We start from the raw sequence: 230,686 nt of genomic DNA on the forward strand, positions 1-230,686 counted from the left end.
CGGTGGGGATATCGCGGCAGTTGCTCAGTTCGGAGACGTGCTGACCGTTGCACATGAGAAAACAGGGCAGGTCGCAACATACACAATTGGCGCCGACGGCAGTTTGACCCTGGCAGCATCTGTAACAGCAACGGCGGATTCAGTGCAGGTTCTTGGGGCAGGGGCGGATCACTATGTGATCGCCGCAGATGGCGTAAGTAACGTGATCAATACGTTCAGTGTTGATCAGACGACCGGGGCCATTGCAGTGGTGGACAACAGCGATGCCCTCTCGACCTTGGGGATTGCAACGCCCACGGCGGTCGAAGTGGTTCAGGCCTACGACCGGTCATGGGTCGTGGTGGCGGGGGCGGGTAGCAACTCGCTTAGCGTAATGGAGCTTCGCAGTGACGGGCGTCTGGTTCCCACGGACCACGTACTGGACTCGCTGCATACACGTTTTGAGTCGGTGCAGGACCTTGCGGTCGTCGAAGCAGACGGGCATGTGTTTGTCGTTGCTGGCGGGGGCGACGATGGCGTATCCCTTTTCACACTGACGCCCACGGGTCAGCTGGTGCATTTGCACAGTTTCGAAGACACGGTGCATAGCGGACTGCAAAATGTCGAGACGCTGAGCGTTGCCCGAGTTGGGAACGAACTGCAAATTCTTGTAAGTTCGCAGCAGGATGCAGGGCTGACGCAGCTTAGCGTTTCAATCGCAGACCTTGGTATCGTCCGCGAAGGGTTTGGTACGATAATCGGAACGGCGCAGAACGATATGCTAAGCGGCAGTTTCCTCGACACCACCCTTTTTGGCGGCGCAGGAGATGACATTCTGATCGCTGGCGTTGGTGCAACCACCATGAACGGGGGTGCTGGCGCAGACATTTTCGTAATGAAATATGGAAGCGATCCAACAACGATCAACGGGTTTGAAGCTGGCATTGATCGGTTGGATATGTTCGACTATCCGCTGCTGCGCACACCGGGTCAATTGTCGTTCACAGCCACGGCCAAGGGTGCACGGATCGAGTTCTTCGACGACGTTATCATACTCAATTCATCATCTGGCCGCCCGTTGACCAGTGCCGAAGTGTTTGGTGCCGGGTTCGGAGGGCCGGATCACGTCCCTGTCGACTTCGGGGATTTTGGCGGATTGGACCCAGGCAGTTCGAACGGGGTGCTTGGTGACGTATCAATCAACTCTGAGACCGGAAATGCCGGGTTGTCAGATGCTGAGATCAGGTTCACCCCAGATGGCGGCGGCACGATCAGCGTTCGAGCTGACGAAGATGGCCGGTTTGATCTTGGCCTGCCCTCAGGGACATTCGAGGGCGAGTTGGATATCGTCAAAACCTACTCAACAGCCAGTTCGAAAATCACAGCGTTGGATGCCTTACAGGTTCTGCGAATCTCGGTCGGACTGGACCCGACCTGGGGGCCAGCGACGCCCGAAAATCTGATTGCAGCTGACATAACGCAGGACGGTAGGGTTACGGCCTTAGATGCATTGGTAATTCTGCAGACCGTTGTTCAACTGCCGACGGCATATGATGCGAAATGGGTGTTTCTGGACGATGATACGGACCTGTCTGGCATAACCGCGAGAAACGTGCGCTATGAAACCGGAACTGATGTCACCGTTATGGACAATATCCTGACCACGGACATGACCTCAATCCTACTCGGGAATCTGGAACCCGGCTGAAGCCGCGATCAAGACTACTCGCGGAAGGCCCGGTTGAAGTAATCAGTCATCGGTTTGACCAGATAGGACAACGGTGTTCTTTCGTCCGTCTTGATCATGGTCTCAACTGGCATGCCCGGCAGCAAGGCCTGGCCTTTCAGGCGATCTATCTGATTTTCCTCGGGCGCGACCTCGGCGCGATAATAGGTCTGCCCCGTGAGATCATCGGTAAAAGTGTCTGCCGAGACAGTAATAACCCGCCCATCAATCTCGGGCGTTTCGCGTTGGTTAAAAGCAGGAAAGCGCAGGGAAACGGGCTGACCTATGTGCAACTGATCCACATGGATTGCATCCACGCGCGCGGCAACCAGCAAAGGGGTGTCCTGCGGTACGACATACATCATTGGCTCGGCAGGCTGAATTACGGATTGCAGCGCAAAGACCTGACTGCCATAGACCGTGCCCGCGACCGGCGCGCGAATATCCAACCGCGACAGCCGCACGTCCAGGGACAAGCGACGTTCAGCCAGTTCCGAGATTTGTGTCTGAACGTCCCTCAACGCGGTGATGGCCTGCTCGCGACGGGTTGCTGTCAACTCAACAATCTCGATCTCGGTCGCCGCAATCTGGCCCGCCAAACGCGCAACTGCAGCTTCAAGGCGCCCGATTTCACCTGTGAGGCTGGCTTCTTCCCGCTGCAGGGCCGACACGCGGCTGGCTGGGGTCAAGCCGCGGTCAAACAGGCTCTGTTGGTCTTTGAGTTCGTTCTGGATCAGGTCAACTTGACGGCGTAGCGAGACAAGTTGCGCCTCAGTACCCTCAATCTCACTTTCAATTTGAATCAATTGCTTGCCAAGCTGTTCCGTTTGTTGGTTCAAGGTGTCCAATCGGGCTTCAAAAAGACGTTGTTGACCAGCGATCAGGTCAGGGTCCACGTTTTCCTGCTGCTGAATTTCTGCCAGACGAGCCGCCAATGCTTTGGGGTCGACCCCATCGCGCTCTGCCTCCAATCGGGCTTTGCGCGCCAGCAACTCGAACAATTGAGTTTCAACGATGGTTTTCTCCGACGACAAAAACGTGTCGTCCAGGCGCACCAGCAAATCACCATCGGAAACTGCATCTCCGTCTCGCACATAGATTTCACCAACAACACCGCCGTCAGGGTGTTCAACCACCTGCCGGTTGCTCTGCACCTCAATTACACCTTGCGAGATGATCGCACCGGCCAACCGGGTCTGCACAGCCCAGATGCCCAACCCTCCGACTAAGATCACTAGCGCCACAAATCCTATAATAGCTGGGACCGTAATGCGCCAAACCGGTCGCGTATCAAACGCCGCACTATCCTGCATTTTTGTTCACCTGGCTGAAGCCTCGTTTTATGGCACCGGCGTTTTGTACCATGGCGGCTAACACTTCATCCCGGCTGCCGGATTTCACGACTTGCCCGTTTTCGACAACTGCAAGGTCGTCGCATTCCGAGATCGCCTGAGGTCGATGGGTCATAATGATAGCAGATTTACCGGCGGATTTCAGGTCACGTATGGCAGCGTTCAAGGCCTCGGTCCCATCGGCATCAAGGGCTGAGTTCGGCTCGTCAAGGATCAGCAGAACCGGGTCCCCGTATAAGGCCCGGGCCAGCGCGATGCGCTGTTTCTGACCCCCCGAAAGCTGGCTGTCATTGCCCTCCAAAAACGTGTCATAGCCTTTGCTAAGGGACAGGATCAACTCGTGTGCGTTTGCTTTCTTGGCCGCAGCAACTACGGCCTCTGGATCAGGATTTTCCGACATGCGGGCGATGTTTTCAGCCACCGATCCGTTGAACAGGGTGACCTCTTGCGGCAGGTATCCGATATGCTGGCCCAGATCGATGGGGTCGTATTGATCCAGCGTGGCACCCCCCAACCGGATTTCTCCGGCCGCTGGCTTCCACAGACCTAACAAAGCCTTGGCCATTGTCGATTTACCCGATCCGCTTTTGCCGATAACACCAAGCGCCTTGCCGGGTTCAACGCGCAGCGTGACATTGCGCAAAGTCGGTTTGTCTGCACCGGGCGGGATAACCGTCAGGCCCTTGGCCGTCAGACTGGCCGCAGGGACTGGCAGCTTGGTGCGCGGCTGTTCGGGCGGGGTTGCATCCAGAAAACGGTTCAGCGAGAACCACGCCATCCGGGCGCGCTCGACCATTCCCCATTGACCGATAACCTGTTCAACCGGTGCCAGCGCCCGCCCCAGCAGGATTGACCCGGCAATCATCGCGCCGGGCGTCAGCTCATTGCGCAGCACCAGCCACGCACCAAGAGCCAGCATCGCCGATTGCAGGAACAGCCGTAGCGATTTGGTCAAAGAAGTAAAACTGCCGGTCCAGTCGCTGGCAGCAATGGTCTGGCGCAGGGCACTGATGCGCCGACGTTGCCAGCGTTGGGTAATATCGCCCTGCATGCCTTGAGACCGGACCACTTCGGCTGCTTGCCTTGCATGTTCGGAGAATGCATTGGCCTGCGCTGCAGCCTTTTGCGCCTCGGCCACCTTTCGGTGCGTCAGCCACTGGTTCAAAAGGGCGATCAGGATCAACAAAGTTCCACCTGCGACGGCTAACCAGCCAAGCAGCGGATGGAACAGGAATATGGCCGCCAAAAAGACCGGGGTCCATGGGATATCCATCACGGCAAGCAGAACGGGCGAGGAACACAGGTTTTGAATGGACTCCAGATCCCGAAGTGCCGTTGCCGGGGCCGACCGCACCTGCGGATATAATGACCGTCGCATGGTGGCATCGAACACACGTTCATCCAGTTGCGATTGGAACCGTGCCCCGAACCGAGCCACGATTCTGCCGCGGGCAAAATCCAGCATTGCCATAAGGGCGTACAGGAGTGCGACAAGCAAGAACAGCGCCGTCAGCGTCTCAACCGCACGCGAGCTAAGAACCCGGTCATAGACCTGCAACATGAATAAGGGCCCGGTCAGCATCAGAAGGTTCACGAAGATGCTGAACAGAAACGCCAGCGCCAAAGACGTAATTCCCTTACTGCCTACAGCGCGTAGCTCGTGGCGGCGCGGTATCATCATGCGGTTTTCGTTAGTCACGTTAAGTGCCTTTGGTGTCCAATTTTGAGCGCAGCAAGAATCCTTGCACTTAGCTGTATTCTAAAGTTTTGGAGATACTCATAAAATGCAAGATTTATTGGATCAGCTACAAGCCTCTGGCTGTCAACGACCAAAGCACGGCTGCGCCAGTAGTGCGCTCAAAAATATAGGCTCCTAACTTGTTTGACAGCAGTATCCCATAAGGGCCGTACCCGTCTTGACCCGGAACGACCCATTGACGGGCTAGGGTGGGTTGCTGGAAAACACCACCTTGGGCGACGCATCAGTCAGACGGTTCAGCCGGGCTGGATATTATGATTAATCCTGAACAGGTTATCCGGATCGTATTGCCCCTTGATCTGCGCCAGTTTCTTGCCGTTAGCGCCATAAGCACCGGACATATGGTCGGCCTCATCCGCCGGCATGAAATTGACATACGCGCTTCCCGTTGAATGCGGCGTCATACGGTCATAAAGTGCGCGTGCCCACGCGATACAGGCGTCGTCCTTGGCGGGGTCTTCCCACCGAGTGTGCACATTCATGATGAAATGCGCCGATCGTTCCGGATACGCCGTTGCATCGGGGGCTACACGGGCCATTGCACCGCCGACATGAGCGATGAAAACCTCGGATGCCGGATCAGGCAGGGTCGCAATCCCTTCAAGTAGCTCCGAGATCGCTTCGGCGGGCAAGGTGCTGAAATCATGACTTTTCCAATAGTTCCGCGCGCCCTCCGTCAACAGCGGGTCAAACGCCGCCTGCCAGTCGACAAACGCATGGGGTGAGATCACATCCGCGATTGGTTCGCCAAGGCTGCGCAAACCTGCAAGGGCCGCTTCGCCATCTGCTATCGGGCCTGCATAGCATGCCGCAAAAATCAGCACCTCGCGCCCGTGCCATTCTTCGGGCAGAAAGGGGAGAGGAGGGGCTTTTCGCATCACGCTCCAGACGGTCAGCTCGTCTGGCGCAGTGTCGGCTATGCGGGCGTATTCCACCAGCAGGCCGGACGCTTCCTCAATCGGGTGGACCACAAGCCCCGATAGGACCTCGGGTCCAAGCGGGTGCAATTGAAACTCAAACGAGGTCACCACGCCAAAATTACCGCCCCCACCGCGAATGGCCCAAAACAGATCAGGGTGGCTGCTGTCTGACGCAGTCACAATGGATCCGTCTGCCGTGATCACTTCGGCGGATATCAAATTGTCGATGGTCATGCCGAATTTGCGAGTCGTCCAGCCGAATCCCCCGCCAAGGGTCAGGCCCGCGATCCCCGTGGTGCCATTGATCCCAACCGGCACCACCAACCCATGCGCCTGTGTTTCGCGGTCAACATCGGCCAGTACAGCACCAGGTGCCACGCGTGCCGTTCTGGTGTGTGGATCAACATGAACCGACCGCATATGCGACAGGTCAAGCATGACCGCATCATCGGCAACAGCGTGACCTGCAATCTGGTGACCACCGGACCGAACAGACATAATCAGCCCGGTCTCACGAACGAAATTCACTGCCTTTTGGACGTCGCTGGCACCGAGGGCACGGATAACAAAACCTGGGCGTCTGTCGACGATACTGTTCCAGGTTACGCGCGCTGCATCATAGTCCGGGCTGCCGGGCAAAAAGACCGACCCTCTGAGCGATGCGTCCAGCGAGTCCAGAGCGGACTGGTTAACGGTGGCCGAGTGACCATCCAACGTTCTTAGATCAAACATGAATGAAAACCTTCCGTGAATAGGGAGGATTTCTTGTCCGACTGCCTCACTACGGTTGCATAGGCTTAGCGCTCACCTGTTTCCGGCGATACCGCGCAGTGACCGCGTCAGGCAAAGATACCTGGGTCGATCTTGTCCACGGGCGTGATGACGTCCGCAGGTATATTGAGCCGCTCAGCTGCCCGTCGCAGGCTTTCTTCATCGGGCGCTTCATAGAGGCAGTAAGTCTTGCGTTTATCGGCGCTGAGAAATGAGAAAATCCATTCAACGCCAGTGTCATCGTTTATTTCTTTGATGTGAATCTTGTCGTCGTCGCTGATATCAAGCTGTTCGGCGAAATTCCGTTCTATAATATACCTAGGCATATGCACCCCCCAGAGCATGCAGACAGGCTGTTAACTCACCGGTCCTTCTAGTTTTGACCTTAGGGAAACCATACCCAATTTCTGTGCTGTTGCCAACGCATCTGCTTCCAGAACCAGCGCTTGCTCATGATCCTGCTTGCGACCCCGCTGTCTTAAAGCCCGCGCAAAGGCCGCTTTGCTGTGTGCAATCCAGGGCGGGCAGACCATGGCTGTGTCGATCTCAATGGCTTTTGTGAACATATGTTCGGCGGTTGGCCAATCACCCAACACGGCAGACAGACTACCCAGCCGCCGTGCGGCCGAACCTGTGCATACGGTCGTCGCCCCCGCCGTTATCGTCATATCCTCGAACGGCGACAGCATATCCCGCAATGTCTGTGCATGTGGCTTATTGTCAACAGCAACGCAGATATCCGCCAGATAAGACAATGTTGTCGAATACATCGCATCAAGTGGCAGTGTGAAACCATTCTCTGCAATCTCGTTCAGAATACGTTCTGCGGGCTCCTTATAGCCAAGTTCAGCCGCAATCAGGCCGAAACCGGGTCTCCAGGCCTGATCCCCTGGGCTGTCGGACATGAGTTGCTTGATGACGGGTGCAACCTCGTGCAATCGGTTCTGTTCGCGGCGGATGGTGAACATCTGAACCCCAAAAACACCCTCGACATGTTTGCCATGCGTTTGCCTGCCAATTCGGACAGCCTCATTTGCGAATTTTTCGGCCTGCTCGAACTCGCCATCCATGATCGAAACCATTGCGCGCGCGTGGGTCTGTACCCAGTAGAGATGCCTGTGATTGTCCTTTTGAGAAATCTCGGTCAGCAAGTCCAACGAATTGTCCATCAACGCTCTGTCGGCCATTTCTGCACCAACAAACAAGCTGAGCGTTCGATCGCGGCCCTGATCGATCGAGCCCAGTTTTTCGGCCACCGCGTGCATGGCTTCAAGGTTTTCACGCCAATTGCGTGCCTCATGTGCGCGACGTGCGATAAACGGCGCACCAAATTGCGTCATCATGACAGAAAACTGGGCCTTGTTGTCACCGAGCCGCGCAGCCAGCTCCATCGATTGCTGGCCAAAACGCGCGCCTTCAGCGTGCTGACCTATGAACATGCAGGCCCGCGCCAGTTGACTTAGAAGCCGGCATTTTCGAACCTCATCCCGTTCGGGCAGGTTTTGCAACGCGTCCATACAAAGATCTATGGCTTCGCTATGCCGTTGACCTGACATCATGCAGGCATCAGCAAAGTATTCGGCGACATCTGCTGCCAATTTCACATTTCCGATTGCACGGGCGGCGTCTGATGCCTTTTTGAGAATGCTGATCCCTTCTTGCAGCCGACCAACGCTGTCCAGGCTTCGCCCGATCAGAACTTGCCCGCGGATCGATTCAACCGAATTCTCACCCCCCAGTTTTCGTGCCGCGTTCAAGGCTTCTTTTGCATTTGCCATCGCTTCGTGACTTGCAGAGCGCGCCAAGGCCATTTCGGTGGCAGATTGCCAGCGTGGAAAGGCGGCTGCCCAATCTTCGGCCTGCGTCAGGTGATGCGCAACAAGTTCCGGGCGGCGCGCAATCTCGGCCCCGCGCAGGTGTATCAAGGCGTTGGCCACTGCCGCATGCTGTGTGCGACGTGTGCTGCTGAGCATCGATTGATAAGCGGTATCGCGGATCAGGGCGTGGCGAAAAACAAAATGATCCTTGTTGTGTCCGCTTTCAAATATCAGTCCGGATTTACAAAGTTCATCCAACCCGGCTTGCATGGTGGTCGCATCGGCACCCATGGCAGCTTGCAGCAATGCAGGTTCAAACTCACGACCGATTACGGCCCCTGTCAGAGCAACTTGTTTGGCTCCGGATGAAACGGCGTCCAACCGCGCCATCAAAGCACCTTTAAGTGAGGAGGGCACAGCGATCTGCCCTCGACCGTCCGAGGCCATGACGGCGCGAGTCAGCTCTTCGACAAACAGGGGTACGCCATCTGTCTTTTCGACAATCAGATCCACCAGATGATCGTCAGGCTCTTTCCCCAAGATGTTTCGGATCAAATTGGCAACATGACCCGTATCGAACCGGCGCAAATTCAACGTCTGTACGTGGGCATCCCCGTCGCCACGTTCCAGATCCCATCCCGGGCGATGCGTAATCAGCATCAAGAGGGGCAAATCGGCACATATGGACTTAAACCGATGCAGCAACGCACTGGTTGAAGGGTCAATCCAATGGGCATCTTCGACACATAAGATAACTGGACGAACGACCGAGCGCGCTTTGACTGCGTTGATCAGGGTCTGAATTGTCATGTCCCGCTGTTCCTGTGGCGACAGGCTTAGCACTTCTTGCGCCAACTCACTGCCGGGGGCGACCAGTGCTGCAAACACTGGCAGCACATTGTCCAGCTCGATCCCCGGTCGGGTTTCCAACATGGCGCGAACATGGTCCAGAACCTGATCATCCTCGTAGTCCGGGCCAACACCGGCATCCTGCGAAATACGCTCCGCGACCGGATGAAACGGGCTGCTGGTCATGTAAGGCGAACAATTCAGCCGTATGATGTCTGCCTCAGCCTCGATTTCGGGTTCCGTCAAAAACTCTTCGGTCAGACGTGACTTGCCGATGCCGGCCTCGCCCGCAAGCAATACAACTTCACCAAACCCACCCTTTGCGCGTTGCCAGATCTGGTGCAGAATGCCCTTTTCAGAGTCCCGCCCGATCAGAGTGCTGCTGGCATCATCATGATGTACGGCGCGAAAGCGGCTTTCCGCGCTCCGCTCTGCCACGACCTTCAACAGGGTACGGGGGCTGTCGAAGCCTTTCAGCGAAACGCTTCCCAAGGATGAGAACTTGAAAATGCTGTGCAGTGCAGCTTCGGTTTCTTCTTTCGGAACAACAATCGTGTTTGGTGCTGCTTTTTCTTGTATCCGGGCCGCCAGGTTCAGAATTGGCCCTGTCATTGCGCCTTCTTCATAGGTGTTCTCACCGATCGTATCCCCTACGACAACATCGCCGCTGGCAATGCCGACCCGCGCAGAAAGAGGTTCGCCATCAGGGGTATGCAAGGCCTTTACCCGCTCTACCGCATCCAGCGCCGCCTTTACGGCGCGAATGGCGTGATCTTCGTAGGCCCGGGGCCAGCCGAAGAAAACCAATAATCCGTCGCCTAGGTATTTTGCGACGTAGCCGCCGTATCTCGTAACCGCGCCGGCCACTGCATCTTGATAACTTTGTAAGAGAACACGCATGTCTTCAGCGTCAAGTCGGTTCGTCAATTCGGTCGACCCCACCAGATCGGCGAACAGAACGGTCAGATGGCGACGTTCCGCAACCGAAGAGTGCTGCGTCTCTGGGCGTACGGACGTATTGTCAGCCTCGGTAGGCGAGGGCGAATCGACATCAAAACCCTGCAACGCGGCCAACAGGATTTTTCGGTGCCCCAGCGATACACCGATTTCGCGCAGGTCATCATTGGTCAAAAGGGGCAGCACACGCGCGTCGATGTCGTTGCGGGCAAATGCGTCCGCATATTGCTCCAACCCGTGTTCTTTCAGCCAGTCTTCTACGTTAGAACCCATAAAGGGATCATGCGAAGGAATGGGGTTTGGATCAAGGTCAGGCAAGTCCATACGCAGGGTCGGACTTCCTTAGTGATGGTTCGGACGATCCAGATCGTGCCGAACTCGGGCATAGGCCTGGGCCATGGCGGTCAGCGTATGGGGCGGGCAGCCAATCGTCTGCAGGCACGAGGCGTCGATAACGCGCAGCCGTCCGCTAAAGGCAGACTCGACAACATCGTCAACGCCGCTGTGATCGGCACCCAACGTCAGCCTGTGGTAATGAAAGCCCTGACCCGGTGCCGTTTGGCCCAGTTTAGTGCGAACTCCATGAGCAGTAAGCCAATCCTGGAACTGCCGAAGGGTTGGGTCTGGTTCTTTGTCCAGCGTTGGTGTTGCCTCGGTCTGGCTGGCCTTGGGGCAGTGTCGGAACTGTACCTGGGTCTTCGGAGTCCACAGACGGATCGGTTGCACAAAGTCGAATATCCGGCCAATCCGCCGCCCGCGGAAGTGCGGACCCAGCCCGAAATTTGTCGTTAGCAAACTGATCGGGGCCTGCGAAACCGCATAGACCGAGGCAAACAGATCGCAGCGCCCGCCGTTCTTCATCGTGACGGTCAGAGCATTGAAGTTCCCGTTGTTTGCATAGCTGTACGTCGGCCCAAGAATACGGTCGAGCCGGAAGCAGTTTATGGTGTACGGAGCGTGATCGCGAAATCCGATCTCTGACACCTCTGGGATGCTTCGGGCCAAGGCGGCGGCTGTTCCCAGGACACCCGCTGCCAGAAACACGCGTCGTGCAAGCACCTGGGTGCCTCCGCCAAGGTCGAGGCGCAGGTAATCTTGTTCAGCTTCGATCTGCTGCACGCGGCCGGACAGAACTTCGACACTCGTGATCTCTTGCAGGCGCTTTTCGATGGCTAGCGCCATGGCGTTTAGCTGACTGTCCGGCGCATCCTTGGTTCCAACCAGCAGGCGAGGGGCGCTGGCTTCAAAATCGCTATCCAGGCTTTTTTGTTGCGTACCACCTATAACCTCGAGATCCGCCTGAACTGCATCGCACGCAGCTTTGTAAGCTTTCCAGGTTTTCAGGAACAGGCTCTGGCCCCATGGGTCGTCGCTGCCGTAAACTTGCAACTGCTTGCCCCAGTAGTTAGCCAGACCACCCACCTCGGCGGCGGCATACATGGGGGGTGCATCACCGGATACCGGTAAGCGATCCGCCAAACAGGCCGGTTTTTGCCGCTCAAAAGCCACTGAAACTACTTTTGCAGGGCCGCCCTTTAGCGGGTCCGGCGTCGCGCCGGTTATGACAGCCACCGACCCCGAGAAGCTCCGTAACGCGGTCAGCGCGGCGTACCCCGCCGGCCCTGCGCCTATCAATGCAACATCAAAAACGCGCATCGCTTAACCTATTGCCCCTACAACTGAGTCGCCTGGTCACAGTTGTGATTGCGGTTCGTTCATTACTGGGGTGAAACGGGGCATATCTGATTGAAATCAGCACCGGACAAGCGCGTTTTGGTAAAACCGAAGCAATATTTCGCATTCTGGACAAGGATGTTTGGGACCGAACCCGGCGGGCTGAGCATCTTGTTTTTTGCATTACAGACAGAGACCCTCCGCCAATATGACCCCGGATACCGAGGTCCTTATGAAAGCATCGACACGAATTCCCCGCCGGATGCGAAATTAGCACTCGGGCTGAGCAGGATAAACAAACGCACACATCCCCAAAACAGATAAGACGCAGCAACTGTAGTATTTTGTTCCTATTTTGACTGAGTCCAGCACAAAATTACGCCAGCCCAGTTGCACTGATCAAGCGTAGGCTTTTTTTCCTGCATTATCTTGCCAATTGACCAAGATATGACCGTTCATCAAACGCAGTCTCGTGCAAAACAGGATTGTGGATGAATTGTTTCCGGTGGTTTTGGAAAAGACTGTGGCCGTTAGGTTCGGTGATCCGAAGGACACCGAGGCCCAGTTGGATTGCATGAATCATGGCGATGCTACCGAGCTGTGCGGAAAACGTGTCTTCAGGGCCGGTATCCTGCGCCTCGTGCATCCATCTTCGTCGACAAGGTGCGGCATAACAGCGTGCTGGTGATGGATCAAAGTTAGCGCCATCCTTCGTTGGCCGCGTGACGACGCCAGGGGTATGAAAATATCGAACGGCACTGAGTTGCGCCGGTCCTCGGGTGTTTGCACCAACGATTTGAACCGCGGGCTTGCCTGAAACAACAACCTGCGCGTCTGATCCCGGAATATCTCGGAACAATCCGGCCATCGCGTCGAAATGTCTCCACCCGGCTACATAAAAAACAGTGGTGGTAATCCCAAAGAGGGCGTCCTTGAGGCGATGAAACTCTCAACCAGCGGAAAAACCGATTCCTTGGCCACACCGGGTCTGAGTCCCGGCAACCGTCATCTATTGACTATGAGTCCTGAACCTTACACGGCTGGATATTATTCTATTCATGGTTGATAGGATTGTTTGCAAAGCCAGGTCATCCACCTTCCACTTATCGGAGTCTCTGCCTTAAGCATTTTGGTTTTCTCATTTCGTGTTTTATTCCTATCTGTGCTAATGTCTAAAATAGTGTATATTTTCAGATATTCATTTAAGGTAGTTGACCCGGTGGAAGACCAGTCTGATCGCGTATTCAGGATGCGCCCGCTAGAAAAGGCCGATTTAGAGGTTATCTCTCCTTGGTTTCAAGATATTGAGGATCTTGGCCGATTTGACAGAACATCAAGGGTTCCGCTCAACCTCGCGCAGACCGAGGACGCTTGGCGTGATGCTTTCAATCCCTCTGGCAACAGTGGCAAATGTTGGTTCGTCGTTCAGTCCGAAAGCGGTGAAATTCTGGGAATGAGCGGGCTTGAGGCCATTTCTCCGATCAACCGTGACGCTGTAATTGCGATGTTTGTCGCGAAATCAGCGCGACGGCTGGGTCTTGGGATCAGGGCCACGGCACTGCTTGGGGACTTTGCGTTTCGCCAGCTTGGTCTGAACCGATTGACCTCTTATTACAGGCAGGACAACACGATCAGTCGCGACCTCGTAGAGCGCATGGGATGCCAGGTTGAAGGGGTCTTGCGTCAGGCGTGGTATTCAGACGGAACATTTCACGATATGGTCGTGGTCGGCCTTCTAAGACAAGACTGGATGGACCGGCGCTTGACCCTGGCGAAAGAGCTTAAACCGGACACGGTAGTAACATTCGGGTCATACGGGTGCCCGCTCTGGTCTTGGCCACCACAGGTTGATAAGTTTGACTAAACAAGTTTGACATTATCAAATGCGGATATTGGGGTGTGATTTTGCTCTCAGAATGCAAAAGCACTTTTTGATACAAATTATCGTAGGGTTCAATTGCACCCCCTGAGGCGAGTTATGAATGTGAACACCACGAGTCCGAACTCTTCCATGACGCAGAAACTGGGCGCAGTCTTGTTTGCCGACGTCGTTGGATATTCGCGCCTGATGAGCGAAAATGAGTTGGATACATATAACGCGCTGAAATCATTGATTTCACAACTCGAACAAAGCTGTGCTCGTTTCCAAGGCCGGGTGGTCGAGGTGCGCGGCGATGGCATCCTGGCCCTGTTCGAAACCGCCACCAGCGCCGTTGAATTCGGGATTGAGCTGCACCGCATCGCCAGCCAGCACAACCAGACGCGCCCCGAAACCCAGCGAATCAAGTTTCGTGCAGGCGTCCATTTGGGCGAAATTCTGATCGACGATCGCGGCATTCACGGCGACAATGTAAATATCGCCGCCCGCCTACAGGAAATTGCCGAACCTGAACGGGTATATGTCAGTTCTGCCGTCTACGACCAGGTCTGCAACAGGTTGCGCTATGGCTATGAGTTCCTGGGGCCAAAACAGCTCAAGAACATTCTTGCGCCTGTATCGACCTATTGTGTCCGCAGCGAAGTCGCCGGGGCCACCATGGCGGGAACCATGCGGCCCGGTATGCCCGGCGATATTCTTGAACGCCCGGATACACCTTCGGTCGCTGTATTGCCATTTGCCAGCCACGGCGGGGACGAAACAGACAGCTGGATCGCCGAAGGTCTGACTGATGACATCATCATGAACCTGTCCAAATTCCGCAATCTGTTCGTGATTGCTCGGAACTCATCTTTTTTCTTTAAAACACAGGCTATGCCGCCGAAAGAGGCCGCGCAAAAGCTGAATGTGCGCTATGTCGCTCGTGGCAGCGTGCGCCGTTCGGCCAGTCGCATCCGAATCACCGCAGAACTGGTCGATGCCAGCACTGAGCGGACGATCTGGGGCGAACGGTTTGACCGCAAAATTGACGATATTTTTGATATTTTGGACGAGGTGACGGAATGCATAGTTGCCGCAACTGCAGTGATGATCGAGTCACATGAAAAGCAACGGATGATCCAGTCGGCTCCATCCGACCTTGAGGCATATGGCTCTGTCCTTCAGGGTCAACACCACATTTTCAAATACACAAGAAACGATAACCGAAAGGCGCAGGATTTCTACAAAAACGCGCTTGAACGAGATGAAGGTTATGCGCGCGCTGCAGCCGCTCTGTCACGCACGCTGAACATCGATTGGCGCTATTCCTGGACCGAGGACCCCTCGGACGCCCTCAACCAAGCCTTGACCTTTGCACAACGTGCGATCGAACTCGATCCGACCGATGCACGTGGTTTTGGAGAGTTGGGCTATGTGCACCTTTACCGCAAGGAACATGACGCCGCGATTCAATCGTACCAGCGGGCTTTGGCGTTGAACCCGAATGACGCGGACATGCATTCGGACTTTGCTGATGCTTTGGCGCATTCCGGAGACAACGAAACGGCGATCACGCATATCCAGCAGGCGATGCGCCTGAACCCGTATTTCCCTGACCAGTACCTGTGGCATCTGGGCGGTGCGTATTACAATTTGCGCCGGTACGAAGACGTGATTGAAACCGTCAACAAAATGAACAACCCGACCGAAGGTCAGCGGATGTTGGCTGCCAGTTACGCGCAGCTTGGTCAAACAGAGCTGGCCCGGCAGATCGCAGAGAAACACCGGGCTGTGCACCCCAATTTCTCGCTCAAACGGTGGGGTTCGGTTCTGCCCGACCGGCTCGAGGAAGACACCCAGCACTTTGTCGAAGGTTTGAAAAAGGCCGGATTCTGACAACCCACAAAAAAAGGCGCGTCAATCGCGCGCCCGTTTCTTTTGCTGCGAAGGCCGGGTTCAATCGCCACCGCGCGCCTTGGCACCGCTGACTTTTGCGCCGCTTACCTTAGCGCCACTGACTTTTGCACCGGAAACTTTTGCTCCGCTCACCTTGGCGCCCGAAACCTTGGCTCCGCTGATCGCCGGGCTATCGAAACCGAAATAGATATCCAGCAAGACTTGCTCGAACTGACCGGTCATAACGTCCATACGCATTGTCTGGTCGGCTTTGTCATACCGCCATACCCTGATGTCGTCGGCCATTTGATAATCCGCTGCTGCCACGCCGCCCAAGCCGGGCTCTTGCGGCGCTCGGGAGGCGTGATTGGGCGGTTCATTCGTTTTGGCGACTTCTTCTCCGATGCCATGCACCATAAAAATCACGGGCTCAGGCAAATCGTAGTAAGTGCCCTCAAACGCGAATCCGTAAATCTTTGCAAATCGAGGCTTATCATTACCCTGAACCGCAAACTGCTTATCCAAATGTTTGTTATCGCCCTTACCGCCTTTTGGAACGCGGTTGTAAGTCAAGTCTGATAGCTCACGTCCGTAAATCAGCACTTCAGAAAAACTGAGTAATGTCTCTGCCATAAACTCATCTCCCATCTGCGGGTTCAGCAGTTTGGTCACTGAACCCCCCCTCAATAAGACCCAGCTGTAAACCGGATCAGAAAATCCAAAAAATCATCCCGTTACTAGATGCCATGAAACCGCTTAAAAATAAAGATTTTTCCGTTTCAGTCGGGCACTTGCGTTCGGACCGAATTCGAATGGCTGTCCTCATTGGGGTCGGGCAGGCGCGGACCTGCCGTTGTCAGGCCGATATCGCGCATACGGAAGTTACCTTCGATAATGCGGCGAAAAGCGCCTCCTGTGACCTCCTGATCCACGGCAAGCAAAGCCTTTTCAACCCCGAAATAGCTGAGCATATCCGCGTCCAGCATTTCCCACGCATCTGCCAGATACGACCCAAGGAAATCGCGCGCTTCAAGCAGCGCAATGCGGAATCCTTCAGGATTTTCGGCATAACGCTTGTCAAAAATGCCCTGCATGACGCGGCTGTAATCAGGCGAGCCTTCAAGCTGATCCGACAGGTCTTCTTCCTCGGCGGTGATCAGACCGTGCACCAGTAGCCGTTCGTGATAAATGTCGACAAACACATCGAACATCGCGCCGGTCAAGGGCTCAGAGAGGTCATGCTCGCTGGACCATCCGGCGGCAAAATCCGAAAGTGGGCGATCATTGGCCGCAATGCGTATTTGGGCATTGTCTGAAAGCTCGGCAAATCGGCTAAGGCGATTGAACGTGTAGAGGTTCCCTCGCGTGTTTTCCAGCAGGGCGTCAATCACCGATCCGAAATGCAAAGACGCAAGCAGCGCCACCAGATCTGCTGCGGATTCATGAAACCCATAATATTCGCCCCCGGCATCTCCGTCTGTTGGCATCCCGATCACGCTGTAAACTATGGCGTGGCCGATCTCATGCGCGACGACATCGAAGTTCAGGCTATACGGTCGGTATTCGTTGCCGTGCTCATGTGTTCCCCCGGTTTCCAAAAACCCCCAACCGATATGAGCGTTGTCGAGGCTGGGCAGAAGCGACAGTTCAAGACGGTCGAAGTCACGGGCGAAATGCCATGGGATCGGGCGGTCAAAATATCCCTGCCAGACATCCATCGTGAAATGCGCAGAGCCAAACAGATGCGCGGCCTCAAAGGCGGGGTCTGTCGGGTCGATATGGATAAAATTACCGAACTCATCCGGCATGGCGGGGGGCTGGATATAGCCATCCCAAGGCGGCAGATACATTCCCGGGCCACCCGGTCCCGGCACGATCGCGCCATAGGGTGTCGATTTGCCAACGGGGTTGACCGTGTACATTCGCGGCCCCGATGGCCCCGGCCCGATACTGCCCTGTGGTGCCGAGATTTCGACCAATTCCAACGGGGCATCCGGTTCCAAAAAGGGCGATTGCGGGTAAAGCAAGAACCGGGTTCCGGGTTCTTCCTGTTCGATTTGTTCGGGGTTAGTCACTGAACACCCTCCCGTTGCGTGCCCGTTAAAATCCCTTGCCCTTATTCTGCGGCTCCGGCATCGACACCTTTGTTAGAATACAAAAACTCTGCTTCTATCAGTTCAAACAAGGCGTCGCGCCCAGCCAAACCGAGCGCTTGCGCGTATGCGTCCAAATCATCGGGCACTTCTTGGTCAAGACGATATTCAAAGTACCACATCAGCGCACGAAGACGATCCACCCCCGGCGACCCAATCGGACGTACTGAGCCTTGCTTGCTGGCGGCACGATCCCGCAAGTTTGAGTATTGGCCTGTCCGGCGTAACTCTGACAAGAGTTGCTTCTCGAGTTGACCCGTTCGCGACGCGACAGCGGCCTCGACCCGCGCGGTGTCGGCAAGCATCTCCTCATAGCTTTCGGGGTTCAGGTCGTTTGCCTTGATCCAGCCCATCAGATCTGATCGCCGCGACAGACCTGTATCCGCTCTGTGATCGGTCATCAACCGGACCAAATCGTCGCGCGTCGGAGTATATTGGCACCTAGCCGCATCCTCGCGCGCAAGCACAGCCAGGGCCGCGCGATCCCGGTATCGGGCGTACAGCTCGGGGTTTAGTCGCAACTCGTCAATTACCGATTGGTCAGAGTCCGGCTCACCGGCATCCACCCGTGCACGCAACTCTTTCCACATCAGTGTTGGTTCGGTGCGCGTTGGTTTTGGAAGGGGCAGGGGGGAGGTACTCAGATGGTCGGCCATTCGCGTCAACATTGCACGGGCATCCTCGGCCTTGGCGTCGATACGACCAGTAGGCAACCAATCACGGAATTCCGCCACGCCCGGCAAGTCCTTTACCATTGCGATAATCTCGGCCCAGATACGCTGGCGGTACTGTATCGTTTTGGCTGTGCGCAATATCTCTGCGGCCGTATTAGCTGGCAATAGCCCCGACACTTGCGCCTGTGCCACCGTCGCACGGATCGATACCATCGGTTCGCTAAGCGGCTGGAATCCCAGCTCGGCGGGGCTGTGCAATACCGCGACCTCGTCATCATCCTGTAGAACGCCGGTGTGGTAATCTTCGAAGATGCGCCCAACTCCGATCATCCCGAAATCGGCCAGTTCAGCGGCGCGCAGGGCACCCATGCTGGCGCTGCCAAAAACAGGTATTTCTTGCTCTATGGCCCATAGAATTTCCTTGTGCCAAACCGATGGGACGCCTTCGAAATACCCGTCTATGATCCCAATGGCGGACGGGTTTTGCTGAGCTATGCGGTACACATCACCCTGCCGGACGGGTGGCAGAATAGTCGCGTCCAGATGGCCTGCTACAGTTTCGGGCGAAAGTGTTGGGCCCACGAAAACCACAGCAGTCATGCCAGACCTTCCAGAATACGCAGCGCCCGCGGGCCGGGGACATAGTCCGGATCATCATGCGGTGCCTCAAGCCCGGGAATAACGGCCCGGACCACGGCGACGTCGTATTCCGGGCGCGATAGATCAACTGTCACAACTTGCGAAAGATTCGCTGAGGAAAGGCGCTCCAGTATCAGACCCAGGTCACTTTCAAAGGTCTCGGTCACGTGCGATGGGCAATCGCGAAAGTTTTGATCAGCTTGGGTGCTTTCAATCAGATCACGGACATAACGGCCCCGTTCCATTTTGGCCTGATCAGTGAATTCTTTGGGGTCGAGATCGTCCCGCGCGCCCGAGATATAGGTGAGCCGCGTCTGCGCTGCCTCCGTCAAGGCCCGTAGCAAGGCGATGGCCCGATCCGGGTGGCAACCATCCCCGATGCCAATATGGCCGAATTGTCCACCGCCCTCGCAAATCACGCAGCGAAAGCTGGCGATGCTGATATCCGATGTCGTGTTCCAAAGCCCAATCTCCAACCCGGCTGCGGCCATCATTTCCATGGCCTTTTGGCAACGCGGATCATCAACGCTCGCCGGATCAAGACGCGATTGTTCCGCGCGATGATGCCAGAGCGTTGTCGCATCCCGTTCGATCAGTTCACAGATGGCATGGCAGCTAGCCTCAGTCAGGTTGTTCCCCGAGGCCAATCCGTTGGTCGTGCGGGGGAAGGCCGACTGACCGCCAACCGGAGCGCTGGTATAGTCGGTATCGACCATTTCAAGCGGAACCCAGCACGCCGACCCTGCGCACAGATCGTGCCCCTGTACCCACAACATATTGGCATGCGGATCAAACTGCCGACCTGTCACACGCGGCAGTCCTGCTACGTCAACTACGGTCGTATCCTCGGAAAGCTCGGCATATCTGGCGAGGCGCTGCGGTAGCCGTACGCGTTCTGCATGCCACGACTCGATTGCCTCCATCACGCCCGAGGCTTCAGCGGCGCGCAGGGACAGGCCCTTACCCAAAGAAACCGCAACCGACCGGGAATTGGGTCGGGCGACCATCACCGTCGGTAATCCGATCCGATCCAGACCGGTCAGATTGGCAATACGTGTGATGCCCATTTCCTTCAGAAACGGTTTTACGATTTCCAATGTCTGCTCGGGATCGCGCAACCGATGCGTGTCCAGCACGTATTGCTTTTGCGATCCATCGGGCATGCTACGGGCCTTGTGAATTAATAATTGATCCCGACGTGAAAATACTATCGCCGGTTCAGTCTGTTAGCGTTCAAGATGATGGAACATACCCGTTTGGTCAACTGTTGCGGTATTCAGCTTGGCGACCTCTGGACGTTCTGCGCGTCGCAACAAGACCGTTTCTTTTTCAGATTGGGCGAAGGTCTACTGTCCGATTTCGACTTCTGCGTGCTGCTGATTAGCATGTTCCACACATATTAAAGAGATACGCCTTCAAAAAATTAACATAATCTTCCTTATGAGCAAAAATTTGAAGCAGCAATTCCAAAATCTCAGCCATGAACAATACAGCAGTGTCACTCTGGTCTGTAATTGTAACATGCAGAGAAATCGAGCGTGGGATGGGCGATCGCCTAAAGGTAAACGTCGAAATACATTCCAGAGCCAGCGAAATACCCTTGTTGATTGCTCCGGTTTGGCTGGATCAGCCAGTCAGACGTCAGTCACATCTAATGAAACTGAGTATCTCCTGCATTGTTGGACACAGTCGTCCCTTTTTCTCCATTCACCGCCGCGGGCACATCGGCCAACGAACAGATGATGGCGCGGCCTCCGGTAGCCCTTGCAAAATCTTGTGCCGCCTGAACCTTTGGACCCATGGAACCTGCCGGGAAATCAAATGCGTCAAGTGCATCAGGCGTGATGGATTTGATGCCTTTTTGATCAGGTGTCCCCCAATCCAGATAAACCGCGTCAGTATCTGTGGCGATGACAAAAAAGTCGGCTTTGAGGTTTTGGGCAAGCAGGCAAGATGCAAAATCCTTGTCTATAACGGCTTCGACACCCACCAGTTTTCGTTCACCACCTTTTTCGTACATCGTCGGAATCCCACCACCACCGGCGGCAATCACCGTCGCACCTTTTTCCAGGATCCAGCGGATCGGTTCGATTTGAAAAATGCGTTTCGGTTTTGGTGAAGGCACCACACGGCGCCAGTAGTCTCCGTCCGGCTTTACGGTCCAGCCTTTTTCGGCTGCTTCTTTCTTGGCTTCGGCTTCGGAATAAACCTGGCCAATAAACTTGGTCGGGTTGTCAAAGGCAGGATCGTCCGGGTCGACCTCGATCATTGTCAGCAAAGTGGCAATATGATGCTCGAATGGCAGGATGTTGCCCAGTTCCTGTTCGACCATGTAACCGATCATACCCATCGTTTCACCGACAAGCACGTCAAGCGGGTATTCCTTGATATCAGTATACATGATTTCCTGAAGGGCCAGCATCCCGACCTGCGGCCCGTTCCCGTGGGTGATGACGGTCTCATGCGCTTCGCATAGGGGGGCAAGGGCCTGGGCGGCAATCCTAGCGTTCTTGCGCTGATTGTCCGCTGTCATTTCCTCACCCCGCTTGAGAAGCGCGTTGCCGCCCAGTGCTACAACAACGCGTCCCATGGATCAGGCTCCAAGTGTGGCGACAAGGATCGCCTTGATGGTATGCATCCGATTTTCAGCTTGTTCAAAGGCTATGTTCATGTCGCTTTCAAAAACCTCCTCGGTCACTTCCATTTCCGAGATGCCGAATTGCTCATGGATGTCCTGACCCACCTTCGTCTCAAGGTTATGGAATGCAGGCAGGCAATGCATGAACTTGACGTTGGGGTTGCCGGACTTTTTCATCAGATCCATATTGACCTGATACGGGCTCAGCAATTTGATGCGCTCGGCCCAGACTTCTTTAGCTTCACCCATCGACACCCAGACATCAGTGTGGATGAAATCCGCGCCCTCAACCGCCGACGTGTCGTCGGTGATGGTTACGCGTGCTCCGGATTTTTCGGCTCTCTTCATCGCCAGTTCACGCACATCATCATGGGGCTGTGTTTCCTTCGGCGAAATCATGCGAACATCACACCCCATCAACGCGCCCAGCATCAGCAACGAGTTGCCCATGTTAGAGCGGCAATCACCGGAATAGGCGTAGACGATATCCTTGCGTGGTTTATCCGCGTGCTCGATCATGGTCAGCATGTCGGCCAGCATCTGCGTCGGATGCCAATCATCGGTCAAGCCATTATACACGGGTACGCCAGAGTATTCAGAAAGCTCCTCGACCATTTTCTGTCCAGCACCGCGGAACTCGATCCCGTCGAACATGCGTCCAAGCACACGGGCTGTATCCTTCATGGATTCCTTGTGGCCGATCTGCGACCCCGACGGATCAAGATATGTAATGTTCGCGCCTTGGTCATAGGCAGCTACCTCGAAAGCACACCGGGTACGGGTCGAGGTTTTCTCGAATATCAGGCAGATGTTCTTACCGTTCAACGACGGCTGTTCGGCTCGGGCGTATTTCGCGCGTTTCAGGTCGCGGGCCAAATCCAGAAGGTACAACATTTCACGTTGGCTGAAGTCCGCGATTTTCAAATAGCTGCGGCCCTTTAGATTGAATGCCATTTTATTTCTCCCTATCGAAAAAGGTGACGCACAAACTGGCGCCGAATTGAAATTCAATACGCCGGGTCGCGGTCGATCGGGCAGGTCATGCAATGCCCCCCACCCCGGCCACGGCCCAATTCTTGACCCGAGATCTCGATCACCTCGATACCCGCATCCCGCATCTTGCCGTTCGTAAACGTGTTGCGCGCATAGCCCACGACAACGCCGGGTGACAAAGCAACGACATTATTGCCATCGTCCCACTGTTCGCGTTCGGCCTGAAACTCGTTGCCGCCGGTTGAAATCACTTCGAGCGAATTCAGGCCCAGAGCCTCTTTGTAAACGTCGAACAAATGACCCTTTTCGACACGGATATCCAAGTCTCCACGCTCTCCGGGCCGGATCGAAATGCAGGTGATCTGATCCGCAACTTCCGAAAATGCAGTTACCTTGTCGTGGTCCAAGCAGGTAAATACCGTGTCCAGATGCATGGCGGCCCGGCTTTTTGGCATGGCACATGCAACAACACGCTGTGCCCCGCCTTTTTCGAACAGAGATTTGGAAACCTGAGCAACCGCCTGCCGGGTCGTGCGTTCCCCCATGCCGATGAACACGGTGCCATTACCAACGGGCTGAACATCGCCGCCTTCGACCGAGGCATGGGCAAAATCTTCGTCGCTGTCGCCCCACCAGATTTCAAAGTCGGCTTCCTTGAACATCGGGTGGAACTTGTAAACCGCGCGCATGATCAGCGTTTCCGGCTTGCGAGCTGGCCAGAACATCGGGTTCGTGGTCACGCCGTTGAATATCCAGCAGGACGGGTCACGCTGGAACTGCGCATTCGGGATCGCAGGCAGGATGAAATCGCCTAGCGAGATAAGGTCTTTGAATTGCTCGTCAATCATGCCCTGCGGTAGGTCCGCGAAGATGATGCCGCCCAGCATATGCCTGGCCAGCAGCTTGGCATCCATCTCGTTTAGCCAGGCACGCATCTCGGTAGAAAAGCCCAATCCTACCATGTTGGGGGTAACCAAACGATCCAAAAGAAAAGCGCGTGCGGCTGGATCTTTCGCGATGGCCTGAGCCAACAGATCCTGAATGTCGTAAACTTCGACCCCGCGTTCGCGCATCAACGAGCAGAACTCGGCATGGTCCTTTCGGGCCTGTTCGACCCAGATGACGTCATCGAACAACAGCTCTTCGCAGTTGCGTGGTGTCAGGCGGTCATGCGCAAGGGATGGGCGTGAAACGATCACCTTGTTGAGCTTTCCGATCTCGGAATGAACGCCGAGTTTCATGGCTACTCTCCTTTTGAAACTGAATTTTTCTGCATGTCTTCCAAACTTTTGGCATGGCTCCAGCGAACCCAGACGTGGATAGGGACGCCCGCAAGAAGAAGGACCGAGCCCAGTAAAACAGTTTCAGCACCGGACCCGATGAACGCCCAAACCGAGTAGATGAACCCAAGCCCGCCCAGTACGACGACTTTTGCCAACTCCGGGCCGCGCAGAAGTTCCCCGCCATTGAGACGGATCATGATTTCGGCAACCGCGCAAATGGCATAGGGAAGAAGGCTGGCAACTACGGCCAGCAAGATGACAAAGTTGAAAGCCGCGACCAGACCCTGCGCAAAGTTCAGGATAATCAGTATGGATGCCAGCACATTCGACAGGATCAATGCGTTGGCCGGGGTGCCGAATTTGGATTTTTGACCCAAGGCAGCAGGAAAAACACGATCCAATGCCGCGCCATATGGGACCTGCCCGCTGAGAAGTGTAAAGCCGTTAAGGGTGCCAAAGGTCGAAATCACTGCGCCACAGGCTACGAGGATGCCGCCGAGCGTTCCAAACATCACCTCGCCGACCGCAGCCAGCGGTGCTGCCGAAACGCCCAGGGTTTCCGCTGGAAGGACCCCCATCGAAACGGCCGTAACGGATATATACACACATGCGGCAATGATGACGCCGATGACGGTGGCGCGTGGAATGGTTTTTTCGGGCTCAATCACATCGCCGGACGGTACGGTCGCGGACTCGAGCCCCAGATATGCCCAGAGAGTTAACGCCGCAGCTGCCGATATCGCAGAAACTGCAGTTGTCCCGCTCTGGTTGACCGGCAAGTAGTTTTCGGGATTGATCCAAAAGATGCCCAGCGTACCAATCAGGATAAGCGGTACAAGCTTGAGCACGGTGGTTACAATCTGAACCAGGCCGGCCTCCTCGACCCCACGAATGTTGATCAAAGTCAGTGACCAGATAGCGACCAATGCCGTTGCGAGTCCGTACATCGGAACTTCGGCGATGATCGGAAACAAGAACCCTAGGTATCCCACCAAAGCCACTGCGACAGCGGCATTTCCGGTCCATAGCGCGATCCAATATCCCCACGCGATGATGAAGCCCGCAAAGTCGCCAAAGGCTTCCTGAGAGTATGCGTAGGGACCGCCCGGTTTGGAGACGACACGCGACAATCGGCCAAAGATGATTGCCAGAACCAGTGCCCCTGCCGAGGTCAGAATCCACCCGCCTATCGCAATTGGACCAAAAGGCGCGAGAGATGCCGGAAGCAGGAAAACTCCGGACCCGATCATGTTTCCCACCACCAGCGCGATGCAAGCCGTCAGCCCGAGTGCTCCGGAGGTTGAAGTCGTTTCTGGGAGGGGGCGATCGGTCATGACGCCAGCTCAGTTCGCGATGGTTTCAGACGCCTCTGTCGGGGGTCCATCAATGCCCGGGTCAGCCAACGCTCCAACCGTGAGTGCGGCGCAGATGATGACCGCAAGTATTACCAACAAGGGGAATACAAACCTTAGCCATCGATCATAGGAAACCCGCCCGATCGCTAACCCGCCCATGACCACGGCGAAGGTTGGGTTGAACAGGTTCACCCATCCGTTGGCCGATTGATAGGCAGTCACCACAAGGTCGCGTCCTACTCCGGCGAAGTCTGCAAGGGGCGCCATGATCGGCATCGACAAGGTCGCAAGCCCCGACGACGAAGGAACAAGGAACGACATCAAAACCTGAATGCCGAACATGGCGTTGATAAAGGCAAACTCGCTTAGGCCAGTGACAAAGCCTTCGGCCCCGGCAAGGATCGTGTCCGTGATCTTACCGGCGTCCATGACCACAACGACACCCCGCGCGACACCGATGATCAGGGCAACCCCAAGCAGGTCCCGAGCGCCATCCACGAATGTTTCCACAAACGTGGCCTCATCCATACGCGAGCCTTCGTCGAATTTTCCGACCCACCAGACAATGATCGACATGACAAGAAACAGGCCGGACATTTCCCCCATCCACCACCCCAGGGCGACCACACCGTAAATCATGATGGCAAACGTCAAGCCAAACAGAGCCAGCAATACGGACCGCGTCGACGTCATTTCGGGGAAGGCATCATCGCCTTCAGATCCTTTCAGAAAATGCGTTTTGTTCTCTTCGGCCTGATCCGCGACCACCGAAGCAGATGGATCAGCCTTCACCCGGGTCGCATAACGCATGACATATGCGATACCCGCGGCAAGGCACAGCACCAGGATGATGAACCGTAAAACGATCCCATCAGTAAACGGGATACCGGCGCCCTGAGAGGCCACGACAGTCGCGAACGCATTGAAGGTCGAGCCCAGCGTACCAATTCCTGCGCCCAGCAAGATCACAGCCACACCCGTAAGCGAGTCGTAGCCCGCACGTATGAAGACCGGAATGATCAAGGCATAGAAAGCCAGCGATTCTTCCGCCATGCCATAGCTGGTACCGCCAAAGGCAAATGCGGCCATTAGGATCGGGATCATCAGGATTTCGCGACCAGCGAGTTTGTGCAGCAACCATCCGATACCAGCATCAATTGCACCGGTTTTGGTCACGACCATCAGAAACCCGCCAATTATCAAAACAAAAAGTGCCACATCAATTGCGGCGCTAGACGAACTGCCAAGAATTCCTGGGTCGTACATACCCGCAATTGGAGCAAGAATAATCGATGTAATTCCTTGGGGGTTAGGCTCCACTTCGCGATAGGTGCCCGGCACGGGGGCTTCGCTGCCAAGTGCCTCGTTCATCTGACGTTCGTATTCGCCTGCAGGTATAATCCATGTCAGAATTGCAACGACGGCTATCAACACAAACAAGATTGTAAACGCCGTTGGAAACTTGAACTTGGACATGACGACCTCGAACGGGGTTTTAAATTTGTCTAGTCATATTTCTTTGCATTTTTATAAAATGTTTTATCAATGTGAAAAGTTCCCGAGGATAAAGTCAACATCTAACAAGATACTCAGAAGGTTGGTATTGCTGGCCTCGACCCTTGATCCTTGCGGGTGGTCTGCCCTACCCTGACGCCCGACGATCCTGCTATTTGTGAAAAGAAATGCCTTAATCGCTATCGGCAGGGTGTTGATGCCGGCTCGACAGTGCCGCCAAACACAATGCTGAACCTCTCTGCCCTTTCCCGGCTCAAGGGATTGGTCGGTTGCCTTTGGTCGTCGGCTATTCGGATTGGGACGGGCCCGTGGGTTTTTGCGGTAAATCGAGCTCCAAACCGCCGCAATTCACGGTTGCAGCCACCAAGGCTGGATCAGAGGGTATTCACATCATTAGCGCCCAGTTGACGTGGACTTTGGCCGTTCAGGTCTTTGCCATAATCCCGCGTCAATTTACCGGAGGAGGACACGTCCAAACGCCAATCGGCACGTGCCGTCCGCGTAGCATGTGTTCACCGGTGTTCCGCATCCCAGCATTGACAGCCCAAGACCGAGTTTCCGGATTGGCCTCAACAAGCGCATTGGAAAGTGCTATTGCCGCCTTTTGGGATTTTGCAAAGTCTTGCAGGCGGCTGGCTGTATTGACGACATCGCCGCTCACGGTCACTTGCCTGTGACGTCTGCCACCGACAACCCCGGCTTTGACGGGTCCGCTATGTCCACCTACGCGCAACCCCAGTCCAGGCCACTTGGGGCTGGCACGAACAGCGGCGTATAAGGCATCAATAAATCGCAACGCCTGTATCGCATCGTTTGGTTGGGGGTCTGGCAGCCCAAACACGACCATGGCTCCGTCGCCGGCAAAATACGCGATAATCCCGCCCAAAGAGTCTACGGCCTGTTCGACAAGTTCGTGAAAGACGCGCAAAAATTCAGCTGTTCCTTCTGGTCCGAGGCTTTCTGAATGCGCGGTAAAGCCCTCGACATCGACGAACAGGACAACAGCGGGTCGTGCCGTCGCCTCGAAACGGGGCTCGGACGTACTGGCAAGCCGTTCAACAATCAAAGGCGATTGGTACAAAGCCAGATTGGCGGCCCGTCGCCGGTGCTGCAATAGCCGGAGCCCGCCACCGCAACCGACGCCAAGAAAAAGGGAAAGAAAAACCGTGGTCGCATCCAGCCACCACCCGGCATTGAATGCGGCTTGCAAGACGATCATGATCGCCAAGGCCAGGGAACCGGTTGCCACGACCACAAACCACGGTCGGTCCATCCCTGCGGTAATGAAGCCAAGAACAGCTGCGGTAAGCGCCAAAGCGATATCCATCATCCACGAGGTAGCATCGCGGCGCAGAAAGCTTTGTTCGATAATATTTGCTGCCAGCGTCGCATGCAGCTCTGCTCCGGGAAAAGCTGAATCGAAGGGCGTCGCGTGCCTGTCCCCGAACCCGGTCGCTGATGCACCAAGAAACACCACCTTGCCGTCCAGCTCTGCCTCGTTGACAGCCGCGACTGAAAAGGTCGGTATCGTGCCTGCCTTGCCGTAATACACCAAGGGAATTGCGCCTTGTCTGTCCAGTTGAACGAAAGTGTCACCGACAGACAAAAGCCCGCCAGTGCGGAACGTTCGCAGTTGCAAGCCCGATTGATCAGCCGCTTTTGCGACGGCTGCAACTGCAAGTGAAGGGTGCCAAGAAGTGCCCTTTTCAGTCAGAAATGGTGTTGCGGCGTCAATTCTGCGCACTGAGCCATCGGACTCATGCTGTATGATCACGTGCCCCAGTGTTGTTTCGCTGCGCAAGGTCTCTGCCGGCACCAGCGCGGGTAATGGATTACGATAAGCCGAATTTACAAGTACACTGAAATCGCCACCATCGAGATCTTGCAAGGGCGTTCCCGAATTTGCTTCGGCAACAGCCAGTATCGTATCGGTTTCCGACAAAACTCTGGCAAGATCCTCGTCGCCCTCACGTGGTTCCACCAACAGGAAATCCAAGGCAATCACCTTCGCTCCGGCTTCGGATATATCTGAAATTGCCGCTGCCAGCGCTGTGCGCGTTGGTGGAAACTTGCCAAGTTGAGAAACCGCCAGGTCGTCAAACGTAACTATGGCGACAGTCGGCGGGGATTTCGTTTCCCCGCGCCAAATAAACCGAGCGTCGAGCAAGCGCCCTTCTATCCCCTGCCAGAACGCGTTCCGATCACCCGGATGCCAAAGGGCAAGGGCCAAGCTCAACAGCGTCACAAATGCGCCGACAATGCGCCTTTCGAACGAAAACTTGTCGCGCCCTACCAATCCGAGCCAAGCAAAGCATCAAACTGATCGATGCGCGCCTGCCCCCAAGCTGTGACATTTCCCATCGTACCAGACGGCGCCACATCTATCCCTTCGCCCGGGTCAAGTCGCTTGTTTTCCCCATTAGCGAAGACAAAGACGATACCTTCGCGCGCAAAAACTGCACTCGCTCGGTCCTTCACCTGCATAGCCCACTCCGTAGAGCGCACGGCCGCGACTGCCGAGGGCGTGCGTACCTGCACTCCGTTTCCGGCATCGCTGGAGAACAGAAAGCCAGCAATACCGTCGATTAAGCGTAGGCCAAATGGTCGCGATCCCCCCGATAAAAGGCCAAACACTTCTACTTCGCTATCAGGGCCCAAAACAACCTTTAGACCGCCGGAACAGCTCATTGTTATACGCGCACCGGCCTCGGTGCGTAGTATTGCGTTTCGCCCCAATCCCAGCCCGACAGATGCAGGGCGCGCATTTGCACCTCGGTCCGATACCTCTGTTATGCCGTCGACATGCTGCACGACACAAACACGTGGGTCTGGCGCGACAGTCTGCGCAACGACAGGAACCGCGCTCCCAATCGAAACTGCCACAAGAATGGTGGACAACAGGCTACGAGTTTGCATCTTGGCCCCTCAGTTACAGGCTTGTTGGAAAGATGAAGAGTGGTGGGCGCGAGGTCAACTGCCTGTGATCTTGAGATCGGCTGGCGCGGTCCTGTTTCATGTAGCCGCAATGGGGATAAACCCTGACCTAATGGCCGTTCCTTCACGGTACGGGGATCATACTTACGCCTCTTAACACGCTACTCTAACAGACTTAGCCGACAAGCCCGATTTCGCGTTGTTGAGAACTGCTTGTCGGGCAATGTCGTTGGCAATTCGGTCGGCTGCAGTGCCGCTATACAGCATCAGCGCATGCACGTCGTGTCGGATCTGGCGTGGTCACTGGCTCGGACCTGCGTGACCTTTTTGAAACCCCAACCCCCGACGACCGCGCCGCTGGGACATTCGATGCTGAGGGTCGCGTAACTCCAGAATAGCTGGCCGAAATACCCCCCATCGGAATGGTCGGTTATTATCTTTTCATACCGAATGGATTTGCTTACATCCCGACCGGACTGTTTCATGGCCAAGCCATAGCGGTAAAAGCCGATGGCTTAAAAATGCTGCGCTGAAGCCGTTTTCCAATCTGCAGCAAACACGTCTGGGACTGGACCGTTCAGCAAGACGCCTTCGTCAACAAACGCATAAAGGTCGGCATAAGACCGTTCCGTTTCATCCGCCGTGCGACGGTGGATGTCGCCCGGATGAAGGTCCGCGACCTTTTCCTTGCCCATGGCCCCAAGGAGCTCACGAAAGCTCTTTAAGGTGGCGTCATGATACCGGTGCACCCGCTTACGCTTTTGCGGCACATTCACCGCCCGGCCCCGGATGGGGTCTTGCGTTGCCACACCCGACGGGCAGCGGTTCGTATTGCAATGCAGCGCCTGAATACAGCCCACAGCAAACATCATTGCACGTGCGGCATTGCACATATCGGCGCCAAGCGCGAATTTCTCAACCATATCATAGCCGGTCGCCACTTTGCCGGAACAGATGATCCGGATCTTGTCACGCAGACCCACGCCGCGCAGGCAATTGTTGACGAAGATCAGCGCCTCGTTCAGCGGCATTCCAAGTCGGTTGGTGAACTCAACCGGTGCTGCCCCGGTCCCTCCTTCCGCACCATCAACAGTGATGAAATCGGGTAGGATTCCGGTTTCCAGCATTGCCTTGCAGATCGCCATGAACTCAGAAGACCGGCCGATGCACAGTTTGAACCCGATGGGTTTCCCGCCTGACATTTCGCGTAAGTGCTGAACGAAGTGCATCAGCCCCGTTGGACCTTCGAACGCCGAATGGGTGGGTGGCGAGATAACATCCTGGTTCACTGGCACACCGCGAATAACGGCGATTTCCTCATCAACCTTGGCCGCAGGCAGCACCCCGCCATGAGAGGGTTTCGCGCCTTGTGAAAGTTTGATCTCAATCGCTTTGACCACGTCCATTTGTGCTCTTTCAGCGAATTTGTCCTTGTCAAACCCGCCCTCTGGCGTGCGGCATCCAAAATAACCGGTGCCGATCTGCCAAATGATATCACCACCCTCGGCCAAATGATGCGGCGACAGACCACCCTCTCCCGTATTATGGGCAAAACCGCCATCCTTGGCACCGCCGTTCAACGCACGGATCGCGTTCGCGCTGAGTGCGCCGAAACTCATGGCAGATACGTTCAGGCGCGAGGCGTTGTAAGGCTTGGTGCATTGCGGCCCACCAAGTATGACACGTTCCTCACTTTCCGGCACGTCCTTGGGCGCGAGCGAGTGGTTCGCCCGGTGATAGCCCGCTGACAGGATATCGTACTGGGTGCCAAAGGCCTGCGTATCCATTTCCCCTTTGGCGCGGGAATACACAAGGCTACGGATGATCCGGTTGTAAGGGCGGCCATTTTCGTTGGTTTCCACGAAATACTGGCGGATTTCTGGGCTGACGAATTCCAGCATGTACCGGAAGTGGCCCAAAACAGGATAATTGTTCAGTACATTGTGCTTGGTGGTCAGCATGTCGTACATGCCAACTACGGCGTAGGGGATGAGAACAACCAAAAGCCAGTAGGCGGGCGACCAGTAAAACCCCAGCAGCAAGGTCAGCGGCAGACAAACGAAACTTAGAAAGTAATAGAGTCTGCGTACAACCATGTTGTGCTCTCCCAAGGTGTTGCCGGATTGGCTTGTGACAAGCGTGGATCAAATCGGCGTTTGATTGCAAGCATTTGTGTCCGGCAATATGCGATTGGGCCGGTTTGCGATATGTCCACGGATATTGACCACTGTTGATCCGCCGAGCGGCAGTATATATGCCAAAACAACGACGAATTTGGGCAGGATGATTGACCGTGACACAGACCTCACCCACCGTCCGGACCACGGCTATCATGTTTGCCGCCGTCTTTGTGGGTGGCGCAATAGGATCGCTGCTGCGCGAAGCGTTCTCGGCACAGATTCCCGGCGCTCCGATCCTGACGGCGACATTTGGTATCAATGTTGTCGCCTGCTTCATCCTCGGATGGCTGTATGCGGTACGGCATCGCGTACACGCGCATGTCGTTCATCTTGGGGCGGTTGGTTTTTGCGGCGGGCTGTCCACGTTTTCGTCCTTTGTGGCTGAATTGGAACGCTTGGCCATTTCGAACCTTTGGGGTGCTGTGTCTGCTGCAGGGTTGGAGATTGCCATCGGCCTCGGCGCCGCGATGTTGGGTGAGGGTTTGGGGCGGCGGTTGCACGACCAGCAGGTGCCGGAATGAGCCAATTTTATCTTCATGCCATGTTCGGGCTGGGTGGTGGTCTTGGCGCAGTGCTGCGTCATTGGATTGCCTTGCGGGTCCGGCATGACCTGCCTTTTGCAACCTTGATCGTGAATGTTCTGGGAAGCCTTCTACTGGGACTTTGGGTCGGATATCTGGGCGGGCCAGTCGACATGGGCGAAGAAGAAAAGCGGCTGGTTTTTGGTTTTTGTGGCGGGTTCACAACGTTCTCAAGCTTTGCATACCAGTCGCTTGAACTTAGGCGTCAGCGCACGATTATGCTGGCTGCCGGGAATATTCTGCTTAGCCTTGGTTTGTGTTGGTTTGCGTTTTGGCTAGGTCTCGTAATGATACGCTAGGGAGTAGACCAACCGTTTGCGCTTCGGTACGCGGCCATTTGCAGAGAGTTGGCGGAAGCCGCGTTTTGAAAGACAGCGAATGCCTGCTCTGACGCGTTTTGTTACATTGGGTAAGTATGCATACGTACTGCCAGATTTCCCATGATCCAGACAGTCCCGAGTATGATGATTAGAAGGACCAGCACCGAGAACAGAATCAGGTCAAGGTCTTCACGGCTGCTGCGGCGACGGTCGATATGCAGGAAATAGACCAGTTGCACGACCAGTTGCGCCAACCCTAGCATCGCGATGGCAAGGTAGACGCCTTTGGTCTCAATCCCGAATACGTAGGCGATTGTAAAAACCGTTCCAGTCAGCAGAAGAGAGCCGCCATAACCGATCACATAGCGCCGTTGCTCGCGCCGATGCATCTCGCTGCGCTTATCCATAGGTTAGACCTCCGAAGTAAACGATGGTGATGATGCCGATCCAGATCAGGTCGAGGAAATGCCAGAACAGTGCAAGCCGCACGACGCGCGACATCACAAGGTCGGTCAGACCAAAAACCCGCAGCTGAATGCCAAGAACGACAAGCCACAGGCACCCCGCAGCCACGTGCACCCCGTGCAACGGAACCAGACCATAAAACGCGGACAGAAACCCGCTGCGCTGAGGGATGCCTCCCTTTTCGGCCATGTCCATGAAATCGCGGATTTCCAGCACCAAAAAGCAAATTCCCAACACCAGAGTGACGCTGAACCAGAACACGATCCGCCACCGGGGCAGATTGTATTTCAGTGCAAGCATCGCGAGGCCCACGGTCAGGCTGCTGGTCAGCAGGATCAGGGTTTGGGCAAATATGCTGGTCATGTTGAACAGATCATGTGGGCCGGGCCCGCCAGCCTGCGCGTCGATCATGGTGATGTAGATCGCGAACATCAGTCCGAAGTAGACCAGATCGCTCATTAGAAAGACCCAAAACCCGAAGGTGACGACTTCGCTAGCCTTGTCGGCACTGGCATGACGTCGCCCGAGGTTCAGGCCCGGGTAGCTATGGGTTGGTGCACGCTTCATGTCACCGCCTTCAGATCAGGCCGGGCGAGACCGCGGTTTTCCGGGGCGGTTTCATGGTCGCGGTCTACCGGTTTGGCGCTGTTTACCAAATCCAGCCAGGCCTCATGCTGTTTGCGAACCTCTTCGGCGGGAATGACCTCTTCGGTATCCAGCCGGAAGGTCCAGAGGATGAAGGATAAAAGCATCAGCACCGTCACCAGCGCGGCCAGCCACCAAATCCACCAGACCAACGCGAACATCCAGATACCGCTGAGGACACATATAGCAAACCCAATCCCGGTGTTGCGTGGCATCGAAATGTCTTCGTACTGGTCGGGGCTCGGATAGGCTTCGCCCCGCTCTTTGGCGGCGGCGAAGTCGTCCCGGTCTGTGATCTGCGGAATAACAGCGAAATTATAGGGCGGCGGCGGTGCCGGAATTGACCATTCCAGCGTGCGCGCATCCCAGGGATCGCCAACGGGTACTTGGGTTTTCTCGCGGTCGCGGATGCTGACCCACAACTGAATGATCACTGAAAACAGGGCTGACAGGATCACGAACGCACCGATAAAGGCGACGATCATGAAAGGGTGGAAACTGGGGTCTTCCCAACTGTACGACCTGCGCGGCATACCCATGAGGCCAACAAAATAAAGTGGCAGGAAGGTCAGCATGAAACCGACCGTCCACAAAACGACCGAAATTCGGCCCCAAGCCTCGTTCAGACGAAAGCCGAAAGCCTTGGGAAACCAGTAGTTGTACCCGGCCAGTAACCCGAACAGCACGCCGGGCAGCAGAACGTTATGGAAATGGGCAACCAGGAACAGCGTGTTGTGCACCTGATAGTCAACCGTGGGGTTGGCAAGGATCACACCTGACAAACCGCCAATGACAAACAGCATCAGGAACGCCAAACCGTACAACATAGGAACCGAAAACCGGATACGACCACGGTACAGGGTCGCCATCCAGTCATAGACCTTAACGCCTGTGGGGATGGCGATCAGCATGGTGGCGATGCCAAACACTGCGTTGATCAGAGCGCTTTGGCCCATGGTAAAGAAATGGTGCAGCCAGACGGTAAATGACAGAACGGCGATGCACATGGTGGCGATGACCAAAGAGTTGTAGCCGTACAGTCGCTTGGCCGAAAACGTGGCAAAAACCTCGGAAAAAATACCATAGGCAGGCAGGACAAGCAGGTATACCTCGGGGTGGCCGAACAACCAGAACAGGTTGGCATAATTCATCATGTTACCGCCCAGGTCGTTGGTAAAGAAGTGAAAATCTAGGTACCTGTCCGCAGCCAGCATCAGCGCCGCCACACCAAGCGGTGGCATGGCAAAGACGATCAGGATCGAGCTGCTGATGATCGTCCAGCAATAGATCGGCAGCCGCATGAACGTCATTCCGGGTGCGCGTAGCTTATAAATCGTAACCGCAAAGTTGATCCCGGTCAGCGTGGTTCCGCTGCCGGAAACGACGATGGCCCAAATCCAATAGTCCGGACCCACTCCGGGGTTGAATACCGCGCCCGTGTAAGGCGGATAGGCCGTCCAGCCACCGGTCGAGAATTGCCCCACGACCAACGACACCATCAGCATCATGCCAGCCGATACCGTGAGGCCAAGACTGATCTGGTTCATCACCGGAAAGGCTACATCCCGCGCACCAATCATCAGTGGTATCAGAAAATTCGCGATCCCAAAAACGAAGGGAACAGCGACAAAGAAAATCATGATGGTGCCGTGCGTGCTGAACAACTCGGCGAAATGTTCTGCCTCAAGGAAACCCTCGCCCGGACCTGCCGCCTGTTGGGCACGCATGACAACGCCCTCCAGCACCCCGCGCGCCAGCATGACAATGGCGAAGACGATATACATGATCCCGATTTTCTTATGGTCTGCGCTGGTCAGCCAGTTGCGCCATAATGGCCCCCACAATCGGAACCAGGTCAGCAACCCTACGACTGCGATGACCCCAACAATCATAACGCCTGCGGCTGCGTTTGCCACGATCTCATTGGCATTGGGGTCTTTCATCAAACCAGCAATCGGGAAAGAGTCCCAGGTCAGGCGGCCAAAGAAACCGGTTTCGGTCATTGCGCGCCCTTCTTGCCGTACTGAGCGGTGCCCGGTTGCTGATCAGCCGGCAGCGGCTGCCCTCCGTGATAGCGGTGAAGGATGGACTGGAACAGATCACCATCTTCAAGCGTAAAGTATAACGCACGCTCTGGCATTTTTGCGGTCCCAAGCGCGGCTTGAACCTCATCCCGGTCGGTGCGCATGGCAAGGGTCCGATAGGTTTCGGCGGTAAGGGGAATACCATTGGCACGAACCCCTTCGACCCAGGCATCGAACTCATTGGGTTGCATCGCAAAGGTCTGAAACTTCTGCTTGGTAAATCCGCGCCCGCTATATTGCGTGTTTTCGCCCTGCATCGTCTTGGGTGTGTCCGCAACGAGATGCAGTTTGGTCGTCATTCCCGGCATGGCGTAGATCTGACCGGCCAAGGCGGGGATCATAAAGGACTGCATCACCGTATCCGTGGTCAACGTCATCGCGACCTGTTGTTTGATTGGGATGCCCAACTCACCGACACTGGCAATGCCAAGATCCGGGTAGATGAACAGCCATTTCCAATCCAGACCGACGACTTGAACATCCAAAGCCGGTGTATCACCAAAACCGCTTGAGTATGGGTCCAGGCGGTGCGTGGCCTTCCATAAGTAGAACGACAAGAGCGCCACGATGACGACCGGTACACCCCACATTACAAATTCCAGCTTGGCCGAGAAGTCCCACTTGGGCCTGTACTGTGCAGACCCGCCCCGACGCCGCCTGTATCGCATGGCAATCAGCGGCACCAGAACCAGTACCGGGATCACTGCAATCAGGATGAGGGCGGTCGCCCGCAGCAAATGCGTTTTCTGGGCCGCAGCAATCGGCCCTTGAGGGTCCAAGAAACTGTCACTGGCCCATGAGACCTGCCCGGAGACGACCACAAGCACAACCGCAGCCGATCCTGCCCATAGCCATGCTGAAGGTCTGAGTAAGGCCACGCCAATTCATCCTCTGAAGCCTTCGTTTCTGCCAACTATCGGCAGGGACGCCAGTTTTCTCAAGGTTTTTCCTGACGTCTCGGTTTTTCGCGCACGCTGTGGGGCAGCCCTTGAAGAAGCGAATACTTAAGAGCGTGCCAATGACGCGGTTGACACACCCTCATAGTCCAATGACATATTCCAACAATGCGTTGGATCGTTTTCGCCTTTTGCCTGACATGCCTTCTGACAGACGCGCGCGCACAGGATCGTTCTGCGGTTGAGGGTCAGTTCCAAATCTGGCTACAGGAAACGGTCTGGCCGCGGGCCAAGGCCAAGGGCGTTTCTCGGCTGACGATGCAGCGGGCCTTTGAGGGCGTGACGCTCAACTGGAAGTTGCCTGATCTTGTACCGCCGGGGTCAATTGCCAAAACGCCCCAACAGCAAAAACAGGCCGAGTTCGGAGCGCCTGGGCGATATTTCAATGCAAACTCGATTCAAGGCGCTACTGCGGTTGGTCGGCAAATGGCCCGGCGTCACGCGAACTTCCTTGCGCAGGTCGAGGCGGAAACGGGTGTACCCGGAAGGATCATTCTTGCGATTTGGGGACGCGAGAGCGGCTATGGCCAAGTAGCCATTCGGCATGACGCCTTTCAGGTGTTGGGTACAAAGGGATTCATGAGCACCCGGTCGGCTTATTTCACCGAAGAATTGATCGCAGCACTGCAGATCGCGCAGGCCGGACACGCACCGCCGGGAAGACTCAAAAGCAGCTGGGCAGGCGCGTTGGGTCAACCGCAATTCATGCCATCGAACGTTCTGACCTACGCAGTGGACGGGAACCGGGACGGGCGGCTCGATGTCTGGCGTTCGGCTGAGGATACAATTGCATCCATCGGGAATTTTCTGTCGGCGTATGGTTGGGTTGCCGGAAGGGATTGGGGGTTTGAAGTATCGGTTCCTGCTCACGTTTCCTGCGCTTTAGAAGGACCGGACCAAGGGCGGCCCATTCAGGACTGGGTCGACATGGGAGTAACCCGCGTCTCGGGTAAGCCGTTTCCAAAGCACGAATTACAAGGTGAGGGGTATCTGATGATGCCCGCTGGACGCTATGGGCCAGCCTTTATCGTCACACCGAATTTCTATGTGCTGAAAGACTACAACAAAAGCGATCTTTATGCGTTGTTTGTGGGTCATATCGGCGACCGCATTCAATTCGGCGTCCAGGACTTCAATACGGGCTGGCACAACATCGGCACCCTGTACCGATCTGACATCGCCGCTATGCAAAAGTCGCTTGAAAGCCGAGGGCATGATGTCGGCGGTGTAGATGGGTTGCCCGGGTACAAGACCCGACGCTCAATCGGGCGGTGGCAGGAGGGCAAAGGGCAACCGCCGACCTGCTTTCCAAAACAGGGTATGAAAGCCGCCCTCACACAATAGCGATTCGCCCGTTTCTCTTGTTTTTGCCGACCATCGCTGCATTTCCCTCGGGTCAAGTTTGAACATACGCCTTCACGAAAGTGTCACGATCAGGTCAAGTTTCCTTATTTAATTTCAGCACTAACGCCGGTTTCGCTCACTATCCACCTATAGTTGCTTTAATTGCAGGCAGCATCTTTATCCCGATTTGAAATAGTGTCACCTTCTGCGCCAGTGAGAGGCGACTTTCGCAAACACGTTCCTGACTGCAAACCAAATGACTGTGATGCGGTGTTCAGTGCGATCTGAAAAAGCGAAATCTGAATCCGGGTCAGTCCTGTTCAAGGTCGGACAAACATGGTGGCAGCGGCCATCCTGAATGGCGCGCGCTTTGCCACCTAAAAAATGGGAGACAAAAATGAACAAGTACATTCGGACATCTCTGGCGGGGCTAATGACCTCGACCATGATCACCGGTGCCGCCTTTGCCGCTGGCACTCACCCGGAAACCGGCGAAGCGCTGGCCGAAGACCAGACCTTTATCTATCGCCTTGGGGATGAGCACAGTTCGGTCGACCCGCAGGTTGTCGAAGATACCTACGGTGCCGAAATCACACGGGATTTGTTCGAAGGCCTGATGAATCAGGACGAAGACGGCAACCTGGTTCCGGGCGTTGCCACAGGCTATACAACCAATGACACCAAGGATGTGTACACCTTCACCCTGCGTGACAACGCCAAGTGGTCCAATGGCGACCCGGTGACCGCTGGTGATTTTGTCTATGCATGGAAACGTGCCGTCGATCCCGAACTGTCGTCACCCTATGCCTGGTTCATGGAATTGATGTCGATTGAAAACGCCGCCGAAATTATCGCTGGCGAAAAGCCGATTGACGAGCTGGGTGTCAAGGCAATCGACGATCACACACTGGAAGTCACGCTCAGCGCACCGCTGCCGTATTTCCCGCAAATGACCACGCATTCTACCACTTTCCCGGCTCCGCAGAAAGTCATTGAGGAACATGGTGACGCCTGGACCCGCCCCGAAAATATCGTGTCGAATGGAGCCTACATCCTGACCGAGCACGTGCCGCAGGAACGTTCGGTTCGTGAACGGAACGAAATGTACTGGGATAACGAGAACACAATTCTCGACAAGGTGGTCGCGCTGATCATCAATGACGAAAACGTTGCCCTGACGCGTTATCTGGCTGGTGAATTGGACCGTACCGAAGTTCCAGCAGGCCAATTCCCCCGCCTTAGCCAAGAGCATCCGGACGAAGCGATCAGCTTTCCACGCCTGTGCAACTATTATTATACCTTCAACCTGACGGAAGATGGCCCCGAGGCCTTCAAGGACCCGAACGTACGTCAGGCCCTGTCGCTGGCGGTGGATCGTGCAATCATCACTGAAAAAGTTATGGCCGGGGGTCAGCCGCAGGCCTATACATTCGCGCCCGAAGCAACAGCAGGGTTCACCGTTCCCGAGGTTGAGATGGCCTCAATGACCCAAGCTGAACGGGATGAGCTGGCCAAGGAATTGCTGGCCGGTGCCGGGTATGGCCCGGATAATCCGCTGAGCTTTGAAATGGTCTACAACACCAACGAAGACCATAAAAAGGTCGCAGTTGCTGTTAGCCAGATGTGGAAGCAGAAGCTGGGTGTGAATGTCGAACTGGCCAATATGGAATGGAAAGTGTTCCTGGAAGAGCGCGGCAACCAGAACTTCGAACTGGCCCGTGGCGCATGGTGCGGCGACTATAACGAAGCTTCGACCTTCCTGGACCTGCTGCAGTCGGATTCCGGCTATAACGACGGCAAGTTCAGCAATGCCCGTGTTGACGAGCTTTTGGCACAGGCCAAAACTGCTGACGATCCGGCGCCTCTGTACACCGAGGTTGAGCGCATCATCGCACAGGAAACTCCTGTGATCCCGATCTACCACTATGCAGGTGTTTACATGATGGACACCGATGTCGGGAATTGGCCGATCAACAATGTCGAGCAAAACTGGTACTCGAAAAACCTCTACAAGCTCGCTGATTAATCGTCTTTGAACCACGCCCTGTCCCGGAAGCATCCGGGGCAGGGCCAATAAAGATGGGGGCATGAAATGCTTGCCTATAGTCTGCGGCGACTGCTGGTTGCCATTCCGACGATCCTGCTGCTGATCGTCGCCTGTTTCTTTCTGATGCACTTTGCGCCTGGTGGGCCATTCACGTCTGAGCGACCTCTGCCGCCGGCGGTTCTGGCGAATATCGAGGCGCGGTACGGGCTGGACCAACCACTGTGGAAGCAGTTGTGGGACTACCTCTACAATATCGTCGTGCATTTCGACTTTGGCCCGTCCTTCAAGTTCAAGGACCGGGACGTCAATGACATCATCGCCCAGGGCTTTCCGATCTCGCTGACTTACGGGTCGCTGTCGTTCCTCGTCGCGACGTCCGTTGGTGTCGGTCTAGGAATTGCCGCGGCGATCAAGCACAACAGTTGGATCGACTATTTCGCAGTGGGGCTGGGCATCGCGGCTCAAGCGCTGCCGAACTTCATCATGGGCCCGATCCTGATCCTGACCTTTACCCTATGGCTGGGATGGCTGCCGGGCGGTGGATGGAACGGCGGGCAATGGCCGTACCTCATTATGCCCGTAATTGCGCTTGCGACGTCTTACATGGGATCTATCGCACGGATAACGCGATCCTCAATGCTTGAGGTGCTGAACTCGAACTTCATCCGCACCGCGCGGGCCAAGGGTCTGCCAACCAGAACCGTGATCTGGCGTCACGCGTTGAAACCAACGCTGTTGCCGGTCGTTTCATACCTTGGTCCGGTTTTTGTTTATGTGCTGACAGGTTCGGTTTTCGTCGACATCTACTTTTCCACCGGCGGGCTGGGGCAAGCCTATGTCGGGTCAGCCCTGTCGCGCGACTATGCCGTACTGCTGGGGGTCACGATCCTTTATGGCGCGTTGACTGTCGTCGTGAATCTGCTGACGGACCTGGCCTACGCCTGGTTCGATCCAAAAATTCGGTACTGAGGGGCGAACCAATGCTAGGAAAATCACAAAAAGCCGCCCATCTGGCCGAAAGTGTCACCGATTACACGGTTATTCAAGGGCGCTCGCTGTGGCAGGACGCTCGGATGCGGTTTGTTCGCAACAAGGCCGCAATGGCCAGCGTTTTTGTTCTAAGCCTGATTGTTCTGTTCACAATCATCGGACCGTACTTCGCCGTTTGGGACAATGAAGAAATCGACTGGAACGTCATTGGGGACGTGCGCGGGATGGGGATGCCATCCCTCGAAACCGGGCATTTTTTCGGTGTCGATGATCTGGGGCGTGACCTTTACAGCCGCGTCATTCAGGCAACGACCACATCGCTTTTGGTTGGCCTGATCGGGGCGGCCACGGCGCTGATCGTCGGCACCTGTTACGGCATCGCCGCCGGTTACATTGGTGGGCGTGTCGACAGTGTAATGATGCGCTTTGTCGATATTCTTCTGGCGATCCCGGCAACCTTGATCATCATCCTGCTGCTGGTCGTGGCGGGGCGGTCATTTTTCATGTTGTTTCTCGCTCTTGGCGCGGTCGGCTGGCTGACCATGTCACGGATCGTTCGAGGGCAAACTCTGACGCTGAAGAACCGCGAATTCATCGAAGCCGCACGCGCCGCCGGCGTCAGCGAATTCACGATTATGTATCGTCATATCCTACCCAATCTATTGGGGGTGGTGATCGTCTATGCCTCGCTTCTGGTGCCTGAGATGATCCTTACCGAAAGCTTCATCTCGTTTCTGGGTCTGGGTATCTCAGAGCCCTACACGTCATTGGGTAGGCTGATCGCCGAAGGTGCCGGGACGATGGCCTATGGAACCTTGTGGCAGCTTATGTTCCCCCTGACATTCTATGTCGCAATCATCATCTCGATGTTCTTCATCGGCGATGGTCTGCGTGACGCACTGGACCCGAAGGATCGCTGATATGAGCCTGTTTTCCATAAAAGACCTGAGCGTCCAGTTCGAAACTCCGGACGGCGTTGTCGAGGCTGTCAAAGGGATCAGCTTCGACATCAACCCGGGCGAATGCCTTGGCATCGTCGGCGAAAGCGGATCGGGCAAAAGCCAGACTTTCATGGCCGCGATGGGGCTGTTGCCGCCAGCGGGACGGGCCGAAGGCTCGGCCATGCTGAACGGGAAGGAGATCCTGAATCTGCCCGTTGGCAAGCTGAACAAGATCCGTGGTTCGGATGTGGGCATGATCTTTCAGGACCCGCTAACCGCTTTGACCCCGCATCTGCGGATCGGTCAGCAAATGCGCGAAGTTCTGCAAGTGCATGAAGGGCTACAAGGCTCTGCCGCGCGACAGCGATGCCTTGAATGGCTTGACCGTGTGCGTATCCCCGAGGCAAAACGGCGTCTTGATCAATACCCGCATGAGCTTTCGGGCGGGATGCGCCAGCGCGTGATGATTGCCATGTCCATGCTGTGCAATCCAAAACTGCTGATCGCGGACGAGCCAACCACTGCGCTCGATGTCACGGTTCAGGCCGACATTCTGGACTTGATGGTGCGGTTGCAGAAAGACGAAGGCACCGCGATTGCCCTGATTACACATGACATGGGCGTCGTCGCACGGATGTGTGACCGGATACAGGTCATGCGTCTGGGTCAGTTTGTCGAGGCCGGAGACGCGCGCGAAATCTTCCGCGCGCCTAAGCACGAATACACTCGAACTCTGCTTGAGGCGATGCCGCGCATTGATGCAGGCGATGCGCCCAAAGCGCTGGAGAAGACCGAAGAACCTCTGCTGAAGGTCGACGACGTCAAAGTCCATTTCCCGATTCATGTCTCGGGCGGGCTGTTCGGCCACAAGGTCCCGTTGAAGGCCGTGGATGGCGTGAGCTTTGACATCCGCAAGGGTGAAACGCTGGGCGTTGTGGGTGAATCCGGTTGCGGCAAATCCACCCTCGCCCGGGCCGTGCTGCAACTGATTGAACCCAGTGCGGGGAATGTCAGCTGGCTGGGACATCCTATCGTCGGGTTGAAACGAGCCGAACTGAACAAATACCGCAAGGACCTTCAGATCGTGTTCCAGGACCCGCTGGCTAGCCTTGACCCGAGGATGACGATTTCCGCCTCGATCGCGGAACCTCTGAAAACCTATCGCCCTGACCTGACGGATCGCGAACGCAAAGACATGGTCGCGCAGATGATGGAGCGGGTGGGCTTACAATCCAACATGATCAACCGATATCCGCATGAATTGTCCGGCGGGCAGAACCAAAGAGTCGGCATTGCCCGGGCAATGATCAACAAACCCAAATTGATTATCTGCGACGAAGCGGTTTCGGCGCTAGACGTGTCCATTCAGGCGCAAATCGTGGAATTGTTGCGAGAATTGCAACAAGAGTTCGGGCTGTCGATGATTTTTATCAGCCATGATCTTTCTGTGGTGCGGGCGGTCTCGAACCGGATCATGGTCCTTTATCTTGGTCGGATTGTCGAACTTGGGGATGGCGAAGTAATTTGCTCTGATCCGATCCACCCCTACACCAAGTCCCTGATCTCGGCCGTTCCAATACCGGACCCCGACGTCGAACGCACGCGGCGACGGTTGAAGCTGCCTGGTGAGCTGCCCTCACCCATGGATCCCAGGGCTGCATTGCGGTTTCTGCCCAGTCGTTTAGCTGCGGGTCAGTCCGATTATGTCCCCCAATTGAGCGAGGTGAGACCGGATCACTTTGTGGCCGAACACGATCCGCTGGATGCCATTTTGAACGGTGTTTGAGCGCCCTGCCCCGAAGCTAATTTGCACAGCTTCGGGGCGTCTTCGGTCCTGCTTATAGAACAGTAGTTAGTGGAACGGCCTCGGTCCGCCGGAACTTGATGCCTTCTTTTGCCGCATATCGCAGCAAAACACCGCTGGGTTTTCGTGGTCGAAACGTGATCGTTTTGACTTCTACCCCCTTGGGTGGCACCATCTTTGGGAAATTTGCACGGGTTGATTGTGGGCGTTGATTGTTAGCAGTGCAGCCCCTAAGAGGTCCGCGTGGGACACTAACCAACGACACTGTTCTACTAGCTTGAGAGGTCATATGGTACGCAAGGTCACAAAGGCGATCTTTCCAGTCGCAGGGCTTGGCACCCGGTTCCTGCCCGCTACGAAGTCCGTTCCGAAAGAGATCATGACTTTGGTCGACCGCCCACTGGTGCAGTACGCTATCGACGAGGCTCGTGCCGCCGGCATCACCGAGTTCATTTTTGTTACGTCGCGCGGCAAATCCGCACTGGAAGACTATTTCGATCACAACCTGGTTCTTGAACAGGAGCTCAAAGCCAAAGGCAAAGATGACCTGCTGGAGACATTGAGCGCCACCAATATGGAAAGCGGGGCAATTGCATATATCCGCCAGCACAAGGCACTGGGATTGGGCCATGCCGTTTGGTGTGCGCGCCGGCTGATCGGTGATGAACCCTTTGCCGTGATGCTGCCCGACGACGTGATTGCGGCTGAAAAACCATGTCTGCAACAGATGGTCGAAGCCTATGAGGAAACCGGCGGAAACATGGTCGCAGCTATGGAGGTCCCTTTGGAAAAAACCAGTGCATACGGTGTGCTGGATGTGGGTGAAAATATCGGCCCTGTCGTACGCGCGCGGGGCATGGTCGAAAAACCAAAACCGGAAGAGGCGCCCTCGAACCTTGCCGTTATCGGTCGCTATGTGCTTGGTCCGTCGGTTCTGTACAACCTGAACCAGATGAAAAAAGGCAGCGGCGGAGAGATACAGCTCACCGATGCCATCGCCGAAGACATCGGCAACGGCGTACCGGTCTTTGGATACAAATTCGATGGTCAGCGGTTCGATTGCGGCTCGAAATCCGGGTTCCTGCAAGCAACTGTTGCATTTGCTCTGGCCCGCAGTGACCTACGCGACGACCTGAGCCAATATCTGCATGATATTGTCGCCACAGGGCAAGCTGCTGAGTAACACACGCATTCTCCACCGCAAACGCTTGTTTTCGGCGAATGTGGAAAAATTACCGATAGGCTAAGGCGTTCTGCGACTTGGCCTATTTTTTGACCTGCAAAAGAATAACAAAAGGTTCCAAAGGCGTGCGTTCCGGTCAGGCGGGATTCATCCATCGCCTGGCAATGTGGCGCGCAATTCAATTGTCGCACCAAAAGCCACTGGAGGACGCCTTTGTCACAGAACTCACCCCGATTGAACCTACCGTTTCTGCAACCATCGCAGGCACAGAAACACGTGACCCATAACGAGGCATTGCGGCAGTTGGATCTTGTTACCCAACTTAGCCTGGCCTCGACAAACGCATCGACCCCGCCGGCCGTTCCTGATCAGGGTGAGGTTCACGCACTCGGTTCTGCTCCGACCGGGGATTGGACTGGCCAGACCGGGATGCTTGCCGCGTGGCTGGACAACGCCTGGCATTTTGTCGCCCCCCGCATCGGCTGGCGCGCGTGGGATGAAACCAACGGGCAACTGACGGTCTGGGATGGCAGCGCATGGACTGAGCCTCCGGTTGCGACGCAGAATCTTGATGGCGTGGGTATTGCGGCCAGCTTTGACAGCACGAACCGTCTGTCCGTGAGGTCGCCAGCGACGTTGCTCAGCCATGAAGGCGGTGGGCATCAGTTAAAAATCAACAAGGCCAGCGCAGGCGAAACAGCGTCTTTGCTGTTTCAGTCCAACTGGATCGGTCACGCCGAGATGGGTTTGTCAGGCAATACCGGCTTTTCGATCAAGGTTTCGCCTGACGGCGGCACGTGGACCGACGCGCTCAGCTTTGACCCGACCACGGGTGCCGCAAGTGGTGCCGCGGTTCAGAACAGCCCTGACGACACAACCGTTGGTCGCCTGATGCGGGCGGATTTCGGCTATGGTCCGGGTAACCTTGTCGGTCTCGTATCGGAAAGCGGCGGCGCGCCGACCGGTGCCGTGATTGAACACGGGTCGACTGCTGATGGAGACTACGTACGCTTTGCAGATGGAACACAAATATGCACTGCAAAGCTGCCTGCAACGGGATGTGCAAATGCTGATGGGGCGTTGTTTACAAGCGACGCCGCAGTCTGGGTTTTCCCGATTTCTTTCGCATCCGGCCCGGCAGTTTCGGTTAGCGGCGGAGGTGGGGCAAGCACCCGGTTTATCGGCTTTGATGCCCCGACCGAGACAGAGGTGGGCTTCAAGGTCATGGCAACCACACTTGATACAACAGCACTGGCCCCAACGGGCGTCGCAATAGGCCGCTGGTTCTGATCTCAAATTCTGCCCGGGCGCTTGTCCGGGCAGTTACTTGGCCCGCAGATCCGCATCTGCCTGATCAAGGAACCAGGCATAAGTTTCTCGAATACCGTCTTCCAACCCGATGCGCGCGCGCCAACCCATCTCGGCCAGACGGGACACGTCCATCAATTTGCGTAGGGTGCCATCTGGTTTGCTGACATCCTGCGTAATGCGCCCGGTAAAGCCGATCGTTTTAGCCACCAAAGCCGCGAGTTCCGCAATAGAGATATCCTCACCACAGCCCACATTAATGTGGCTCAGCATCGGCTGGGTGTTTGCTTCGTAAACGTCGCGCGGAAGGTCGAGCACGAACAACGATGCCTCGGCCATGTCATCCACATGCAGGAATTCACGGCGGGGTTTGCCAGTACCCCAGATCACCACCTCTGCCAGTCCGTCCCGCTGTGCCTCGTGAAAACGGCGGATCAGGGCGGGCAGGACGTGGCTGTTTTCAGGGTGGAAATTGTCGCCGGGACCATACAGGTTCGTCGGCATGACCGAGCGGTAGTCGACCCCATGCTGCCGGTTATAGCTTTCACACAGCTTGATCCCAGCAATCTTAGCCACTGCGTACGGCTCGTTTGTGGGCTCCAGAACGCCGGTCAGCAGAGCGTCTTCTCGCATCGGTTGCGTCGCAGCGCGCGGATAGATGCAAGAGCTGCCCAACTGCAGTAGGTTCTTTACCCCCGCCGCAAACGCCTGATGGATCACGTTACATTCAATCATCAGGTTGTCGTAGATGAAATCCGCCGGGTAGGTGTTGTTTGCGTGAATTCCACCAACCTTGGCGGCGGCAAGGATCACCACATCTGGACGCTCGGCCTGCATGAAGTCCCGCACGGCGGCCTGATCTGTCAGGTCCAATTCAGCATGGGTGCGGGTTATCAGTTCAAGCGCGTCACCCGCAGACTGACGATCCTGCAAACGGCGCAGAATTGCACCGCCGACCATCCCGCGGTGGCCTGCTACATAGATCTTGCGCATGGCGATCTCCTCAACCGTTTTCCAGGCTTACCGGCAATTCATACCCATGCTCTTTCAACAGCGCATGGCGTTTGGCGGTTTTCAGATCCTCGACGACCATCTCGGCGCACATTTCCTGCACCGTCAGCTCGGGCTCCCATCCCAACTTGGTTTTGGCGTTCGACGGGTCCCCCAGCAGCGTCTCAACCTCGGCAGGGCGGAAATACTGCGGATCAATGCGCATGATCACATCCCCCGGTTTGAGCGCCGGAGCATTTTCACCCTGGATCGCCTTAACGGACGCAATTTCATCGACGCCCTCGCCTGTGAATTCCAACGTGATACCAAGCTCGGCAGCCGACCATTCGATAAACTGCCGCACCGAATATTGCACTCCGGTCGCGATTACGAAGTCTTCGGGATTTTCCTGCTGCAACATGAGCCACTGCATCCGTACATAGTCTTTTGCGTGGCCCCAGTCGCGCAGACTGTCGATATTGCCCATGTAAAGACAGTCTTCCAAACCCTGTGCAATGTTTGCCAATCCTCGGGTGATTTTCCGGGTTACAAAAGTCTCACCTCGGCGCGGGCTTTCGTGATTGAACAGAATACCGTTGCAGGCATACATGCCATACGCTTCGCGATAGTTCACGGTGATCCAGTAGGAATACAGCTTGGCAACCGCGTAAGGCGAACGTGGGTGGAACGGCGTTGTTTCGCGCTGCGGAGTTTCCTGCACCAGACCGTAAAGTTCCGACGTCGAGGCCTGATAAAACCTTGTCTTTTTCTCCAGCCCAAGAAACCGGATCGCTTCCAGCAAGCGCAATGTGCCAATTGCATCGACATCTGCCGTATATTCCGGAGACTCAAAACTGACTGCAACATGCGACTGCGCACCCAGATTGTAGACCTCGTCCGGTTGTACTTCTTGAATGATGCGCGTCAGGTTTGAGGTATCGCTCAGGTCCCCGTAATGCAGATGCAGTTTCGGGTTCGGAACATGCGGGTCCTGATAGATGTGGTCGATCCGCTGCGTATTGAATGAAGACGCCCGGCGTTTGATCCCGTGAACCTCGTAACCTTTCTCAAGCAAAAATTCTGCAAGATAAGATCCGTCCTGCCCGGTAATGCCGGTAATCAACGCCTTTTTTGTCATCTTCTTTTCCCGCGGAATCCATTTTGAAGCATTGCCATCTCAAAAACAGCAAGACGTCCCAGAATGCAACCCAAGGCTATGAACACCACGAGTGTCAGCGGCTGTTTCCTGCCTGTAAACCCATCAAGAAATTTGACCTATAAGATGGCTTTCACAAGACATGAAAGGACAGGCCGGTTCGGCCTGCACGGTCGCTCAGGGCGTGTCAGGTCCCTCCGTATAACGGGACAGCGTTTTTTGCACCATCGGCCAACGCTTTGCTCTGATCGCGGCGCACCTGTTCATACAAGGCCAGTGACTGCTCTGAAAACAGTTCTTGCGGAGGGTCAACCGCCACAAAGTTCGACTGCCCGTCCCGACCACGTGCCAGCATCGCATAGTCGCGATCGGCAACCAATTGCCTCGCATTCGGGTTGAGATACCGGATTGCCAAACCAATGCGGCGGTCATCGGACCGGTTGGGCCCCGACCCATGGATGGTCAACCCGTGATGCAGCGACATTTGACCAGGTGCCAATTCAATATGGGTTTTTTCCTCTTCTGCGACCTCAACAGCAATTTCCTGCCCCCGCGATAACAGGTTTGTGTCAGAATACGTGTCGGTGTGCGGAAGGATCGGGTTCTTGTGGCTGCCCTGAACGAAATCCATGCATCCGCTTGCGACCGTGGCGGGCGACAGCGCGATCCAGGCTGTCACCTGATCCGGAGTTTCGCCCATGCCCCAATAGGTCAGATCCTGATGCATGCCCACCGTGTGTTCGGTATTGGCTTCTTTGACAAAAAACTCGGCGGACCAAACCATGATGTCAGGTCCCAAAATGTGCTCAACCACGTCCAGAACCCTTTTATCCAAGGCGATCTGTGCGGCCAACGGTATCACAAGATGAGCATTGACGCGTTTGTACGTGTTCAGCGGCAGCGGCAGATTGGCAGACAGCCAGTCACGCTCAAGCTGTTCGAATTCTGCACGAATCTCAGCCGCTTCTGCATCCGAGAAAACCGTCAAGGGAAATAGATAACCGTATTCCCAGTACTGCGCGGTTTGGTCGGCTGTCAGGGCGTGTGAAGATTGAGCAGTTTGCAGCATGGTGAACCTCATGAAATCTGGTCCACCCAGCATAAACCGAGATAATTACAAAGCAGCGTGGCACCTCTTGCCGGTAAGGCTAAGTTCAGCTTAGCCTGCCTGCATGTCGTCCCGTATCCCTTCCCTCAACTGGCTCCGCGTATTCGAGGCTGCCGCGCGGACCGAAAGCTTTGCCCGAGCCGCCACGCAGTTGAACATGTCTGCCGCAGCTGTCAGCCAGCAGGTCAAAGCGCTGGAATCCCGGCTGGGAACGCCGCTGTTTCACCGTCACGCACATGCGGTAACCCTGACCGAGGCTGGCAGGGCTTATCTGCCGTCCGTTCAACAATCCCTGCTCATGCTGGAAACCGCCACCACAGGCCTTTTCGGGGAAACCCGCGAGCAGCGGCTTTTCGTGCAATCCGTTCTGCTTTATGCGCATGGGGTTCTTGCCAATGGCCTGCCCGATTTCCGCGCAGCACATCCGCAGATCGGTTTGTCTCTGACCACTGGTAACCTGGTATCGGATTTCGCCAACCAATTCACCGATTTGCAGATCGTGTTCGGGAACCCGACCCTATTTGGTGCAGAAAGCGATCCATTGATGCACGAGCGCTTGTATCCTGTTGCTAAACCAGATGTCGCCGCGCAGATACGTCAGCCCCAAGACCTGTTCCAATTCCCTTTGATCGAGGTTTCGACGCATCGTGCAAGTTGGCCGCATCTGTTCGAAACTCTGCGTATGCCCACCGGTCAGGCGCGGTATTTTTTCGCCGACAATTCGATCATGGCCACCGAGCTATCAGCCAGCGGAGGAGGCATCGCCCTGGCCCGCGCGCCTGCATCGGATCGGATCATGCACCTGTCCGGCCTTGTTCCCTGCCTGCCCGACATTCACGTTGCAGGGCAAGAGGCGTATCACTTGGTCTACCCATCCCGCACAGCCTTGCGACCACCCGCGCGCGCCTTTCGCGACTGGTTGCTGGATCACAGCGCGGCGGTCCAAACCCGGTAACGTCCCTGCCCCGTCACCTCACGGATCAGGCCGCGTCGGGTGAAACGGTCAATGTTGCGTTGCACTGCTGCACGCGACGCCTTTGTCAATTCTTCGGCCAACGGTGCGGACACCATCGGCCACGCCGTTAGGACGTCGATCAACAAGGGCGGTGTCTTGCCGCTAAGTCCAGCGGTTGCCGCGCGGGCGCGCTGTTCCCATGCGCTGACACGATCCAGGTGCATCAATGCCGCCAAAGCTGCCTGCCCCGCCCCGCGAATCCACGCAGCAAGCTTTTCGTTAACCTCGCCCACTCCGCGCAAAGCGCCCGGGCCAGACAGCGCCAAGGGCATGAATTTTGCCCCGCCCCGCCCCATGGAGGCCGCGTGACGCGCCGCAATAATCGCCGCCTCAGTATCCTGTCCAATCCCCGGGGACAGGGCACGCCAGGCGTGAAACCCGATCGCCGCCTGCGTGACCGGGTGCAACCCTTCGGCATTTCGCATCACCTCGGCCAGATCGGCCACGGCTTCGGGGATATCGTCGATACCTTGCGCGAGGCGATCCAGAAAGGCAGTAAGCCCCGAGTCCCATCCCCCGTCCGAAGGGCCAGGACCGGATGTCAGCCGACGCACCGCCCATCCCGCCCGGAATAAAGCCTGAACGTCGTCTCCGGTTGCACCGATCCGCAAACCGGTCCACAGGGCAAGACGGTCCACGCTGATCCGGTCGCCCGTCCACCAGCCCAGATCGGATACGTCCATAAGGGCCAGTCGATGGGTCCATCCATCTGGCCCGGCCCTTAGCCGTTCATCCAAAGCGCCAAAGATCGCCGCCAGATCCGCCAGTTCGAAAGACAGTTCCGCCTGCGCTGCGCGCCAGTCTCGGGGATCGAATAGCAAACGCCGATCAGCCATCGGACCGGGAGGTTGAAAATCCTCGATCCGCTCTTCATCCTCGGGCGGCAGAAACCATAGATCGTCGTCTTCTGGCGGATCCACATCATAAATACTGCGAGGGCCGATGTTATCGACCTCTTCGTCCGGATCAGGTGTGACGGGCTTGATAGTCATGGCCCTATATTTCGGGGATTTAGGCTGGTTCACAAGGCGTTTTTGCCGACCATTAGGAAAGGGATTGTGTCAAAAATTCCCGCTGACAACATGCCGTGTGTCGTTCGGATGACCCGCACATCGCCTGTCCGGTCAGTCAATATCAGGCGAAGTCTCAGGAATGATCACGTATCTTATGGAAATCTTGTTCCCTTTTCCCGTCCCGCCGCGTTATCCGTTGTCGCGCGCACGGCAGAGGAGGTGTAGAGCATGAGCGAGACTGTCAAACTGACATTGGATGAAGTTCGGGCGCTCAGCCTGTCGATCCTGACCAAGTCCGGGTTTGGGCCCGAGCATGCCGCAGCTATCGCCGATACGTTGACCACCTGCCAGACCGACGATTGTCAGTCTCACGGTCTGTTCCGTCTGTTCATGTGTCATGACACCATGAAGTCAGGCAAGGTCGACGGTCACGCTGCCCCGGTCCTGAAGCCGTCGAACAATGCCATTGTTCGGGTTGACGCAAATGCGGGGATGTCTTTGTTGGCGTTTGAAAAGGCGCTGCCGCTCTTGATTGAAAAGACCCGCGCCAATGGTATTGCCGCCATGGCGATCAACCGTTGCTTTCACTTCTCGGCCCTTTGGCCCGAGGTGGAACGCCTGTCCTCGGTCGGCCTTGCAGCGATGGCGATGGTCCCCAGCCATTCCTGGGTTGCCCCTGCAGGTGGCACGCGCGGTAGCCTTGGCACCAACCCGCTGGCCTTTAGCTGGCCGCGCAGTGGCAAAGATCCGTTCACCTTTGATTTTGCCACCAGCGCCTTTGCCCGCGGTGAAATCGAACTCTACCGCCGTGCTGGAAAGCCCCTGCCAGAGGGTGTCGCCATTGACAAATACGGCAATCCCACCACCGACCCAAAAGCGGCAATGGATGGCGCGATGCTGACGTTTGGCAGCTATAAGGGTTCGGCCTTGTCGATTATGATCGAGTTGCTGGCCGGCCCGTTGATCGACGATCTGACCAGCCTTGAAAGCATGGAGTTTGCCCAAGGTGCAGGCGGCGCACCCTATCACGGCGAAATCATCCTTGCGTTTGACCCTGCGCAATTCAGCGGTGGCCGGGTGTCCGACAACGATGCCCGCGCCGAACGTTTGTTTGCCGACATTACCGATCAGGGGGCCCGCTTGCCCTCGCAACGGCGGTTCGCTGCGCGGGCGCGGAATACCGAACGCGGATATGTCGAAATCGCCAAAACCCTGCATGACGATCTGCGAGCATTGGCCGAAGACGTCCGGGCAGTGTAAAACCCTCTTTCCCTTGGTGATGCGGCTGGCTAAGAAGTGCCTCCAGTCATTTGCAGGAGGCCCCCTTGGACCGCATCGCCCGCACCATCGCCACCGAGATCAACGCCCGCCCGGAACAGGTCGGTGCCGCGGTGAAACTGCTGGACGATGGGGCCACCGTGCCTTTTGTCGCCCGCTACCGCAAAGAGGTGACAGGTGGCCTCGACGACACGCAACTGCGGACGCTGTCTGATCGCCTGACCTATCTACGGGAATTGGACGCGCGGCGCGAAACCATCCTTGGCTCGATTAAAGATCAGGGCAAGTTGACCGACGAGTTGGCCCGGTCCATCGCGCAGGCTGAAACCAAGGCGCAGTTGGAAGACATCTACCTGCCCTACAAACCCAAGCGGCGGACCAAGGCGATGATCGCGCGGGAAAACGGGCTGGAGCCGCTGGCCGATTCCATTCTGGCCGATCGCTCAGCCGACCCCGAAGTGTTGGCGCAGCGATATGTTACCGAGTCTGTGCCAACAACCAAAGACGCACTGAACGGTGCACGGGACATCATCACGGAACGTCTGACCGAGAACGCCGCGCTTTTAGGAGAGCTGCGCAGTTTCATGCAGCGTGAAGCTTTGCTGACATCCAAGGTGATCGACGGCAAGGAACAGGAAGGCGCGAAGTTCAGCGACTATTTTGCCCACTCAGAGCTTTGGACCAAGACCCCCTCCCATCGTGCGCTGGCGATGCTGCGTGCGTCGAAAGAAGGAATAGTCACGCTCGATATCGCGCCAGAGCCTGAGACTGGAGCCGCCCGGGCCGAGGCCATCGTTGCGGCCCATCTGCAAACGCGTGGTGACGGGCCTGGCGATGTCTGGCTGCGCAAAGTGGCTGGGTGGACCTGGCGGGTAAAGCTGTCTCTGTCCATGATGGTTGAACTTATGGCCGATCTGCGCAGCCGTGCGCAGGAAGAGGCCATTCAGGTTTTCTCGCGCAACTTAAAAGATTTGTTGTTTGCCGCGCCGGCGGGGGCACGGGCGACATTGGGTTTGGACCCCGGCATTCGAACGGGTGTCAAAGCCGCGGTTGTCGATGCCACGGGCAAGGTTGTTGCGACGGATACGCTTTATCCCTTCCAGCCCAAGAATGACCTTCGCGGTGCACAGGCGACCATTCTGAACCTGATTGCCGCACATAAGATCGAGTTGATCGCAATCGGCAACGGCACGGCCAGCCGCGAAACCGAGAAGATGGTGGCTGACACACTGAAACTGTTGCCCAAGGCCGTGACCGCACCGACCAAGGTTGTCGTGTCCGAGGCCGGTGCATCGGTGTATTCTGCCTCGGAACTGGCAGCGCGCGAGTTTCCCGATCTCGACGTGTCATTGCGCGGGGCGGTTTCGATCGCGCGCCGGTTGCAGGATCCGCTGGCCGAGCTGGTTAAGATCGAACCTAAATCCATCGGGGTCGGCCAGTATCAACATGACGTGGATCAGCACAGGCTTTCGCAATCTCTTGCCTCTGTGATCGAAGACGTGGTGAACGCGGTGGGTGTCGATCTGAATACGGCGTCTGCGCCCCTGCTCTCGCATGTCTCGGGCCTTGGGCCGGGGCTGGCCGAGGCCATCGTGATGCACCGCGATACGAACGGTGCTTTTCAATCGCGCAAAGAACTGCTCAAGGTGGCGCGCCTTGGCCCGCGCGCCTTTCAGCAATGCGCAGGTTTCTTGCGCATTCGTGATGGGCAAGAGCCGCTGGACGCATCGTCGGTTCACCCTGAGGCTTATGACGTCGCGCGTCGGGTTGTTTCTGCATGCGGCCGCGATATCCGTCAAATCATGGGCCACGAGGGTGCATTGAAAGGCTTGCGCGCTGAGCAGTTTGTTAACGACACCTTTGGCCTGCCAACTGTTCAGGACATTTTCGCAGAATTGGAAAAGCCGGGCCGTGATCCGCGCCCCGGTTTTGTCACCGCGTCTTTCACCGATGGCGTCGAGAACATTACCGATCTCAAACCCGGGATGGTGCTTGAGGGCACTGTGACAAATGTCGCGGCCTTCGGTGCGTTTGTCGATATCGGGGTGCATCAAGACGGGTTGGTACATGTAAGTCAACTCGCGGACCGGTTCGTCAAGGACCCGCACGAGGTAGTAAAAACCGGCCAAGTGGTGAAGGTAACCGTTGTCGAGGTGGATGTGGCCCGCAAACGGATTGGCCTGACAATGCGCAAGGACGGAGGGAGGTCCGCGCGCGAAGACCGGGCAAGCCGGGGCGCAAAAAAGAATGTCTCGCAGTCAAAACCCAACAGGCCACGGCACGCAAAATCTGAAAACACGGCGCAAAACAATGCAATTGCCGATGCGTTGAAGTCAGCACTGAAGAACCAATGATCTGTTGCAAAGTTTTACCAAGAACCGTCTAAGCTTACACGGGAAATCCGCGCGTTCCGTCAACTGGGGGGACGCGATCTTAGCCCTCCCCCATCCGTGCTTTTTTTACCGTCGCGGCGCAGAGCGCAGGACGCAGCAAGACGGCTGACACTGATCAAAGGTTTTGGGCCTTGTGGTTCGCATATTGCGCAATTCCATTGCCCAACGACCAGTTTTCTTTTACCCCCTCCACGATGTTGATGAAAACATCCTCGGCGCGCATACCGGGGTTTTGGCAAAGCAGTTCAACCGTCCTCGCGTACAAAGCCTTTTTCTGCTCGGGGGTCCTACTGTTCATTGCACTGATCTGGATAAAGATGACATCATCACTTCGAGCGATGTTCAGGTAACTCGCGCCGTAGCGAAAGTTTGATGGACCGTGCTCTGTGATCGTCATGAACTGATCATCTTCCGGCACGCTGAACGTGTCTCGCATCGCTTGGTAAACGCCATCGAAAATAGCTTGGCGGTAATGATCGGACTTCCCTTTGCGAAGCGAAATGTGAACTAGCGGCATATCTGTTCCTTTCTGCGTGCAGTTTGTTGTTTCGGCTTGGGAGATTTTCACGCGGCGATGATCAGAGTTCGATCGTTGTGACATCAATTGGATGGGACTTGATTTTCGCAATTGCAGGGTATGAAGCACCAATCATGTTTCAGGTCACTTTTGTCTCGCGCATCTTGTTGGGGCACTCATCGTCTCGATAATCTCTGGCCCATAGGATCAAGAGCTTATACATTAAGAAACGCGATCCATAATAATAACAAAGATAAGTGTAGGAAATGATAGAACGCCGCCTTGATCTCGATGCTGTGCAGGCATTTGTGTACATAGCCGAGCTGGATAGTTTCACGCGCGCAGCCGACGCTTTGAGCACGACGCAATCAGCAGTAAGTTTGAAGCTTAAGCGCCTGGAAGAAAGACTTGGCTGTCGATTGATCGAAAGATCCCCCCGTCACGTGCAATTGTCACCGAAGGGAGAGGCATTCCTTTTTCATGCCCGCGAGCTTTTGGCGGCCCACGACCGCGCCTGCGCAGCCTTTGCCGAGGCCAGACAACGGATCGTCATTGGAATAAGCGATCACGTTGCAGGTCCGGAACTTCCGACATTGATTGCAAGAATGAACGCACAAGACCCTCGGCTTTTGATCGAAGTACGGATCGGGTCTTCAGGCGATCTGCTACAGAGTTATGACCGCCGCGAACTTGATGCGGCGATTTTGCGCCTGCATGTCGGACGAAGCGACGGTCAGGTTATTGCCCAAGAAAAATTCGGCTGGTATGCGGCACCAACTTGGAAGCGCCGCGCGGGAGAGCCGCTGCCCCTTGCAACGCTGGCGGAACCTTGTGGCGTCAGGGTCTTGGCAGGACAGCTTTTGGATGATGCAGGCGTTCCCTGGACCGAGGTTTTTGTTGGGGGCGGCGTAGCTGCCGTTTCAGCCGCCGTGACAGCCGGGCTGGGTGTTTCAGCGTTGGCGAAAAGGATGTTGCCGTTGGGCGCAAAAGATGTCGGAAGAGAACTGGGGCTTCCGGAACTGCCGCGCTTGCCCGTCCTGCTTCACTCCAGACTCAAAGATGGCAAGCCCAAAGAAGCGATCGCGGCGCTTGCTGCAGCTTTTCGAAGCGTGGTGCGTGATTAGCGCATTGCGGCATCCTGTGTGTCGCGTTAAGGCCTTGGGGGGCTAGCCAGAGGTGGGTTCTACTGGCCTGAGAACAAAAAGATGGGCGAAGGCGGGAACCGCCTTCACCCTGTGTCAAAGCATTTGCTTATTTAGGGACCAGAACCGAGTCCACAACGTGAATGACGCCGTTGGACTGGTTAACATCTGCAATTGTGATCTTTCCGGCGTTGCCGCTTTCATCGTACACAAACAGAGTGTTTCCCCGCACCTGCGCTGACAAAGCATCACCTGAGAGGGTGTCCAGATGCACAAAGCCGTCTTGGCTTCGCTTGGCCATTTTCATCAGATCAGCGCCCGACAATTTGCCCGCAACAACATGGGCGGTCAGTACTTTAGTCAGGGTGTCTTTGTTTTCGGGCTTCAACAGCGTTTCGACCGTACCATCGGGCAACGCATCAAAAGCGGCATTGACTGGGGCAAATACGGTGAACGGACCTTCACCCATCAGAGCGTCGACAAGACCTGCTGCCTTCACGGCAGCCACAAGCGTGGTGTGATCGGCGGAATTAACCGCGTTTTCGATGATGTTCTTGTCTGCAAACATGGTTGCGCCTCCAACGTTTGGATTGCCGTAAGCATTGAGCCGCAGGGCGGTTCACCCACCGGAGCACCAACCGGCGCCGTCATCGCAGTAGGAGCGTTGCAGGATGTATAATCTAGTCTCAGCCATTCTTTGGGTTTGCATAGGTGCTTTGCCGGTTACGTCCCATGAAATGTGGATCGAGGCCCCCGCCAAGACTTCGCCTGAAGGCCAATATACAACACCCGTTGTCTTCATTGGTGAAGAACTGGAAGGGAAACGCTATGTCTTTGATCCGGTCAAGTTTGAACAGGCCATCTGGGCCGGACCAGAGACAACAAGTGATTTACGTTTAAACACGCGATCACAGGGGGACGTGCGACTTGATGCATTTGGGTATGGGCTGCACATCCTCGCATTGCAAAGCTATCCGGGGAAACACTTGTATCCGACCGAGAGTGCGTTTTTGAAGTTTGTCCGATCTGTCGGGCTTGAAGGCCGTGTGAACACAGCCCAACCAAGCGTCACAGAGGACGGGTACGTTCACGAAACTTACCAGCGCTATGCAAAGACGCTCGTACGTTTCGATGGCAAGAACCAGTCTGACAAACGCGTAGGGCTGGAAAAGGAGTGGGTGCGCGAGCAAGTCGGGTTCCGGCTCTACTCTGGGCGAAAGACTGTCGAAAACCAGCCTGCTTGGCTGTATTGCCGCCCGTCAGACGGCGGAGAGGTGAAAACAGCCCTGCTGGAAACTGACGATACTGGCCTCGTACATGCTGAGCTTCCTGCGCAGTCTCAGTGTTTGTTGAATGCGGTCATTCTCCGCCAACAAGCCGATGGCAGTTGGTTCAGCGAATGGGTTTCGACCTTCTTTGATACCAAATAACGGATTGTGCAACCTGCATCAGGACCGCTGGCGCGTTGTATGACGACGCACCCGCCACATAGGGCGGGCAGAAGATGGGAAACGGCCGCAGAAGTGATCCTACTGGGCTTTGGCCCGTCACGAAGTCCATACCGAACAAGAAACTCAGAAGCCAGTTGCGCGATATTCGAAATTCAAATTTCTGAAATTGGAAGGACCCATTTCTAAAATTCCGACGGCGACCTTACCTATGGTGTGACGCATTCGAGGTCAAACCGCTGCACAGGGGTTTGTGACCTCGCCCGCGATGCGACTGTAAAAGAACCCCATCTTGAGGGAGTAATGCACCTTTTGAATTGGTCGAAGATTGTGTCAGTTTGCGCTGCCTACGCAGAGGGTCGCGGAACCAACTTTGAATCTTGTACCGGCGCTAGATTATTTTGCATTCTATGGCTTGCAACTGACAAAGCCTTTCTGTCCGTAGCCTTGAACGCCGGTAGTGGCAACAGATACGCAGCTGGACCGATGCGTCCCTTTGGGCAGTGTTGCGCTTGATGGTATCAGAACCTCAACCTTCTACAGGCTTTTCACGATCAGGGTCGTACATCCGAGCAGCGATCTGGACATTGCTGGGCGCGCTATTCTTTGCCTTGATGAATGCGGCAGCCAAACATCTTGGCGTTTCAGGTCAGCAATCTGCATCAGAGGTCAAAGACACGATGCAGACGATACCCGTTTTCCAGATCACCTTTGCACGCTATGCCGTCGCGGCCTTGGTCATGCTGCCGTTGATGTTTTTTCGGCCAACGCGGTTCCGTATCGTGTCACCATCGCGGTATCTTGTCCGGACTATCGCGGGATTTGGGGGGATCGCACTCATGTTTGCAGCGATTCAAACAATCCCGCTCGCGTCTGCGACTGCGATTGGTTTCACCAGCCCGATCTTTGCGATGGTGTTTTCCGCTCTTTTCTTACAAGAACGTGTACCGAAACTCAGGTGGTGGGCAGCAGCTATCGGGCTTGTTGGCGCATTGATCATCGCGTCGCCGGCTTCCGGTGTCGCAATCGGTGGGGCAATCATCGCGCTTGCTGCGGCGGCATTTATGGGCGCCGAAATCGTCAGCGTGAAATGGTTGGCTCAAACGACGGACGGGCCGGTTACCATATTGTTTTTCAGCAATCTAACAGGCGTCTTAGTTTCGGCGGTGTTCATGCTTTCGGACTTTGTTTGGCCCGCGCTGGATCAAGCTATTGTTCTGGTGCTGCTTGGTTCAGTCGCGATCCTTGGCCAGGCCTGCTTTATCCGCGCGGCAAAGCTTGAGGACGCAAACTTCCTGGCCCCGTTCTTCTACGTCTCTCTGTTCTACGCGGCAGTCATCGGATACGTCGTATTCAACGAAACACTGTCGTGGCCCGTTGTCAGCGGGTGTCTGATCATACTGGCAAGCGCCGCTGTCATGCTGATGGCCGGGAAGAAAACTCTATCCAGATAAACAAGTTTGCTATCACCCCCTCAAGCCTCTGAGATTTCATGGGCCTCTGCAGCATCCGCACGAATTTCACATCACCCAGCCGAACACATACCCCGCCAGAAGTGATCCCAGAACCGCGAGCAGAAGGTAAAGCAAGAACGGTTTAGGCTTGAGAATAGGCGCAATCGCCAGTGCCCCCCAAATACTGACAACACCGCCCGAGATCAGGAAGGCCATGGCGGCACCGGGTGACATTCCGTTGTCAAGCAATCCACGCGTCAACGGTAACGCCGCGTACCCATCCACATAGGCCGGGGCACCGATGAAAACTGCAACCGGTATCGACCACCACTGATCCTCACCCACATAATCAGCAAGCGACCCCGGGGTCAGCGCCGCGTTCAAAGCATACTCAGCCGCGAACGCGGGGATCAGACAGATCAGGATGAGCCGCGTCGTCGCCCGGATTTGAACAAAAAAGGACCGTTGGCGCGTCTCTCTTCGCCAAACCCACGGATCAAAGGTTTCTTCGCCGCCACAGCGCGCAGCGCTGAGTTGTCGCGCCAGACCGTTGTCGCGCAGCGCGTTCAGCGCCCACGGCGATCCGGCAAACAGTCCTGTTATTGCGCCGCCGAACAAGCCCAACCCTACCGCCGCAAGGGATTTGCCAATTGCAAAGCTCAGGCCAAGGGTCGCAGCCGTTGTTGCAAGCATTGCTGGGTCTGTTATCGGAGAGGACAACCAAAACGCCATAATCGGGGCAAGCGGTACACCTGCGGCCAACAACCCTGCCATCAAGGGCAATACAGTCACACCGCAGACGGGTGTAATGGCACCAATAATGGATGCGGCCACCACGGTTCGAAACGTCTTTCCCTCAAACGCTTTGGATATGTGTGCATCGGCTCCGCTGGCGATGATCCATGCTGCGACAAGAATTCCCGGAATGACGATCGGGGCGACGACAACAAGGCTCCAGAAAACGAATCTTGCAACGCTCCCGATGTGGTTCGGCCAAGTAAGGCCAAGCGCCGCTAAAAGTACAATTGACAGGCCCCAAAGGACATATTTCCTTGGCGATTTCTTGAAATCAGCAGTGATGTCGGTCATTGGCTTCCCCTTCGGCATTGAAAAGTAGTAACGAGACTGCCATTTGAGAAACGCATAATTCTAATTTCGGCTATCGAGAAAATGAATGGAGCATCTGGACAGCGATTTATTGCGAACCTTTGTCGCCGTGGCGGAAGCCGGCAGTGTTACCGACGGTGCCAGCCGTATTTTTCGATCTCAATCCGCCACCAGCCTTCAGATAAAGCGTCTTGAGGCCATTCTCGGGCAACCGGTCTTTGAACGACACGGGCGTGGAGTTTCTCTGAGCGATACTGGCCGTCAATTGTTGCCGGTCGCGCGGGATGTGACAGAACGCCTTGACACGCTGCTGCAAGAAATCTCGCTCAATGCGGTAACCGGTAAACTGCACCTTGGCATACCGGACGATCACGGCAAGGCGAAGCTGACCGAAATCATAGCCGCATTCACCCGGCAGCATCCGAAAGTGGAATTAGAAGTAACTTGCGCATCAAGCACCGGATTTCCGGACGCGCTGGCGAAAAGATCGCTGGACCTTGCAATTTATGAAGTGGAAAATCCGGCACAGAATGAAGAGGTTCTATTCGAAGACCCGACGTCCTGGGTATCATCTGTGCATAGGGACTTTACCACAGAGTGCGTCCTGCCGGTGGCCTTGTTCGACCACGCCTGCTGGTGGCGTGACGTGGCGGTAAAGTCCTTGAATGAAAGGAAAAAACCATATCGGGTGGTGTATTCAAGCCCAAGCGTCCATGGCGTCATGGCCGCGGTTGAAGCGGGGATTGCGGTCAGTCTGATGGGCCGATCCGCGCTTCATCCTGGTCTTTCCACTGTAAGCAATTCGCTGGGCTTCGGTCAGGTGCCGACATCGAAACTTGTCATGGCGGCAAGCAACTCGCAGGATACCGGGCCTCGGGACGCCATGAAAGCAGCTATTCGCAACACATTCATGGCTGCCACTTAAAAAGTAGTCGCGGCGAAGACTCCGGTATCACTTTGTTTGGAGCTCCACCGAGTGATCCATTTGAAATGAATGCGATAACGCGAACAAGGTCATGGGCCAACCGACCCCGTCGCACGGCCTTACATAACCTGCCGCAGGTCGTATTCTTTTGAACAAGGTTGTCTCTCTACGTGTTTTAGTCGTCGATAATTCATCTTTGATTGGCTTTGCACCTATTGAATGCCGGGATACAGCGGTCCTCGATTTCTTGACAGGAATAGTCAAGTTGACTATCGCAACGCCTGCAAACAAAGCCAGTCCAGTATTTAGGCAAGCAGGACTTGCAGGGCCCACCGCACATTTGGCAACAACGGTGATGTGGTCGATGGCGCGAATACATTCAGCACATCTGAGGTGAAAAGAGGGGCACGGCAAGTTATGATAGTCACAACATGGGCGCGCTCAATGGTTGCAATCGCGGTTCTGTGCACGGGCGCTGCGCATGCCCAGGAAACTTCTGTCTTGCCCACGGAACAACAAGTACCACCTGAGGTGTCCCTAACAGAGCAGCCCAAAGCTGTAAATCCTGCGGAAATTTTGATTAATCTGGGTGAGGATGCGACAGGGGAAACTCTGACACAAGACAATCAACAGCAAGTTCCGAGTGAACCTGTTTTCCAAGCTGAACAAGCCGTAAAGCGGATGATGGACTTCCTTCGAAACGGTGGCCCGGCGATTTGGGCCATTTCCGCCCTTTCGGTTGTTACGCTTGCGCTTATCCTTTGGAAAACCTGGCGATTGGCGCTTGTCGGCGCATGGTCGCACGGCAAGGCGATCGATGCGGTCGAAGCCTTTGAGCGGGGGGACAAAGCACAAGCGCTAGGGTTTGTAGAAGGACGCCGCGGAATTCGGTCGCGGGTTGTGGAAACGACACTCAAGAGTTTCGAAGGCCTGCCCGAAGACAGCGTAAGAGAAGAAACCGCACGTGTTGCCAAGCGAGAACTGGCATCCGCGAGGGTCGGCTTGGGTGCACTGGAACTGATTTCGACAATTGCACCGCTATTGGGCCTTCTGGGCACAGTGCTTGGCATGATTGCTGCGTTTCAGGCGCTGCAGGCAGCAGGGTCGCAAGCTGACCCGGCATTGCTGGCCGGTGGCATCTGGGAGGCGTTGCTGACCACCGCCGCTGGCATGGCTGTGGCGATACCCGCATCTGCGTCGCTGACATGGTTTGAGGCAGTCATCGAACGTATGCGAAGAGATGTGGAAGACAATGCAACGCGCATTTTTATTGCGGCCCGCCCAGACAAAATAAGTATAGCGGCAGCGTGAGTCATGAATCTTACCGAACCCGCTCGTCCCCGGCGCAAACCCAGCCTGACCCCCATGATCGACGTGGTCTTTTTGCTGTTGGTGTTTTTCATGTTGGCATCCCGTTTTGGCGTTGAAGCGATGTTGCCGCTGCCCTTGGCCTCGTCCGGAGGGGCAAGTTACAACGGTCCGCCCCGCCTTGTGGATATTTTGCCGGATGGTGTGATGTTGAATGGGCAGCCGGTTGCTAACCTGCCTGAGGCACTTAAGCCTTTGACTACGCAGCCCACGGACCTGATCATCCTACGCGGAAAGGACGATGCGACCCTGCAGCGTGTGGTTACAGTCACCGAACAGCTGCGTGCGGCGGGGTTCACATCGCTGGTATTGGTGGAATAAGCGGGATGGATCTGAACGAACCACCAAAGAAGCGACGTGCCGAATCCATCGTGCCGATGATTAACGTGGTTTTTCTGCTGTTGATTTTCTTTTTGATGACATCACAGCTGTTGCGCCCCGAACCATTCGACGTCACCCCGCCAGAGGCTGCCACCCAGGCCGAGGTGAAAGCCCATCCGATTTTGTTTGTCACCTCTGAGGGGCGGCTGTCTTTTGACGGCGCCGAGGGCGAGGATGCAATTGCCGCCATCGCCGCGCAAAGCCGTGCATCGGATGTCATCCAGATTCGTGCTGATGCAAATCTAAAAGCCGCTGCGTTTGCGCGAATTCTACAAAACCTTGCTGCTGTCGGGCTGTCCCGCGTTGAACTCGTGGTGTCAAAGAAATGAGCCGGGGGATCGAAATTGCCGTTTTTGTCGCCCTTGCGCTGTCCATCCACGTCATGTTGTTCGGCCTGAGGCCCACAGGCGGAGTTGAGGCCGGTGGCGTCGATGGTGATGCTACTATCTCGATCGAAGGGGCTACATCCGCCATAACAGAGATGGTCGAACAGTGGGAACGCCCTGTTCCCCAAATTCCACAGCCGACCAATGCACCTTTTTTACCTGACCCTTTGGAGTCCCTCCAGCCTCCCAATCTTGAGCTTCCCGAAGCTCCGCGCGCTGATCTGAAAATTGCTGCATTGCCTACGCTTGAACCGGATGAGTTGAGTCTTGATATTCCGCAACCACCTCCACCGCCGACCGAACCCCAATTCGAAGTTGAAGAAGCCGCAACACAACAGCCTGACCCACTTTCGCCCCCACCCAAGCGTGGACTATCGGAGCTTGCTCCTGAGTCGTCTCCGAGGCCGTCCGAGCGGCCCGAACGGCGGGTAAAAAAGGAACCTGAACCGCAACCTGAAGCGGCAGAGAAAGCCGATCAACCCAGTGCGGGACGCGCAGCCCAAAAAGCCGCCGGGACAGGAGGTGGCGCCCAAGCCGGCAATTCCGGCTCGGCGCAGACAACAACTGCATCAACTGGAAAGCAGAAAGAGCTTGAGGCAATCTGGGGGGCTAAAATTCGATCACGGATTGAGCGGGCCAAGCGCTATCCACGCGGCGCGCGCGAGCCAGGCCAAGTCAGTTTGACAATATCCATAGGCAGCGATGGTCGTCTTTTGGCTGTCAACGTTGTCCGGTCGTCAGGAAACTTAGAACTTGATCAAGCCGCCGTGGCCGCAGTTCGGCGCGCTAGCAGATTCCCAGCTGCACCAAGGGGACTGGCGGGCGACTCGTTTACATTCAGTTTGAGTGTCATGCTCCAGAGGAATTAGGTCTGGCAAAAAGGTAACCTGACCGACCGAGTAATTTCCGACTCAACGATGGAAGGTGAACCGATAGCGGCCGAAGACTTTAGAAGCCAAAGCATTGGTGAACCACCGTTCCGTGACAGCCTAACCATCGCAACCTTCTGATTTAAATATAATAACGTTGCTGGGATTGCAGGACCATTCCCCTCAACTCACCATTGGTCAAACTGTTTTAGGGCCTGTGATTGACAACATTAATCGTTTAAGTTAATTCACCAAAACTTTCCCGGCGCAGGTCGCCTATGATGAAGGCAAACAGTTTAACCGATGAAGTCCACCTCAGACCCTGCCCGACGGATAAAGCTTGGCGACATCGCTCAGCGCCTCGGCATATCGACTGCTGCGGTCTCGATGGCGTTACGTGGCGGCTCGGGCGTCTCTCAGGCGACAAAACAGCGGGTCGAAGCGGTAGCGCAGGAACTGGGCTATGTCTACGACAGGGGCGCAGCGCGTCTGCGCACTGGTCAATCAAATACCGTTGGGGTCGTGATTGGGACGTTGTCCAACAGCTTCTTCGGTGAGCTCGTTTGTGGTGTCGACGAGATAATCGGCGAAGCGCGTAAAATCTCGTTTCTTCTGAACACCCGCGAAGACGCAGAGCGTCAAAAAGAATTACTTGTCAGGATGCGTGAGCAATCGGTTGATGGGCTGATCCTGTGTCCGGCCCCGGGAACACGCAGCGACCTTCTTGAAACGATGCACGACTGGGGCATACCTGTCATTCAGATGCTGCGTTCTGTTTCTGACACCAAGGGTGACTTCGTCAGCGCGGACTACCAAACCGGCATCGAGACATTGTGCGCTCACCTGATCCGACTTGGCCACAAGCGTATCGCATTCCTTGGCGGAAACCTTGATCACTCGGCCACGCGCCAGCGCATCAAAGGCTTCAAGGCCGCGCTCGACCGTGCTCAACTGCCTTCGGATCTGATCGTGAAAACGGCAAGCGACAGTAGCGGAGGGCGCGACGGCGCGGCCAAGTTGTTGAGTTCCGAGAACCCACCCACGGCCATCGCATGTTTCAACGACCGTGTCGCACTTGGCGCAATGGCTGCTGTGCGTGCAGCGGGCCTTGTACCCGGGCGCGACATTGCAGTGACAGGCTTTGACAACATTAATGCCGGTGCCGAAGCATACCCCGCCCTCACGACTGTCGAAACACATGCGCGTGATATCGGGCGTGAGGCCGGGCGGCTTCTGTTGCGTCGCATCGAAGGCCCCACAATGTCGAATGAAAGGATCATCGTGCCCACACGGCTGATCATCCGAGAGTCCTGCGGCGCGACGCTTGCCTCCAGAGACATTGAGGGAACAGGCGAGACCTGATCCAGACCGACACACCGCACTTTCGCTTAGGCAATAACGCCAATCCACAAGTAGGGAGGACCCACTGTGAAATTATCCAAGAAACTCTCAATGCTCGTTGCGAGCGCGACACTGGCCTTTGCCGCTGGCAGCGCCAGCGCGGCCGACCTCACGCTGCGATTTGGCCATCTTGGTGCCGAAGACACGGCATACCAGGCCGGTGCGCTGGAGTTTAAGCGGCTGGCCGAAGAGTATTCGGATGGCGCCATCGAGGTCCAGATCTTCCCAAACGGCGTTCTGGGTGGTGAAAGCCAGATGTTTGAACAACAAATGGCAGGTGCGCTTGATGTCTCGGTCATCAACCCAGGAAACATAACGGATTTCGCACCAACAGCGAATATCTTTACGTTTCCGTTCCTTTACAAGGACGAAGCCCATTGGCAATCCGTTCTTTCGGGTGAAGTTGGCCGCGACATTGCCGACATTTTGAAAGAGGAAAGCAGCGTTCAGGTCATCGGGTATTTCGGTGGCGGTAAGCGGCAGGTCGTGTCCAACCGTCCGCTCGAGTCGCTTGAAGACCTGGCTGATATGAAACTGCGGACCAACCCGACCGACCCGCTAATTGCGTCCTGGAGTGCTTTGGGCACCCGTCCGACCAACTTTGCCTGGAAAGAAATCTACACAGGTCTTCAACTGGGCTCGATCGACGGGCTGTTGAACGAAGCCGAGTGGATTCACCGGATGCGGTTCCACGAAGTTGCACCGCATATCGGGTTGTCCGAACATGACATCACTGTGCGCCTGGTTACATTCTCGGGTGCAACCTGGGACCGTATGACCGATGAACAGCGCGACGTCGTCCTGCGTGCAGGTGCCGAAGCGTCCGCCCTCGCCCGCGAGGTTCAGCTTCGCCAGGATGCCGAAGCCATGGAGCTTTTGAAAGCCGAAGGCGCAATCCTGTACAAAATGGATCGCGAAAAAATGCAGGAGATGGTTCGCCCCGCAGTGCTCGACGTAGCCGGACGCATGGGGCTGGCGGAACTTTATGATCGGATTCAGGCAAGCGCGGCTGACGACGCAAGCGGCAGCTAAGTCGCCCTGATCTTTCGGGCCAGCCCCAGATGTGGGTTGGCCCACTTTTCACAACATCGAAACTTCGCGGACGTCTGCACATGCAGATGACAAGGAGGGTGCGTCATGCTTCGTGGTCTCGACGCCTTTAACAAACGGCTGGAAAAAGTCTTGGAGTGGGTTCTGCTCGGCCTGCTGGGACTGTTTCTAAGCCTCATTCTCTATCAAGTCGTCAGTCGCAACCTGCCAGTCCTGCCTACGATCTATTGGACCGAAGAGTTTTCGCGCTTTTCTTTCCAATGGGCGATCATGTTGGGCACGGCGCTTGGTGTTTATCACTTCGACCACTTTGTGCTGGATGCTTTCCCAAAGAATTCGCGGATTGACAGGTTCACGCGGTATTCACGTGAAGTCGTACTTGTCATCATTGCGGTCTTTTTCATCTGGTCCGGCTGGGAATTCGCCGAAACCGGCTGGCGGCGTCGGTCTACTGCGGCACAGCTTCCGATGTTTTGGGTCTATGTCTGCTTTTTCGCATCCGGCGTTCTTATGGCTTTGTTCTCGCTTCAAAGACTACTGACGCTTGTGACCAAAGGATTGGACGCGATGGAGCATGAGCTGAACGCGTCGCCAACAGAAGAAGTGGCGTTACAGGAAAGCGATACAGTCCCCAGCATTGCCGTTGACACTCAATCAGAGGATCGCTGAGATGTTGGGTCCTGACTTCTACTTCATCTTTCCATGGCTGCTTTTTGGCCTGCTGTTTCTATACATCACGCTTGGTATTCCGATTGCCTTCAGCCTTGTGCTTGCCGCGATGTCCATGGTGTTCCTGGATGATCGCGTCACCGCCTGGGTCGTGTTTCAACGGATGTACAACGGCATGGACAGCTTTGTCCTTCTGGCCGTTCCAATTTTTCTTTTGGCCGGAAACCTGATCAACAAGGCCGAAGTTACCGACAAGCTCATCCGCTTTGCCCTGAACATTTTTGGCAGGTTCAAGGGTGCGCTTGCGAATGTGAATGTCGCTGTTTCGATCATGTTTGCGGGGGTCTCGGGCTCGTCCACCGCGGACAGTGCCGGGGTTGGCGCGATCCTTATTCCGTCGATGAAACGCGAAGGATACCCCACCCCATTTGCCGTTGCGGTAACGGCCGCTTCTTCGGTGATCGGAATTATCATACCGCCCTCAATCAACATGATCGTCTGGGGCGCGTTGACCAACACGTCGATCGGCGGGTTGTTCCTGGCTGGAATTGTGCCCGGTCTCTTGCTTGGGCTATCGCAATTTGCCGTGAATTACTGGTTTGTCGGCAAATACGACGTCCCGGTTCACGAACCAGCACCCATGCGCGAGGTTCTGTCGTCGGCGCGCGATGGCCTGCTTGCTGCGGCTATCCCGGTTATCATCATCGGAGGTATCCGGATCGGTATATTCACCCCGACCGAGGCTGCCGTCATCGCGGTTCTCTATGCGTTGTTCCTGGGCTTTGTCGTGTACCGCACCTTAAACGGGCGTAAGGTTTTGGAAGCATCCAGTGCAACGGTACGGCTGGCGTCGCTCTCGCTTTTCAGCTTGGTCGGAGCGTCGGTCTTCGGCTACCTGATTTCCTTCTATCAAATCCCCCCGATGCTGATGGGTGGCATTGAGATCGGCAACCCAACGGTTCTTTTGATCGTCATGGCGCTTGTCATGTTGCTGATTGGAACCTTCATGGACAGCTTGCCTGCCATGGCAATCTTGGCACCGCTGTTTCTACCACTTGCCCTGTCTGCCGGGATTCACCCGGTCCATTTTGGCATCGTTGGTGTCATGGCTCTGGGCTTCGGGCTGATTACGCCACCGTACGGCCTGTGCCTGATGATCGCTTCCAAGATCGGGGGTATCGCCCTGCTTAAATCAATGGGGCCGACATTGGTGTACCTGACCGGCATGCTGGTTGTTTTACTTGCGATCATCGTTTTCCCCGAGATCACGCTGGGCCTTCCCCGTTGGATTGCACCTGAAATGATTGGACTGCGCTAATGTTAATGCTCCGCTCACCATTGCAGCCGCCTCAGATCACGGATGAAATCCGCGCGCGCTTTGATACGCGTGACGAGGCCGAGGCCTTGGCAATGCCCGAAAAAATCACCGCAGTTGCAACCAAAGGTGACATCGGGTTGCCGGGCGAGGTTATGGCGCAATTCCCCTCGCTGCGCATGATTGCGGTTTATGGAGTAGGTGTGGACAAGATTGACCTTGCCCAGGCACGGGATCGGGGTATCGCAATAACCACGACACCCGGTGTGCTGACCGACGCCGTGGCCGAGCAGGCGATTGCGCTGATCCTTGCTGCAACCCGGCGCATCGCGGAAGGCGACCGCCATGTCCGGACAGGGGCCTGGGCCAAGGGGAAACTGGGTCTTGGCTACAGCATCCGTGGGCGCACCTTGGGTGTGCTGGGCTATGGCCGTATCGGTCGGCGCATCGCTGAACTGGCACGGGCCATAGGGATGGACATTTTGTACACCGATCTTCAGGCGGTTGAGGGGGAAGAGGATGCCTTTCGATCCAGCCCTGCCGCGCTGGCGCAAGATAGCGATATATTGGTGATTGCCGCAGCTGGCGGTTCCGGAACGGACGGGCTTGTCGACCAAAAGGTTCTGGCGGCACTGGGTCCAAACGGCCTTCTGGTTAATGTCGCGCGCGGCAGTGTCGTGAACGAAGAAGATCTGATCGCCGCGCTGAACACTGGTGGCATTGCTGGCGCTGCGCTTGATGTGTTCCAGAATGAACCAAACCCGCGCCCCGACCTTTTGAAAATGCCAAATGTTGTTCTAACGCCGCATCTGGCATCTGCGACCATTGACGCGCGGCTTGCAATGGGACGGCTGGTTATTGACAATCTGGCGGCGTTTTTCCACGACCGGCCGCTTGTTACGCCTCTTGAGGTGCTGTCATGAAGACAGTGATCGCCATTGGGGAACCCCTCATCGAATTCACCCAGTCTGACGCAGACGCAGATATTTATCGCCGAGGCTTGGGCGGGGATACTTTGAACACCGCCGTCTATCTCGCGCGGCTGATTGGGCCCGGTGCTGTCTCGTACATGACACGGCTCGGCAAAGACACGCAGTCCCGTTGGATTATTGAGACGCTGTCCCAAAATGGCGTCGGTTGCGGCTTGCTTCGTCAGTCAGAGACCGGCGCGCCAGGTATTAGCATGATAGAATGCGACGCGACCGGAGAGCGTTCGTTCACCTATTGGCGCAGCCAAAGCCCGGCCAGACAGATGTTCGCCCTTGATGATGGAGAGGACCTTGCACTGGACAAGGCTGAAGGGCTTTTTGTGTCTGCTGTGACGCTTGCCATAATCGAACCGGCAGGTCGCGAGCGGCTGTATAACGCCATGAAACGGGCCCGTGCACGCGGCGCGGACATTTGGTTGGATCTCAACTATAGACCGCAGCTTTGGAACTCCGCCAGTGTCGCGCGCGAGACTATTGCGCGTTTCATTAAGCTTGCCTCGACGGTTCTTCCTTCTTTCGACGATGTTGCAGCGCTTTGGGGCGCAGATACACCAGAGGCGGGTTTGGAAGTACTTTCGTCCCTCGGTGCAACAGAAATTCTTCTGAAAACCGGCGGTGGTCCTGTCTATCACCGTGACCCTGACGGCACCCTGAAAGTTCCCATGCTGCGCAATGAGAGACCCGTCGACACTACCGGCGCAGGTGACAGCTTTAACGCAGGCTATATCGCCGCAAGACTTACCGGCAAACCCGTTTCCGAAGCGATTGAGCTGGGGCATGAGTTGGCTTCGGTCGTTATTTTGCACAAGGGGGCAATCATCCCGCGTGCCGCCATGCCCGCAATGTCAGAAGAAAGTGAGGCTGTGTGATGGATCGTATCAGATGGGGCATCATTGGATGCGGAGACGTAACCGAGGTTAAAAGCGGCCCGGGATTTCAAAAGGCCTCAAATACGGCGCTCACGGTGGTTATGCGGCGCAATCGCGATCTTGCGGCGGACTACGCAAACCGTCACGGGGTTCCCGAGTGGACGGGCGATGCCGAGACGCTTGCATTCTCACCCAATGTGGATGCAATTTACATCGCAACTCCGCCAGACACGCACCTTGCGCTCACGGAACTTGCAGCACAGGCAGGTAAGCCGATCCTCGTTGAAAAGCCGCTTGCCAACCGCCTTGCCGATGCCGAGCGCATGGGAGAGTACTGCGCCGAACGCAGAGTACGCCTGTTTTGCGCATTCTACCGACGGGCGCTGCCAAGATTTCTGAAGATCAAGGACTTGCTTGATACAGGGGCCATCGGACAACCCAAGTCCTTCAAAATCATGCATGCAAAAGCCCCGCCGAGCGAAGAAGAAGTCGGGTGGCGTCATGCACCGGGCGCAGGTGACGGTGGAATATTCATGGACATGGGGAGCCATGCGATTGACCTTACCCAGTTTTTGCTGGGGCATCTTACCGAATGCAGAGGTATCGCGAAAAACATCTCAGGGCAGTTTGATGTACCCGACGAAGTGACAGCCTCATTTCAGACAGAAACGGGTGTGACAGGCACCGGTGAATGGGTATACCACAAACACGCCCACGCTGACCGCATCCATATAGAAGGCGAGGCCGGATCACTTGCGTTTTCGGTGTTCGACTCCGAACCGGTTCTGTTGACTTCAGCGGACGGTACGCGCCGGATCGAGGCGGATCTGCCGCCGCATGTGCACCAACCGATGATCCAAGCGGTCACGAACGCCATCGCAACTGGCGCTTCCAGTCCAAACGATTTCTCGGAATCTATACGCACGTCGCGTTGTCTGGATACGATCCTTTGTGGGTGCCGCTGATCCTGAAACCCAATCGGTAGGGAAGAGGAAATGACTGAAGTGAGGTTCGGGCAAGACGACCCCGAACCCCGCTGGCGGTGTTTTCGCAACCCTCAGACATATCGCCGAAGCTACGTAACGGAACGGTGGTATGCCAACGGTTCCTGTATTTTAGATAGTCTCAAAGTTAAAGCCGGGGCTGGGCCGGTGCGATCGGCCGGGGGACGTTATGTTTGGAAAAGCGATAGGGATTTTCAGTGGCGGTTTTGTGGGTATCGCCGTGGTTTTGGCGGGCTACCTGCTGCTTTTTCCGCCGGATCTTTTGCGGGTTGGAACGAACTATTCGGCAAAGATTGTTTGTTCCAACGTATTCATCGCCGGACGCGAACCGGATGAGGTGCTATCCGTTGACGTTCAGGCACCGGGGCACCCCTTGCTGAAACAGATTTCTATCGACGTTGACCGTGAGGCGCAAATCGTTGAAGCACGGTTATTCAAGATCTTTGCACCTGCCATTTCGCAATACCGCGAAGGTCTTGGGTGCACGAACGTGCATTCAGCCGGGCTAAGCAATCAAACGCTGGCCGCCTCACCTGATTTGCCAGACGGGATTTGGCCCCTGGGCAATGATGTCGAACTGTTCGAAAACCCACGGATTGCCGAAGCACTTTCAGATGAAGCCCTTTTAGGAGAAGGCTACCGCGCGATTGTCGTTGTGCGAAACGGCCGGATTGTCGGGGAACGCTATGCACAGGGCTTTGATGAGACGACACCTTTGCTTGGATGGTCGATGACAAAAACAGTGACCGCCAGTTTGATCGGGACGCTGGTTCAGTCGGGTGAAATGAGCCTGGGCGAAAGCCTGGTCGAAAGCTTTCCGGATTGGGCACAAGACGGGCGCGGCGACATCACCGTCGCAGATATGTTGGCGATGTCGAGCGGGCTGGAGTGGAACGAAGACTATGGCGATGTCTCGGACGTTACGAGGATGCTCTACTTAAAAGACGATCAGGCGGGTTTTGCGTCGGAGCGTCCGGCGGAAAGCGAAACCGGACGTGTTTTCAACTATTCGTCTGGCACATCAACAATTCTGTCGCGTGTCTGGCAGGACAAGTTGAACGATGGCGGTTTGAGCTATCCAAAAGAGGCGCTATTCGAGCCTTTGGGCATGACATCGGTTGTGTTGGAGACGGACGCCACCGATATCTTCGTTGGCTCAAGCTATATGTATGCTGCCGCACGGGATTGGGCGCGTTTCGGTCAGTTTTTATTGCAGCAGGGCGTTTGGCAGGGTCAGCAAATCTTGCCCAAAGGTTTTACGAACTGGATGTTTGAACCTGTGGCCGAGTCAGACGGAAAGTACGGCAAGGGGCATCTTTGGATCGAAGCTCCCGGTGATCTGCCACCATTTGAGGACGCTGTCTGGCTACAAGGTCATGACGGACAATCAATCGGGATTTTCCCCTCGTACGACATGGTGGTTGTCAGGCTTGGATTGACGCCGTCGAAGCTAGGCTACTCTCCGCTCCCGTTGGCGAAGGAACTGATCGCGGCGTTTGAAAGCCAATAGTCGCGGCGTTTGCCCGAGCGTTGAGTGATTTTAAACACTCGGGCTAAGTTAAACTGCTTACGACCCCAGCCTCGCAAAAGCGTAAAAGGTTTTGGATCAAGCCATCAGCGTCGGGCTGGTTATCGGACCCACCAAGCACCGAAATCCGCCAGTCCGACGTACACAGCGCCAGCATCGAAGACACGGCGAAGACCAACGCCCCGGCAACCCGTACCGGATCAGCCTCTGGGTGCTTCTCACACAGTTTTTGCACAACCAGCGTGGCGACGGGGTCGAAATGCGCCGCGGCCAATGAACGACAACGCGTGTCAGCCGAGATGATTGCCACGATACGCGCATAGGCCAGCCATTGGGGGTCTTTGCCAAAAGCGCGCGTTACGAGCGGCAGCATGAAAGCGGACAAGAGATCACCAACGCTCCACTCGCCCTGCGCTTCCAAAAGCCTGATTGCGTCAATACGTTCCTGCGCCAACACCGAAGCGCGTCGCGCAACGATGCGTTCGAACAATTCCTCTTTTGGCCCGCCGTGAAAATTCACGTTGGCCTTCTGAACCCTTGCCCGTTCGGCGATGTCCCGGATTGAGGCGCCGTCGAATCCCCGCTCGGCAAAAACCTGTTCTGCGGCGTCAAGGATTCGCTCTCGCGCAGCGATGGATCGCTGCGACGGTGCTCTTTTTCGTTCTGTTACAGCATGTTGAGCCATTTCAACAACTAGATTGCCTTATTTCGAACGTTCGTTCAAGATAAACAGTGCCGCAGGAGGAGAGACGTATGGAGCAGGGGCAGGTAGGAGCGGGCCAACCGATCACGGTGAAGGCCCGCCCACAAGAGTGTTTTGCACTGATAGGTGCCGGGCCTATGGGTCTGGCCATGGCAAAAACACTGATCGAACAGGGCGTGCCATTTCAAGGGTTTGAATTGGCGGATGATGTGGGGGGGCTGTGGAACATCGACGCGCCGCGGTCCACGATGTACGAGACCGCCCATCTCATTTCCTCGAAGCGGATGACCGAGTTTGCAGACTTCCCGATGCGGGACGAGACGGCGGAATATCCCTCACACCGAGAAATGAAGTCATACTTTCAAGACTTTGCCAACGCGTTCGACTTGTATCGGCATTTTCTCTTTGGTGCCGAAGTTCTGAACACCAAGCCGCTACAAGACGGTGGCTGGGAGATAACCTGGCGCGACAAGACAGGTGCGCAGCACACCCAAACATTTGCAGGACTTCTGATCGCAAACGGCACCTTGTCAGAGCCGAACATGCCAGCGTTCGAAGGCCAATTTTCAGGTGAGCTTATCCACGCGTCGGAATATCGGTATCCGACCCAGTTCACAGGCAAGCGTGTGCTTGTCATCGGTGCGGGAAATTCCGGGTGTGACATCGCCGTGGATGCAATCCATCACGGGGTGTCGTGCGACCTGTCTATGCGACGGGGCTATTACTTCGTGCCAAAATATGTGTTTGGTGTTCCCGCCGACACGATGGGCGGGAAAATCCGCCTGCCGATGTGGCTGAAACGAAAGATCGACGGGCTAATCCTCAAATGGTTCGTAGGCGATCCGCAGAAATACGGTTTTCCGAAACCGGACTATGCGCTCTATGAGTCGCACCCTGTGGTCAATTCGCTGATCCTGTTTCATGCCGGGCACGGAGACCTGCAAGTACGCCCGGACGTTGCGCGACTAGACGGGAACACTGTTCACTTCCAAGATGGCAGCTTGGCCGACTATGACATGATCCTAGCCGCCACAGGATACAAGCTGCACTACCCTTTCATTGACAAAGAGCTGCTGAATTGGAAGGGCGACGCACCGCATCTTTACCTCAACTGCATGCACCCTGACCGAGATGATCTGTTTGTGCTTGGCATGATCGAGGCTACGGGTCTGGGGTGGCAGGGCCGCCATGAACAGGCCGAAATGGTCGCCCGATACATAGCCGGATTACGTACTGGCAATGCGGCGGCCAATTCAATCCGTGACGCTAAGTCGAAAGGCTACAAGAGAGCGACTGGCGGCATGCACTACATCGATCTTCCCCGCATGGCGTATTACGTCGACAAGGCGACGTACAGGAAGCAAGTCACTGACCAGATCGCTGCTTTGAAGGCAGCCAAAGGATGAGCGGGATTGATGAAGTCGCGCTGAACTTCGACGCCGGAAACCTCAGAGTGTTAAATGCCATCCTTGCAATCGTCATGTTTTCGATTGCCTTGGATCTGCGCATTGACGATTTCCGGCGTGTCTTGCGCGGGCCCAAACCTTTAATCGTTGGGCTTTTGTCCCAATTTCTGGTTCTTCCTGCGCTGACGTTTGCAATGATTGTTGCGCTCAAGCCCATACCCTCGGTTGCGATGGGCCTTATTCTCGTAGCAGCATGCCCTGGTGGGAACATTTCAAACTTCATGACGCACCGCGCAAAGGGCAACGTCGCCCTGTCAGTTTCGATGACAGCTTGTGCCACGGTTGCCGCCATTATCGTCACACCGGCAAATATTGCCTTTTGGGGCAATCTTTACGGCCCCACGCGGGACATCCTTCGGCGAACAGAAATCGACCCGGTCGCAGTGGCGATTACGGTCGGGTTCATGCTGATCTTGCCGCTGATTGTAGGAATGGTCGTAAATGCACGCTACACGCCTTTTGCTGATCGCATTCGCAGACCTATGCAATGGCTTTCGATGGGCATATTCGTCGCGTTCATCGTGCTCGCGCTGGCTGCGAATTGGGGCAACTTTCTTCAGTTTGCCGGGGCCATTATCGGATTGGTCGTTCTTCACAACGCGCTCGCATTTCTTGGCGGGTACGTGACCGCAACTCTGGCCGGTCTGCCCGATCGGGATCGCCGGTCCGTCACAATGGAAACGGGGATACAAAACTCGGGCCTTGGGCTGATCCTGATCTTTGCCTTCTTCGGCGGGTTGGGCCGAATGGCCGTCGCGGCGGCGTTATGGGGCATCTGGCACGCCATTTCGGGCATTGCGCTGGCAAGTTTCTTTGCACGTCGGGAAATACAAGAATGACCAGAATACTGATCACAGGCGCAGCCGGAGCCGTGGGAACGGCGCTTCTTCAACTTTTGGGCCAGCGCACCGACCTTGAGGTGATCGCAACAGATATCCGCGAACCTTCAAATCTGCCGTCAAACACGCGCTTTGCGAAACTGGACGTGACCAGCGACGACCCACAGAGCGTGATCTTGGCAGAGCGCCCCGATACAGTCGTGCATCTGGCTTCGATCGTAACACCCGGCCCCATCTCAACGCGGGATTTGGAGTATCTAGTTGACGTAGAGGGTACGCGCAATGTCCTTGGCGCTGCGATTGCAGGCGGAGTACAGCGATTTGTCGTAACGTCGTCTGGCGCGGCATATGGCTATCACCCCGATAATCCGGTTCCTTTGTCCGAGACCGACGCCCTGCGGGGCAATAAGGAGTTTGCCTATTCATGGCACAAGCGATTGGTCGAGGAGATGTTGGCAGAGGCCAGGGAAACCGCCCCGGACTTGGAACAAGTTGTTCTACGCGTGGGCACAGTGCTTGGTGAGAAGATCGAGAACCAGATCACGGCCCTGTTCCACAAACCAAGACTGCTTGGCCTGATGGGTTCAGACAGCCCTTTTGTGTTCATCTGGGATCAAGACCTTGCACAGATACTGGTTCGCGCTGCTATTGACGGACCGGCAGGTATTTACAACGTCTCAGGTGACGGCGCGCTGACTGTATCACAGATCGCAGCTGCGATGGGCAAACGCGTTCGATGGCTGCCGCCTGGATTGGTCAAAATTGCCCTGAAGCTCGCCCGACCCTTGGGTCTGACGCGATACGGCCCAGAACAGGTGCGCTTTTTGCTGTATCGGCCAGTGCTGGACAACACCGCCCTTAAATCCCGCTTCGGCTATCACCCCAAGCTTTCAAGCTCCGAGGCATTCCAACGTTGGTGGGAGCACGCACAATGAAAAAGACAGCAGTCATAACCGGGGGTGCTGGCGGATTGGGGCAGGCGCTATCGGCCGCGCTGTGTGAGCAAGGATGGCACACTGTGCTGATCGACCTCGCCGGGCCCGAGCTCGATAAGTTGGCCAACGGGAAAAATACCAGCGTTTATGCCTGCGATCTGACCCAGCCGGATCAATGTGCTGCGACATGCGAGGACATAGTACGCAACAGACCATCTATTGATCTGGTCATTTACAATGCCGGTGTTTCACATATTTCGGCCTTCGCTGACAGTGACATGAAAACGCATCGTGACCTGTTCGAAATCAATTACTTTGCGGCAGTAGAATGCGCAAAACACTTTCTACTTCCGATCCGGTTGTCGAAAGGCACGCATTTGGCAGTGTCTTCTGTCGCTGGGTTTGCCCCTTTGCTCCATCGAACGGCCTATGCTGCCAGCAAACACGCGCTTGAGGGGTTTTTCAAATCCCTCCGGGCAGAGGAAATGGCCCACGGTGTTCATGTGACCATTGCAGCCCCTTCTTTTGTTGCGACCAATATTGGTCGGCCTCAAGCGGCTGAAAAAGGCTTTGTTCGACCGGGATCCGCGACCGACGGCGTTGACTATATGGAACCAAAGGATGCGGCACGCATTATTCTTGACGGCATTCGAAAGCAACGAGACTTCATACCTGTTGGGCGCATCGCCACGCTGTCCAGTGTAATGAACCGCATAGCGCCTAAATTTTACTTTCGGCAGATGATGCGCACAATTGGAAAGGATTGATCCGCAAGATATCCCACCCATCAAAGCTTGTCTGTCCGCGCCGAACTGAGTTTCGGCACAACGGGCATATGTATGCTGTTGTTCGATCCACAGGTCTGGATTATCGCAGCTTTTCCAAAAATTTGTCTAATTTGTTGCACAGCTTATGTGTAGTAGTACAAGCAAGTAGTGTGATTGGGTAAAGAATGAAAACACTTGAATGCAATTACCAAAGAAAAGTTGACCTGCCGGATCTGAAGGCCGCCCTTTCAGAAGGCTGTTGTGATCACTGTGGGGTAACCGCTGTGGAATTGGCGCAACAAGGAGAAATTCTTGAAATCTGCGGGCAGGAATACTGCTTTGATTATGAAACTGGCGAGGCCACTGAAACTCCGGTTGCGTTATGTCCCGCCTGCCATGCGGCCAACCACCTTGACGCGAATCAGCGACACAATCCTTGCCACATTTCTGCGCGACGCAGTCGGGAAAATCTCGAATAAGCGAATAAGTTTTTCGCGCTGAAACCCTGAGGTACAAGCAGCGTTACTCCGGTTCCGCAGCGTCATGACGTGCGACTTACATTCGGCATAGCCCGGCATTGGTGTTCAGCAGAAACTGTCTGAAAATGGGACTGCTCGCTGCGCCGATACCGCGCGCGTTTTGCCCAACTGCACCCGCCTCAACGACCGGAGGGATCAATCCGCGCTTGTCCTGATTGGCAAGATAGCGGCGCACGCGCGCGACCAGTTCCTCGCGCACCTCAGACGGGAATGCGCCGTCTATAAATATGGCCTCAAAATCGATGACGGCGCAAATTGACAAGGCAGCCTTGGCAAGCTCCTGCGCCGTTGTGCCAATCCACGGTTCGACATAGCGGGAAATGCTGCTCCAATCCTGCGGTTTTCGCCACAGAATACCCCGGTCAACGCCTGCCTCGATCAACCTGTCTTCCAGTAGGAATAAAGAGGCGACATCAATCAGTTGCTGGCTTTCGCCCAAAGGACCCGTGGTGCGCATTGCACCCAAGGCTCCAGCGTTACCTTGGTTGCCTTCGAAAACAGTGCCGTTCAATGCGACACCTCCGCCAATCATCGAACCGATGAAAAAATAAAAATAGTCACGGTACTCTGCCCCTCGCCCATAGAGATGTTCAGCGTGACATGCCGCCGTGGCATCGTTGACCACAAAAACCGGAAGGTCACTGAACTTGGCGACCTCGGTGAAGAAATTCACATTCTTCCAGGATCTGAATTTCTCTGCCGCAAGGCCCGAAAGATCGTGCCATTTCCAAAGTTCAAAAGGTGTTCCGATTCCGATGCCGCAAACACGATCGCGCAGCTTTTGCGATTCAGGGGCCAGAAGTGTGTCCAGCCCTGATTTCAGGAATCCAAAAACGGCTTCTGGCAGAGGATAGTCATAGGTTGTGGAAAGCTGCCGACGTGGCTTGCCCGTGAAATCGATCAAAAGAAGATCAGCACTGCGCCGGCCGATCTTCATTCCGACCGAAAGGATACCTTCGGGGTTCAGCTCCATAGGAACCGATGGTTTGCCAACCCTACCGCGCAGTGGCGTCCCGCGCTTGAGAATCTCATCTTTTTCGAGCTTGCGAAAAATGATTGAAACGGTCTGAGGAGAAAGTCCTGTCAACCGTGCCACATCCGCCCCGGCTGCAGGCCCATGGCGTTGTAAAACAGTCAAAATCAAGCGCTCATTGTGGTCGCGAACCCCACTTTGACTGACACCGCCAGTCAGCATTTTCAGCGCTTCTTTCTCCATTGGGTTAAACATAAACACCTCTTTTCGCTATGAAAAGATACTCGATTGAATTAATAAATAAACTTTATTTATTTATTGACAGCGGTGGTAGAATCGATTTTTGTTCAAACAAGTGTCTGCATTGTAAGATGCAGGTGGGTCCGGTCCGCAATCAGGGCTGGGCAGAAATTAAAACCGGGAGGAAATGATGAAACATCTACTGAAGATTGGCGCGTCCGCTGTTGCGCTGACCATGGCTGCTGCATCCGCGCAAGCCGCCGGCGAAACTGTCTGCCTGATCACGAAGACGGACACCAACCCATTCTTCGTAAAAATGAAGGAAGGCGCCACGGCTAAAGCCGAAGAACTTGGAATGACGCTGAAGGCCTTTGCCGGAAAAATTGACGGCGATCATGAAACACAGGTTCAAGCCATTGAAACCTGCATCCTTGATGGCGCAAAAGGAATTCTGCTGACGGCATCTGACACAAGTTCGATCGTTCCAGCTGTTCAACAGGCGAGGGATGCAGGCCTTTTGGTTATCGCTTTGGATACCCCGCTCAGCCCGATTGATGCGGCTGACGCAACCTTCGCGACAGACAATTACAAAGCCGGCCTGCTGATCGGACAATGGGCCAAGGCGAAAATGGGTGATGCTGCCGCCGACGCAAAGATTGCGACGCTTGATCTGAATGTCAGCCAGCCAACTGTGGACGTTCTGCGTAATCAAGGCTTTCTGGACGGCTTCGGCGTTGACTTGGCTGACCCCAATGTCATCGGTGATGAAACCGATGAGCGTCTCGTTGGCAGCGATGTGACCGACGGCAACGAAGAAGGCGGGCGGCGCGCCATGGAGAACCTTCTTGCCAAGGATCCAACGATCAACGTCGTGCACACGATCAATGAGCCGGCTGCGGCGGGTGCCTACGAAGCATTGAAGTCTATCGGACGGGAAAATGACGTTCTGATCGTCTCGGTCGATGGCGGTTGCCCTGGGGTGCAGAATGTACAGGCGGGTGTAATCGGTGCGACCAGCCAGCAGTACCCACTGTTGATGGCATCGCTTGGTGTTGAAGCGGTCAAGAAATGGGCCGACGAAGGCGTAAAACCCGAAAATACGCCGGGCAAAGACTTCTATGACACCGGCGTTGCACTGATCACGGATCAGCCCGTTGATGGTGTGGACTCGATTTCGGTCGAGAAAGGTCTGGAGCTCTGCTGGGGCTAAGGCCGCAACAAAAGGTGGGGCGCGGGTGCGCCTCACCAATCGTTTCACCAAAAACCAAAAACTTCCTGTAAACTAACTTCGTGACTGCAAGTTTGGCCGCGAAAGGGAGAGATATGTCTGACGCAAACCAAGGCGCCGAGGAATTTGAATCTGCCGCTCGTCCAACAGAAACTGTTGCAGAATTTGAGAACCATCGGAGCGGTATTTTAGGGAAGTTTCAGCATCTTCTCCACGTCAATCCATCGTTTGTTCCGCTCATCGTCCTTGTGGGGGCGATTGTGATTTTCGGCCTGCTCCTTGGCTCGAAGTTCTTTTCACCCTTCGCAATGACATTGATCCTTCAACAGGTTCAAATCGTTGGCATCGTAGCCGCAGCGCAAAGTCTGGTTATCCTGACAGCCGGAATTGACCTGAGTGTCGGCGCGATCATGGTTTTTTCTTCTGTCATAATGGGGCAGTTCACCTTCCGCTATGGTATCCCGGTACCGATAGCCGTTATGTGCGGTCTTGCTGTTGGTACGCTGATCGGGGCGGTCAACGGTTGGCTCGTCAGCCGCGTGAAGCTTCCCCCATTCATCGTAACGCTTGGGATGTGGCAAATCGTTCTGGCAACGAATTTCCTGTATTCCGCGAATGAAACAATTCGTAGTCAGGACATCGAGACCAACGCTCCGTTCCTGCAGTTTTTCGGCACCAAATTCAGCGTCGGCGGCGCGACCTTTACAGTGGGCGTGATTTTCATGCTCGTTTTGATCTTTGTCTTGGCCTATGCGCTCAAACATACAGCTTGGGGGCGACATGTTTACGCGGTCGGCGACGACCCCGAGGCTGCGGAACTGTCCGGTGTAAACGTGCACGGAACACTTATGTCTGTGTATATGCTGTCCGGTTTAATCTGCGCCTTCGCAGGCTGGGCCTTGATCGGGCGCATCGGATCCGTATCGCCAACATCCGGCCAGTTGGCAAATATTGAAAGTATCACTGCTGTAGTTATAGGTGGCATATCCCTGTTCGGCGGCCGTGGTTCCATTTTAGGAACACTGTTCGGAGCGCTGATCGTTGGCGTGTTTACTCTTGGGCTCAGACTGCTGGGGGCGGATGCGCAGTGGACCTACCTGCTGATCGGGCTTCTTATCATCGCAGCCGTGGCAGTGGACCAATGGATCAGAAAGGTTTCGGGCTAATGTCAGACACAACACCAATCGTCCAGGGCCGTGGCATCGTCAAGCGATACGGGCATGTCACCGCCATCGACCATTCCGATTTCGAGCTGCGCCAGGGTGAAATCCTTGCGGTCATCGGGGACAATGGCGCAGGCAAATCTTCAATCGTCAAGGCGATTTGCGGTGCAACAATCCCGGATGAGGGCGAGATTCTGATCGAAGGGAAAAAGGTCAACTTCACCTCTCCGATTGACGCCAGAAACATGGGGATCGAGATCGTTTATCAGCAGCTGGCAATGTCCCCTGCCCTTTCGATTGCGGATAATATGTTCATGGGGCGGGAAATCCGCAAAAAGGGCTTGATGGGCAAATACCTGCGTCAGCTTGATCGGCCCGCCATGGAGCAATTCGCAAGGGAAAAGCTGACCGAGCTTGGCTTGATGACAGTACAATCAATAAATCAGGCAGTTGAAACGCTGTCGGGCGGTCAGCGCCAGGGCGTTGCGGTAGCACGCGCTGCAGCCTTTGCCACGAAGTTCATCATCATGGACGAACCGACGGCTGCTTTGGGCGTCAAGGAAAGCCGAAAAGTTCTTGAGCTTATTCAAGATGTACGCGCACGCGGAATTCCGATCATTCTGATCAGCCACAACATGCCGCATGTGTTCGAAGTTGCCGACCGCATTCATGTGCATCGATTGGGGAAACGGCTGTGTACCATCGACCCGAAGGACTACACGATGTCTGATGCAGTTGCGTTCATGACCGGCGCCAAAGAGCCTCCGAAAGAGGACGCGGCGTGATCGAACAAGACGTAGAACGCGTTTGTAACTTGATAAACACGCGCACGCAGGTTGGGGGCCGGACGATTGTAGCAATTGCTGGCCCGCCTGCCTCGGGCAAGTCGACCTTGGCTAAGGCCGTTGTGGAAGCCCTAAATTTTCAACAACAGTCAGCAACCCCTTGCGCCACCTTGGTGCCGATGGACGGCTATCATCTGGACAACACTGTGCTTGAAGCGCGGGGCCTGTTGGCGAAAAAGGGCGCTCCGGAAACGTTTGATGCGTTTGGATTTTGCAACGCGGTCAAAAACCTTCATGTAGCGCGGCACGAAAGTTTTTTTCCCAAGTTCGACCGACAGAGAGATTTGGCGATTGCCAATGCAATTCCGGTTCACCCTGACACACCCGTCGTCGTTGCAGAAGGCAACTACCTTTTGATGCAAAGCGATCCATGGTCGACTTTGGCCGATATGTTTGCCGTTACGGTTTTTGTTAACCCAACGTTGGATGAGCTGAAAACCCGGCTGCAACAAAGGTGGATAAATCACGGGCTTGATCCGGCAGCTGCGCTTCAACGTGCGCTTGGGAATGACCTGCCCAACGCTGAACGTGTTTTGAAGAACAGCCGAACTGCCGATCTTACGCTCAACCAGAGTTACACAGACATTGGCGCAAGCAACACGTTGCCAGCCCACACACCCAAGCGCACGTGAGCAGGGTTAAAGCTTGTGCTTTGTCTGCCATCCCACAAGGCTGAAACACGCGAACAATATCGCCGCAACACAGACAATCGACGGACCTGCTGGCGTGTCGAATACGTAAGCGGCCCGTAACCCGGCTACGGCGGAAAACGCGCCGATTGCAGCAGCGATCAAGGCCATCGACTCGGGCGATCGTGCTAAGCTGCGGGCAGCAGCCGCCGGAATGATCAGCAGGGCCGCAATCAACAGGACGCCCACGACCTTGATCGCCACTGCGACGGTAACAGCCAGAGACAACGTCAGGATCAATTGCTCGCGCTTGGGGTCGTAGCCGCTGGCATAGGCCAGTTCTTCATTCAACGTCGCTGTCAAAAGCTGCGACCATCGCCATATGATCAGGGCCACGACCAGCGCGGCGCCACCCCAGATCACAAGCAGATCAGAACGCGAGACTGCCAGGATGTCGCCAAAAAGATATGCCATCAAATCAATACGAATACCAGACAGAAGTGAAACGGCCACAAGGCCGAAGGCAAGCGCAGAATGCGCCATAACGCCCAGCAATGTGTCCATGGCGTAGCCGCGCCCAGACAACAGCGTGACCGTCATCGCCATAAGAAGTGCAACTGCCAGCGCTCCGGTAAAGACCGACATCTGGAATGTCAGTGACAGCGCAACACCCAGAATTGCCGCATGTGCTGTTGCATCGCCAAAATAGGCCATCCGGCGCCAAACGACGAAACATCCAAGGGGCGCTGCGGCAAATGCAACGCCAATGCCAGCAAGCGTGGCGCGTGTCATAAAATCATCAAGCATTATTCAGCAGCTTCCCGCGAGTCTTTACTGTGATCATGTTCATGATCGTGTTCATGGCGATAAAGGGCCAGCGCACCACCGGTGCCCGTACCGAATAAAGCCCTGTATTCCGGGGCCGAGGCCACGACTGCCGGTGACCCCTCGCAACACACGTGGCCGTTGAGGCAAATAACCCTGTCCGATGCGCTCATGACCACATGCAGTTCATGACTGATCATCAAAATGGCACAGCCGGTTTTACGCCTGACATCTTCGATCTGATGATAAAAGGCTGCGGACCCCGGTTGATCGAGGCCCTGTGTCGCTTCGTCTAACAGCAAGATGTCGGGCCGGTTGATCAATGCGCGTGCCAACAGCACACGTTGGAATTGTCCCCCGGACAATTGTGACATCTGCCGCGTTAACAGGTCCGGCACACCAGCCGTTTTCAGCGCCTCAACGCAGTTCTTTCGCGAAACGCGATTGGTAAGGCGCATGAACCGTTCAACAGATATCGGCAGCGTCGGGTCGATATGCAGCTTTTGCGGAACATAGCCGATTTTCAGTCCCGGTTTCAGCGTCACCTGTCCAGCAGAGGGTTTGGTCGCTCCGATTATGGCCCGCAGCAGGCTGGTCTTTCCCGAACCGTTGGGGCCTACAATCGTGACGATCTCACCGGCCTCGATCACCATGTCGACATGGCGCAAGACAGTGTTTGCGCCATAAGACACGCTAAGGTTTTCAACAGTAATGAGGGTCATTTCTACGCCTTTTCGGTGCAGTCCGGGCAGATTCCCTCGGCTTCTACTACCGTTCTCTCAATCTCGAAACCCACTGCGCGCGCAGCGGCCCCCAGAATACCCTTTGCCGGAGCAGACTTGGCTTCGGCCACGGCGTCACACTTTCGGCAAATCATAAAGGCCGGGGAATGTTCAGCGCCCGGGTGTGAGCATGCAACGAATGCGTTCAATCGCTCAATCTTGTGGACGAACCCATTCTGAACAAGAAAATCAAGCGCACGATAAGCAACCGGTGGCTGCGATCCAAATCCTGCATCGCGCAACCGGTCAAGAATGGCGTAGGCGCCAAGTGCCCTATGTTCCTGAAGCAGCATTTCAAGAACCTTGCGCCGGACGGGCGTCAGGCGGAGACCATCCTGTTTGCACTGAGCTTCCGCCGCCCCCAGGGCGGTCTGGACGCAAGTGTCATGGTCATGTTTGTGGAACCCGACCGGGGCCGTTGCGTCGACCGGAATGGGGTGCGTCTCACTTGTCATGTTATTCCATATCATGTATGCCGCTCGTAACGTTATAAAATCACACAGAGGGTCTGATGTCCAGAAAGCTTCTCCCACTATCGATCACCGCTGTATTACTAGGTGGAACGGCTATGGCGGATGTGCCGAACGTAGCGGTCGACATCGCGCCTGTTCACTCGCTTGTGGCGCGGGTGATGGAAGGTGTCGGTACACCAGACTTGATCGTCCCGCCGGGTGCTTCCCCGCATGAACACAACCTTCGCCCGTCAGAAGCTGCTGCGCTGCAAGAGGCTGATTTGGTATTCTGGATCGGCGAGGACCTGACCCCGTGGCTGGAAGGTGCGGTGGAAACGCTCAGCGAAGGCGCGACTGTCACGACCCTGCTTGAAGCCGACGGTACGGTTCTTTTGGACTTCCGGGAAAACGCCCTGTTCGAAGCACACGATCACGGAGATCAAGATGATCACGGACATGACGACGACCATGGAGACGCGCATGCAGACGAGGCGGCGCATTCACATGACGACGAACACGGCCACGATGATCACGATCATGACGAGCATGCTGAAGCAAAAGGGCATGACGACCATGGGCATGATGAGGAACATGCTCATGACGATGAGCATGCCGACGATGCGCACGAAGAACACGCCGGACATGACGATCACGAAGACCATGCCGATCATGGCCACGAGGGTCATGCGCATGGCGAACATGACCCCCATGCTTGGTTGTCGCCAGCAAATGCAGAGACTTGGCTGAACGTAATTGCGGCACAGCTATCGGCCGCCGACCCGGACAACGCTGGCACCTATTTTGCCAATGCCGCTGCTGCGCGCGAAGAAATGGTCGCACTCTCTGCCGAAGTGGCACAGACACTCGAACCCGTCCGTGGCGGCAGCTTTATAGTGTTCCACGACGCGTATCAGTATTTTGAGAATGCGTTTGATTTCCCGGCCTCGGGTGCAATTTCAGTGAGTGATGCGACGAACCCAAGCCCGGCCCGCATTGCAGAGATTCAGGCGCGCATCAAGGACGAAGGCGTCAATTGCGTAATGGCCGAACCGCAGTTCGACCCCGGGATCGTTGCCACTGTGCTGGATGGTACCGAGGCAAACACAGGTGTCATAGACCCTCTTGGGTCTGATCTGGAACCCGGAGCGGCCCTGTACCACCAAATGATCCGGAACCTGGCCAAGACATTGGCTGAGTGTCTGTAGGCTAAAAACTACCCGGTCGAAACGCAGTTTTCGGCCGGGTTTTGCACAGCGAGAAATTATATTTCTGCATTTTCTATTTACTGGCTCAACTTTAAAAGAACTCAGTCAGTACCGAGGCCGGTTTCAGGACAGGTTGTCTTTCCTTGAAATGTTATGATATTACATTATCAACTAAGGAGAGAGCAGTGATTTCCCAAGCAGCAACTGGCGTCGAACCCACCAAAGACCGGCGTATCCCCGTCACAGTTCTGACAGGCTTTCTTGGTGCCGGGAAAACAACATTGCTGAATACTGTGCTGGCGGAAAGCTCTGCTGGCAAAATCGCGGTTATCGTCAATGAATTCGGTGAGGCAGGGCTGGATCACGAACTGATCGCATCCGTTGAGGACAAAGTCATTTTGATGCAGTCGGGGTGTCTTTGTTGTTCAATTCGCGGAGATTTGGCCGGGACAATTTCTGATCTGGTCGAACGCCGTGATGACGGGCTTGTCCAGTTTGATCGGATCGTCATCGAAACCACCGGGCTTGCTGACCCCGCCCCGATTTTGCAGACGCTTTTGATCGACCCGGAACTGGCGCGTACAACCCGTATGGATGGGCTGGTCACGATTGTCGATGCGGCCAACGGATCCGAGACCCTGGACGCGCAGTTTGAGGCGGTCTCGCAAGTTGCCATGGCTGACCTGATCCTTCTCAGCAAAACGGATCTGGTTTCTGACGCTGCAGCCGTGGCCTTTTCGAAACGGCTGAGCGGCCTGAACCCCACAGCGCGGATTGAACGGCCGGTCGCTGGGCGGTTCAACCCCAAGAAACTCTGGGGCTTAAGCGGCCTTCGCAAAGGTGTGGCACAGCAAGACGCAATCGCGTGGACCACGAAGGTTGCCACTCCAAACACCGACCCGCTGGCCAACCTCTCTGGATTGTCCAAGCCAAAGCCAGCACCTTTTGCGCCGACGCCTCACGATGCACGTATCAGTTCCGCGTCAATCGTCCTGGAGGACCCAATCAAGGATTCAGTTTTTGACCTTTGGCTGGACACCCTGATCGCCCTGAAAGGACCGGACATTCTGCGCGTTAAAGGCATTGTCTTTCTTGAGGGCATTGACGTGCCGTTCGTCTTTCACGGCGTGCAGCACATTTTTGACCCGCCCGTTCCACTAAAAAACTGGACCGGAGATGACCGTCGATCACGCATTGTCGTCATCGCCCGTGACCTCAGCCGACCCGATTTGCAACGCAGCCTCGACATGCTGCGCGCGCATCAACCTTCCAACGCCAAGAAAGAAGAGTTTCTGAGCGATGTCTGATAATCGTCTTCCCGTCACCGTATTGTCCGGCTTTCTTGGGGCCGGCAAAACCACTCTGCTGAACCGTGTGCTGAATAATCGTGAAGGACGACGTGTCGCAGTTATCGTCAACGATATGTCCGAAGTGAATATCGATGCCGATCTGGTACGTGCTGAAACCGAGTTGAGCCGCACCGATGAAACGCTGGTCGAAATGTCGAACGGCTGCATCTGCTGCACCTTGCGTGACGACCTACTGGATGAAGTGCGGCGGCTGGCGGCAGAAGGACGGTTCGACTATCTTCTGATCGAGTCCACTGGCATATCCGAGCCATTGCCCGTCGCGGCGACCTTCGATTTTCGCGACGAAGCAGGTGAAAGCCTTTCGGACGTTGCCCGTCTCGACACGATGGTTACGGTTGTGGATGCCGTAAACCTGCTTAACGATTTCTCAAGTCACGACTTCCTCCATGACCGTGGCGAAACCATGGGAGAAGAGGACGAACGCACGCTTGTCCACCTGCTGACGGATCAGATCGAATTTGCGGACGTGGTTGTTCTTAACAAAGTCGACGACGCAGGACCCGAGCGCACGGATGCGGCGCGCAAAATCATACGCAGCCTGAATGCGGACGCGAAGATTATTGAAACAAACCACTCAGAAGTCGCCAGCGACGACATTCTTGACACCGGTTTGTTCGATTTTGAAGAAGCTCATAAGCATCCCATGTGGGTGAAAGAGCTTTACGGCTTTGCCGATCATGTTCCGGAAACCGAGGAATACGGCGTTGCATCATATGTCTATCGGGCACGTCAGCCGTTTGAGCCAGAAAAAATCCTGGCGGTGCTTAACGGCGAATTGCCTGGCGTGATCCGTGCAAAGGGGCATTTCTGGATTGCAACACGCCCTGAATGGGTGGCCGAGTTCTCTCTGGCCGGTGCCTTGTCCAGTGTTCAACCGATTGGTACGTGGTGGGCGTCCGTCCCGGATACCCGGTGGCCGGACCACCCCTCGGTGCTGGATTACATCAAACAGCATTGGATCGAACCATGGGGCGACCGGCGGCAAGAGATTGTTTTTATCGGCGCTGGGATTGACTGGCCAACGTTGAAATCGCGGCTAGACGCCTGCTTTTTGTCAGAAGATGCAGCGCCCGGGCCAAACTCTCTTCCAACCGATCTACCCGATCCATTCCCGGTATGGCGAAAGGTGGAGGATGCCGCGTGAGCATTATCCGCACTGAAATAAAGAGCGCCGCCGCGGGTGTCGGCGTCACCGACACTCCGGACGGCTTGGCAAAGATCAAGAGGCCGGAGTGCGCCGCCACAATCTGGCGACGGCAGCTGTCTCCAGAGTTTCAGACATGGATTGACGGGCTTGATCCCATGCACCTGCCCAAGGGGCGGCTTGTTTTGCGACCCACCGCAGTCCGCGATGCAGTCGGGCATCTCTGCGATATCGCTGGTATGGACGACACGGTCCAACGCAGATGGCTGGAACACGATATCGCTGATCTGGCCACGCGCTTTGCCGACTTCATGCGGGTACCTTATCTGCGTGTTCGGCTGGATGTAATCAGTACGAACGCTTGCCGAAAATTCCACATCGACGCCATTCACGCGCGCCTTATCTGCACCTACCGGGGTACCGGCACGCAATATGGTGTTCCAACCGACGGTGAAGACCCAGAACGCGTATTCACTGTCGCGACCGGAGCTCCGATGGTCATGCGCGGCACGCTCTGGCCGCAGAACCCGCCATTGGGTCTGCGACATCGCTCGCCCCCAATCGCCGGTACGGGTGAAACGCGGCTTGTTCTGGTGCTTGATCCAATTTTTGATCTTGATGAGGCCGACTGATGGGCCGAAACCTTGGTCAGACAAAGCTACGTAAACGACGTCGCCGCGAAAACCCCATGCGCGAATTCGATCGTCTTCCACCGATCTTGCGGTCTTGGGTTTCGCAGGCGGCCTTACCCTGGAGGCCACGTTCCGTTCTGCGGGCCTACAACACTGCTTTGGCCAAGACAGGCGATCAAAGTTGTGCGTTGGAAGAGTTACGGCGGCTTGAAGCCGTTCAACTGGCGAAGGACACGCAGATAGAAACTGCTGTTTGACAGCGCCTTTCGGCTCTGGGATGTCTTGGAGGTGGTTTGATCACGCGCAGACAGGCCGCGGCGTTAGCCTTGGCGTCTCTGCGATTTGTATCCCGGTTTAGGTCCCGTCACTCCAAGGCCCATGAAAGACGCCGGGTTTATCGACACGCGCGACCCCGTGGCGGCCGAAAAAGTCCCGTTGACCTTGTATCAAATCGGCGGTTCCGCGCGCTTGGCTCATTGCGTCCAACCAGCCTAGGGCCGCCATCATGACCGGAACCGGCTGGGCCGCGGCGATAGCCGTGGTGACGATCTGGCGCAGCGCGGGAAGACACAACGCAAGCTCATCCGCAAATTCAGGGCAGAAGGCCAAAGTGTCATCCCGGTCACGACCGCGCAAGGCGGTAGCTATTTCATCCAAAAGATCTGAACGGATGATACAGCCCGCCCGCCAAATCTCGGCACAACGCGCGAGGTCCATAGCCCAGTCGAATTCGCAAGACGCAGCTTGCAACAAATCGAAACCCTGACTGTGGCAGACGATACGCGTCGCAAGGACGGCCTGATGCAGCACCGCCGGGTCCAGATCGACCTTGGCGCGTGGCTGTGCAAACAGCGCAGCACCTGTTGCCCGGCCATTGCGGTCCGCTGACCAAACCCGCGCGCCAACCGCAGCCTCGATGGTTGACACCGAAACACCCTGGGTTAGGGCTTCAATAGCCGTCCACCGGCCAGTTCCTTTCTGGCCGGCACTGTCGACGATCAGATCCACAAAGGGCTGGCCGCTATCCGGGTCATGGGTACGCAGAACCGTGGCGGATATCTCCATCAGATAGCTTTTCAGGACACCCTTGTTCCAATCGTCGAACAGGTCCGCAATCTGCGTGGTAGACCACCCCGCCCCGTGACGCATCAGCCCGTATGCCTCGGCGATGAGCTGCATGTCGGCATATTCGATCCCGTTATGCACGGTCTTGACGAAATGGCCCGCGCCGTCAGGGCCAACCCGATCAACGCACGGTTCACCCTGGAAATCTGCGGCAATCGCTTCGAGCATCGGACGAACGCCGTTCCAGACGGCCTCGGTTCCGCCGACCATCATGGCTGGACCGGTTCTTGCTCCGTGCTCGCCGCCGGAAACACCCATACCCAAATAGGCCAGTCCCTGTTTCTCGAGCATCGTTGCGCGGCGCCGCGTGTCGTGGAAATTGGCGTTCCCTGCGTCAATGATCACATCACCGGGTTGCAGATACGGCTGCGCCTCGGTGATCGAATCGTCCACCGCCTGCCCCGCCGGTACAAGCAATATGATCGCCCTTGGCGACGGCATTGACTTGACCATGTCCGCGAGACTGCGGTGGCCGGTAAAGGCATCCCCAAGACAGTCCGCACGGGCCAGAAACTTGTCCGTATCTTCAGCTACAAAAGAGGCGACATGCAGGCCATAGCCCTTTTCGGCAATGTTCAACGACAAGGCCGAACCCATCGTGCCCAGACCATAAAGGCCAAAATGCGTAGTGCTCATTTAGGGGTCTTTCGTCTTATTCCCGGGTTGCCTAGTGGATTGCGATGCCGGGGAACAGGATCAGCAAGCCGACTGCGGTGATCTGAAGCATGATGAACGGCAGCAGCGCGCGGAAAATCTCGCCCAGACTGATATCAGGTGGCGCAACACTTTTTAGGTAAAAGGCAGCTGGCCCAAAGGGTGGCGACAAAAAGCTGACCTGCATGTTCATGGCGAACAGGACACCAAACCAAATCGGGTCATAGCCCAGGCTTGTCACGATTGGAACAAAGATCGGCATGGTCAGAAGAGCCACCCCTACCCAGTCCAAGAACATGCCAAGCACAAACAGGATCAGCATCATGAACAGGATCACAACGGTCGGGTTGTCAGAAATCCCCGTGATCAGCGCCTGCACAAATCGGATGCCACCCATCAGGTTAAACACACCCACCAGGGCCGATGCTCCGATACCAATCCAGACGATCATTCCGACGGTAGCCAGCGTTTGACGCGCAGCACCCAGGATCAGGGAAAATGTGAACTCACGCCGGATCATGGTCGAAAGCGTCACACCCAACACACCCACGGCAGAGGCCTCGGTCACGCTGGCGATACCGCCATAAATCGAACCCAGAACAAAGATCACAACCAGAACCGGCAGAACCAGCCCCTTGAGCAAGCGCAGCTTTTCGGCCGTAGAAATTTCGTCCGGTTCCGGAATGGGCGCAACTTCGGGGTTGGTATAGGCACGGAACAGAATGTAGGCGGCATACATGCCGGCGAGCATCAGGCCCGGCAGGAAGGACGCGGTGAACAGGTCGCCGATTGATACGCTGGCGGTCAGACCATAAATGATCAGAACGATCGATGGCGGGATCATGGTGCCCAATGCGCCACCCGCGCAGCAAACGCCGATGGCCAGGCGTCGGTCGTAGCCCAGCCTCAGCATCTGAGGCAATGCAATCACGCCCAAAAGCACGACTTCGCCACCGATGATGCCGGACATCGCCGCAAGAACCACTGCGACCAGCAAGGTCTGTATCGCCACGCCGCCGCGCAAGCGTCCGCCGACGATACGCATTGCATCGAACAGATCGCGCGCAATGCCGGAACGGTCGAGGATCGCCGCCATCAGAACGAACATCGGCACTGAAACAAAAACAAACGAATTCACAAAGCTGAAGATTCGGCTGACGATCAACGGGATCGCGTTTGGTCCAAACCAACCCAGAGCAAAAATCAGCGCCACCAGCAGCGTCACAAAAGCAAGCGGCATGCCGGTCAGCAGCAAAAGCAGAAGCGAGCCGAACATCAACAGCGTCGCGGTTTCGATCCCAAGTGACTTGAGATCGGGAATCAGGGCAAGCAGCTCGGTCATTTCCGCCTCAGGTAATTTACGGCAAGAACAGCGAATTGAACGGACATCAGGATCAGGATGCCCATAAGAAACAGTTTCATGAGACCCGGTGTTGGCGGATCCCATGCGGAACCTGAGGTTTCAAGACGGAACTCACCCGCCGGCGTCCAGACTGCACGCTGAACAACGAGCCATGCAGCCCAGGAAAACAAGGCTGTAGCGGTCGCACAAACAAGCGAGATGCCGATGTTGAAAGCGCGCCTAAGCTGTGGCGTCAAAAGGTCATAGATAAGAACGACGCGAATGTGCTTGTTGGTCGCAGCCGCATACAGGCCACCGAACACAAAGGTAATCGCTGTCAGGAAGATCACCGTTTCATGCGCCCATTTGGTCGGAGCGTTGAAGCCGTAGCGCATGACCACTTCGAAAATCAAGGCACAGGCGGACAGGACGATAGCGATTGCGAATACATCGCCCAGACGCGTTACCAGACGACCCAAAACTCCGGCCTCGGGTATCGATTCCTGCCTGTTTTCTTTGGCTTCGGTCTGATGTGCCATTTGCTTTTTCCAACTTGAAGACCGACCCGACGGCTGTGGTCGGGTCGGCCCAATGTTACGTTAGGTCGGGGTTATTCAGCCAACAGCCCCTGTTCGACCAGATATGCTGACAGTACGTCGTATACGCGCTGCGCGTTATCCGATTTTCCTGCGATTTCTGCCCACTGCGACTTGGCGATCGCGCGGAATTTGGCGCGCTCTTCCGCGGACCAGTTGTGTACGGTGATGTCAGGATCGGCGATGGCTTCGGCCACGGCGACCGCGTCTCGCATGGCCAGCTGGCTGGTCATGTCACGCGCAAAGTCACGCACCGACATTTCAAGGATCGCCTGAAGATCCGGCGACATGCTGTCCCATGTTCCCTTGTTGATCGATACTTCGACCAGCGGCATTGAGTGGAAGCCGGGGTAGACCGGGTGGCCTGCCACATCATGCATGCCCTGCTGGTGGTTGGTCGAGAATACGGTGTAATCCGCCGCGTCGATGACGCCCTTGTCCAGCGACGTGAACACTTCGGACCCCGGCAGGTTCACAGGAGCGGCTCCCGCAGCCAGGAACACATTCTGCACCAGACCTTCGGGCGCGCGCATCTTCAAACCTTTCAGGTCATCAACGCCATCAAGCGGCACTTTCGAGATGAATGCCTCAAGGCCCGGTGTGGTTGCGCCGATGAACTGCAGACCATAGGGGTTCAAGAGATCATTCATGAGCTCTTTACCGCCGCCGTATTCGATGAAGTTCAGCATCTCGGAAGGCGAGCCATAGGCGCCAACCGGGTTTGCGATCAGGCTGAAAGCAGCATCCTTGCCCGCGAAGTACGACGTGTCAGTCACGTGCCCATCAATGATGCCCGAGGCGACAGCGTCCTGTGTTTCGGTATGCTGAACAATGGAACCCACCGGCAGCATCTCGACCGTGACGCGGCCGCCGGTCAGAACGCCAACCCGCTCGGCCCACTGCTGCTGCAGCACGAAGTTGGGGTTGCCCGATGGGTCCGAAGACTGAAAGCGCAGCGCAAAGTCTGCGGCCAGTCCGGCCGTCGCCGTGCAGGCCACAACCGCAGTGGCGGCAATGGTTTTCAGAAATGTCATGGTTAGGTCTCCTCCTGTTGAATTTCCGTCAGGCATGGCCCCCCGTCGTGGGTGGCCCGATTAAGTTTGGCTAAAACGTCATCGACGATGCGGCCTTGGCTTAGGCTGGCATCCAAGGCGATGTGATCCTCGGCCGTTGTCGGCGGTTCCAGATCGGCAAGCTGGCTGTCCAGCAACGTGAGCGGCATAAAGTGGTTGGTCCGGGCCGTCATGCGCTCGGCTATAACGTCTCGCGGGGCAGTCAGAAAGACGAATTTCGCGTTTGGCAAATCTGATCTCAGGATGTCACGATAGGATTGCTTGAGCGCTGAGCAGGCAACAACGATATCCTTGTCACTATCTGCCTCGTGCTGTTGTCTGACCTCACGAGCGATCCCTCTGAGCCATGGACCCCGCATCGCGTCGTTCAATGGCACGCCACGCCGCATGGCCTCAATGTTCTCTGGCGGATGGAACTCGTCGGCCTCGACATAAAGCCCTGACATGCGATCAGCCAATGCCCGCGCGACCGAGGTTTTGCCGACACCGCAAACCCCCATCACGACCAAAGTCAGGCCACATTCGCCGCTCATTCACGTTCCTCCTGCTAAGCATGATCATTAATGATTGCGCAATCATTTTGCAATCAGATTTTTCTGATTATATAATTTCCTTTAAAAACAGGGTCAGAAGCGATGACAAAGCCAACTTTGGTAGATGTTGGAAAAGAAGCAGGAGTTAGCGCAATCACGGTGTCGCGCGCGCTTCGCTCACCCGAGAAGGTGTCCGACTCGCTACGGGCGAAAGTCGATGCGGCGGTGCGCAAGCTGGGTTATGTACCCAATCAGTCTGCGTCAACGCTGGCATCGAGCGAGACCAACTCTATCGTCGTCATGATCCCGTCCATTTCCAATAATGTGTTCACGGATGTTCTGCGCGGAATTGAGGATGCGCTTAAACATACGCGCTTGACCCTACAGATCGGCAACACGGGTTACGACCCGATCGAAGAAGAACGCGTGCTGCGATCCTTCCTTAATCCGGCGCCAAAAGGGGTTATCCTTGCCGGTATCGAACAGACGAATGAAACCCGGCAGATGTTGGCCAATGTCGGGGTGCCGGTGGTGCAGATCATGGACCTAAGTGACGCGCCGATCGATCAAATCGTGGGGTTTTCTCATGAAGACGCGGCTTTTGCGGCTGCGAACCATTTGATCGACAAAGGCTACTGCAACATTGGGTTTTTGGGCGCGCAAATGGACCCGCGCTCGCAAAAACGCCTCGCTGGGTTCCGAAAGGCGTTGCAGAACGCCGGTATGTACGATGAGCGGGCTGTCGTGGTCACCAACCGGCCGTCCGACGTGAACATCGGCGCCATTCTCTTTGGCAAGCTGACAACCCAGTACCCGGAATGCGACGCAGTGTTTTGCAACAATGATGACCTTGCGCTTGGCGTCTTGTTCGAATGTCAGCGTCGCGGCATCAGGGTTCCGACCGAGCTTGGGATCTGTGGATTCAATGATCTTGGTGTGACGTCGCAATGCGTTCCCACGATCTCGACCGTACGAACACCGCTTTACGATATGGGCGCCAAGGCCGGGAAAATATTGGTCGACGGCGGCGCGGGCGCCAAGGACAGGCAAGTCGACCTCGGCTTTTCACTTGAAATTCGAAACAGCTCGCTCCGCTAATTTGCAAATTACCGTTGATGAGCTTGCAACCCGATAAGCCCGCTGACCTCGTTCAGTATTCCGGTGGTCGGCGCGACCCAGCCAAATCGAAACACGCAGGCAAGGTAAAGCGAGTGCACCTCAGCCCTGCCTACGGTTATCGCACTGCCAAGCCTTTATTGCGACGTCCACCCACCATCGACGGGAATAGTTGTTCCCGTCACGTTATGCGCGATCGGATCACATAGCCAAAGGGCCAGCGCGCCGATTTCAGAGGGGTCAGATGTGCGGCGCGACGGTTGTTTTTCCGCAAGAAGGTCGGCAATCCCTTTTTCGCGATCCCCACCGAACTGAGCCGCACGAGCCTCTACTTGGGGTTCTATGATCGCTGTTTCAGTCCAACCCGGAGCAATGCAGTTGACCGTCACTCCACCGCTTTGTTTGTTACCGGCACGTGCATATTCCAACGCAGCCACTTTACTTAACCCGACGATCCCGAACTTGGAGGCAACGTAAGGGGCCTTGTTTACCGAGGCGACAAGCCCGTGGACCGATGCAATGTTAATCACCCGGCCAAAGCCACGTTCACCCATCGTTGGCATGGCAAGGCGCATCGTGTGAAAAGCACCAGACAGATTGACTGCCAATACAGCGTCCCAAGTGGCGGCGTCGGCCTCTGCGAGGCCTACGGTCTTTTGGATCCCAGCGTTGTTGACAAGTATGTCTGCCCCGCCCCAATCCGCGACATCACTCATCATCTTTTCGATCGCAAAAACGTCGCGCATGTCTGCGTCGAAGAACCGGACCTCTGGGCTGCCGGCATCTTCCAAAACCTGCGCTGTGGCGTCGACGTCATCTGCGCTTGCCAAGCCATGAAATGCGATGCGCGCCCCGGCACCCGCAAGGGACTTTGCGATAGCAAGACCAATGCCTTGGACCGACCCCGTAACAAGCGCAGTTTTTCCCTTAAGCTGACTCATTAGATTGCATCCTTCTGCAACGTGGCGCGTAGTTCAGTTTTCAGTATTTTGCCGTAGTTGTTCTTGGGCAAAGAACTGGTAAAGCGATAGATTTTTGGCCGTTTGAAGCGGGCGATCCGATCCAGGCACATTGCGTCCAGATCATTTTCGTCCACTTGCTCGCCACTACGGCAAACAACAAAGGCAACAACGATTTCACCCCATTCGCTATCTGGTTGGCCCACAACGGCGACCTCTTGCACTCTGGGATGTGAAAGCAAGACTTCCTCAACTTCGCGCGGATACACATTCGACCCGCCGGTGATGATCATGTCCTTGGAGCGATCTTGCATGGTCACATAGCCGTCTTCATCCATGCGGCCCATGTCACCGGTCCATAGCCAGCCATTGCGTATAGCTTTTTGCGTAGCTTCCGGATTTTGCCAATAGCCCTTCATAACCGTACGACCACGAACCACGATTTCGCCAATTTCCCCAACAGGCACCTCGTGACCCTCTGTATCGACGATTGAGACCTGAACCTCGGCTTGCGCATACCCCACGGAATTCAGGCGTTCGCGCCAGCGTGGATGCGTTCTGTCCGACACATCCCCCCGCGGCAACACAGAAATACCCATGGGACATTCACCCTGGCCATACACCTGCACAAAACGGGACCCAAGGACTTCCGTCGCCTCAAGAATATCTGCCTCGTACATGGGACCGCCGGCATAAACGATGGTCCGCAAGCCTTCGCCGGACTGCCCGGACGCGCGCGCGGTATCGACCAATCGCTTTACCATGGTCGGAGCCGCAAACATGGACACTGAACCAATCTGCGAGGCAAGACCAAGGATTTCAGCCGCATCAAACCCACCGCTTTGCGGCACCACATGCCGCGCACCTCGCAGCACGTGCATGAAGTTGTAAATACCTGCGCCGTGGCTCATCGGTGCGGCATAAACGATCGCATCTTCAGGCCGGACTTCATCCACATCCGCGAAGTAGGTCAGCGTCATTGAGGTCAGATTGCCAGCTGTGATCATCACGCCTTTGGGGCGACCGGTCGTTCCAGACGTGTAGAACAACCAGATAAGATCGTCGGCGTCCCGCAAAGTCGGAGCGTCGGACCCCGACATATTTCGCAGGTTCTGGAAAGTAGCACTGTCGAAAGACAGGGACACGACATCATCCGGCAGACAATCGGCCAAATCCTGGGATGTTTTCTTATCGACAAAAACCATGCGCGCGCCCGAGTCCGCAATGATCCAGGCGGCTTCTTTTACGTGCAGCTTGGCGTTGATCGGCACCGCGACCGCCCCCAACCACCAAATGCCATAAAGCGCCTCAAGATACTCGGTTCGGTTTCCACAGAACAGCGCAATCCGGTCATCCTTTCGAATACCCTGCGCTTTCAACGCTGCAGCCAAAGCCGCCGCACGTTTGGCAAACTCTGCGTAGTCTGCCACGCACTCGTCGGCACGAAACAGCGCCGGTGACTGGGGCATCCGCTTCGCCGTTCGTTCTAACCAGATCGCCGGGTTCATGCGACGGCCTCCAGGATTGAGCAATAGTTCGCCACGCCCGAACCGCCCATATTGAACACAGCCGCCAGTTGCGCACCGGGAACCTGCATGGCGTCGGCAGACCCAGTGACTTGCCGAGCAGCAAGAACATGCATCGAGACACCCGACGCACCCACCGGATGCCCCTTGGCCTTTAATCCGCCCGACAAGTTGACAGGCAATCGCCCACCGCGTGCCGTCACCCCGTCTTTGACCAGCCGCCCGCCCTGCCCTTTGGGGGCAAGGCCCATGGCTTCGTAGATAAGCAACTCGGCGATGGTGAAACAGTCATGAACCTCGGCCAGATCAAGATCTTCCACGGAAATACCCGCCTCAGCAAACGCAGCAGCAAAGGTGTGTTTCGCTGCGGTCAGTTCAGTCAGATCACGTTGCGACATCGGAAGGACGTCATTCATCTGAACGGCCGCCCGAAACCCGACTGCGCGAGGAAAGTCGCCGACCAGATCGTCGGCAACCATGACCATTGCAGCAGCGCCATCACTGACCAAAGAACAGTCTGTCATTCGCAGCGGGGATGCGATCATCGGGTTTTTATCCGAAATCGTGTTGCAAGCGGCAAACCCCAGATCTTTTTGCAAATGCGCCAACGGATTGTCCAATGCAGCCTTGTGGTTCTTGGCTGCTATCCCCGCCAGAGCGGCAGACTGATCGCCGTAGGCCTGAAAGTAAGACTGAGCAAAGCGCGCAAAGATTTGCGGAAATGATACTCCGGCCTCTTCGGCCTGATAAGAGGCGCCGGCCAAGGCTTCGGTAACACCTTTTGTATCTCGATCAGTCATCTTTTCCGCGCCGACCACCAGCGCCCGGCGCACGCGCCCAGACCGGATGGCATCGCGCGCAGCATAGATCGCAGCAGAGCCGGACGCACAGGCGTTTTCAACCCGCGTCGCTGGAATGAACCGCATAGCTGGATCAAGTCCCAACACCAGTGACGACCCAAAGGCATCCGGCACCAGCCCGTTGTTGAAATGCCCCAGCCAAATTGCGTCAACGTCCCCGGGGGACAGCCCCGCGTGATCAAGCGCCTCGCGCGCGGCGTCGATGATCAGGTCTTCAAAGCTTTTGTCCTTGAGCGCACCAAAACGGGTGTGGCCCCAGCCAACGATCTTTGCATCCATGCTTGCCTCCCTTATTGCGGCAATGAATACTACGTGGATCGGGGCTACGCCAATTCCGGTAAAATACGTAAAGGATATACATGACGGGTCTGGCTGACATCGCTTTCGAGAACGCGCCGGTCGGGCTGATCTATTCCGAGGACAGGATCATTCGGCGCTGCAATCCCAGTTTTGCGGAGATGTTTGGCTATCACCCGGATGAGTTGCACAACACCTCGCTGTCGCGCCTTTACCCGTCAGTTGCTGAGTTCGACCATATCGGAAGAGTCGGGCTGCGAAAAATGGTGGGGGGAGGTCGTTACGCTGATGAACGGATCATGCGGCGCGCTTCGGGAGAATTGTTCTGGTGCCGGGTAAGGGGCCAATCGCTGACACCCGATACACCGTTCAACAAAGCAGTCTGGACGTTTTCAGATTTATCAGAGGTCCGCCCAAGTACAGGTCTGACATTACGGGAAAGGCAAGTTGCAAAGCTGATGATTGGCGGCGTCACGACCAAGGAAATCGCACATGAATTGGGAATTTCTCCTAGAACAGCCGAAGTGCACAGGGCTCGGCTGTTAAAGAAAATGGACGCGAAGAACGGCTTGGAGCTTGTTGCACGCCTTGTTGGCATCCCTTTGTGAAAAAAGCCCACTATTAACACGAGGACGTTTTTTCTGGGTAACAATAGTGACCGGGTCAGGGTGTATCGGTATCTAAGCGCTGGCCTTTGGTGGGCATTCGACTTGTGCCTAAACTTTATTAATTCAGATGCTGGCCGCGTTGGTTTCTGCTGGATACGAGATGAACGCGCGAAACGACCGTTCTACTGTTGGCAGACTGGCGTCATCTGTAGCCAGCCATCCGGTTTCTTTTTCACGCGAAAGATTTGCGCCAAAGTAAATGACTCTTTAAACTCACTTTGGGCTTAGGGGTTAAGAGGACTCAATCGAGACAGGGGAATTCTATGGGGTTGGTCATCACCTCGATTTTCGTGCCTCTTATTGATGAACGATGCTAACCTGCAAATAAAACTTAGTTCTCGTTAGTATCGTGTGCGCAAGTCGACCTCAAAACAGCACAAGCTGACTTTTTTGAGGCTGAGCCGCTTTACGATTTTCCTCATCAATCGCGGGATATTGGTGACTTGTCACAAACACCTGCTTCACACGTCCGCTAGCAGGGTGAAACCGAATGCGCCGTGCTTTGTTTCCGCCAACCGATGACGAAACACACTCAATCCCTTCTTCGGTTAAGTACCTTTGAACGAAGTTTGTATTTTCCGCTCCGACATCGGGTAGATTGGGAAGCATGTTGCCACCGCCAAAGATCTTGGCACGAAGATTGCTGCGTGTCCCACCGAGTTTCAGGATGCCATTGACCAAAAGCTCCATAGCGTTGATACCGTAGCGGCTGCTTTGATCCTCGACCGAACCTGCGGCAAGAAGAAAGTGGTTCATTCCACCAACTCCTTCCCTCACGTCATACAAGCACGCTGAAATGCACGATCCCAATATCGTAGAAAAGACTACGTCGGCCTTGTGAGTCACTTTGAACTCGCCCTGCAGCACGCCAACTGCGGGCGCTTTTTCGAGATAGTCCGTCAATGCAGTTCCTATTCTCATTTTTGAATTGAGCTTGCGCCCAACAGCGTTTACGCCATTCGGACAAGAGGCACCTGACGTTGGGCTGCCCCAAGCTGCCAGGCAGCGCGCGGCATACCATAAACGACCGAGCTGCGCTCATCCTGAACAAAGGTGGCGGCACCCGCCCGTCGAAGCGCCAGTAACCCTTCGGCCCCGTCCCGCCCCATGCCTGTCAAAACGGCTGCGACCACTCTTGAAGCTATGGGGCGAGCGGACAAGAACACTTTATCCACGGAAGGAACATGCCCTGACACAGGCGGTCCTTCCGTCAGTCTTGCGCGCAGTGGCGTGCCCGAGCTCAATTCAAGATGTTGCCTGTAGCCAGCAGCAATGCACACCAGACCGGATTCCAAAACCAAACCGTTTTGGGCCGCAACCACGCGCGCGGGGCAAAGCCGCGACAAAAGGTCAATCAACCCCCCGCCAAAGTCTTCACCCGTGTGTTGAACAATGACTGTCGGTGGGCAATCGGCAGGAAAACGTTTGAGGATCGTACTCAGTGCATCTACCCCGCCCGTCGAAGACCCGATGATAATGATCTTGGAATCCTTATTACTTTTCGACGAGTCTTTGGGACGTTTCTTGTGCGTCGCGTTTTTTGCTTCTTTGATCCACGACACGTACGAGGCGGCTGTGTCGCTTTTGCGGAAAACCCGTGGACCTGCGGACGTTTTGGCAGATCCTTTTTCTCCAACGTATACGCAAACGGATTTTAACTCATGAAACAGTGTCTTCATAGTTTCGAACTCTGGAATATCTGTAAATCCCTGCTCGATAATGACAGCCGAAGGCTGCAGCTCCTCACTCGTTGCGTAGGCCGCCATAAGATTGTCCACTATGAGAATCCGAACGCCGGGCGCCACTTCGCCGAACTGACTTTTCAAGCGCGTCGCCCAAAAGGGATCAGTGCTCACGACCAAGATATTTTTCACTTTCAAACACCCACACTGCATTTGGCGTCAATGGCCCCTTTCGCCCAAAGCGCGGGGAAAGGGGCCAAACAATTTCAAAACTCCTGCCAGACCTCAGGGCCGTCCAATTGGCCATTGACTGCGATTGGCCGTGCTTCCACTTTGGTGTTCGGGCCCCAATCTGCACCGTGGGCCGTTGGGCGCTTGATCTCGACAACTGTGGACTGTGGGTCATCAAATTCAGTTTCAACTCGGAACCGGGCCACAAGTTCAGACAGTTTTGCCGCATCCGAATTCAACAGGTGACTTGAAGCAGAAGACTCTTCAACCATGGCAGCGTTCTGCTGTGTAACTTCGTCCAGCTGAGTTACACCGATGTTAATCTCACCCAGCCCTGTGGACTGTTCCGCTGCACCATCGGCGATTTCCGACACCATCTGAGAGATGTGACCGACCCTATCCACAATTCTATTGAGCGCGTCCCCGGCCTTCCCGACAAGATCCACGCCACGTTCAACCTGCTTGGAGCTATTGCCGATGAGTGTCTTGATTTCCATTGCAGCTTCGGAACTGCGCTGCGCCAAGGCCCGAACTTCAGAGGCGACAACCGCGAAGCCACGCCCCGCGTCGCCTGCGCGTGCAGCTTCGACCCCGGCGTTCAAAGCCAGCAGGTTAGTTTGGAACGCAATGTCGTCAATGACACCGATGATCTGGCTGATATGGCTTGCGGATTCTTCGATTTCCGTCATCGCTGCGACAGCGTTCTGGACCACTGCCCCACTGTCTTCAGCTTCCTTGCGCGACTCTGTCATCGTCACCTCGACCGACTTTGCACCTTCAGCCGCGGATTTTACGCTTGCAGTCATTTCATCCAGTGCGGCTGCAGTCTGCTCGAGCGTTGCAGCCTGGCTTTCCGTCCGGTGTGAAAGGTCTTCGGAAGCCTGCGATATCTCAGCCGCGCCCTGGCGGATACTGTTAGACGTGTTGATCACTTCGACCACGGTTGCATTCAGCGTTTGCATTGTTGTGTTGAAGTCTTGACGAAGCTGTTCGTGGTCGGACCGGAACGGTACCGTGATGGGTTGCGAGAAATCGCCAGCAGACAAACGTCGCAGACCTATACTCAGTTCTTTGACCACTTCTTCTTGCTCACGCTGATGCTGGTTACGTTCCTCTTCGGCCTTCCGAGCTTCACGCAGGTCATCGCGCATTCGGACAAGTGTCCTTCCGATCGTTCCAAAATCGTCGCGGCGCGTTGCCTCAGGCACTTCGACATCAAGATCGCCTTGGGTCACCTGTTCCATTGTATGGCGAAGCGAATTGATGGGTCCGGTAATTGTACGGGCAAAAAGCCAACCGACCACCGAAAGAACTAGTGCGCAGGCAATTGAAACCAAAATCTGGAAATTTCGTTCCGCCCTTACAGGCGCCAGAATTTCATCCAGCGATTGCTCGGCAACCAAAGCCCAGCGGTTGTTGTGAAAAACGATCGAGGACACATAAGAGGCAACTCTGTCGCCGTTGATACCGGTTGCATTGGGGAAAAAGCTGGTGTTGCCGCTCAACGCGAATTCAATCTGCTCGCTGAACGGCACTTTCTCCAGAACCTTCACACCATTCTCAAATCGTGACGCAATGCGTGTATTGTAATCTTCTCCGACAAGAAGGACTTCACCGGTTTCACCTAGACCAACCGGGTTGTTAACAATGCCTTCCAACATGGCGATTGGCACCTGAATGACCAGAACACCGACATAGTCGCCGTTTTCGTTGATGACCTTCGTCGCGACAAAACTGGACGGAACGTTATTGCTTGGCTCGTAAGGAGACAGGTCTGAAAAGTGAACAGTGCCGGGTGCGTCGGTTGCCGCATCCCTGAAGACTTGCCCAAGCCCCGAGTCCCTGAAACGCCCGTTCAGCAAATTGGTTGTAAAGTCTTTTTCTTTTTTTACCGAGTAAACAACATCCCCCTGCGGGCTAACCAGCAGAACATCATAGAATCCCTTGGAATCAACGATCGACAAAAAGGGGGGATGATAACGACCGTGGTGCATGTGGTACACTTCAGACCCTTCGGCTTTGCTCAATAACTGACGCTCGCCGACGGGATATGGGTTTCCTGAAATGTAGGCTGTGGTCAGGGCTTGCCTTGGGTCGCCCTCTGACGCGCTCCAGGTTGCTGAGAACCATTCCAGAGCCGTCGATGTAGAAGGGACCGCCGCCAAGGCCAAAACATCCGCATCCAAGCCTTCCAACCAGCTTTGCAACGTTGCTTCACGTTCCAAAACCAACGTTTTGAAGTGTTCTTCGACGTTTGTTAGGGCTGTATCCCGAAATCGGAGATCGCTTAATGTCACCAACACAACGGTAACCAATGCGCAAAACCCTACAATCGTGAGTGGAAGTTTCAACGCCAGTTTTGGCGACAAAATCATCTTCATTTTGTTCTCCAACAGTTATCGCGCAGGGGTCTGCCCGCCGCATTTCCTCCTTTTTTCAGCTCAGGTGTTAATTTATCGCTTAACGTCGTCCTTTGGTTTGATCGGAAATTGATTAGACTTTTCTCTTTTTACTGACTTCAGGTTAGTTCACTTCGCGCTTTGCCGATCGGCGACGGCGCCTTTGCGATCCTCTGCGACGAGGTGAAGTCACTGACGAGCCCTGACAACCAATCTGTCCCGCCTCCGAAGGCTGGTTACGAGTTGCTCATAGCCATAGCCGAACTATCTCCCGTGGATGAAAACAAACTCGTCAGCCGCCAAAGACGCCCGACTGCTGTTGATTTTGGGCGATCAACTCAGCCTTGATATCTCCTCTTTGCGCGCCGGAAAGCCTGACCGTGATATTGTCCTCATGGCAGAGGTGCAGGACGAAGCGAGCTATGTCCCGCATCACAAAAAGAAGATTGCGTTCGTGTTTTCCGCCATGCGTCATTTCGCAGCCGAATTGGAAGACGCTGGGTGGTCGGTGAGATATGTAAAACTGGACGACCCCGACAATAGCGGCGATCTGCCCGGTGAACTTGCGCGCGCCGTGAAAGATCACGGCATCGACCATGTGCTGATGACAGAGCCGGGAGAATTTCGACTGAAGGCTGTATTGTCGGATTGGTCCAAAGACGCGCAGACCGAACTGGAAATGTTGGATGACGACCGGTTTGTAGCCTCTCATGCCGAGTTTCGCGACTGGGCCAAGGGGCGCAAGCAGTTGCGGATGGAATACTTCTACCGCGAAATGCGACGCAAAACCGGGCTGTTGATGGACGGAGACGCTCCGGAAGGCGGCAAGTGGAACTATGACAGCCAGAACCGCAAACCCGCCCAATCAGACCTTTTCATGCCGCGGCCGCTGGAAACAGAACCCGACGCCATAACAGAAGAGGTCCTGAAACTGGTCGAAGACCGGTTCGACGATAATTTTGGAACCTTGCGCCCTTTTTGGTTTGGCGTGACGCGTGCGGACGCGCTGAAAGCACTGACGATGTTTGTGGAACAGGCCTTGCCGCGTTTCGGCGACTATCAGGATGCGATGTTAGAGGGCGAGCCGTTCCTGTATCACTCGGTTCTGTCGCTTTACATCAATGTGGGGCTTCTTGACCCGCTTGAAACCTGCGAACGCGTTGCACAGGCCTATCACGACTGTGATGCCCCGTTGAATGCGGTCGAGGGCTATATCCGCCAAATCATCGGATGGCGCGAATATATGCGCGGCATCTACTGGCACAGCGGGCCAGAGTACACGCAACAGAATTTTTTCGGGGCAAAGCGGCCATTGCCGGATTTCTATTGGACCGGGCGCACAGACATGGCGTGCATGGCCGCCGCGATCGGACAGACAAAAGAAGAAGCTTACGCGCACCATATTCAGCGCCTGATGGTGACCGGGAACTTTGCCATGTTGGCCGGTATCGACCCGCACGAAGTGCATGAATGGTATCTGGCTGTTTATGCCGACGCCTACGAATGGGTCGAGGCACCAAACGTGATCGGAATGAGCCAGTTTGCAGATGGCGGATTGCTGGGTTCAAAACCCTACGCAGCCAGCGGAAACTACATCAACAAGATGTCGGATCACTGTGCCAACTGCAGCTATGATGTGAAACAAAAGACAGGGTCCGACGCATGCCCGTTCAACCCGCTCTATTGGGATTTTCTGTTGCGCAACGAAGATAAGCTGCGCGGTAATCCGCGCCTTGGTCAAGTGTACCGCACATGGGACAAAATGGATGAGGACAAGAAAAAAGAATACCGTGACAGCGCGCGGGCGGTATTGGACAGGCTTTAGACCGCGTAATCTAAAGACCTAAGAATAGTGGGGATTTTCTTTTTCAGGCCAAAGAAGCCGCGCGTCGCGTGTGGCCACGCCAGGCTGTCATAGTCCCGACGAATTTGACACAGCGTTAGTCCGGCACGGTCGAGTCGCGCATTCTGTAGTTGCGTGGCGACTGGTCCGACAGGTGCAAAGCCGGTGACAACGGTTTTTACACCTGCCGTTTCGGCCGCTGCGATTATCTGTTCAGCCCAGCTTTCATCTTCGGCCCCAACCGCACCAACGGCATCCGAGACCGCGCCCGCAGCAAAGGATTGTACAATTGGCTCGATCGCTAAAGGTGATCGTCGTTGCGTGGCAAGTAGCCCGATCTCTGCTTTGGGTTGGCGCGGCAAAGTTGCACCAATTTGACAATCGTCTTCAGTCACCAGAAGCAGAAAACCTTCGTCCGGCATGGCATCTGGCGAGGGCACTGGAACACGAGGATGCGCGTTCTCTTCCGTCAAAGGCTCTGCCGTCTTAGCCAACTGTCCCTCGGGGTTGAACCTGCCATTCGTGTATTTGGCGATGTTGGACGGCCGGGCGAGATACGTTTTCCCCTTGGTGTGCAAACCGGCAACCCAGCGCCAGCTCAGCGTGTTGGACGCAGGGTCGCCGTCAAGCAGATGACGCAGGAAGAAATCGGCGCCCAGTTCCCAGGGCAGACGCAATGTGAACACCCAGATCGAAGCGAACCACATCCTTGTATGGTTGTGCAGATACCCCGTCTTGATCAGTTCGCGGACCCAGTGATCAAAACAATCGATGCCTGTTCGCCCTTCGACGGCGTCGTTGTAATCGGTCGTTCGTGCACCGTCGTCCAGTGCGCGTTGAAGTCCCTCGTTGTAGGACGTCCAGACACTTGGTTGCTGCTGTAACCAGCCTTTGAAATAGGTGCGCCAGAAAACTTCTTGAACGAACTTTTCGGCCGCTAAATATGAGTGGCGCGCCAATGTTGCGTTCAGAACCTCCTGTTCTGTGATCAGACGGTGCCGTATCCACGGGGACAGAGCCGAAACGTTGCTGCGTCTGTCGGGACCGAAGTCGAAATTGCGTTGGCTGGCATAGTGCTTGCCTGTACGCGCAGCAAACTGATCCAACCGCAAAAGCCCGGCCTGTCGTGTGGGTGAAAACTCTGCAGCCCTTGCATGATCGGCCTGTGTTTCGAACAAGTCCCCGGTAGTCATGCGGCACGCCTGCAACGTTTCGAGCAGTAGCGTACTTCGTCCCAAACTTGCGCCCATTTCTTCCGCCACGTGAATGGTCGACCGCAGGTCACGCAGATCTTAGTGGGCAGATCTGATTTCTTCCGCATTTTCATTATTGATCCTCGAATGGTAGGGACATTTGGGTATCTGGTTCCTTTTTCCGGCGTCCACCCCGATTGCGTGTTGAGCTTTTTCGGCTGGCATGTTTGGACACTATGGCAGCAGCTTCCACCCGAAAGCCTTCGCCTTTTCGCACAGCCCAGATCGCTTCTCGCGCTGCGCGGGCGGCTGCGATATGGTCGACGATTGGTTCCGGATAAGCCTTCCCCAGCACGTCCGCGGCATTTTCCGCCTTCCACGGTACTTGCAGAAACCTATCGGGGATCGCGGCCAGTTCGGGCACCCATTTTCTGGTAAAGCGCCCCGTTGGGTCCTGATCGTGGCCCTGTTTCACCGGGTTGTAGATCCGAACCGCGTTAATCCCCGTGGTTCCGGATTGCATCTGAACCTGGCTCCAATGAATGCCAGGTTCATAATCGGTGAAGCTGCGGGCAAGGTGCAGCCCCGGAGCGCGCCAATCCAGCCAAAGGTGATAGCTTGCAGTTGCCATGACCATCGATCGCATCCGGAAATTCAGCCACCCCGTTGCGCGCAGGTACCGCATGCACGCATCCAGAAACGGCAAACCGGTTTCACCCTTGGCCCACGCGTCCAGCTTATCTTGATCCGGGGCAGATGGGCGGATTCCCTTGTAGCCGCGATGCAGGTTCTCATATTCAAGTCTCGGCTCAGACTCGAGCTTTTGGATAAAATGACAATGCCAGTGCAGCCGTCCGTTGAACGAAGTCAGAGAGCCGCGCCAAGATGACTTTCCTTTTGGCGGAGTGTCCCGCAGCGCACGTTGCCGCGCCCATGTCGCCTGAGCGACTTCGCGCACCGAGAGTGTGCCCCATGCCAGATGCGGTGAAAGCCGAGAGCAGGCTGTTTCGCCCTCAACCGGCGACGACATCGCGCGACGATAAGGTTCGCCACGCTTTTGCAGAAAACTGTCAAGCAGGCTTTGCCCGTCTGCTCGCCCGCCTTTTTGACGCAGCGGGCAGTGATCAGGCGCAAGACCAAGTGTTTCCGCGGTCGGAATGTCACCTACATCCAGTGACAGCGGTCCAAGATTCGGAGGGTTTGTTATGGCCTCTGACATGAACGCATCCCAGCGCTCGGCCCATCCATTTCGGGATTTCATTCGCCGGACGACGCCGTGATTCTGAACCTCGTTCCAAGGGATGCTGTGCGCGCGGCACCAGTCTGCGACACGCAGGTCGCGCTGAAACGTCCAATCATTACCGGTTTCTTCATGTGACCAGAGCGCGGTCAGGCCGTGATCCCGGTGAAGGTCGCTTAGGATTTCAACAATGTTGCCGGTGCGTACGATAAGAGGCTGACCCAGCTTGTGCAGGTCGGCGCGCAGTTGGTGCAACGTTTCTGCGATAAAGCTCCATTGCCGACCAGACATGTCGGGCGCGCGCCAGAGCTCAGGCTCGGCCACGTAAAGCGGCAAAACCGCGCCATGCGCGGCAGCCCGCGCCAATGCGCGGTTGTCTTGAACCCGTAGGTCGCGCTTGAACCAAACGACGTGCAACGTCACTCCTCACATCCGATTTCTTTCGCTCTGACGTAAGGCGATTTTCGTTTGTCTCAATTCTGAATGTTGGCCCGTGATCCGGAACCAGCATTCCCGCCGGCTGTACGGCGTGTAAACATCTGTTCAAGATCGACGGTGCCGGGTAAGGCGATAGTGGCGCTGCGACTTCCTAAAGGACTCACACATGATTCACGGCAACCCCGCTCTGATAGACGCAATCCGAAACCGGTTTGCACATGTCGAAAACTGCCCGTTTCAAGGTAAGCGGATCTTTTTCGAGAACGCAGGCGGTGCGTTGACGCTGAAGACAGTGGTCGAGACTTCGGCCTTCTATGCCGCTATTCCAGACAATCCGGGGCGCATAAACCCAGCAGGCCAAGGCACGCAGAATGTAATCGATAAGGCCAAAGCGGATTTGGCAGTGTTCATGAACACCTCGACTGGGCAGTTCTTCGCCGGGGAAAGCGGTACTGAGCTTCTGTTCCGCTTGATCCGTACCGCTTGCCTCGCCGCGCCCAAGGGGGCCAAGGTCATCGGCTCATCGATCGAACACCCCGCCACCCGCAGCGCCGCACGCCGCTGGGCCGAGATTGCCGGTTTGGACTATGTGAACGTTCTGCATGACAACGCAACCGGGTTGGTCACGGCCGAGGACTACACTGCGCAAATGACCCCGGACGTGGCGGTGGCAACGATCCTTCACGCTTCGCCCGTGACGGGTATGGGCATGGATGTAGCTGCGATTTCCAAAGCGATAAGGGCTGTGGCGCCGGATTGTATGATCATTGTCGATGGCATCCAGCACGCAGCCCACGGACAGTTGGATTTGGATAGCTACAAGGTCGATGGCTACGTGATTTCACCGTACAAAGTGTTTTCACGCCACGGATATGGCATCGCCTGGATTTCAGACCGAATGGGCAGCATCCCGCATGATATGCTGATTGACGCGCCAGCAACGGCCTGGGAATTTGGAACGCGTGACGCTGGTTCATACGCCACGGTGTCAGATGTCGTGTCGTATTTCGACTGGCTGGGCGGAGAAGTCTCAGGCGAAACCGACCGGCGCAAACGAATCGAAGCCGCAGGGCATGCCATCCGTGACTATGAAACCCATCTGACCAACACTGCAATCAACGGCACCGGTAACCTGCCGGGACTGAGAGAGATGAAACACGTCACAATTCTGGCTGGGCCCGATAATCCCGCGCGAGAAGGGCTTGTTTCCATCGTGGTCGAGGGAAAAGCTTCGGAAGATGTGGTGGAAATTTTGAACCAACAAGGTATCCGAACCCATACGCGCAAAGCCGACCACTACTCCGGAAACGTCCTCACACCGCTGGGCTTGTCGGATTGTATCCGCATCTCCTTTTGTCATTACAACACTGAACAGGAAATCGCGCGCCTTCTGGGCGCGATCAAAGTGCTGGGCCCCGACGATTGACTGCGGTCGCGAAGCTTTGGACGCGTTGTGATCCAGCCCGTGTTCAAAGAGTCTCGTGATTTAAACATGCGACGCGCGTTCAGAAAAAAGGCGCCCGGAATTGGGCGCCTTTCGTTTGCCTTTTGGCTTACTCCGCCGCGATGGCTCGGTCGGCATCCAAACCGGTCTGGATCGGAGACCATTTCAAGTCGCCATCGTAACGCCAGGACAGCTTGCCCTGATCGTCCATTGCGATCAGGTGCAACCATCCATTGTCGAACAAAGCGCGCACCTCGGCGTGGCGCGACAGGATGTCGGACATCGCCTCGCGTGGGGCTTCGATGATAACCGACAGGCGCAGTGGATCGTGCTGCAAACGCTCGCCATCATGCACCGACTGCCATGGAAGGCCCGGACGCGGGGCACCACCATTGCCTTCAAGCACTCCAATGCCGCCAACCACGTTGTGCAACAGCTTGTTGCCCCCGCCGAACAGCTGCGGTGCAACGGTAGACCCGTAATATTGCAGGCTGATCCAGCTTACGACGACGACAGGTGCGGTCATGATCAACTCCAGCACACCGAACCCGTCATCTTTGCGCCAATTGTAATTATGCAAAAAAGCCTGCCCCTCCAGATCCGCCCCATCGGTGCGGTTGCGGGGTGCGGCAATGAAGGCGCGACACCCTGCCAGACCCCATTCGGGGCGGGTTTCGGCCCAGTCCTGCGCGCGCCGCTGAATATCGGTGGACTTGTTCGCGCGCGGCAGACGGGCCGCACGTTCGGCGCGGGTGAGCTGCCCGGCGGCGGCAAGCCAGTTTTTCAACTGCTCCAGATCGCTGGACCAGTCACCCTCGGGCAGGTCCTGGTCGAACAAACTGACCCTGTCAGTCGTGGTGTAATGCATCGCCGGCAGGAAAACCGTGTCGGCAGGGATTTCTATCCCCTGCCCACGCAATCCGGTCCTTACATCAGCATCGTTCAGTAGACCTGCCAAAAGCCGCGCGTTGACGTCGCCTGCATGTCCACCGCAAGCCCCGCAGTGCAACGCGCTTTCGTGCGGGTTGTTGGTCACGTCCGCGCCATGCCCCGCCAGCATCACGATCCGTGCGAAATTTTCCGTCAGTGACATGGCGTTCAGGACCGTCTTGGCCATACCAATACGGGTTTCAATATCCAGGCTCGGGTCCAGTTGCGGGGCCGGGTCTGTCTTTGTTTTGCCAACCAAACCCAGCGCGTCACGCATCAGCTTGCCTGCGTATAAAGGCCCGGTTGCTTCGACAAACGCAAACGAGGACACAGCCGCCAATTTGAACCGCCCCCAGGCCCGTTTGGCCCGCGCAGTATAGCGTCTTGTCAGATCAGCCTTTTCAGGCTCAGCGGCGTGCGAGCAAACGCCGGGCCGCAACAGAACCGGCCCGTGCTGTTCAACAACGTCCGACCCAGCAGCCCTATGAGCGCTGGCAAGGCCGAAGAACCCCGCAAAACCTAGGGTTTCAATGCCGCTGTCCTGCGCTTCAAACGCGCGGCGGAACACCTCGGACCGGACGTCGATGCAAAACGCAGCCTGCACCTGCGGGCGATCTGGGCCCTTGCGAACGGAACCCGGCAGCAGCCGCGCGGCCAGCTTGCGCTGCTGCGCACGCTCGGCGGCCTCTTGCAGCACTGCGTCGATGACAAAATCGGTGGTAGGCGTAACCGGCGCTTCATGCGCGGCGACAACATCGGCCCATTTGTCAGCAATCTGGTCTTCATAAAGCTCGTACAGCGCCTCATCGAATACCATTCGCAGGGCCAAAAGCTCGGTTACAGTATTGTCTTGCTCTCCCTTCAGTTCGGCGTCCCATAGGAGGTAGCGCGCGTATTGCGCCCACCCGCCCATTGAGCTGAGCCAACGATGATACGCCGTAGCTGAGGCTTCGGTGCTCAGGCCCAGCCGTTCGGAGGCCCGGCCAATCGCGCGCCAATGCGAGCGGTTCGTATCGGCCACAAAGGCACCAAACCCTTTCAGACCATGAATTTCCGGCGTCAGGTCGCGCGTTGCAAACTCGCGCCACGCGCTGAACGTCCCCCCGGCCCGCGCTTGCTGCCACAGCGCCTGCCCTTGATCGAAATGGCTGGCCGCCCAAACACCGATCCGGTCTTCGATCAGACCGGGCCAGTCTGTACCCGACACGTCTGCCGCCAGCTCGGCCACGGTGGGCAGCGGTTTGGGTTGCTCTGCCTGCTGACGCAAAGCGGCAATGACATCGTCAAGACTGGGGGCGTTGAACTTGCCTTCCAGTCCGGACAATGCATCCAGGATGTCGACCTCGGTGATGTCACCAGCGTCCAGCTTCTCTGCCCAATATGACCGATCTGGCGTGATCCGCGCGCCCGCAACCCGTGCCAAACGCGCCGAAGTTACAGCCAATGGCTCATTGGCCTGTCCAAGGAACGGGTTCACTGCAACATTCGCAGAAAGTGGAAAAAGCGGCGGGATTGCCTTGGCGGCTGATTTTGCTTCGGCCACCAGTTCCAGCAGCGGCGCCGGGTAAGATTCGAGTTTGGCAAACATGATTTTGTCCCTTCTCAGGCTGCGGACCGCTTGGACCAACCGTCCAGCAGCTTGTCGAAAATCGCGTTGGCATATAGGCCATTGGACAGGTGTACCCGCAGGCCCGCAGCCGCAGGGTGCGGTGCCCAGAGCGGGAAGGTCGCTTGCGCCACTGCGACAAGGCCAAAGCTGATCAAGGCAAGTACGATCAATGCCCATTCCAACGGTCCCGGTGCGGGCGTTGCAGGCAGCGCACCGGCAGTCAGGTGAAGGGCGATAACCTGCAACGCGAAGTAGCTGACCGACGTCACCAAAGCATAGACCACCGTGCGCTGCGTCAGCTGGCGCGGGGCCGCGTCTGCAAAACCCTGGGCCAGCAGGTAGGCAACACCAAAGATCAGGATAACGCCCAACGCGATGGCTTGAACGGATTTGCCGTCAAAGCCCAGAACCGCGCCAACCAAGGCATAGATGATGATCGCAGTGGCAAAGGCACGCAGAACGTTGCTTGCACTGGGCACCGCGATCGGGCCGGGCCGGTGAATGGCCGCGACATTGCGCACGGCTTCACCAGAGCTCAGGAAGGCATGGGCCTTGTACAGGGAATGCGCCACGATATGCAGCAGCGCCAAAGGAAACAGCGCAAGGCCACATTGCATCACCATGAAGGCCATCTGGGCAATCGTTGACCAAGCCAGCGATGTTTTCACCGCAGGCTGGGTCAACATCACAAGGCCGCCAAACAACGCAGTGAACCCGCCCAGCATTACCAAAAGGGCCATAACTCCGGGCGCGACCAGCATCACATCGGCAAAGCGGATCAACAGGAAGCCTCCAGCATTGATCACGCCCGCATGCAGCAGGGCCGAGACAGGCGTGGGTGCTTCCATGACCTCAGTGAGCCAGCCATGCACGGGGAATTGAGCCGAGGCCAACACCGCGGCAACAGCAACAAACAAGGCCGCTGTCAGCACCATCCAATTGGCCTGAACCGTGGTCAGGATCGTGTGGATATCGGTTGTGCCTGTGGCAGCGATCAGCAGGATAACGGCAGCCGCCAATGCCCCCTCGCTCAGCCGCGCCACAAGCGCTTTCTTGCGGGCAGCGCGTTGCGCAGTTGCGCGCTCGGGGTAAAACAACAGCAGCTTGTTCAGGGCAAGACTGGTTGTCGTCCAGGCGACCAGCAACTGAACCAGATTGCCCGACATGACCAGGAACAGAACCGAGGCAAGCGTCAGCACCATCCACTGGGTGAACATGCCCTGCCGTGCTTCGCCATCCATATAAGTTGCTGAATAGCGCAGGACGATCCAACCGATAAAGCTGACCAGTACCAGCATCACTGCGCTGACCGCGTCCAACCTTACGGAAACCCCGACACCGAACGCGCCGATCAGGGCCGAGGTGCCGGGCCCCAGGATCACAAGACAGACGGCCGAGATCGCGGCCGCTATAAATGCCGCAAATGCAGCCGCTTCGGCCCATTGCGGCACGCGACCCGGACGAAGACCCGGATTGCGCCCTGCATAGATCGCAGCGGCGAACAGGATCAGCGGGCTCAGCAGCGGAAGAAAAAGGTATAACATGGTGGCGTTCCCAGCGTGGTAGGTTTGAGCCAACCAGTTAAGACAGATTATTTGACATTAAAAATTCATTGTTCTTTGGAAATCGTTCACTTAAATAGAACAATATGCCTTTGAACTATCATCACCTGCGGTATTTCTGGGCCGTCGCCCACGACGGTAACCTGACCCGTACAGCGCAGCGGCTGAACCTGTCGCAATCGGCCTTGTCTGTGCAGATCAAACAGTTGGAAGAACGGCTGGGGCACGACTTGTTTGAACGCCGGGGACGACAGCTTTACCTGTCCGAGGCCGGGCGCATCGCACTGGATCATGCGGATGCGATTTTCTCGACCGGGCAGCAACTGGTTGCGACCCTCACCGAAACCGTTCAGATCCGAAAAGCGCTGCGCGTTGGGGCGCTGGCGACCCTTTCGCGCAACTTTCAGATCGGATTTCTCAGACCAATTCTATCGCGTATGGACGTCGAAGTTGTCTTGCGCTCGGGCAGCCCGACCGAATTGATGGAGGGTTTAGAGACGTTGAACCTGGATCTGGTGCTAATGAACCGGCCGCCCCCGGATGACAGCCTGACCCCTTTTGAAACCCACCAGATCGCTGAACAGTCTGTCAGCATTGTTGGCACGCCCGACCGGTTGGACCCTCAGAGCCCGATTAAAGAGTTGCTGCGTACCCAACCCTTCATCCTGCCCACCACTGACAACAGCGTGCGGTCGGCCTTCGATGCTCTGGCCAGCCGGTTGTCAGAGCGACCACAGATCGCAGCCGAGGTGGATGACATGGCGATGCTGCGTCTCATGGCGCGCGAGGATATCGGTTTGGCCCTTGTGGCCCCGATCGTCGTCAAGGACGAGTTGACCTCAGGCCGATTGGTTGAGGCGCAAGAACACCCACGCATCAAGGAAACCTTCTACGCTGTGACCTTGCGGCGCCGCTTTCCCAATCCGCTGGTGCATGATCTGCTATCCTACGATCCTGATCCCATGCTTCTGCCCTGACCTTGTGGATTGGTCGCAAAGTTGCTCATACCATCGCAGTCCATGGGTAAATATATTGATTTTCTTGAATGTTTTTGCCTATCCTGCCGGTGGAGCAAAAAACTGAGGGGTGCATATGGACGCTTCTATTCCCGACGAAGCCCTGGCCCGACTGCCCTTTTGGGTCACACCACCGGGAGAGACCGATGGCTTTTTGATCACGGTCGGCATCCTGCTCGTCCTTATCCTGCTGGGGTTCGGGGCGCTTTACTTCACGATCCAAGCCATACCTGACCGAATGGCAGCAGGCGCCCATAAAGTTCAAATGCAATTGGTGGGAGTGTTGGGGCTGATTTCCCTGTTCACCCTAAACAACGCCTTCTGGATTGCTGCCATACTCATAGCTGCGGTGCCCTTGCACGAGATATTCCCGTTGCAGCGCGAGTCTGAGACACCCGATGCTTGAGCTTATCTTCTCAGCCTTAATCACGATCATCCCGGATTACCTCTATCGCCGGTACAAGCAAGGCAAGCGTTGGGGCAAGGAAATAACTCTGTTCAATGTCTGGTACGAGCTGCGCTGGGGTCTTACCGCTTGTGCAATCCTTGCGGTGTCCCTGATCACAGTCATCTTTTACTTCCACCCCTCTACACAAAATGTATCCGCAGCTTTTCGCACCGTCACCATATTGTCGGATCGGCCTGGCCGTGTGGCCGAAGTTTATGTGGCCAACAATGAAAACGTTACTGCCGGGCAAGCAATCTTTCGGCTGGACACATCAAGGCAAGAAGCCGCCGCCGAGACCGCCCGCCGCCGGATAGAAGAAATCGACGCAGCTCTTGGCGTGATTGAAACGGATGCTGCGGCCGCTCAGGCGCAGCTGAACGCGGCCGAGGCTGATTTTCGTCAGGCCGTGGACGACCTCGACCGCCGCCAATCCTTGGCCGAGCGCAATAATGCCACCGTCAGCGAACAGGAGTTGGAGCGCTTGCAAACCGCGGTCTCTCGCACCGACAGTCAACGCGCCGCCGCTGCTGCGGCGTTGGACGGGATTAAACTGCGCCAAACCACTCTGCTGCCGGCACAACGGGCCAGTGCCCGTGCGGTTTTGGCGGAAGCCGAGACCGAAATCCAAAAATCCACCGTGTTTGCCGAAGTCGATGGCACCGTCACACAGTTTCTGCTCAAGCCGGGCGACATTGTGAACCCGATCCTGCGGCCCGCTGGCATCCTTGTGCCCGAGGTTTCGGGTCAGGGGCGTTTCGTGGCGGCGTTTCGCCAAATCTCGGTCAGTGTGATCAAGCCGGGTATGCTGGTCGAGATCACCTGCCCGGCCAAACCGCTGGTCGTCATTCCGATGGTGGTGGATGAGGTGCAAGACGCCATTGCAGCCGGGCAGTTCCGCCCCGGGGATACGCTCATCGATCAACAGGATCGAGCGCGTCCCGGTACAGTAACGGCTTTCCTTGCCCCGGTTTTCCCTGCGCATCTTGACCAGATTCCGCCGGGCAGCGCCTGCGTTGGGGTCGCCTATTCCAATCGCTCCCAACAACTTGAGAGCGGAGAGATCACCGGCTTTTCAGCGTTCCTCACCCGCATCGTTGATGGAATGGGCATTGCAAACGCCATTGTCCTTCGGGCGCAAGCCATACTGCTTCCGGTAAAATCTCTCGTGTTCAACTGACGCCATCTCTTGACCAATCACCCTTTTGGCCCGTTGAAACAGATTTCAACCGCACCGAGCACGCTATCCTACGTGCCCCGTTTTTCACGGAGCCATTGTTTTCCCAACATCTGAACGACTTGAATACTGCTATCCCTAGTACTATTGTCGGGAATTGTACAAGCAAGCAGTCCCACATCATGATGCAGGCAATCGGTTTCTCAAACACGGACGACTTTCGCGCCCCACCTTCTCCGCAATTGGAGGCGCGGACGATGCAGATCATAAACCATCTGCGGATGGTTGCACTGCGATGCCGGTCTGCCGCACGGGTAGATTTGGATCAGGCTTGTGCTTTGCTATTGGCTGATCCGTCAGATGAATGGATGCGCCACGCCGAAACACTGATGCGGGGATTTCGTCAGGCTGTAGAAAAGCGGCCTGTGTTCTATCGTCCCGGAGTTACAGAACTGTCTTTTGACGAGGCATGGCTAGGTCGGCTGTTCGAAGCGGTTGAGCAAAAAGATCAGGACAGTTTCCGCTTTCTCATCCGGTCGCGCGTGCCACGTTGGACACAGCGGAATTTTGCCTTTCTGGTTGGGTCGATTTCCAAGAATTTTAGCCTTTTTTAGAATTATTCTAAAAACCTCTTGGAATTTGGCTGCGATCCCCTAATTTAGGGATCAGAATATTGATGTTGCGGCATTCCGGCGCGACGAAAATTAAGAACCAGGGAAATATTATGACGCAAACAGCCATCGACCTGACACCCGATTCCCGCGCTGCGATTGCCGAGGCGCTGAACCAATCCGTGGCCGAAACTGCCGTCACCACGATGCTGGCGCAGAATTTCCATTGGAACGTGACCGGCATGGCCTTTGGCCCATTGCACGATTTGTTCCAGAAAATCTACGAGGATCACTTCCAGGCGCAGGATGATCTGGCCGAGCGTATCAAAGCTCTGGACGCCCATGCCGAAGGCACGCTGGCTGGTATGCTAAAGCGGTCGAAAGTGGCTGAACATGACGGATCCGCCACTGACAAGGACATGGTCAAAATGATGCTCGACGCTCAGGAAACCCTGGCCGCGACCCTGGCCGGAGCGGGCGAACTTGCCGCCAGCCACGGCGACGCATTGACCGAGGATCTGTGCATCAGCCGCGGCCAAACCCACGAAAAATTCGCGTGGTTCCTGCGTTCACATCTGCGCTGAGCTAACCTTCCAAGGTGATTTTCATCTTGGCTTTTTTCTTCCTCAGCTTCTTCAGATAGGCCGGTCCCCAATGGGTGTACCGGCCCATTTGTTTCTGCTGACAAACCAGCATCTCAACAAATGCCTCTTGCTGATCGGGGCGTTTGATCGCCTTGAACAGCTTTTTCTGGCTCTTTGTCATGGAACACCCAATGCAATGTCCCGCGCGGCGGAACTTGCACACGTCAATGCAGGGGCTAGGAATTTTTTTGCTCATCAATGACTCTGGTTGATGCAGATTTCTGGCCTTACAAATTGGACCTGCCACAAACCCGGAAAAGAGGCCAAAGCGTCGCGGCCAGGTATTTTCAGGTGGATAAACACCTCTAAACCCGTCAGCCGAGCCTCGGTGGGTTCAGAAAAACATCACCGAGACGTCGTGGCAGAAAGGCGGCGACACAGAAAACAAGGCCGCAACGCGTGTCCAACGGGTCGGTGAACCCGAACATATTGGATGGGCCCGCGTGCAGGTAAGAGTTTTGTTTGGCAGAGCTAAGCTGCTTCCGGCTCATCTGATTCAGCAGCCCGTTTAACCCTTTTCGGATGAGGTCCTCGTCCAATCCACCCACAGAAGCATCGCAAAAGCACAGCCCAAGGCAAGGACCGCGGCCGACAGACCGAAAATCAACAAACCCGAAACCTGGTCAATCTCCATGACGATCAGTTTTCTGACCACGGCGAGGATACCGATCATCAAGACAACCCGGACCTGTTCGTAACCCTTGCTGCCCTTAACCATCAAATGCACGGAGTGGGCCAGTTCCAAGGCTATAATCGCCCCCAGGAGCAGGGCAAAAAGCTGTTGCAGGTCCTCGTATGTCACCCCGGTGCCAGAGGCCATCACAACGGCTGCGGTTTCCCGAAGGAAACTGGCTGTCGCAAGCAGAATGACAATCAATGTTCCTGCCAACAGCAAGACGGCCATAGCCGCAGAAAACCAAGCATAAGCCTTGTCAATCGTTTCGCGCATCTCGAAGAAGTAAATCGAAATACGCAGAAGTCATCTTGAAACTGCCGAGATTCAAGCGCCGATAGTGTACCGCAAAGGTTCAGTCGTAGCGCAGCTCCGTCGCCTTGCCGCGAAAGATCGTATATGACAAGACAGTGTACCCGGCGATGACGGGCAACACAAAAATCGCGCCGATAAGGATGATGAACAGGCTTTCTGGAGCACTGGCCGCCTCGTAAATCGTCAACTGCTCGGGGACGACGTATGGGTAGAAACTATAGGCCATCCCAAAGAACGCCAGCGTGAACAAAACAATCGACGCCGCAAACGGAAACCAGGCCCAACTGTCGTTCCTAGTCGGAAGGTGGCGTAAGGCGTACCACAGCAACGTGATCAAGATCCCGGACATCAGAGGCAGCGGCAACAGCAGGAAAAACTCGGGGAAGGTGAACCATTTCTCGAAGATACGAGGGCTGACTAACGGTGTCACCAATGAGACGGCACCGAGCCCGATAATAAGCCCCCAGATGCCCCCTTTGGCCCATCGAACGGCTTTTTCCTGTAGTTCTCCGTCGGTTTTGAGGATTATCCAGCAGGCACCGATGAACGAATACCCAACAGCCAGAAAAACAGCCGTAATCATCGCAAAGGCCCATGTGGCCCAACTGCTTTCCAATCCCATGATGTACTTACCCAGCATGAAGCCCTGCGCCAGGGCGGTCATCGAAGAACCCGCAAAAAAGGCCAGATTCCAGTAGTATTTGTGATGCGAGGGCGCTTTAACCCGAAACTCGAACGCAACGCCCCTTAGGATCAGACCGATCAGCATGATGGCAACTGGCAGGTAAAGCGACGTCAAGATCACCCCATGGGCGGTTGGAAAGGCCACCAGCAAAATACCGATGGCCAAAACCAACCATGTCTCGTTGGCGTCCCAGAACGGCCCGATCGAGGCGACCATCCGGTCTTTCTCCGCGTCATCGGCGAAGGGGAACAGGACCCCTACGCCAAGATCGAAGCCGTCCAATATCACATAGACCAGGATCGACACCCCCATGAGTGCCGCAAAGGCAAGCGGCAGCCAGTGGGTTGGATCACCAAAAAGTTCCATCGCGTTTTACTCCGCCGGTACCGCTTTGACGCCCTGGGGCGCCGAAACGGGATCATTTTGCTGCGACAGGTTGGTTTTGGCCGCTTTACGGGCGAGGTAAAACAACACTCCGACATAAGCAGCCAGCAGCAGCGCATAGATCATTAGATAAGCCGCCAAAGTGGTTCCAACCATCGGGGCGGGAACGTCCGCCACCGCCTGTTCCGTCGTCAACACGCCATGCACAAGCCACGGCTGGCGACCAATTTCGGTCGTGTACCAACCCGCCAGAGTGGCAACCCACCCTGAAAAGGCCATCGGCACCAGCACCACCTGCATCAGCTTTGGCACCCCACCCGGCCCGCGGCCCCGCCGCATGAACCAGAGCGCGGACCAACTGAGCAAAAGCATGGTAATGCCTGTGCCCACCATAACGCGGAATGACCAGAAAACGGGCGCAACCGGCGGATGAAGAACGGTGCCATCCTCGGACACGAAATCGTTCAGGCCCGGCACAACACCATCGGCCTTGTGCGTCAGGATGATCGAGGCAAGGTTCGGGATGCTGACCTCATGGTGGTTTTCCCGCGACTCCTCGTCCGGTAAAGCAAACAACACCAACGGGACGTTGGATTTGGTCTCCCAGTTGCCTTCCATGGCTGCCACTTTCTGGGGCTGATACTCCAGTGTGTTCAGGCCGTGCAGGTCGCCCATGTAGATTTGCACCGGGATCAGCAGCGCGCCGAGCCACGCCCCGGTTTTGAACGTGGCTCGCACGTCCGAACCACGGTCTCCGACCAGCCAGCGAAAAGCTGACAGGCCAAGGATCAAAAACGCCACTGTCAGGCCACTTGCCAACAGCATATGGGTCAAACGGTATGGCATCGAGGGGTTGAAAATGATCGCCCACCAATCTGTCGCGAAGGCCACGCCGTCGCGCATCTCAAACCCTGCGGGCGTGTGCATCCAGCTGTTCAGAACCAGAATCCAGAACGCGGACATGGTCGTACCAAACGCCACAAGAAAAGTTGCGGTCGTGTGCAGCCAGTTCGGCACCTTTGAAAAGCCAAACAGCATGATGCCAAGGAACACGGCCTCAAGGAAAAACGCGGTTAGAATTTCGTAGGCCAGCAACGGCCCTGCGATGTTTCCGACAGCCTCCATAAAGCCCGGCCAATTGGTTCCGAATTGGAAAGACATCGTAATTCCGGAAACGACACCCATCGCGAAGGACAAGGCAAAGACCTTGACCCAGAAACGATAGGCTTGCATCCACTTCTCATCCCCGGTTGCGTTGAAGCGCAGCTTGAAAAACAGCAGCACCCAACCCAATGCGATCGTGATCGTCGGGAATAGAATATGAAACGATATATTCGCCCCAAATTGAATTCGGGACAGCAGTAATGTGTCCATCTCACACCTGTATGTGGTTCGTTTGATAGACAGTTAGCGTTGGTTATTGAGGGTAAAAGACACCCTGCGACAGCCCGTCATGCGGCACAGTATCCCATGCGAACTACGGCCCATTCATACCACTGCTATGAATGCGATTTTTCGAATTGATGGTGAAAAATCCACCTCGTGTTGGGTTGCTCAGCTGACTGACCCGATCAACAGTGCGTCCGAGAACAGGCGACCACCGATCTTGAGCGCCGTTTCCTCCGAGATTTGCTGAACCAGGGCCGGGTTTATGATACTTTCTGCGAACAGTGCTGCCGAACCTTCAGCCGTCAGTTGAGTAATCAGGACTGCAACGTCTTGTGCCGAAGGTTCAGCCTCGGTATCAATGGCGACGGGTGCGAGGAAGTTCATGTCGTAAGCATCCGACAAGCCCCCAACGTGTCATGCGCGGTCACACCACGCGCTGTCCGCAGGGTCGGGGATCAATGACTTGCAAGTCAACGCTTTCCAAATCTTTCCGAGGTCTGTGCCCAGTGGACGATCTTGGGACGGCTTTCTGCCTACGGTTGCGGGGACAGCTTTGGATTTGGCCAGATCGCTGTACCAAATTCCATTCTTCTTAGCACGTCTCGCGCATGGAACCACCGCGCCTTATGCGCTTCAAATCATGCGGTCGGTCAGGGTTTTTCAACATGAGAAGCAGATTATACCGCTGGGACAGGGCAGTTGGCTTCTTTTTTACGCGGCGTGAGGCTGAGTAGAGTGATTTTGGCCAGAACCACTTGCGTTAGACAGCCAGGCACGGGCTGGGCGTATTGGCACGGATTGCCGCAGTGGGCACCTTAGCCCCTTATCCCGTCCTCATAGCGTTTGCGTTCAGCGTCCGCGGCCCTGCGCCATTCGGTCCGCAACAGATCCATGCGACGTGGGATTGGCGTATCAAGAACTTCCGCTTCGACGATCCGCTCGGTCCGGAAGTAGCGAAAGCCTTGGCGCAACTCGCACCACGCGGCAATGATCCGGCTGGTGTCTCGATAACCCAGAAGAACTGGCCAGATCACCCGGCGCGAATGTCGACCTGTGAAATCTGTATAAACAAGAGAAATCTTCTTGCGGTGCCGAATGGCCCGGCGGATGGATGCAGCCCCAAGCGTCTCCTCCGGCTGGCCTACCGGAGCAACGCTGACCACTGGCTCTAGAAACGAGGTTCGGTATTTTGCAGGCGCAACGGTTTCCAACTTTGTGATCAGCTTTTCAGCGGCCACCGCGAGTTCGGGTTCACCCCGTGTTTGGACCCACATGACCCCGAGCATGACCGCCTCGATCTCATCCGGTGTCAGCATCAGCGGCGGCATGTGGAAACCCGGCTCAAGGATATAGCCGACACCGGCTTCACCGGTGATTGGCACACCCTGCGCGATCAGAGCGGCCATATCCCGGTAGACCGTACGCTTTGTGACACCCAATTCGGCCCCAATAGACTGGGCCGAGATTGGCGCCTTCGCGCGTCTCAGAATTTCGATGATTTCGAACAGCCTGTCACCGCGTCGCATATGGGGTCCTTTCGACATCGAAGGCGGTTGGTTCGCCATCGTGTCTCGGGACCGGTACGCACCCGGGGCTGAGCCTGGGTCAGGCGCGGTTCCCTATCTGCAAGCTGCCGATCTTGAAGTGCTTCAATCCCGCGTCGTGGCAACCGGTGCCGCAGCACCCGAAATAATCAAAGAGCCCGGTATCCACCTTCTCAAGATCACTGATCCCAACGGCCAATTGATCGAATTCTTCAAGCTGACCGGCAAGTGACGACAGCGAAAAACACAATCGGACACGCTTAAAAAAGGAAATTTACAATGCAAATGAACTACTGCGTTATCGGGACGAATGACATGGACGCTGCGACACGGTTCTACGACCGACTTTTCGATCGTTCCGGAATGAATCGCGTCTCGCCCAGTGAGAGGATGACGTATTGGTTGGGCGAAGGTTCTGCCTTTGCGGCCGCCATCCCTTTTGACAAGCAGCCCGCCACCAATGGCAACGGCACCATGGTCGGCTTTAGCGTGGGATCACCCGAGGAGGTCGAGAGGCTCTACACTCTTGCAATCGCGTTAGGCGGGACATGCGCGGGCGAGCCGAAACTGCGTGGCCCACGATTTTCAGCATATGTACGGGATCTCGACAGGAATAAGCTGTGCCTTTCGGATTAGCGTATTGAAACTCCGCTGGTCGACTAGCAATCAGGTAAAACGCGACCGGACGTCCGATTGCCGTCGTCTCCTTTGTATCATCACGTTGGCCACAGAGTGCACGGCGCGCCCGCGAAACGAAACAATGCGGCGTCATATCGCATCGTTTCACAGTGGTTTTTTGGTCCCTCGGACTACGTTCTTCCCGGACTGAACTGATAACTTTCAGGAAGAAAAACCACATGCCCAAGGATGACGATCAGGCGGTTCGAAAGCAAAACACTTGCGGAGCAAATGACACGGCCCCGCAACGTGCCACTGTGTATTTTGATGGCTCCTGCCCGCTCTGTTCCCTTGAAATAGGGTATTATGCCTCTTGCGAAGGCGCAGATGGCTTACGGTTTGTGGATGTTTCAGACCCTGACGCACAGCTTGCAGAGGGGCTCTCGCAGGACAAAGCAATGGCAAGGTTTCACGTGCAATTGCCTGATGGAACGCTTGTGTCCGGAGCAAATGGGTTTGTCGCCGTTTGGCAGGCGTTGCCCAAGTGGCGGTGGCTTGCGCGTGTAGCTCAACTTCCCGGCGCGGTGCAGGTGATGGAGGTTGCCTATCGCATGTTCCTTCCCCTGCGACCGATACTGTCACGGATCGCCTCGCGATTGGGGGCTAAGCCGAAGAAACACTCGGATACCACCGTATGACCAGTCCAGGCGATGGTCATTTAAAGCGATTGGTCAGGCTTGCAAGCGGTGCATTGAACCCCGAACCGGGCGCTGGCCGGATCATGTTGGCACTTTGTTTTGGCGTTGTTACCCATATCGTTTTTGCACTGGCGGTTGTCGCTATGGTCGTCGCGATGTTCTTCGGCATGAGCGAAAGCCTTGGCACGGTGCCGTGGCCAGCCGCCGCACTTACCAACGCGCTGCTGATTTTGCAGTTTCCTTTAGCCCACTCTCTTTTGCTGACCGGCCGTGGTATGAAATGGCTGGCCCGTTTTGTCCCCGGCCCACACGGTGCAACTCTGGGCACGACAACTTACGCCATGATCGCTTCACTACAACTTCTGGCTCTTTTTGTTCTATGGACCCCAAGCGGTATTGTTTGGTGGCAGGCGGAGGGGTGGGCATTTTATCTTGTCACAGCATTGTACGTGGCGTCCTGGGCATTGCTGATCAAAGCCAGTTGGGACGCGGGTGCCGAAGTTCAGTCGGGTGCTCTGGGCTGGATGTCCCTGATGCAAAATAAAAAGCCCGTGTTCCCTGACATGCCGACAACAGGCTTGTTCCGCGTGATACGGCAGCCGATATACGTTGCCTTCGCATTGACGTTGTGGACGGTCCCAACGTGGACCCCTGACCAGCTTGCCCTTGCAATCGCGCTTACGACCTATTGTCTTGCGGCGCCGATGTTGAAAGAGCGTCGGTTTGAAAAACGTTTTGGTCGCCGCTTTGAAGACTACAAAAAAGACGTCCCCTACGCCGTTCCAAAGCTGAGATTCACGGGCCGTTCTTCGGCGCTGGGTCTTCGGCGTCCCGCTTCCAAGAATTAGAACAGGGAAAGTCTGCACATGCTTGAATTTGCACTTCTTGTCACCGCTCTGATGTTTGGTGGGACGACGCTCTATTCCTTCGGGTTTGCCGCGTTCGTTTTCACGGCTCTCCCGGCGGAAACGGCGGGGCCGCTTATTCGACGTGCATTCCCGTATTTCTACTTGTTCGTGCTGGCAACCTCGGCGGTGGCTGCCATCCTTCTGATCGCCAGAGACCCGATTTCCAGCGCATCCATGGGTGTAATTGCGGTGACGACGGTTTTCGCACGGCAGGTTCTGATGCCCGCGATCAATGCTGCAACGGATTCAGGAGATAAAAGCCGATTTAAACGGCTTCATACTTTGTCCGTAGTGATAACATTGGCGCATATCGGCTGCGCAGCCTTCGTCATAATACGTCTTGCCGGTCAATCCTGATTGTTTTCATCACACAGGGTTCTGGGCTCCGGCAAAAAACATCAACTGCCCCTGTCCATCGTAAATTGGGCGGATGCGCAGACGGTTTACGAATGGCGTTCCGTCTTTGCGATAGTTCAGAATGTCGATTGTAAATCGTGTTTGCGCCTTAAGCCCCATACGGATGGCTTCGATTGTCCAAGGACTGGTGTCAGGTCCTTGCAGAAAACGGCAATTTCGCCCCAAGGCCTCTTCAACGCTATAACCCGTCTGCTTTTCGAATTCGTCGCTGACAAAAATCATGGGATTGTCGGGTTGCGATGGATCGGAAAACACTACGCTCATTTCGACTTCATCCGTTTCCAAAAGGGATCGCATGTAATCCGTATCTATGTCGCGATGGGTCATACTGTCATCCTTCATTCAAACATCTGTATTTTATAGACTTCCCGATACAACTGATCAACGGCGTCGGTTAAGCGTCGCATAGAGGTCGTCGCAAACGAGTTGTGCGCCGCTTCGTCTCGGTCACTCGGCAAACCCACCACACTGTTGCAAGTCTTATTCGCCGAAATCCCTGTCCCAAGGCGGCAAATCCCCCCCGAGATGTTCCAGTATGAAGTCGATGAAAACACGCACCTTCGCAGGCAAATGACGACGCTCTGGATAGATGGCATAAAGCGTCTGTGACGGTAGTGGACATTCTGGCAGCACTCTTTCCAGCCGTCCCGCCACAAGATCTGGCCCTGCCGTGAAGGTCGGCAATCGTCCGATACCCGTTCCGCCAAGGATCGCCTCACGCAGGGCATCCCCGTTATTCACTCTGTAGCTGCCGGTGGGGCGAAAGGTTTTGGTCTTGCCTCCGAACTGAAAAACCCATTCCTGGAAGTCCCGGCTGTAGGAATACTGCAAGCAGTTGTGGCCGTTCAGATCACTAATCGTTTCCGGCCTTCCATGCCGCTCCAGGTATTCTGGTGAGGCCGCCAGAACATTGCGTAAAGGTGCGATTTTACGCGCAACAAGCATCGAATCTGCCAACGTGCCGCCGCGCAAAGCCAGATCAAAGCCGTCAGCAAACAAATCGATCACCCGGTCATCCATCACCATATCGACGGTCACGCCCGGATACCGCCGCAAAAACGCGGACATGAGCGGCGCGATGTGCAAGCGCCCGAAAACCATTGGTACGTTCACCTTCAGGCGTCCTTTGGGCGAATCCTGAAGGGCCAGAACGCTGTCTTCAGCCTCACGCGCCGCATCAAGCGACCTGACTGCATGCGAATAGAAATGCTCGCCCGCCTCGGTCAGGCTGACGTTGCGTGTAGATCGGTGAAACAGCTGCGCGCCCAGTCGTTTTTCAATCTGCGTAACCCTTTTGCTGACTGCGGATTTCGACACCCCCAGCCGACGCGCCGCAGCAGCAAATCCTTGCGTTTCGGCAACCGCCACAACAACCGGGATATCGCCCATTCCTTCCATCGTCCCTCTCCAGCTTTGGGTGATTTTTTCTCAACATTCGGTTTCATAATAGCCGGATTATCTGCGTCATGGAAACCGATTAGATTTACAGAGCCATCCAGAAGAAACCATGCGGCAGTGCAAAACCGTGCCGCAGATTGTCCCTGTTTTTTGGCACCCACCCAGGGACGCCCTGTGAAACCTGAACTGGAGAAATCCACCATGAAACTGTTCTCAAAACTTGTTATGGCAGCGGCTGTTCTGTGCTTGCCCGCGCAGGCCTTTGCCAACCCAGAAGACACCGCTGGCGTGTTGAAACTTGAATACACCGATGGGCGGGCCGCAACATTTGGCGTGGAAGACGTGAACGCAGTGCTGCAAAGCGTCGGCGTCCGCGTCAGCACTGTCGCGATCCCGGAACAGGCCTTGCCTATACTTGAAGCGTCACACAGCCGTGCAATCACAGCCGAAGAAGAAGAGCAGCTGATTTCTGATTTCGAGCTGACTCGTGCGGACCTTCTGGCCGAGATCAAGGCGGCTGGTCGCATGCCGACGGTCGAAAACGGTGGCTCACTTACCACGTTCGAAGAGGGGATGGCACCGTACCCCAAAATTTACGACATGAACAAGATGGACGCCGAAACCCGTGCATGGGTTCACAACAAGTTCGGCCCATTGCACGTCAATCACACGGATGAAGGTGTGGGCATTGACGAGGTTATGACGATTGTCTCTGGCGGACCCTGGGTTTGGTTTTTCGAGCTGCCCGGCGATGTGATCGGCAAGCTGACACTCGGCTATGTCGGCCTGGACGGAGAGGCATGGCGCATCAGCTATCCGGGTATCAAGCCCCATGGCGGGTTTCTTGACCCCGAATTCGGCCTCGTTGTTGCGTATGCCCATGGTCCCGAACAATTCGAGATGCGGTTCGACGCGGACAATATTGCCGGGTCACGCCTGAATGGGACAAATGCGTGGATAGATACATCCGGCAGTAAACCCTTGCTTCTGAACACTCCGCTGAAGACCAACTAAACACCCAAGCGGCTGCGGACGACGGACCTCTCGGCAGCCGCTTTTTCAATACCTCTGTACATCGTGGAATACGGTTGTGAACTCTCCTGATTGACCAAGCGTCAGTTCAGGATCAACCAGCTGAAACTCCGATGACAATTGGGTGCAATGTGAAAAGGATTGCAAAAAGAACAACGCCCGCGATCAGGCGCAACAATACCTGCCGCCATGATACTGGCTTGTGAAACAGCGGTGCACGATTGATCTGGGCTACAACAGCCCCCCAATTTTCCTCACCCAAGTCACGACGTTTGCGCAGGTCAATTATTTTGCGTCCAGCGACGGCAAAGCAGCCCAATACGCCAAACAAAAGAACATGCGCAAGATCGCCATTCGGCAGCAGGTGCAACCCGGCCCACAATGCCAAAGCCAAAAGGATCGGATGTCTTGTAAAGCGCACGATCCCAGGGTGTTGCGGGTCAAACCGTTCGTTTCGGCGACCGCCAAAAGACAAGGGATTGGGTCGACCGATACTCAAGGCCAGGATCAGGCACACCCCAAGCATACCGATCTGCACCATGTGGCGGTGCCACGGATGCTGGGGCCAAAGCTGCACATATGGGGCCTGACCTGCGGACCAGATCAGCAAGGACAGCATCGCAAGCGACAGGATCGAGTATCCGATACCGAAACCCGCCGAGCCCGTCTGCGCGACGATGCGGGCTTTGACGGCCGGGCGCACCGGGATCGAATGAGTAACGAAAAACGCGGCAAATATCGCCGCAAAGCCGGTCCAACTCATGCCCCATCTACCGTTTTGGGTCGCATCAGGGCGGGGCCGTAAGCCCAGACAAACCCGGCGAATGCGACCAACCACAAGCATCCTGAGATATGGATCATCTCTGGCCAGACAGACGTCAACAGTCGAGTGAACACGGATCCGAAAATGCACAAATACACCAGAACGGTCATTCGATTGGCCCTTAGTTCTTGCCCCGTGTGACCCAAAGTGGCCCGGGTCATAACAGACAGTGTCATGGTACCGATCGCACCAGCCATCCACAAATGCTGTGCTCCTGCAGTGTTGGGGCTACCTAAAATCCGATCAACCCCGATCGCCAGCGCACCCAGCGGGATCAATAGGTACGACGCGTGTAAAACCCAAACCAACGGTTCGCCAAATGTCTGATGTCCCTGCCATCGAATAAGCCGAACGAAATGCAACACACCGAGTGCGACCAAAGCTATTGCTGTGAGCAGATCAAAGGGCCTCAGCGTCCAAAGGCCCAAGCCAATAAGGCTCAGCAGAAGGACAGCTTTGTCAAATCTCTGCATCGGCGGAGCGGGGCGGGCCGGGTTGTGCTGGCGAACAAGCCAGTTGCGCGTGAATGAGGGCACGATGCGGCCACCTATGACTGCGATCATTATGATGGCGGTGGCAACGCCAAGTCTTAAGCCAACCCCTTGCGCCGCATAGCCACCGGAAAGGGCTTCGTAGTGGAAAATGGCATTGGCGAGGGTAAAGACCGCCAGCAGAGCCAACACGATCAGGTTGCGCCAGTTTTTGCCTGCAACGATCTCACGAAGGATGACCACGCCAAGAACAACCGAAAGGGACAGGTCGACAATCGGGGCCAACCAGATTGGCAGGGTCGCTGAGAACAGGATTGCAAACCGCCCGATGACCCAAAGCGCAAACAGCCCTGCTAACCGCAACCCCACAATCGGCAATCGCCCGGTCCAGTTCGGCACTGCAGTCAGCAGAAAACCGGCTAGCACAGCACCCAGGTAGCCGAAAAGAAATTCATGCGCGTGCCATGAGATGCTATCAAATCTTGTTGGTAAGTCCACTGCGCCCCCCAGCGCCGCGAGCCAAAGCAGCATTGAAACAACCGCCCATACAGCCGCAAACAGAAAGAAGGGCCGAAATCCAAAGCTAAAGGGTGCCGGGCCTTTCCAGGCGCGCATCTGTTCAGCAGAAGTTTGTGACATCATCGTCCTCCTTCACTGGCGGAAAGTACTTCAAGCTGTTGCCAAGGTGCGCGACACGTTTAGGTCGGACGCCACACGTATCGGTCTTCATCTTTGAGTTCCAGTGTCTGCAACATCCATTGGGTTGCGGATTGCGCCTGCGGAATTGGCCCGTCGAAGGTTTCGGCAAATGCCAGTGACGCGAATAGTACGGCGACGCAAAATAATAAGCTGCGCATGTCAGGTCTCCTGTGTGAGTGTTCGGTAGATTTCCGGCAGCGCCCGCGACAGGCGCTCGGGGTTTGGCAAAAGCGTGAAATCACCGCACCCAAAGATTTGCGCAAACCAATCCTGCCCGTCTTCGTCGATGATCACGCTATGCAAACTCTGGCCGGCGGTCCGGGCTTCGCGCACGGCCATATGGCTGTCTCCGATACCGTGCTGGCCCTCGTAGTGATCAAGATCGTTGGGTTTACCGTCCGTCAGCACGATCAGCAGTTTGCGGGCGCTTGGCTCCTTGGTAAGCTGTGTACTGACATGTCGGATGGCTGCGCCAAGACGGAAATAGTGGCCGGGCTTCAACGCCCCGATCGCGCTGGTCACATTGGTACCCATCTTTTCTTCAATCCCCTTGCAGCGCGTCAGAAACACGCGATTGCGCCGCAGAGACGAAAACCCCCAAATCGCTGAGCGGTCCACCTGTCGCGTGGCTTGCCAGATACGATCAGCCCCGCGTCCGGTGGCCAATAAATCCGCGCGCGCGGTCAGCAGGGCATCAAGATCAAGCTCTTGCCCATTAATCTGGCGCGGTTGAAGCACCCGCCGCGGGCGAAGCGCCTCAAACTGCCGACGCACAGCGCGAAAATATCGGTCATTCGGGGCAAACTGTGGCCGTTCAGACTGTATCGGCCCCTCAAGAACCCGGCAGTGATCCTGCATAAAGCTACGAGTTCGGTGGTTCCATTCCGGGTATGTATATTCGCCCGCCAACGCTTCGTGATCTGCATCGGCGGGCGACAGATCAAGATGCAGCCTCAGGCGTGTCGCGGTCTTTCGGCTGTGCTGGTCCTGATCTTTCCGCTCGCCGAGCTTGCGGCGACTGAGTGACGCCGATGGAGCCGGCGCGGGTTGCTCTGTATCTGCCTCAGGCGCAGCGCTTCCGCCTTGTCCCGGAGCTTCAACTCGCAACCAGATTGGCACTGGTGCAAATGGCATGAAACTGCGGGTTGTGCTTGCAGTTTTACCAAAGTTCAGCACATCACCGCCCAGCTGCATGCGAATTGCCTTTTCGATCGACGTTTCTTGTGCGGGTCGATGCAAATCCGGTCGCGTCTTGGCGCAATAGGCCGCCATCTCTGCATAGTCTGCGCGCAGACCCGGGCAACTTTTAAAAACGGCATCCGCCGCTTGGGCGTTTGCGTGGATCTGAGCATAATCCTGGGCTGGTCCAGCACCTGTAAGGTCCAAGGTCGCAAGCTCGGTTTTGGCGGCAAGGGCAGTCAGCCAGAAATACGCCGCGCGGTTCAGCCTGGGGTCGGGAAACGCATCCATAACCGGAGGAAGGTATAGCTTTTCGCTATCGTATTGTGCCACATATTCAAGGTCACGTTCTGCCCCCAACTTACGCTTGGGTGGCTGCCGATGTCGCACCAGCGTCGCGGCAGCCTCTCCGATTTCAACCCCGCCAGAGCCACCAAGTGCACGGAAAAGAACCGCCAGGCTGGGGCGCACAGATGCCAATTCCACACGCGCCGAGGGAAAGCGCGTCTCAGTTCCAATCCCACTTGCCATATCGTGCCAGAGGTTGCCGATCGTTCCCTCTGGCTGCATGAGATCAACGAGACGCATCCGACCTATCCGTAGACAGCCAGAACAAGATCACGCAACGCCTGCTGTACATCTGGCTCGTCGCTCAGCTGAGGTTGGGCTGCGATGCCGTTTGGTTGCGACTCGATCCAACCTTTCAGGATATCAAAGGCATCTTCGGGACTGTCTTGAACGCCCCACGGGGTCATGACGTTTTCGAGTTCGGGCGCTAAATACGCGCCCTCTCCGTGGAGGCTGTGGCAATTGATGCAGGAGTGTATTTCCCAAATGTGTTTGCCGTGAACGACCACATCACTCAACTCCATCCCCGAGGTTGACGTGCTGACGACATACCGGTGGGATTGAACGGTCAGGGTCACGAAAACCACGACAAAAAAGATCGAGCCTCCGTCGCAAATGTTGTGCGCGCACGATTTCGTTAAGATTTCCGCCATTAGCTTACCTTTGCGGGCAAGGAATGGGGAATAATTAGCCGGTGGCAATCGGACCAAGTTTGCGCAAGCGCAATGTTCTGATGATTTCCTTGCCCAAGTATTCGACAAGGAAGAGAGGTCTATGCACAACCAAGCTTGGAATATTCCGATCTGTTCTTGGAAAGTATAATGCCGTGCCGTCCGTAAACAGTTGCCTTGTTCATGCGGCATTCGACGCTGTGTGTGCTGTTTGATAAGTCCCTTTCAAACGAACGCTGAAGCGCATTGCGAATACGCCGTGAATGATGATGCGTTTCTGCCCGAGTTATGGGAAGCAACGGAACTCTACTCTATTCTGGCCTCACTGATTGCGGCCAAAGCACGCGGATCAAGAACCTTGATCCTTTTTCGGCGGCTTTCAACCATCCCCTTCTTTTCCCACGCACTAAGCAGGCGACTGACAGTATGCAGGGTGGTTGCGGTCATTTCCGAAAGATCCTGCCGCGTGATCGGAAAATCGATCTCGATCCCGTCAGGGACTTTACGGCCGGTCTGATGGATAAGGCGCAGCAGCGCACTGGCGACGCGTTGTTCAACCTGCAAGGTTGAGATTTCGACAACCCGATTGTTTATCTCACCCAGACGGGTTCCAACGGTCTTGTAGGTTTCGGTCGAAAAGCCTTCATATTCTGCTGCGAACGTTTCCCAAAGCCGCATGGGCCAACTCAACGCGATGCTTTCGGTTGCCGTTATCGCCGTCGCTGGATAGGTCTGCCGCCCAATCGCCTTGGCAAAACCCATCAATTGTCCCGCTGGAATGTGTAGTGCAGTGACCTGTTCACCTGTCGGCGTAACCCTGACGACGCGAACATATCCATCAAGCAACAAATAAAATCGTTCGGCCGGCGCATCTTCTTCAAAGATTGCGGTACCAGGTTCGTATCGGCGTGAGCTTGCCTGATCAAGGATCGTGCGCAGCTGTCGGCGCTCCAGTTTTGAAAAGGGCGGCAGATGCGTCAGCAGGCTTTCGTCAAGCTGCGGCAAGGTCTTGCGCGTCGGTAGGTCGTTCATGAACCGCCTATGCCACAACATCCGGGCTAGTGGCCACTAAATCTCACCGATCCCACCCGGGCATGACGCCGCAAGACATTTGTTCCAGAACAGTACCCGCTTGCGAAAATGCCTATGGATCAGCCCGAGAAGCCACAGCCAAAAAGTTACCACAGTGTTTATGACAGCTTTGGCAAGTATCTGGTTTGTTGCATCTCTGCCAAGCGTGCCATTTTGTCACCGCTTGTCTCAACGTTGAAGGCGACCAACGCCGCCTGGACAAAGCTCTATATGCCGACCTCACCTAATCGGCGCGCACGTCAGACGTTTGAGACAGCGCAACCTGATTTTCAAGGCTTATCGCAACTTCACGATTGACAATTCGCAGTAGATACAGTCAATTTTCGCGCGTTCTGGTCCGGGTGGGATTCCATCCGGATAATAGGGAACGGGGTGCGGCCATTGCGCCAATTCCTCGACTGCCCCCGCAACTGTAAGCGGTGAGCTTTGCCGGCACATGCCACTGTCCTAAAAGGGATGGGAAGGCCCGGTTTGGCGTCGATCCGAGAGTCAGGAGACCTGCCAGAGCGATCACCCTGTCCGGACGCGGGGCGCGTCTTTGGCAACGGTCTATCCGTAGCGGTGACATTTCGCCGTCTGCGGAGGTTGTTTTCCTCCAACGACAACAACCAATCAAGACACCGAAAAAGGTGTCTTATGCCCTTTCTCCGGAAAGGGGTCCGAGGGACAAACAATGAAGAAAACCGCCTTACTGAAAGCGTCAGCCGCGACAGTTTTTGCAGTTGCCACGTCTGCCCACGCGCAAGAAACGATTGATATCGGAACAATCGTGATTTCCGGGGGCTTCACACCCATTGAAGAACAGAAATACGGCCGTGCAGCCAGTGTGATTACCTCGCAGGAGATCGAGCAGCGTGGTATCACGACAGTGCAAGACGCCCTGCGGGCTGTTCCGGGTGTGTCCGTCAGCGGATCAGGTGATGCCTTGACGCAAGTTCGAATCCGGGGCGCCGAAGCCAACCATACGCTGATCCTGATTAACGGCGTTCCGGCAGCCGGCGGTGACGGAGAATACATCCTGTCCGGCATTCAGACGGCCAATATTGAACGCATCGAGGTTTTGCGCGGCCCGCAATCCGTTTTCTATGGTTCGAATGCTTCGGCTGGTGTGATCAACATCATCACCAAGCGAGGCGGGCTGGGTCACGAATATGGTGGCACGGTTGAATTTGGTGACGGGTACAACGCGTCCGCCCGGTATTCCTATCGTAACGATAAAGGCGGCGTCGCTGTCGGTATCGCGCGGCTGGACGATGACGGATATGACTACTCCGGCAGCAATGGGGAAAGAGACAGTGTTGACCGCACCACGATTGACCTGACCGGAGATTATTTTGTTGCCGAAGGTCTGAAACTTGGGTTTGTGTTTCGCGACTCAGATGAAAACTATGACTTCGACAGCACAGACTTCCTGGCCACCACCCCCGAGGGCTACGTCGTAGACGATCCTACCCAACGGTCTGAGCGGAAGGAGCGGCTTGGTCAAGTCTACGCCGAATACGAGGCACGAGGAGGTCAAATGGTTCACCGTTTCAGCTATGATCGGACGGATAACGAACAATCTACCAATGGTGGCACACCGACCGAAACGGATCGGGACTCGGCCCGCTATCTTCTCAGCCTCGGCCTGGATGGGCGCGCGACGGTTGACAGCAACCACTTGCTGAACGGAATTGTGGAATGGGAAGAGGACAGCAGTTCCTCTGATCCCGAGTTTGAGCGCGAAACAACATCATACGCGCTGGAATATCGGGGATCGCTGCAGAATGGGCTGAATGTTCAGGCCGGCATCCGGTACGACGACAACAAAACGTTCCAGAATGATTTCACCTGGACACTGGCGGCGTCTTACACTCTGCCTCAAGGCGTACGTTTGCATGGATCGGCCGGGACAGGCATCGTCAATCCATCTTACTTCGAATTGTTTGCCGACTCTTTTGGATTTGTCGGCAACCCGAACCTGAAACCCGAGAAAAACAAGTCTTTCGATCTGGGTGCCGAAGTGCCGTTTTGGGCCGGACGCGGATTGGTTGATGTGACCCTGTTTCACGACGATCTAACTGATGAGATCACGGCGGTCTTCGATCCGGTTTTGGGTAGTTCGACCTTCATCAACCAAGCCGGGGACAGTACTCGCCGCGGGGTCGAGGTTTCGGGCACGCTTGAGGCGACAGACACGCTCGATCTGCGTCTGAGCTACACCTATATCGACGCGGAAAACCCGGATGGATCGGTGGAAGTTCGCCGCCCCCGGCACGAATTATTGCTGACCGCAACGCAAGAGTTCCTGCAAGGGCGTGGGTCTGTAACCGGCGATATTCGTTATGTGGCGGACAATTACGACACGCAGTTCTTCGGTAGCTTTGAAACGAAAAAACTGCCCGACTACGTAACCGTTGATGTTGCGGCGCAGTATTCGCTGACCGACAACGTTAAACTGACTGGTCGTATCGTTAACCTGTTCGACCGAGAATATTCCGACGTCTGGGGTTTCGCCAAACGCGGGCGCACCGGTTATATCGGCCTGAGCGCGGCGTTTTAATCATGTGGCTGCGGTTGATTACTGTTTGTGTTCTGGTCAGCCTGACCAAAATGGCCTGGGCGCAACCGCAGCGCGTGGTCTCGATAAATGTGTGCACCGATCAGTTGGCCATGATGCTGGCCGCCCCTGGCCAACTGATCTCGGTGTCTTATTTCGCGCGCGACAGCCGCGTGTCGGCCATGACCACAGAAGCCATGCGCCACGGGGTCAATCACGGTCTCGCCGAAGAAATCTACCTGCAACGGCCGGATCTCGTGATCGCAAATCGCTTTTCTGCACAGGCGACGGTGGACATGCTCAGAAGGCTGAGTGTTCCTGTCGTCGTGTTCGAGTCCGCCCGCTCGCTGGAGGATATCCGCACCAACATCCTGAAAATGGGAGAGGTCCTGGGCCGTCAAGACGCTGCGGACAAGCTTTTGCAGGACTATGAGGCAGGGCTTGCAGCACTCACCGCAAATGGGGCGCATGGACCTCGTGCCGCGATATACTCAACGCACGGCTGGACATCTGGTGATCAAACCCTGTCGGGCCAAATTCTGACCGCCGCAGGGCTGCAAAATATCGCGGCAGAGATGGGCATGACCGCCGGGGGCGTTTTGCCTTTGGAACAATTGGCGCTGTCCAACCCGGACATCGTGATCACCGCGCAACCCTATCCGGGACACAGCCGGGCCGAAGAATACTTGCAGCATCCCGTGGTCAAACAGCTACAGGCGCGCTCGGGTCAGGTACTGGTGTCAGATCGCGACTGGGTTTGCGGTACTCCTTACGTCGTTCGCGCGATTGACAACCTCAGGCGTGCACGCGAAGACTGGCAACGGGGCATTGAATGACGCGCCTTATGATCGTTCTGCTGTCCTGCGGAGTTGGGCTGTTTCTGTTATCTCTGACCATCGGTCCGGCGGGTATCCCCGCCAGGGACAGTCTGGCTGCTTTGTTCTCCGCAGATTACGGGCCGCTGACGCTGGTGATGCGCGAAATTCGTCTGCCGCGCGCCATTTTGGCGATTTTTATTGGCGCAGGGCTGGGCCTTGCAGGGGCCGCGATGCAGGGTTATCTGCGCAACCCGCTGGCCGAACCCGGGTTACTGGGTGTTTCCGGGTCTGCGGCCTTGGGGGCTGTGCTGGCGATTTACACCGGTCTGGCCGCAAGCAATGTACTGGCCCTTCCTTTTGCCGCTCTTGCCGGAGCTGTTATTGGCGTCACACTAATCATGATCCTTGCGGGGCCGCGCGGTGGGTCTTTGACGCTGATCCTTGCCGGGATCGCGATCTCTGCCCTAGCCGGCGCGCTGACCTCGCTGGCGCTGAATCTCTCGCCCAATCCCTTTGCGGCCAATGAAATCGTGTTCTGGATGATGGGATCTTTGTCAGATCGGTCGATGGTGCATGTCTGGCTGGCGCTGCCCTTTTTCCTCGTCGGTGCAATTATGATTGCTGTAACGGCCCGAGGGTTGGATGCGCTGACGTTGGGCGAAGAAGCAGCCGAAACGCTTGGCATCAACCTGTCCCGTCTGCGTATCCTGTTGGTGCTGGGAACGGCAAGTATCGTAGGGGGAGGAACGGCCGTTGCCGGAGCGATAGGATTTGTCGGCCTTGTGGTCCCACACATCTTACGGCCAATGGTCGGCGCCAGCCCGTCCAGATTGCTTTTGGCTTCAGCGCTTGGTGGCGCCGTCATGCTGCAACTGGCTGATATCGCGGTGCGGATTATCCTGCCCGACCGTGATCTTAAACTGGGTGTTGTTACCGCCCTTGTAGGTGCGCCACTCTTCCTGCACCTGATCTACAAGACGCGGAGAGACATGCTATGACCGCCTTTGAACTGCGCGATCTGGGCGTCACCCTGCGAAACCGAGAGGTGTTTCGCAGGGTCAGCCTTACGATTTCTGCTGGTGAGATGGTGGGGCTAATCGGCCCCAACGGGGCAGGCAAAACCAGCCTGATGCGGGCGGCCCTGGGGTTGATACCGCATTCCGGTCAAAGCTCGCTTGCGAACCTGACCGCCCGTGACCGGGCCCGGACAGTCGCATGGATGCCGCAAGCGCGCGAAATCGCATGGCCGGTCACCGTTGAGCGGCTTGTTGCGCTTGGACGCCTGCCGCATCTATCACCAACAGGTGCGATACCTGAAAGGGATCAGGCTCTTATTGACCAGGTCATCGACAGAATGGACCTGGGGGCGCTACGCCTGCGTGCTGCATCCCGCCTTTCGGGCGGTGAGCAGGCCCGTGCGCTGATCGCGCGGGCCGTGGTACAAGACACGCCCATCCTGATGGCAGATGAGCCCACCGCAGGTTTGGATCCTGCACATCAGATTTCGACCATGAAAGTGTTCCGTGATCTCGCCGATGAAGGCAGGGCTGTGCTTGTGTCCTTGCATGACCTTGGGCTTGCCGCGCGTCATTGCACGCGGCTGATCCTGTTGGCAGAGGGCGGAGTGATCGCGGACGGTCCTCCGGCGCAAGTCCTCTCAGCCAATCTGATGGCGCGCAGCTTTGGCATTTCCGTCTGGCACGAGAACACCGTCTCTGGTCCCGTGTTTCAACCGCTTGAGGTCGTCGGGTGAACGGTCTGACATTGAACGCCCCGTGGCTGAGATTTGACCTTGGGCAGCAAATGGCAGTGCTGAGCTGGTCAGTCAACCGGCCCGGTTTTGTTCTGGCCTCACAGATTCTATGGCGTGAGGTGCGCAACGCCGATCTGCCCCAGGGAATGGATGTGCGCATGTGGTTGGCAAACGAGTTGAAGCGCCGCAACAGCGAGGATGCAGTAGCCCTGTTGACGTCACGGGCGATCAAACATTTCGAGTCGCGGACTGCCGAGGTTGGATCTGTGGTGGCGCAGGCCGTGGCCACGGTGGGCCTGTCCAATGGTGAAAGGGTCGGCCAGCGTGTCGACTACTCAAACCGTGATTGGGGCACCATCAACGTGGCCGTGCGCGTCGATACCGGGCTAAGCCAAACCGGTCTGATCGAATCCATGAGCATCGCCGTGCAAGCCCGGACCGCTGCCGTGATGGACGCCCATTTTAACCTGCCCACGGGGGTCGCAACTGGCACGGGTACGGATTGCGTTGCCGTTGCGGCACCGATCGGAACAGTGGACTTTGCCGGGCTTCATACAGATATTGGTGAAGCTGTCGGGCGCGCCGTCTACGATGCAGTTGCTGCCGGGATGACCGCTTGGATTTCGGAACGAAAGGAACCCACGCATGCTAGATCTGGCCTTGGTCACGCAACAGGCTCTGACTCAGGAAGATAGCGGCTGGAATATGGGGTCTTTCGGTGCCATTGCCGAGTTCCATCATGTCGACGACGATCCCTCCCCCGGGGATACGAAAGAGCATGTGCAATTCACGTCACGTGGCGGTATCCGTTTGGATAGCTTGGAAAATGTCGTTCCCGTTGCCTATGAAACCCTAAGCCCGAAACCGCATCGCTGGACCCAGGCTGTCTCATTGTGTTTGCCACAGGAAATGGCGGCCATGAACCAGCGGGAGGTGCTGACGGAACTGGGGCCGGACGCGGACGCGATCCGCGTCGAGGATCGCCAAGGCATCCTGTTCGACATGGGTCTGAACCAGTTCCAGGTGGATTTCTGTGTCCGCACTTTGGATGGCGACCTTTTGAAGATCCTGCGGGAAAACGCAGGAAGGTCGCTGTTCGAGGTTGGCAACCCTGCGATGCCTGCGATCCTCGCCGCCCACCCGCATCGCGTCGCGCTGACACGGATTGGGCGCGTAGAAGTCTATCAAATGATCGGAGGTCCGGACACGGGCGGCAAATCGCCCGAGGGACCGCACACCCATGTCCTGCCCAAACTGCTGCGGGCAGGACGCACGCATTCTGCCAATACACCGATTCCAGCCGGGCTGACGCCATGCGGAGCGTTGCACCCCGAGAATCCTGTGATCGGACGATTGGGCGAGGATAAACCTTTCAACCGGGCCGCCTTTGACGCATTTCAAAAGCTGCTGAACGCCTGGGCACCCGAAGATTACATTACCGCCAAGCAAGACGCGTGGCGCCTGTTGGAGCAGGGTGTGCCCGCCGCTGAAGCGTCCGAGCCAACCACACGCGTTGGCCGTGCGGGATGGCGTAACGGCATTCGACAGTGGCGTCTGTTGCACGGCAACAGCCCTCTGCTGGATGACTGGGCATCGGCCTTTGATCGCGAAGCCGCGCTGACAGAACCGGAAAACCCCGGCCATTAGAAAACGGCAGTCAAGCGCGATAATCCAACGAAACCGTGTTTGGTCGAAAGTGCCGGGTCATTGGAGGGACGCGTATAAGCCGGGCTAAACCTAAGCTTTTCCCAAATATGTCCAGGTAGGACCGGCAGTTTCACCTGATCCGTCTGGCAACGGTATGCGCATGAGTTTTTGTGCCAGCGATTTCATGATGTACATCGTCGGCACCAAGTCACGCAAAGCGCTCTTGTCCGTGTTGAAAGCAGTCTCCAAGCCGTCAAGCAAACCGGTCCAGGCGGTATTGAACTCCGCAGAAATTGCCGCAACTTCCGGTGCGCGCGCATAATTGCCTTCGCACGGATCATCCTGCATCGGAGAGACTGCGCTCCAATCGACAATCAGATCACCGCCTGTCGGAGGTTCATCTACCGCGTCATCGGGATGGTAATATCGACTGTGGAGAATTTCGTTGAACTTAAAATAATGCGCGACGTCTTCTCGGCCTTCGGGTCCCGGAATGATGTCTTTGTCCCCTGCCCTGTGGCCCAAATCAGCACCTTCACCTTCTTCCATGATTTCCGTGATCGCGCGCATCGCAGAATTGCGGCGTTGTTTCGGGGTGCCGACCACTTCGATCACCTCACCCCCTGCCCCGAAATAATCGTCGTTTGAGATTTGCCGCTTTTCATCACCGATGAAGATCGCGTCATTGCCGAACGTGTCACAGGCATTTTCAAGCTCTTGCTTGATGTAGGTGTAGAACCCTCCGATCGTGTGATAATCGCCTTTTTTGGCTGGGCCTGTATCTTTTGGAGCCGTCTCGATCAGGCGAAAGCTTTTGACCTGCTGAGGGGTAAACCGGCGCAGGTGTACCTCTGGCCCGCGACCGTCCAACAGTTTCGTTGGATAGGTCGGCAACTGGTCCGGGTCGTTCAGCTTTGGATGACCTCCGATGCTATTCAGGACATTTGCCACCAGCACCATGTGCAACATTTCTTCGACCATGACCTGGCGGATCACCTCGATGGGTTCGGCATTCACTATGGTAGGCTCAGACCGGTCGTATTGCCCCTGCTCCAAAATCGAATAACAGGCCGTCGCATAGGGCGGTATTGTGGAAAGTTCGAGTATCAGCGCTTTTTGAAGCAGACCACAGAGTTTTCCCCGCGTTTTCTCAAGCGTGTCGTTTGAAGTCATTTCGCACCCCCTTCCCGAACGGCCGCAGTAATGGCCCTGGCGGCTCTGTAAACCATGGCTGACAGAGTCAGTGTCGGGTTTGACGTGGCGATCGTGGGCATTGAACCTGCGCCGACCAGCCAGAGATTATCGTGATCCCAAGACCGCATCTGATCGTTGGTCACCGAATTGGACTTGTGGGTGCCGATCCGGTGCGTACCGACCAGATGACCTGCCCCGAAAAAGGTGTAGCCTTTGCCTTCGTAGGTAAAGTATCCCGCATCCGACGGCGAATAAGCCGTGTGGTTTTTGATGCCCAACCTCTGGAATATCCGCACGCAGGCCTCATAGGCCGCAGCCAGCCCGGCGCGCGAATAATCGTCCAGATCATAGCTGATCACTGGGCGGTATTCGCCCATGGGCGTGCGATAAGCCGGGTCGATTGTGATGCGGTTTGTAGACCGGGGCAGTTGCTCGACCAGTGTTCCAAGGCGTACCTGTCTTTGGACGTCGTGATACAGCTTGTCACGCAGGGCACTGCCGTACAGGTTTTCCTGTTCAACCAGCCGCGCAACGTCTGAATTTGGCGACCCGGCGGCAAAGTTCCAGCCCCAGTTGCCGATCTCCAGCCGAAATGCTGCCGTTTTGTCGCGAAAACCCCCATCGCGGAAATTCGCATAGCTAGATGTCGATCCCGGCCCGCGAAACGGCCCTACGGGTTCGGGGGCCGCGCCCCATGTCATCATATAGGGGTGGTCCATAAGGTTGCGCCCCAACTCGTCACTGCTTTTACAGATCCCGGACGCCAGAGCGAGCGTGACGTTTTCGACAGCACCGCCCGCAAGGACATAGTGCTTGCCCCTCGCGCGGCGTAATTCGTACTGCGGAACACCGGGGAACGGATATTTCTTGTATGTGATACCGGAGACCCGTCCGTTTTCATCCAGTTCAACCTTTGACGCGATCGCCTGCGTGATGGTCTCCATCAGGCTCTTGCCGATGTGATTTGCATCTTCCAGGGTCTTCATCGCGTTGTATTTGGCCTGAATTGGGCAGATTGGAATGCAGCTAGAATTCCCCTCGCACCGCTGACCCATATAGGCGAACGGACCGGTCGCGCCGCGCGGTTGAAACTGCTTTCGAACTTCATCACCAACCGGAATGCCCTGGCCATTCTTCGGGCTGCGCGGTGTTGAGTTGCGACCCTGCGGCGTACGTGAAACCTTTAGGTGAACGGTATCGCTTGCATCCTCGCCAACCTCAATCGCCATGCCATCGGCTCGGGCAAAGAACTCGTCTACATAAGATGAAGGGATCGAATGCATCGGATAATCATAATCCTTTGCAAAATAGTCATTGCTGTCCTTCGGACCCGAAGTCTTGATCCCAAGTGCCTTGGGGGTCTGTTCAACGGCATCGGCAGAGACTCCGATCTCCCACTCGGCGCGCTCGTAGTCTTTCTTCAGGTCGTCGTATTTGAAGGGCCAGTCGACCCCCAGCCCAAACCGGCTTTGCATTTCAAAATCGGCGGGCATCATCCGAAGACTCGTGCCCAGCCAATGCAACGACGTGCCGCCATAGGCCATCAGGTAATTGCTGCCGAACGGCAAAGGGCCACGTTGCACGAAATAGCCGTTGGTGTCGGGCTCTGTCCCGCGAACTGCGGTGATGTCCAGAACCGAAGGCGACGGCAGGGTAGGCAGGTTCGGATAGGGTGAATTCGGCGTTTTTGCCAAAGACAGATAATACTGATCCAGATAAGACCTGTAGGTTTCCCATGTCTTGCCATGATCCTCTCCGGCTTCGAGGATCAGAACGGAGTGACCCTCGGACACAAGCTCTTTCGCCAGGATACCACCGGCAAACCCTGCGCCCACGATCACTACATCATAGCATCTTTCGTCGTCAGGAATTGCGGTCATCGGCCTGCCCTCTCTGTTTGGGGGGCTCAAGGCTCCACGCTCCAAATCCCTGTTGCTTGGCCCCCTGCGGATGTGCGCCGATGGCGTCCCAGACCAAACCTTCTTTGTACGCCCTGGTTGAGATGATCTTGACCACGTCAAAGCGCGAGGCTCCGTAGTTTTCACGCCATTCCTGCGGTAGCGGCACCCATTGCCCGGTATACCAAAGCTGGATCAGTGACCGGGCCACCGGACCAAGACATCTGTCAGGCAAGTAAGACTCGCGGATGATCTTGTCGTCGTCTTTTTTGCCCAGCCTCGGTGCAGGGGACAGAAACTTTTTCAGAATGTCCTCGGGCAAAACCTGCTGCACATGATGCCAGTATTCTGCCGCGCAGCCAGTCGCCTGCAACTCGGCAGCGTTGTACCCGGTCAGTGCGGCGCTGACAGTCAGAAAGGCATCGTAGGCGATGGTATCGTCATGCGTGGTCATGGCGGTCCCCGTCTATTGCGTCGACGTAAAAGCCTCGGGGTTCAAAACACGCCGGTGGGCTTTCAAAAACCTGCACGGCAACCGGCGTCTTGTCTGTAAACAACCTGTGCATGTCGCGGGTCATCGGAAAATCATTCCTGCCCAGCTTCAGCTTGAACGATTTCGCGATTTTCTTGCCTTCCTTTGTCGTCAGCATTGCAGTTTCAAACAGGCCTGCGATGGTCCATCTTGTCCAAACCGTGCGGCCAAGCCCGGTCGCAAATTCCGGGATCGGAGTGCAATTCGTCAGGGTCCATTGATCGCCTGACAGTTTGCCCAGATCGGCATCCAGATCGTAGACAATGGTCTGGGGATCATCAGGGTTAACCAGTTGTATCCACCAAGCCTTCGGTGAAACCGGGGGAACGCCTTTCATCTTGGCGTTCAGCGAAGGCACTTTGTAGTTAAACTGCCCAAGAAATTTCGGTTCGCCAAAGGCTTGCCGCCCCGCCTTGACCGCCATCGCATTATCGGCAGCCACGTGAACGCGCAGATGACCAATTGTCTTGGTCTGGTCCCGACCGTGCAAATATTCGGTCAAGGTCATTTTCGGGACACCCGGCACCCGGTTCGAGGGGTAGACCAGAAGATTGAATTCGACCTCGTTCACGAAACCCAATGAGTTGTCGTAATGCGCCGTATAGCGTTGGAAGTTCAGCAGAATGACAGCCTTGTAATCACCTTTCTCGTCGGGAAATTCAGCAACACAGAGGCCAGTGCCTTTGACAAACGGTTTCGCGGCTTCGATTGAGGTGTACCAATACATCCATTGGCATTGCAGCGAAGCATAGTAGAAGGGGAAGGTATCAAACTGCTTTGGCAGCTTTGGCATGACGCCGGTAACATCGGTTTGATGACACCGATCATTCTTGGCTTTTTTTGTCATATTGGCTGTGTCCTTCTGACTGGCTGCGACAGATTTTCGATCTCAGTTTTTGCCCGATGATGCCTCCGGAACTGCTGTCTTAAGTTTCTTTAAAATGGCATCCACCTCGATCAGGGCGGGTTTGTGCGCCTTGGCTGCTTTCATCGTTTTTTCAACGGTCCTGGCCACTTCGCTCAGGCAATCTGATGAAGACTTGAGGTTCGACAGTTCCTGAACCACGCGCAGCAACGGACCATAATGCCCAAGCTCAAGCGCCAGCATCGCGGCCTTTTTGAAATGCTCAATGGCTTTGGTTTCATCGCCATGTCCAAGCGCCAGCCTGCCCCGCAGGCGGGTCAAACCAACGATCCAGAACTTTTCTCCGCTGTCCTCGGCAAAGCTATCGGCCTGATCCAGAAGGTCTTCGGCCAGATCAAGCCGTCCGTGCAGAATGGCGGCATCCGCGTAGAGGTACAGAAAAAAGCTCAAACCCAGCCGACAACCGGTATCCCGCCATTCCCGCAGGCCCAATTCGATGTCTTCCAGCGATTTCTCACCATCCGTATTGCGGCGCGCCCATCCGTTCATCACCCGTGCCCAACCGCGCCAGAATTGAAAGGAATACTCCTCAGACAGTGCAATCAACGTGGCCGAACTGTCCTGCACCGTTGTCTCATCGCCGCGGAACTGTGAAATCCATCCCAGGAAGGCATGCGCAAAAGACTGGCTGAATGGGTGCGCGGTTTCCTCGGCGTGGACCAACGACGCTTTGATCGCCGCCAATGCGGTGGCTTCATCACCTGACAACCAGCTCGACAAAGCCCGATAGCCTTGAAGCGCGACCGCCAGATCAACGACGTCGTAGTCAAGCCCCACGAAACGGTGCTCGATTGAAAGGTTCACGCCAATCCCCGCATCCAGATGCGTCAACGCCTCCAGCGGATGGCCCAGATATGTATTCAGCGATCCATGCGACCGTTCAGCCGACGCCAATACCAACGGGCTCTTCAGGTCTTCACAGAGCGATACCAATCTGTCCGCATTCTGTTTGGAAATCGCGTATTCACCACCCAGCATTGTGGACCGGAACTGCCCATAAACCACCTTAAACAGCCGTTCAGTTTCACCGTATTCGCGGCACAACGCCTGCGCCCGAGAATATGCCGCCAAAACCGATTTGTGCGCATACCCGCGCACGAACGCCAGTGGAACGGCAATCATGATCTGAAGATCGATCTCTCGGCGGTCCCGCTCTTGCGAGGCTGGCAATTCCTGCAGGCAGTCCAAAGCGTGCTTCAAATGCGTGATCGCTTCGACATTGGCGGAATGATCCAGGGCCTGCCGCGCCGCCATCATAAGCTTGCCTTCGGCAGCAGCGTAGTTTCCCGCGCGCCAATAGTGATGGCCCAGGATTTCAGGCTCACGGGTAACAGTTTCCTTGTAGTGCTCCTCAAGTATTTCGGCAATCCGCCCATGCCATCTTGAGGCCGTAGATCGTAACATGGACTGATAGGCCGCATCCTGTACCAACGCGTGTCGGAACCTGTACGCGTCCTCTGCGCCGGGTTGCCCTGCGGGGACTATAAGTTCGGTCTCCAATAGCTGCTCAAGGGCGTTCGAGATGTCAGCGTCGCTCCAATCCAAAACCTCGGACAGCAGTTTCCGTTCAAAATTCCGCCCGATTGCAGCAGCAACCTGAACGATCTCACGACTGGCAGACAGCCGATCCAACCGTGCCATCAGAGAATCCTGCAAGGATTCAGGGATCGCCATGGAAAGCTCGGCCTGACTTTGCCCCCGGCTGACCAGCAGACCCGACTCCATCGCCATCTTGGTCAGTTCTTCGACAAACAAAGGGACGCCGTCGGTGCGGTCCGCCAGTTGGCTCAATACCTCCTTGGAGGGACGTACACCCGAGATACTCTCGACCAGCTTATAAATGTCGCGGCGCACCAGTCGGTTCAGCTCCAAACTGGTGACATGAGACTGATTGCGCCAAGGCGATTGAAACTCCGTGCGGGCTGTCATCAGGGTCAGGCAACGCCGATTGGCCAACTGCTCAACCCAACCATTTACGAATTCCAGCGTAGAGGCATCAAACCAATGCACGTCGTCAAGCAACAGCAGCAGTGGCCGGCGTTGCTCTAAACCTGCACACAATTGCAGCAGCGCTTCAATCAACGCGCCTTTCTCACGTTCGGGGGCCATCCGCTCGGCCGACGAGGTGCTGTTACCAAGTCCCATCAAACGCAGAATTGGGGCTGCGCAGCCATCAGCAGACAGGCCCAAATCGTTCAGAAAACCGAGTACCTTGTTCCGACTGTCCTCCGGGTTGGCGTTCGGGGACATCCCTGTCAGTTTGGTCAGTGCATTTTTGATTGGAAAAAATGCGCTGCTCTGATGCAGCGGAGAGCCGAACAAAGTGAGTTGGGCCGCATCTTCGTCTGACAGCTCATCTTTCAATCCAAAGGCAATTTTGGACTTTCCAACGCCGGCATCACCGGTCAGAAGCAACACCTGCCCTTCCCCGTCCAAAGCCCCTTCCCATCTTGACTGAACCAGCGCGATTTCTGCGGCTCTTCCAATCGTCGGCGTCGTGTCATGCGAAAAGTCCTTTCGGGCCGATTCAAAGCCTGAAACATTTCGCCGAACGCGGTAGAGCTGCATTGGCGCACTGACACCCGCCAGCTGTGGGCTGCCGATGGAGGTGAAATCCAACCGCTCACCAATTAACCGGCGCGTTACCTCGGACACCACCACCTCACCAACGTCGGCAGCGGCCTGAATACGCGCAGCAACGTTTGGCGTATCCCCGAATAACCACACCCTTTCGTCCGTTGAGGAATTTGCCGCAGTACCGACAACCACCGGGCCCGTATGTATTCCGATACGCACGTTTGTTGACACAGGCTGCCGCGAAAAGCCCATGTCCTGCGCCGCGCTTGCAATTTCCAATGCGCAGAGCGCTGCCGAATAGTGGCTCAGCTCTTGTGCGGTCGGGTAACCAAAAATAGCAACCACACCATCACCGGCATAATTTGCGATCTCTCCGCCAAATTTTGCGACGTTGTGCCCTACCAGATCGCGATATTTCGTTATGAGTTCACGGTAGTCTTCGGGGTCGAGTTTCTCGGACAGCGCCGTGGACCCAACCAGATCACAAAAAACCACTGTCAACTGGCGACGCTCAGCAACATTTTCAGCGGATTGTTTTGACTGGGACGCTTGCTGGGTGGCTGGTTGCGCGGTGTGCGCCGGTTCCTCGGGTACACCCGACAAAGCCGAGCCACAGGCCGTACAAAACCGCGCGTTCGCCAACGCGGCCTCACCGCAGACCCCACATGCAAACGTCAGCGCGTTTCCGCAGCTGTGACAGAATTTTGATCCGGCAGGATTGGCCGCACCACATTCCCTGCAATTGACGTTCGGACTCACCAATCTGGCCGCCTTTATTCGCTAGGAAATCCCGGGTTCTGGAAACAAAAATTACAAATTCTTCCTATTACGTATCATATTATTAATATTACGTCGCCTACTATTCGACACTTGCATATACGCAGACACAGCGGCCATTTCAGCTTACGTTTATACAGTTCAGACCACGCACAGCGGGAGCGTATGAATAAGGGTGGCATTCCTGATCTGCAAAAAGAGAGGTTCGTTCCTGCCGCAATTTTTAACCCAGACCCAGCGATCTGCCCAAACTCTAACAACCGCGGAGTTTCCGGATGGTACGAGGTGGTGTGTTTATTTTCTGAGCCCGGACAACGTCCACCGCACGATTACTCACTGTCGGATCATAGAAAATGTCAGAGCCAGCAAAAGTGAGGATCGGCAGTGCGTCGATCTACGCTTGCTGCCCAGGATCACGGGATTGAATTAGTCGAGGCGGCTTGAAAGCCTGTGGTGGAACAAGTGAACCGATCATTATTAGTGTGAAAGGGGCGATTGTTCCGCGTGGACACCCCTTTGAAAACCGTATTCGTTTAGTCTTGCGCAAAAAGATCGCGCGCCGTGATGATTAGAATCCGAGCATGATTTTGTTTCGCTGTCCGTATGACCAATAAAACTCTCTCAATCGGATGATTTATGCCGTTTTGGGCCCGTTGGGCGGGGCGTCGTCATTCATCCGGAGGGACAGGGCGATACAGGTACCGCAAATTCAGCAATTGAATCCTGTATTTGAAGGAACCATATGAACAATGACTTCCCACCTGGTTGAAAAACCGTCAAACCGGTCGAGACATGAATGCCTGGACTCAATCCGCCAAACACTTTCAAAGGCCGAATGAGTCGGACCATCAATATGACAAGTGACCCATCGAAATCTGCGGCGCCGACTGTCGGCGCAACCGATGTTTTGGTGGGCAGCTTTACCCCCGAGCTTCCCAAGGCTTCGGTCCTTGTCATTGATGATGAACCCGGAATGAGGAATTTCCTGTCAAAGGCGCTAGTGGGGCACTGCGCCACTTTGGACGTCGCGACCAACACCGAAGAAGCTGCCAATCTGCTTGATGCGAACAGCTATGACATTGTCTTGTTGGACAATGTGATGCCAAAGCAAAACGGGGTTGAATGGCTGGCGGACCAACGGCGCATCGGTCTGTTTTCGGATGTCATACTGATGACAGCGTTTGCCGACCTCGATACCGCCATTGCGGCAATCCGGGCCGGGGCTTCGGATTTTCTGTTGAAGCCGTTCCGTGTAAACCAGTTGTTGAACGCAATTGCACGTAGCCTGGCGCGCGCGCAGCTTTTACGACAGAACGCGGTCCTGCGACACGAGGTAGAAGCGGGTAAGGATCTGCTGCACAACAGCGATGCGTTGTTGGGATCTTCGAATGCAATAAAATCGGTGCGCGCAGCAATAGCAAAGGCCGCGACGACGTCTTCACATGTTGTCATTCGTGGCGAAGTCGGGTCTGGCAAGCAGATAGCAGCGCGCATGTTGCACTCCAATTCCTCGCGGGCTGAAAATCCATTTGTCTGGCTGCAATGCAAGGGGATGAACGAAGATACACTTCAAACAAGGCTTTTCGGACGGATCGAGTCGAACTCGGATGATCACTGGCAAGAACAAGACGGCATGCTGCGGGATGCTGCGGGCGGGATACTCTATCTCGAAGACGTCGAGATGCTGTCGCCCGGTTGCCAGAATCTGCTTGTGGAATTATTGACCACAGGTCGTTTTCGGCCAATTGGGGCAAAACGCAGTGTAGCAATTGATGTGCAGATCGTTTCTTCCAGCACGCAATCCTTGCAACAGGCGGTAAATGACAACAGGTTTCGCGCCGACCTGTTCTATATGTTGAATGTCATTGAAATCACCCTGCCGCCACTGCGCGAAAGGGGGGAAGATATTGTTGAGCTGATCCGGTATTTCTCCGAAAGCCTGTCGGCGCGGCTTGGGTTGTCGCAACCCGCCCTGCCGCCGGTGACGCGCCGCCGAATGCTGGCGTACCGGTGGCCCGGCAACGTGATGGAACTACGCAACACCGTTGAGCGTGCGCTGATCAATGGGGGTTACGATCCGAGATTAGGAAAAACCGCTGCAACGGGTGAAATTGAAAGTCTGGCGGCCGTTGAGCAGCGTCATATCCTTGAGACGCTGGATGCCTGCGGCGGAAATCGGGCCGAGGCCGCCCGCCGATTGGGGGTCGCCCGTAAAACGATTGACCGGAAATGCCAGGCTTGGGGGCTCTGAGGCCGATGCGATCGGTGCGGCTGCGGCTGCTTTTGCTAGCGCTGTTGCCTCTGGTCGTTCTGCTGCCACTTCTTCTTGGCGTAACCATGGTGCGCTGGATCGACAAGTACGACCAGCTTCTCCTGGCAAAAGTCGCGAGTGATTTGCGCGTGGCAGAGCAGTATTTTGGCCGGATAGAGGCAACGCAAGCCGCCGAAGTTGCCGCACTTGTCCAATCGGTTCGATTTGCCAAAGCCCAGGCAGTCGGAGGAGAGCATTTCAAACGGTTTCTTGCGAAAGAACAGTCCAAAATGGGTCTCGACTTTCTACTTTTCGACCAATCGGACGAGTCTACAATGCCTACCAGCCTGCGAAATGCAGCGATTGCGGCCTCTCGTGGAACCACAGGAGCTGGGCTGGCGGTTTTGAGTGCGCAGGACTTGACCAACATATCACCAGACTTGGCAAAGCAAGCCAGCCTTCCACTGGTACAGACAGAGGCCGCCCGCAGCATTGAGCGATCTGTGGAAACCCGTGGCATGGTTCTGTTGGCCACGTATCGCGATGCGGTTGGTCAGGACCTGTTGATTGGCGGACTTCTGTTGAACCGAAATCTATCTGTTATCGACAGGATGAACGCTCTCATCTACCGCGAGGACGCGGGGCATGAAACGCGCACTGGCACCACCACATTGTTTCTGGATGATGTGCGCATTTCAACGAATGTGCGCCTGTTCTCTGAGACCCGGGCTTTGGGAACACGAGTTTCCGAGGTTGTCTGGCGTCAGGTCATGGGCGAGGGGCATCCGTGGTTGGATCGCGCTTTTGTTGTAAACGATTGGTATATCTCGGGCTACGTGCCGTTGTCCGATGTAACCGGACAACGCATTGGCATGCTTTACACCGGTTTTTTGGAAGAACCTTACAAAATGCAGCGAAACGCCACGATCGTTACGTTGGTTCTGGCGTTTATTGCAGTAATTGGGCTGTCGGTGCCGATCTTTTTGCGGCTTGCGCAAGGCGTCTTTGCTCCGTTGGAGAAAATCACAGCCACGATGGAGCGCGCAGAGCAAGGCGCCCTGAACGCGCGCATCGGTGTCGTGGAGGCCAAGGATGAGATCGGTGCGGTTGCACGCCATCTGGATCGTTTGCTTGATCAGATTCAAGACCGCGATGAGGCGCTCAGGGATTACGCTGAAAATCTGAACGATTTGGTTGAAAAACGTACCGAACAACTGAGCGAGGCAAATCGGAAGCTCGAAGAAACGTATGCACAGTTGGTGATGTCCGAAAAGCTGGCCTCTATCGGCGAAATTACCGCAGGCGTCGCGCATGAGATCAACAATCCTGTCGCGGTGATCCAGGGCAACTTGGAAATTCTCAGGGCCAGTCTGAGCCCGCAGGATCAGACCGCGCTGAAAACCGAGCTTGATCTTATTGACGATCAAACCCACCGGATAAACATCATTGTGGGCAAGTTGCTGAATTTCACACGGCCCGGTGAAATGTCGGATATTGCGACTCTGGTTGATCCGCAGAGTGCCGTTGAGGATGCGCTTGTCCTGGTTTCCGCCGACCTGCGCAAACACGGCATTCAGGTTACTCAGTGTCATGCACCAGCGCCTTCAGTAAGGATCGTGGAAACCGAGTTGCAGCAGGTTTTGGTGAACCTGATCATTAACGCGACGCAGGCTATGAACGACACGGGGACGCTGTCGATCAGCACGGGGCCCGCGGACCGGGATGGGGTGGCCGGTAGTCAGATTTCGGTTTCCGACACTGGCAAAGGCATTGCGCCTGAAAAGCTAGACAAAATTTTCGACCCGTTCTTTACCAGCAGACATGCAGAAGGCACCGGATTGGGGTTGTCCATCAGCCAAACCCTTATCACACGGGCAGGTGGCTTGATCACAGTAGAAAGCCACGAAGGCCGGGGAACAACTTTTTTTGTGTGGTGCCCTGCCGGAGACAATTCGTCCTGACTGGCCATTTTTCCTCTTTGGAAACTGGACAATTTGTCCCTGCGCTCTCCCGTGCTGCGGCTGGAACTGGACATTTTGACCATTTTGCAGTGCAGCAAATCTCCCTTAACCATTTGTTAACTCACAACATTTTTTGTTGACCAGCCTCTTGCCCAGTGATCATACGGCAAAAGCGCGCTGTCTACCGTCGTAGACCAACGACACGGGTGCAGCCGTTCCAGGGATGGAGGCGTCCCGCATTTCGGAGGAGAAGTAATGACAAACTCAGCAGCCGGACCTCTAGGGTTTCTGCGCAAGGAAAACATCGTCGCACCAGAAGGTTACAACCGATGGCGAGTACCGCCGGCCTCAATTGCCATCCATCTTTGTATCGGATCGGTCTACGCGTGGTCCGTTTTTAACCCGCCTCTTACGCGCCAGCTGGGCGTAGTCGCCTCTTCAGGAAGTGACTGGTCTCTGTCATCTGTTGTATGGATCTTTTCCGTCGCCATCGTGGTTTTGGGCCTTACGGCTGCTGTCGGCGGCAAATGGCTTGAAAAGGTGGGACCCCGCTACGTTGGGGTTGTTGCTGCAATCCTGTGGGGCGGCGGCTTCATCATTGGCTCACTTGGGATCGCGACCCATCAGCTGTGGCTATTGTACCTTGGTTACGGCGTCTTTGGCGGCGCAGGGCTGGGCCTTGGCTATGTCTCGCCTGTATCGACCCTGATCCGGTGGTTCCCTGACCGCAGGGGCATGGCAACGGGCATGGCCATTATGGGCTTTGGCGGCGGCGCCATGATTGGTGCTCCGTTGAACCAATGGCTTTTGTCGACGTTTCAGAAAGCGCCCGAATTCCTGGGAGCGGAAAACACGGTAAACCTCATCACGGAAGGTGGTCGTCGTTTTGCCGAAACGGCAGCCGGGAAAATTGAGGTTGTCGTCGCCTCGGCCCAACAGGCCGCGCAGTTCGGCGGTGAGGCAGGTGTATATGTGGTCGGCACTGGCAATACAGGCGCCGCAGCAACATTCCTGACACTGGGAATTGTCTATTTCTTCGTCATGATGTTCGCCGCCTTTCAGTACCGTGTTCCGCGCGAAGGTTGGAAACCCGCAGGGTGGGAACCCAAACCGTCCGCAAAACGCATGGTGACGCAGAACCACGTGCACATCGACCAGGCCATGAAGACACCCCAGTTCTGGCTGCTATGGGTGGTACTGTGCTTTAACGTGACCGCAGGAATTGGCGTGATTGGTGTGGCCAAGACGATGATCAACGAGATTTTTGGTGATCTCGCGCTTGTAACGGCCGCCTTTGCCGGAACTTACGTTCTGATGATTTCGGTATTTAACATGGTCGGACGCTTCTTCTGGGCGTCGACCTCGGACTATATCGGACGCAAGAATACGTATCATTGCTTCTTTGTTCTGGGCACGATCCTGTACTGCACGATCCCGTTCTGGGCAGCGTCCGGCGGAGTAACGGCCTTGATCGGCTTCTACATCGCGACAATGATCATCTTCACGATGTACGGCGGCGGCTTTGCCACCATTCCAGCCTACCTGGCCGATATCTTCGGAACGATGCATGTGGGCGGAATCCACGGACGCCTTCTGACGGCTTGGTCAGCGGCTGGTGTGTTGGGGCCTTTCGCAATCACCTACCTGCGGAGCCTGTCCAAGGAAAACGCGATTGCTGACCTTGCCGCGAAAATTGATCCAGCAGCCTTTGCTGAGAAATTTGGCGCGCCGATTGCACAATTGAACGAATTGGTCGCCGCCAACACGGTCACGATCGCAAAATTGATGGAAATCGCGCCTGCGGGTACCACTGACCCGACCGCGACGCTTTATAATACAACTATGTACTGTATGGCTGCGTTGCTGGTAATCGCGTTCTTTGCCAACGCGATGGTGCGTCCGGTTCGCGAAAAACATCATGTGGAGAATACCCACTCGGATGTCGTTCCCGCCGAATAAAAAATCTCTCGCCCCGCATGACCTGCGGGGCGAGCGCACCGGTACCAAATAGCGCCAGAGTTATGCGGGCAAAAATGCCGCAAAACTCTGGCGTCATTGTATTCTCCAAGCAAGTTACGCAGGTTCTCCCTGAAGAAAACAGACCACCTGCAGCGCCACATTTTTTGCCTATCCTGCGTTTAGCTCGGCCGGCGGCACCTCTTCCCGTTGTATCGCCAACCGACCGTTCCGGCGGATTGGGGTTGCAATCGCCTCTCCACGACCCGCCTACCCGTCCATGCAATGGCGAAACGCACAAATGATGTCAAAACCCGGGTTGTCGTTGAAGATAAAAAAAGTAGAAGAAAAGATCTGGCTTCTTTACCGTCTCACTAACCTCAGCTCGGTCTGATCCCAAGCAGAAAAAGCGAACCTATTCATGAATACATTCAAACAGCGCATGGCCTCGGGTGAGGTACTTGTCGGAACATTTCTCAAGACCCCGGCGCATGAGTTGATCGAGGTTCTAGCGAAATCAAAGCTAGATTTTGTCTGCCTTGATGCCGAACATGCACCCTTTGATCGGGCGCGCATGGACATCTGTATTGCCATGGCGCGAGCGCTGGATTTCCCCGTGCTGGTCCGCCTGCCAGTTGGCACCCCGGTTGAGGTGCTCAAGGCGCTCGACAGCGGCGCAGTTGGTGTCGTCGTACCTCATGTGGACAGCGTAGAAAAGGCGCGCGACATCGCTCGTGCGGCGCGCTTTGGGGAAGGCGGGCGTGGCTATGCCGGCTCAACCCGATGGGCGGGTTTCGCGACCCGTCCCATGAAGGACGTGTTGCAACAAAGCGTGGATGAAACCATCGTCATAGCCCAGATCGAGGAACCGGCGGGCGTCGAAGCAGCAGGTGACATCGCATCGGTCGACGGGATTGACGGGCTGTTTGTGGGACCTGCTGATCTGGCGGTCTGTTACGGCAAGACCGATATGTCTGACCCGAAAGTGTTGGACGCCATGCGCTCTACCGGAACAGCCGCCGCAAAAGCCGAAAAGGCATTCATGACATTCGCCGCCAATGCGGACGCTGCACCAGAGTTGCTGGACATGGGGGTTACGATGTTTTTCATGGCGTCCGAACACGCCTTTATGCTGCGCAGCGCGAATTCCGAAGTAAACGCCCTGCGCGGCGCAGCCGACAAGCAAAAGAACGGCTAAAAACCTGTCGGATGTATTGCAGATGTCCTGCCCGTGAGGGCTCTAGTTTTGTGCATTTGGACGCCGAAACACTGCGGTGGTTAATGGGCTTCGGAAAAGCCGTCATTGCATGTGTTCAACCTGACATGCCGCAGGAAAGACCTACCAACGCGCGACAGCGGGCGGTTCTCGCTTGAGACGAAGGCTGTCGTGAACCTGATCCGTGCGGCAAGTCTTCGAAACACGAGGTTTTCGCCGGGGTAAAGCGCCGACGGAAATGGGTTTATGATCGCAATGCCTACGCCGGCACGTACGAGTTCGGTGGCAAGTTGCCATGAATCAACCTCGAAGACAGGCGGTTCGTGGATATTGGCTTCGGCCAGGATCTGATCAATCTTGCCACGGCTGACGTTGTTGCGGGTCAGGGCTATCAGCTTTTCGCCAACAAGGTCGGCCGGCTCAATCAAATCCCGTTGTGCCAGATGGTGATCCTTGGGCAACGCGCAAACCGCGGGAGATCGCCTGAAAAGTGTCGTTCGCAAGCCCGAACGCGACATCTCATCGCCAATCAGGGCAAGATCACAGCTATGCTGAAGCAAGTGCCGCGGGATGTCATCGTGGGTGCCCACCAGCAAATTCATACTGAAAGTTGGGTTTGCCTTGATAAAGCTTGCGCTCAATTCCACAAGGTACTTTTGCATATAGCTGGGCGGCGCAATCAGTGACAGGGTTTCGCGCGTGATTTCAGACGGTCCGTCTATGCGGTCAAGGGCTTCGAACAGTGGATCCAGCCGCCGGTTGAGCTGGATCGCCTCTGCGGTGGGGCGCAGGCGGCCGCCGTCGCGTTCAAACAGAATACGCCCGGTGCGCGACTCCAGATTGGCGATGGATCGGCTGATGGCAGACTGCGACAGCCCAAGCCGTGTACCGGCCGCAGATGCAGTTCCGGTTTCCATAAATGCCCTGAGCGCCTGATACTCGGGCAGGCTGTGCCAAGATTTACGCGCCAAAAAGTCGTTACCTGAGTGCGTTCCAGCTTAACTGGTAGCTCTATGAGATTATGGAATACAATTCCGGATTGTCTATTCCTTTTTCGCTGATAGCCTGCTTCTCATGAATTCCAAGACGTCAAGTGTGCGACCAACCACTGCGTTGGATATGACACGCCCCCTTATTTTCGACGGTCACAACGATCTGCTGTTAAAGCTGTTCCGCTCTGGTGGCCTTTCGGCGCGCGGGATGTTTGAAACCGGAAGCGATGGTCACCTGGACATTGCCAAAGCGAAAAGTGGCGGGTTTGCAGGCGGGTTTTTCGCCGTGTTTGTCCCCTCTCCCATGTCGGAAGAGCGGGATGAGGAAAAGATGCAGAATCCGCCCTATGACGTGCCCCTACCTGATCCGATCAGTTGGGAGGACGCAGTGCCTGTTGCGCTGTCGCAGGCGGCCATCCTGCTGAAACTTGAGGAAGACGGCCTGCTGCGCATTGTGCGCGCATCCGGCGATATAGAAACAGCTATGACAGAGGGCAGGATTGCCGCGATCCTACATATGGAAGGCGCCGAAGCAATCGACCCAGAGTTTGAAACCCTGCACGTGCTTTATGCTGCCGGGCTGCGGTCGCTTGGCCCCGTTTGGAGCCGCCCGACGATTTTTGGTCATGGTGTTCCTTTCCGCTTTCCCTCGGACGGTGACACGGGACCCGGCCTGACCGATCACGGTCTGCGGCTGGTGCGGCGCTGCAATGAAATGGGCATCATGATCGACCTGTCCCACCTGAACGAAGCCGGGTTCTGGGATGTCGCCCGCCACAGCACCAAACCGTTGGTCGCCACGCATTCGAACGCAAACGCGGTGACGGCCTCGGCCCGCAACCTCACCGACAAACAGCTTGCTGCGATTGCCGAGACGGACGGCATGGTTGGCTTGAACTTTGCCACCGCCTTCCTGCGCGAAGATGGGCGAATGGATGAGGATACACCGCTTGAGACGATGATCCGCCATCTCGACCATCTATTGGAAAAACTGGGCGAAGATCGCGTCGGGCTGGGGTCCGATTTCGACGGGGCAAAAGTACCGAGTGAGATTAAGGATGTCTCGGGCCTGCCGAACCTGCGCACAGCTATGCGCACGCACGGGTATGACGAACAGCTCATCGAAAAAATCTGTAATCGCAACTGGATCAGAGTGCTGCGGTCCAGTTGGAATGAACAATAATGCAGCCGAAGCTTAAAAAAATGAATGAAAACACCAACAGGAGATTCAATCGATGACCTATCTCGCCAAGCTCTTGACGTCAGCTGCACTGGGTGTGGCAGTGGGGTTCACCGCCCTGCCCGCCACGGCGGAAACACCGGACAACATATTGGTTATTGCTAACCGTATTGACGATATTACCACGCTTGACCCGGCCGAAAGCTTCGAGTTTGCGGGCGCGGACGTTATCCGCAACATGTATGGCAAGCTGGTGAATTTTGACCCGGCCAACCTTGAGGCCGGATACCAGCCGGACCTTGCGGAAAGCTGGGACGTCTCAGAGGACGGCAAGACAATCACCTTTACCATGCGCGAAGGCGTCACCTTTGCCTCGGGCAACCCCGTGCGCGCCGAGGATGCCGCGTTCTCGCTGCGTCGCGTGATCCAGTTGAACAAGACGCCAGCGTTCATCCTGACCCAATTCGGCTTTACGCCTGAAAACATCAACGAAACTATCAAGGTTGACGGCAACACAGTTTCGATCACGACGGACAAACCCTATGCCATTTCGTTTGTTCTGAACTGCCTGACAGCCACCCTAGGCAGTATCGTGGATGAAAAACTGGTGATGGAGAACGAAAAGGACGGTGACCTTGGCAACGAGTGGCTCAAGACCAACTCGGCCGGATCGGGTGCCTATGTTCTGGGCGCTTGGCAGCCCAAGGAAAGCGTCATGCTGAACGCCAACCCCGATTTTTATCTGGGCGCTCCGGCGATGGAACGTGTGGTGGTTCGCCATGTACAAGAAAGCGCGACCCAGCGCCTGATGCTGGAACGTGGTGATATCGACGTGGCACGGGACCTGACCCCGTCTGATGTTGATGGCCTTGACGGCGTCGAAGGCGTAAAGATCATGCGCGAGATGCGCGGGCGCCTGATGTATGTCTCGTTCAACCAAAAGCACCCGGAACTGTCAAAACCCGAGGTTCGCCAGGCCCTGAAATACCTGATCGACTATGAAGGGATGGAAAACAGCTTTCTGAAAAACTGGTATGTGACCCATCAGAACTTCCTGCCACGCACCTATCTTGGTGCCGTGGATGAAAACCCGTTCTCGCTGAATGTTGAAAAGGCCAAGGAATTGCTGGCCTCTGCCGGTGTCGAAAACCTCGAAGTCACGATTGGCGTGCGTGAGGCGCAGGAACGGCTTGAGATCGCGCAGTCGCTGCAAAACACCTTTGCGCAGGCAGGGATCAAGGTAAACCTTGAGGTAGGAACAGGAAAACAGGTCCTGGCCAAGTACCGCGCGCGCGAACTTGACATCTACCTTGGGGCATGGGGCCCGGATTACCCTGACCCGCAAACCAATGCCGGTACTTTTGCCTATAACCCCGATAACTCGGACGAAGCGAATGCAACCGGGCTTCTGGCCTGGCGCAACAGCTGGGATACCGGTGGTCTGACCGAGCAAACCGCAGCAGCCGTGGTCGAAGGTGACACATCGAAACGTGAAAAGATGTATCACGACATTCAGGCCACATTCCGGGAAACCGCACCATTCGCAATCATGTTCCAGCAAACAGAACAGGCCGGGATGAATGAAAACGTCGAGGGCCTGACTTTGGGCGGCGCCATCACGGCGATTTCGTACTGGCCGGTTACGAAGTAAATGGCGCTGGTTGAAAAGCAACGGAATGGGCGGATCAAACCGCCCTTTCCGCGTTGGGTAAATACGACGATCACAACGCTTGCCTCTGTTTCAGTAACTATGCTGGGGCTGTTGTTTGTTACCTTCATCATTGGCCGCGTTATGCCAATTGACCCTGTTCTGGCTGTGGTTGGCGAACGCGCGTCTCAAGAAACCTATGATGCGGCGTACGAGGCGATGGGACTGGACAAGCCCCTTCTTGTTCAGTTCGGGTATTACATTTGGGACGTATTGCACGGAGATTTTGGTGAATCGCTTCTGACGGCCCGGCCCGTCGGCGAGGATATCGCGCGCGTCTTTCCGGCAACTTTCGAACTGGCGACGCTAGGAACGTTGATCGGAATTTTTGCAGGCGTACCGCTGGGTGTCATGGCCGCCGTTCACCGTGGATCGTGGATTGACCAGATTGCCCGGGTCGTTGCGCTGGTTGGGTATTCCATGCCGGTGTTCTGGATGGGCCTGATGGGGCTGCTGGTCTTCTACGGTATCTTGGGATGGGTGGCTGGCCCCGGACGCATTTCTATTTTTTACGATGGAATGGTCCCAACCGTTACAGGCATGATGCTTGTGGACGCGGCAATTGATGGCAACTGGACGGTGTTCCGGGATGCTTTCAGTCACATCATACTGCCGGCGTCGATCTTGGGATATTACTCCTTGGCCTATATTAGCCGAATGACCCGTAGCTTTATGCTGGAACAGCTTTCAGCGGAATACATCGTGACCGCACGGGTAAAGGGCATGTCGGAACGTGCAGTGATCTGGCAGCATGCGTTTCGCAACATCCGCGTGCAGCTTATCACCGTGTTCGCCCTAAGCTATGCCAACCTGTTGGAAGGGTCCGTGCTGACGGAAATCATCTTTTCATGGCCCGGCATCGGATCTTACATCACCACTGCCCTGTTGTCGGCCGACATGAATGCCGTTCTTGGGGGAACCGTGGTTGTTGGACTGGTTTTCATCCTTCTGAACATCTTCTGCGACCTTCTCTACAAGGTCCTTGACCCGAGGGCGCGATGACGACGGAGACCACAAATTCACGACGCAAAGAGTCCCTGCGCGACTGGCTGTTAACAGATACGCCTACGTCGCGCCGCCACGCAAAACTGGCCTCAGCTTACAAGAGCTGGCTGCGGCTGCGGTCCAATCACATGGCCATGTTCGGACTTGGTATTCTAGTTTTGCTGGGCTTTGTTGCAGCATTCGCACCATGGCTGGCCCCCTATGATCCGTACGCCCAGGTGCTGTCGGATCGTCTTTTGCCAATCGGCAGCGAAGGGCATCTTTTGGGTACAGATTCTCTGGGCCGGGATATTCTGAGCCGCCTGATCTACGGCTCGCGGATCACACTATACATCGTGACCCTTGTCGCCCTGATCGCCCCGGTTGCCGGGTTGATGGTAGGAACAATCGCGGGTTATGCGGGTGGATGGACAGATACGATCCTGATGCGGATCACCGACATTTTCCTGGCCTTCCCCAAGCTCGTGCTGGCGCTGGCCTTCGTTGCAGCCCTTGGCGCGGGGATCGAAAATGCGGTTCTGGCGATTTCACTGACCGCATGGCCGCCCTACGCGCGCCTTGCGCGAGCGGAAACGCTGACAATCCGGTCCTCTGATTTCATCAGTGCAATCCGTTTGCAGGGGGCGGGACCCGTCAGGATAATCACCCGTCATATCTGGCCACTTTGCATTTCGTCGCTGATTGTTCGGGTGACGCTGGATATGGCAGGCATCATCCTGACTGCGGCGGGCCTTGGTTTTCTGGGACTAGGGGCGCAACCCCCCTCACCGGAATGGGGGGCCATGATCTCTGAGGGCCGGCGGTTCCTGCTGGACCACTGGTGGGTTGCCACGATCCCTGGCTTGGCCATTTTCACCGTCTCGCTCGCGTTCAACCTGCTCGGTGACGGGCTGCGCGACGTGCTCGACCCAAAGGATGGCGCATCATGAACCTTCTCGACGTCGAGGACCTTTGGGTCAAATTTCCGACCAATACCGGCGTATTCGACGCGGTCCGGGGCATATCGTTTTCACTTGGGCGCGAGAGGCTTGGAATTGTCGGCGAGTCCGGCTCAGGTAAATCGATGACCGGCCGGGCGATCCTGAAACTCATCCGCCCACCGGGCTGGATTGAGGCCAAGCGCATCGACTTGCAAGGGCAGCCGCTGTTGAATGCGTCTGAAAAGGAAATGCGCTCGGTCCGGGGCTCGCGCATTTCTATGGTCATGCAGGACCCCAAGTTCTCACTGAATCCGGTGATGACCGTGGGCGATCAGATCATCGAAGCCTATCGGCTGCACGAAAAAGCCACGCATCGCACTGCCCGTACACGGGCGATTGAAATGCTTGAGGCGGTTTCAATACGCGACCCCGAGCGGGTCATGCGGGCCTATCCGCACGAAGTTTCCGGCGGCATGGGCCAACGGATCATGATTGCAATGATGATGATCCCCAATCCGGAGATTCTTATTGCCGATGAACCTACATCAGCCTTGGACGTTTCCGTGCAAGGGCAGGTTCTTAACATCATGGACCGGCTCGTGCAGGACCGGGGCATGGGTCTGATATTCATCAGCCATGACCTGAACCTAGTGGCCGAATTCTGTGACCGTGTGCTGATTATGTATGCCGGACGGATCGTCGAAGTTTGCGATGCCGACAAGCTACACGACGCATCTCATCCCTATACTCAGGGATTGCTGAACTCTTTGCCGCGACTTGATGCGCCCAAGACCCGCCTTGAGGCGCTGGTGCGCGACCCTGAGTGGCGCCAACAACCCAGTGTAAGTGGTTTGCTATGAAGTCTCTTTCTGTCAGAAACCTGAATGTCTGGTTTGGCGAGGATCGAAACCGCGTTGACGCCGTCAGAGCGGCATCATTTGATGTGCCCAGCGGCGGCAGCTTCGGTCTTGTGGGCGAATCCGGCTCGGGCAAGTCGACCATCCTGCGTGCGATCACGGGGCTTGTGCCCACATGGTCTGGCGAGATCGAAATTGACGGCGCGCATGTCGCGCATAAACGGGGGCGCGAGTTCTACAAGCTTGTGCAGATGGTGTTCCAGGACCCTTACGCGTCGCTGCATCCGCGCCATTCAGTGGACCATGTCTTATCGGAAACACTGCATTTGCACGGGTTTCAGGACATTGACACGCGGGTCAACAACCTACTTGACGATGTAGGTCTTGGCCGCTCCTTCCGATTTCGTTATCCGCACCAGCTATCCGGTGGACAGCGACAGCGTGTGGCAATTGCCCGAGCCTTGGCCCCCGAACCGGAAATCCTGTTGCTGGACGAGCCGACATCCGCGTTGGACGTGTCTGTTCAGGCTGAAATTCTAAACCTGCTGAGCGATCTGCGCGCCGAACACAAGCTGACATTTGTTATGGTGTCCCACGATCTGTCAGTGGTTGGTCATATGTGCGACAGTGTTGCTGTAATGCGCGACGGGGAAATCGTTGAAATCCTGAGCGTCGAAAAAATGCGCAGAATGGAACCGGACTCGGCCTACACCAAGCATCTCTTGGACGTTTCACTGAATTACGCTAGCGCACAGGCTTGAATCGGGGGGCCAAAGCACCGCGCCTGTCCGTTGGCTAAGTTCGCGATGCGTTCAGAATCTTCTTTCCCCGCCTCCCGCTGTCGCTGGACCGAATCCGTCAGTCGACATCCTCTATCCATGTCTTGGCAGCAACCGCACGAGGAAGCCCGAGAGGGCCGATTGCAAGCATCGCGACCTGCATGATGGCACTGTCTTCGATACCTTCGGATTTTGCGCGGCGGGTGTGGGAATGAACCGCACCTTCTGAACCTGCACCTATTGCCAAGGCCAGTTTCACAAGGCGCTTTTCACGATCTGTCAATGGTCCGCACTCGGCAGTGGCTTTGCCGAGGGCTGAATAGGCGTCCCAAATCTCGGGGTTTTGCGCAGCAAGATCTCCGGCAGCGCCGGGCATGTTTTCAGACATATGATTCTCTTACGTTGAATAGTCGTCGATGAGAGGACTGGGTTTTGCGAACTTCTCCAAATCCTTTTGGTCTGAGATCTTCACATGATTGCCGTTCACACTCACACCGTAGGATTGCAGGCTCTTGATGGACCGGCTCAGGTTTTCCGGTGTCATACCCAGCAGAGAGGCGAGCCGGCGCTTTTCGATCGGCAGCTGGAATTCAGCGTTGCCGTTTTCGCGCTTTTGCTGGCGCAGCAGGTAATTTGCCAAACGCTCAAGGGACGTACGCAGCTTCAGATCCTTGGTGTTTTTGACGACAGATCGGTAGCACTGTGCCAATTCCGTAACGATCGCGCGTGCGAAATGGGCGTCGACATCAAATACGGCCCGCACATCCTGGCTTGGGATCATGGCGATACGGCTTTTCTCGAGCGTTCGCGCCGACATAAGATAGGGCGCGTCTTTTATTGTTGCCGCTAGTATGAAGGTTGAAACAGGTCGCACGGTCGCCACTGAGGTTTCCCGATTGTTCCAGCTTGAGTAAAGCTCGACTGAACCAGACAAGACAACGTGCAGAAAATCGCTCGGGTCACCTTCTTCGATGAGGTCGACCTGCGGCGGGAAGTTCTGAACATAGGCACCCCTCATGAGCGCCGTGAAGTATTCGCCGCTCATCGCTGCAAACAAATGCAGGCTCCGAATGTCCGGATAGTCTCGCTCGGGCATCCCCAAAAACACCTAGCTGCCTCCTCATAATATTTCTCGCATTGTGACTTGATAAATGTCAAATAACAAGCTGGAAATCTTTGTCTATTAAATTGATGCTGCACTGCAGTCGAAATGACAAATTTAGTTTCGTCATTTATTTCAATCTGTTACCCAATCCATCTTGATACAGATCAAGAAAGTTCCGTTTCAACGCGTTCAATCAGGTCCCGACACGCAAGCGCCCATTTCCGGGCGTGCGAGAACGGAGGGACCTATGGAAATCATGCTTGCGTATGACCATTCGCGCAACGCGCGGATTGCGCTCGACGCAATTCAGCAGATGTTCGGGCCGTTGAAACCCAGCGTTACGCTGGTCTCGGTTGTGGAAGATATCGGTAGCGCAACTTCAGGCGCGGACGAGCTATTCACAGAACAGTATCAGGAACAAAAAGCCGGCGCCGAGGCTGCGGCCGCCGAATTGATGGCTGCAGGCTATGAAGCAAAAGTCATGCTCGCCGAAGGCGATGCACGCAAGATGATCCTGCGCGCGACAGAAGAACGTCAGCCAGACCTATTGGTCATGGCGCGTCATTCGCATCAGGCCGATGGAGGCGCATTGGGTTTCATCACGCGCAAGCTTGATGCCATCGCCGAGGAATTCGACCACATGACGTTCGGGTCAGTGTCGGCCTTCCTCGCCCGCCGCGCAAAATGCCCAATCCTCATTATTCCAACTCACGTCCCCGCATCTTCGATGCAGGCGGCCGAATAGAGCCCGGGGAAAACAACGATGAAAATCTCAACACTCTTTAACGTCCAGGACCGCTCGATTCGGGCGCTACACCTGACCTGGATCGCGTTCTTCATTACCTTCTATGTCTGGTTCAACATGGCACCGCTGGCATCCTCGATGCTGGCCGCTAATGATTGGTTGACCAGAGATGACATCAAGCTTTTCGCCATTGCCAACGTGGCGTTAACGATCCCGGCCCGCATCCTTGTCGGCCTCGCGCTCGATAAATACGGACCGCGCCGGGTGTTCTCGATCCTGATGGTGGTTATGGCCGCGCCAACGCTTTTCTTTGCGTTCGGCGACACAAAAATGCAGCTGTTTATCTCGCGTCTGATCATGTCCTCGGTTGGAGCAGGGTTCGTCGTTGGTATTCACATGACTGCGCTGTGGTTCAAACCCCGCGACATCGGTTTTGCCGAAGGGTTCTACGCCGGTTGGGGTAACTTTGGTTCAGCCGCCGCGGCGCTGACCATTCCGACCATTGCACTGAATATATTCGGTGGCGATGACGGCTGGCGCTATGCCATTGCCATGTCGGGCGTCATCATGGCCGCTTATGGTGTGTTTTACTGGTTCGCCATCACCGATGGCCCCAATCCGGACACCCATAAAAAAGCCAAAGGCTCGGCTCTTGAGGTTTCGACCTACAAAGACCTCGTGATGCTGGTCGTCTTTACCGTGCCGTTGATAGGTATCCTGTCGATCCTCATCTACCGTGTGCAGATGATGGGGTATATCGACGGCTTTGTTGCAGCGATCTGCTATGCCGCTGTCGTAACCCTGGTGGTCTACCAGGTATGGCAAGTTCTGCGCACCAACCTGCCGATCCTGCGCCGGGGCGTACCTGAGGATGACCGCTACCCGTTCAGCTCGGTGGCTGCGCTCAACACCACATACTTCGCCAACTTCGGTGCAGAACTTGCTGTCGTCTCGATGCTGCCGATGTTCTTTCAGGAGACCTGGGGGCTGACACCTGTGGTTGCGGGTCTGATTGCGGCATCCTTCGCGTTCATCAACCTCGTGGCCCGTCCTATGGGTGGCCTGGTGTCGGACCGCATGGGCAACCGCCGTTTCGTGATGCTGGCCTATATGCTGGGTATCGCCATCGGCTTTGCGCTGATGGGGCTGCTGAACAGCTCGTGGCCGCTGATCATCGCGATCGTAATCACCATTGCATGCTCGTTCTTCGTGCAAGGTGCCGAAGGCGCAACCTTTGGGATCATCCCTTCGATCAAACGCCGGGTGACTGGCCAGATCGCAGGCATGGCTGGTGCATACGGCAACGTCGGGGCGGTTTTCTACCTCTTTATCTTCACCTTCGTCGATACGCAGACGTTCTTCTTCATCATCGCAACTGGCGCGCTGATCTCGTGGGTTGTCTGCTGGGTCTGGCTCAAGGAACCGGAAGGTGGCTTCGATGAAGAGTATGTCCTCAGCTCCGTAGACCAGGCCATCGCGTCCGAGGCCAAGCGTAAGCAAGAGGCCGAAGCACAACTCGCGTTGATCTTCGAAGGCTCTCAAAAGGTCGCACTGGCCGAGAAAGGCAACGGTCTGACGGTCACGGCCCGCTTCAAGGATCTTGACGATCTCAAGACCGCGTTGGCCCGGCTGGGCCCGGACAGTGGCCAACAACCTGCTGAATGAATGTATGGCCGGCTGAGCGACACGCTTGGCCGGCCCCCCGAAACGCCAATACGGGAGGTTTTACCCATGGCGATCTCTGACACCTCAAATGGCAACAGCCGTCACGTCCTGACGGACTGGCGCCCCGAAGACCCCCAGTTCTGGGCGGAAAAGGGCAAGGCCATCGCAACCCGTAACCTTTGGATCTCGATCCCGAACCTGCTGATGGCCTTTTCGGTCTGGATGGTGTGGTCGGTCGTCGTGGCCAAGATGCCAGCCATCGGCTTTGACTTCACGGTTTCACAACGGTTCTGGCTGGCCGCGCTTCCGGGCCTGTCCGGCGCTACGCTGCGCATCTTCTACAGCTTCATGATCCCGATTTTTGGTGGACGGAAGTGGACCGCGATTTCAACCGCATCGCTGCTGCTGCCGGCACTGGGCATCGGCTTTGCTGTCCAGAACCCCGAAACATCTTATGCCACATTCCTGATCCTGGCGCTGCTCTGCGGCTTTGGGGGTGGTAACTTTGCCTCCTCGATGGCGAACATCGCCTACTTCTACCCGAAAAAGGTAAAAGGACAGGCGTTGGCGATGAACGCGGGCCTGGGCAACCTCGGCGTGTCGGTGATGCAGTTCGTCGTCCCTGTCGTGATCACCGTGGGCGTCTTCGGCGCGATCGGTGGTGAGCCACAGCAACTGTCTGATGGTGGCCAGCTCTTTATCCAAAACGCGGGCTTCATCTGGGTGCCGTTCCTGCTTGTAGGTGCAATCGCCGCATGGTTCGGCATGAATGATATCGCTGATGCGAAGGCGTCGCTCAGTGATCAGCTGTCGATCCTGAAACGCCGCCAGAACTGGATTATGTGTATACTCTACACCGGGACATTCGGTTCGTTCATCGGTTATGCTGCGGGCTTCCCCCTGCTGATGAAAACTCAGTTCCCGGATGTTGACGTGCTGTCCTATGCCTTTCTTGGCCCGCTTGTCGGCGCGCTGAGCCGCGCGGCAACCGGCTGGATTTCCGACAAGTTCGGCGGTGGGCGCGTGACCTTCTGGGTGTTCCTGGGAATGATCGTCGCCGTATTTGGTGTACTGCAGTTCCTGCCATCCACACCCGAAGCGGCAGATGGCAACTTCTGGGGCTTCTTTGCCTGCTTCATGGCGCTGTTCTTCCTGACCGGTGTTGGCAATGCCTCGACCTTCCAGATGATCCCATCGATCATGAAACAGGAAATCCCACGCCTGTTGCCCGAGCTAGAAACAACCAACATGCAGCGGGCGATCGAGCGTGAGAGCGCAGCAATCATCGCCTTCACTTCGGCCATCGCGGCCTACGGAGCTTTCTTCATCCCAAAAAGCTACGGCACCTCGATCGCGCTTACGGGTGCACCGCACGGCGCCTTGTGGGCCTTCCTCGGGTTCTACGCGCTCTGTGCCGTGATCACCTGGGCCGTCTACAGCCGCAAGAACGCGCCTGTTCCCTGCTGATCCAACGACCAAGCCCTTGCGCCGGATTTGCCCGCGCAAGGGGTAGCCACTAGGAGACAAATCCATGAGCCACCTGCTCGACAGATTGAACTTTCTTCAGTCCAACAAACTGGAAGAGTTCGCCAACGGCCACGGTCAGGTCACGAACGAAGACCGCGGCTGGGAAGATACATACAGAAACCGCTGGCGCCACGATAAGGTCGTCCGTTCGACCCACGGGGTAAACTGCACCGGATCGTGCAGCTGGAAGATCTACGTCAAATCCGGGATCGTAACCTGGGAGACGCAGCAAACCGACTACCCGCGCACACGGCCCGACCTGCCGAACCACGAACCGCGCGGCTGTGCACGCGGCGCGTCGTACAGCTGGTATCTGTATTCTGCGAACCGGGTGAAAAACCCGCTCATCCGCGGGCGGCTCATGAAAGTCTGGCGCGAGATGCGCAAGACCAAAACACCAATCGAAGCCTGGACCGCGATCCAGAATGACCCGATCCTGCGCAGCAGCTATACCTCCAAGCGTGGCTCTGGCGGCTTTGTCCGCGCCACCTGGGACGAAGCGACCGAGATTGTCGCGGCTGCCAACGCCTACACTGCTAAAACCTATGGCCCCGACCGGATTTTCGGCTTTTCACCGATCCCAGCCATGTCCATGGTCTCATACGCGGCGGGATCGCGCTATCTGAGCTTGATGGGCGGCGTCTGCATGTCCTTCTACGACTGGTACTGCGACCTGCCGCCAGCCTCGCCGATGACATGGGGCGAGCAGACAGACGTTCCGGAAAGCGCGGATTGGTACAACTCCAGCTACCTGCTGCTCTGGGGCTCCAACGTACCTCAGACCCGGACACCGGATGCCCACTTCTATACCGAGGTGCGGTACAAGGGCACCAAGTCGGCGGTGATCTGCCCCGACTATTCGGAAGCGTCCAAATTCGCCGATGTCTGGCTGAACGTGAAACAGGGTACGGACGCGGCGCTGGCAATGGCATTCGGCCACGTCATCCTGCGCGAGTTCCACATCGACCGCCAGGCCGAGTATTTTGAGGAATACTGCCGCAAGTATTCCGACATGCCCATGCTGGTTCGTCTGGACGAAAAAGACGGCAATCTTGTTCCCGGCCGCTTCCTGCGGGCCGATGACCTTGATGGCAAACTGGGCGAAGAGAATAACCCAGAATGGAAAACCGTCGCCATTGATGAACAAAGCGGCACGCTGGTGTCACCCAACGGGGCCATCGGGTATCGCTGGGGTGAGAAGGGTGAGTGGAACCTTGAAGAGAAGGCTGCCGGAAAGGATGCCACGCTTCAAATGTCGCTCATTCTTGATGATGATCATGACGACATTCGCGGCGTGGACTTCCCCTATTTTGGCGGCGCTGCCACCGAGGCCTTTACCACCGGAGACCAACGCCCGGACGTTTTAACCAAGAACGTCCCGGTCAAGCGTGTTCAAACAGCCGATGGCGAGGTTCTGGTCGCCACGGTCTTTGATCTGTTCTGCGCGAACTACGGCGTGGATCGCGGGTTTGGCGGTGAGTGGGTGGCGACCTCTTATGATGAAGATGTCCCCGGCACGCCGAAATGGGCTGAAAAGATCACCGGCGTACCTGCTGACAAGATCATTCATGTTGCACGCGAGTTTGCCGACACTGCCGAAAAGACGCAGGGCAAGGCTATGGTCATCATCGGCGCGGCCATGAACCACTGGTACCACATGGACATGAACTATCGCGGCGTCATCAACATGCTGGTGATGTGTGGGTGTGTCGGTCAGTCTGGCGGTGGCTGGGCGCACTATGTCGGGCAGGAAAAGCTGCGCCCGCAAACCGGTTGGCAGCCGCTGGCCTTTGCGCTCGACTGGGGCCGCCCGCCGCGGCACATGAACGCGACATCGGCCTGGTATGCACATACCGATCAGTGGCGGTATGAGACGCTTGAGGCGAAAGAGATCCTGTCACCAACCGCACCGGAAGGCGACTGGGACATCAGCATGATCGACTACAACATCCGCGCAGAACGTATGGGCTGGCTACCATCGGCGCCGCAGCTCAAGACCAATCCGCTGGACGTGGCAAAGCAGGCAAAAGACGCGGGAATGGAAATTCCGGCCTACGTTGCCCAGCAGCTCAAGTCCGGTGAGTTGGAAATGTCCTGCGAAGACCCGGACGATCCGGCAAACTGGCCGCGCAACCTGTTCGTGTGGCGTTCGAACCTGCTGGGTTCCTCCGGCAAGGGCCACGAATACTTCCTCAAACACCTGCTCGGCACAGAGCACGGCGTCCTGGGCAAGGACCTGGGCGAAGAAGGTCGCGCCCTGCCGAAAGAGGCCAAGTGGCATGAAAAAGGCCCGGAAGGAAAACTGGATCTGCTGGTCACGATCGACTTCCGCATGTCCACCACCGCGGTTTATGCCGACATCGTTCTGCCAACTGCCAGTTGGTACGAGAAAGACGACCTGAACACGTCGGACATGCACCCGTTCATCCACCCGCTGCAGGCCGCAGTGGATCCGGCATACGAATCCAAATCGGACTTCGAAATCTTCAAGGCCATCGCCAAGAAGGTGCAGGAAGTGGCGCCGGAAATCCTTGGCAAGGAAACCGATATCGTCGCCCTGCCTCTGCTGCACGACATGCCGACAGAGCTGGCGCAGGATCAGGTTCGCGATTGGAAAAAGGGCGAATGCGATCTTATCCCAGGCAAAACGGCACCTGCCTATGTAGCGGTCGAGCGTGACTATACCGCGATCTACGACCGCTTTACCGCAGTTGGCCCGTTGATGGATAAACTGGGCAATGGTGGCAAGGGTATCACTTGGAACACCCAGGAAGAGATCGACAATCTTGCCGATCTGAACGGTGTGAAACAGGACGGGGCGGCGAAAGGACGGCCCAAGATCGAAACTGCGATTGACGCCTGCGAAGTGATCCTGATGCTGGCCCCCGAGACCAATGGCAACGTTGCCGTGAAGGCTTGGGAAGCACTGGGTGAAAACACAGGGCGCGAACACGCGCATCTGGCCGAGGGCGAACACCACCAGAAGATTCGCTTCCACGACATTGCGGCGCAGCCCCGCAAGATCATCTCGTCGCCCACATGGTCGGGCATCGAAAGTGAGAAGGTCAGCTACAACGCGGGTTACACCAACGTGCACGAGTTGATCCCCTGGCGAACCCTGACGGGGCGACAGCAGCTTTATCAGGATCACCTGTGGATGCGCGCATTCGGTGAAGGTTTTGTGTCTTACCGTCCGCCGGTTGACCTCAAGACCATCACCGAAGAGGTCAATCACGACGCCCGCGACGGAAGCCCGCACGTTGTGTTGAACTTCATCACACCCCACCAGAAATGGGGCATCCACTCGACCTATTCCGACAATCTGTTGATGCTGACCCTCAACCGTGGTGGTCCGGTGATCTGGATATCAGAGAATGACGCCGCAAAGGCGGGTATCGCCGATAACGACTGGGTAGAGCTGTACAACGTGAACGGTGCGCTGACAGCCCGGGCCGTTGTGTCACAGCGGATCAAGGACGGCACTACGTTCATGTATCACGCACAGGAAAAGATCGTGAACACGCCCGGCTCGGAGAAAACCGGTAAGCGCGGGGGCATCCACAACTCTGTGACCCGCGCGGTTCTGAAACCCACCCACATGATCGGCGGCTACGCCCAGCAGTCTTATGGCTTCAACTACTACGGAACCGTGGGCTGCAACCGGGATGAATTCGTCGTCGTGCGAAAAATGAAAAAGGTCGACTGGCTCGACCAAGAAGCGACCCAGAAGGAGGCAGCAGAATGAGAGTTCGTGCGCAAATCGGCATGGTGCTGAACCTCGATAAATGCATCGGGTGCCACACCTGCTCTGTGACCTGCAAGAACGTGTGGACCACACGGGATGGGGTCGAATACGCCTGGTTTAACAACGTCGAGACAAAGCCGGGAACAGGCTACCCGACCGACTGGGAAAACCAGGCCAAGTGGAACGGTGGCTGGAAACGGACCAAATCCGGCAAGCTGCAGCCGAAACAGGGTTCAAAGTGGCGGATTCTTTCCAACATCTTCGCCAACCCGGATCTGCCCGAAATCGACGATTATTACGAACCGTTCGATTTCGACCACGACCACCTGAAGTCGGCCCCAGAGATGGAGGCGTTCCCAACGGCGCGCCCCTATTCCAAGATCACCGGCGAACGGATCGAAAAGATCGAGAAAGGCCCGAACTGGGAAGAAATCCTTGGCGGCGAATTCTCGAAGCGGTCCGAGGACTACAACTTTGAAGGCATCCAGAAGGAAATCTACGGAGAGTACGAAAACACCTTCATGATGTATCTTCCCCGGCTCTGCGAACACTGCCTGAACCCGGCCTGTGCTGCATCCTGCCCATCTGGCGCGATCTACAAGCGTGAGGAAGACGGCATTGTTCTGATCGACCAGGAAAAGTGCCGCGGCTGGCGGATGTGCGTGTCCGGCTGCCCTTACAAGAAAGTCTACTACAATTGGGAAAGCGGCAAATCCGAGAAATGCACCTTGTGCTACCCCCGGATTGAAAGCGGCAACCCCACCGTCTGTTCTGAGACCTGTGTTGGGCGTATCCGCTATCTTGGCGTGATGCTCTATGATGCCGACAAGATCGAAACCGCTGCGAATGCGCCATCAGAGCAAGAGCTCTATGACGCGCAGCTGGACGTCTTTCTTGATCCCTTCGACCCGGTGGTCATCGAAACTGCGCGGGCCGACGGCATTCCCGAGGATTGGATCAAAGCCGCACAGGAAAGCCCGATCTGGAAGATGGCGATGGAATGGAAAGTGGCCTTCCCGCTGCATCCCGAATACCGGACGCTGCCGATGGTTTGGTACATCCCACCGCTCAGCCCAATCCAGAACGCGGCCGAGGCTGGCAAGATCGGAATGGATGGCATGATGCCCAACGTGCAGGATCTAAGGATTCCGGTTCGGTATCTGGCCAATATGCTGACGGCAGGCGACGAGGCCCCCGTTGTCAGCGCGCTTGAACGCATGATGGCCATGCGCGCTTATATGCGGTCGAAAACCGTGGACGGTGTGATCGATGAGGCAATCGCAGCCCGGGTTGGACTTAGCGGCCGAGTGATCGAGGATATGTACAAGATCATGGCCCTGGCCGATTATGAAGACCGGTTCGTGATACCGACAACCCATCGTGAGCAAGTCGAAGAAGCGTATGACCTTAAGGGCGGCTGTGGATTTACGGACGGGAACGGATGTTCCACCGGCACCTCGAAAGCGTCGCTTTTCGGTAAAGCAAAGAAACCCCTGAAAATGCCGGAGGCGATGTGATGCCCATGGATCGTACCCTAAAAGCGCTGTCTTTGGTCCTGAGCTACCCGACGCGCGAGTTGCAGCATGCCATGCCCGAGATCGGAGGCGTCCTGGCCTCGGACACGCGATTGACAGCAGCAGCGCGTCGGGCGTTGCGCCCGCTCGTTGGGGAGCTGAGCGGGCGCGACATCTATGACCTACAAGAGACCTATGTTGGTCTTTTCGACCGGTCGCGCACCCTGTCGCTCAACCTGTTTGAGCACGTCCATGGCGAAAGCCGGGACAGGGGTGGCGCGATGGTGTCGCTGGTCGAGATGTATCGCGACGCGGGTTTCGACCCGGTAACTTCGGAACTGCCCGATCACCTGCCCATGCTATTGGAATTCCTGTCCACGCGTCCCTTTACCGAGGTACAGGAAACCTTGGCGGACGCGGCCCATATTCTAGAGGCTCTGAACGCGCGGCTTGACCGCCGGGAAAGCCCCTACGGTGCCGTGTTCGCCGCTTTATTACAGCTGTCTGGCGCCAAGGCGGACAAAGCCGCCGTGGCCGAGTTGCTGGAAGAGCCGGAGTTGGACCCCAACGACCTCGAGGCACTCGACAAGGTTTGGGAAGAATCCGAAGTCCGCTTTGGCCCGGATCCCAACGCTGGCTGTCCGCAAGTACGCGACATGCTGGCACGCATGGATAAACCCATCACCCCCGCGCCGCAGCAAGCGGCAGAATGACGGAGGATGCAATGAACCAATTTCTGTTCGGAACCTTTCCCTATATCGCGCTGGCGATCGGGATTCTCGGGTCAATTGCGCGCTATGAGCGCGACCCGTTCACATGGAAATCTTCGTCGTCTCAGATGTTGCGACGCAAGCAACTCATCGTCGGTTCGGTACTGTTTCACGTCGGCGTGCTGGTGATCTTTTTTGGGCACCTCATCGGTCTTTTGACGCCGATCTGGATCTTTGATGCCATCGGCATCAGTCACGGTGCAAAGCAAACGCTTGCGGTCGTGGCGGGTGGCATTGCGGGTGTTGCGGCCCTAGCCGGGGGCGTATTGCTGTTCCATCGCCGCTGGACTGATCCAAGGATCGCAAAAAACTCCAGCTTTTGGGACAACGCGATTCTGTTGATGCTGATCGCGCAACTTGTCCTCGGCCTCGGAACGATCTTCGTTTCGCTTGGCCATCTGGACGGGCACGAGATGGTCAAGTTCATGTCTTGGGCACAGGGTATCTTCACCTTTGATGGCGCTGCGGCAAGTTACATCGCCGATGTGGCGTTTATCTTCAAGCTGCACCTGGTGTTGGGTCTGCTGATCATAGCGGTCTTTCCATTCACACGGCTGGTACACATCCTGTCAGGCTTTGCTGCCCCGTTCCGCTATCTTCTGGGTCGGACCGGTTATCAGGTGGTGCGCTCACGCCGGAAAGAGGTGCTGCCCGCGAATATCGGTGCTGTACCTATCGGTCGCAAAACGCAGATGCCACAAAGCAAGGGCGCAAACGCGTCCGACGCAATGCCGAAGCCAGCGGAGTAATACCAATGAACGCGCTTTTTCCTGATCTCGTTGTCAATGGTGAAACGGTGCCATCCGCAAGAATCGCGGCAGAGACCCAGAACCATGATGGCCCAAAAGGCAAACCCGGCATCGTGTGGCGCAAGGCGGCAAACGCCTTGGCGGTGCGCACCCTGCTTCTGCAAGAAGCACGGAAACGCGGGATCGAAGCGCAGGTTCAAGAGGTCGGCCCAGGCCGGTTTGAAACAGATGAGGAGGCCCTGGTCAGGGGCCTTCTCGAAGAAGCTGTGATTGTGTCGCCGCCATCAGAGGACTCCGTTCGGGAAGAGTGGGAAAAAGACCCCTCTCGCTTTCGTAGCCCACCCTTGTGGGAGGTTTCGCACATATTGATTGCCTGCGATCCCAAGAATGAAACCCTGCGCCAAGAGGCACATGCCCGCGCTATCGATCTGGCGACGCAGGCTTTGGAAAACCCGAAAGGCTTTGCCGACCTTGCTGCCCGCGTCAGCGATTGCGGCTCAAAGTCAAGCGGTGGTGCCTTGGGTCAACTGAGCCCCGGCGACACCGTCCCCGAGTTTGAGGCTGCGCTGCGCGATTTGACAGAAGGGGGCATCACCGAAGCACCGGTGCTTACCCGATATGGCTGGCACATCATCAGGATGGATGCAGTCGCAGAAGGCGCAGTCTTGCCCTATGACGCGGTCAAACAGAAGATTTCCGATGCCATCGAAAAGGCTTCGTGGGCCCGTGCGGCCAAGGAGTTTGTGCAGTCCCTCGTCGCATCCGCCGAAATCTCTGGCGCAGATCTCCGGCCAGTGATGCCCACCAAGGCAAGGTCATGAAGCGTATCATCTCAGACCTGCTGACGACAGACCGTACGACACTTGACGGTCCCACACGGATCAAGCGCCCGTCGCACCTGTCGGATATCCGCAGCCACAGATCAACAAAAGCATGACAAGAAACGTAAGGGTCCGAGGTTCATCATGACATATCTTCCAAGACATCTTTCGTCAGGCTGTGGCTGCGATGACCTTTCGGTAGCCGCTGGTGTGATAAGCATCGATCAGGCTTTACAACAGGTCTTGCAGCATGTGACGCCGGTTGCGCGGACTGAAAACGCGCCGATCCACACCTGCCGCGGACGTGTTCTTGCGGCTGCTGTGCTTGCACATGCAGACATGCCCCGTTTCGATCATTCTGCAATGGATGGGTATGCGGTGAACAGCAAGGCTTTGGCCGGTGATGGACCATGGCTATTGCCCGTCAACGGACGTGTGGCAGCGGGTGACGCAGCGGACACGCCGTACGCGGCAACGGATGCCTGTCGGATCTTTACAGGCGCACCCGTTCCACACCCTTTTGACAGCGTGATCATGCAAGAAAAGGTCGAGCGGCTCGGAAACATGATCCGGATCAACACGCGACCGAATATCGGCGAAAACATACGATTGAGAGGGGAAGAACATCAGCGCGGTGCCGAAATCCTTCCGGTTGGAATGAAGTTGATACCCCGCGCAATTGCAGCCGCTGCAGCAGCAGGACACGGGGTGGTCAATGTCCGATGCCGCATCCGCGTAACCCTGCTTGCCTCGGGGTCCGAAGTTGCCGCTTCGGGAACGAAAAATCTGACAGGCGGTCAGATTTGGGACGTAAACACGCCGATGCTGCAATCTTTGCTGTCCCGTCCCGACGTCGATTTAAAAAATGTCATCAAGGTCGATGACAATAAGGACAGCATCCGCTGCGCACTCCAGTCGGCGGCAGCGACCTCGGATTTGATCATCACAACCGGCGGTGTCTCGGTCGGTGATGAAGACCATTTGCGCACTGCGGTCACAGCGGCCCGAGGGGAGATCTTTTTTGCCGGAGTCGCAATCAAACCGGGCAAACCCGTCGCGCTTGGAAAAATTGGCGATGCTGTCTGGCTCGGGCTACCCGGTAATCCCGGATCTGCCTTCGTAACGTGGTCAGTCATCGGCCAAACCGTTCTGAATACTCTTGCGGGCAACGCTCAGGTTCATCCTGAACGCCGTCACGTGGTTCTTGGACACAGTTTGAGCCGGAAAGCAGGCCGGTGCGAAGTCCGTGCAGCGCGGATTGTCGGCGTAGACGGCTATGGCCGTGATATCGTTGAATGCCCATCCAATGTGAACTCGGGTCAGGTGTCGCTTCTGGCGACCTCTGACGGTTTGTCATTTCTTCCCTCTGAAACCGATCATTTTCCCGAAGGGGCCTTGGTCGAATTCCTTCCCTTTAGCAGCAACTGAGTCCCAATATGCGTATCGCTTACACAATGGCCCCCGGCAGGGGCGACACCGATCTTGTCCTGCATCAGGTGGCGCAATCAGTCATTCAAGCCGGATACTGTCCGGCAGGAACGGCACAAATCAACACAGAGCGCGCGGATGCAGGACCTTGTGACATGGACGTTCTTGTTTTGCCTGATGGACCAAAAGTACGGATTTCGCAAAGCTTAGGGCGCGAGGCCCGCGGTTGCAGGCTGGACCCCGAGGCTCTTGAGTCTGCAGTCGGAATAGCCTTGGCGAGGTTGCCAGTCAGCGACTGCCTGATTGTAAACAAGTTTGGCAAACATGAAGCCGAAGGCAGAGGGTTTCGTTCCGTCATTGCTGATGCGCTTGCACTCGACCTGCCAGTATTGGTTGGGCTGAACCAGTTAAACGCGGATGCATTCCTTGAATTCAGCGGAGGGATTGCACAACAGCTACAACCTGACGCAGCCGAAATCGAAGACTGGCTTTTCGCAAGTATCGGCGCAAGAAGGGAAGTGGCGTGATCGGGTAAAAAGATTGGGCCTTGTCACTTCTTCGCCCCCGGGTGGTCCTGTTGAAGGCATAAGGGGTTTGCGCGGGGATCGAAAGCCGAGAGCCTTCCAGCGAATAACTTGGGGGCTATCTGGGGGACTGGGCGAAACGCCGAAACATCAAGCCGTTTGTTTTCAGCGCCTTACGTCTGTAAAGTGGTGCGGGTGGAGGGACTTGAACCCCCACGCCTTGCGGCGCCAGAACCTAAATCTGGTGCGTCTACCAATTTCGCCACACCCGCAGTACCGACTCTGAGTGCCGGATTGATGCGGTCAATAACAAAGCCTGCGATCAAGTGCGAGAGGGAAATTGCCTGATATCAAAGATTATTGGGCGTGATGTCGAAACAATCCAGAGATCTGCCTACGCTGCAGCTGCTTCATGGTCGAGAAGGTTGTTTGTGTCGGTGAAAGATAATCACTAATTTTCATATAGTTTTATTTATTAATACATAAGACTTAAAGCCTTTTACGATCACTATGGCCCGTTGAACTCGGAAAATTGCCTTGTGTTTAATTGTTTCGTTATCGTGCACATTAAGTGAAAGATAACCTAAACTTTAACGCGTTTAAGCTGAGCGGTAGGGGCTGCATACTGATCACAGTGGATGCCGCCAACACAATCTGGGATCCGCAAATCTAGGCTTCGTTGCCCTGGTCAGGCTTTGAGGGGGTGCAGTTACGCAATTGAAAACCAAAGATTTCAAGAGTTCTTTGCCCCGACTGAGAAGGATTTTGCCGCCTGTCGCCGCACCGATGAAGCTGTACGACTTGCGTAACCGAAAATCCGCTCACTCGACCACGGGTTGAGGTTCGGCCTGAAGGCTTGATCTTATTTGCGCCACATTTCAAACGCCAAAAAATCTTATTCGCGCCAAAATAACACCGCCTTGCCAACAATGATGGAGAGTGGGTGTTAACGAGTCTTTTTTGCCCCTGGGCCTAGTTTAGATTTTTTGCTCAACTCGAATACAAGGGTCTTAGCCGTGACCAATATGATAAACTCTGCCGCTGCTGAGCAAGACGCCGTTGGTCTTGCCCGCGAAAGTTTTCTTGGTGAACTGAAGTCCCTCAATCGGGACCACCCGAACACTGGCTTTGGTCTGTCGCTGCGCACGCACTCGGGGGGGCACTACCTTCTAGCCAATTCCCGGATGCCGCTGCCCGAGACCAAATCAAAAGGGTTTCCTACCGGACGCCGTCTGGCGCTGTTGGAGAATAGTGAAACATTCAGCTCTATCGAAGTGCTAGCCGATTCTGGGGCTTACGAGTCCATCTCACCCGGTGATGAGGCCGCGATCCTTGGAAATGCGCTGAACCTGATCGCAAGGATCGACACGATGACCAGTTCTTCTGACGGTCAGGAACATCATCATATCGCCGCTACTGGGACCGGAGGTTGATCATGGCCCGAAACGACCACCTTCTGTCCGTAGGAAACGAAGCGCTGTCGCCGATGACCACGGCCATGGCTTCGCTTGCGACCCAGATCGACCAGTTGACCGAAGTGGCAGATGCCCGGTCCTCGGCGCGGTTGGCGACACTTAAGACGCGGATGGAGAACTTCACGGCCAGCGTGACGCTGGTTGGACAGGTCAAAGCAGGTAAATCTTCGATCGTGAACATTCTGGCGGGGCGCCCTGCCCTCCTGCCGTCGGACGTAAACCCGTGGACCTCGGTGGTGACCACGTTAAACATCAACACGCGCACCGAAGGCGACAAAAAGGCCAAGTTCACCTTTTTTGAGCAGGAAGAGTGGGACAATCTGATGGTCGGCGGCGGTCGTCTTGGTGAGCTGGCCAACCGTGCCGGTGCTGATGACGAAATGGATGATATCCGGCGTCAAATCAGTGAAATGAAAGCCAAGTCCGAAGCCCGTCTTGGCCAGCATTTCGACCTGCTTCTAGGGCAGAGCCACCAGTATGAGTATTTCGACGAAGAGTTGATTCAGCGCTATGTCTGCCTGGGTGACGAGGACGACCCGGATATCAATCCAAAGACCGGGCGCTTTGCCGATGTGACCAAGTCGGCGGAACTGTTCATGGACATTCCGCAATACCCAATCTCGCTAAAACTGTGCGATACGCCCGGCGTCAACGATACCTTCATGGTGCGTGAGCAGATTACCTTGCGCAGCCTTCGCGGTTCGGAAGTCTGTGTTGTTGTATTGGCCGCAAGCCAGGCGTTGACCACCATGGACATGGCGCTGATGCGGATCATCGCGCAGTTCGAAAATCGGCAGATTATCCTGTTCGTGAACCGCATCGACGAATTGTCCGATCCGGTCAATCAAGTGCCCGAGATTCGTGACCGGATCAAAGACACGCTGAAACAGAATAACATCGACACAAACACAAGCGTTGTGTTCGGCAGCGCGCTTTGGGCCGAGGCTGCCCTGACCGGCAATCCCGATATTCTGACAGAAGAATCACGTCGGGCGCTCAACACCTTCTATCTGGCGGCCGGATTCGGAGATCAGGCCCCCTCGCTTGACAAGATCTGGGCGCTGTCTGGCCTTCCTGATCTGTTGCTCGCAATGAATGAGCGGATCGCCGAAGGGGCTGGCACCCGCCTGCTGGACCGTGTGCGTCATCGCGCCCGCAACATCGCCAGCCAAATTCGCGCGACAGCAGTGGCCAAGACGCTGTCCAAGGGGCAAGGCGTTGTGCGTGAGATGGACGGGGTCGCACCCGAAGAGGCGGTCGCCAAGGTGACCGAAGAATATGAAAAGAAGGTGGCTGAACTGACGGCCTCATTGCGGGACAAAGTGCTGCAACGTCTCAAATCAGCCGAAACCAGTTTTGTAAAACGCGCCACGGATTCGTTGATCGCACATCTTGAGAAGAAAGGTGAACAGGGTACCTGGCAGTACGACCCCGCGGGCCTGCGGACGCTGCAAAAGGCGGCTTACTTCAGTTTCGCACGCTCAATGCGCAAAGAGGCTGGCGCGCTTTACAGCGCGGCTGCAAATGATGTCGAGGCACTGTATCAAAAGCTGCTGGGAAATCATCTGGGCGAATTCAGCATCGAAGCGCCTATCGTGCCCCGCGTCCCACCGCCATTGGGCATCGGGCGCACCATCGCACTGGATTTGCAAAGCACATGGTGGCGTCGTTGGTGGCAACGTCGCAAAGGGTTCGAGGCATATGCCGCAGACTACACGCGCCTGATAGCGTCCGAGGCGAACTCGATCACAAAGGACCTTGAAGAAAACCAGATTGCGGCGGTTCTGGAAAACGTTCGCGCAGGTCTGACCGATTTCCTGCGCGAGCAGAGCGAGACCCTGCTGAGCATTTCGGCCTCGGCCGAGCAGGACCCAAACCAGGCCGCCCTGATGGCGGGCATGACGCCCAAGAAGTCACGCGACGATATCCTGGGCGATATCCTGAAAGATCTTAGTAACGAGGCAGCATAAGTATCGACATGGCAAAAGACACACAAACCCGCTTCGTATCTCCTAAGGCATGGGAACGCATCGAGCAGTGGTCCCGGCGCAAACCGATTTTTGCACTGATGGGGGAGTTCAGCGCCGGAAAATCGACACTGATGAACTTCTTGCTGCGCTCTCACGCATTGCCGACCCAAGTCACTGCCACACAGTTGCCACCCGTCTGGTTCAGTTGGGGCAAACAGTCGGCTTACCTTCAGCGCGAAGACGGCACGCAAGAGGACATCACTGTCGATCAATTGCACGCCGTGGGAGTGAATGACGCCCAATTCGTGCGCATTTTTTTTGAATCTGATATTCTTGAAGCGGTCGACTTAATCGACACCCCCGGTATCTCGGACCCGAAGATTTCAAGCGATGTTTGGCGCCGCGCGGTTGGACAAGCCAATGGCGTGCTGTGGTGTACGCACGCGACCCAGGCTTGGCGGGAAACAGAGCGGGCGACATGGGTATCGCTACCCGAACGATTGCAGCACAACTCGCTTTTGCTGGTCACCCGGGCTGACGCGCTTGGGGCCAAAGACCGCCAGAAAGTGCTGCGCCGAGTGAATCGTGAGGCGGGGCATCTGTTCAATCGGTCAATCCTTTTCTCGGCCCGCGACGCCATCGTTGCGCGGGACAAAAGCGGCGATGCCGAGCTTTGGACACGCAGCGGTGGCGGCAAGATGGTCGACAGCTTTCTTGAAATCACCGAACAGATCATGGATCACCGCGCCGATATGCTTGCGCGGTATCAGATCGACAACAGCTTGTCCGACGAACCCCGCATTCAACCGACCCGCCCGAAGCGGAAATCAGAACAGGGTGACGATACGGCCCCATTGAAGCTGGTGAACCCGGTTCCAGACTCTGGAGCGGCACTTGCAGACGAAGTTGTCACCAGCTTCCCCGTCCGTCCGACCCGTGTTGAGCGCCGAAATGAAGACTCCGACCGCGACGAGCGCATCGACGCGGCCAAGGCAGAGCGTTTGCGTGCCGAAATGGCTGCCGAAACACAGGCGTCCCAACCGGTTGAGGCCAGCGAGGAAGACGAGCTGCGCGCGTTTTTCCGGGACACGCCGAGCAACGGCCTGAGCCTTGCCGATCACAAGGACTTACCAAACAACGATGATGCGTTGGACTTGGCAGACGACGATGAGCTGGACGAGGACGACGCCGACGACCTGTTGTCCGACGTACAAGCGGAAGATCCTGCGTCAAGCACATCCGATCCAATCATAGGTTCTTCCGAAGATGAACCCGCTGACGTGTCTGAGGCAGTTGATACGTCGGAACCCAACGAAAAGCGCGCCGAGCTTTCGGTGTCGTCCATCACCGCCTTGTTGGCCGAGCAGTCGAAAGGCGCTGAGGACGAGTATGAGCCCGAGCCTGAATCTAACGGCCTTGTCGACATGCAGATTGTTCCTCTGGCCAACGTAACAACTGCCGACGACTCCGATGCGCCAGACGAAAGCCGCAAGACGCTCAAAGACGTGCTGAGTGTCACAAGCGAAACTGCACTCAGTGCCGCGTCCATGTGGCGCGAAATCTCCGCTGACGACGACTTGCCGGATGACGCTGAAGGGATAAAAAAGGTTTTCAACGATTTCCTCGAAGAATTCGACCAGATCGCAGCCGAACACTACGCCCGTCAAGCCAAAGAACCGGTGCATCCTGTTCCGAGTGCGTCGAAAAACGGTGGGGCGGAACGCCATGCGCTGTAAAAGGAGACACAGGTAGCAAGCAATGACAATTGAAACCGCACTCCGCTCCGCGATGGAAACCATACCCGACTGCATTGCAGCCGGGTATGTCGACATGGAAACGGGAATGTTGCTGGGGATCAACACCTTAGACTCTGACAGCGCTGAGGTTCTGGACAGTCTGGCCCTTGCCGTGGCTAACCTGTTTCAGGGCCGGGGAATCAAAGCGTTTGAGGAACTGCTTCGCTCGGCCAAGGCAGAGGACTCGGGCAACCCGGGATTTGGGGAAATCGCGGTGTTTTCGAAGGATCGGCTAAACATATTTCTGCGGACTCAGGAATATCCTGATCACGTGGTCTGCTACATTTGTCGCAACAGTGCCAACGTCGGGTTGGCGCTGACGAAATCGCATCTCAGCCTGGGGCCAGTCGCGGCCGCAGTCTAGACCGGCCCAGAGGGGGGTCACGGCATGATGGATACGGACATACTTGAGATGCTCAATGAAATCGGGCGCTCGTCTGTTGCCCGCCTGAATCCGGCGGTTACTGTGCCCGGTGATACCGCTATGGCTCGGCGCGAAAAAGTGCTGCACGCCATTCGCGGTACAATCCTGCCCCGCCGATTGGAATTTACCGCGGCCAATGGCGATTGCCTTGCCATCGAAGTGAACAGCTCTCGGGTAACTGACGTGTTCCGGGTCCCGTCCGGTGTAGCCCCGGATTTCGAAACGGAACTGCGCCAGGACCTTGCAGTCAAGCTGGCGCAACTGGTGACCGATATCGCTTGTGCACCTGCTCCGCTCCAATTGATTTCTCTTCAACCTGATACCGCGCTTGAAGCGGATGACGTTGGTATCACCTTCAGCGAGATCGAAGCCTCCTGCGCGGATATGGAGCAGCCGGTAGAGCCGGTCATATCCATCGTTGACGCCAGTCCTGAAAGTTTGAAGCCCACAGAAGAAACGCCAGAGGCTGACAGCACAGATACTTTGGCACAGCGTTTTTTTGATGGCGCAGAACGGTTTGCCCAAGGGCGGGTACTGATCACGGATGGCGCCGCGCTGCTTGCGGATGGTGCCTGCAAAGACGGAGAGCCCCTGCACCCCAAACCCGATTTGTTGGCCAGTTTCGCCCGCGATCTTGCGAGATGGGATGACGACACGGCCAACACAATGGACCATCCGCAGCTTATTGTCATACGGCCGTCTGGCGGCAAAGGCACCGGGTTGGCCGTTTTGAACGATGGCACAAATGCCGCTCTGGCCGTTCACGAGGCACGCAAGTTGGGCGCGGTCGTCAATCTGTGGGCAGCTTTAAAAAGGCCGGACGGATGATTGCGTCCGATACAATCAGTTTTTCGGCGCGTTTGGCGCGCTTTTATATGTTGCCAGGGTAAAGTTTATGAGTGAAACCAATCGTCGCGAGTTGATCCGTATTGCCGAGGACATGAACGGGATCTCAAACGAAGAGACCCGGCAATTCATTTCGCGAATTGTCAGTGATCTGAAGAACCTCAAACCCTCAATCGCCTTTGTCGGACAGATCAAGGCTGGCAAATCGCGCCTGATCAATGGTTTCACGGGGCAAGCAGAATTTCTCCCTTCGGATGTGAATCCTTGGACAACGGTGATTACCGACATGCATTTCGGGCACCCGTCTGGCCGCACCTCGGGGGCTGAATTCCATTTCTTCGACAACCGCCAATGGCAGGCGCTGATCGCCGAAGGCGAAGAGTTGCGCAATATGTTCCCCGATGATGAGGACAGTTATAAGCGCGAGATGATCGAAGAGCAGGTCGAGGCAATGAAGACCCGCGCCAAGCTGCGTCTGGGGGAAAGCTACAAACACCTGCTCGGCCAGCATCATGACCTGGACAGCCTGAACTCGGACGATCTGGCGCGCTATGTCTGCGCAGGCGACGATCCAACCGATGAGGGTGCGTATGATCCAGGGTCGGACCGGGGACTGTACAGCGACATCACGCGCAAGGCCGAGGTTTATTTCGACATCGGCCACTTCCCCTACCCCTTGACCGTGACGGACACGCCCGGTGTTAATGACCCGCTTTTGATCCGCGAGGAGATCTCGCGCCAATACCTCAAGGAATCCGACTTTTTCGTCGTGGTACTGTCTGCACATCAGGCCCTTTCGCGCGCCGACCTGAAACTGTTCCGTCTGATGCAGGCGCTGGAATTGGGTCAGATCGTCGTCTTCATCAACCGCGTTGATGAACTGGGCGGCGGTGCCGATGATGCGACCAAAGTTCGGGCCGATGTTGTGGACGGTCTCGAAAAGGCGCTTGGCAACTCAGACATCGACGTGCTGATGGGTAGCGCACAGTGGGCGCACTATGCCCTGACCGGGGATGAGACTGGTATTAACCATGATGAGGTTCTGGCATGGCTGCGTGCGCATCCGGACCAGATGAAGCAATATCTGGACGGCGTGGCAGAGATCAAACAAGGGTCCGGCCCGATCAGCCGTGAAGGCGTATTGCGCTTTGCTGCAATGGTTGCCTCGGGCTTGCCTGACCTGCGCCGCCACGTGACCAGTGCCCTGACCGAGGGCCCGCGGAATGAGCAGTTGCGGATGGCGTGGCAGCACCTCAATAGCTTTGCCCAAGGTGAGGTTGAGCGCAGCAAGGCCCACATCCGCGCCATCGAGGAAGAAAGCGGTTCGAAAGCCGAAACCGGCGACGAAAATCACAAGACTCTCACAGACCTGCGCAAGCTTGTTGCCCAGAAAACGACCGAGATCGTCAACGATATGGATGACGTTCTGGCCAACCTGCGCGGTGTCATGGACGATACCGTGGCCGAAGCGGTCGCAGCCGTGGTGCGTGGGCCGAATGGTGATTCACCATTGTTGGCGAGCGGTGGCGAGACCGAGCTGAACTTTACCCCGCTGCGCGACCGCATGCGCGAATTGGTTCAGGGCGCGACACAAGTGGTTCGGCAGCGCATGCTGAGCGAGCTGTACTCGATCGACATGCAAAGCAATGCGGCCCTGCGTTCGTTGCCGGGCTGGCAGGATTCCTCTGACAACCGCATGAACACAAGCGCCGTTCGATGGTTCCGCCCAGATACCAAGGCTCTGACGCGGGGCATAACGGTTGAACTCAGGGTCAGCTGGCTTTCGCGACTGATTTCGCGCAAAAGCGTTGTTGCCCGGGCCGAACGTATGATTGTGCAGGAATTCGAGATGATTGGCGACGATCTGGTGGATACCGCGCGCAGCGATTTACTAGAGCGGCTGAACACGGTTCTGGATCACTACCTCGCATTGTTGGCCGGACATCTTGAACACCGGACAGGTAGCGGCGAAGCAAGTGAACGGGCCGAAGCGCAGGCGGCATGTGACTACGCGCAACACATTTTGGAAGAGTTGGGCACCATTTACGGTGCAGATGACGTAGACAAAATACTGGCAGAGGCTGCTGAATGATTGAATTTCCCGGAACCGAACAGGAAGTAGCGCAACTTGAACGCTTTCTGAACGCGACCGAAAACCTGTCTGCTGACGCAGAGTTGACAGGAATGCGCGACCGGGCGCTGGCCCATGCCGAACGGCTGTCCAACGCCGTCAATATTGGATTCGCCGGCGAATTCGGCGCGGGCAAGTCCAGCCTTGCCAATATGCTGGCCGGGGCCGATATTTTGCCTACCGGACCTCAGCACCTGAAATTGCCGCTTGTGATCGTGGCTTATTCCGAAACGCCGGAAACCACGGTTGGGTGGTGGGACCGAGAACCCAAGGTTTACTCCGGGATTGCGCTGGAAAAGGCTGCTGCGGATGACCCTGACTTCATTTCGGTTGGATTGAACACGCCTGCGCTGCAGGAAATCTCGTTGTTTGACCTGCCCGGTACCGGCGCATTGGACGACACGTACAAGGCAACACTCGATCTGCTGAAGTTTGTAGACTGCGCAATCTGGTGTACCAACGGAACAAACGCCTGGCGCGAGACGGAACGCCATCTGTGGTCGCAGGTCCCGCAAGCCTTGCGCAGCAATAGCTTGCTGGCTGTCACCCACACCGACCTGCCGCATGTAAATGACGCCTTGGATCGGGTGGTGTCGCGGCTTAACAAGGAAAAAGGCGATCTGTTCCGCGCTGTTGTGCCGATTGGCACCCCGGTCGCCGTGCGCGCCATGGCACAAGAGCCCGAGCCCGATTTTGACCTCTGGGAGGATTGCGGCGGTCAAACCCTGGCGGAACAGGTTCTGCAAATTGCCTCGGACCGTCGCCTTGCCGATCTAGAGGCTGCAAGAGCAGATCTGAAACAGGATTTCCTACCCTATCTGGAAACGCTGGACAGGCCCGAGAATGAGCCGCAAAAGCCCGATGCCGCTTCGATGCATGCCACGCTGGAAGCCGCTTTGCCACCGCTCGAAAACCCGATCCTCGAAGACTGGCTGGCCGCGATTGCCAGCATCTATGAGGACTTGCGCGAGTCATCCGATATCGAACCTGTGGCATTCTTGCATTCGTGCCAGGAAATCGTCGAGGATTTTGCCGAGCGCCTGGAACAGGGGGGCGAAATTGACCCCTCGGCAGATTGGATACCAGGTGAGTTTGAAAAGGCCACCGACCTATTGCTTCTGCTGCAATTTGAAAGCGGTGATGCGCCTCTGAATGACGCAGTCAGCATTCTGGCCCAGCTCAGCGATAACCTTGCATGGGCGGGCAGTCGGATAGACTCGGTCGAGCCGAAGACTGGCACCTGATAACTTCACGCAAAAATTGATCCGTCATGCACCGATTCGAGGCATTGAGAATCAGGTGCCAAGCGCGACGGGTCCGTTGCGCAGGCGGAGACAAAACACCAACTAGCCTGCATTTTGTGCAGCCCCTTTTTCAGCATAGTGTGTCGAAGACGGCGGCGCACACAACATGTCGTGCACCGTCCGAAATGATCCATAGTGAAGCCATGTGGCGGCCCCAATAAAGTCAAATTTGAAACGTCTAACCGTCTTTAGTGTCCTGCGGTTGTGTTTGGTTGTGAGTACGGGATCAGTTTTTCCCAGTTGAGTTGACCGCAAAACGAAAAGAACGGGCGGAAAGAAATGAGCCACAACCAGGCTGTCGGTGAATCGCACGACGAACCTAAAATTGAAGGACTTCAACCCGGCGCCAAGCTGTTGCGCGGGCAGTATGAAGTCCTGCGTTTCCTCAGCAATGGCGGGTTCGGCATCACCTATCTGGCACGTGACAGCCTTGAGCGCGACGTGGTGATCAAGGAATGTTTTCCAGGCGCAATGTGTCTTCGCAATGGCGATATGGTCGAGCCCTCGAACCCTGGATACAAAGACGATCTGCGCTCGATCATCGACCTGTTTATTCAAGAGGCACGCAACCACGCGCGTCTGGTGCATCCCAATATCGTCAACGTGCATCAGGTCTTCGAAGACAACAACACCGCCTATATTGCGATGGATCTTGTCAAAGGGTGCGACCTGCTGGACTACGTGGAAGATCCAGACACAGATACTGGCCCTGACTTTATCGTACAGATGACCGAAAAGATGCTGTCCGCAGTGTCTTTCATCCATCAAAGCGGCATGCTTCACCGCGATATCTCACCCGATAACATTCTGATCAATGAAAACGGTGATCCCGTTCTGATCGACTTCGGGGCCGCGCGGGAACAGGCCGCGAACCAATCGGCGGCGCTGCTGACACTACGGGTGATCAAGGACGGCTATTCCCCACATGAATTCTATGTTCGCGGTGCTGAACAAGGGCCAAGCAGTGATCTCTACGTTCTTGCTGCCACTCTGTACCACGCCATCAGCGGCGAGCGTCCTATTGACGGGCAGACCCGCCTGAACGCCTTCAACAACAGTCAGAAAGACCCATATGAGCCGCTCGCCGGGCGGTTCAAGGGCTATCCTGACGGTTTCCTTGAGGCGATCGACAAGGCGATGGAGGTTCACGTCACCGACCGCCTGCAAAGCGCCCTGGATTGGCTGCGGATGTTCCGTGGGCCGGGTGTCATGTTTGATACGTTCGATTACCGCCCCGTCTCGGTCATTGTGGCGATGGATCGCAAGGATGAGGCCGCCGAAAAGGCCCGTATCAAGGCTGAGAGTGAAAATGCCGAAGCGGTCGTGACGGCCCTTTTGGCTGGTAACGCTGACCTGACCCTTGGAAACGAAGACAAAGACGACGACGACCTCGCCAAGTACACACCGAAAGAGGAAGCGCCAGCAACAGTAGATACCATTGTCAAAAGTAGGTCAGAAGGCGGCGGACGATTGATTGCAGGCATTGTGATCGTCGTCGCTGGTCTGGCCGCGGCCGGGTACTTTTTGATGTCTGGTGAAAAGGTGATTGAGCCGGAAAATGACACCGTCGACCTGACAGCACCTGCCGAAGTTCCTGAAACAATCGAGCCGCCAGCCCCAGTTGAGCTGGTGACCGAAGCCGAAATCGCGCCGGAACAGGTAGACCCGGAACCCACAACCGTTGAACCCATTCAGGCCCCTGTCGAGCAGACACAGGCCCCCTCGGCTGAACCAGAAGTGGCCCAAGCCCCGGCAGCCGAACCCACTCCCGCCGCCGATGTCCCGCCTACGTCGGGGACACCGGCGGAGGTGCAGGTAGCTTTCTCGCACTGGGATGTTGAAATTCCATTCCAGATCTCGCGGCGTCGCGCAACCACAGGCACCGTTATCGCCGTGACCGGCGTTGATCCCTCGCGGGATATGTCAGTCATCGGAGACTGGGTGGAACGCGGTGCTTCGATTTATACATTGAACGGCGAACCCTTCGGCGAGGATGCAAGTTTCGCCGCGCAGGCGCTGGACGATCTGTCAATAGATCCCGATGGCTATATCCGCGTGACTGCACGCTATCGGTCATTGGGTCAAACCCGGGCACAGAACGGGCTGTTGGCGCTGCCCGCCTTCCGGATGGTCGGCTTGGAAAACGGTTACGGCTTCACTGTGCGAAACACGGAAGGCGAAGGTTGGAAGACAGTTGTCACGACGGTTCCGCCCGAGGCCAAAGGTGATCTTCAAAAAGGCGATATTCTGATGTCCGAGTCTCAGACCTCGGTCGCGATGGATAGGCCGGAGAGCATCGATGCCGTGCTTCAAACCCTGGTCGCCGAAGGCCAACCCCACGCGCGTCTGACCGTATTGCGAAACGGCACGGAAACGGACGCAGTCATGCAGCTAAAGCAGGAGTAGTTTGACCGGTTCGAAAGTGACCTGCTGCACAGTGAGTTCTGAGGGTGGCGCCTGGAAATCCGCCACTCTTCACGGTTCGGTCCGGACCGGCAGATGAGTTTGATCTGATTTCCAAATTATCCGTGCCTTTGCGTCAAAGCGCGCAGCGGCAAGTAGTAGCCCCGCAGGACCAAATGCCTGTGCTGAAACAGTAAAAAGGTGTCGACACCATGTTTAAATACAAAAGCCCCCTCAGCCGGCTTCTCGAAGGTGCCGGCAAGGTCAAAGAAGCCCAGCCTGAAACCGACGTGGAAGACGCAGTCGAGCCCGAGGCCGAAAAAACCCAACCGATTGCGGATTTCAACGCGCTGCGCAACGCTCTGGCGGGCGGCAACGCGTCGGCGGAACCCTATGAAGACAGCGACGAGTTGATCCCGGAAGAGGATATGCCCGCGTTTTCTGACGATGCGGACGAGACAGTCGAAGACGAAGCCGAAGCGCCCGATGACGCAAAAGAAAATATTTTCGAGTCGGCTGAGGCGCAACACGGGTCAGAAGAGCCGGTTGTCACTTTACACATCGCCACCGACGAAGACTCCGAGCAAACCGATGCTCAGGACGAGTCCGTTGTTGAGGTCGTCGTTGAAACTGTTAACCCCGCGCAGGCTGAAATAGTTGAGCCCATCTTGGACGATCCTCATATTGAAACTGCACCCGAACTGGAAGCAACGTCTGAGCCGGAAGTAACGCCGGAACCGACGCAAGCGGCCGCTGCTCCCGTGGCGGATGACCGTCGCGGCCGGGTCAAGACAACCTTCCTCGGGTTTGAGCGCGCAGACACGCATGTTCAGGATCTGATCGAAAGCTCGGACCCGGTCGTCAAGACAACAACCGCAAAAGAAACATTCCCCGTTGGTTGGCTGGTTGTGACCGCCGGACCGGGCCGTGGTTCTTGCATCACCCTGACCGAGGGTCTGATGCAGATTGGCCGCAATGATGATCAGGCCATTCAACTGGACTTTGGTGATACTGGCATTTCGCGCAGCAACCACGCCGTGATCGCCTATGACCCCGAAGACCGGAAATGCTACCTCGGTCACGGAGGCAAGGCCAACCTTGTTCGTCTGAATGGCAAGCCTGTGCTGAGCACCGTGGCGTTGTCCAGCGGCGACCTGATCCGGATCAGCGAAACTTCGATCCGCTTCGCCGCTTTCTGTGACGACGATTTTGACTGGCGGGATGACAGCTAAATGCTGGCCCAACCGGCATATGACATTGCCCTGATCGTTGACCAGGGTCAGCGCGGATCACAGGAAGACGCGGTTGCCACGCGCATGTTCGATGCAGCCAATGCCGGATATGTGGTTGTCGCGGACGGTATGGGTGGGCACGCTGCTGGTGACGTGGCATCGGACCTCGTGATTGGTGCCTGGCGCGACGCATTGGACGCCGAGCTTACGGGCGCAGCGCCGTCCGAAAGCTCTATCGCCGACGCCCTGCCCTTGGCGGCAATGCAAGCCAATGCCTCTATCGCTGCACATTGCGACGAAATGGGCGGCAATTTCAAAATGGGGTCAACCCTGTTGGGCGTGCTGCTGCTGGGGCAGCGCGTGTACTGGATCTCGATCGGTGACAGCCCGCTATATCTGTTCCGCGACGGAGTTCTGCATCAGATCAACGAAGATCATTCGATGGCTCCGGTCATAGATGCACAGGTAGCCAACGGCACTTTGACCGATGCCGAAGCGCGGGGTCATCCGGATCGTAACCAGCTGACATCGGTGATTATGGGTGCCGCAATTCCAAAGGTGGACTGCCCTGAGGAACCGCTCAGCCTGACGGCATCAGATGTGCTGATCCTGGGCAGTGACGGTTTGCAATATCTCAGCGATGCAGAAATTCAAGCCATCGTGAAACGCAACGCGCATGCGTGGGCACAGGACATCGCCGATGCCTTGTTGCTGGCGCTTCACGCCAAGGGCGACCCGGATCAGGACAATGCCTCGATCGGTGTCGTGAAACTGACAAGAAACTAATCAAGGCAAGGCTACAGGACCCATGAAACCCCATCTTTTCATATCCAGCCTGGCACTCGCTGCCGTGGCCGGAGCCGCCTCGGCGCAAGAGGCCTGCTCGACTTACGAAATCCAGCGCGGCGACAGCCTGCGGGAGTTGACGATCGAAGTGTACTCGACCGAGGATTTCCGCATCATATTTGAAGCCAACCGCGACGTGATCGGCAATAACCCGAACGTCATTCGTGTGGGCGACGTGCTGACCCTGCCCTGTCTGGAAGATATCGGGCGCGCGCCTGAAGTTCCGCAAACCGAAGCCGAAGCCATGGCAGCTGAGATGGCTGCTGAACTGGTTGCGGCCGCAGAAAAGCGGGCCGCAAAAGCCATTGCAGACGCCGAGGCGCGTGTCGCTGAAGCCAAGGCTGAGGCCAAAAAGGCCAGCGAAGAAGCTGTAATCGCGGCCAAGGCTGCGGCCCGTGAAGAAATTGAAGCGGCCCGCGCCGAAGGGGCTGCGCTGATCCGCAACGCAGACGACAGTGAAAGCCCAGCAATCCGGGATCGTCAGTTGCTGCTGATCACCGGAGGCAACTACGCGCCGTTTACGGATGAGGCTCTGCCCTATCGCGGCCTCTATACCAACCTCGTCGAAACGGCGATGCTGCGGGCGGCGCCCGAGCAGGGCTATAAGATACAGTTCGTCAATGACTGGTCCTCGCATCTGGACTTGTTGATGCCGACTCTCGCATTTGACGCGACCTTTCCCTGGTCACGCCCGAACTGTGAAACTGCCGAAGCGCTGTCGGAAAACGATCGTAATCGCTGCGAGACCTACGATTTCTCGAACCCATTTTACGAGGTGGTAGACTCATTCTTCGCCCGCGAAGGCTCAGGATATGAGCAGACGCTGACCTATACCGACTTTGCTGGCGCCACGATCTGCCGCCCCGAGGGTTGGACAACGTCGCACATGGATGCTGTGGGCCTTTACGAACCCGCAATCTCATTAATGCGCCCGGTCGCACCGGATGATTGCTTTCACGCGGTCATGGACGGCAGTGCCGATATCGTCGCGATTGAGGCCCACGTGGCCGTCGAGGCCATCGCGCGGCTTGGGTACAAGCACCGCATCATTGAAAACCCCAACCTGGCGGCCATCAAGCCGCTTAACGTCATGACCCACAAAGACAATCCGGATGGGGAAGCGATTCTTGAGACGCTTAACCAGGGTCTGGCGATCATGCAGCAATCGGGTGAATGGCGGGACATCGTGTCAACCGCCCTGCGCCACCAAATGGAAAATGGCTAAGGCCCCAGCTGGCCTGACAACAAAAAATTCTGGAGGAAGTGAAGATGTTTGAAGTCAACCTGAAGAAAGTCGTGATATCGACCATAGCTGCCACCGCCCTAAGCGCCGGAGCTGCCGCCGCCCAAGAGGCCTGCACCAACTACACCGTCGTGGATGGCGACACGTTGGCCACAATCGCAATTGCCGCCTATGGCACATCGAACTACCAGCCGATTTTCAACGCGAACCGCAACACGATCTTGAACCCGTCAAACCTTGAGCCGGGCCTGGTCCTTGCCTTGCCGTGTGAAGACGGGAGCCTGCCAAACGGTCAAAGCGCGCAAGACCTTATCGCCGCGGAAGAAGCACGTAACGCCAATAACAAAGTGTCCAACGTATACGAACCGCCGATCAAAATCGTGACCGGCGGCAACTATGCGCCCTTTGCCGACGAAGATCTGACGGGCGGCGGCTTTCTTGTCCGTCTTGCTTCGACGGCCCTTAACCGGGCGGGAAACAACCGTGAATTCTCGGCAAGCTTCGTGAACGATTGGAGCTCTCACCTGGATACTCTCTTGCCGCTGGGTGCGTTCGATGTGTCACTGGCCTGGTACATCCCCGACTGCAGCAACCGCAGCTATGAGTGGTCGCCGGAAACCACGAAGCGTTGCACCCAGTTCGATTCCACCGTCAGCGTTTACGACACCGTAATCGGGTTCTACACCCTGCCCGACAGCGACTATGCCACGGCCCGGTCGTTTGAAGATTTCAAAGGCGCGCGTCTTTGCCGGATGGAAGGTTGGTTTACACACGACTTGGAAGAGAACGGCGTTTTTGAACCGAACGTGACAATGATCCAACCTGTCACAGCGACTGACTGCATGGATGCCGTTCTGACCGGTGTGGCAGATGTTGCTTCTTTCGAAGTTCAGCTTGCGGCTGACGCCATGAGCGATCTGGGTCTTTCCCATAATGACATCGTTGAAAATCCGTTTGTGAACACTGTCGCAGGTTTGCGGTTTGTCACGCACCGGACAAACCCATATGGCCGTCAATACGTGGCCATGCTGAACGCAGGCCTGAATGAGATGCGGGAATCCGGCGAATGGTATGCCATCATCTCGGACACCCTCCGCGAGCATAATGAGAAACTGATGGCAGCTTCGAACTGATCCCTCGGTTCAGCTGAATACACTGGGGCTGGTCTTTGAACCGGCCCCCTTTTTTTCGAGCAGCACTTTGCAGCGTATTATCACAGCAAACGGCCTTTCGTGCCTGATGCGTTTGCCATACAGGAATTCACCAATATTCGGATTTTTTATTTGATAGTTTGACTACAGCTATACCGGTGAGGCTCTACCTCGCCACTCACTCAAAAAGGGCCGACTTTGGGGGTCGGCCCTTTTATCATTCAAGATACCCATTTACTCAAATAAAAGCCACGCCATCAAACGTGGCTTTTGGCCTTCAGCCGATGATGGCATTTAGGGTCGCGCTAGGGCGCATCACCGCAGCGGTCTTGGCTGGGTCGGTGTGATAGTACCCACCAAGATCAGCGGGGGCGCCTTGTGCGGCAGCCAATTCGCCCAGGATCTGCTGTTCTTTTTCAGCCAGCTCTTTGGCAATCGGCGCAAACTCAGCTGCCAATTCAGCATCTTCGGACTGCGCTGCCAACGCTTCGGCCCAGTAGCGCGCAAACCAGTAGTGGCTGTCGCGGTTGTCGGGCTGACCTACCTTTCGGCTGGGCGATTTGTTGTTGTCCAGAATGCCCTGCGTTGCCGCCTCAGCCGCGGCCCCCAGAACGCCGGCTTTGGCGTTACCAGCGCTGTCGGCCAGGAAGTTCAGCGACTCACCCAAAGCACAGAACTCACCCATCGAGTCCCAGCGCAGGTGGTTTTCTTCTACCAGCTGCTGCACGTGTTTCGGCGCCGAGCCGCCCGCACCAGTTTCGAACAGACCGCCACCCTGCATCAACTTTACGATCGACAGCATCTTGGCCGAAGTGCCCAGTTCCAGGATCGGGAAAAGGTCGGTCAGATAGTCCCGCAGCACGTTGCCGGTGATGGCAATCGAATCCTTGCCAGCGGTGATGGTCTTCAGCGACTGACGCGTGGCCTCACGCGGGGCCATGATCAGGAACTTGTCAGCCACGCCAGCGGCCGCAAGCGCCGGTTTGACGTAGTTAATCAGTTCAGCATCGTGGGCGCGATTCGCGTCCAGCCAGAAGATCGCTTCGGAACCCGTCAGGCGCTGACGGTCCATCGCCAACTGAATCCAGTTCTCAATCGGCGCTTTCTTTACGGTGCAGGCACGCCAGATATCGCCTTTTTTCACAGCATGTTCGTGCAACGTCTCGCCGTTCGCAAGAACGATGCGGATGGCACCATCTGCCGGTGCTTCGAACGTGGTGGGGTGGCTGCCGTATTCCTCGGCCTTCTGGGCCATCAGGCCAACATTGGCCACTGCTCCGGCGGTGGCCGGATTCAGCGCGCCATTGGCTTTGAAGAAATTGATGGCCTCATCGTAAACCGGGGCGTAGCAGCGGTCAGGGATCACGCAGTTCGTGTCACCCTTTGCACCGGTCTCATCCCAGCCCTTGCCGCCCGCGCGGATCACGGCAGGCATCGAGGCGTCGATGATCACATCGGACGGTACGTGCAGGTTTGTGATGCCTTTGTCGCTGTCGACCATGTACATGGATGGGCGGTCACCTTTCAGCGCATCAATGGCCGCTACGATCTCGGCGTTGTCTTTGACGCGCTCCAGCAGGTCACCCAGACCCGAGTTCGGATTCACACCCAGCGCGCTCAATTCACTGCCAAATTTCTCGAACACAGGGGCCAGCCACGCTTTTACGGCATAGCCAAAGATGATTGGGTCCGACACTTTCATCATGGTCGCCTTCATATGAAGCGAGAACATGGTGCCGTCTTTCTTGGTGTCTTCAATCGCATCCGCAAGGAACGAGGACAGCGCCTTGACCGACATGAAGGTCGCGTCGGCCACGGTACCTTCGTCCAGCGGCCAGCCATCTTTCAGAACTGTGACGCTGCCGTCTTTGCCAACAAATTCGATCTTGGCGTCACCTGCCTGGGCAGCGGTGATTGTAGCGGATTTCTCGTTAGCGTAGAAATCGTTGTCGGACATGGATGACACTTTGGTCTTGCTGTCAGCGGCCCACTCGCCCATCGAATGCGGGTTCTTTTGTGCGTAGTTCTTGACTGCCTTTGCCGCGCGGCGGTCACTGTTGCCTTCGCGCAGAACCGGGTTCACAGCTGAGCCCTTGATGGTGTCATACCGTGCGCGGATCGCTTTTTCTTCGTCGGTCGAGGGCTCTTCGGGGTAGTTCGGGATATCGTAGCCCTGCGATTGCAGTTCTTCGATCGCCGCCACCAACTGCGGGACCGAGGCCGAGATATTCGGCAGTTTGATCACGTTTGCCTCTGGCGTCTTCACCAGTTCACCCAATGCGGCCAGATCGTCGGTGATGCGCTGTTGGTCAGTCAGGTTCTCGGGGAAGGTCGCGATGATGCGGCCTGCCAGCGAAATATCTTTGGTTCCAACGCTGACACCAGCCGCCGAGGCGAACTTGCGAATGATGGACAGGAACGAGGCGCTCGCCAGCTCAGGCGCTTCGTCTACAATGGTATACAATATATCGAAGTTCGATTTTTCTGCCATATTCTTTTACCTTTTTTAAGCCTTTCGGGGCGTGCGATCCAAGAGTGTGCCACGTCTGTGTGGCCTTAAACGGGGCGCGTGTATCTTACCGCCCCAATGGTGACTCTGATTTGACAGGGCCTCCCATAGAACAGGTTGGCCTTCGGATCAATCGTCTAGTGGGGGCGCAAATTGACACGGGAAGGTGTAAACCGCCAATTCACCCTATGATTTTACGCAATTCAGCGCCCGGCACCCCACGTGTCACTTAACCTGTAACCGTCAGGCCAGGGATCGTCCGGGTCCAACATATGCTGGTGTATGCCGGTAATCCAACCACGGCCTCTGATTTCGGGGATGATAGCCGGGCGGCCCGCAACACTGGTTTTATCGATGATCTGGCCGGTGAAGCGCGAGCCGATAATCGAGACCGCCTCGAAGGTTTGACCAGCTTTCATCTGACCCTTCGCCGTCATCAGGGCCATACGCGCCGAAACCGCAGTACCGGTCGGCGACCGATCAACCTTGCCCGGCTGGATGGCGACAGCGGATGTCCCGGTGAACCCGGTTTTGGTGGCCTTTACCGGGCCGCAAAAAGCGCAAAAAGAGATATGCGTCCAATCCGGGTTTTCGGGATGGGAAAACCCAAGCTGTTCATTCGCGGCATCTGTGATCGCCACACCCATGCGCGCAATATCCCGCGCCTCGTCCTCGACAATCTGAACGCCAAGCGCGGCTGCATCGACAACGACGAAACTATCACCGCCATAAGCTGTATCGACAGTCAGAGTACCTAGGCCCTGAACCTCCAAGGGAACCGATATCTTATCGGCGAAACTGGGCAGGTTTTGTACGTAAATCCGCTCGGCCTTGCCGTTTCGGCAGTCGGCGCGGACCCTTACCAAGCCGCCCGGCGCTTCAAGATTTAAACGAGTTTCCGGCTCTTGCATCGGGATGATCCCGCCATCCAGCAAGACTGTAGCCACACAGATCGCGTTCGATCCGGACATGGGCGGTGTGTCTTCAGGCTCCATAATGATAAAGCCCGCGTCTGCATCGGGGTGTTTAGGTGGCACCAGCAGGTTCACATGCCGAAACACACCACCGCGGGGTTCATTCAGAACAAAATTGCGCAGGGTCCGATCTTGGGCAATGAAGGCGCGCTGCTGCCAAAGCGTGTCTCCGGGCGGTGGAAGCACGCCACCCACGATGACGTCCCCAACCTCGCCTTCTGCATGCGCTGATATCACGTGGATGGTTTTGCTGCTGCGCATATCGTGTCCTTAGAATCGGGTGGCCGAAAACGAGGTCAAAGAAATCTGTGGCGACTGCCCATCAATGATAGCTCCGACAAGCTCTGCCGTGCCTGCGGATTGGGTCAGACCAAGGTGGCCATGCCCAAAGGCATAGATCACATCCGGCGTCTGCGTCGCAGTGCCAATCACCGGTAGGCTATCCGGCAGTGAGGGGCGAAAGCCCATCCATTGCGTGCCACCGTCTGTTTTCAAGCCCGGCAAGAACTGCTCAGCCTTCCTAAGCAACGCATCCGCCCGGCGATAGTTTGGGGGCAGTGAAAGCCCGCCCAATTCAACCGCACCACCGATCCGCACACCGTCGTTGATCCGAGTGGCAACAAACCCGTGGTTTGGAAATGTCAGGTGCAGGCGCAGGTCAAACGCACCTTGAGGAAGCGTAGTGTTATAGCCACGCTCAGTCTCAAGCGGGATGTGATCACCAAGTGTATTGGCAAGGTGATGCGACCACGCGCCAGCGCATACAACGACCTTTTGCGCTGTCGCTTCTTTGGTCGCCATCCCGATCTGCACACCCTCCTCGACAGGGGACAGCGTGCGAGCCTCTCCGCGTTCGATCCGCCCACCCCGAGTCTGGAAGACCTTCGCCAAATGCTCGACCCATTTTTTGGGATCAACGACATTCATCCAGTTCGGCGTGAACCCTGCATGTGTAAAACGCGGACTGAGGCCGGGTTGAATTTCGGCAATCGCCTCGCGGCTTTCCAGCAAATCAAATTCAATTCCGTATTGGCGCCGCAATTCCCATGTGGGCAAGCTGGCGCGGTATTCTGGCTCGCCTTCATACAGTTGCATCTGACCGTCACGCTGAAGCATCCCTTCTGCGTCGATATCGGTGATCAAGCGGGTCAGCGCCGAGGCGGAATGCGTCATCATGCTGGCTTGTGCGCCCAGAAGGGTCTGATACTTCGCCGTATGGCTGGCTTGCCAGAATCGAAACAGCCATGGCGCGATCTTCAACGCATAGGCAGGCGGGATGGAAAGCGGCCCCAGCGGATCAACCAACCATTTCGGAGCCTTTCGCATAATGCGGGGGGTCGCCAATGGCTCAATCTCGGGAAACGCAAACGCACCGGCATTTCCCGCCGACGCCTGAGCTGCAACGCCATCCCGATCCAGAACCAGAACTGAGTGTCCCCGACGTTGCAATTCCAGCGCCGTTGTGATGCCAATCACGCCAGCACCGATCACAACGACCTGTTGTGTCATAGCTCGATGCCCGCCCTGAAAGGATCGTTTTCATCAAAAACCAGTGTCGCTTCGGACATGATATGGGCTTGTCCGGTGATTGAAGGGATGACACCTTGGTTCGGACCGGGCTGGTAAGACAGGCGATAGGTACTGCCGATGACACTTTGCTGAGTTATTTCCTCGCCGGGTTCCAAAGCTCCATCTGCGGCGAGACACGCCAGACGCGCCGAACTGCCAGTACCACAAGGTGACCGGTCGTAGTTGTTATCCGGGCACAGCACGAAATTACGGCTGTGGAATTCAGGATTTGGCGAGGCATCTTGAAAGATCACGTGGTCGATTGGTTCACCTTGCTCTCCCCCTATGCCGCAGGTGATCGCGGCTTCACGGATCGCAACCGTCATCTCGGTCAGTTGCCGGATATTGGCGGTTTCGACCGGTATCGGGCTTGGGTCGACGATGAAGAACCAGTTCCCACCATAGGCCACATCGCCCGTCACCGCGCCATAGCCCGGTACGTCCAATGTCACGTCACGATGAACCCGGCGGCTTTCGATATTCGTGACCGTAACGGTATGCGCATCGTGCAACTCAACCGTCACAACGCCCGCAGGTGTTTCGATCTTATGGTGGCCAGCGGAAATTCTGCCTTGATACGCCAGTGTAACAGTCAGTCCAATGGTGCCGTGTCCGCACATTCCCAGCACGGCATCCACGTCGAAAAAGATCACCCCCGTCACACAGGTGGGATCTACCGGCTCAACCAGCAGCGCACCAACCATTGCTGGCTGCCCACGAGGCTCCAGCATAACCGACCGATAAAACCCCTTGTGTTCTGTGGCTAATTTCCTTGCACGATCCGCCAACGGACCTTTGCCCAGATCAGGGGCACCACTCAGGATGACCCGTGTCGGCTCACCCCCGGTATGACTGTCGATCACATGCATTCCGCGATCACTCCGCCCTGTTTGGACCAGTTGGCGAACCACGTGCGGAACAGGTCGTACTGCTGCTCGCAATAGTTTCGTTGCGCATCGGTTAATTCATCCGTTTCATTGAAGTGCAGCCGGTATTCCTGCTCTCCGTTCAGCACCAGTAGATGCTTGTAGTACAACACCAGATCCGGGCCTTCATCAAAGCTTGACAGCACATGGATCGCCTCGGTCAGCTCCTGTGCGCGCTGGCGGGCCTCGGGATCACCTTGTGCCGCCTTCCTGGATAAAGCGGCCAGCAGCAAAGCCTCACGCGGAAGGGCCGTACCGATGCCGGTGATTGACCCTGTCGCACCGCAATTGACGATGCCGTGGTAAACCTCGGTATCCACACCGACCATCAGGGTTACATCAGCGTCTTGGCTGGTGATGGTCTCAGCCGCATAGCGCAGATCGTCCCTGCCCCCGAATTCCTTGAAACCGATCAGATTGGAGTGTTCGGCCCGCAAAGCAAAGAACAGATCAGCGCGCGTAGCGAAACCGTAGTACGGGCTGTTATAGATAATCGCAGGAACATCTGGGGCGGCAGAGAGGATCGCCTTGAAATGGTTCTTTTGCGCGACTTCAGAGCGGCCCCGCGACAAAACCCGCGGAATAACCATCAGCCCAACAGCACCTACCGCCTGCGCATGCGCCGCATGGGCCACAGCGGATTTTGTGTTGATGGCCCCTGTCCCGACCACGACGGGTAGCCCGGCTTCGACCAGACGCGCGACCCCCTCCATTCGCTGATCGTCGGTCAACAAAGGCCAATCACCCATTGAGCCGCAATAGACCACTGCCGACATGCCCGCGTCGATCATCTGTTTTCCCTTGCTGACCAACGCATCGAAATCTGGTGTCCGGTCATCCTTGCAAGGGGTCATCAACGCAGGCATGGTGCCGGTGAATATATTGGTCGACATCAGAACTTTCCCTCCAAAAAGTAGCGCGGGTGTGGGCGGAAAGATCCCGTCTGACCCACTGTGCCGGATGTTGGATAGAAAATTCCCAAAGGTCTATGCCCAAAAACGCGCCAACCCGTTAGATCGACGCGCAAGTTCTGGTTCATTGTCCTTGAGTTACCGGAACCGCAGACCGCTTTCAGGATCAAACAGCATCACGCGATCTGGGCGAAGCTGCACCCCGATCCGGTCCCCTTGTCGGCTGCGCTGATCGTCGCGCTCTTCAATGACCAGCTTGTCGCCGTTTGGCGCCAGAAGGTAGGAATAGCTTACCCCACCAAGCGCCTCGGTCAGGTCGACTGTGCAAGCCTCACCCGTGCGATCAATTTCGATGTGTTCTGGACGGATACCCAAGGTTACTTTCGTCATGCCTGCAGGCACATTGGCCGATACCGCCAGCGGCTCCCCAAGCGCCGGGTGCGAGACCTTGCCGTCGGCATAATCACACTCAAGAAAGTTCATCGCCGGAGAGCCAATGAAACCGGCCACAAACCGGTTGTCAGGATCGCGATACAAGTCCATCGGCGCGCCGACCTGTTCGATCCGACCATCGCGCAGGACTACGATCTTATCGGCCATGGTCATCGCCTCGACCTGATCATGGGTCACATAGATCATCGTCGCGCCGATCTCATTGTGCAAACGGGCGATTTCCACCCGCATTTCAACCCGCAGTTCGGCATCGAGATTTGAGAGGGGTTCGTCGAACAGAAACACCTCGGGTCCGCGGACAATAGCGCGCCCAATGGCGACACGCTGGCGCTGACCCCCGGAAAGGGCCTTGGGCTTGCGCTTGAGGTACGGCTCCAGTTTCAGGATGTTCGAGGCTTGCTGAACCTTCTCGTTGATCTCGGACTTGGCGACGCCGTTCATGCGCAGACCAAAGCCCATATTCTCGGCTACTGTCATATGCGGATACAAGGCGTAGGTCTGGAAGACCATCGCAACCCCGCGTTTCGCGGGGTCCAAATGGGTTACTTCGCGTGCGCCGATGTGAATCTGCCCTTCGGTGGTCTCTTCCAGTCCCGCGATCATACGCAGCAAGGTGGATTTGCCGCAGCCGGATGGCCCAACGAAAACACAAAATTCGCCATCCTCGATTTCCAGATCAATGCCGTGGATGACCTGCGTCTCTCCATACCGCTTGATCGCCTGGTTCAAAGTCACACCGGTCATGTCGCTTGCATCCTGTTTGTATTGGCGTTCGGCCGGGTTTCGGGGAACCGCCAAGCCTGTGCTTCGGCTCCGATCTGTTCGGCCACATGGCGAACACGCGGAACCCAGGTTTCCAGTTGCTTGAAATCCATTCGTTCGGTCGAACCTGTTACCGAAATCGCGCCCAGCATCCGCCCGCCCGATGTCAAAATAGGGCACGCGATGCAAATGATGCCGGGCTCATGCTCCTCATCGTCGATCGCGTATCCGCGGCTGCGGATCAGATCGAGATCGGCACGCAGCGCCGCCTCGGAGGTCAGCGTTTTTTGGGTAAACCGATGATAGCTTTGCTGCGACACCGCGCGGGCCAGCGCCGCCTCTTCCAAATACGCCAGCATCGCTTTGCCCACACCGGTACAGTAGGCCGGACCAACCTTGCCAGCCTGCGAATACATCTCGACTGGTTGTGCGGCATTGCGCTTGTCGACATATAGAACCTGGCTGGAATCAAGCTGCGCCAGATGCACCGTTTCCCCGGTCTCTCGGCTAAGAGCATCCAGAAACGGCCGCGCAATAGGTGCCAGCGAGTTTTGTGTCCAAGCCGCATGCGCCAGACGGACCAATCGCAATCCCGGTGTATAGGTCTGGCGATCCGGGTCGTATGACAGCATTCCCTGATTGGTCAGAGTTTGCAGAAACCTGTACAAAGTTGCCTTGGGAAAATCACTGCTTTCCAACAGCTCAGCGAACCGCACGGGGCGCGCAAAGGCTGCCACTTGCTCCAGCACATCACATGCTTTTCCTATCGTTCCGTCACCAGCCACGGGTGCCTGTTCTCCTCCCATCAACTCATCGCGTTCGTCACGAAGGTCTTGACAAGACTAACCGAGTTGATGTGTAGTTTTCAATATATAAAACACAGTTTCATTATTTGGAACACGATGGAATCTAAGGGAGGACACCATGCATTCCATGTTCAAGCGCACAGCGGCCGCGCTGGCGGCCAGTGTGGCACTGGCTGCACCTGTTGCAGCCGAACTGACCGGCGAGCTGCGAATCTTCCTCGACACATCGAACCCGGCGCCGCGCGCGACGATGGAAGCGATGATCGAGCGGTTCGCAGAACAACATCCAGGGCTGGAGATCGAAACCACGGTCATCGACCGCGAAGCGTACAAGACGCAAATTCGAAACTTCCTGACCGCAGACACACCGGACGTTGCCACATGGTATGCGGCCAACCGCATGAAGCCCTATGTCGAGGCTGGCCTGTTCGAGGACGTGTCTGACCTGTGGGCCGAGCCTGAAATCGCCGACAACCTGGCCTCCACCAAGGGCGCACTGACGATCGACGGCAAGCAGTGGGGCGTGCCCTATACGTATTACCAGTGGGGTGTTTATTACCGCAAAGACATCTTTGACGAACTGGGTCTGACCGAACCTACGACCTGGGACGAGGAACTGGCAAACTGCCAGAAAATCGTGGAGTCAGGCCGCGCTTGTTATACCATTGGCACCAAGTTCCTGTGGACCGCCGGTGGCTGGTTTGACTACCTCAACATGCGCACCAACGGATTCGAGTTCCACAACCAACTCGCAAACGGTGAGGTCAGCTGGGAAGATGAACGGGTCAAACAGACCTTCGCCAATTGGAAACAATTGATCGACATGGGCGCATTCATCGACAACCACCAGACCTATAGCTGGCAGGAAGCCCTGCCGTTCATGGTCAACGGCGATGCCGCCGCGTACCTGATGGGTAACTTCGCTGTCGCCCCCCTGCGCGAGGCTGGTTTGACCGACGATCAACTGGACTTCTACCAGTTTGTTTCGATCAACCCTGATGTTGAGCTGGCCGAAGACGCGCCGACCGATACGTTCCACATCCCGGCCAACGCGTCGAACAAAGACGCCGCGCGCGAGTTCCTGCGTTTCGTAGTCTCGGCCGACGAACAGACCGAGATCAACAATGGCGCGAACCTTGGCCAACTGCCCGTGAACGCCCAGTCAGCGGTTGATGATGACAAATTCCTGCAACAGGGATTTGCGATGTTGTCGTCCAACAGCCCCGGCGGGGTCGCCCAGTTCTGGGATCGCGACGCACCCGCAGAAATGGCCAAAGTGTCGATGGAAGGCTTCCAGGAGTTCATGGTCAAGCCTGACAACCTGGACCGTATTCTGGCAAAACTGGAACGCGCCCGCGAACGCATCTACGAAAACTGATCTGGTCAGGCCGGGGAAAAGCCCGGCCTGCACCTTGTCAAGCGTAAGGCGGGTGCAGCCCGCCTTACTCCTTATACCAAATCCCCGAGTATCCGCATGTCTGTCGTCGACGTCTCAGATCAGGAAAGCTGGTTCCACAAAAACCAACAGCGCATCGCACCGTGGCTGTTTCTGGCCCCCGGTCTGCTGTTCTTCATGGTCTATGTGATCATTCCGGTGTTCCAGTCTTTTAACCTGTCTCTCTACGAATGGGATGGGCTTGGCGCGGCCGAATATGTCGGGTTTCGAAACTACGAAGACCTCTACTGGGAATGGGTTGACCGGGATGCCTTTTACACCTCTCTAAAGAACAACCTGATTTGGTTGCTTTTGTATCTGGCGGCTATTCCGGCGGGTCTTTTCATTGCCCTCTTCCTCAATCAGACGGTCTGGGGTATTCGGCTGTATAAATCTCTGTTTTTCTTTCCATTCGTTATTTCCCAAGTCGTCGTGGGCCTTGTCTTTACCTGGTTTTATGATCCGACCTTTGGCCTGCTGAATGAATTTCTTAGCCTTTTCGGCCTCGGTCCGCTGAACGTGCTGGGCGATGAACGGTTCGTGACCTACGGCATTATCTTTGCCGGTCTGTGGCCGCAGACAGCCTATTGCATGATCCTTTACCTCACCGGCTTGAACGCCGTCGACCCCGAACAGATTGAGGCCGGACGTCTGGATGGCGCAAAGGGGTTTCGAATGCTGTGGCATATCATCTTGCCCCAACTGCGCCCCGCAACCTTCATCGCATTTGTCGTCACCATCATCGGTGCGCTGCGTTCTTTTGACCTGATTTCTATCATGACCCAAGGCGGCCCGTTCGGGTCATCCCGCGTGCTGGCCTATTACATGTTTGAGGTCGCCTTGTCTGAATACGGTTTCCGCATGGGCTATGGCGCGGCCATCGCCGTGGTGCTGTTCCTGATCATGCTCTGCTTCATCGCCTATTTCCTGTGGTCGATGTACCGCGAAGAAAGGGGGCACTGAGATGTTTCCCAAACCCATCGAAAAACAACCCCGTGCGGCACAGATCACGTATCAGGCGATGCTGCCTCTGGCGCTGCTGCTGTGGTTGGGTCCGCTATTGGCGGTTGCGCTGTTCTCGGTCAAACCGGCCGCTGACTTCACCAATGCCAACTACTGGGGGATGCCATCCAGCTTTGAGGGCGCGTTCAACTACGGTCAGGTGTTCTTCAACTCGGACATGCCGCGCTACCTTCTGAACTCGTTCATGATCACAATCCCAACAGTGATCGGCGCTGTTGCACTCAGCTGCATGACTGGCTTTGCGCTGGGTATCTACAAGTTCAAATCGAACCTCTGGATCTTCTTCATGTTCGTCGCGGGCAATTTTGTCCCGTTCCAAATCCTGATGGTTCCCGTCCGCGACCTGACCTTGCAACTGGGGCTTTACAACACCAAGACCGGTTTGGTTCTGTTTCACATCGCCTTCCAAACCGGTTTCTGTACGCTGTTCATGCGCAACTTTATCCGCGCCCTTCCGTTTGAGTTGATCGAGGCCGCGCGGGTCGAAGGCATCAGCGAATGGCGCATCTTCTGGTACGTGGTTCTGCCGCTGATGAAACCCGCCATCGCGGCGCTGAGCGTGCTGATCTTCACATTTATCTGGAACGACTATTTTTGGGCTGTCGTACTGACCCAAGGGGCAGAAAGCCAACCTGTCACTGCGGGCATCACCAGCTTCAACGCCCAGTTCCGCGCCGCCTATCAGTTGATGAGCGCCGGTTCCATCGTCGCGGCCTTGCCGCCGGTGGCCATGTTCTTCCTGATGCAAAAACACTTTATCGCCGGCCTAACACTTGGAGCGGTGAAATGACGTCAAGCCTAGGGTTTGCAACATGACAAAAATCACCTTTATTGGTGCCGGTTCCACAATTTTCATGCAGAACATCGTGGGCGATGCGCTGCTGACACCAGCGCTTCGCGACAGCCATTTTGCGCTGATGGACATTGACCCCGAGCGTCTGGCCGAAAGCGAAGCGGTTGCCCGCGCCATGATCCGCTCGGTCGGTTCGGGTGCGTCTGTTTCGACCCATACAGATCGGCGCGCCGCTTTGGACGGGGCAGATTTTGTTATCACCGCGTTCCAGATCGGCGGGTATGAGCCGTGTACTGTGACCGACTTTGAGATTCCAAAACAGTACGGCCTGCGTCAGACCATCGCCGACACGCTTGGCGTCGGCGGCATCATGCGCGGGCTGCGCACGGTTCCGGTGTTGTGGGACGTGGCACGGGACATGATGCAGCTTTGCCCGAACGCGACCCTGCTGCAATACGTGAACCCGATGGCCATCAACACATGGGCGCTGGCCGAGCAATTCCCGGCGCTGAAACAGGTCGGTCTATGCCACTCGGTACAAAACACGGTCGAAGAACTAGCGCATGACCTCGACCTGCCGAAAGACGAAATCCGCTACAAGGTCGCGGGCATCAATCATGTCGCCTTTTTCCTGCGGCTGGAGCATCAGGGCTGCGACCTGTATCCCGCTTTACGGCAGGGATACGCAAGTGGCCAAATCCCCAAGGCTCCTCTGCTGATGCCACGTTGCCCGAACAAGGTTCGGTACGAGGTGATGGATCACCTGGGATATTTCTGCACCGAAAGTTCCGAGCATTTGGCCGAATATGTGCCGTGGTTCATCAAGGATGGGCGAGAAGACCTGATCAAGCAGTTTTCCATCCCGCTGGATGAATACCCCACCCGATGCGTGGAACAGGTTGCAGATTGGAAAGAACAGGCAAAGACCCTGACGGATGGCCGCACCATCAAGGTAACCCGCAGTCACGAATTCGCCGCAGATCTGATGAACGCCATAGTCACCAATACGCCTTACGTAGCCTACGGAAACCTGCCCAACACCGGCCAGATACCGCAACTGCCGTTGGGGGCCGCCGTTGAAACCCCTTGTCTGGTCGACGGCAACGGCGTGCAGCCTTTGATCGTTACTGACATTCCACCGCAACTGATCGCGTTGATGCGGAGCCAGATCAATGTACAAGAGCTTACCGTGCGAGCATTGGTCGACCAGAACCCGGAACACATCTATCACGCTGCCATGATGGACCCGCACACAGCCGCCGAATTAGACCTGCGCCAAATCCGCAGCCTTGTCGATGACCTGTTAATCGCGCATGCCGACTGGCTTCCGGATTGGTGCAAACCTGCAAAAGCCGCCTGAACCAAAGACTAGAAGGCTAACAAAAATGACAAAGAAACGCCGTTCTCAACACTGGTATGGAAAACTCGACAAAGACGGGTTCATCCACCGATCCTGGATGAAGAATCAGGGCTTTCCCGATCACGCTTTTGACGGGCGTCCGATCATTGGCATCTGCAATACATGGTCCGAGCTGACACCCTGCAACTCGGGCCTGCGCGACCTGGCCGAGGGCGTCAAACGCGGCGTTTGGGAGGCAGGCGGTTTCCCGGTTGAGTTTCCGGTCATGTCTCTGGGCGAAACCCAGATGAAGCCCACCGCAATGCTGTTCCGCAACCTTCTGGCAATGGATGTTGAGGAATCGATCCGCGCCTATGGCATCGACGGCGTTGTCCTGTTGGGCGGTTGTGACAAAACCACGCCGGGGCAGTTGATGGGCGCAGCCTCAGTCGATCTGCCCTCGATAGTGGTGAGTTCCGGCCCTATGCTGAACGGCAAGTATCGCGGCAAGGATATCGGGTCGGGCACAGATGTCTGGAAATTCTCCGAAGCTGTCCGCGCCGGAGAAATGACGCTGCAAGACTTCATGAACGCCGAATCCGGGATGTCACGTAGCGCGGGTGTTTGCATGACCATGGGCACCGCGTCGACCATGGCCTCACTGGTCGAAGCGATGGGGATGAGCCTGCCTACTAACGCAGCCCTTCCAGCCGTCGATGCCCGCCGCATGGCTTTGGCGCATCTGACCGGGAAACGGATCGTTGAAATGGTGGACGAGGACCTAAAGCCTTCGGACATTTTGACCAAAGAAGCCTTCGAAAATGCCATCCTCACCAATGCCGCCGTAGGTGGATCGACCAACGCCGTTGTTCATTTGCTGGCTTTGGCTGGTCGCGTGGGTGTTGATCTGACGCTCAAAGATTTTGAGATCGGGTCGGGAATACCCCTTCTGGTGAACTGCATGCCTTCGGGCAAATACCTGATGGAAGATTTCTGCTACGCGGGTGGTGTGCCCGTGGTTCTGAATGAGCTGAAACCTTTCCTGCGCCCTGCCAAGACTGTTCTGAACAAGGATATTTCGGCCCATTACGAGGGCGCCGAATGCTTCAACCGCGACGTGATCCGTCCTTTCGATGATCCGGTGAAACCTGCCGCGGGCCTTCGCGTCTTACGCGGAAATCTCGCACCCAATGGTGCCATCGTAAAACCCTCGGCCGCGACGGACGCGCTGTTGGAAACAGAGGCAGACGCCTATGTTTTTGAGAACATCGAAGACCTGAAAGCCAACATAGACCGGGATGATCTGCCAGTGACGGCAGACACTATTCTGGTGCTCAAGGGCTGCGGGCCAAAAGGCTATCCCGGCATGCCAGAAGTCGGCAACATGCCAATTCCAGCAAAGCTTGTCAAAGAGGGTGTGCGCGACATGATCCGAGTTTCGGATGCGCGTATGTCCGGCACAGCCTTTGGCACTGTGATCCTTCATGTCAGCCCCGAGGCACAGGCCGGGGGAACGTTGGCGCTGGTCAAAACCGGCGACCGCATCCGGGTGTCCGCCAGCAAGGGTGAGTTGGAACTGCTGGTTGATGAGGCAGAACTGGCTACCCGCCGCGCGGCGTGGCAACCGGACGACCCGCACTATACCCGCGGTTACGCAAAACTTTATATCGACCACGTCCTGCAGGCGGATCAGGGCGCCGACCTTGATTTTCTTGTCGGTAAAGACACCCGCCTTGTGACCAGAGAGAGCCACTGATGGATCATCCAGCAACTTTCCACGATTTGAACGGCGCGTCTGTCTTTATTACTGGTGGCGGCTCTGGCGTTGGTGCAGCGTTGACGGACGGATTTCTGGCCCAAGGTGCCAACGTGGCCTTTATCGGTCGATCGGACGCCAGCGGATTTGTCGCGGAAATGCGTGACAAACACGGTCGCGCACCGTTGTTCATGCAAGCCGATATGACAGATACCGCATTGCTGCACGCCACGATGCAAAAAGCATCTGATGCGCATGGTCCCTTGAACGTACTGATCAACAATGCAGCTAACGACCAACGCCACTCGCTTGAGGAAACCACGCCCGAGTTTTGGGACTGGATGATTGAGGTCAACCTCAAGGCTTATTTCTTCGCCTGTCAGGAAGCGGCACGCCAGATGCAAGGAGAAGGCGGGGCCATCGTCAACTTTAGTTCGATCAGCTACATGATGGGCAATGCCGGCTATCCAATCTACACGACCGCGAATGCCGGGATCACCGGGATGACCCGATCCCTTGCGCGTGAGCTTGGGCCGAAGAACATACGTGTGAACGCGCTGGCCCCGGGGTGGGTTCTGACCCAGAAACAGTTGGATATGTGGGCCACTCCCGAAGACCTTGCGGCCCATATGAACCGCCAATGCCTGAAGGAACACCTGACGCCCGAAGATATGATCGCGCCGACCCTGTTCCTGGCCTCCAATGCCAGCCGTGCAATGACCGGGCAATGCATGGCGGTTGACGGCGGCGTTGTCGTAACGGGGTAGAGACATGAATTCTGAATGGATCGCTGTCGATTGGGGAACGTCGCATCTTCGCGTCTGGGCGATGCGGGGCGATACCGTGGTTGATCAGGCTCAGTCTGACAAAGGCATGGCCCGCGTCGACAGGGATGAGTTTCAGGCCGCCTTGTTGGAACTGATCGAAGGCTGGTTGGGGGCTGAACCCGTAGATGTGATCGCATGTGGAATGGTGGGCGCGCGGCAAGGTTGGGTCGAGGCACCATATTCGGCCGTTCCCTGCGCCCCCACGCCCGTCACCCCAATTCGCGTTCCCAACACTGACGCGCGCATTCGCGCCTTTGTTGTGCCCGGTTTGAAGCAGACCTCTCCACCAGATGTCATGCGGGGCGAAGAAACCCAGATCGCGGGATTTCTGGCCAGTCGCCCAAACTGGGACGGTGTGATTTGCCTGCCCGGAACCCATAGCAAGTGGGTTCAAGTCAGCGCAGGAGAAGTCGTCAGTTTCCGTACCTTCATGACCGGAGAGATGTTCAACCTTCTCAGTGGCCATTCAGTGCTGAAACACTCAGTCGGCACTGGTTGGGACGATGCAGCCTTTGTCGATGCCATGGCTGACACGTTGTCAAAACCGGAACAGCTGGCGGCGCGGCTGTTTGGCTTGCGCGCCGCCGATCTGCTTCAGGGACAAGATGGTAGTATCGCCCGGGCGCAACTTTCGGGCTTTCTGATTGGCGCTGAACTGGCAGCAACCCGGCCCTATTGGCTAGGTCAGCGATTGGCGATCATTGGGGCTACTGGTCTCTCTGAGACCTACGCCAAGGCCTTAAAAACTCAAGGCGCCTTTGTGGAAACCGCAGACAGCACTGAATGCACATTGGCCGGCCTTCTGCTGGCTCGCAACCTGACGAGGCAAACCGCATGAACCGTCCCCTCATTGCCATCCTGCGGGGCCTGACACCGTCGGCTGCATTGGCCACCGGGCAAGCCTTGATCAACGCCGGGATCGACAAGATCGAAGTCCCGCTGAACTCGCCCGATCCGCTGGACTCTATTGGCCGTCTGGTCGAGGAATTCGGCGACCGTGCCTTGATTGGCGCAGGCACCGTTCTGACGCCGGGGCAAGTGGACGACGTCGCCAGGGTTGGCGGTAAACTGATCGTATCGCCGAATTGCGACCCCGAGGTGATTTCACACACTCACAGGCTGGGCTTGGAAAGCTGGCCCGGCATCTTCACACCGACTGAGGCTTTCGCCGCCCTCAAGGCTGGAGCTTCCGGGCTGAAACTGTTTCCCGGCGCGCTGGCCGGTCCGGCAGGTCTGTCGGCACTGCGCCCTGTGCTGCCCAAGGGTACGCTTGTTTATGCTGTGGGCGGCGCGGGACCTGAAAACTTTGGCCAGTGGATCGCAGCCAGCGCAGATGGGTTCGGCATCGGATCGGCCCTGTATAAACCCGGCATGACTGTATCTGAGGTCGCAGCCAAGGCGGCACAGATCGTCGCAGCCTATGATGAGGCCGCAGGATGAGCACCATCTTCGACAACCGCCCTTGCGAGTTGGGCGAAGGTCCTTTGTGGCATCCCGAACGCCAACAGATTTTCTGGTTCGATATCATCGGTAAAACTCTGATGACGCAAAAGAGCGGCGAACCACGCGACTGGCAGTTTGACGAACATGTCTCAGCCGCTGGGTGGGTCGACCGGGAAACGCTGCTGATAGCTTCTGAAACGGGTTTGTGGCGTTTCAGCCTCAAGACTGGTCAAAAAGACCTTGTCACGCGTCTTGAGGCAGAGAACCCGATTACCCGCTCGAACGACGGGCGCACTGACCCCTGGGGGGGGTTCTGGATCGGAACGATGGGCAAAGCAGCGGAGCCCCACGCCGGTGCGATCTATCGGTATTGGCAGGGCGAATTGCGGCAGGTGGTGCCGAACGTCACGATCCCGAACGCGATCTGTTTTGCGCCGGACCGCTCCTGCGCTTACTATACCGATACTGTGACAAAACAGGTCATGCGCCGGCCTCTGAACCCGGAAACCGGCTGGCCCGAAGAAGACGGATCAGTGTTTCTGGATTTTCGGGTCGATGGCCTGAATCCCGACGGTGCCGTGGTCGATGCCGAAGGGAACATTTGGATCGCGCAATGGGGTGCAAGCCGCGTAGCAGCCTATACACCATCCGGGCAATTTATAACGGCCAAGACTTTTGATGCCGCGCATACGTCGTGCCCTGCCTTCGGCGGTGACGATCTGACCACGCTTTTCTGCACGTCGGCCCGCGAAGGGTTGCACGCTGAAACACTTGCGCAACAACCTACCAACGGCATGACCTTTTCCGCTTCTGACGCAGGTAAAGGGCTGCCCGAATACAGAGTCCTTTTATGAAACCTGAACTTGGCGTTTGCTACTATCCCGAACACTGGCCCGAAGAGATGTGGGCCAAAGACGCCACCCGCATGGTAGAAACCGGGCTGACCTGGGTACGCATCGGTGAGTTTGCGTGGAGCCGGATGGAACCAACCCCGGGCGATTTGCGCTTTGACTGGCTGGACCGCGCGATCGAGGTCTTGGGATCCGCAGGGCTCAAGGTTGTTCTGGGAACACCCACGGCGACCCCACCGCGCTGGATGCTTAAGAAACACCCCGATATGCTGGCTGTTGACGCACAGGGACAGCCACGCAAATTCGGCTCGCGCAGGCATTACTGTTTTAGCCATCAGGGCTATATCCAAGAATGCGCCCGGATCGCCCGGATCATGGGTGAGCGTTATGGCCGCAATCCGCATGTGGCGGCTTGGCAGATCGACAACGAATATGGCTGCCACGACACAACGATCAGCTACAGCCAAGCCGCCCTGCGCGCATTTCAACATTGGCTAGAGGCCCAATACGGCTCGGTCGACGCATTGAACACGGCTTGGGGCAACGTGTTCTGGTCGATGGAATACGGCAGTTTCGACCAGATCGACCTGCCCAACTTGACCGTGACCGAACCAAACCCAGCACATGTTCTGGCGTTCCGGCGGTTCAGCTCGGATCAGGTGGCGATCTTTAACAAAGCGCAGGTTGACGTACTGCGGCCTCTGACGGACGCGCCGCTTTTGCACAACTATATGGGCCGGATACTGGATTTCGACCATTTCAAAGTGGGCGAAGACTTGGATATCGCCACTTGGGACAGCTATCCGATCGGGTTTCTTTCAGACCGGCTTGAGGTGGACGAGGCGCATAAAACTGCGTTTCTGCAACAGGGCGATCCGGACATGCAGGCCTTTCACCACGATCTTTACCGCGCCGTGGGGCGCGGCCGCTGGTGGGTGATGGAACAACAACCCGGCCCGGTAAACTGGGCACCGTTCAATCCCGCTCCACTGCCCGGTATGGTGCGACTTTGGTCGCTTGAGGCCGTCGCGCACGGGGCCGAGGTGGTCAGCTATTTCCGCTGGCGGCAGGCACCGTTTGCACAAGAACAAATGCATGCCGGACTTTTGACGCCAAACGACAAACCCGCCCCCGCCTTGTCCGAAGTGCGGCAGACAGCCGATGATCTGGCGCAATTGGGCACGGTCACGCAGACCCGGGCCGACGTGGCCATTCTGTTCGATTACGCCTCGGATTGGGCGTGGCAGACACAACCGCAGGGGGCGGGGTTCAACTATTTCCGGCTGGTTTTCTCAGCCTATCGCGCGTTGCGGCGGGCGGGTCTTTCAGTGGACTTCCTATCCACACGAGATATCCCGGAACCCGGATACAAGCTTATATTTGCTCCGGGGCTCGCGACGCTGGACAGCGACCTGGAACACCGCCTTCTACAGGGCTGCGATCTGGCAATTCTTGGCCCTCGTAGTGGCGCGATTACGCGAGACTTCCAAATCCCAAAGGCAGGGCGTCCGGGTCTGTCAGGGCTGAGTTGCGATGTTGATCTTGTCGAAACCTTGCCCCCAAACGTGCATCGAACTGTCGACGGAGGTGGTGCCGCCCGGCATTGGATTGACCGTTTGTCCGGCACTGCGCCTGACTTGTTGACGTTTACCGATGGCACGCCAGCACTAAAAGGGACTGATGGGCTTTGGTATCTTGCAGGTTTTCCTGATGAACACCTGTGGGTTTGGGTCGTCGAGATGGCTGCAGCCAAGGTCAAATTGGACATCCACCCCCTGCCCGAAGGGTTGCGGCGGCGCGAGACGGATCAGTATGTATTCCTGACGAACTACACCGCCGCGCCAATCAATTGGAACAACCACGATATTGCGCCCTGTGATGTCGTTATCCTGAAAAAGAACGCGCCCCGGAAAGGTTAGATTTCCGGGCGCGCATCTTTTGAGTTTCGAACGGTTCCGTCAGTCATTTTGCAGGCTGTTCGGATCAAAGGCGCCGCCGAACCCGTCGTTGCTGGATGGCGGCGTCTCGGACTGAGGTTGTGTTTCCTCACTGTCGCCGCCCAAGGTGTTTGGAGCGAATACATTGCCAAAACCGCTGTTGTTCGACGGCCTTGGCGCGGATTGCGCGCCACCCTGCTCGGCCTCTTCCGCCTCGCGTTGTTTGCGCTGTTCCTCGCGCTGCTGGCGCAGTTCCTGAATGCGTTGTTCCGCCTCAAGCCGCTTCTGTTCGCGGACATTGGCGACGCATTGAGCCGGGTCATAGGCGGTCGCAGTGCCGACAACCGTGATCGTTGCAACGGCGAAGATAACAACCAATACCGCGGCCGCATTGCCGGCAAAAAAGCTGGGAAGCTTGATTTTGCCTGCCAGTTCCTCAACCGTCGCGTTCTTACGTACTGCTGCAACCAGTTCCTGACGCTTCAGTTTGGCCTCGTTCAACAGGGCAAAGAACACAGTCAATGCCACGATGATAAAGGCCAGTGCCGAGATCGAAGGTGTGATGCCATAGCGCACCTTTTGCGCCAGTTCGATGGTCAGCGTCGGATACTCACCAAATGTAAAGGTGGTTGTGTTGTAGTTCTCGAACGAGGCGAGGAAGGCCAGAACCGCTGCCGAAGCGATAGCGGGCCGCATAAACGGCAGAAGGATCTTCCGGAATGCCTGCGCATGGGTTGCGCCAAGGTCAAGCGCTGCTTCGGTCAGCGCCACGTCATAGCGTTGCAGACGCGCCACCAAAACCAGCATGCAATAACTGGCGATAAAGGTGGATTGGCCAATCACCGTCAGGAATACGCCGTTCGACAACACACTGTCTGCGCCCAGCCCCAGCATGCGGTTGATCCGATCCCAAAACACCAGTGTCGAGATACCCAGAACCACGCCGGGTATCAGGATCGGCGCGATGATGACCGTGTAGTATGTGGCCCGCAGTTTGGGCCAGATCTGCGTCAGCATCAGCGCCCCCGCCAGACCCATCGCCACTGACAGAACCACCGTCCCGGCACCAATGATCAACGAGTTTTTGATACCATTCAGAATGCGCTGATCCCGAAACAATTCATCAAACCACTGGAAAGTCAGGCACTCCCACGGCGACATCCTTGGAAAGGCCGATGAGTTGAATGCCGTAACGGACATGATCACAAGCGGGCCTAACAGGTACAAGAAAAAGATAACGAGGTAGGCCCAGATGCTGACACGAAGGAAGGACCCGCTCATTTCCCGATATCCCCCATGTTCACCTTGAACAGGCGCATCACGGCCAGAACGAACAGGATACAGGTCACCAGAAGAACGATCGCGTAGGCCGCGCCTTGCGGCCAGTCATTGTTATCATTGAACTGTTGATAGATCAGTTGCGTGAACCACAACGACGAGGGCCCGCCCAAAATCTGCGGTGCGGCCAGCGCTCCGGCGCTGAGCATGAACACCATCGTACAGCCTGAACTGATCCCCGGCTTGGCATACGGAATGACTACCCGCCAGTGAATCCGCCACCATGGGGCGCCCAGGTCCCGCGCGGCCTCAATCTGGTTATGATCCAGGCTTTCGATCACGTTGTAGATCGGGAAGATCATCAGCAGGATATACGCGTATCCCAGACCCGCGTAGAGCGCGATATCGTTGCGGATAAAGTCGAACGGCGTATCGAAAATCCCCAACCCAACAAACAGGGTATTCAACACGCCGGTCTCGCCAAAAATGATCCGCAATGCGAAGGCGCGCAGGATTTCGTTGATCCAATAGGGGATGATCAACATGATCGCGAAGATGCGGATATGGCTGCCCTTTGATTGCCCAAGATAGTAGGCGATTGGATAGCAAATGATCAGGTTGAAGATCGTCACGCAAACAGCTGCAATCAAGGTTCGGAAAAAGACCCTGAGATCAACGGCGTTATAGTCCTGACTGCCGCCTTCGGGGCCGTAGATCAGGTATTTGTAATTCTCTAGCGTATAAACGTCCTTTGGCCCGCCTATCTCTGGCGGTGGAAGGTTGGGACGGAACGAGAAGTCCAGCATCGACAGTTGCGGCAATATGATCAGGCCGATGGTCCAGAACAGGACCAAACCCAGGATCGCCAGCCCCATGCCGGTGCCGTTCCGATTGAAAAACTCTTTCAGAAATTTGGGCATCCGTCAGTCCCTCTTATTCCGCGGCCAGCTCACCCGCTGGAACCAGAACCGCATTTTGGGTCTCGTATTCCAGCGTGATGCTTTGCCCGGTATGGTCCTGGAATGACTGGCCGTGGTTCGGAATTGACACCTTGATTTCCTTGCCACCGTCACCTTGGGTGAAGATGTTGAAGACGTTGCCCTCGAACTCTTCGTGTTTGACGCGCGCCGTTACATAGTGATCTCCGGTCGCGCCATCAGGAGCGATTGCCAATGCCTCAGGGCGGATGAACAGCATTGCATCGTCGCCCTCTTTCATCTTGCCTTGATTGGCTGTCGAAATCCGCGCCACCAAATCGCCCGAGCGGTTGGTCGCGATCATCGCCTCAGTGCCCATGACTTGTTTGATCTTGCCCCGAAACACATTGTTTTCGCCCACGAACGATGCCGCAAAGGCCGTGTTCGGGTCATTGTAGATAGTCTTTCCTGTCGCGATCTGATCAATCACCCCGTCCCGCATAACGGCAATATTGTCCGACATGGTCAACGCCTCACCCTGATCATGTGTGATGTAGATAAAGGTGATGCCAACGCGCTGTTGTATCTCGCGCAGTTCAGTCCGCATATGCTGGCGCAGCTTGAGATCAAGCGCCGAAAGCGGTTCGTCCAGTAACAGCACATCGGGTTCTGCGCATAAGGCACGGGCAATGGCCACGCGCTGACGCTGCCCGCCCGAAAGCTCACTGGGTAGCTTGTCGCCCTGCCCCGGCAGCGCGATCATGTCCAACAGCTCATCCGCACGCTTGCGGCGTTGCGCGGCACTGGCTCCTTTGATCTCCATCGAGAAGGTGATGTTTTCCCAAACTTTCATCAGCGGGAATAGCGCGAGATTCTGGAAGATCAGTGCAGTCGGCCGCTTGTTAGGCCCGATGCCCAGCATGTCTTTGCCACCGATCAGAACCCGCCCCTCGCTGGGATCCAGAAAGCCGGAAACAGCGCGTAGGATCGTTGTCTTGCCACATCCCGAGGGTCCGAGAAACGAAAAGAAATCCCCGCCGTTTATATTCACATTGGCATCCCTCACAGCGACGAAATCGCCGAAACGAATCCACAGGTTTTCCAGATCTACACCGACCCCTGCACTCATAGTTGGTATCTCCGTCTGGTGCGATGGCGGACCGCACCGAAATGGTATCCGTCACGCCGAAACGGCGCGCAGGTGAAATACCCCCCGCGCCGCGGCGGAGGGCATCGTCGCAAAGCGATCAGGCGCTTTTGAATTTGTTGACGAACTCGGTCCGGGTTTCAGCATACCAAGGTGCTTCTGCCGGCCACGGGTTGAGGTTGGCCAGTGAGTCGCCCGGATACGCTTCGGCAAAATTCTTTTTATAGGTGTCGCCGGAATACTGATCAGCCCCCAGAACTGGCGAGTTGTATCCGTGGCTGTCAATCGCCACGCCAGCAGGTTTCGCCTGATACGCGAAGTCAATGAAGGCATAGACTTGATCGATATTCGTAGCACCGGTTGGCATCGCCATACCGTCGACCCACGCCATCGCGCCCTCAATCGGCGCCTGGTAGTGTACCGGCTCGCCAGCGGATTTCAGCGCCAGTGGCGGTCCGTCCCATGTCTGGCCAACCACAACGCCTTCGTTCAGCAATCCGTTTTTCTGGGTGTCAGCATCGTTCCAGATCAACTTGATCCGATCTTTGCGTGCCACGCACCAATCGGTGATCTGGCTCCAGACCGTGCGCATAGTTTCTTCGTCGTTATACGCGGCCCAGACAGAGCCTGGCTCCATCTCGCCCGAACGCTCCATAAATAGTCCCGCACCCAGCATCATCGAGTGTGCACGGCCCATGGTTTTTCCGGCGTTTTCTTCAGACCAGACGTCACCATAAGACGGTGCATCACCTGCCGGCAGCCACAGGTCGGTCCGATATGCTATGCCTTCGGTACCCCAGATATGCGGCAGCCAGTGCACGCCGCTATCGGCAAAGTTCCAGGCATCCGTACCAATCGCGGCCATCGCCGGGTTTACCAGATCAATCGGAACTTTGCTCATGTCGAACGGCTGAAGAAGTTCCAGCGGCTCCCATTGAAGCGAGCGGTTGTTGGTGGGCGAGACGATGTCAAAACCCTGACCGCCTGTGGCCTTCATCTTGTTAATGATTTCTTCGTTCGAACCGATGCCAGTGTAGTTCACCTTAATTCCAGTTAGAGTCTCGAACTCTTCGATGAATGACGGCGGCAGGTAGTCCGACCACATCAGAATGTTGATCTCACCCGAGGAGGCCAACGCAGATTTACTGTAAAGCGGCGCGGCCAAAGCAGCCGCACCAGCCCCTTTCAAAACCGAGCGTCTGGAAATAGTTTTCCGGTAAGTCATTTTTACATCTCCCGTGATTTGGACTCTGTTGGATTTTTTTATTGTTTGCACGCTAGAGCTTTGTGCCCGCCCTGTCAGCGCAAAAGTGACAGTTATCAGTTTCGATAGGTCCAGTTTGTTGCCGCACCCGTCAAAACCTATGCAAATTCAGTGCTCCGCTTGGCTGCGGTCAATGGGGCTAAACCTGCGCGGCCCAAACCCATGCAGATAAAATATGGAAAACGTCGAATGCGTCCATTGCCAAGATTTCTTTCCGCCCGCGTTGTCTTGCGCAGTACTTTTACCGGTAAAAAAGTCACTGAAAACGTCACTCAACTCGCATATGGTATCGCTAACGGCTAGAATGCAGCAACCTGACCTGCTAAGTGCCAGATCGACCGGTCCAAACAGGTTCTGACGATGAAATACAACCGTTCTGATTTCCCTTCGGATTTCCTTTTTGGTGTCGCATCCTCTGGCGAACAGGATTTCGAACTGGTGCAACGTACCGGGTTTGACTGTTGTTCGTTCCAGATTGACTGGGTTCGTGTCCTGCCCGACGGGCGTGGCACGGTGAAAGAGGCTGGACTGGACGTGTACGACCGCCTGACCGATGCGCTGTTGGCGCGTGGAATTCGCCCCTGCGCTACGCTCCATCACGGGGAACTGCCAGCGGTGTTAATGGATATGGGCGGGTGGCGTAACCGCGATGTCGCCGGGTGGTTCGCAGACTTTACCGACTTGGTCATGAGTCGGATTGGCGATCGGATTTTCAGCGTCGCGCCTATTAGTTTCCCGTCGCATGCAGTAGGAGCCCATAGTGGCGAAAGCCATGCGCCCGGTCAACAAGACGCCCGCTCCGCCACCCGCACGATGCATCACATGATGCTGGCACATGGCAATGCCATCAACGCGATGCGTGGACTTGGCATGACCAATCTTGGGGCTGAAGTCGGCAATCCAATCAATGACAATCGGCCGTTGTGGGATTGCATATTCAAAAAGGCCTATCCAGATACCTTGCTAAAGCGTTTAGAACCCCACCTGCCCGTCGGGTGGCAAGACGACTTGGGCATAATTGGTGCCGCGTTAGACTGGTGCGCGCTCGGCTACACCGTGCACGATCAGGTCAAACCAGCCGACCTGGAGTGTGTCCAACAGGACTATACTCGTGATCTGCCGGTCTACGTTTTTGATAATCGCACAGCCAACTCATTGCACCTGCAGCATGACGATTGGACTCGCGACGTTGACCTTCACCTGACGGCAGTGCACGACGCACTGGAGAAGGGTGTTCCGATCAAGGGATACTTTGCACGCGCCGTGCCCGACATTGACAAGGCTGGGCCTCATAACTTTGCTCCAATGCTGAAAACCGTTCTGGCAGGTGGCTCTGTGTCATTGCCTTTGGCGCAGCCTGTTGGCGCTATGCATGCGCATTGGAACCTTGTGGCCGATATCGGCGGCACCAATACGCGGCTGGGTGTGGTCTCGGACGGCAAGGTGACAGACCTGCGCAAATTCCCGACCGGAACTCTGCCCGAGTTACTGGAGGCCTTTCAGATCCTGCGCGATGAGATTGGCACCAATCCGCGCGCCGTCGTTGCCGCAGGTGCTGGGCCGGTAAAAGACGGGACGATCAGCCTGACGAATGCAAAGCTCGACCTGTCCGAGGCTGATATCGGCAAGGCTACCGGCGCGCAGCATACATTTGTGATCAATGACTTCACCGCAGCCGCTTGGTCGGTGGCCGAGATCACCGGTGATGATGTCGAGGTGTTGCAAGGTGCCCCGACCCCACCCCAAGGCACCCGTCTGGTTGTGGGTCCAGGTACCGGCCTTGGTGTTGGCGCGCTGGTATTCTCCGAAGGCCGCTACCACACCGCCTCTGGCGAAGGTGGCCATGTCGGATTGGCACCCCGTCATGAAGATGAGGTCGAAATATTCCGCGCCGCTCGCCACATCGCGCCAGATTGTTTTTTTGACGACACTTTGGTGATCGAGGCAGAGATGTTCCTAAGCGGTACGGGTCTGCCGATTCTGTACCGGGCTGCCGGTATCGCCGCAGGACATCCAAACACTCCAATGCGCAGCGCCAAGGACATTTTGCAGGATGCCCGCATGCAGACCGATCCAATCGCCGAAAAGGCAGCATATATGTTCACCACCCACCTGGGCGCGGTGATGGGAGACCTTGCCGTGGCCTTGATGCCGACGGGTGGCGTCTTCCTTGTGGGCGGTGTTGCTGAAAAAAACCGTTGGTTGTTCAAGGATACGTTCCGTGAAGCGTTTAATGCGGGTGGTCGTTTCACGGGATTGCGGCGGTCGATGAACTTATACGTATCGGAACAGGATGAATTTGGCATTGTTGGCGCTAACAACTTCTGCAAAAGTGCGCTTGAACGCTAGAATGACCCCATGCACCAATTTAAGCAGAAAGGACCCGGCATGATCCTGTGCTGCGGCGAAGCCCTGATCGATATGATCGCCACGCCGACCGTTTCGGGCGGTGACGGGTTCGTGCCCCATTCCGGCGGCGCTGTTTTCAACACGGCCATTGCACTGGGGCGATTGGGGTCTTCGGTTGGAATGTTGACTGGTCTCTCGTCCGATATGTTCGGGGACCAATTGGCACGCGCATTGAAAGACAGCCATGTAGATACAAGTCATGTGATCCGATCGGATCGGCCCACCACACTGGCTTTTGTGCAGCTGAAGGACGGGCACGCCACCTACAGTTTCATGGACGAGAATTCTGCCGGGCGCATGCTCACCCCCGAGGATATGCCCGTTCAACTGCCCGCCATATCGGCCTTGTACTTCGGCGGGATCAGCCTGGCGTGCGAACCCTGCGCCGATGCTTATGCCGCGTTGATGAACCAGCATGCGGCGGATCGGGCCGTTATGATAGATCCAAATATCCGCCCTGATTTCATCAAGGATCAAACCCGTTATCGCAGCCGTCTGAATCGCATGATTGCTCAGGCCGACATCGTCAAGGTCTCGGACGAAGATCTGGATTGGATTGTTCCCGGCCCGGAAAGCACGGACGAGAAAGTGCCGCTGCTGTTACAGGCTGGCCCGGCCATAGTCATCGTGACGCGCGGCAGTGACGGCGCATCAGGCTATCTGGCGGACGGTTCCACAACCTCGGTCCCGGTTCAGCCGGTGGATGTTGTCGATACCGTGGGTGCCGGTGACACATTCAACGCCGGGGTCCTTGCCGAACTTGATCGCAGCGGCCATCTGACCAAGACCGCCTTGCGGTCCCTGCCGGCGGAAACGTTGCGCGCCGCGCTTTCCAAGGGCGCAGCCGTCGCCGCCATCACAGTATCCCGCGCCGGGGCGAACCCGCCCTGGGCGCACGAGCTTTGACCGCTGAGAGAGTCCGATGAAACGTTCTGAAATCAATGCCATCAAATCCGAGGCCGAGGCCTTTATCCGCTCATTCGGTGCTGTCCTGCCACCCTTTGCGAACTGGTCCCCCGACCAGATGCGCAGCGATAAGGCCGCCGGTATTCGCGACCGTGGCCTTGGATGGGACATTACCGATTATGGGCAAGGTCGTTTTGACGAACTGGGCCTGTTCCTTTTTACCCTGCGCAACGGCGATGTGAGCGATCTGAACAGTGGCCGGGGTATGCTCTATGCTGAAAAGCTGCTGGTGTCGCGGGACGAACAGTTGTCACCGATGCATCGCCACATCGTAAAGGCCGAGGACATCATCAACCGTGGCGGCGGCGATCTGGTAATGGAGATGTATGCCTCAGACGCTGATGGCGGAGTCGACCGCGACACTCCCGTTATTGTGCCCAGCGATGGTTGTCCGGTGACGATCAAACCCGGTGAATTGCTGCGTCTGAAGCCGGGTGAAAGTGTCACCCTCATGCCCGGCGTTTGGCATGCGTTCTGGGCAGAACAGGGTGATTGCCTGATCGGCGAGGTCTCAACCGTAAATGATGATCGCACCGACAACGTATTTGAAGACCCAATCCCGCGGTTCGCGACAATTGAGGAAGACGTCGCGCCCGATTTCCTTCTGGTGGCAGACTATTTCAGCTAGGGCGTTACGCTTCTTTTCTTAAATCGGAAAAACGCATTATCATGGTTCTCGACAACAGGCTGGGGTCTATGCCCTGGCCCTGAGGGCACACTTGATGTGAGAGGACCGGTTGGATGGTAACGAAAGCCGAACTAGAAGCCGAGGTCGCCGACCTGCGCCGGCAACTGGCTGAGCAGACCGCAGCCACGAAGCAAGCGGCTGCGCCAGAGACGCACGGCTCAATGGCCGACAGGATAGCCGAAAATATCGACGACTGGGCCGGGCAGCTAGAAGAAGCGCTGAATGAACTGGAAGACCTGCCGCAAAAGAGGCCAATCCTGTTTGCCGTTGGTATTTTCGCGATTGGCTATCTGCTGGGCCGGTCCGGTAGGAGCTGAACCATGAGCCGCATTTCCCGTAATATCTCGATCATTCTGCGCGCCGAACGGCTGATAGCCCAACGTCACATCGCCGTGGCCGCACGGCGGACCGGGTTCTTTGCCGCGGCGGGGCTGGCTGTCGGCCTTGCTGTCATCATGCTCAACGTGGCCGGTTTCTTCTGGCTGTCAGCGAGCCTGTCCAAACCATTGGCGGCATTGATCATGGCTGGGGTAAACCTGTTGCTTGCCGTGATATTAGCCCTGTTCGCCAACATGCAAGACGCTCAGGCCGACACGACAGCGGCGGTCGAATTGCGTGATATGGCATTGCAAGACATCGAAACAGAGATCAAGGACACCCTTTCTGACGCTCGCAACACCGTTACGGGTATCCGGCGCGATCCACTTGGTATTTTGACCCCGGATGTCATCAGTGCCGTTTTGGGAATACTGATCAAGTTCGCCAAGCGCAAAAAAGACAAACCCGATCCCTAACGCCTATTGCACCATTCGTGCCGCTGCGCGAGCGATCACCATCTCTTCATTTGTGGGAATCCTGAGAATACGGACCCGGCTGAAATCTGTCGACAGCACTGTGCCGTTATCCGCGTTCCTGTTCGGGTCGATCTCAATTCCGATCCAGCGCATCCCTTCGCACACTCTGCGACGAATCTGGGCTGCATTTTCACCAATTCCGCCCGTGAAAACCAACGCATCCAATCCTTCCAACGCAGCGGACAGAGCCCCAAGTTCACGGCGAACGCGGAATACATAATAGTCGATGGCCCTGCGCGCCTCGGGCGTTTCAGCAGCAAGCAATTTACGCATGTCCGACGAAAGCCTTGACAGACCAAGCAATCCGGACTTGCGGTAAAGGGTATCGGCGATCTCATCCGCACTCATGCCTTCTTGCTGCATCATGTAGAGGACGACGCCCGGGTCCAGTTGGCCGCTGCGCGTGCCCATCGGCAGCCCGTCAAGCGCGGAAAAGCCCATGGTCGAGGCGACAGCGCGCCCACCCGACACCGCGCACATGGAGGCACCATTGCCCAGATGAGCGATGACCACGCGACCATCGTAGAGGCTTGGGGCAATCTCTTTTAGTTTTTGCATGATGTAATCGTAGCTTAGGCCGTGAAACCCATACCGACGCACACCCTTTTCATAATAGCTTAGCGGCAGGGCAAAAGTATCGTTTACCCATGGATGGGTCCGGTGGAACGCAGTGTCAAAACACGCCACCTGCGCTGTCCCGGGAAACGCATCGATGGCAGCACGTATACCGGTAAGGCTGAAGGGTTGATGCAGCGGTGCAAAGGGAATGAAACCTGCCAAAGTATCCATAACCTTCTGATCAACCAGAACGGGTTCGGAATAGACCGCCCCGCCATGCACGACCCGGTGGCCCACAGCGCGGATGTTGATATCTGGCAGTTGTTCGCGGGCCATCTCAAGAAACGCACGGATTGCTTCATCATGGCTTTGAGTTTTGGCAAGCGGCTGATTGATCGTCTGCCCATCTGTGAATTTCGCCAATAGGCGCGGCGCGTCACCCAGACGCTCGATCTGACCATGCCAGCGCACGCACGGGAGGTTGTTCTCGGCCAGTTCATACAACCCGAATTTCAGTGAAGAGGAACCGGCATTCAGCGCAAGAACATGGTCAACCATGTATTTTGCCCTTGTTCGCCTGCGCATGCAGGGCCGCCACCGCGCAGGAGGCCAGCCGCGAAGCATCGTCGTCTGCCCGTGACGTCAGGATAATCGGTGCAGCGGCACCGACGACGATCCCCGCCGCCTCGGCATGTGACATATAGGTAAGCTGTTTCGCCACCATGTTCCCCGCTTCGATATTCGGAGCCACAAGGATATCCGCCGACCCGGCGACCTGAGACGTGATGCCCTTTGTGCGTGCTGCGTTCAGGTCGACCGCATTGTCCATGGCAAGCGGCCCATCAACCATTCCGCCAGTGATCTGCCCCCGCTCGGCCATTTTTGACAGCAATGCTGCATCCACCGAAGATTGCATATGCGGGTTGATCGTCTCGACCGCCGAAAGCACTCCGACCTTGGGCGTTTCAATCCCGATGGACTGCGCGAGGCGGATGGCGTTTTGCACGATATCGGCCTTTGTCTCAAGGTCGGGGGCGATGTTGACGGCGGCATCCGTCACCATGATGGGTCGTGAAAACCCCGGAACATCCATAACAAACACGTGCGACAAGCGGCGACTTGTCCGCAGACCCCTTTCGCGGCGCAGAACCGCGTGCAGCAGGACATCCGTGTGCAAATGACCCTTCATCAAGGTTTGCGCCCGGCCTTCGACGACGAGGTCCACCGCCTTATGCGCAGCGACTTCGTGGCTTGTGGCTTCGATCACTTCGATTCCCGACAGATCAGCCTCCAGCGCTGCTGCGGCGGCGGCAATCTTTTCAGGATCGCCCACAAGGATCGGTGTAATGATATCTTTGGAATAGCCCAGCAAGGCACCGCCCAGTGCATTCGGTTCTTCCGGTGCAACCACGGCAGTTGGCATGGGCTCCAGTGGCTCAGCCTTAGCTATCAACGCATCAAAATGCCGATGGCGCTGGACGATAAGGCCCGGAACCTCGACCGAGTCAAAGGCCATGTGCTTGGCCGGGGGCGTCACCTGCACCTCACCGCTGAGGATCAGGGCATTGTCACTTACGCGGCGTACTTCGGCGGCGCAGCGGAGATCGCCGTCAGCAAGCTTTTCAACCACGGTGACACCTGCGGTCAACTCGTCACCAGCGATCACAGGAACATGAAAGGACAGGTTCACCCGGCGGGTCTGCGTTCCCGCACCCGGCAGGATATTGCCCAGAACCGCAGCGATCAGACCAGCGGGCCAAAGCGCAGGCGCGACCGCCTCGGGGCGGCCATCGCCATCACCGTCATAGCCAGCAAGGTGCAAGGGGTTATGATTGCCAGACGCTGATGCAAACGCATATAGATCGTCGATTGTGCAGAGTCGCGTCAGCTGCGCTGTTTCCCCGACCTCTACCTGAGCGAAAGTGCGGTTTTCCCTAATCTTCATTTTGACTTGGCCTTGTTTTCAGTCATGTCCTCGCGTTCCTGCGGGTCGGATGCGGGTTTGGCCGGAGTGTCGGATTTCTGTTGGCCCTCAGCAAGATCGAGTTTTTTGTAAAGCGCATGCGCCATCTCGACAAGCTTGGCTGAAGGGTTGGGGATATCGCCCAGGATGCGTTTGAGCAGATCAACCGCCTGTTGCCTGTCCGATGTCGACGGCAAAAGATCGGTTAGCGTATCCATCGCGCCTTGCTCGTCTAGGGTGACAATCACAGTCTGTTCGCGCAGCATGTACTGACGCTGCTGCACCGTCAGATCCTTGAAAGGGGCCTCATTTTTGAACACATGCGCCCAGCGGTGCAGAATTTCAGATTTGAAACTCTTGTTGCTTTTGGCCAACAGAACCAAAAGACGTATGACAGCCTCGGCCAGCCCACCTTGTCTCATATGGGCCAATTCGGCTTCAACCTCGGGTAACGCTTTTAACGTTTCGGGATCGGGCAAGGTACGCAACGCGGCATTTTTCTTTCCGAACCACGCAGCCAATGGACCGCCCCATAGAGAGAAGAACAGGCATTCGCACCAGGCATCCCGCAGATCGCGGTTCAGGTCCATCATCTGCTCAATCCAATCGGCTGTCTGCTTCTCAAGGACAAGGAATGGGTTATCCGGGCTGACTGGCGCACGCTTATCCCGCACAGCCTGTGCCAACGGCTCAACGCCCTTCAACGCAGGGTTTGACGATGACATCACCGCCCGCTGAACCCTCAGGGGATGCAGGTTTCGCAGGGCATTAGCCCCAACCGGAGTAGACGTAGACCGAACAAAGGGACGTCCGAAGGTTTCGTAGATGTTCGCCTGAACCTCGGACATATGCGCCACAGCTGCAAAGCTTGCCTCGTCATGCTGGCCGTCATCCAGTGCGGCCAGATCATCCATGGTCCGCTCATGGAACCGAACCTCGAACCGCTTGTCCTGGCCTTCGCCTTCGATGTTTTCGATCACCATCTCATACAGCCCCGGAGCCATCGCTTCGACCGTTTCGAGGGTCGAGGCCAGCTCGGTATGCTCTTTGCGCGCCACTTTGGACGACACGAAAATACCAAGATGACCGACCTCGTCATGCAGCATGTAGATGATCCGCTGACCGCGTATCCGGATTTCCTCTTCATCCGCATAGGTCGCAGCGATCCAGTTCAGCGCTTGTTGCGGCGGGGTGATGTTGTCACCCTGGCTGGCAAAAACGAAGATAGGTCCTTTGACCGCCTTGATGTCGATAGGCACGCCCGGTTCCAGCTGCGCCGTGTTCTTGACCAACCGGTTTCCGACGAACAACTGCTCAACGATCCAGTGGATTTCAGCCTCGTTCAAAAGAAAATAACCGCCCCACCAACGTTCGAAGTCGATAAAGCGTTTCCGTCCCCCGTCTGGTTCGCGGTAAAGATCGAAGTACTTCCCAAAATAGTTCCGGCCAGGGTTCAGCTGTTCGAAATTCATCACCAGATTGGCACCGTCAAATTGGCCCCCGCCTACGTCTGACCAGAACATCGGCTGCCACGTTCCACCCAGTACGCCTGCGATGTAACGCATCGGGTTGTCGCCCACTTCGCCCGACCAGGGGGCGATCGGCGCTCCGTTCAGGATCAGCGGCCCGGTCAGATCAGGATTGCAGGCTGCCATCAACAGTGTAGCCCATCCACCCTGGCAATTGCCTGTCACAACAGGCTGAGGGCTGTCGGGATGGCGCGCCCGAACGGAGCGGACGAACCCGGCCTCGGCATGCATCACATCAGCAAGTGTCTGGCCCGAAACAGGGTCGCGGCCGAAGCTTACGAAATAGACAGGGTGCCCCTTGGACAAGGCGACACCAACCTGACTGTCGTACTTAAAGCCGCCGATACCCCCGCCATGTCCCGCCCGCGGGTCGATGATGATGTAAGGACGGCGCGTGTTATCAACCTCAATCCCATCGGGGGGCAGGATGCGCAGCAACTGATAGTTACAAGGTCGTTTCAGGGTCCTGCCGTCAACAATCACCTCATAGTCGTAGACAAGGACCGGAGGGCACCCCTCGGCCTCATGCTCTAGGAATACGTCTCCCCGCTCACGCAGCGTGTCCATTGTCAGCACTACACGCTGTGCGGCATCGTTCAGGTAGGCCGCCCAATCATCCAG

199 protein-coding genes, 1 tRNA gene and 2 riboswitches (2 of these 202 only partly in view) are annotated in these 230,686 nt (G+C 56.3%); of the genes, 113 read left to right on the top strand and 87 right to left on the bottom strand.

Annotated features, from left to right (window positions below):
- A protein-coding gene (locus tag AVO44_RS04325; protein WP_068333111.1) for a dockerin type I domain-containing protein crosses the window boundary here: on the top strand, nt 1-1,687 show its 3' portion. The gene continues 353 nt to the left of window position 1, outside the view; the window shows 1,687 of its 2,040 coding nt (coding positions 354-2,040); its start codon lies off the left edge, out of view; the stop codon is at nt 1,685-1,687.
- A gap of 14 nt (nt 1,688-1,701) precedes the next feature.
- Here AVO44_RS04325 and AVO44_RS04330 read toward each other — a convergent pair whose 3' ends face one another.
- From AVO44_RS04330 to AVO44_RS04355, 6 genes are all read right to left on the bottom strand, one after another.
- Complete coding sequence (locus AVO44_RS04330; protein WP_068333114.1) at nt 1,702-3,018, bottom strand: HlyD family type I secretion periplasmic adaptor subunit; 1,317 nt, start codon at nt 3,016-3,018, stop codon at nt 1,702-1,704.
- Nucleotides 3,008-4,738, bottom strand: coding sequence for a type I secretion system permease/ATPase (locus AVO44_RS04335; protein ID WP_068333117.1), 1,731 nt, complete (start codon nt 4,736-4,738; stop codon nt 3,008-3,010). Before AVO44_RS04335 ends, AVO44_RS04330 begins: the two co-directional genes overlap by 11 nt.
- Before the next feature lie 314 nt (nt 4,739-5,052).
- Nucleotides 5,053-6,468: an FAD-binding oxidoreductase gene (locus AVO44_RS04340; RefSeq protein ID WP_068333120.1), complete on the bottom strand. Its 1,416-nt coding sequence runs from the start codon at nt 6,466-6,468 to the stop codon at nt 5,053-5,055.
- A 107-nt stretch (nt 6,469-6,575) separates the two neighbouring features.
- Nucleotides 6,576-6,833 (bottom strand): DUF4242 domain-containing protein, encoded by a 258-nt coding sequence (locus AVO44_RS04345; protein ID WP_068333996.1) that lies wholly within the window; start codon nt 6,831-6,833, stop codon nt 6,576-6,578.
- Between the two features lie 30 nt (nt 6,834-6,863).
- On the bottom strand, nt 6,864-10,454 hold the full coding sequence (locus AVO44_RS04350; RefSeq protein ID WP_068333123.1) for an ATP-binding protein: 3,591 nt from the start codon (nt 10,452-10,454) through the stop codon (nt 6,864-6,866).
- 18 nt (nt 10,455-10,472) lie between these two features.
- Nucleotides 10,473-11,786 (bottom strand): hypothetical protein, encoded by a 1,314-nt coding sequence (locus tag AVO44_RS04355; RefSeq protein ID WP_068333126.1) that lies wholly within the window; start codon nt 11,784-11,786, stop codon nt 10,473-10,475.
- 1,267 nt (nt 11,787-13,053) lie between these two features.
- On the opposite strand from AVO44_RS04355, the gene AVO44_RS04365 reads away from it, so the two are divergent.
- Both AVO44_RS04365 and AVO44_RS04370 read left to right on the top strand, forming a co-directional pair.
- Nucleotides 13,054-13,668 (top strand): GNAT family N-acetyltransferase, encoded by a 615-nt coding sequence (locus AVO44_RS04365; RefSeq protein WP_233421915.1) that lies wholly within the window; start codon nt 13,054-13,056, stop codon nt 13,666-13,668.
- 147 nt (nt 13,669-13,815) lie between these two features.
- On the top strand, nt 13,816-15,558 hold the full coding sequence (locus AVO44_RS04370) for an adenylate/guanylate cyclase domain-containing protein (RefSeq protein WP_233421916.1): 1,743 nt from the start codon (nt 13,816-13,818) through the stop codon (nt 15,556-15,558).
- Between the two features lie 60 nt (nt 15,559-15,618).
- Here the strand turns inward: AVO44_RS04370 and AVO44_RS04375 are convergent, their stop codons facing one another.
- The 12 genes from AVO44_RS04375 to AVO44_RS04430 form a co-directional block, all read right to left on the bottom strand.
- A complete protein-coding gene (locus AVO44_RS04375) occupies nt 15,619-16,230 on the bottom strand; it encodes a hypothetical protein (protein ID WP_233421917.1) in 612 nt (203 codons plus the stop codon).
- A gap of 107 nt (nt 16,231-16,337) precedes the next feature.
- Nucleotides 16,338-17,633, bottom strand: a complete 1,296-nt coding sequence (locus AVO44_RS04380) for a gluzincin family metallopeptidase (RefSeq protein WP_068333139.1) — start codon at nt 17,631-17,633, stop codon at nt 16,338-16,340.
- 41 nt (nt 17,634-17,674) lie between these two features.
- Entirely contained in the window at nt 17,675-18,985 is a 1,311-nt protein-coding gene (locus AVO44_RS04385) for a TfuA-like protein (protein ID WP_068333142.1), read from the bottom strand.
- Nucleotides 18,982-20,187 (bottom strand): YcaO-like family protein, encoded by a 1,206-nt coding sequence (locus tag AVO44_RS04390; protein ID WP_068333146.1) that lies wholly within the window; start codon nt 20,185-20,187, stop codon nt 18,982-18,984. The genes AVO44_RS04385 and AVO44_RS04390 overlap by 4 nt, the downstream gene beginning before the upstream one ends.
- A gap of 488 nt (nt 20,188-20,675) precedes the next feature.
- The gene (gene arcC, locus AVO44_RS04395) at nt 20,676-21,614 is read right to left on the bottom strand and encodes a carbamate kinase (protein ID WP_068333148.1); all 939 of its coding nucleotides are present in this window, start codon (nt 21,612-21,614) and stop codon (nt 20,676-20,678) included.
- A 3-nt stretch (nt 21,615-21,617) separates the two neighbouring features.
- Entirely contained in the window at nt 21,618-22,616 is a 999-nt protein-coding gene (argF, locus tag AVO44_RS04400; RefSeq protein WP_068333151.1) for an ornithine carbamoyltransferase, read from the bottom strand.
- A 53-nt stretch (nt 22,617-22,669) separates the two neighbouring features.
- Nucleotides 22,670-23,896 carry an arginine deiminase gene (locus tag AVO44_RS04405; protein WP_068333154.1) on the bottom strand — a complete coding sequence of 409 codons (1,227 nt, stop codon included), beginning with the start codon at nt 23,894-23,896 and terminating at the stop codon, nt 22,670-22,672.
- A gap of 2 nt (nt 23,897-23,898) precedes the next feature.
- The gene (locus AVO44_RS04410; RefSeq protein ID WP_068333157.1) at nt 23,899-25,272 is read right to left on the bottom strand and encodes an amino acid permease; all 1,374 of its coding nucleotides are present in this window, start codon (nt 25,270-25,272) and stop codon (nt 23,899-23,901) included.
- A 9-nt stretch (nt 25,273-25,281) separates the two neighbouring features.
- Nucleotides 25,282-26,769, bottom strand: a complete 1,488-nt coding sequence (locus AVO44_RS04415) for a YfcC family protein (protein ID WP_068333160.1) — start codon at nt 26,767-26,769, stop codon at nt 25,282-25,284.
- A gap of 487 nt (nt 26,770-27,256) precedes the next feature.
- Nucleotides 27,257-29,053: a CHASE2 domain-containing protein gene (locus AVO44_RS04420; RefSeq protein ID WP_169794828.1), complete on the bottom strand. Its 1,797-nt coding sequence runs from the start codon at nt 29,051-29,053 to the stop codon at nt 27,257-27,259.
- Between the two features lie 44 nt (nt 29,054-29,097).
- Nucleotides 29,098-29,724 (bottom strand): FecR domain-containing protein, encoded by a 627-nt coding sequence (locus AVO44_RS04425; RefSeq protein ID WP_068333166.1) that lies wholly within the window; start codon nt 29,722-29,724, stop codon nt 29,098-29,100.
- Between the two features lie 533 nt (nt 29,725-30,257).
- Nucleotides 30,258-31,838 (bottom strand): FMN-binding glutamate synthase family protein, encoded by a 1,581-nt coding sequence (locus AVO44_RS04430; RefSeq protein WP_068333169.1) that lies wholly within the window; start codon nt 31,836-31,838, stop codon nt 30,258-30,260.
- A 197-nt stretch (nt 31,839-32,035) separates the two neighbouring features.
- On the opposite strand from AVO44_RS04430, the gene AVO44_RS04435 reads away from it, so the two are divergent.
- Both AVO44_RS04435 and AVO44_RS04440 read left to right on the top strand, forming a co-directional pair.
- Complete coding sequence (locus AVO44_RS04435) at nt 32,036-32,443, top strand: fluoride efflux transporter FluC (RefSeq protein WP_233421918.1); 408 nt, start codon at nt 32,036-32,038, stop codon at nt 32,441-32,443.
- Complete coding sequence (locus AVO44_RS04440; protein ID WP_068333175.1) at nt 32,440-32,802, top strand: fluoride efflux transporter FluC; 363 nt, start codon at nt 32,440-32,442, stop codon at nt 32,800-32,802. The genes AVO44_RS04435 and AVO44_RS04440 overlap by 4 nt, the downstream gene beginning before the upstream one ends.
- A 101-nt stretch (nt 32,803-32,903) precedes the next feature.
- Here the strand turns inward: AVO44_RS04440 and AVO44_RS04445 are convergent, their stop codons facing one another.
- Genes AVO44_RS04445 through AVO44_RS04460 form a run of 4 tightly spaced genes read right to left on the bottom strand, consistent with a single transcriptional unit; the run spans nt 32,904 to nt 36,895 of the window.
- A complete protein-coding gene (locus AVO44_RS04445) occupies nt 32,904-33,230 on the bottom strand; it encodes a cytochrome o ubiquinol oxidase subunit IV (RefSeq protein ID WP_068333178.1) in 327 nt (108 codons plus the stop codon).
- A complete protein-coding gene (locus AVO44_RS04450; protein ID WP_068333181.1) occupies nt 33,223-33,855 on the bottom strand; it encodes a cytochrome c oxidase subunit 3 in 633 nt (210 codons plus the stop codon). Before AVO44_RS04450 ends, AVO44_RS04445 begins: the two co-directional genes overlap by 8 nt.
- Nucleotides 33,852-35,936, bottom strand: coding sequence for a cbb3-type cytochrome c oxidase subunit I (locus AVO44_RS04455; protein WP_082677383.1), 2,085 nt, complete (start codon nt 35,934-35,936; stop codon nt 33,852-33,854). Before AVO44_RS04455 ends, AVO44_RS04450 begins: the two co-directional genes overlap by 4 nt.
- Nucleotides 35,933-36,895: a cytochrome ubiquinol oxidase subunit II gene (locus AVO44_RS04460; RefSeq protein WP_068333183.1), complete on the bottom strand. Its 963-nt coding sequence runs from the start codon at nt 36,893-36,895 to the stop codon at nt 35,933-35,935. The genes AVO44_RS04455 and AVO44_RS04460 overlap by 4 nt, the downstream gene beginning before the upstream one ends.
- Nucleotides 36,896-37,081: 186 nt before the next feature.
- On the opposite strand from AVO44_RS04460, the gene AVO44_RS04465 reads away from it, so the two are divergent.
- The 7 genes from AVO44_RS04465 (at nt 37,082) to AVO44_RS04495 (ending at nt 46,572) form a co-directional block, all read left to right on the top strand.
- Nucleotides 37,082-38,317 (top strand): lytic murein transglycosylase, encoded by a 1,236-nt coding sequence (locus AVO44_RS04465; protein WP_068333186.1) that lies wholly within the window; start codon nt 37,082-37,084, stop codon nt 38,315-38,317.
- Nucleotides 38,318-38,714: 397 nt separating this feature from the next.
- A complete protein-coding gene (locus AVO44_RS04470; protein WP_068333189.1) occupies nt 38,715-40,343 on the top strand; it encodes a peptide ABC transporter substrate-binding protein in 1,629 nt (542 codons plus the stop codon).
- Nucleotides 40,344-40,409: 66 nt separating this feature from the next.
- Entirely contained in the window at nt 40,410-41,333 is a 924-nt protein-coding gene (gene oppB / locus AVO44_RS04475) for an oligopeptide ABC transporter permease OppB (RefSeq protein WP_068333192.1), read from the top strand.
- An 11-nt stretch (nt 41,334-41,344) separates the two neighbouring features.
- Nucleotides 41,345-42,274 (top strand): ABC transporter permease subunit, encoded by a 930-nt coding sequence (locus AVO44_RS04480; RefSeq protein ID WP_068333194.1) that lies wholly within the window; start codon nt 41,345-41,347, stop codon nt 42,272-42,274.
- Between the two features lies 1 nt (nt 42,275).
- Entirely contained in the window at nt 42,276-44,081 is a 1,806-nt protein-coding gene (locus AVO44_RS04485) for an ABC transporter ATP-binding protein (protein WP_068333197.1), read from the top strand.
- Between the two features lie 307 nt (nt 44,082-44,388).
- Entirely contained in the window at nt 44,389-45,282 is an 894-nt protein-coding gene (galU, locus tag AVO44_RS04490) for a UTP--glucose-1-phosphate uridylyltransferase GalU (RefSeq protein WP_068333200.1), read from the top strand.
- Between the two features lie 213 nt (nt 45,283-45,495).
- Nucleotides 45,496-46,572 carry a DUF2793 domain-containing protein gene (locus tag AVO44_RS04495; RefSeq protein WP_068333203.1) on the top strand — a complete coding sequence of 359 codons (1,077 nt, stop codon included), beginning with the start codon at nt 45,496-45,498 and terminating at the stop codon, nt 46,570-46,572.
- A 33-nt stretch (nt 46,573-46,605) separates the two neighbouring features.
- On the opposite strand, the gene fcl is transcribed toward AVO44_RS04495, so the two are convergent.
- The 3 genes from fcl to AVO44_RS04510 form a co-directional block, all read right to left on the bottom strand.
- Nucleotides 46,606-47,583, bottom strand: coding sequence for a GDP-L-fucose synthase (gene fcl, locus AVO44_RS04500; RefSeq protein WP_068333206.1), 978 nt, complete (start codon nt 47,581-47,583; stop codon nt 46,606-46,608).
- Nucleotides 47,584-47,593: 10 nt separating this feature from the next.
- Nucleotides 47,594-48,718: a GDP-mannose 4,6-dehydratase gene (gmd, locus tag AVO44_RS04505; protein WP_068333209.1), complete on the bottom strand. Its 1,125-nt coding sequence runs from the start codon at nt 48,716-48,718 to the stop codon at nt 47,594-47,596.
- 205 nt (nt 48,719-48,923) lie between these two features.
- Nucleotides 48,924-49,805 carry a phytanoyl-CoA dioxygenase family protein gene (locus tag AVO44_RS04510; RefSeq protein WP_068333997.1) on the bottom strand — a complete coding sequence of 294 codons (882 nt, stop codon included), beginning with the start codon at nt 49,803-49,805 and terminating at the stop codon, nt 48,924-48,926.
- Nucleotides 49,806-49,908: 103 nt separating this feature from the next.
- Here AVO44_RS04510 and AVO44_RS04515 point away from each other — a divergent pair, with 103 nt between their 5' ends.
- A complete protein-coding gene (locus AVO44_RS04515; RefSeq protein ID WP_068333211.1) occupies nt 49,909-50,799 on the top strand; it encodes a LysR family transcriptional regulator in 891 nt (296 codons plus the stop codon).
- Here the strand turns inward: AVO44_RS04515 and AVO44_RS04520 are convergent.
- Nucleotides 50,772-51,851 carry a helix-turn-helix domain-containing protein gene (locus AVO44_RS04520; RefSeq protein ID WP_082677384.1) on the bottom strand — a complete coding sequence of 360 codons (1,080 nt, stop codon included), beginning with the start codon at nt 51,849-51,851 and terminating at the stop codon, nt 50,772-50,774. The two genes, AVO44_RS04515 and AVO44_RS04520, sit on opposite strands and share 28 nt — an antisense overlap.
- 249 nt (nt 51,852-52,100) lie before the next feature.
- Here AVO44_RS04520 and AVO44_RS04525 point away from each other — a divergent pair, with 249 nt between their 5' ends.
- Both AVO44_RS04525 and AVO44_RS04530 read left to right on the top strand, forming a co-directional pair.
- The gene (locus AVO44_RS04525; RefSeq protein ID WP_068333214.1) at nt 52,101-53,132 is read left to right on the top strand and encodes an Ldh family oxidoreductase; all 1,032 of its coding nucleotides are present in this window, start codon (nt 52,101-52,103) and stop codon (nt 53,130-53,132) included.
- A 65-nt stretch (nt 53,133-53,197) separates the two neighbouring features.
- Nucleotides 53,198-55,504 (top strand): Tex family protein, encoded by a 2,307-nt coding sequence (locus AVO44_RS04530; protein ID WP_068333217.1) that lies wholly within the window; start codon nt 53,198-53,200, stop codon nt 55,502-55,504.
- A gap of 154 nt (nt 55,505-55,658) precedes the next feature.
- Here AVO44_RS04530 and AVO44_RS04535 read toward each other — a convergent pair whose 3' ends face one another.
- Nucleotides 55,659-56,189: a tautomerase family protein gene (locus AVO44_RS04535; RefSeq protein ID WP_233421919.1), complete on the bottom strand. Its 531-nt coding sequence runs from the start codon at nt 56,187-56,189 to the stop codon at nt 55,659-55,661.
- 137 nt (nt 56,190-56,326) lie between these two features.
- Here AVO44_RS04535 and AVO44_RS04540 point away from each other — a divergent pair, with 137 nt between their 5' ends.
- A complete protein-coding gene (locus AVO44_RS04540) occupies nt 56,327-57,184 on the top strand; it encodes a LysR family transcriptional regulator (RefSeq protein WP_068333219.1) in 858 nt (285 codons plus the stop codon).
- 127 nt (nt 57,185-57,311) lie between these two features.
- Here AVO44_RS04540 and AVO44_RS04545 read toward each other — a convergent pair whose 3' ends face one another.
- Nucleotides 57,312-57,770 (bottom strand): fasciclin domain-containing protein, encoded by a 459-nt coding sequence (locus AVO44_RS04545; RefSeq protein ID WP_082677385.1) that lies wholly within the window; start codon nt 57,768-57,770, stop codon nt 57,312-57,314.
- Nucleotides 57,771-57,873: 103 nt separating this feature from the next.
- On the opposite strand from AVO44_RS04545, the gene AVO44_RS04550 reads away from it, so the two are divergent.
- Together AVO44_RS04550 and AVO44_RS04555 are read left to right on the top strand one after the other, a co-directional pair.
- On the top strand, nt 57,874-58,632 hold the full coding sequence (locus AVO44_RS04550; RefSeq protein WP_157769926.1) for a hypothetical protein: 759 nt from the start codon (nt 57,874-57,876) through the stop codon (nt 58,630-58,632).
- Nucleotides 58,633-59,165: 533 nt separating this feature from the next.
- Nucleotides 59,166-60,104, top strand: a complete 939-nt coding sequence (locus AVO44_RS04555; protein ID WP_157769927.1) for a DMT family transporter — start codon at nt 59,166-59,168, stop codon at nt 60,102-60,104.
- A gap of 66 nt (nt 60,105-60,170) precedes the next feature.
- On the opposite strand, the gene AVO44_RS04560 is transcribed toward AVO44_RS04555, so the two are convergent.
- On the bottom strand, nt 60,171-61,193 hold the full coding sequence (locus tag AVO44_RS04560) for a permease (RefSeq protein ID WP_068333229.1): 1,023 nt from the start codon (nt 61,191-61,193) through the stop codon (nt 60,171-60,173).
- 85 nt (nt 61,194-61,278) lie between these two features.
- On the opposite strand from AVO44_RS04560, the gene AVO44_RS04565 reads away from it, so the two are divergent.
- The 13 genes from AVO44_RS04565 to AVO44_RS04625 all read left to right on the top strand — a co-directional run bounded on the left by AVO44_RS04565 (nt 61,279) and on the right by AVO44_RS04625 (nt 73,947).
- Nucleotides 61,279-62,136 carry a LysR family transcriptional regulator gene (locus AVO44_RS04565; RefSeq protein WP_068333231.1) on the top strand — a complete coding sequence of 286 codons (858 nt, stop codon included), beginning with the start codon at nt 61,279-61,281 and terminating at the stop codon, nt 62,134-62,136.
- 417 nt (nt 62,137-62,553) lie between these two features.
- Nucleotides 62,554-63,447, top strand: coding sequence for a MotA/TolQ/ExbB proton channel family protein (locus tag AVO44_RS04570; protein ID WP_082677387.1), 894 nt, complete (start codon nt 62,554-62,556; stop codon nt 63,445-63,447).
- 3 nt (nt 63,448-63,450) lie between these two features.
- Nucleotides 63,451-63,825 carry an ExbD/TolR family protein gene (locus tag AVO44_RS04575; RefSeq protein WP_068333234.1) on the top strand — a complete coding sequence of 125 codons (375 nt, stop codon included), beginning with the start codon at nt 63,451-63,453 and terminating at the stop codon, nt 63,823-63,825.
- A gap of 5 nt (nt 63,826-63,830) precedes the next feature.
- The gene (locus tag AVO44_RS04580) at nt 63,831-64,214 is read left to right on the top strand and encodes an ExbD/TolR family protein (RefSeq protein ID WP_068333236.1); all 384 of its coding nucleotides are present in this window, start codon (nt 63,831-63,833) and stop codon (nt 64,212-64,214) included.
- Nucleotides 64,211-65,140, top strand: a complete 930-nt coding sequence (locus tag AVO44_RS04585) for an energy transducer TonB family protein (RefSeq protein WP_068333240.1) — start codon at nt 64,211-64,213, stop codon at nt 65,138-65,140. Before AVO44_RS04580 ends, AVO44_RS04585 begins: the two co-directional genes overlap by 4 nt.
- 303 nt (nt 65,141-65,443) lie before the next feature.
- Nucleotides 65,444-66,502: a LacI family DNA-binding transcriptional regulator gene (locus AVO44_RS04590; protein WP_068333243.1), complete on the top strand. Its 1,059-nt coding sequence runs from the start codon at nt 65,444-65,446 to the stop codon at nt 66,500-66,502.
- A gap of 90 nt (nt 66,503-66,592) precedes the next feature.
- Nucleotides 66,593-67,573: a TRAP transporter substrate-binding protein gene (locus tag AVO44_RS04595; protein ID WP_068333245.1), complete on the top strand. Its 981-nt coding sequence runs from the start codon at nt 66,593-66,595 to the stop codon at nt 67,571-67,573.
- A gap of 105 nt (nt 67,574-67,678) precedes the next feature.
- Complete coding sequence (locus AVO44_RS04600; RefSeq protein WP_068333248.1) at nt 67,679-68,260, top strand: TRAP transporter small permease; 582 nt, start codon at nt 67,679-67,681, stop codon at nt 68,258-68,260.
- Nucleotide 68,261: 1 nt separating this feature from the next.
- A complete protein-coding gene (locus AVO44_RS04605) occupies nt 68,262-69,578 on the top strand; it encodes a TRAP transporter large permease (RefSeq protein WP_068333251.1) in 1,317 nt (438 codons plus the stop codon).
- 5 nt (nt 69,579-69,583) lie between these two features.
- On the top strand, nt 69,584-70,498 hold the full coding sequence (locus AVO44_RS04610; RefSeq protein ID WP_233421920.1) for a 2-hydroxyacid dehydrogenase: 915 nt from the start codon (nt 69,584-69,586) through the stop codon (nt 70,496-70,498).
- Nucleotides 70,495-71,433: a sugar kinase gene (locus tag AVO44_RS04615; RefSeq protein ID WP_068333257.1), complete on the top strand. Its 939-nt coding sequence runs from the start codon at nt 70,495-70,497 to the stop codon at nt 71,431-71,433. The genes AVO44_RS04610 and AVO44_RS04615 overlap by 4 nt, the downstream gene beginning before the upstream one ends.
- On the top strand, nt 71,433-72,398 hold the full coding sequence (locus AVO44_RS04620) for a Gfo/Idh/MocA family protein (protein WP_068333260.1): 966 nt from the start codon (nt 71,433-71,435) through the stop codon (nt 72,396-72,398). Before AVO44_RS04615 ends, AVO44_RS04620 begins: the two co-directional genes overlap by 1 nt.
- A 208-nt stretch (nt 72,399-72,606) precedes the next feature.
- Entirely contained in the window at nt 72,607-73,947 is a 1,341-nt protein-coding gene (locus AVO44_RS04625; RefSeq protein ID WP_068333263.1) for a serine hydrolase domain-containing protein, read from the top strand.
- Nucleotides 73,948-73,990: 43 nt separating this feature from the next.
- On the opposite strand, the gene AVO44_RS04630 is transcribed toward AVO44_RS04625, so the two are convergent.
- On the bottom strand, nt 73,991-74,650 hold the full coding sequence (locus tag AVO44_RS04630) for a TetR/AcrR family transcriptional regulator (protein WP_068333266.1): 660 nt from the start codon (nt 74,648-74,650) through the stop codon (nt 73,991-73,993).
- Between the two features lie 68 nt (nt 74,651-74,718).
- Between AVO44_RS04630 and AVO44_RS04635 the strand changes: the two genes are divergently transcribed.
- The 5 genes from AVO44_RS04635 to AVO44_RS04655 all read left to right on the top strand — a co-directional run bounded on the left by AVO44_RS04635 (nt 74,719) and on the right by AVO44_RS04655 (nt 79,154).
- Nucleotides 74,719-76,074: a flavin-containing monooxygenase gene (locus tag AVO44_RS04635; RefSeq protein ID WP_068333269.1), complete on the top strand. Its 1,356-nt coding sequence runs from the start codon at nt 74,719-74,721 to the stop codon at nt 76,072-76,074.
- Nucleotides 76,071-76,973, top strand: coding sequence for a bile acid:sodium symporter family protein (locus tag AVO44_RS04640; protein WP_068333272.1), 903 nt, complete (start codon nt 76,071-76,073; stop codon nt 76,971-76,973). The genes AVO44_RS04635 and AVO44_RS04640 overlap by 4 nt, the downstream gene beginning before the upstream one ends.
- Entirely contained in the window at nt 76,970-77,908 is a 939-nt protein-coding gene (locus AVO44_RS04645; protein ID WP_068333275.1) for an SDR family oxidoreductase, read from the top strand. The genes AVO44_RS04640 and AVO44_RS04645 overlap by 4 nt, the downstream gene beginning before the upstream one ends.
- Nucleotides 77,905-78,675, top strand: a complete 771-nt coding sequence (locus tag AVO44_RS04650; RefSeq protein WP_068333278.1) for an SDR family NAD(P)-dependent oxidoreductase — start codon at nt 77,905-77,907, stop codon at nt 78,673-78,675. Before AVO44_RS04645 ends, AVO44_RS04650 begins: the two co-directional genes overlap by 4 nt.
- A gap of 185 nt (nt 78,676-78,860) precedes the next feature.
- Nucleotides 78,861-79,154 carry a hypothetical protein gene (locus tag AVO44_RS04655; protein WP_068333281.1) on the top strand — a complete coding sequence of 98 codons (294 nt, stop codon included), beginning with the start codon at nt 78,861-78,863 and terminating at the stop codon, nt 79,152-79,154.
- Between the two features lie 76 nt (nt 79,155-79,230).
- Here the strand turns inward: AVO44_RS04655 and AVO44_RS04660 are convergent, their stop codons facing one another.
- Complete coding sequence (locus tag AVO44_RS04660; protein WP_068333283.1) at nt 79,231-80,430, bottom strand: ROK family transcriptional regulator; 1,200 nt, start codon at nt 80,428-80,430, stop codon at nt 79,231-79,233.
- A gap of 187 nt (nt 80,431-80,617) precedes the next feature.
- On the opposite strand from AVO44_RS04660, the gene AVO44_RS04665 reads away from it, so the two are divergent.
- From AVO44_RS04665 to AVO44_RS04680, 4 genes are all read left to right on the top strand, one after another.
- On the top strand, nt 80,618-81,637 hold the full coding sequence (locus AVO44_RS04665; protein WP_205626523.1) for a sugar ABC transporter substrate-binding protein: 1,020 nt from the start codon (nt 80,618-80,620) through the stop codon (nt 81,635-81,637).
- A 113-nt stretch (nt 81,638-81,750) separates the two neighbouring features.
- A complete protein-coding gene (locus AVO44_RS04670) occupies nt 81,751-82,821 on the top strand; it encodes an ABC transporter permease (protein ID WP_068333289.1) in 1,071 nt (356 codons plus the stop codon).
- Nucleotides 82,821-83,603: an ATP-binding cassette domain-containing protein gene (locus AVO44_RS04675; protein ID WP_233421922.1), complete on the top strand. Its 783-nt coding sequence runs from the start codon at nt 82,821-82,823 to the stop codon at nt 83,601-83,603. The genes AVO44_RS04670 and AVO44_RS04675 overlap by 1 nt, the downstream gene beginning before the upstream one ends.
- Nucleotides 83,600-84,295, top strand: a complete 696-nt coding sequence (locus AVO44_RS04680) for a nucleoside/nucleotide kinase family protein (RefSeq protein ID WP_068333295.1) — start codon at nt 83,600-83,602, stop codon at nt 84,293-84,295. Before AVO44_RS04675 ends, AVO44_RS04680 begins: the two co-directional genes overlap by 4 nt.
- 6 nt (nt 84,296-84,301) lie before the next feature.
- On the opposite strand, the gene AVO44_RS04685 is transcribed toward AVO44_RS04680, so the two are convergent.
- From AVO44_RS04685 to AVO44_RS04695, 3 genes are read right to left on the bottom strand one after another with little or no spacing between them, the layout of a single operon-like run.
- Complete coding sequence (locus AVO44_RS04685) at nt 84,302-85,099, bottom strand: iron chelate uptake ABC transporter family permease subunit (protein WP_068333298.1); 798 nt, start codon at nt 85,097-85,099, stop codon at nt 84,302-84,304.
- Nucleotides 85,099-85,839 (bottom strand): metal ABC transporter ATP-binding protein, encoded by a 741-nt coding sequence (locus AVO44_RS04690; protein WP_068333301.1) that lies wholly within the window; start codon nt 85,837-85,839, stop codon nt 85,099-85,101. The genes AVO44_RS04685 and AVO44_RS04690 overlap by 1 nt, the downstream gene beginning before the upstream one ends.
- A 2-nt stretch (nt 85,840-85,841) precedes the next feature.
- Nucleotides 85,842-86,354, bottom strand: coding sequence for a Fur family transcriptional regulator (locus AVO44_RS04695; protein ID WP_068333304.1), 513 nt, complete (start codon nt 86,352-86,354; stop codon nt 85,842-85,844).
- A gap of 56 nt (nt 86,355-86,410) precedes the next feature.
- Between AVO44_RS04695 and AVO44_RS04700 the strand changes: the two genes are divergently transcribed.
- From AVO44_RS04700 to AVO44_RS04720, 5 genes are all read left to right on the top strand, one after another.
- On the top strand, nt 86,411-87,556 hold the full coding sequence (locus AVO44_RS04700; protein ID WP_068333307.1) for a zinc ABC transporter substrate-binding protein: 1,146 nt from the start codon (nt 86,411-86,413) through the stop codon (nt 87,554-87,556).
- Between the two features lie 185 nt (nt 87,557-87,741).
- Nucleotides 87,742-88,863 carry a CobW family GTP-binding protein gene (locus AVO44_RS04705; protein ID WP_233421923.1) on the top strand — a complete coding sequence of 374 codons (1,122 nt, stop codon included), beginning with the start codon at nt 87,742-87,744 and terminating at the stop codon, nt 88,861-88,863.
- Nucleotides 88,856-90,070: a GTP-binding protein gene (locus AVO44_RS04710; protein WP_068333310.1), complete on the top strand. Its 1,215-nt coding sequence runs from the start codon at nt 88,856-88,858 to the stop codon at nt 90,068-90,070. Before AVO44_RS04705 ends, AVO44_RS04710 begins: the two co-directional genes overlap by 8 nt.
- Nucleotides 90,067-90,702, top strand: a complete 636-nt coding sequence (locus AVO44_RS04715; RefSeq protein WP_068333313.1) for a DUF1826 domain-containing protein — start codon at nt 90,067-90,069, stop codon at nt 90,700-90,702. Before AVO44_RS04710 ends, AVO44_RS04715 begins: the two co-directional genes overlap by 4 nt.
- Nucleotides 90,702-90,959, top strand: a complete 258-nt coding sequence (locus tag AVO44_RS04720) for a DUF6525 family protein (RefSeq protein WP_068333316.1) — start codon at nt 90,702-90,704, stop codon at nt 90,957-90,959. The genes AVO44_RS04715 and AVO44_RS04720 overlap by 1 nt, the downstream gene beginning before the upstream one ends.
- 97 nt (nt 90,960-91,056) lie before the next feature.
- Here the strand turns inward: AVO44_RS04720 and gndA are convergent, their stop codons facing one another.
- The 5 genes from gndA to AVO44_RS04745 form a co-directional block, all read right to left on the bottom strand.
- Nucleotides 91,057-92,463 carry an NADP-dependent phosphogluconate dehydrogenase gene (gene gndA / locus AVO44_RS04725; protein WP_068333319.1) on the bottom strand — a complete coding sequence of 469 codons (1,407 nt, stop codon included), beginning with the start codon at nt 92,461-92,463 and terminating at the stop codon, nt 91,057-91,059.
- A gap of 31 nt (nt 92,464-92,494) precedes the next feature.
- Entirely contained in the window at nt 92,495-93,823 is a 1,329-nt protein-coding gene (locus AVO44_RS04730; protein WP_068333322.1) for a TRAP transporter large permease, read from the bottom strand.
- Nucleotides 93,820-94,362: a TRAP transporter small permease subunit gene (locus AVO44_RS04735; protein WP_068333325.1), complete on the bottom strand. Its 543-nt coding sequence runs from the start codon at nt 94,360-94,362 to the stop codon at nt 93,820-93,822. Before AVO44_RS04735 ends, AVO44_RS04730 begins: the two co-directional genes overlap by 4 nt.
- A 71-nt stretch (nt 94,363-94,433) precedes the next feature.
- Nucleotides 94,434-95,453, bottom strand: coding sequence for a TRAP transporter substrate-binding protein (locus AVO44_RS04740; protein ID WP_068333328.1), 1,020 nt, complete (start codon nt 95,451-95,453; stop codon nt 94,434-94,436).
- 2 nt (nt 95,454-95,455) lie between these two features.
- Nucleotides 95,456-96,025 (bottom strand): gluconokinase, encoded by a 570-nt coding sequence (locus tag AVO44_RS04745; RefSeq protein ID WP_068333331.1) that lies wholly within the window; start codon nt 96,023-96,025, stop codon nt 95,456-95,458.
- Between the two features lie 102 nt (nt 96,026-96,127).
- Here AVO44_RS04745 and gntR point away from each other — a divergent pair, with 102 nt between their 5' ends.
- A complete protein-coding gene (gene gntR, locus AVO44_RS04750; protein ID WP_068333334.1) occupies nt 96,128-97,123 on the top strand; it encodes an HTH-type transcriptional regulator GntR in 996 nt (331 codons plus the stop codon).
- A 155-nt stretch (nt 97,124-97,278) separates the two neighbouring features.
- Here the strand turns inward: gntR and AVO44_RS04755 are convergent, their stop codons facing one another.
- The 3 genes from AVO44_RS04755 to AVO44_RS04765 are packed head-to-tail and all read right to left on the bottom strand — an operon-like array spanning nt 97,279 to nt 100,765.
- Nucleotides 97,279-98,082, bottom strand: a complete 804-nt coding sequence (locus AVO44_RS04755; RefSeq protein ID WP_068333337.1) for an SDR family NAD(P)-dependent oxidoreductase — start codon at nt 98,080-98,082, stop codon at nt 97,279-97,281.
- Nucleotides 98,082-99,608, bottom strand: a complete 1,527-nt coding sequence (locus AVO44_RS04760) for an AMP-binding protein (RefSeq protein ID WP_068333340.1) — start codon at nt 99,606-99,608, stop codon at nt 98,082-98,084. Before AVO44_RS04760 ends, AVO44_RS04755 begins: the two co-directional genes overlap by 1 nt.
- Nucleotides 99,605-100,765, bottom strand: a complete 1,161-nt coding sequence (locus AVO44_RS04765; RefSeq protein ID WP_068333342.1) for an acetyl-CoA acetyltransferase — start codon at nt 100,763-100,765, stop codon at nt 99,605-99,607. Before AVO44_RS04765 ends, AVO44_RS04760 begins: the two co-directional genes overlap by 4 nt.
- A gap of 80 nt (nt 100,766-100,845) precedes the next feature.
- Here AVO44_RS04765 and AVO44_RS04770 point away from each other — a divergent pair, with 80 nt between their 5' ends.
- Nucleotides 100,846-101,391, top strand: a complete 546-nt coding sequence (locus tag AVO44_RS04770) for a PAS and helix-turn-helix domain-containing protein (RefSeq protein ID WP_205626524.1) — start codon at nt 100,846-100,848, stop codon at nt 101,389-101,391.
- Nucleotides 101,392-101,817: 426 nt separating this feature from the next.
- On the opposite strand, the gene AVO44_RS04775 is transcribed toward AVO44_RS04770, so the two are convergent.
- The 3 genes from AVO44_RS04775 to AVO44_RS04785 all read right to left on the bottom strand — a co-directional run bounded on the left by AVO44_RS04775 (nt 101,818) and on the right by AVO44_RS04785 (nt 105,745).
- Nucleotides 101,818-102,354 (bottom strand): chemotaxis protein CheD, encoded by a 537-nt coding sequence (locus tag AVO44_RS04775; protein WP_233421924.1) that lies wholly within the window; start codon nt 102,352-102,354, stop codon nt 101,818-101,820.
- Between the two features lie 47 nt (nt 102,355-102,401).
- Nucleotides 102,402-103,307: a CheB methylesterase domain-containing protein gene (locus tag AVO44_RS04780; protein WP_338057261.1), complete on the bottom strand. Its 906-nt coding sequence runs from the start codon at nt 103,305-103,307 to the stop codon at nt 102,402-102,404.
- Nucleotides 103,308-103,399: 92 nt separating this feature from the next.
- Complete coding sequence (locus tag AVO44_RS04785) at nt 103,400-105,745, bottom strand: methyl-accepting chemotaxis protein (RefSeq protein ID WP_068333350.1); 2,346 nt, start codon at nt 105,743-105,745, stop codon at nt 103,400-103,402.
- Between the two features lie 295 nt (nt 105,746-106,040).
- On the opposite strand from AVO44_RS04785, the gene AVO44_RS04790 reads away from it, so the two are divergent.
- Nucleotides 106,041-107,588, top strand: a complete 1,548-nt coding sequence (locus AVO44_RS04790) for a cryptochrome/photolyase family protein (protein ID WP_068333352.1) — start codon at nt 106,041-106,043, stop codon at nt 107,586-107,588.
- On the opposite strand, the gene AVO44_RS04795 is transcribed toward AVO44_RS04790, so the two are convergent.
- The 3 genes from AVO44_RS04795 to AVO44_RS04800 are packed head-to-tail and all read right to left on the bottom strand — an operon-like array spanning nt 107,585 to nt 110,462.
- Entirely contained in the window at nt 107,585-108,799 is a 1,215-nt protein-coding gene (locus AVO44_RS04795) for an FAD-binding domain-containing protein (protein ID WP_068334012.1), read from the bottom strand. The two genes, AVO44_RS04790 and AVO44_RS04795, sit on opposite strands and share 4 nt — an antisense overlap.
- Complete coding sequence (locus AVO44_RS20580) at nt 108,796-108,927, bottom strand: DUF2256 domain-containing protein (RefSeq protein ID WP_233421925.1); 132 nt, start codon at nt 108,925-108,927, stop codon at nt 108,796-108,798. The genes AVO44_RS04795 and AVO44_RS20580 overlap by 4 nt, the downstream gene beginning before the upstream one ends.
- Before the next feature lie 5 nt (nt 108,928-108,932).
- A complete protein-coding gene (locus tag AVO44_RS04800) occupies nt 108,933-110,462 on the bottom strand; it encodes an FAD-binding domain-containing protein (protein WP_338057262.1) in 1,530 nt (509 codons plus the stop codon).
- Nucleotides 110,463-110,643: 181 nt separating this feature from the next.
- Between AVO44_RS04800 and AVO44_RS04805 the strand changes: the two genes are divergently transcribed.
- Nucleotides 110,644-111,903 (top strand): aminotransferase class V-fold PLP-dependent enzyme, encoded by a 1,260-nt coding sequence (locus tag AVO44_RS04805; RefSeq protein WP_068333359.1) that lies wholly within the window; start codon nt 110,644-110,646, stop codon nt 111,901-111,903.
- A 127-nt stretch (nt 111,904-112,030) separates the two neighbouring features.
- On the opposite strand, the gene AVO44_RS04810 is transcribed toward AVO44_RS04805, so the two are convergent.
- Together AVO44_RS04810 and AVO44_RS04815 are read right to left on the bottom strand one after the other, a co-directional pair.
- Nucleotides 112,031-114,439 carry a YbcC family protein gene (locus tag AVO44_RS04810; RefSeq protein ID WP_068333361.1) on the bottom strand — a complete coding sequence of 803 codons (2,409 nt, stop codon included), beginning with the start codon at nt 114,437-114,439 and terminating at the stop codon, nt 112,031-112,033.
- A 14-nt stretch (nt 114,440-114,453) separates the two neighbouring features.
- Nucleotides 114,454-116,004 carry a proton-conducting transporter transmembrane domain-containing protein gene (locus AVO44_RS04815; RefSeq protein WP_068333364.1) on the bottom strand — a complete coding sequence of 517 codons (1,551 nt, stop codon included), beginning with the start codon at nt 116,002-116,004 and terminating at the stop codon, nt 114,454-114,456.
- Nucleotides 116,005-116,108: 104 nt separating this feature from the next.
- Here AVO44_RS04815 and AVO44_RS04820 point away from each other — a divergent pair, with 104 nt between their 5' ends.
- The 5 genes from AVO44_RS04820 to AVO44_RS04840 all read left to right on the top strand — a co-directional run bounded on the left by AVO44_RS04820 (nt 116,109) and on the right by AVO44_RS04840 (nt 119,855).
- Nucleotides 116,109-116,999, top strand: coding sequence for a LysR family transcriptional regulator (locus AVO44_RS04820; RefSeq protein ID WP_068333367.1), 891 nt, complete (start codon nt 116,109-116,111; stop codon nt 116,997-116,999).
- 115 nt (nt 117,000-117,114) lie between these two features.
- Complete coding sequence (locus AVO44_RS04825; RefSeq protein ID WP_068333369.1) at nt 117,115-117,444, top strand: hypothetical protein; 330 nt, start codon at nt 117,115-117,117, stop codon at nt 117,442-117,444.
- The gene (locus tag AVO44_RS04830) at nt 117,437-118,663 is read left to right on the top strand and encodes an HlyD family secretion protein (protein ID WP_068333372.1); all 1,227 of its coding nucleotides are present in this window, start codon (nt 117,437-117,439) and stop codon (nt 118,661-118,663) included. The genes AVO44_RS04825 and AVO44_RS04830 overlap by 8 nt, the downstream gene beginning before the upstream one ends.
- 254 nt (nt 118,664-118,917) lie before the next feature.
- Entirely contained in the window at nt 118,918-119,274 is a 357-nt protein-coding gene (locus AVO44_RS04835) for a hypothetical protein (RefSeq protein WP_169794829.1), read from the top strand.
- A 110-nt stretch (nt 119,275-119,384) separates the two neighbouring features.
- Nucleotides 119,385-119,855 (top strand): Dps family protein, encoded by a 471-nt coding sequence (locus AVO44_RS04840; RefSeq protein ID WP_068334016.1) that lies wholly within the window; start codon nt 119,385-119,387, stop codon nt 119,853-119,855.
- Between the two features lies 1 nt (nt 119,856).
- On the opposite strand, the gene AVO44_RS04845 is transcribed toward AVO44_RS04840, so the two are convergent.
- The 6 genes from AVO44_RS04845 to AVO44_RS04870 form a co-directional block, all read right to left on the bottom strand.
- Nucleotides 119,857-120,111, bottom strand: coding sequence for a DUF1289 domain-containing protein (locus tag AVO44_RS04845; RefSeq protein WP_068333378.1), 255 nt, complete (start codon nt 120,109-120,111; stop codon nt 119,857-119,859).
- Nucleotides 120,112-120,423: 312 nt separating this feature from the next.
- Nucleotides 120,424-120,864: a phosphate-starvation-inducible PsiE family protein gene (locus AVO44_RS04850; protein WP_068333381.1), complete on the bottom strand. Its 441-nt coding sequence runs from the start codon at nt 120,862-120,864 to the stop codon at nt 120,424-120,426.
- Between the two features lie 79 nt (nt 120,865-120,943).
- A complete protein-coding gene (locus tag AVO44_RS04855) occupies nt 120,944-121,954 on the bottom strand; it encodes a cytochrome d ubiquinol oxidase subunit II (RefSeq protein WP_068333385.1) in 1,011 nt (336 codons plus the stop codon).
- Between the two features lie 6 nt (nt 121,955-121,960).
- Nucleotides 121,961-123,346, bottom strand: coding sequence for a cytochrome ubiquinol oxidase subunit I (locus tag AVO44_RS04860; protein ID WP_068333388.1), 1,386 nt, complete (start codon nt 123,344-123,346; stop codon nt 121,961-121,963).
- A 180-nt stretch (nt 123,347-123,526) separates the two neighbouring features.
- Nucleotides 123,527-123,763, bottom strand: a complete 237-nt coding sequence (locus AVO44_RS04865) for a metal ABC transporter solute-binding protein, Zn/Mn family (protein WP_267885748.1) — start codon at nt 123,761-123,763, stop codon at nt 123,527-123,529.
- A gap of 53 nt (nt 123,764-123,816) precedes the next feature.
- A riboswitch (cobalamin riboswitch) is annotated at nt 123,817-123,945 on the bottom strand.
- Nucleotides 123,946-124,176: 231 nt separating this feature from the next.
- On the bottom strand, nt 124,177-124,905 hold the full coding sequence (locus AVO44_RS04870; protein ID WP_338057289.1) for a helix-turn-helix transcriptional regulator: 729 nt from the start codon (nt 124,903-124,905) through the stop codon (nt 124,177-124,179).
- On the opposite strand from AVO44_RS04870, the gene AVO44_RS04875 reads away from it, so the two are divergent.
- The 5 genes from AVO44_RS04875 to AVO44_RS04895 all read left to right on the top strand — a co-directional run bounded on the left by AVO44_RS04875 (nt 124,790) and on the right by AVO44_RS04895 (nt 127,486).
- Nucleotides 124,790-125,137, top strand: coding sequence for a VOC family protein (locus AVO44_RS04875; protein ID WP_205626529.1), 348 nt, complete (start codon nt 124,790-124,792; stop codon nt 125,135-125,137). The two genes, AVO44_RS04870 and AVO44_RS04875, sit on opposite strands and share 116 nt — an antisense overlap.
- A 47-nt stretch (nt 125,138-125,184) precedes the next feature.
- A complete protein-coding gene (locus AVO44_RS04880; RefSeq protein WP_068333397.1) occupies nt 125,185-125,541 on the top strand; it encodes a VOC family protein in 357 nt (118 codons plus the stop codon).
- Nucleotides 125,542-125,762: 221 nt separating this feature from the next.
- A complete protein-coding gene (locus AVO44_RS04885; RefSeq protein ID WP_082677390.1) occupies nt 125,763-126,221 on the top strand; it encodes a thiol-disulfide oxidoreductase DCC family protein in 459 nt (152 codons plus the stop codon).
- The gene (locus AVO44_RS04890) at nt 126,218-127,069 is read left to right on the top strand and encodes a methyltransferase family protein (RefSeq protein ID WP_068333399.1); all 852 of its coding nucleotides are present in this window, start codon (nt 126,218-126,220) and stop codon (nt 127,067-127,069) included. The genes AVO44_RS04885 and AVO44_RS04890 overlap by 4 nt, the downstream gene beginning before the upstream one ends.
- Before the next feature lie 18 nt (nt 127,070-127,087).
- Nucleotides 127,088-127,486: a DUF4149 domain-containing protein gene (locus tag AVO44_RS04895; protein WP_068333401.1), complete on the top strand. Its 399-nt coding sequence runs from the start codon at nt 127,088-127,090 to the stop codon at nt 127,484-127,486.
- Nucleotides 127,487-127,495: 9 nt separating this feature from the next.
- Here AVO44_RS04895 and AVO44_RS04900 read toward each other — a convergent pair whose 3' ends face one another.
- Both AVO44_RS04900 and AVO44_RS04905 read right to left on the bottom strand, forming a co-directional pair.
- Nucleotides 127,496-127,873 (bottom strand): PAS domain-containing protein, encoded by a 378-nt coding sequence (locus AVO44_RS04900; protein ID WP_068334023.1) that lies wholly within the window; start codon nt 127,871-127,873, stop codon nt 127,496-127,498.
- Nucleotides 127,874-128,026: 153 nt separating this feature from the next.
- Complete coding sequence (locus AVO44_RS04905) at nt 128,027-128,944, bottom strand: LysR family transcriptional regulator (protein WP_068333405.1); 918 nt, start codon at nt 128,942-128,944, stop codon at nt 128,027-128,029.
- 201 nt (nt 128,945-129,145) lie between these two features.
- On the opposite strand from AVO44_RS04905, the gene AVO44_RS04910 reads away from it, so the two are divergent.
- Entirely contained in the window at nt 129,146-129,958 is an 813-nt protein-coding gene (locus tag AVO44_RS04910) for a hypothetical protein (RefSeq protein ID WP_068333408.1), read from the top strand.
- Nucleotides 129,959-130,070: 112 nt separating this feature from the next.
- Here the strand turns inward: AVO44_RS04910 and AVO44_RS04915 are convergent, their stop codons facing one another.
- From AVO44_RS04915 to AVO44_RS04935, 6 genes are all read right to left on the bottom strand, one after another.
- Nucleotides 130,071-130,739: an NnrU family protein gene (locus AVO44_RS04915; RefSeq protein WP_068333411.1), complete on the bottom strand. Its 669-nt coding sequence runs from the start codon at nt 130,737-130,739 to the stop codon at nt 130,071-130,073.
- A complete protein-coding gene (locus AVO44_RS04920) occupies nt 130,736-131,929 on the bottom strand; it encodes an NnrS family protein (protein ID WP_068334026.1) in 1,194 nt (397 codons plus the stop codon). Before AVO44_RS04920 ends, AVO44_RS04915 begins: the two co-directional genes overlap by 4 nt.
- Before the next feature lie 59 nt (nt 131,930-131,988).
- Entirely contained in the window at nt 131,989-132,147 is a 159-nt protein-coding gene (locus AVO44_RS20980) for a hypothetical protein (RefSeq protein ID WP_157769929.1), read from the bottom strand.
- A 1-nt stretch (nt 132,148) separates the two neighbouring features.
- Complete coding sequence (locus AVO44_RS04925) at nt 132,149-133,756, bottom strand: nitric oxide reductase activation protein NorD (RefSeq protein ID WP_068333414.1); 1,608 nt, start codon at nt 133,754-133,756, stop codon at nt 132,149-132,151.
- Between the two features lie 5 nt (nt 133,757-133,761).
- Entirely contained in the window at nt 133,762-134,169 is a 408-nt protein-coding gene (locus AVO44_RS04930; RefSeq protein ID WP_068333417.1) for a c-type cytochrome, read from the bottom strand.
- Between the two features lie 324 nt (nt 134,170-134,493).
- Nucleotides 134,494-135,219: a Crp/Fnr family transcriptional regulator gene (locus AVO44_RS04935; RefSeq protein WP_099045647.1), complete on the bottom strand. Its 726-nt coding sequence runs from the start codon at nt 135,217-135,219 to the stop codon at nt 134,494-134,496.
- A 376-nt stretch (nt 135,220-135,595) separates the two neighbouring features.
- Nucleotides 135,596-135,799, top strand: a riboswitch (cobalamin riboswitch).
- 153 nt (nt 135,800-135,952) lie between these two features.
- Here AVO44_RS04935 and AVO44_RS04945 point away from each other — a divergent pair.
- From AVO44_RS04945 to AVO44_RS04970, 6 genes are read left to right on the top strand one after another with little or no spacing between them, the layout of a single operon-like run.
- Nucleotides 135,953-137,821, top strand: a complete 1,869-nt coding sequence (locus AVO44_RS04945; RefSeq protein ID WP_068333423.1) for a TonB-dependent receptor plug domain-containing protein — start codon at nt 135,953-135,955, stop codon at nt 137,819-137,821.
- A gap of 2 nt (nt 137,822-137,823) precedes the next feature.
- Nucleotides 137,824-138,654, top strand: a complete 831-nt coding sequence (locus AVO44_RS04950; protein WP_082677391.1) for an ABC transporter substrate-binding protein — start codon at nt 137,824-137,826, stop codon at nt 138,652-138,654.
- Nucleotides 138,651-139,634, top strand: a complete 984-nt coding sequence (locus tag AVO44_RS04955) for a FecCD family ABC transporter permease (protein ID WP_068333426.1) — start codon at nt 138,651-138,653, stop codon at nt 139,632-139,634. The genes AVO44_RS04950 and AVO44_RS04955 overlap by 4 nt, the downstream gene beginning before the upstream one ends.
- Nucleotides 139,631-140,389: an ABC transporter ATP-binding protein gene (locus tag AVO44_RS04960; protein WP_068333428.1), complete on the top strand. Its 759-nt coding sequence runs from the start codon at nt 139,631-139,633 to the stop codon at nt 140,387-140,389. Before AVO44_RS04955 ends, AVO44_RS04960 begins: the two co-directional genes overlap by 4 nt.
- Nucleotides 140,386-141,084, top strand: a complete 699-nt coding sequence (locus AVO44_RS04965) for an adenosylcobinamide amidohydrolase (RefSeq protein ID WP_233421926.1) — start codon at nt 140,386-140,388, stop codon at nt 141,082-141,084. The genes AVO44_RS04960 and AVO44_RS04965 overlap by 4 nt, the downstream gene beginning before the upstream one ends.
- Entirely contained in the window at nt 141,035-142,036 is a 1,002-nt protein-coding gene (locus tag AVO44_RS04970; protein WP_068333431.1) for a DUF6925 family protein, read from the top strand. The genes AVO44_RS04965 and AVO44_RS04970 overlap by 50 nt, the downstream gene beginning before the upstream one ends.
- A gap of 90 nt (nt 142,037-142,126) precedes the next feature.
- Here the strand turns inward: AVO44_RS04970 and AVO44_RS04975 are convergent, their stop codons facing one another.
- The 5 genes from AVO44_RS04975 to AVO44_RS04995 are packed head-to-tail and all read right to left on the bottom strand — an operon-like array spanning nt 142,127 to nt 149,921.
- Nucleotides 142,127-143,209 (bottom strand): ferritin-like domain-containing protein, encoded by a 1,083-nt coding sequence (locus AVO44_RS04975; protein ID WP_068333434.1) that lies wholly within the window; start codon nt 143,207-143,209, stop codon nt 142,127-142,129.
- The gene (locus tag AVO44_RS04980; RefSeq protein WP_068333437.1) at nt 143,206-145,110 is read right to left on the bottom strand and encodes a GMC family oxidoreductase; all 1,905 of its coding nucleotides are present in this window, start codon (nt 145,108-145,110) and stop codon (nt 143,206-143,208) included. The genes AVO44_RS04975 and AVO44_RS04980 overlap by 4 nt, the downstream gene beginning before the upstream one ends.
- Nucleotides 145,094-145,582 (bottom strand): hypothetical protein, encoded by a 489-nt coding sequence (locus AVO44_RS04985; RefSeq protein ID WP_068333440.1) that lies wholly within the window; start codon nt 145,580-145,582, stop codon nt 145,094-145,096. Before AVO44_RS04985 ends, AVO44_RS04980 begins: the two co-directional genes overlap by 17 nt.
- Nucleotides 145,569-146,507, bottom strand: coding sequence for a hypothetical protein (locus AVO44_RS04990; RefSeq protein ID WP_068333443.1), 939 nt, complete (start codon nt 146,505-146,507; stop codon nt 145,569-145,571). The genes AVO44_RS04985 and AVO44_RS04990 overlap by 14 nt, the downstream gene beginning before the upstream one ends.
- Before the next feature lie 42 nt (nt 146,508-146,549).
- Nucleotides 146,550-149,921 (bottom strand): adenylate/guanylate cyclase domain-containing protein, encoded by a 3,372-nt coding sequence (locus AVO44_RS04995; RefSeq protein ID WP_157769930.1) that lies wholly within the window; start codon nt 149,919-149,921, stop codon nt 146,550-146,552.
- A gap of 871 nt (nt 149,922-150,792) precedes the next feature.
- Here AVO44_RS04995 and AVO44_RS05000 point away from each other — a divergent pair.
- From AVO44_RS05000 to AVO44_RS05015, 4 genes are all read left to right on the top strand, one after another.
- Nucleotides 150,793-152,190 (top strand): sigma-54-dependent transcriptional regulator, encoded by a 1,398-nt coding sequence (locus tag AVO44_RS05000; protein WP_169794830.1) that lies wholly within the window; start codon nt 150,793-150,795, stop codon nt 152,188-152,190.
- 5 nt (nt 152,191-152,195) lie between these two features.
- Complete coding sequence (locus tag AVO44_RS05005) at nt 152,196-154,151, top strand: sensor histidine kinase (RefSeq protein WP_068333452.1); 1,956 nt, start codon at nt 152,196-152,198, stop codon at nt 154,149-154,151.
- A gap of 255 nt (nt 154,152-154,406) precedes the next feature.
- Entirely contained in the window at nt 154,407-156,110 is a 1,704-nt protein-coding gene (locus tag AVO44_RS05010; protein ID WP_068333454.1) for an OFA family MFS transporter, read from the top strand.
- Between the two features lie 418 nt (nt 156,111-156,528).
- Entirely contained in the window at nt 156,529-157,305 is a 777-nt protein-coding gene (locus AVO44_RS05015; protein ID WP_068333457.1) for an HpcH/HpaI aldolase family protein, read from the top strand.
- 80 nt (nt 157,306-157,385) lie between these two features.
- On the opposite strand, the gene AVO44_RS05020 is transcribed toward AVO44_RS05015, so the two are convergent.
- Nucleotides 157,386-158,294 carry a LysR family transcriptional regulator gene (locus AVO44_RS05020; protein WP_068333461.1) on the bottom strand — a complete coding sequence of 303 codons (909 nt, stop codon included), beginning with the start codon at nt 158,292-158,294 and terminating at the stop codon, nt 157,386-157,388.
- A 148-nt stretch (nt 158,295-158,442) separates the two neighbouring features.
- Here AVO44_RS05020 and AVO44_RS05025 point away from each other — a divergent pair, with 148 nt between their 5' ends.
- The 6 genes from AVO44_RS05025 to AVO44_RS05050 are packed head-to-tail and all read left to right on the top strand — an operon-like array spanning nt 158,443 to nt 164,746.
- A complete protein-coding gene (locus AVO44_RS05025) occupies nt 158,443-159,498 on the top strand; it encodes a dipeptidase (RefSeq protein ID WP_068333464.1) in 1,056 nt (351 codons plus the stop codon).
- 52 nt (nt 159,499-159,550) lie between these two features.
- The gene (locus AVO44_RS05030; RefSeq protein ID WP_068333467.1) at nt 159,551-161,146 is read left to right on the top strand and encodes an ABC transporter substrate-binding protein; all 1,596 of its coding nucleotides are present in this window, start codon (nt 159,551-159,553) and stop codon (nt 161,144-161,146) included.
- Entirely contained in the window at nt 161,147-162,205 is a 1,059-nt protein-coding gene (locus tag AVO44_RS05035) for an ABC transporter permease (protein ID WP_068333470.1), read from the top strand.
- Nucleotides 162,202-163,137 (top strand): ABC transporter permease, encoded by a 936-nt coding sequence (locus AVO44_RS05040; RefSeq protein WP_068333473.1) that lies wholly within the window; start codon nt 162,202-162,204, stop codon nt 163,135-163,137. Before AVO44_RS05035 ends, AVO44_RS05040 begins: the two co-directional genes overlap by 4 nt.
- Nucleotides 163,131-163,988 carry an ABC transporter ATP-binding protein gene (locus AVO44_RS05045; protein ID WP_099045641.1) on the top strand — a complete coding sequence of 286 codons (858 nt, stop codon included), beginning with the start codon at nt 163,131-163,133 and terminating at the stop codon, nt 163,986-163,988. The genes AVO44_RS05040 and AVO44_RS05045 overlap by 7 nt, the downstream gene beginning before the upstream one ends.
- Nucleotides 163,985-164,746 carry an ABC transporter ATP-binding protein gene (locus AVO44_RS05050; RefSeq protein WP_068333479.1) on the top strand — a complete coding sequence of 254 codons (762 nt, stop codon included), beginning with the start codon at nt 163,985-163,987 and terminating at the stop codon, nt 164,744-164,746. Before AVO44_RS05045 ends, AVO44_RS05050 begins: the two co-directional genes overlap by 4 nt.
- 97 nt (nt 164,747-164,843) lie before the next feature.
- Here the strand turns inward: AVO44_RS05050 and AVO44_RS05055 are convergent, their stop codons facing one another.
- On the bottom strand, nt 164,844-165,152 hold the full coding sequence (locus AVO44_RS05055) for a carboxymuconolactone decarboxylase family protein (RefSeq protein ID WP_068333482.1): 309 nt from the start codon (nt 165,150-165,152) through the stop codon (nt 164,844-164,846).
- A gap of 9 nt (nt 165,153-165,161) precedes the next feature.
- Nucleotides 165,162-165,860 (bottom strand): cyclic nucleotide-binding domain-containing protein, encoded by a 699-nt coding sequence (locus AVO44_RS05060; protein WP_068333485.1) that lies wholly within the window; start codon nt 165,858-165,860, stop codon nt 165,162-165,164.
- A 256-nt stretch (nt 165,861-166,116) separates the two neighbouring features.
- On the opposite strand from AVO44_RS05060, the gene AVO44_RS05065 reads away from it, so the two are divergent.
- From AVO44_RS05065 to AVO44_RS05110, 10 genes are all read left to right on the top strand, one after another.
- The gene (locus AVO44_RS05065) at nt 166,117-166,614 is read left to right on the top strand and encodes a universal stress protein (RefSeq protein ID WP_068333488.1); all 498 of its coding nucleotides are present in this window, start codon (nt 166,117-166,119) and stop codon (nt 166,612-166,614) included.
- 18 nt (nt 166,615-166,632) lie between these two features.
- On the top strand, nt 166,633-168,279 hold the full coding sequence (locus AVO44_RS05070) for an MFS transporter (protein WP_068333491.1): 1,647 nt from the start codon (nt 166,633-166,635) through the stop codon (nt 168,277-168,279).
- A 66-nt stretch (nt 168,280-168,345) separates the two neighbouring features.
- Nucleotides 168,346-169,746, top strand: a complete 1,401-nt coding sequence (locus tag AVO44_RS05075; RefSeq protein ID WP_068334038.1) for a NarK family nitrate/nitrite MFS transporter — start codon at nt 168,346-168,348, stop codon at nt 169,744-169,746.
- Nucleotides 169,747-169,810: 64 nt separating this feature from the next.
- Nucleotides 169,811-173,551 (top strand): nitrate reductase subunit alpha, encoded by a 3,741-nt coding sequence (locus AVO44_RS05080; protein WP_068333493.1) that lies wholly within the window; start codon nt 169,811-169,813, stop codon nt 173,549-173,551.
- On the top strand, nt 173,548-175,068 hold the full coding sequence (gene narH / locus AVO44_RS05085) for a nitrate reductase subunit beta (protein ID WP_068333496.1): 1,521 nt from the start codon (nt 173,548-173,550) through the stop codon (nt 175,066-175,068). Before AVO44_RS05080 ends, narH begins: the two co-directional genes overlap by 4 nt.
- 5 nt (nt 175,069-175,073) lie before the next feature.
- On the top strand, nt 175,074-175,778 hold the full coding sequence (narJ, locus tag AVO44_RS05090; protein WP_068334040.1) for a nitrate reductase molybdenum cofactor assembly chaperone: 705 nt from the start codon (nt 175,074-175,076) through the stop codon (nt 175,776-175,778).
- Between the two features lie 11 nt (nt 175,779-175,789).
- Nucleotides 175,790-176,584, top strand: coding sequence for a respiratory nitrate reductase subunit gamma (narI, locus tag AVO44_RS05095; RefSeq protein WP_068334042.1), 795 nt, complete (start codon nt 175,790-175,792; stop codon nt 176,582-176,584).
- 5 nt (nt 176,585-176,589) lie between these two features.
- Nucleotides 176,590-177,405 (top strand): peptidylprolyl isomerase, encoded by an 816-nt coding sequence (locus AVO44_RS05100; protein WP_068333499.1) that lies wholly within the window; start codon nt 176,590-176,592, stop codon nt 177,403-177,405.
- A gap of 144 nt (nt 177,406-177,549) precedes the next feature.
- Nucleotides 177,550-178,833: a molybdopterin molybdotransferase MoeA gene (locus tag AVO44_RS05105; RefSeq protein ID WP_068333501.1), complete on the top strand. Its 1,284-nt coding sequence runs from the start codon at nt 177,550-177,552 to the stop codon at nt 178,831-178,833.
- An 8-nt stretch (nt 178,834-178,841) separates the two neighbouring features.
- A complete protein-coding gene (locus AVO44_RS05110; protein WP_068333504.1) occupies nt 178,842-179,360 on the top strand; it encodes a DUF2478 domain-containing protein in 519 nt (172 codons plus the stop codon).
- Between the two features lie 184 nt (nt 179,361-179,544).
- Here the strand turns inward: AVO44_RS05110 and AVO44_RS05115 are convergent.
- Nucleotides 179,545-179,629 (bottom strand) — tRNA-Leu (locus tag AVO44_RS05115).
- A 753-nt stretch (nt 179,630-180,382) separates the two neighbouring features.
- Between AVO44_RS05115 and AVO44_RS05120 the strand changes: the two genes are divergently transcribed.
- The 12 genes from AVO44_RS05120 (at nt 180,383) to AVO44_RS05175 (ending at nt 196,160) form a co-directional block, all read left to right on the top strand.
- Nucleotides 180,383-180,790 carry a hypothetical protein gene (locus AVO44_RS05120; protein ID WP_233421935.1) on the top strand — a complete coding sequence of 136 codons (408 nt, stop codon included), beginning with the start codon at nt 180,383-180,385 and terminating at the stop codon, nt 180,788-180,790.
- A gap of 2 nt (nt 180,791-180,792) precedes the next feature.
- A complete protein-coding gene (locus AVO44_RS05125; RefSeq protein WP_068333509.1) occupies nt 180,793-182,802 on the top strand; it encodes a dynamin family protein in 2,010 nt (669 codons plus the stop codon).
- An 8-nt stretch (nt 182,803-182,810) separates the two neighbouring features.
- Entirely contained in the window at nt 182,811-184,538 is a 1,728-nt protein-coding gene (locus AVO44_RS05130) for a dynamin family protein (protein WP_068333512.1), read from the top strand.
- Between the two features lie 22 nt (nt 184,539-184,560).
- Nucleotides 184,561-184,962, top strand: a complete 402-nt coding sequence (locus AVO44_RS05135) for a hypothetical protein (protein ID WP_068333514.1) — start codon at nt 184,561-184,563, stop codon at nt 184,960-184,962.
- A gap of 24 nt (nt 184,963-184,986) precedes the next feature.
- Entirely contained in the window at nt 184,987-185,850 is an 864-nt protein-coding gene (locus AVO44_RS05140) for a hypothetical protein (protein ID WP_068333518.1), read from the top strand.
- A 67-nt stretch (nt 185,851-185,917) separates the two neighbouring features.
- Nucleotides 185,918-187,960 carry a dynamin family protein gene (locus tag AVO44_RS05145; protein WP_068333521.1) on the top strand — a complete coding sequence of 681 codons (2,043 nt, stop codon included), beginning with the start codon at nt 185,918-185,920 and terminating at the stop codon, nt 187,958-187,960.
- Nucleotides 187,957-189,243 carry a dynamin family protein gene (locus AVO44_RS05150; protein ID WP_068333524.1) on the top strand — a complete coding sequence of 429 codons (1,287 nt, stop codon included), beginning with the start codon at nt 187,957-187,959 and terminating at the stop codon, nt 189,241-189,243. The genes AVO44_RS05145 and AVO44_RS05150 overlap by 4 nt, the downstream gene beginning before the upstream one ends.
- A gap of 339 nt (nt 189,244-189,582) precedes the next feature.
- Nucleotides 189,583-191,709, top strand: coding sequence for a serine/threonine protein kinase (locus AVO44_RS05155; protein ID WP_068333527.1), 2,127 nt, complete (start codon nt 189,583-189,585; stop codon nt 191,707-191,709).
- A gap of 209 nt (nt 191,710-191,918) precedes the next feature.
- The gene (locus tag AVO44_RS05160; protein WP_068333530.1) at nt 191,919-192,938 is read left to right on the top strand and encodes an FHA domain-containing protein; all 1,020 of its coding nucleotides are present in this window, start codon (nt 191,919-191,921) and stop codon (nt 192,936-192,938) included.
- Entirely contained in the window at nt 192,939-193,724 is a 786-nt protein-coding gene (locus AVO44_RS05165; RefSeq protein ID WP_068333534.1) for a PP2C family protein-serine/threonine phosphatase, read from the top strand.
- Between the two features lie 22 nt (nt 193,725-193,746).
- On the top strand, nt 193,747-195,009 hold the full coding sequence (locus tag AVO44_RS05170; protein WP_068333537.1) for a transporter substrate-binding domain-containing protein: 1,263 nt from the start codon (nt 193,747-193,749) through the stop codon (nt 195,007-195,009).
- 44 nt (nt 195,010-195,053) lie between these two features.
- Nucleotides 195,054-196,160, top strand: coding sequence for a transporter substrate-binding domain-containing protein (locus tag AVO44_RS05175; RefSeq protein WP_068333540.1), 1,107 nt, complete (start codon nt 195,054-195,056; stop codon nt 196,158-196,160).
- A 295-nt stretch (nt 196,161-196,455) separates the two neighbouring features.
- Here the strand turns inward: AVO44_RS05175 and AVO44_RS05180 are convergent, their stop codons facing one another.
- From AVO44_RS05180 to AVO44_RS05210, 7 genes are all read right to left on the bottom strand, one after another.
- Complete coding sequence (locus AVO44_RS05180) at nt 196,456-198,669, bottom strand: NADP-dependent isocitrate dehydrogenase (RefSeq protein WP_068333543.1); 2,214 nt, start codon at nt 198,667-198,669, stop codon at nt 196,456-196,458.
- Nucleotides 198,670-198,890: 221 nt separating this feature from the next.
- The gene (locus AVO44_RS05185; protein ID WP_068333546.1) at nt 198,891-199,922 is read right to left on the bottom strand and encodes a trans-3-hydroxy-L-proline dehydratase; all 1,032 of its coding nucleotides are present in this window, start codon (nt 199,920-199,922) and stop codon (nt 198,891-198,893) included.
- A 9-nt stretch (nt 199,923-199,931) separates the two neighbouring features.
- A complete protein-coding gene (locus tag AVO44_RS05190; protein WP_068333551.1) occupies nt 199,932-201,170 on the bottom strand; it encodes an NAD(P)/FAD-dependent oxidoreductase in 1,239 nt (412 codons plus the stop codon).
- The gene (locus AVO44_RS05195) at nt 201,167-202,099 is read right to left on the bottom strand and encodes a 4-hydroxyproline epimerase (RefSeq protein ID WP_068333553.1); all 933 of its coding nucleotides are present in this window, start codon (nt 202,097-202,099) and stop codon (nt 201,167-201,169) included. The genes AVO44_RS05190 and AVO44_RS05195 overlap by 4 nt, the downstream gene beginning before the upstream one ends.
- On the bottom strand, nt 202,090-203,049 hold the full coding sequence (locus AVO44_RS05200; protein WP_068333556.1) for a dihydrodipicolinate synthase family protein: 960 nt from the start codon (nt 203,047-203,049) through the stop codon (nt 202,090-202,092). The genes AVO44_RS05195 and AVO44_RS05200 overlap by 10 nt, the downstream gene beginning before the upstream one ends.
- Nucleotides 203,050-203,205: 156 nt before the next feature.
- Nucleotides 203,206-204,264, bottom strand: coding sequence for an ABC transporter ATP-binding protein (locus AVO44_RS05205; protein ID WP_068333558.1), 1,059 nt, complete (start codon nt 204,262-204,264; stop codon nt 203,206-203,208).
- Nucleotides 204,261-205,067 carry an IclR family transcriptional regulator gene (locus AVO44_RS05210; protein ID WP_068334045.1) on the bottom strand — a complete coding sequence of 269 codons (807 nt, stop codon included), beginning with the start codon at nt 205,065-205,067 and terminating at the stop codon, nt 204,261-204,263. Before AVO44_RS05210 ends, AVO44_RS05205 begins: the two co-directional genes overlap by 4 nt.
- 139 nt (nt 205,068-205,206) lie before the next feature.
- Here AVO44_RS05210 and AVO44_RS05215 point away from each other — a divergent pair, with 139 nt between their 5' ends.
- The 10 genes from AVO44_RS05215 (at nt 205,207) to AVO44_RS05260 (ending at nt 216,474) form a co-directional block, all read left to right on the top strand.
- Nucleotides 205,207-206,466 carry an ABC transporter substrate-binding protein gene (locus AVO44_RS05215; protein ID WP_068333561.1) on the top strand — a complete coding sequence of 420 codons (1,260 nt, stop codon included), beginning with the start codon at nt 205,207-205,209 and terminating at the stop codon, nt 206,464-206,466.
- A gap of 96 nt (nt 206,467-206,562) precedes the next feature.
- A complete protein-coding gene (locus tag AVO44_RS05220) occupies nt 206,563-207,486 on the top strand; it encodes a carbohydrate ABC transporter permease (protein ID WP_068333564.1) in 924 nt (307 codons plus the stop codon).
- 1 nt (nt 207,487) lies between these two features.
- Nucleotides 207,488-208,336: a carbohydrate ABC transporter permease gene (locus AVO44_RS05225; protein ID WP_068333568.1), complete on the top strand. Its 849-nt coding sequence runs from the start codon at nt 207,488-207,490 to the stop codon at nt 208,334-208,336.
- A gap of 22 nt (nt 208,337-208,358) precedes the next feature.
- On the top strand, nt 208,359-209,699 hold the full coding sequence (gene melA / locus AVO44_RS05230; protein ID WP_068333572.1) for an alpha-glucosidase/alpha-galactosidase: 1,341 nt from the start codon (nt 208,359-208,361) through the stop codon (nt 209,697-209,699).
- Nucleotides 209,700-209,724: 25 nt separating this feature from the next.
- On the top strand, nt 209,725-211,434 hold the full coding sequence (locus AVO44_RS05235) for an IlvD/Edd family dehydratase (RefSeq protein ID WP_068333575.1): 1,710 nt from the start codon (nt 209,725-209,727) through the stop codon (nt 211,432-211,434).
- On the top strand, nt 211,434-212,201 hold the full coding sequence (locus AVO44_RS05240) for an SDR family NAD(P)-dependent oxidoreductase (RefSeq protein ID WP_068333578.1): 768 nt from the start codon (nt 211,434-211,436) through the stop codon (nt 212,199-212,201). The genes AVO44_RS05235 and AVO44_RS05240 overlap by 1 nt, the downstream gene beginning before the upstream one ends.
- A 4-nt stretch (nt 212,202-212,205) precedes the next feature.
- A complete protein-coding gene (locus AVO44_RS05245) occupies nt 212,206-213,099 on the top strand; it encodes a 2-dehydro-3-deoxygalactonokinase (protein WP_068333581.1) in 894 nt (297 codons plus the stop codon).
- Nucleotides 213,096-213,701 carry a 2-dehydro-3-deoxy-6-phosphogalactonate aldolase gene (locus AVO44_RS05250; protein WP_068333584.1) on the top strand — a complete coding sequence of 202 codons (606 nt, stop codon included), beginning with the start codon at nt 213,096-213,098 and terminating at the stop codon, nt 213,699-213,701. The genes AVO44_RS05245 and AVO44_RS05250 overlap by 4 nt, the downstream gene beginning before the upstream one ends.
- Nucleotides 213,698-214,558 (top strand): SMP-30/gluconolactonase/LRE family protein, encoded by an 861-nt coding sequence (locus AVO44_RS05255; protein ID WP_068333587.1) that lies wholly within the window; start codon nt 213,698-213,700, stop codon nt 214,556-214,558. The genes AVO44_RS05250 and AVO44_RS05255 overlap by 4 nt, the downstream gene beginning before the upstream one ends.
- The gene (locus AVO44_RS05260; RefSeq protein WP_068333590.1) at nt 214,555-216,474 is read left to right on the top strand and encodes a beta-galactosidase; all 1,920 of its coding nucleotides are present in this window, start codon (nt 214,555-214,557) and stop codon (nt 216,472-216,474) included. The genes AVO44_RS05255 and AVO44_RS05260 overlap by 4 nt, the downstream gene beginning before the upstream one ends.
- Nucleotides 216,475-216,513: 39 nt before the next feature.
- Here the strand turns inward: AVO44_RS05260 and AVO44_RS05265 are convergent, their stop codons facing one another.
- The 4 genes from AVO44_RS05265 to AVO44_RS05280 all read right to left on the bottom strand — a co-directional run bounded on the left by AVO44_RS05265 (nt 216,514) and on the right by AVO44_RS05280 (nt 221,059).
- Nucleotides 216,514-217,773, bottom strand: coding sequence for an ABC transporter permease (locus tag AVO44_RS05265; protein WP_068333592.1), 1,260 nt, complete (start codon nt 217,771-217,773; stop codon nt 216,514-216,516).
- Nucleotides 217,770-218,690: an ABC transporter permease gene (locus AVO44_RS05270; RefSeq protein ID WP_068333595.1), complete on the bottom strand. Its 921-nt coding sequence runs from the start codon at nt 218,688-218,690 to the stop codon at nt 217,770-217,772. Before AVO44_RS05270 ends, AVO44_RS05265 begins: the two co-directional genes overlap by 4 nt.
- A gap of 13 nt (nt 218,691-218,703) precedes the next feature.
- Entirely contained in the window at nt 218,704-219,816 is a 1,113-nt protein-coding gene (locus AVO44_RS05275; RefSeq protein WP_068333597.1) for an ABC transporter ATP-binding protein, read from the bottom strand.
- Between the two features lie 118 nt (nt 219,817-219,934).
- Complete coding sequence (locus AVO44_RS05280) at nt 219,935-221,059, bottom strand: extracellular solute-binding protein (protein ID WP_068333600.1); 1,125 nt, start codon at nt 221,057-221,059, stop codon at nt 219,935-219,937.
- A gap of 399 nt (nt 221,060-221,458) precedes the next feature.
- Between AVO44_RS05280 and AVO44_RS05285 the strand changes: the two genes are divergently transcribed.
- The 5 genes from AVO44_RS05285 (at nt 221,459) to AVO44_RS05305 (ending at nt 225,955) form a co-directional block, all read left to right on the top strand.
- Nucleotides 221,459-223,447, top strand: coding sequence for a family 1 glycosylhydrolase (locus AVO44_RS05285; RefSeq protein WP_068333603.1), 1,989 nt, complete (start codon nt 221,459-221,461; stop codon nt 223,445-223,447).
- A gap of 39 nt (nt 223,448-223,486) precedes the next feature.
- A complete protein-coding gene (locus AVO44_RS05290; protein WP_068334050.1) occupies nt 223,487-224,413 on the top strand; it encodes a carbohydrate kinase family protein in 927 nt (308 codons plus the stop codon).
- A gap of 16 nt (nt 224,414-224,429) precedes the next feature.
- Nucleotides 224,430-225,101: a D-lyxose/D-mannose family sugar isomerase gene (locus AVO44_RS05295; protein ID WP_068333606.1), complete on the top strand. Its 672-nt coding sequence runs from the start codon at nt 224,430-224,432 to the stop codon at nt 225,099-225,101.
- 113 nt (nt 225,102-225,214) lie between these two features.
- Nucleotides 225,215-225,478, top strand: coding sequence for a hypothetical protein (locus AVO44_RS05300; RefSeq protein ID WP_068333609.1), 264 nt, complete (start codon nt 225,215-225,217; stop codon nt 225,476-225,478).
- A 3-nt stretch (nt 225,479-225,481) separates the two neighbouring features.
- Nucleotides 225,482-225,955 (top strand): phage holin family protein, encoded by a 474-nt coding sequence (locus AVO44_RS05305; RefSeq protein WP_068333613.1) that lies wholly within the window; start codon nt 225,482-225,484, stop codon nt 225,953-225,955.
- Nucleotides 225,956-225,958: 3 nt separating this feature from the next.
- Here AVO44_RS05305 and AVO44_RS05310 read toward each other — a convergent pair whose 3' ends face one another.
- The 3 genes in view from AVO44_RS05310 to AVO44_RS05320 are tightly spaced (each overlapping or abutting the next) and all read right to left on the bottom strand, a layout consistent with a single transcriptional unit that may run on beyond the window.
- Complete coding sequence (locus AVO44_RS05310) at nt 225,959-227,131, bottom strand: acetate/propionate family kinase (protein ID WP_068333615.1); 1,173 nt, start codon at nt 227,129-227,131, stop codon at nt 225,959-225,961.
- Nucleotides 227,124-228,518 (bottom strand): bifunctional enoyl-CoA hydratase/phosphate acetyltransferase, encoded by a 1,395-nt coding sequence (locus tag AVO44_RS05315; protein ID WP_068333618.1) that lies wholly within the window; start codon nt 228,516-228,518, stop codon nt 227,124-227,126. The genes AVO44_RS05310 and AVO44_RS05315 overlap by 8 nt, the downstream gene beginning before the upstream one ends.
- Nucleotides 228,515-230,686, bottom strand: partial view of a DUF3141 domain-containing protein gene (locus AVO44_RS05320; protein ID WP_068333621.1) — the 3' portion only. 252 nt of this gene lie beyond the right edge of the window; 2,172 of the gene's 2,424 nt are visible here — the last part of the coding sequence; the start codon falls outside the window, past its right edge; the stop codon is at nt 228,515-228,517. The genes AVO44_RS05315 and AVO44_RS05320 overlap by 4 nt, the downstream gene beginning before the upstream one ends.

The sequence above is a fragment of the Ruegeria profundi genome (genome assembly GCF_001507545.1).
Classification (GTDB): Bacteria; Pseudomonadota; Alphaproteobacteria; order Rhodobacterales; family Rhodobacteraceae; genus Ruegeria; species Ruegeria profundi.

What these genes read in the sequence shown, in the direction of transcription:
- AVO44_RS04330 (WP_068333114.1), bottom strand. Translation starts at nt 3,018, where the DNA reads ATGCAGGATAGTGCGGCGTTTGATACGCGACCGGTTTGGCGCATTACG.
- AVO44_RS04335 (WP_068333117.1), bottom strand. Translation starts at nt 4,738, where the DNA reads ATGATGATACCGCGCCGCCACGAGCTACGCGCTGTAGGCAGTAAGGGA.
- AVO44_RS04340 (WP_068333120.1), bottom strand. Translation starts at nt 6,468, where the DNA reads ATGTTTGATCTAAGAACGTTGGATGGTCACTCGGCCACCGTTAACCAG.
- AVO44_RS04345 (WP_068333996.1), bottom strand. Translation starts at nt 6,833, where the DNA reads ATGCCTAGGTATATTATAGAACGGAATTTCGCCGAACAGCTTGATATC.
- AVO44_RS04350 (WP_068333123.1), bottom strand. Translation starts at nt 10,454, where the DNA reads ATGGACTTGCCTGACCTTGATCCAAACCCCATTCCTTCGCATGATCCC.
- AVO44_RS04355 (WP_068333126.1), bottom strand. Translation starts at nt 11,786, where the DNA reads ATGCGCGTTTTTGATGTTGCATTGATAGGCGCAGGGCCGGCGGGGTAC.
- AVO44_RS04365 (WP_233421915.1), top strand. Translation starts at nt 13,054, where the DNA reads ATGCGCCCGCTAGAAAAGGCCGATTTAGAGGTTATCTCTCCTTGGTTT.
- AVO44_RS04370 (WP_233421916.1), top strand. Translation starts at nt 13,816, where the DNA reads ATGACGCAGAAACTGGGCGCAGTCTTGTTTGCCGACGTCGTTGGATAT.
- AVO44_RS04385 (WP_068333142.1), bottom strand. Translation starts at nt 18,985, where the DNA reads ATGACTGCTGTGGTTTTCGTGGGCCCAACACTTTCGCCCGAAACTGTA.
- AVO44_RS04390 (WP_068333146.1), bottom strand. Translation starts at nt 20,187, where the DNA reads ATGCCCGATGGATCGCAAAAGCAATACGTGCTGGACACGCATCGGTTG.
- arcC (WP_068333148.1), bottom strand. Translation starts at nt 21,614, where the DNA reads ATGGGACGCGTTGTTGTAGCACTGGGCGGCAACGCGCTTCTCAAGCGG.
- argF (WP_068333151.1), bottom strand. Translation starts at nt 22,616, where the DNA reads ATGGCATTCAATCTAAAGGGCCGCAGCTATTTGAAAATCGCGGACTTC.
- AVO44_RS04405 (WP_068333154.1), bottom strand. Translation starts at nt 23,896, where the DNA reads ATGAAACTCGGCGTTCATTCCGAGATCGGAAAGCTCAACAAGGTGATC.
- AVO44_RS04410 (WP_068333157.1), bottom strand. Translation starts at nt 25,272, where the DNA reads ATGACCGATCGCCCCCTCCCAGAAACGACTTCAACCTCCGGAGCACTC.
- AVO44_RS04415 (WP_068333160.1), bottom strand. Translation starts at nt 26,769, where the DNA reads ATGTCCAAGTTCAAGTTTCCAACGGCGTTTACAATCTTGTTTGTGTTG.
- AVO44_RS04425 (WP_068333166.1), bottom strand. Translation starts at nt 29,724, where the DNA reads ATGCAAACTCGTAGCCTGTTGTCCACCATTCTTGTGGCAGTTTCGATT.
- AVO44_RS04430 (WP_068333169.1), bottom strand. Translation starts at nt 31,838, where the DNA reads ATGGTTGTACGCAGACTCTATTACTTTCTAAGTTTCGTTTGTCTGCCG.
- AVO44_RS04440 (WP_068333175.1), top strand. Translation starts at nt 32,440, where the DNA reads ATGAGCCAATTTTATCTTCATGCCATGTTCGGGCTGGGTGGTGGTCTT.
- AVO44_RS04445 (WP_068333178.1), bottom strand. Translation starts at nt 33,230, where the DNA reads ATGGATAAGCGCAGCGAGATGCATCGGCGCGAGCAACGGCGCTATGTG.
- AVO44_RS04450 (WP_068333181.1), bottom strand. Translation starts at nt 33,855, where the DNA reads ATGAAGCGTGCACCAACCCATAGCTACCCGGGCCTGAACCTCGGGCGA.
- AVO44_RS04455 (WP_082677383.1), bottom strand. Translation starts at nt 35,936, where the DNA reads ATGACCGAAACCGGTTTCTTTGGCCGCCTGACCTGGGACTCTTTCCCG.
- AVO44_RS04465 (WP_068333186.1), top strand. Translation starts at nt 37,082, where the DNA reads ATGCGTTGGATCGTTTTCGCCTTTTGCCTGACATGCCTTCTGACAGAC.
- AVO44_RS04470 (WP_068333189.1), top strand. Translation starts at nt 38,715, where the DNA reads ATGAACAAGTACATTCGGACATCTCTGGCGGGGCTAATGACCTCGACC.
- oppB (WP_068333192.1), top strand. Translation starts at nt 40,410, where the DNA reads ATGCTTGCCTATAGTCTGCGGCGACTGCTGGTTGCCATTCCGACGATC.
- AVO44_RS04480 (WP_068333194.1), top strand. Translation starts at nt 41,345, where the DNA reads ATGCTAGGAAAATCACAAAAAGCCGCCCATCTGGCCGAAAGTGTCACC.
- AVO44_RS04485 (WP_068333197.1), top strand. Translation starts at nt 42,276, where the DNA reads ATGAGCCTGTTTTCCATAAAAGACCTGAGCGTCCAGTTCGAAACTCCG.
- galU (WP_068333200.1), top strand. Translation starts at nt 44,389, where the DNA reads ATGGTACGCAAGGTCACAAAGGCGATCTTTCCAGTCGCAGGGCTTGGC.
- fcl (WP_068333206.1), bottom strand. Translation starts at nt 47,583, where the DNA reads ATGCGCAAGATCTATGTAGCAGGCCACCGCGGGATGGTCGGCGGTGCA.
- gmd (WP_068333209.1), bottom strand. Translation starts at nt 48,718, where the DNA reads ATGACAAAAAAGGCGTTGATTACCGGCATTACCGGGCAGGACGGATCT.
- AVO44_RS04510 (WP_068333997.1), bottom strand. Translation starts at nt 49,805, where the DNA reads ATGCTGCAAACTGCTCAATCTTCACACGCCCTGACAGCCGACCAAACC.
- AVO44_RS04515 (WP_068333211.1), top strand. Translation starts at nt 49,909, where the DNA reads ATGTCGTCCCGTATCCCTTCCCTCAACTGGCTCCGCGTATTCGAGGCT.
- AVO44_RS04520 (WP_082677384.1), bottom strand. Translation starts at nt 51,851, where the DNA reads ATGACTATCAAGCCCGTCACACCTGATCCGGACGAAGAGGTCGATAAC.
- AVO44_RS04525 (WP_068333214.1), top strand. Translation starts at nt 52,101, where the DNA reads ATGAGCGAGACTGTCAAACTGACATTGGATGAAGTTCGGGCGCTCAGC.
- AVO44_RS04540 (WP_068333219.1), top strand. Translation starts at nt 56,327, where the DNA reads ATGATAGAACGCCGCCTTGATCTCGATGCTGTGCAGGCATTTGTGTAC.
- AVO44_RS04545 (WP_082677385.1), bottom strand. Translation starts at nt 57,770, where the DNA reads ATGTTTGCAGACAAGAACATCATCGAAAACGCGGTTAATTCCGCCGAT.
- AVO44_RS04550 (WP_157769926.1), top strand. Translation starts at nt 57,874, where the DNA reads ATGTATAATCTAGTCTCAGCCATTCTTTGGGTTTGCATAGGTGCTTTG.
- AVO44_RS04555 (WP_157769927.1), top strand. Translation starts at nt 59,166, where the DNA reads ATGGTATCAGAACCTCAACCTTCTACAGGCTTTTCACGATCAGGGTCG.
- AVO44_RS04560 (WP_068333229.1), bottom strand. Translation starts at nt 61,193, where the DNA reads ATGACCGACATCACTGCTGATTTCAAGAAATCGCCAAGGAAATATGTC.
- AVO44_RS04565 (WP_068333231.1), top strand. Translation starts at nt 61,279, where the DNA reads ATGGAGCATCTGGACAGCGATTTATTGCGAACCTTTGTCGCCGTGGCG.
- AVO44_RS04570 (WP_082677387.1), top strand. Translation starts at nt 62,554, where the DNA reads ATGATAGTCACAACATGGGCGCGCTCAATGGTTGCAATCGCGGTTCTG.
- AVO44_RS04575 (WP_068333234.1), top strand. Translation starts at nt 63,451, where the DNA reads ATGAATCTTACCGAACCCGCTCGTCCCCGGCGCAAACCCAGCCTGACC.
- AVO44_RS04580 (WP_068333236.1), top strand. Translation starts at nt 63,831, where the DNA reads ATGGATCTGAACGAACCACCAAAGAAGCGACGTGCCGAATCCATCGTG.
- AVO44_RS04585 (WP_068333240.1), top strand. Translation starts at nt 64,211, where the DNA reads ATGAGCCGGGGGATCGAAATTGCCGTTTTTGTCGCCCTTGCGCTGTCC.
- AVO44_RS04590 (WP_068333243.1), top strand. Translation starts at nt 65,444, where the DNA reads ATGAAGTCCACCTCAGACCCTGCCCGACGGATAAAGCTTGGCGACATC.
- AVO44_RS04595 (WP_068333245.1), top strand. Translation starts at nt 66,593, where the DNA reads ATGCTCGTTGCGAGCGCGACACTGGCCTTTGCCGCTGGCAGCGCCAGC.
- AVO44_RS04600 (WP_068333248.1), top strand. Translation starts at nt 67,679, where the DNA reads ATGCTTCGTGGTCTCGACGCCTTTAACAAACGGCTGGAAAAAGTCTTG.
- AVO44_RS04605 (WP_068333251.1), top strand. Translation starts at nt 68,262, where the DNA reads ATGTTGGGTCCTGACTTCTACTTCATCTTTCCATGGCTGCTTTTTGGC.
- AVO44_RS04610 (WP_233421920.1), top strand. Translation starts at nt 69,584, where the DNA reads ATGCTCCGCTCACCATTGCAGCCGCCTCAGATCACGGATGAAATCCGC.
- AVO44_RS04615 (WP_068333257.1), top strand. Translation starts at nt 70,495, where the DNA reads ATGAAGACAGTGATCGCCATTGGGGAACCCCTCATCGAATTCACCCAG.
- AVO44_RS04620 (WP_068333260.1), top strand. Translation starts at nt 71,433, where the DNA reads ATGGATCGTATCAGATGGGGCATCATTGGATGCGGAGACGTAACCGAG.
- AVO44_RS04625 (WP_068333263.1), top strand. Translation starts at nt 72,607, where the DNA reads ATGTTTGGAAAAGCGATAGGGATTTTCAGTGGCGGTTTTGTGGGTATC.
- AVO44_RS04630 (WP_068333266.1), bottom strand. Translation starts at nt 74,650, where the DNA reads ATGGCTCAACATGCTGTAACAGAACGAAAAAGAGCACCGTCGCAGCGA.
- AVO44_RS04635 (WP_068333269.1), top strand. Translation starts at nt 74,719, where the DNA reads ATGGAGCAGGGGCAGGTAGGAGCGGGCCAACCGATCACGGTGAAGGCC.
- AVO44_RS04640 (WP_068333272.1), top strand. Translation starts at nt 76,071, where the DNA reads ATGAGCGGGATTGATGAAGTCGCGCTGAACTTCGACGCCGGAAACCTC.
- AVO44_RS04645 (WP_068333275.1), top strand. Translation starts at nt 76,970, where the DNA reads ATGACCAGAATACTGATCACAGGCGCAGCCGGAGCCGTGGGAACGGCG.
- AVO44_RS04650 (WP_068333278.1), top strand. Translation starts at nt 77,905, where the DNA reads ATGAAAAAGACAGCAGTCATAACCGGGGGTGCTGGCGGATTGGGGCAG.
- AVO44_RS04655 (WP_068333281.1), top strand. Translation starts at nt 78,861, where the DNA reads ATGAAAACACTTGAATGCAATTACCAAAGAAAAGTTGACCTGCCGGAT.
- AVO44_RS04660 (WP_068333283.1), bottom strand. Translation starts at nt 80,430, where the DNA reads ATGGAGAAAGAAGCGCTGAAAATGCTGACTGGCGGTGTCAGTCAAAGT.
- AVO44_RS04665 (WP_205626523.1), top strand. Translation starts at nt 80,618, where the DNA reads ATGAAACATCTACTGAAGATTGGCGCGTCCGCTGTTGCGCTGACCATG.
- AVO44_RS04670 (WP_068333289.1), top strand. Translation starts at nt 81,751, where the DNA reads ATGTCTGACGCAAACCAAGGCGCCGAGGAATTTGAATCTGCCGCTCGT.
- AVO44_RS04675 (WP_233421922.1), top strand. Translation starts at nt 82,821, where the DNA reads ATGTCAGACACAACACCAATCGTCCAGGGCCGTGGCATCGTCAAGCGA.
- AVO44_RS04685 (WP_068333298.1), bottom strand. Translation starts at nt 85,099, where the DNA reads ATGCTTGATGATTTTATGACACGCGCCACGCTTGCTGGCATTGGCGTT.
- AVO44_RS04690 (WP_068333301.1), bottom strand. Translation starts at nt 85,839, where the DNA reads ATGACCCTCATTACTGTTGAAAACCTTAGCGTGTCTTATGGCGCAAAC.
- AVO44_RS04695 (WP_068333304.1), bottom strand. Translation starts at nt 86,354, where the DNA reads ATGACAAGTGAGACGCACCCCATTCCGGTCGACGCAACGGCCCCGGTC.
- AVO44_RS04700 (WP_068333307.1), top strand. Translation starts at nt 86,411, where the DNA reads ATGTCCAGAAAGCTTCTCCCACTATCGATCACCGCTGTATTACTAGGT.
- AVO44_RS04710 (WP_068333310.1), top strand. Translation starts at nt 88,856, where the DNA reads ATGTCTGATAATCGTCTTCCCGTCACCGTATTGTCCGGCTTTCTTGGG.
- AVO44_RS04720 (WP_068333316.1), top strand. Translation starts at nt 90,702, where the DNA reads ATGGGCCGAAACCTTGGTCAGACAAAGCTACGTAAACGACGTCGCCGC.
- gndA (WP_068333319.1), bottom strand. Translation starts at nt 92,463, where the DNA reads ATGAGCACTACGCATTTTGGCCTTTATGGTCTGGGCACGATGGGTTCG.
- AVO44_RS04730 (WP_068333322.1), bottom strand. Translation starts at nt 93,823, where the DNA reads ATGACCGAGCTGCTTGCCCTGATTCCCGATCTCAAGTCACTTGGGATC.
- AVO44_RS04735 (WP_068333325.1), bottom strand. Translation starts at nt 94,362, where the DNA reads ATGGCACATCAGACCGAAGCCAAAGAAAACAGGCAGGAATCGATACCC.
- AVO44_RS04740 (WP_068333328.1), bottom strand. Translation starts at nt 95,453, where the DNA reads ATGACATTTCTGAAAACCATTGCCGCCACTGCGGTTGTGGCCTGCACG.
- AVO44_RS04745 (WP_068333331.1), bottom strand. Translation starts at nt 96,025, where the DNA reads ATGAGCGGCGAATGTGGCCTGACTTTGGTCGTGATGGGGGTTTGCGGT.
- gntR (WP_068333334.1), top strand. Translation starts at nt 96,128, where the DNA reads ATGACAAAGCCAACTTTGGTAGATGTTGGAAAAGAAGCAGGAGTTAGC.
- AVO44_RS04755 (WP_068333337.1), bottom strand. Translation starts at nt 98,082, where the DNA reads ATGAGTCAGCTTAAGGGAAAAACTGCGCTTGTTACGGGGTCGGTCCAA.
- AVO44_RS04760 (WP_068333340.1), bottom strand. Translation starts at nt 99,608, where the DNA reads ATGAACCCGGCGATCTGGTTAGAACGAACGGCGAAGCGGATGCCCCAG.
- AVO44_RS04765 (WP_068333342.1), bottom strand. Translation starts at nt 100,765, where the DNA reads ATGGATGCAAAGATCGTTGGCTGGGGCCACACCCGTTTTGGTGCGCTC.
- AVO44_RS04770 (WP_205626524.1), top strand. Translation starts at nt 100,846, where the DNA reads ATGACGGGTCTGGCTGACATCGCTTTCGAGAACGCGCCGGTCGGGCTG.
- AVO44_RS04785 (WP_068333350.1), bottom strand. Translation starts at nt 105,745, where the DNA reads ATGAAGATGATTTTGTCGCCAAAACTGGCGTTGAAACTTCCACTCACG.
- AVO44_RS04790 (WP_068333352.1), top strand. Translation starts at nt 106,041, where the DNA reads ATGAAAACAAACTCGTCAGCCGCCAAAGACGCCCGACTGCTGTTGATT.
- AVO44_RS04795 (WP_068334012.1), bottom strand. Translation starts at nt 108,799, where the DNA reads ATGACTACCGGGGACTTGTTCGAAACACAGGCCGATCATGCAAGGGCT.
- AVO44_RS20580 (WP_233421925.1), bottom strand. Translation starts at nt 108,927, where the DNA reads ATGCGGAAGAAATCAGATCTGCCCACTAAGATCTGCGTGACCTGCGGT.
- AVO44_RS04805 (WP_068333359.1), top strand. Translation starts at nt 110,644, where the DNA reads ATGATTCACGGCAACCCCGCTCTGATAGACGCAATCCGAAACCGGTTT.
- AVO44_RS04810 (WP_068333361.1), bottom strand. Translation starts at nt 114,439, where the DNA reads ATGTTTGCCAAACTCGAATCTTACCCGGCGCCGCTGCTGGAACTGGTG.
- AVO44_RS04815 (WP_068333364.1), bottom strand. Translation starts at nt 116,004, where the DNA reads ATGTTATACCTTTTTCTTCCGCTGCTGAGCCCGCTGATCCTGTTCGCC.
- AVO44_RS04820 (WP_068333367.1), top strand. Translation starts at nt 116,109, where the DNA reads ATGCCTTTGAACTATCATCACCTGCGGTATTTCTGGGCCGTCGCCCAC.
- AVO44_RS04825 (WP_068333369.1), top strand. Translation starts at nt 117,115, where the DNA reads ATGGACGCTTCTATTCCCGACGAAGCCCTGGCCCGACTGCCCTTTTGG.
- AVO44_RS04830 (WP_068333372.1), top strand. Translation starts at nt 117,437, where the DNA reads ATGCTTGAGCTTATCTTCTCAGCCTTAATCACGATCATCCCGGATTAC.
- AVO44_RS04835 (WP_169794829.1), top strand. Translation starts at nt 118,918, where the DNA reads ATGCAGATCATAAACCATCTGCGGATGGTTGCACTGCGATGCCGGTCT.
- AVO44_RS04840 (WP_068334016.1), top strand. Translation starts at nt 119,385, where the DNA reads ATGACGCAAACAGCCATCGACCTGACACCCGATTCCCGCGCTGCGATT.
- AVO44_RS04845 (WP_068333378.1), bottom strand. Translation starts at nt 120,111, where the DNA reads ATGAGCAAAAAAATTCCTAGCCCCTGCATTGACGTGTGCAAGTTCCGC.
- AVO44_RS04850 (WP_068333381.1), bottom strand. Translation starts at nt 120,864, where the DNA reads ATGCGCGAAACGATTGACAAGGCTTATGCTTGGTTTTCTGCGGCTATG.
- AVO44_RS04855 (WP_068333385.1), bottom strand. Translation starts at nt 121,954, where the DNA reads ATGGAACTTTTTGGTGATCCAACCCACTGGCTGCCGCTTGCCTTTGCG.
- AVO44_RS04860 (WP_068333388.1), bottom strand. Translation starts at nt 123,346, where the DNA reads ATGGACACATTACTGCTGTCCCGAATTCAATTTGGGGCGAATATATCG.
- AVO44_RS04870 (WP_338057289.1), bottom strand. Translation starts at nt 124,905, where the DNA reads ATGTCGAAAGGACCCCATATGCGACGCGGTGACAGGCTGTTCGAAATC.
- AVO44_RS04880 (WP_068333397.1), top strand. Translation starts at nt 125,185, where the DNA reads ATGCAAATGAACTACTGCGTTATCGGGACGAATGACATGGACGCTGCG.
- AVO44_RS04885 (WP_082677390.1), top strand. Translation starts at nt 125,763, where the DNA reads ATGCCCAAGGATGACGATCAGGCGGTTCGAAAGCAAAACACTTGCGGA.
- AVO44_RS04890 (WP_068333399.1), top strand. Translation starts at nt 126,218, where the DNA reads ATGACCAGTCCAGGCGATGGTCATTTAAAGCGATTGGTCAGGCTTGCA.
- AVO44_RS04895 (WP_068333401.1), top strand. Translation starts at nt 127,088, where the DNA reads ATGCTTGAATTTGCACTTCTTGTCACCGCTCTGATGTTTGGTGGGACG.
- AVO44_RS04900 (WP_068334023.1), bottom strand. Translation starts at nt 127,873, where the DNA reads ATGACCCATCGCGACATAGATACGGATTACATGCGATCCCTTTTGGAA.
- AVO44_RS04905 (WP_068333405.1), bottom strand. Translation starts at nt 128,944, where the DNA reads ATGGAAGGAATGGGCGATATCCCGGTTGTTGTGGCGGTTGCCGAAACG.
- AVO44_RS04910 (WP_068333408.1), top strand. Translation starts at nt 129,146, where the DNA reads ATGAAACTGTTCTCAAAACTTGTTATGGCAGCGGCTGTTCTGTGCTTG.
- AVO44_RS04915 (WP_068333411.1), bottom strand. Translation starts at nt 130,739, where the DNA reads ATGAGTTGGACCGGCTTTGCGGCGATATTTGCCGCGTTTTTCGTTACT.
- AVO44_RS04920 (WP_068334026.1), bottom strand. Translation starts at nt 131,929, where the DNA reads ATGTCACAAACTTCTGCTGAACAGATGCGCGCCTGGAAAGGCCCGGCA.
- AVO44_RS20980 (WP_157769929.1), bottom strand. Translation starts at nt 132,147, where the DNA reads ATGCGCAGCTTATTATTTTGCGTCGCCGTACTATTCGCGTCACTGGCA.
- AVO44_RS04925 (WP_068333414.1), bottom strand. Translation starts at nt 133,756, where the DNA reads ATGCGTCTCGTTGATCTCATGCAGCCAGAGGGAACGATCGGCAACCTC.
- AVO44_RS04930 (WP_068333417.1), bottom strand. Translation starts at nt 134,169, where the DNA reads ATGGCGGAAATCTTAACGAAATCGTGCGCGCACAACATTTGCGACGGA.
- AVO44_RS04935 (WP_099045647.1), bottom strand. Translation starts at nt 135,219, where the DNA reads ATGAACGACCTACCGACGCGCAAGACCTTGCCGCAGCTTGACGAAAGC.
- AVO44_RS04945 (WP_068333423.1), top strand. Translation starts at nt 135,953, where the DNA reads ATGAAGAAAACCGCCTTACTGAAAGCGTCAGCCGCGACAGTTTTTGCA.
- AVO44_RS04950 (WP_082677391.1), top strand. Translation starts at nt 137,824, where the DNA reads ATGTGGCTGCGGTTGATTACTGTTTGTGTTCTGGTCAGCCTGACCAAA.
- AVO44_RS04955 (WP_068333426.1), top strand. Translation starts at nt 138,651, where the DNA reads ATGACGCGCCTTATGATCGTTCTGCTGTCCTGCGGAGTTGGGCTGTTT.
- AVO44_RS04960 (WP_068333428.1), top strand. Translation starts at nt 139,631, where the DNA reads ATGACCGCCTTTGAACTGCGCGATCTGGGCGTCACCCTGCGAAACCGA.
- AVO44_RS04970 (WP_068333431.1), top strand. Translation starts at nt 141,035, where the DNA reads ATGCTAGATCTGGCCTTGGTCACGCAACAGGCTCTGACTCAGGAAGAT.
- AVO44_RS04975 (WP_068333434.1), bottom strand. Translation starts at nt 143,209, where the DNA reads ATGACTTCAAACGACACGCTTGAGAAAACGCGGGGAAAACTCTGTGGT.
- AVO44_RS04980 (WP_068333437.1), bottom strand. Translation starts at nt 145,110, where the DNA reads ATGACCGCAATTCCTGACGACGAAAGATGCTATGATGTAGTGATCGTG.
- AVO44_RS04985 (WP_068333440.1), bottom strand. Translation starts at nt 145,582, where the DNA reads ATGACCACGCATGACGATACCATCGCCTACGATGCCTTTCTGACTGTC.
- AVO44_RS04990 (WP_068333443.1), bottom strand. Translation starts at nt 146,507, where the DNA reads ATGACAAAAAAAGCCAAGAATGATCGGTGTCATCAAACCGATGTTACC.
- AVO44_RS05000 (WP_169794830.1), top strand. Translation starts at nt 150,793, where the DNA reads ATGACAAGTGACCCATCGAAATCTGCGGCGCCGACTGTCGGCGCAACC.
- AVO44_RS05005 (WP_068333452.1), top strand. Translation starts at nt 152,196, where the DNA reads ATGCGATCGGTGCGGCTGCGGCTGCTTTTGCTAGCGCTGTTGCCTCTG.
- AVO44_RS05010 (WP_068333454.1), top strand. Translation starts at nt 154,407, where the DNA reads ATGACAAACTCAGCAGCCGGACCTCTAGGGTTTCTGCGCAAGGAAAAC.
- AVO44_RS05015 (WP_068333457.1), top strand. Translation starts at nt 156,529, where the DNA reads ATGAATACATTCAAACAGCGCATGGCCTCGGGTGAGGTACTTGTCGGA.
- AVO44_RS05025 (WP_068333464.1), top strand. Translation starts at nt 158,443, where the DNA reads ATGACACGCCCCCTTATTTTCGACGGTCACAACGATCTGCTGTTAAAG.
- AVO44_RS05030 (WP_068333467.1), top strand. Translation starts at nt 159,551, where the DNA reads ATGACCTATCTCGCCAAGCTCTTGACGTCAGCTGCACTGGGTGTGGCA.
- AVO44_RS05035 (WP_068333470.1), top strand. Translation starts at nt 161,147, where the DNA reads ATGGCGCTGGTTGAAAAGCAACGGAATGGGCGGATCAAACCGCCCTTT.
- AVO44_RS05040 (WP_068333473.1), top strand. Translation starts at nt 162,202, where the DNA reads ATGACGACGGAGACCACAAATTCACGACGCAAAGAGTCCCTGCGCGAC.
- AVO44_RS05050 (WP_068333479.1), top strand. Translation starts at nt 163,985, where the DNA reads ATGAAGTCTCTTTCTGTCAGAAACCTGAATGTCTGGTTTGGCGAGGAT.
- AVO44_RS05055 (WP_068333482.1), bottom strand. Translation starts at nt 165,152, where the DNA reads ATGTCTGAAAACATGCCCGGCGCTGCCGGAGATCTTGCTGCGCAAAAC.
- AVO44_RS05060 (WP_068333485.1), bottom strand. Translation starts at nt 165,860, where the DNA reads ATGCCCGAGCGAGACTATCCGGACATTCGGAGCCTGCATTTGTTTGCA.
- AVO44_RS05065 (WP_068333488.1), top strand. Translation starts at nt 166,117, where the DNA reads ATGGAAATCATGCTTGCGTATGACCATTCGCGCAACGCGCGGATTGCG.
- AVO44_RS05070 (WP_068333491.1), top strand. Translation starts at nt 166,633, where the DNA reads ATGAAAATCTCAACACTCTTTAACGTCCAGGACCGCTCGATTCGGGCG.
- AVO44_RS05075 (WP_068334038.1), top strand. Translation starts at nt 168,346, where the DNA reads ATGGCGATCTCTGACACCTCAAATGGCAACAGCCGTCACGTCCTGACG.
- AVO44_RS05080 (WP_068333493.1), top strand. Translation starts at nt 169,811, where the DNA reads ATGAGCCACCTGCTCGACAGATTGAACTTTCTTCAGTCCAACAAACTG.
- narH (WP_068333496.1), top strand. Translation starts at nt 173,548, where the DNA reads ATGAGAGTTCGTGCGCAAATCGGCATGGTGCTGAACCTCGATAAATGC.
- narJ (WP_068334040.1), top strand. Translation starts at nt 175,074, where the DNA reads ATGGATCGTACCCTAAAAGCGCTGTCTTTGGTCCTGAGCTACCCGACG.
- narI (WP_068334042.1), top strand. Translation starts at nt 175,790, where the DNA reads ATGAACCAATTTCTGTTCGGAACCTTTCCCTATATCGCGCTGGCGATC.
- AVO44_RS05100 (WP_068333499.1), top strand. Translation starts at nt 176,590, where the DNA reads ATGAACGCGCTTTTTCCTGATCTCGTTGTCAATGGTGAAACGGTGCCA.
- AVO44_RS05105 (WP_068333501.1), top strand. Translation starts at nt 177,550, where the DNA reads ATGACATATCTTCCAAGACATCTTTCGTCAGGCTGTGGCTGCGATGAC.
- AVO44_RS05110 (WP_068333504.1), top strand. Translation starts at nt 178,842, where the DNA reads ATGCGTATCGCTTACACAATGGCCCCCGGCAGGGGCGACACCGATCTT.
- AVO44_RS05120 (WP_233421935.1), top strand. Translation starts at nt 180,383, where the DNA reads ATGATAAACTCTGCCGCTGCTGAGCAAGACGCCGTTGGTCTTGCCCGC.
- AVO44_RS05125 (WP_068333509.1), top strand. Translation starts at nt 180,793, where the DNA reads ATGGCCCGAAACGACCACCTTCTGTCCGTAGGAAACGAAGCGCTGTCG.
- AVO44_RS05130 (WP_068333512.1), top strand. Translation starts at nt 182,811, where the DNA reads ATGGCAAAAGACACACAAACCCGCTTCGTATCTCCTAAGGCATGGGAA.
- AVO44_RS05135 (WP_068333514.1), top strand. Translation starts at nt 184,561, where the DNA reads ATGACAATTGAAACCGCACTCCGCTCCGCGATGGAAACCATACCCGAC.
- AVO44_RS05140 (WP_068333518.1), top strand. Translation starts at nt 184,987, where the DNA reads ATGATGGATACGGACATACTTGAGATGCTCAATGAAATCGGGCGCTCG.
- AVO44_RS05145 (WP_068333521.1), top strand. Translation starts at nt 185,918, where the DNA reads ATGAGTGAAACCAATCGTCGCGAGTTGATCCGTATTGCCGAGGACATG.
- AVO44_RS05150 (WP_068333524.1), top strand. Translation starts at nt 187,957, where the DNA reads ATGATTGAATTTCCCGGAACCGAACAGGAAGTAGCGCAACTTGAACGC.
- AVO44_RS05155 (WP_068333527.1), top strand. Translation starts at nt 189,583, where the DNA reads ATGAGCCACAACCAGGCTGTCGGTGAATCGCACGACGAACCTAAAATT.
- AVO44_RS05160 (WP_068333530.1), top strand. Translation starts at nt 191,919, where the DNA reads ATGTTTAAATACAAAAGCCCCCTCAGCCGGCTTCTCGAAGGTGCCGGC.
- AVO44_RS05165 (WP_068333534.1), top strand. Translation starts at nt 192,939, where the DNA reads ATGCTGGCCCAACCGGCATATGACATTGCCCTGATCGTTGACCAGGGT.
- AVO44_RS05170 (WP_068333537.1), top strand. Translation starts at nt 193,747, where the DNA reads ATGAAACCCCATCTTTTCATATCCAGCCTGGCACTCGCTGCCGTGGCC.
- AVO44_RS05175 (WP_068333540.1), top strand. Translation starts at nt 195,054, where the DNA reads ATGTTTGAAGTCAACCTGAAGAAAGTCGTGATATCGACCATAGCTGCC.
- AVO44_RS05180 (WP_068333543.1), bottom strand. Translation starts at nt 198,669, where the DNA reads ATGGCAGAAAAATCGAACTTCGATATATTGTATACCATTGTAGACGAA.
- AVO44_RS05185 (WP_068333546.1), bottom strand. Translation starts at nt 199,922, where the DNA reads ATGCGCAGCAGCAAAACCATCCACGTGATATCAGCGCATGCAGAAGGC.
- AVO44_RS05190 (WP_068333551.1), bottom strand. Translation starts at nt 201,170, where the DNA reads ATGACACAACAGGTCGTTGTGATCGGTGCTGGCGTGATTGGCATCACA.
- AVO44_RS05195 (WP_068333553.1), bottom strand. Translation starts at nt 202,099, where the DNA reads ATGCATGTGATCGACAGTCATACCGGGGGTGAGCCGACACGGGTCATC.
- AVO44_RS05200 (WP_068333556.1), bottom strand. Translation starts at nt 203,049, where the DNA reads ATGTCGACCAATATATTCACCGGCACCATGCCTGCGTTGATGACCCCT.
- AVO44_RS05205 (WP_068333558.1), bottom strand. Translation starts at nt 204,264, where the DNA reads ATGACCGGTGTGACTTTGAACCAGGCGATCAAGCGGTATGGAGAGACG.
- AVO44_RS05215 (WP_068333561.1), top strand. Translation starts at nt 205,207, where the DNA reads ATGCATTCCATGTTCAAGCGCACAGCGGCCGCGCTGGCGGCCAGTGTG.
- AVO44_RS05220 (WP_068333564.1), top strand. Translation starts at nt 206,563, where the DNA reads ATGTCTGTCGTCGACGTCTCAGATCAGGAAAGCTGGTTCCACAAAAAC.
- AVO44_RS05225 (WP_068333568.1), top strand. Translation starts at nt 207,488, where the DNA reads ATGTTTCCCAAACCCATCGAAAAACAACCCCGTGCGGCACAGATCACG.
- melA (WP_068333572.1), top strand. Translation starts at nt 208,359, where the DNA reads ATGACAAAAATCACCTTTATTGGTGCCGGTTCCACAATTTTCATGCAG.
- AVO44_RS05235 (WP_068333575.1), top strand. Translation starts at nt 209,725, where the DNA reads ATGACAAAGAAACGCCGTTCTCAACACTGGTATGGAAAACTCGACAAA.
- AVO44_RS05240 (WP_068333578.1), top strand. Translation starts at nt 211,434, where the DNA reads ATGGATCATCCAGCAACTTTCCACGATTTGAACGGCGCGTCTGTCTTT.
- AVO44_RS05245 (WP_068333581.1), top strand. Translation starts at nt 212,206, where the DNA reads ATGAATTCTGAATGGATCGCTGTCGATTGGGGAACGTCGCATCTTCGC.
- AVO44_RS05250 (WP_068333584.1), top strand. Translation starts at nt 213,096, where the DNA reads ATGAACCGTCCCCTCATTGCCATCCTGCGGGGCCTGACACCGTCGGCT.
- AVO44_RS05255 (WP_068333587.1), top strand. Translation starts at nt 213,698, where the DNA reads ATGAGCACCATCTTCGACAACCGCCCTTGCGAGTTGGGCGAAGGTCCT.
- AVO44_RS05260 (WP_068333590.1), top strand. Translation starts at nt 214,555, where the DNA reads ATGAAACCTGAACTTGGCGTTTGCTACTATCCCGAACACTGGCCCGAA.
- AVO44_RS05265 (WP_068333592.1), bottom strand. Translation starts at nt 217,773, where the DNA reads ATGAGCGGGTCCTTCCTTCGTGTCAGCATCTGGGCCTACCTCGTTATC.
- AVO44_RS05270 (WP_068333595.1), bottom strand. Translation starts at nt 218,690, where the DNA reads ATGCCCAAATTTCTGAAAGAGTTTTTCAATCGGAACGGCACCGGCATG.
- AVO44_RS05275 (WP_068333597.1), bottom strand. Translation starts at nt 219,816, where the DNA reads ATGAGTGCAGGGGTCGGTGTAGATCTGGAAAACCTGTGGATTCGTTTC.
- AVO44_RS05280 (WP_068333600.1), bottom strand. Translation starts at nt 221,059, where the DNA reads ATGACTTACCGGAAAACTATTTCCAGACGCTCGGTTTTGAAAGGGGCT.
- AVO44_RS05285 (WP_068333603.1), top strand. Translation starts at nt 221,459, where the DNA reads ATGAAATACAACCGTTCTGATTTCCCTTCGGATTTCCTTTTTGGTGTC.
- AVO44_RS05290 (WP_068334050.1), top strand. Translation starts at nt 223,487, where the DNA reads ATGATCCTGTGCTGCGGCGAAGCCCTGATCGATATGATCGCCACGCCG.
- AVO44_RS05295 (WP_068333606.1), top strand. Translation starts at nt 224,430, where the DNA reads ATGAAACGTTCTGAAATCAATGCCATCAAATCCGAGGCCGAGGCCTTT.
- AVO44_RS05300 (WP_068333609.1), top strand. Translation starts at nt 225,215, where the DNA reads ATGGTAACGAAAGCCGAACTAGAAGCCGAGGTCGCCGACCTGCGCCGG.
- AVO44_RS05305 (WP_068333613.1), top strand. Translation starts at nt 225,482, where the DNA reads ATGAGCCGCATTTCCCGTAATATCTCGATCATTCTGCGCGCCGAACGG.
- AVO44_RS05310 (WP_068333615.1), bottom strand. Translation starts at nt 227,131, where the DNA reads ATGGTTGACCATGTTCTTGCGCTGAATGCCGGTTCCTCTTCACTGAAA.
- AVO44_RS05315 (WP_068333618.1), bottom strand. Translation starts at nt 228,518, where the DNA reads ATGAAGATTAGGGAAAACCGCACTTTCGCTCAGGTAGAGGTCGGGGAA.